Origin of the sequence: Apilactobacillus zhangqiuensis (genome assembly GCF_019656215.1) — a bacterium.
Taxonomy (GTDB): Bacteria; Bacillota; Bacilli; order Lactobacillales; family Lactobacillaceae; genus Apilactobacillus; species Apilactobacillus zhangqiuensis.
This window is the reverse complement of sequence record NZ_BPLK01000001.1, coordinates 1-230,686: the sequence shown is the minus strand read 5'-3', so window position 1 is coordinate 230,686 and position 230,686 is coordinate 1. Positions and strand designations below refer to the sequence as shown.

215 protein-coding genes, 4 tRNA genes, 2 pseudogenes, 1 riboswitch and 3 other annotated features (1 of these 225 cut by a window edge) are annotated in these 230,686 nt (G+C 37.0%); of the genes and pseudogenes, 106 read left to right on the top strand and 115 right to left on the bottom strand.

Annotation, left to right across the window (positions count from 1 at the left end):
* On the top strand, positions 1–248 hold the end of the coding sequence (locus K5Q07_RS01105; protein ID WP_220729203.1) for a gamma-glutamyl-gamma-aminobutyrate hydrolase family protein. The gene continues 481 nt to the left of window position 1, outside the view; only the last 248 of its 729 coding nucleotides appear in the window; its start codon lies off the left edge, out of view; it ends in the stop codon at positions 246–248.
* Between the two features lie 38 nt (positions 249–286).
* On the opposite strand, the gene K5Q07_RS01100 is transcribed toward K5Q07_RS01105, so the two are convergent.
* Positions 287–991, bottom strand: coding sequence for a class I SAM-dependent methyltransferase (locus tag K5Q07_RS01100; protein WP_220729202.1), 705 nt, complete (start codon positions 989–991; stop codon positions 287–289).
* A gap of 99 nt (positions 992–1,090) precedes the next feature.
* Positions 1,091–1,648, bottom strand: a complete 558-nt coding sequence (locus K5Q07_RS01095) for a TetR/AcrR family transcriptional regulator (protein ID WP_220729201.1) — start codon at positions 1,646–1,648, stop codon at positions 1,091–1,093.
* 113 nt (positions 1,649–1,761) lie between these two features.
* On the opposite strand from K5Q07_RS01095, the gene K5Q07_RS01090 reads away from it, so the two are divergent.
* Positions 1,762–2,514, top strand: a complete 753-nt coding sequence (locus K5Q07_RS01090) for a sulfite exporter TauE/SafE family protein (protein ID WP_220729200.1) — start codon at positions 1,762–1,764, stop codon at positions 2,512–2,514.
* A 38-nt stretch (positions 2,515–2,552) separates the two neighbouring features.
* Here K5Q07_RS01090 and K5Q07_RS01085 read toward each other — a convergent pair whose 3' ends face one another.
* Positions 2,553–3,260: a YdhK family protein gene (locus K5Q07_RS01085; RefSeq protein WP_251067604.1), complete on the bottom strand. Its 708-nt coding sequence runs from the start codon at positions 3,258–3,260 to the stop codon at positions 2,553–2,555.
* Between the two features lie 194 nt (positions 3,261–3,454).
* Here K5Q07_RS01085 and K5Q07_RS01080 point away from each other — a divergent pair, with 194 nt between their 5' ends.
* Entirely contained in the window at positions 3,455–4,597 is a 1,143-nt protein-coding gene (locus tag K5Q07_RS01080; RefSeq protein WP_220729199.1) for a hypothetical protein, read from the top strand.
* A gap of 39 nt (positions 4,598–4,636) precedes the next feature.
* On the opposite strand, the gene budA is transcribed toward K5Q07_RS01080, so the two are convergent.
* Positions 4,637–5,350, bottom strand: a complete 714-nt coding sequence (gene budA, locus K5Q07_RS01075; RefSeq protein ID WP_220729198.1) for an acetolactate decarboxylase — start codon at positions 5,348–5,350, stop codon at positions 4,637–4,639.
* A 955-nt stretch (positions 5,351–6,305) separates the two neighbouring features.
* Complete coding sequence (locus K5Q07_RS01070; RefSeq protein WP_220729197.1) at positions 6,306–7,028, bottom strand: MIP/aquaporin family protein; 723 nt, start codon at positions 7,026–7,028, stop codon at positions 6,306–6,308.
* Between the two features lie 660 nt (positions 7,029–7,688).
* Between K5Q07_RS01070 and K5Q07_RS01065 the strand changes: the two genes are divergently transcribed.
* Positions 7,689–8,258, top strand: coding sequence for a TetR/AcrR family transcriptional regulator (locus K5Q07_RS01065; protein WP_054606988.1), 570 nt, complete (start codon positions 7,689–7,691; stop codon positions 8,256–8,258).
* A gap of 32 nt (positions 8,259–8,290) precedes the next feature.
* Here the strand turns inward: K5Q07_RS01065 and K5Q07_RS01060 are convergent, their stop codons facing one another.
* Positions 8,291–8,803, bottom strand: a complete 513-nt coding sequence (locus K5Q07_RS01060; RefSeq protein WP_220729196.1) for a type 1 glutamine amidotransferase domain-containing protein — start codon at positions 8,801–8,803, stop codon at positions 8,291–8,293.
* Positions 8,804–8,977: 174 nt separating this feature from the next.
* Between K5Q07_RS01060 and K5Q07_RS01055 the strand changes: the two genes are divergently transcribed.
* Entirely contained in the window at positions 8,978–9,580 is a 603-nt protein-coding gene (locus tag K5Q07_RS01055; protein WP_220729195.1) for a DUF3862 domain-containing protein, read from the top strand.
* A gap of 32 nt (positions 9,581–9,612) precedes the next feature.
* Here the strand turns inward: K5Q07_RS01055 and K5Q07_RS01050 are convergent, their stop codons facing one another.
* The 4 genes from K5Q07_RS01050 to K5Q07_RS01035 form a co-directional block, all read right to left on the bottom strand.
* Positions 9,613–9,894, bottom strand: coding sequence for a hypothetical protein (locus K5Q07_RS01050; protein WP_054606991.1), 282 nt, complete (start codon positions 9,892–9,894; stop codon positions 9,613–9,615).
* 113 nt (positions 9,895–10,007) lie between these two features.
* A complete protein-coding gene (locus tag K5Q07_RS01045; RefSeq protein ID WP_220729194.1) occupies positions 10,008–11,042 on the bottom strand; it encodes an NADH:flavin oxidoreductase/NADH oxidase in 1,035 nt (344 codons plus the stop codon).
* An 86-nt stretch (positions 11,043–11,128) separates the two neighbouring features.
* The gene (locus K5Q07_RS01040) at positions 11,129–11,383 is read right to left on the bottom strand and encodes a hypothetical protein (protein WP_054605876.1); all 255 of its coding nucleotides are present in this window, start codon (positions 11,381–11,383) and stop codon (positions 11,129–11,131) included.
* Positions 11,384–11,445: 62 nt separating this feature from the next.
* Positions 11,446–12,654: an MFS transporter gene (locus tag K5Q07_RS01035; RefSeq protein WP_505603307.1), complete on the bottom strand. Its 1,209-nt coding sequence runs from the start codon at positions 12,652–12,654 to the stop codon at positions 11,446–11,448.
* Between the two features lie 173 nt (positions 12,655–12,827).
* Here K5Q07_RS01035 and K5Q07_RS01030 point away from each other — a divergent pair, with 173 nt between their 5' ends.
* From K5Q07_RS01030 to K5Q07_RS01015, 4 genes are all read left to right on the top strand, one after another.
* Positions 12,828–13,049 carry a hypothetical protein gene (locus K5Q07_RS01030; RefSeq protein WP_054606994.1) on the top strand — a complete coding sequence of 74 codons (222 nt, stop codon included), beginning with the start codon at positions 12,828–12,830 and terminating at the stop codon, positions 13,047–13,049.
* A gap of 11 nt (positions 13,050–13,060) precedes the next feature.
* A complete protein-coding gene (locus K5Q07_RS01025) occupies positions 13,061–14,083 on the top strand; it encodes an SEC10/PgrA surface exclusion domain-containing protein (RefSeq protein WP_220729192.1) in 1,023 nt (340 codons plus the stop codon).
* Between the two features lie 272 nt (positions 14,084–14,355).
* Positions 14,356–15,183 (top strand): YdcF family protein, encoded by an 828-nt coding sequence (locus K5Q07_RS01020; RefSeq protein WP_220729191.1) that lies wholly within the window; start codon positions 14,356–14,358, stop codon positions 15,181–15,183.
* Between the two features lie 200 nt (positions 15,184–15,383).
* Positions 15,384–16,130 carry a CAP domain-containing protein gene (locus tag K5Q07_RS01015; RefSeq protein WP_220729190.1) on the top strand — a complete coding sequence of 249 codons (747 nt, stop codon included), beginning with the start codon at positions 15,384–15,386 and terminating at the stop codon, positions 16,128–16,130.
* A gap of 29 nt (positions 16,131–16,159) precedes the next feature.
* On the opposite strand, the gene K5Q07_RS01010 is transcribed toward K5Q07_RS01015, so the two are convergent.
* The gene (locus tag K5Q07_RS01010; RefSeq protein WP_054606998.1) at positions 16,160–16,573 is read right to left on the bottom strand and encodes a MarR family winged helix-turn-helix transcriptional regulator; all 414 of its coding nucleotides are present in this window, start codon (positions 16,571–16,573) and stop codon (positions 16,160–16,162) included.
* A gap of 156 nt (positions 16,574–16,729) precedes the next feature.
* On the opposite strand from K5Q07_RS01010, the gene alsS reads away from it, so the two are divergent.
* Positions 16,730–18,403: an acetolactate synthase AlsS gene (gene alsS / locus K5Q07_RS01005; RefSeq protein WP_220729189.1), complete on the top strand. Its 1,674-nt coding sequence runs from the start codon at positions 16,730–16,732 to the stop codon at positions 18,401–18,403.
* Positions 18,404–18,435: 32 nt separating this feature from the next.
* Here alsS and K5Q07_RS06860 read toward each other — a convergent pair whose 3' ends face one another.
* Together K5Q07_RS06860 and K5Q07_RS00995 are read right to left on the bottom strand one after the other, a co-directional pair.
* Positions 18,436–18,795 carry a DUF805 domain-containing protein gene (locus K5Q07_RS06860; RefSeq protein WP_373310015.1) on the bottom strand — a complete coding sequence of 120 codons (360 nt, stop codon included), beginning with the start codon at positions 18,793–18,795 and terminating at the stop codon, positions 18,436–18,438.
* A 124-nt stretch (positions 18,796–18,919) separates the two neighbouring features.
* Positions 18,920–19,357 carry a DUF805 domain-containing protein gene (locus K5Q07_RS00995; RefSeq protein ID WP_220729187.1) on the bottom strand — a complete coding sequence of 146 codons (438 nt, stop codon included), beginning with the start codon at positions 19,355–19,357 and terminating at the stop codon, positions 18,920–18,922.
* Positions 19,358–19,499: 142 nt separating this feature from the next.
* On the opposite strand from K5Q07_RS00995, the gene K5Q07_RS00990 reads away from it, so the two are divergent.
* The 3 genes from K5Q07_RS00990 (at position 19,500) to K5Q07_RS00980 (ending at position 21,465) form a co-directional block, all read left to right on the top strand.
* The gene (locus K5Q07_RS00990; RefSeq protein ID WP_220729186.1) at positions 19,500–20,057 is read left to right on the top strand and encodes a TM2 domain-containing protein; all 558 of its coding nucleotides are present in this window, start codon (positions 19,500–19,502) and stop codon (positions 20,055–20,057) included.
* 116 nt (positions 20,058–20,173) lie between these two features.
* A complete protein-coding gene (locus K5Q07_RS00985) occupies positions 20,174–21,028 on the top strand; it encodes an NAD(P)H-binding protein (protein ID WP_220729185.1) in 855 nt (284 codons plus the stop codon).
* The gene (locus K5Q07_RS00980; RefSeq protein ID WP_220729184.1) at positions 21,028–21,465 is read left to right on the top strand and encodes an Rrf2 family transcriptional regulator; all 438 of its coding nucleotides are present in this window, start codon (positions 21,028–21,030) and stop codon (positions 21,463–21,465) included. The genes K5Q07_RS00985 and K5Q07_RS00980 overlap by 1 nt, the downstream gene beginning before the upstream one ends.
* 19 nt (positions 21,466–21,484) lie before the next feature.
* Here the strand turns inward: K5Q07_RS00980 and K5Q07_RS00975 are convergent, their stop codons facing one another.
* The 18 genes from K5Q07_RS00975 to K5Q07_RS00890 all read right to left on the bottom strand — a co-directional run bounded on the left by K5Q07_RS00975 (position 21,485) and on the right by K5Q07_RS00890 (position 40,821).
* Complete coding sequence (locus K5Q07_RS00975; RefSeq protein WP_220729183.1) at positions 21,485–22,711, bottom strand: MFS transporter; 1,227 nt, start codon at positions 22,709–22,711, stop codon at positions 21,485–21,487.
* 189 nt (positions 22,712–22,900) lie between these two features.
* Entirely contained in the window at positions 22,901–24,133 is a 1,233-nt protein-coding gene (locus K5Q07_RS00970) for an MFS transporter (protein WP_220729182.1), read from the bottom strand.
* Positions 24,134–24,261: 128 nt separating this feature from the next.
* Positions 24,262–24,417 carry a hypothetical protein gene (locus K5Q07_RS00965; protein WP_220729181.1) on the bottom strand — a complete coding sequence of 52 codons (156 nt, stop codon included), beginning with the start codon at positions 24,415–24,417 and terminating at the stop codon, positions 24,262–24,264.
* A gap of 72 nt (positions 24,418–24,489) precedes the next feature.
* Entirely contained in the window at positions 24,490–24,852 is a 363-nt protein-coding gene (locus K5Q07_RS00960) for a DUF1003 domain-containing protein (RefSeq protein ID WP_220729180.1), read from the bottom strand.
* Between the two features lie 112 nt (positions 24,853–24,964).
* Positions 24,965–26,215, bottom strand: a complete 1,251-nt coding sequence (purD, locus tag K5Q07_RS00955; protein ID WP_220729179.1) for a phosphoribosylamine--glycine ligase — start codon at positions 26,213–26,215, stop codon at positions 24,965–24,967.
* 18 nt (positions 26,216–26,233) lie between these two features.
* A complete protein-coding gene (gene purH / locus K5Q07_RS00950) occupies positions 26,234–27,766 on the bottom strand; it encodes a bifunctional phosphoribosylaminoimidazolecarboxamide formyltransferase/IMP cyclohydrolase (protein WP_220729178.1) in 1,533 nt (510 codons plus the stop codon).
* 1 nt (position 27,767) lies between these two features.
* Positions 27,768–28,358, bottom strand: coding sequence for a phosphoribosylglycinamide formyltransferase (gene purN / locus K5Q07_RS00945; RefSeq protein ID WP_251067603.1), 591 nt, complete (start codon positions 28,356–28,358; stop codon positions 27,768–27,770).
* Positions 28,330–29,364, bottom strand: coding sequence for a phosphoribosylformylglycinamidine cyclo-ligase (purM, locus tag K5Q07_RS00940; protein ID WP_220729177.1), 1,035 nt, complete (start codon positions 29,362–29,364; stop codon positions 28,330–28,332). The genes purN and purM overlap by 29 nt, the downstream gene beginning before the upstream one ends.
* Positions 29,357–30,820: an amidophosphoribosyltransferase gene (purF, locus tag K5Q07_RS00935; RefSeq protein ID WP_220729176.1), complete on the bottom strand. Its 1,464-nt coding sequence runs from the start codon at positions 30,818–30,820 to the stop codon at positions 29,357–29,359. Before purF ends, purM begins: the two co-directional genes overlap by 8 nt.
* Positions 30,796–33,018, bottom strand: a complete 2,223-nt coding sequence (gene purL / locus K5Q07_RS00930) for a phosphoribosylformylglycinamidine synthase subunit PurL (RefSeq protein ID WP_220729175.1) — start codon at positions 33,016–33,018, stop codon at positions 30,796–30,798. The genes purF and purL overlap by 25 nt, the downstream gene beginning before the upstream one ends.
* Positions 33,019–33,022: 4 nt before the next feature.
* Positions 33,023–33,688, bottom strand: a complete 666-nt coding sequence (purQ, locus tag K5Q07_RS00925; protein WP_198178080.1) for a phosphoribosylformylglycinamidine synthase subunit PurQ — start codon at positions 33,686–33,688, stop codon at positions 33,023–33,025.
* A complete protein-coding gene (gene purS / locus K5Q07_RS00920; protein ID WP_220729174.1) occupies positions 33,685–33,939 on the bottom strand; it encodes a phosphoribosylformylglycinamidine synthase subunit PurS in 255 nt (84 codons plus the stop codon). Before purS ends, purQ begins: the two co-directional genes overlap by 4 nt.
* A gap of 13 nt (positions 33,940–33,952) precedes the next feature.
* Positions 33,953–34,660 (bottom strand): phosphoribosylaminoimidazolesuccinocarboxamide synthase, encoded by a 708-nt coding sequence (gene purC, locus K5Q07_RS00915; RefSeq protein ID WP_220729173.1) that lies wholly within the window; start codon positions 34,658–34,660, stop codon positions 33,953–33,955.
* A gap of 11 nt (positions 34,661–34,671) precedes the next feature.
* The gene (purK, locus tag K5Q07_RS00910; RefSeq protein WP_220729172.1) at positions 34,672–35,793 is read right to left on the bottom strand and encodes a 5-(carboxyamino)imidazole ribonucleotide synthase; all 1,122 of its coding nucleotides are present in this window, start codon (positions 35,791–35,793) and stop codon (positions 34,672–34,674) included.
* The gene (purE, locus tag K5Q07_RS00905; protein WP_220729171.1) at positions 35,777–36,259 is read right to left on the bottom strand and encodes a 5-(carboxyamino)imidazole ribonucleotide mutase; all 483 of its coding nucleotides are present in this window, start codon (positions 36,257–36,259) and stop codon (positions 35,777–35,779) included. Before purE ends, purK begins: the two co-directional genes overlap by 17 nt.
* A gap of 160 nt (positions 36,260–36,419) precedes the next feature.
* The gene (locus K5Q07_RS00900; protein ID WP_220729170.1) at positions 36,420–37,355 is read right to left on the bottom strand and encodes a D-alanyl-D-alanine carboxypeptidase family protein; all 936 of its coding nucleotides are present in this window, start codon (positions 37,353–37,355) and stop codon (positions 36,420–36,422) included.
* A 132-nt stretch (positions 37,356–37,487) separates the two neighbouring features.
* A complete protein-coding gene (locus tag K5Q07_RS00895) occupies positions 37,488–40,010 on the bottom strand; it encodes a M1 family metallopeptidase (RefSeq protein WP_220729169.1) in 2,523 nt (840 codons plus the stop codon).
* Between the two features lie 163 nt (positions 40,011–40,173).
* A complete protein-coding gene (locus tag K5Q07_RS00890) occupies positions 40,174–40,821 on the bottom strand; it encodes a glycoside hydrolase family 70 protein (RefSeq protein ID WP_220729168.1) in 648 nt (215 codons plus the stop codon).
* A 121-nt stretch (positions 40,822–40,942) separates the two neighbouring features.
* Here K5Q07_RS00890 and K5Q07_RS00885 point away from each other — a divergent pair, with 121 nt between their 5' ends.
* Positions 40,943–41,578, top strand: coding sequence for a YczE/YyaS/YitT family protein (locus K5Q07_RS00885; protein ID WP_220729167.1), 636 nt, complete (start codon positions 40,943–40,945; stop codon positions 41,576–41,578).
* Between the two features lie 24 nt (positions 41,579–41,602).
* Here K5Q07_RS00885 and K5Q07_RS00880 read toward each other — a convergent pair whose 3' ends face one another.
* From K5Q07_RS00880 to K5Q07_RS00855, 6 genes are all read right to left on the bottom strand, one after another.
* Positions 41,603–42,082 (bottom strand): DUF3278 domain-containing protein, encoded by a 480-nt coding sequence (locus tag K5Q07_RS00880; RefSeq protein ID WP_220729166.1) that lies wholly within the window; start codon positions 42,080–42,082, stop codon positions 41,603–41,605.
* A 12-nt stretch (positions 42,083–42,094) separates the two neighbouring features.
* Positions 42,095–42,592 carry a DUF3043 domain-containing protein gene (locus tag K5Q07_RS00875; RefSeq protein WP_220729165.1) on the bottom strand — a complete coding sequence of 166 codons (498 nt, stop codon included), beginning with the start codon at positions 42,590–42,592 and terminating at the stop codon, positions 42,095–42,097.
* Positions 42,593–42,595: 3 nt separating this feature from the next.
* On the bottom strand, positions 42,596–42,799 hold the full coding sequence (locus K5Q07_RS00870) for a helix-turn-helix transcriptional regulator (RefSeq protein ID WP_080719854.1): 204 nt from the start codon (positions 42,797–42,799) through the stop codon (positions 42,596–42,598).
* 144 nt (positions 42,800–42,943) lie between these two features.
* Entirely contained in the window at positions 42,944–46,447 is a 3,504-nt protein-coding gene (locus K5Q07_RS00865) for an nSTAND3 domain-containing NTPase (protein ID WP_220729164.1), read from the bottom strand.
* Positions 46,448–46,467: 20 nt separating this feature from the next.
* Positions 46,468–46,947 carry a 23S rRNA (pseudouridine(1915)-N(3))-methyltransferase RlmH gene (gene rlmH, locus K5Q07_RS00860; protein ID WP_220729163.1) on the bottom strand — a complete coding sequence of 160 codons (480 nt, stop codon included), beginning with the start codon at positions 46,945–46,947 and terminating at the stop codon, positions 46,468–46,470.
* A gap of 464 nt (positions 46,948–47,411) precedes the next feature.
* Positions 47,412–48,362 carry a Dyp-type peroxidase gene (locus tag K5Q07_RS00855; RefSeq protein ID WP_220729162.1) on the bottom strand — a complete coding sequence of 317 codons (951 nt, stop codon included), beginning with the start codon at positions 48,360–48,362 and terminating at the stop codon, positions 47,412–47,414.
* 181 nt (positions 48,363–48,543) lie between these two features.
* Here K5Q07_RS00855 and K5Q07_RS00850 point away from each other — a divergent pair, with 181 nt between their 5' ends.
* The 6 genes from K5Q07_RS00850 to K5Q07_RS00825 all read left to right on the top strand — a co-directional run bounded on the left by K5Q07_RS00850 (position 48,544) and on the right by K5Q07_RS00825 (position 53,711).
* Positions 48,544–49,989 carry a catalase gene (locus K5Q07_RS00850; protein WP_054607014.1) on the top strand — a complete coding sequence of 482 codons (1,446 nt, stop codon included), beginning with the start codon at positions 48,544–48,546 and terminating at the stop codon, positions 49,987–49,989.
* Positions 49,990–50,180: 191 nt separating this feature from the next.
* Positions 50,181–50,552, top strand: a complete 372-nt coding sequence (locus K5Q07_RS00845; RefSeq protein ID WP_220729161.1) for an aggregation-promoting factor C-terminal-like domain-containing protein — start codon at positions 50,181–50,183, stop codon at positions 50,550–50,552.
* Positions 50,553–50,696: 144 nt separating this feature from the next.
* On the top strand, positions 50,697–52,202 hold the full coding sequence (gene thrC, locus K5Q07_RS00840; RefSeq protein WP_251067602.1) for a threonine synthase: 1,506 nt from the start codon (positions 50,697–50,699) through the stop codon (positions 52,200–52,202).
* Positions 52,174–53,028, top strand: a complete 855-nt coding sequence (gene thrB, locus K5Q07_RS00835; RefSeq protein WP_220729160.1) for a homoserine kinase — start codon at positions 52,174–52,176, stop codon at positions 53,026–53,028. The genes thrC and thrB overlap by 29 nt, the downstream gene beginning before the upstream one ends.
* 14 nt (positions 53,029–53,042) lie before the next feature.
* A complete protein-coding gene (locus K5Q07_RS00830) occupies positions 53,043–53,477 on the top strand; it encodes an ACT domain-containing protein (RefSeq protein WP_034530904.1) in 435 nt (144 codons plus the stop codon).
* A gap of 39 nt (positions 53,478–53,516) precedes the next feature.
* Positions 53,517–53,711, top strand: a complete 195-nt coding sequence (locus K5Q07_RS00825) for a hypothetical protein (RefSeq protein ID WP_220729159.1) — start codon at positions 53,517–53,519, stop codon at positions 53,709–53,711.
* 34 nt (positions 53,712–53,745) lie between these two features.
* Here the strand turns inward: K5Q07_RS00825 and K5Q07_RS00820 are convergent, their stop codons facing one another.
* The gene (locus K5Q07_RS00820; protein ID WP_054607017.1) at positions 53,746–54,441 is read right to left on the bottom strand and encodes a GPP34 family phosphoprotein; all 696 of its coding nucleotides are present in this window, start codon (positions 54,439–54,441) and stop codon (positions 53,746–53,748) included.
* Between the two features lie 39 nt (positions 54,442–54,480).
* On the bottom strand, positions 54,481–55,191 hold the full coding sequence (locus K5Q07_RS00815; RefSeq protein WP_220729158.1) for a glycerophosphodiester phosphodiesterase family protein: 711 nt from the start codon (positions 55,189–55,191) through the stop codon (positions 54,481–54,483).
* Positions 55,192–55,306: 115 nt separating this feature from the next.
* Between K5Q07_RS00815 and K5Q07_RS00810 the strand changes: the two genes are divergently transcribed.
* The 4 genes from K5Q07_RS00810 (at position 55,307) to K5Q07_RS00795 (ending at position 57,665) form a co-directional block, all read left to right on the top strand.
* Positions 55,307–55,795: a hypothetical protein gene (locus tag K5Q07_RS00810; protein WP_054607019.1), complete on the top strand. Its 489-nt coding sequence runs from the start codon at positions 55,307–55,309 to the stop codon at positions 55,793–55,795.
* 98 nt (positions 55,796–55,893) lie between these two features.
* Positions 55,894–56,148: an ArsR/SmtB family transcription factor gene (locus K5Q07_RS00805; protein ID WP_251067601.1), complete on the top strand. Its 255-nt coding sequence runs from the start codon at positions 55,894–55,896 to the stop codon at positions 56,146–56,148.
* 91 nt (positions 56,149–56,239) lie between these two features.
* Complete coding sequence (locus K5Q07_RS00800) at positions 56,240–57,133, top strand: metal ABC transporter solute-binding protein, Zn/Mn family (RefSeq protein WP_220729157.1); 894 nt, start codon at positions 56,240–56,242, stop codon at positions 57,131–57,133.
* A 76-nt stretch (positions 57,134–57,209) separates the two neighbouring features.
* Complete coding sequence (locus tag K5Q07_RS00795) at positions 57,210–57,665, top strand: hypothetical protein (protein WP_054607021.1); 456 nt, start codon at positions 57,210–57,212, stop codon at positions 57,663–57,665.
* A gap of 37 nt (positions 57,666–57,702) precedes the next feature.
* Here the strand turns inward: K5Q07_RS00795 and K5Q07_RS00790 are convergent, their stop codons facing one another.
* The 4 genes from K5Q07_RS00790 to K5Q07_RS00775 all read right to left on the bottom strand — a co-directional run bounded on the left by K5Q07_RS00790 (position 57,703) and on the right by K5Q07_RS00775 (position 61,547).
* Positions 57,703–58,398 (bottom strand): ABC transporter ATP-binding protein, encoded by a 696-nt coding sequence (locus K5Q07_RS00790; protein WP_220729156.1) that lies wholly within the window; start codon positions 58,396–58,398, stop codon positions 57,703–57,705.
* Complete coding sequence (locus K5Q07_RS00785) at positions 58,398–59,465, bottom strand: ABC transporter permease (RefSeq protein ID WP_220729155.1); 1,068 nt, start codon at positions 59,463–59,465, stop codon at positions 58,398–58,400. The genes K5Q07_RS00790 and K5Q07_RS00785 overlap by 1 nt, the downstream gene beginning before the upstream one ends.
* Positions 59,466–59,476: 11 nt before the next feature.
* The gene (locus tag K5Q07_RS00780) at positions 59,477–60,064 is read right to left on the bottom strand and encodes a TetR/AcrR family transcriptional regulator (RefSeq protein ID WP_220729154.1); all 588 of its coding nucleotides are present in this window, start codon (positions 60,062–60,064) and stop codon (positions 59,477–59,479) included.
* A gap of 121 nt (positions 60,065–60,185) precedes the next feature.
* Positions 60,186–61,547, bottom strand: a complete 1,362-nt coding sequence (locus K5Q07_RS00775) for an FAD-dependent oxidoreductase (RefSeq protein ID WP_220729153.1) — start codon at positions 61,545–61,547, stop codon at positions 60,186–60,188.
* A gap of 398 nt (positions 61,548–61,945) precedes the next feature.
* Here K5Q07_RS00775 and K5Q07_RS00770 point away from each other — a divergent pair, with 398 nt between their 5' ends.
* The 4 genes from K5Q07_RS00770 to K5Q07_RS00755 all read left to right on the top strand — a co-directional run bounded on the left by K5Q07_RS00770 (position 61,946) and on the right by K5Q07_RS00755 (position 63,340).
* On the top strand, positions 61,946–62,692 hold the full coding sequence (locus K5Q07_RS00770) for an SGNH/GDSL hydrolase family protein (protein ID WP_054607026.1): 747 nt from the start codon (positions 61,946–61,948) through the stop codon (positions 62,690–62,692).
* A gap of 327 nt (positions 62,693–63,019) precedes the next feature.
* Positions 63,020–63,091 (top strand) — tRNA-Asn (locus K5Q07_RS00765).
* Between the two features lie 58 nt (positions 63,092–63,149).
* Positions 63,150–63,221, top strand: a tRNA-Asn gene (locus K5Q07_RS00760).
* Between the two features lie 47 nt (positions 63,222–63,268).
* A tRNA-Asn gene (locus K5Q07_RS00755) sits at positions 63,269–63,340 on the top strand.
* A gap of 181 nt (positions 63,341–63,521) precedes the next feature.
* Here the strand turns inward: K5Q07_RS00755 and K5Q07_RS00750 are convergent.
* Complete coding sequence (locus tag K5Q07_RS00750) at positions 63,522–64,508, bottom strand: GH25 family lysozyme (protein ID WP_220729152.1); 987 nt, start codon at positions 64,506–64,508, stop codon at positions 63,522–63,524.
* Positions 64,509–64,725: 217 nt separating this feature from the next.
* Here K5Q07_RS00750 and K5Q07_RS00745 point away from each other — a divergent pair, with 217 nt between their 5' ends.
* Complete coding sequence (locus tag K5Q07_RS00745) at positions 64,726–66,639, top strand: ABC transporter ATP-binding protein/permease (RefSeq protein WP_220729151.1); 1,914 nt, start codon at positions 64,726–64,728, stop codon at positions 66,637–66,639.
* A gap of 56 nt (positions 66,640–66,695) precedes the next feature.
* Here K5Q07_RS00745 and K5Q07_RS00740 read toward each other — a convergent pair whose 3' ends face one another.
* Positions 66,696–67,250, bottom strand: a complete 555-nt coding sequence (locus K5Q07_RS00740) for a TetR/AcrR family transcriptional regulator (protein ID WP_220729150.1) — start codon at positions 67,248–67,250, stop codon at positions 66,696–66,698.
* 404 nt (positions 67,251–67,654) lie between these two features.
* Here K5Q07_RS00740 and K5Q07_RS00735 point away from each other — a divergent pair, with 404 nt between their 5' ends.
* The 5 genes from K5Q07_RS00735 (at position 67,655) to K5Q07_RS00715 (ending at position 71,905) form a co-directional block, all read left to right on the top strand.
* Entirely contained in the window at positions 67,655–68,521 is an 867-nt protein-coding gene (locus K5Q07_RS00735) for a mechanosensitive ion channel family protein (RefSeq protein WP_054607031.1), read from the top strand.
* Positions 68,522–68,586: 65 nt separating this feature from the next.
* Entirely contained in the window at positions 68,587–69,459 is an 873-nt protein-coding gene (locus K5Q07_RS00730) for a mechanosensitive ion channel family protein (RefSeq protein ID WP_138727198.1), read from the top strand.
* 159 nt (positions 69,460–69,618) lie between these two features.
* A complete protein-coding gene (locus K5Q07_RS00725) occupies positions 69,619–70,320 on the top strand; it encodes an amino acid ABC transporter permease (RefSeq protein WP_034531334.1) in 702 nt (233 codons plus the stop codon).
* A gap of 14 nt (positions 70,321–70,334) precedes the next feature.
* The gene (locus tag K5Q07_RS00720) at positions 70,335–71,078 is read left to right on the top strand and encodes an amino acid ABC transporter ATP-binding protein (protein WP_054483939.1); all 744 of its coding nucleotides are present in this window, start codon (positions 70,335–70,337) and stop codon (positions 71,076–71,078) included.
* Between the two features lie 14 nt (positions 71,079–71,092).
* Positions 71,093–71,905 carry a transporter substrate-binding domain-containing protein gene (locus K5Q07_RS00715; protein WP_220729149.1) on the top strand — a complete coding sequence of 271 codons (813 nt, stop codon included), beginning with the start codon at positions 71,093–71,095 and terminating at the stop codon, positions 71,903–71,905.
* 104 nt (positions 71,906–72,009) lie between these two features.
* Here the strand turns inward: K5Q07_RS00715 and K5Q07_RS00710 are convergent, their stop codons facing one another.
* The 4 genes from K5Q07_RS00710 to K5Q07_RS00695 all read right to left on the bottom strand — a co-directional run bounded on the left by K5Q07_RS00710 (position 72,010) and on the right by K5Q07_RS00695 (position 81,622).
* On the bottom strand, positions 72,010–75,084 hold the full coding sequence (locus K5Q07_RS00710; RefSeq protein ID WP_220729148.1) for a mucin-binding protein: 3,075 nt from the start codon (positions 75,082–75,084) through the stop codon (positions 72,010–72,012).
* 156 nt (positions 75,085–75,240) lie between these two features.
* The gene (locus K5Q07_RS00705) at positions 75,241–78,438 is read right to left on the bottom strand and encodes a mucin-binding protein (protein ID WP_220729147.1); all 3,198 of its coding nucleotides are present in this window, start codon (positions 78,436–78,438) and stop codon (positions 75,241–75,243) included.
* A gap of 1,021 nt (positions 78,439–79,459) precedes the next feature.
* Complete coding sequence (locus K5Q07_RS00700; protein WP_220729146.1) at positions 79,460–80,611, bottom strand: glycoside hydrolase domain-containing protein; 1,152 nt, start codon at positions 80,609–80,611, stop codon at positions 79,460–79,462.
* A gap of 129 nt (positions 80,612–80,740) precedes the next feature.
* Positions 80,741–81,622, bottom strand: coding sequence for a LysR substrate-binding domain-containing protein (locus K5Q07_RS00695; protein ID WP_220729145.1), 882 nt, complete (start codon positions 81,620–81,622; stop codon positions 80,741–80,743).
* Between the two features lie 137 nt (positions 81,623–81,759).
* On the opposite strand from K5Q07_RS00695, the gene K5Q07_RS00690 reads away from it, so the two are divergent.
* Positions 81,760–83,388 carry a malolactic enzyme gene (locus K5Q07_RS00690; RefSeq protein ID WP_220729144.1) on the top strand — a complete coding sequence of 543 codons (1,629 nt, stop codon included), beginning with the start codon at positions 81,760–81,762 and terminating at the stop codon, positions 83,386–83,388.
* Between the two features lie 60 nt (positions 83,389–83,448).
* Here K5Q07_RS00690 and K5Q07_RS00685 read toward each other — a convergent pair whose 3' ends face one another.
* Positions 83,449–84,216 (bottom strand): methylenetetrahydrofolate reductase, encoded by a 768-nt coding sequence (locus K5Q07_RS00685; protein ID WP_220729143.1) that lies wholly within the window; start codon positions 84,214–84,216, stop codon positions 83,449–83,451.
* Positions 84,217–84,313: 97 nt separating this feature from the next.
* Entirely contained in the window at positions 84,314–86,410 is a 2,097-nt protein-coding gene (locus K5Q07_RS00680) for an AAA family ATPase (RefSeq protein WP_220729142.1), read from the bottom strand.
* Between the two features lie 413 nt (positions 86,411–86,823).
* Here K5Q07_RS00680 and K5Q07_RS00675 point away from each other — a divergent pair, with 413 nt between their 5' ends.
* From K5Q07_RS00675 to K5Q07_RS00660, 4 genes are all read left to right on the top strand, one after another.
* Complete coding sequence (locus K5Q07_RS00675) at positions 86,824–88,269, top strand: amino acid ABC transporter substrate-binding protein/permease (RefSeq protein WP_054607040.1); 1,446 nt, start codon at positions 86,824–86,826, stop codon at positions 88,267–88,269.
* On the top strand, positions 88,266–89,003 hold the full coding sequence (locus K5Q07_RS00670) for an amino acid ABC transporter ATP-binding protein (protein WP_054607041.1): 738 nt from the start codon (positions 88,266–88,268) through the stop codon (positions 89,001–89,003). The genes K5Q07_RS00675 and K5Q07_RS00670 overlap by 4 nt, the downstream gene beginning before the upstream one ends.
* Before the next feature lie 113 nt (positions 89,004–89,116).
* Entirely contained in the window at positions 89,117–89,539 is a 423-nt protein-coding gene (locus K5Q07_RS00665) for a MarR family winged helix-turn-helix transcriptional regulator (protein WP_220729141.1), read from the top strand.
* Positions 89,539–90,918 (top strand): DHA2 family efflux MFS transporter permease subunit, encoded by a 1,380-nt coding sequence (locus K5Q07_RS00660; RefSeq protein ID WP_220729241.1) that lies wholly within the window; start codon positions 89,539–89,541, stop codon positions 90,916–90,918. The genes K5Q07_RS00665 and K5Q07_RS00660 overlap by 1 nt, the downstream gene beginning before the upstream one ends.
* A gap of 42 nt (positions 90,919–90,960) precedes the next feature.
* On the opposite strand, the gene K5Q07_RS00655 is transcribed toward K5Q07_RS00660, so the two are convergent.
* Positions 90,961–91,203 (bottom strand): hypothetical protein, encoded by a 243-nt coding sequence (locus K5Q07_RS00655; RefSeq protein ID WP_220729140.1) that lies wholly within the window; start codon positions 91,201–91,203, stop codon positions 90,961–90,963.
* 148 nt (positions 91,204–91,351) lie between these two features.
* On the opposite strand from K5Q07_RS00655, the gene K5Q07_RS00650 reads away from it, so the two are divergent.
* Positions 91,352–92,374 (top strand): YeiH family protein, encoded by a 1,023-nt coding sequence (locus K5Q07_RS00650; RefSeq protein WP_373310014.1) that lies wholly within the window; start codon positions 91,352–91,354, stop codon positions 92,372–92,374.
* A 39-nt stretch (positions 92,375–92,413) separates the two neighbouring features.
* Here K5Q07_RS00650 and K5Q07_RS00645 read toward each other — a convergent pair.
* The 3 genes and pseudogenes from K5Q07_RS00645 to K5Q07_RS00635 form a co-directional block, all read right to left on the bottom strand.
* Positions 92,414–93,784: pseudogene (locus K5Q07_RS00645) on the bottom strand (aldehyde dehydrogenase family protein); the annotation flags it as partial.
* Positions 93,785–94,117: 333 nt separating this feature from the next.
* The gene (addA, locus tag K5Q07_RS00640; protein ID WP_220729138.1) at positions 94,118–97,843 is read right to left on the bottom strand and encodes a helicase-exonuclease AddAB subunit AddA; all 3,726 of its coding nucleotides are present in this window, start codon (positions 97,841–97,843) and stop codon (positions 94,118–94,120) included.
* Positions 97,843–101,412, bottom strand: coding sequence for a PD-(D/E)XK nuclease family protein (locus K5Q07_RS00635; RefSeq protein WP_220729137.1), 3,570 nt, complete (start codon positions 101,410–101,412; stop codon positions 97,843–97,845). The genes addA and K5Q07_RS00635 overlap by 1 nt, the downstream gene beginning before the upstream one ends.
* A gap of 359 nt (positions 101,413–101,771) precedes the next feature.
* Between K5Q07_RS00635 and K5Q07_RS00630 the strand changes: the two genes are divergently transcribed.
* Positions 101,772–102,578 (top strand): manganese catalase, encoded by an 807-nt coding sequence (locus tag K5Q07_RS00630; protein WP_053795941.1) that lies wholly within the window; start codon positions 101,772–101,774, stop codon positions 102,576–102,578.
* A gap of 161 nt (positions 102,579–102,739) precedes the next feature.
* Complete coding sequence (locus K5Q07_RS00625) at positions 102,740–102,889, top strand: hypothetical protein (RefSeq protein WP_155453936.1); 150 nt, start codon at positions 102,740–102,742, stop codon at positions 102,887–102,889.
* 36 nt (positions 102,890–102,925) lie between these two features.
* Here K5Q07_RS00625 and K5Q07_RS00620 read toward each other — a convergent pair whose 3' ends face one another.
* Positions 102,926–103,276 carry a hypothetical protein gene (locus K5Q07_RS00620; protein ID WP_034534205.1) on the bottom strand — a complete coding sequence of 117 codons (351 nt, stop codon included), beginning with the start codon at positions 103,274–103,276 and terminating at the stop codon, positions 102,926–102,928.
* 160 nt (positions 103,277–103,436) lie between these two features.
* Here K5Q07_RS00620 and K5Q07_RS00615 point away from each other — a divergent pair, with 160 nt between their 5' ends.
* From K5Q07_RS00615 to K5Q07_RS00585, 7 genes are all read left to right on the top strand, one after another.
* On the top strand, positions 103,437–104,630 hold the full coding sequence (locus tag K5Q07_RS00615; protein ID WP_220729136.1) for a PucR family transcriptional regulator: 1,194 nt from the start codon (positions 103,437–103,439) through the stop codon (positions 104,628–104,630).
* 15 nt (positions 104,631–104,645) lie between these two features.
* A complete protein-coding gene (locus K5Q07_RS00610; protein ID WP_220729135.1) occupies positions 104,646–104,849 on the top strand; it encodes a hypothetical protein in 204 nt (67 codons plus the stop codon).
* Between the two features lie 85 nt (positions 104,850–104,934).
* Positions 104,935–105,231, top strand: coding sequence for a hypothetical protein (locus K5Q07_RS00605; RefSeq protein ID WP_220729134.1), 297 nt, complete (start codon positions 104,935–104,937; stop codon positions 105,229–105,231).
* A 790-nt stretch (positions 105,232–106,021) separates the two neighbouring features.
* A complete protein-coding gene (locus tag K5Q07_RS00600; protein ID WP_220729133.1) occupies positions 106,022–106,195 on the top strand; it encodes a hypothetical protein in 174 nt (57 codons plus the stop codon).
* Between the two features lie 45 nt (positions 106,196–106,240).
* Positions 106,241–106,753 carry a hypothetical protein gene (locus tag K5Q07_RS00595; RefSeq protein WP_220729132.1) on the top strand — a complete coding sequence of 171 codons (513 nt, stop codon included), beginning with the start codon at positions 106,241–106,243 and terminating at the stop codon, positions 106,751–106,753.
* Positions 106,737–106,943: a hypothetical protein gene (locus K5Q07_RS00590; protein WP_034534196.1), complete on the top strand. Its 207-nt coding sequence runs from the start codon at positions 106,737–106,739 to the stop codon at positions 106,941–106,943. The genes K5Q07_RS00595 and K5Q07_RS00590 overlap by 17 nt, the downstream gene beginning before the upstream one ends.
* 353 nt (positions 106,944–107,296) lie before the next feature.
* Positions 107,297–107,869 (top strand): hypothetical protein, encoded by a 573-nt coding sequence (locus tag K5Q07_RS00585; protein WP_034534194.1) that lies wholly within the window; start codon positions 107,297–107,299, stop codon positions 107,867–107,869.
* 756 nt (positions 107,870–108,625) lie between these two features.
* Here the strand turns inward: K5Q07_RS00585 and K5Q07_RS00580 are convergent.
* The 4 genes from K5Q07_RS00580 to K5Q07_RS00565 all read right to left on the bottom strand — a co-directional run bounded on the left by K5Q07_RS00580 (position 108,626) and on the right by K5Q07_RS00565 (position 112,671).
* Positions 108,626–110,011 (bottom strand): amino acid permease, encoded by a 1,386-nt coding sequence (locus K5Q07_RS00580; protein WP_220729131.1) that lies wholly within the window; start codon positions 110,009–110,011, stop codon positions 108,626–108,628.
* Between the two features lie 154 nt (positions 110,012–110,165).
* Positions 110,166–111,485, bottom strand: coding sequence for an amino acid permease (locus K5Q07_RS00575; RefSeq protein WP_220729239.1), 1,320 nt, complete (start codon positions 111,483–111,485; stop codon positions 110,166–110,168).
* Between the two features lie 260 nt (positions 111,486–111,745).
* Positions 111,746–112,102 carry a hypothetical protein gene (locus K5Q07_RS00570; protein ID WP_220729130.1) on the bottom strand — a complete coding sequence of 119 codons (357 nt, stop codon included), beginning with the start codon at positions 112,100–112,102 and terminating at the stop codon, positions 111,746–111,748.
* A 14-nt stretch (positions 112,103–112,116) separates the two neighbouring features.
* On the bottom strand, positions 112,117–112,671 hold the full coding sequence (locus tag K5Q07_RS00565) for an SDR family oxidoreductase (RefSeq protein ID WP_220729129.1): 555 nt from the start codon (positions 112,669–112,671) through the stop codon (positions 112,117–112,119).
* Positions 112,672–112,806: 135 nt separating this feature from the next.
* On the opposite strand from K5Q07_RS00565, the gene K5Q07_RS00560 reads away from it, so the two are divergent.
* Both K5Q07_RS00560 and K5Q07_RS00555 read left to right on the top strand, forming a co-directional pair.
* Positions 112,807–113,739, top strand: coding sequence for an aldo/keto reductase (locus K5Q07_RS00560; protein WP_220729128.1), 933 nt, complete (start codon positions 112,807–112,809; stop codon positions 113,737–113,739).
* 176 nt (positions 113,740–113,915) lie between these two features.
* Complete coding sequence (locus tag K5Q07_RS00555; protein WP_285289171.1) at positions 113,916–115,226, top strand: NCS2 family permease; 1,311 nt, start codon at positions 113,916–113,918, stop codon at positions 115,224–115,226.
* A 47-nt stretch (positions 115,227–115,273) separates the two neighbouring features.
* Here the strand turns inward: K5Q07_RS00555 and K5Q07_RS00550 are convergent, their stop codons facing one another.
* Positions 115,274–115,726: a hypothetical protein gene (locus tag K5Q07_RS00550; RefSeq protein WP_053797064.1), complete on the bottom strand. Its 453-nt coding sequence runs from the start codon at positions 115,724–115,726 to the stop codon at positions 115,274–115,276.
* Positions 115,727–116,191: 465 nt separating this feature from the next.
* Here K5Q07_RS00550 and K5Q07_RS00545 point away from each other — a divergent pair, with 465 nt between their 5' ends.
* Entirely contained in the window at positions 116,192–116,680 is a 489-nt protein-coding gene (locus K5Q07_RS00545) for a hypothetical protein (protein ID WP_220729127.1), read from the top strand.
* Between the two features lie 43 nt (positions 116,681–116,723).
* Here the strand turns inward: K5Q07_RS00545 and K5Q07_RS00540 are convergent, their stop codons facing one another.
* A complete protein-coding gene (locus tag K5Q07_RS00540; RefSeq protein WP_220729126.1) occupies positions 116,724–117,074 on the bottom strand; it encodes a fluoride efflux transporter FluC in 351 nt (116 codons plus the stop codon).
* A complete protein-coding gene (locus tag K5Q07_RS00535; RefSeq protein ID WP_220729125.1) occupies positions 117,071–117,454 on the bottom strand; it encodes a fluoride efflux transporter FluC in 384 nt (127 codons plus the stop codon). Before K5Q07_RS00535 ends, K5Q07_RS00540 begins: the two co-directional genes overlap by 4 nt.
* Before the next feature lie 249 nt (positions 117,455–117,703).
* Here K5Q07_RS00535 and scrK point away from each other — a divergent pair, with 249 nt between their 5' ends.
* The 3 genes from scrK (at position 117,704) to K5Q07_RS00520 (ending at position 120,263) form a co-directional block, all read left to right on the top strand.
* Positions 117,704–118,588: a fructokinase ScrK gene (gene scrK / locus K5Q07_RS00530; protein ID WP_220729124.1), complete on the top strand. Its 885-nt coding sequence runs from the start codon at positions 117,704–117,706 to the stop codon at positions 118,586–118,588.
* Between the two features lie 262 nt (positions 118,589–118,850).
* Positions 118,851–119,852 carry a zinc-dependent alcohol dehydrogenase family protein gene (locus K5Q07_RS00525; RefSeq protein ID WP_054607055.1) on the top strand — a complete coding sequence of 334 codons (1,002 nt, stop codon included), beginning with the start codon at positions 118,851–118,853 and terminating at the stop codon, positions 119,850–119,852.
* Positions 119,853–119,870: 18 nt separating this feature from the next.
* The gene (locus K5Q07_RS00520) at positions 119,871–120,263 is read left to right on the top strand and encodes a VOC family protein (RefSeq protein WP_220729123.1); all 393 of its coding nucleotides are present in this window, start codon (positions 119,871–119,873) and stop codon (positions 120,261–120,263) included.
* A 276-nt stretch (positions 120,264–120,539) separates the two neighbouring features.
* Here K5Q07_RS00520 and K5Q07_RS00515 read toward each other — a convergent pair whose 3' ends face one another.
* The 4 genes from K5Q07_RS00515 to K5Q07_RS00500 form a co-directional block, all read right to left on the bottom strand.
* Positions 120,540–121,901 (bottom strand): GH25 family lysozyme, encoded by a 1,362-nt coding sequence (locus K5Q07_RS00515; RefSeq protein WP_220729122.1) that lies wholly within the window; start codon positions 121,899–121,901, stop codon positions 120,540–120,542.
* Between the two features lie 59 nt (positions 121,902–121,960).
* Positions 121,961–122,659 (bottom strand): hypothetical protein, encoded by a 699-nt coding sequence (locus K5Q07_RS00510; RefSeq protein ID WP_054607059.1) that lies wholly within the window; start codon positions 122,657–122,659, stop codon positions 121,961–121,963.
* Between the two features lie 75 nt (positions 122,660–122,734).
* Positions 122,735–123,529: a metal ABC transporter permease gene (locus K5Q07_RS00505; RefSeq protein WP_160185006.1), complete on the bottom strand. Its 795-nt coding sequence runs from the start codon at positions 123,527–123,529 to the stop codon at positions 122,735–122,737.
* Between the two features lie 8 nt (positions 123,530–123,537).
* On the bottom strand, positions 123,538–124,206 hold the full coding sequence (locus K5Q07_RS00500) for a metal ABC transporter ATP-binding protein (RefSeq protein WP_220729121.1): 669 nt from the start codon (positions 124,204–124,206) through the stop codon (positions 123,538–123,540).
* A 128-nt stretch (positions 124,207–124,334) separates the two neighbouring features.
* On the opposite strand from K5Q07_RS00500, the gene K5Q07_RS00495 reads away from it, so the two are divergent.
* The 3 genes from K5Q07_RS00495 to K5Q07_RS00485 all read left to right on the top strand — a co-directional run bounded on the left by K5Q07_RS00495 (position 124,335) and on the right by K5Q07_RS00485 (position 126,481).
* Positions 124,335–125,198: an N-acetylmuramoyl-L-alanine amidase family protein gene (locus tag K5Q07_RS00495; protein ID WP_220729120.1), complete on the top strand. Its 864-nt coding sequence runs from the start codon at positions 124,335–124,337 to the stop codon at positions 125,196–125,198.
* 142 nt (positions 125,199–125,340) lie between these two features.
* On the top strand, positions 125,341–125,658 hold the full coding sequence (locus tag K5Q07_RS00490) for a hypothetical protein (RefSeq protein WP_220729119.1): 318 nt from the start codon (positions 125,341–125,343) through the stop codon (positions 125,656–125,658).
* Between the two features lie 520 nt (positions 125,659–126,178).
* Positions 126,179–126,481, top strand: coding sequence for a hypothetical protein (locus K5Q07_RS00485; RefSeq protein ID WP_220729118.1), 303 nt, complete (start codon positions 126,179–126,181; stop codon positions 126,479–126,481).
* Positions 126,482–126,510: 29 nt separating this feature from the next.
* Here the strand turns inward: K5Q07_RS00485 and K5Q07_RS00480 are convergent, their stop codons facing one another.
* Entirely contained in the window at positions 126,511–127,428 is a 918-nt protein-coding gene (locus tag K5Q07_RS00480) for a DMT family transporter (protein WP_220729117.1), read from the bottom strand.
* Positions 127,429–127,532: 104 nt separating this feature from the next.
* On the bottom strand, positions 127,533–128,753 hold the full coding sequence (locus tag K5Q07_RS00475) for an MFS transporter (protein WP_220729116.1): 1,221 nt from the start codon (positions 128,751–128,753) through the stop codon (positions 127,533–127,535).
* 269 nt (positions 128,754–129,022) lie between these two features.
* Here K5Q07_RS00475 and pyrF point away from each other — a divergent pair, with 269 nt between their 5' ends.
* Complete coding sequence (pyrF, locus tag K5Q07_RS00470; protein WP_220729115.1) at positions 129,023–129,742, top strand: orotidine-5'-phosphate decarboxylase; 720 nt, start codon at positions 129,023–129,025, stop codon at positions 129,740–129,742.
* Positions 129,739–130,368, top strand: a complete 630-nt coding sequence (pyrE, locus tag K5Q07_RS00465; protein WP_373310012.1) for an orotate phosphoribosyltransferase — start codon at positions 129,739–129,741, stop codon at positions 130,366–130,368. Before pyrF ends, pyrE begins: the two co-directional genes overlap by 4 nt.
* A 35-nt stretch (positions 130,369–130,403) precedes the next feature.
* Here the strand turns inward: pyrE and cls are convergent, their stop codons facing one another.
* Complete coding sequence (cls, locus tag K5Q07_RS00460; RefSeq protein WP_220729114.1) at positions 130,404–131,855, bottom strand: cardiolipin synthase; 1,452 nt, start codon at positions 131,853–131,855, stop codon at positions 130,404–130,406.
* 106 nt (positions 131,856–131,961) lie between these two features.
* Between cls and K5Q07_RS00455 the strand changes: the two genes are divergently transcribed.
* Together K5Q07_RS00455 and K5Q07_RS00450 are read left to right on the top strand one after the other, a co-directional pair.
* Complete coding sequence (locus K5Q07_RS00455) at positions 131,962–132,924, top strand: baeRF3 domain-containing protein (RefSeq protein WP_220729113.1); 963 nt, start codon at positions 131,962–131,964, stop codon at positions 132,922–132,924.
* A gap of 228 nt (positions 132,925–133,152) precedes the next feature.
* Complete coding sequence (locus K5Q07_RS00450; RefSeq protein WP_220729112.1) at positions 133,153–133,542, top strand: hypothetical protein; 390 nt, start codon at positions 133,153–133,155, stop codon at positions 133,540–133,542.
* 37 nt (positions 133,543–133,579) lie between these two features.
* Here the strand turns inward: K5Q07_RS00450 and K5Q07_RS00445 are convergent, their stop codons facing one another.
* The 10 genes from K5Q07_RS00445 to K5Q07_RS00400 all read right to left on the bottom strand — a co-directional run bounded on the left by K5Q07_RS00445 (position 133,580) and on the right by K5Q07_RS00400 (position 145,371).
* Positions 133,580–134,773: a homoserine dehydrogenase gene (locus K5Q07_RS00445; protein ID WP_220729111.1), complete on the bottom strand. Its 1,194-nt coding sequence runs from the start codon at positions 134,771–134,773 to the stop codon at positions 133,580–133,582.
* Positions 134,774–134,930: 157 nt separating this feature from the next.
* Positions 134,931–135,287 (bottom strand): YisL family protein, encoded by a 357-nt coding sequence (locus K5Q07_RS00440; RefSeq protein ID WP_220729110.1) that lies wholly within the window; start codon positions 135,285–135,287, stop codon positions 134,931–134,933.
* Between the two features lie 18 nt (positions 135,288–135,305).
* Positions 135,306–135,488, bottom strand: coding sequence for a DUF6440 family protein (locus K5Q07_RS00435; RefSeq protein WP_034530593.1), 183 nt, complete (start codon positions 135,486–135,488; stop codon positions 135,306–135,308).
* A 120-nt stretch (positions 135,489–135,608) separates the two neighbouring features.
* A complete protein-coding gene (locus K5Q07_RS00430; protein WP_285289170.1) occupies positions 135,609–136,343 on the bottom strand; it encodes an amino acid ABC transporter ATP-binding protein in 735 nt (244 codons plus the stop codon).
* The gene (locus K5Q07_RS00425; RefSeq protein WP_220729109.1) at positions 136,327–137,817 is read right to left on the bottom strand and encodes an ABC transporter substrate-binding protein/permease; all 1,491 of its coding nucleotides are present in this window, start codon (positions 137,815–137,817) and stop codon (positions 136,327–136,329) included. The genes K5Q07_RS00430 and K5Q07_RS00425 overlap by 17 nt, the downstream gene beginning before the upstream one ends.
* The gene (gene argH / locus K5Q07_RS00420; protein ID WP_220729235.1) at positions 137,807–139,207 is read right to left on the bottom strand and encodes an argininosuccinate lyase; all 1,401 of its coding nucleotides are present in this window, start codon (positions 139,205–139,207) and stop codon (positions 137,807–137,809) included. The genes K5Q07_RS00425 and argH overlap by 11 nt, the downstream gene beginning before the upstream one ends.
* On the bottom strand, positions 139,197–140,498 hold the full coding sequence (locus K5Q07_RS00415) for an argininosuccinate synthase (RefSeq protein WP_220729108.1): 1,302 nt from the start codon (positions 140,496–140,498) through the stop codon (positions 139,197–139,199). The genes argH and K5Q07_RS00415 overlap by 11 nt, the downstream gene beginning before the upstream one ends.
* A gap of 48 nt (positions 140,499–140,546) precedes the next feature.
* Positions 140,547–140,768 (bottom strand) — a binding site (T-box leader).
* 32 nt (positions 140,769–140,800) lie between these two features.
* Positions 140,801–141,029, bottom strand: a binding site (T-box leader).
* Positions 141,030–141,078: 49 nt separating this feature from the next.
* Positions 141,079–141,302, bottom strand: a binding site (T-box leader).
* A 51-nt stretch (positions 141,303–141,353) separates the two neighbouring features.
* Positions 141,354–142,679, bottom strand: a complete 1,326-nt coding sequence (locus K5Q07_RS00410; protein WP_220729107.1) for a C1 family peptidase — start codon at positions 142,677–142,679, stop codon at positions 141,354–141,356.
* A gap of 14 nt (positions 142,680–142,693) precedes the next feature.
* Positions 142,694–144,010 (bottom strand): C1 family peptidase, encoded by a 1,317-nt coding sequence (locus K5Q07_RS00405; protein WP_220729106.1) that lies wholly within the window; start codon positions 144,008–144,010, stop codon positions 142,694–142,696.
* A 23-nt stretch (positions 144,011–144,033) separates the two neighbouring features.
* The gene (locus tag K5Q07_RS00400) at positions 144,034–145,371 is read right to left on the bottom strand and encodes an aspartate aminotransferase family protein (protein ID WP_220729105.1); all 1,338 of its coding nucleotides are present in this window, start codon (positions 145,369–145,371) and stop codon (positions 144,034–144,036) included.
* A gap of 229 nt (positions 145,372–145,600) precedes the next feature.
* Between K5Q07_RS00400 and K5Q07_RS00395 the strand changes: the two genes are divergently transcribed.
* The gene (locus tag K5Q07_RS00395) at positions 145,601–146,173 is read left to right on the top strand and encodes a hypothetical protein (RefSeq protein ID WP_220729104.1); all 573 of its coding nucleotides are present in this window, start codon (positions 145,601–145,603) and stop codon (positions 146,171–146,173) included.
* Positions 146,174–146,198: 25 nt separating this feature from the next.
* Here K5Q07_RS00395 and lepB (K5Q07_RS00390) read toward each other — a convergent pair whose 3' ends face one another.
* Together lepB (K5Q07_RS00390) and lepB (K5Q07_RS00385) are read right to left on the bottom strand one after the other, a co-directional pair.
* Entirely contained in the window at positions 146,199–146,834 is a 636-nt protein-coding gene (gene lepB, locus K5Q07_RS00390) for a signal peptidase I (protein ID WP_220729103.1), read from the bottom strand.
* A 15-nt stretch (positions 146,835–146,849) separates the two neighbouring features.
* Complete coding sequence (gene lepB, locus K5Q07_RS00385; RefSeq protein WP_220729102.1) at positions 146,850–147,488, bottom strand: signal peptidase I; 639 nt, start codon at positions 147,486–147,488, stop codon at positions 146,850–146,852.
* A gap of 213 nt (positions 147,489–147,701) precedes the next feature.
* Between lepB (K5Q07_RS00385) and K5Q07_RS00380 the strand changes: the two genes are divergently transcribed.
* Positions 147,702–148,163 (top strand): hypothetical protein, encoded by a 462-nt coding sequence (locus K5Q07_RS00380; protein ID WP_220729101.1) that lies wholly within the window; start codon positions 147,702–147,704, stop codon positions 148,161–148,163.
* Between the two features lie 45 nt (positions 148,164–148,208).
* Here K5Q07_RS00380 and mnmG read toward each other — a convergent pair whose 3' ends face one another.
* The 6 genes from mnmG to rpmH all read right to left on the bottom strand — a co-directional run bounded on the left by mnmG (position 148,209) and on the right by rpmH (position 153,974).
* Positions 148,209–150,137: a tRNA uridine-5-carboxymethylaminomethyl(34) synthesis enzyme MnmG gene (gene mnmG, locus K5Q07_RS00375; protein ID WP_220729100.1), complete on the bottom strand. Its 1,929-nt coding sequence runs from the start codon at positions 150,135–150,137 to the stop codon at positions 148,209–148,211.
* Between the two features lie 41 nt (positions 150,138–150,178).
* Positions 150,179–151,570 carry a tRNA uridine-5-carboxymethylaminomethyl(34) synthesis GTPase MnmE gene (mnmE, locus tag K5Q07_RS00370; RefSeq protein WP_220729099.1) on the bottom strand — a complete coding sequence of 464 codons (1,392 nt, stop codon included), beginning with the start codon at positions 151,568–151,570 and terminating at the stop codon, positions 150,179–150,181.
* A 178-nt stretch (positions 151,571–151,748) separates the two neighbouring features.
* Entirely contained in the window at positions 151,749–152,477 is a 729-nt protein-coding gene (gene jag, locus K5Q07_RS00365; protein WP_220729098.1) for an RNA-binding cell elongation regulator Jag/EloR, read from the bottom strand.
* 106 nt (positions 152,478–152,583) lie between these two features.
* Entirely contained in the window at positions 152,584–153,417 is an 834-nt protein-coding gene (yidC, locus tag K5Q07_RS00360) for a membrane protein insertase YidC (RefSeq protein WP_054450956.1), read from the bottom strand.
* Positions 153,417–153,779 carry a ribonuclease P protein component gene (gene rnpA / locus K5Q07_RS00355; protein ID WP_054607084.1) on the bottom strand — a complete coding sequence of 121 codons (363 nt, stop codon included), beginning with the start codon at positions 153,777–153,779 and terminating at the stop codon, positions 153,417–153,419. The genes yidC and rnpA overlap by 1 nt, the downstream gene beginning before the upstream one ends.
* Positions 153,780–153,839: 60 nt before the next feature.
* A complete protein-coding gene (gene rpmH, locus K5Q07_RS00350) occupies positions 153,840–153,974 on the bottom strand; it encodes a 50S ribosomal protein L34 (protein WP_034530627.1) in 135 nt (44 codons plus the stop codon).
* Positions 153,975–154,461: 487 nt separating this feature from the next.
* On the opposite strand from rpmH, the gene dnaA reads away from it, so the two are divergent.
* From dnaA to K5Q07_RS00260, 18 genes are all read left to right on the top strand, one after another.
* The gene (dnaA, locus tag K5Q07_RS00345; RefSeq protein ID WP_220729097.1) at positions 154,462–155,805 is read left to right on the top strand and encodes a chromosomal replication initiator protein DnaA; all 1,344 of its coding nucleotides are present in this window, start codon (positions 154,462–154,464) and stop codon (positions 155,803–155,805) included.
* A 167-nt stretch (positions 155,806–155,972) separates the two neighbouring features.
* Positions 155,973–157,109 (top strand): DNA polymerase III subunit beta, encoded by a 1,137-nt coding sequence (gene dnaN, locus K5Q07_RS00340; protein WP_220729096.1) that lies wholly within the window; start codon positions 155,973–155,975, stop codon positions 157,107–157,109.
* Positions 157,110–157,240: 131 nt separating this feature from the next.
* Positions 157,241–158,335, top strand: a complete 1,095-nt coding sequence (locus K5Q07_RS00335; RefSeq protein WP_220729095.1) for a M24 family metallopeptidase — start codon at positions 157,241–157,243, stop codon at positions 158,333–158,335.
* A gap of 202 nt (positions 158,336–158,537) precedes the next feature.
* Positions 158,538–158,756 carry a S4 domain-containing protein YaaA gene (gene yaaA / locus K5Q07_RS00330; RefSeq protein WP_191978740.1) on the top strand — a complete coding sequence of 73 codons (219 nt, stop codon included), beginning with the start codon at positions 158,538–158,540 and terminating at the stop codon, positions 158,754–158,756.
* A gap of 9 nt (positions 158,757–158,765) precedes the next feature.
* Positions 158,766–159,881, top strand: coding sequence for a DNA replication/repair protein RecF (gene recF / locus K5Q07_RS00325; protein WP_220729094.1), 1,116 nt, complete (start codon positions 158,766–158,768; stop codon positions 159,879–159,881).
* A 23-nt stretch (positions 159,882–159,904) separates the two neighbouring features.
* Positions 159,905–161,851, top strand: coding sequence for a DNA topoisomerase (ATP-hydrolyzing) subunit B (gene gyrB, locus K5Q07_RS00320; RefSeq protein WP_054606007.1), 1,947 nt, complete (start codon positions 159,905–159,907; stop codon positions 161,849–161,851).
* Positions 161,852–161,894: 43 nt separating this feature from the next.
* Positions 161,895–164,447: a DNA gyrase subunit A gene (gene gyrA, locus K5Q07_RS00315; protein ID WP_220729093.1), complete on the top strand. Its 2,553-nt coding sequence runs from the start codon at positions 161,895–161,897 to the stop codon at positions 164,445–164,447.
* A gap of 122 nt (positions 164,448–164,569) precedes the next feature.
* Positions 164,570–165,859, top strand: a complete 1,290-nt coding sequence (locus K5Q07_RS00310; protein ID WP_220729092.1) for an MFS transporter — start codon at positions 164,570–164,572, stop codon at positions 165,857–165,859.
* A gap of 91 nt (positions 165,860–165,950) precedes the next feature.
* On the top strand, positions 165,951–167,039 hold the full coding sequence (locus K5Q07_RS00305) for a hypothetical protein (RefSeq protein WP_220729091.1): 1,089 nt from the start codon (positions 165,951–165,953) through the stop codon (positions 167,037–167,039).
* Positions 167,040–167,221: 182 nt separating this feature from the next.
* A complete protein-coding gene (gene rpsF, locus K5Q07_RS00300) occupies positions 167,222–167,512 on the top strand; it encodes a 30S ribosomal protein S6 (RefSeq protein WP_220729090.1) in 291 nt (96 codons plus the stop codon).
* A gap of 42 nt (positions 167,513–167,554) precedes the next feature.
* The gene (ssb, locus tag K5Q07_RS00295; protein ID WP_220729089.1) at positions 167,555–168,049 is read left to right on the top strand and encodes a single-stranded DNA-binding protein; all 495 of its coding nucleotides are present in this window, start codon (positions 167,555–167,557) and stop codon (positions 168,047–168,049) included.
* Positions 168,050–168,077: 28 nt separating this feature from the next.
* Complete coding sequence (gene rpsR / locus K5Q07_RS00290) at positions 168,078–168,314, top strand: 30S ribosomal protein S18 (protein WP_034530639.1); 237 nt, start codon at positions 168,078–168,080, stop codon at positions 168,312–168,314.
* Positions 168,315–168,476: 162 nt separating this feature from the next.
* Entirely contained in the window at positions 168,477–170,513 is a 2,037-nt protein-coding gene (locus K5Q07_RS00285) for a DHH family phosphoesterase (RefSeq protein WP_220729088.1), read from the top strand.
* Positions 170,514–170,580: 67 nt separating this feature from the next.
* A complete protein-coding gene (gene rplI / locus K5Q07_RS00280; protein ID WP_054606013.1) occupies positions 170,581–171,033 on the top strand; it encodes a 50S ribosomal protein L9 in 453 nt (150 codons plus the stop codon).
* Between the two features lie 24 nt (positions 171,034–171,057).
* Positions 171,058–172,446 carry a replicative DNA helicase gene (gene dnaB, locus K5Q07_RS00275; RefSeq protein ID WP_220729087.1) on the top strand — a complete coding sequence of 463 codons (1,389 nt, stop codon included), beginning with the start codon at positions 171,058–171,060 and terminating at the stop codon, positions 172,444–172,446.
* A 61-nt stretch (positions 172,447–172,507) separates the two neighbouring features.
* Positions 172,508–173,689 (top strand): MDR family MFS transporter, encoded by a 1,182-nt coding sequence (locus K5Q07_RS00270; RefSeq protein WP_220729086.1) that lies wholly within the window; start codon positions 172,508–172,510, stop codon positions 173,687–173,689.
* A 176-nt stretch (positions 173,690–173,865) separates the two neighbouring features.
* A complete protein-coding gene (locus K5Q07_RS00265) occupies positions 173,866–175,032 on the top strand; it encodes an aminotransferase class I/II-fold pyridoxal phosphate-dependent enzyme (RefSeq protein WP_220729085.1) in 1,167 nt (388 codons plus the stop codon).
* Positions 175,033–176,022 carry a D-2-hydroxyacid dehydrogenase gene (locus K5Q07_RS00260; RefSeq protein WP_220729084.1) on the top strand — a complete coding sequence of 330 codons (990 nt, stop codon included), beginning with the start codon at positions 175,033–175,035 and terminating at the stop codon, positions 176,020–176,022.
* 35 nt (positions 176,023–176,057) lie between these two features.
* Here K5Q07_RS00260 and K5Q07_RS00255 read toward each other — a convergent pair whose 3' ends face one another.
* Positions 176,058–176,378, bottom strand: a complete 321-nt coding sequence (locus K5Q07_RS00255; RefSeq protein ID WP_220729083.1) for a hypothetical protein — start codon at positions 176,376–176,378, stop codon at positions 176,058–176,060.
* Positions 176,379–176,590: 212 nt separating this feature from the next.
* On the opposite strand from K5Q07_RS00255, the gene K5Q07_RS00250 reads away from it, so the two are divergent.
* Both K5Q07_RS00250 and K5Q07_RS00245 read left to right on the top strand, forming a co-directional pair.
* Entirely contained in the window at positions 176,591–177,154 is a 564-nt protein-coding gene (locus tag K5Q07_RS00250) for a J domain-containing protein (protein WP_220729082.1), read from the top strand.
* A gap of 24 nt (positions 177,155–177,178) precedes the next feature.
* Positions 177,179–177,493, top strand: a complete 315-nt coding sequence (locus K5Q07_RS00245; protein ID WP_220729081.1) for a hypothetical protein — start codon at positions 177,179–177,181, stop codon at positions 177,491–177,493.
* Between the two features lie 162 nt (positions 177,494–177,655).
* Here the strand turns inward: K5Q07_RS00245 and K5Q07_RS00240 are convergent, their stop codons facing one another.
* The 9 genes from K5Q07_RS00240 to K5Q07_RS00200 all read right to left on the bottom strand — a co-directional run bounded on the left by K5Q07_RS00240 (position 177,656) and on the right by K5Q07_RS00200 (position 187,792).
* Complete coding sequence (locus K5Q07_RS00240) at positions 177,656–179,023, bottom strand: aspartate ammonia-lyase (RefSeq protein WP_220729080.1); 1,368 nt, start codon at positions 179,021–179,023, stop codon at positions 177,656–177,658.
* 139 nt (positions 179,024–179,162) lie between these two features.
* Entirely contained in the window at positions 179,163–180,572 is a 1,410-nt protein-coding gene (sufB, locus tag K5Q07_RS00235; protein WP_220729079.1) for a Fe-S cluster assembly protein SufB, read from the bottom strand.
* Positions 180,556–180,978: an iron-sulfur cluster assembly scaffold protein gene (locus K5Q07_RS00230; protein ID WP_220729078.1), complete on the bottom strand. Its 423-nt coding sequence runs from the start codon at positions 180,976–180,978 to the stop codon at positions 180,556–180,558. The genes sufB and K5Q07_RS00230 overlap by 17 nt, the downstream gene beginning before the upstream one ends.
* Complete coding sequence (locus tag K5Q07_RS00225) at positions 180,965–182,179, bottom strand: aminotransferase class V-fold PLP-dependent enzyme (protein WP_220729077.1); 1,215 nt, start codon at positions 182,177–182,179, stop codon at positions 180,965–180,967. The genes K5Q07_RS00230 and K5Q07_RS00225 overlap by 14 nt, the downstream gene beginning before the upstream one ends.
* Complete coding sequence (locus K5Q07_RS00220) at positions 182,172–183,329, bottom strand: SufD family Fe-S cluster assembly protein (protein WP_220729076.1); 1,158 nt, start codon at positions 183,327–183,329, stop codon at positions 182,172–182,174. Before K5Q07_RS00220 ends, K5Q07_RS00225 begins: the two co-directional genes overlap by 8 nt.
* Positions 183,329–184,102 (bottom strand): Fe-S cluster assembly ATPase SufC, encoded by a 774-nt coding sequence (sufC, locus tag K5Q07_RS00215; protein ID WP_220729234.1) that lies wholly within the window; start codon positions 184,100–184,102, stop codon positions 183,329–183,331. The genes K5Q07_RS00220 and sufC overlap by 1 nt, the downstream gene beginning before the upstream one ends.
* Before the next feature lie 4 nt (positions 184,103–184,106).
* Complete coding sequence (gene nrdG, locus K5Q07_RS00210; protein WP_041152657.1) at positions 184,107–184,679, bottom strand: anaerobic ribonucleoside-triphosphate reductase activating protein; 573 nt, start codon at positions 184,677–184,679, stop codon at positions 184,107–184,109.
* Positions 184,648–186,822 carry an anaerobic ribonucleoside-triphosphate reductase gene (gene nrdD, locus K5Q07_RS00205; protein ID WP_220729075.1) on the bottom strand — a complete coding sequence of 725 codons (2,175 nt, stop codon included), beginning with the start codon at positions 186,820–186,822 and terminating at the stop codon, positions 184,648–184,650. Before nrdD ends, nrdG begins: the two co-directional genes overlap by 32 nt.
* Before the next feature lie 313 nt (positions 186,823–187,135).
* On the bottom strand, positions 187,136–187,792 hold the full coding sequence (locus K5Q07_RS00200; RefSeq protein WP_272946451.1) for a YoaK family protein: 657 nt from the start codon (positions 187,790–187,792) through the stop codon (positions 187,136–187,138).
* A 150-nt stretch (positions 187,793–187,942) separates the two neighbouring features.
* Between K5Q07_RS00200 and K5Q07_RS00195 the strand changes: the two genes are divergently transcribed.
* Positions 187,943–189,097, top strand: a complete 1,155-nt coding sequence (locus K5Q07_RS00195; RefSeq protein WP_220729074.1) for a cation:proton antiporter — start codon at positions 187,943–187,945, stop codon at positions 189,095–189,097.
* 614 nt (positions 189,098–189,711) lie between these two features.
* Here K5Q07_RS00195 and K5Q07_RS00190 read toward each other — a convergent pair.
* Positions 189,712–189,927, bottom strand: a pseudogene (locus K5Q07_RS00190) (GNAT family N-acetyltransferase); the annotation flags it as partial.
* A gap of 57 nt (positions 189,928–189,984) precedes the next feature.
* Complete coding sequence (locus K5Q07_RS00185) at positions 189,985–191,124, bottom strand: cation:proton antiporter (protein ID WP_220729073.1); 1,140 nt, start codon at positions 191,122–191,124, stop codon at positions 189,985–189,987.
* 279 nt (positions 191,125–191,403) lie between these two features.
* Here K5Q07_RS00185 and K5Q07_RS00180 point away from each other — a divergent pair, with 279 nt between their 5' ends.
* The 5 genes from K5Q07_RS00180 (at position 191,404) to K5Q07_RS00160 (ending at position 196,221) form a co-directional block, all read left to right on the top strand.
* Positions 191,404–191,724 (top strand): hypothetical protein, encoded by a 321-nt coding sequence (locus tag K5Q07_RS00180; protein WP_220729072.1) that lies wholly within the window; start codon positions 191,404–191,406, stop codon positions 191,722–191,724.
* A gap of 5 nt (positions 191,725–191,729) precedes the next feature.
* A complete protein-coding gene (locus K5Q07_RS00175; protein WP_220729071.1) occupies positions 191,730–192,047 on the top strand; it encodes a CPBP family intramembrane glutamic endopeptidase in 318 nt (105 codons plus the stop codon).
* Between the two features lie 427 nt (positions 192,048–192,474).
* Entirely contained in the window at positions 192,475–193,647 is a 1,173-nt protein-coding gene (locus tag K5Q07_RS00170) for a DNA cytosine methyltransferase (protein ID WP_220729070.1), read from the top strand.
* Positions 193,640–194,974, top strand: coding sequence for an Eco57I restriction-modification methylase domain-containing protein (locus K5Q07_RS00165; RefSeq protein WP_220729069.1), 1,335 nt, complete (start codon positions 193,640–193,642; stop codon positions 194,972–194,974). Before K5Q07_RS00170 ends, K5Q07_RS00165 begins: the two co-directional genes overlap by 8 nt.
* Complete coding sequence (locus tag K5Q07_RS00160; RefSeq protein ID WP_220729068.1) at positions 194,971–196,221, top strand: restriction endonuclease; 1,251 nt, start codon at positions 194,971–194,973, stop codon at positions 196,219–196,221. The genes K5Q07_RS00165 and K5Q07_RS00160 overlap by 4 nt, the downstream gene beginning before the upstream one ends.
* 129 nt (positions 196,222–196,350) lie before the next feature.
* On the opposite strand, the gene K5Q07_RS00155 is transcribed toward K5Q07_RS00160, so the two are convergent.
* Positions 196,351–196,423 (bottom strand) — tRNA-Lys (locus K5Q07_RS00155).
* Positions 196,424–196,782: 359 nt separating this feature from the next.
* Here K5Q07_RS00155 and yycF point away from each other — a divergent pair.
* The 8 genes from yycF (at position 196,783) to K5Q07_RS00115 (ending at position 205,568) form a co-directional block, all read left to right on the top strand.
* Positions 196,783–197,493 (top strand): response regulator YycF, encoded by a 711-nt coding sequence (yycF, locus tag K5Q07_RS00150; RefSeq protein ID WP_171823637.1) that lies wholly within the window; start codon positions 196,783–196,785, stop codon positions 197,491–197,493.
* A 26-nt stretch (positions 197,494–197,519) separates the two neighbouring features.
* Positions 197,520–199,376 (top strand): cell wall metabolism sensor histidine kinase WalK, encoded by a 1,857-nt coding sequence (walK, locus tag K5Q07_RS00145; RefSeq protein ID WP_220729067.1) that lies wholly within the window; start codon positions 197,520–197,522, stop codon positions 199,374–199,376.
* Positions 199,366–200,664, top strand: a complete 1,299-nt coding sequence (locus K5Q07_RS00140) for a YycH family regulatory protein (protein WP_220729066.1) — start codon at positions 199,366–199,368, stop codon at positions 200,662–200,664. The genes walK and K5Q07_RS00140 overlap by 11 nt, the downstream gene beginning before the upstream one ends.
* 18 nt (positions 200,665–200,682) lie before the next feature.
* Positions 200,683–201,510, top strand: coding sequence for a two-component system regulatory protein YycI (locus tag K5Q07_RS00135; RefSeq protein ID WP_054606035.1), 828 nt, complete (start codon positions 200,683–200,685; stop codon positions 201,508–201,510).
* 20 nt (positions 201,511–201,530) lie between these two features.
* Positions 201,531–202,343 (top strand): MBL fold metallo-hydrolase, encoded by an 813-nt coding sequence (locus tag K5Q07_RS00130; protein WP_220729065.1) that lies wholly within the window; start codon positions 201,531–201,533, stop codon positions 202,341–202,343.
* Positions 202,344–202,401: 58 nt separating this feature from the next.
* A complete protein-coding gene (locus K5Q07_RS00125; RefSeq protein WP_220729064.1) occupies positions 202,402–203,616 on the top strand; it encodes a S1C family serine protease in 1,215 nt (404 codons plus the stop codon).
* A 187-nt stretch (positions 203,617–203,803) separates the two neighbouring features.
* Positions 203,804–204,616 (top strand): sulfite exporter TauE/SafE family protein, encoded by an 813-nt coding sequence (locus K5Q07_RS00120; RefSeq protein WP_220729063.1) that lies wholly within the window; start codon positions 203,804–203,806, stop codon positions 204,614–204,616.
* A gap of 160 nt (positions 204,617–204,776) precedes the next feature.
* Complete coding sequence (locus tag K5Q07_RS00115) at positions 204,777–205,568, top strand: sulfite exporter TauE/SafE family protein (protein ID WP_285289168.1); 792 nt, start codon at positions 204,777–204,779, stop codon at positions 205,566–205,568.
* Between the two features lie 1,191 nt (positions 205,569–206,759).
* Here the strand turns inward: K5Q07_RS00115 and K5Q07_RS00110 are convergent.
* From K5Q07_RS00110 to ade, 3 genes are all read right to left on the bottom strand, one after another.
* The gene (locus K5Q07_RS00110) at positions 206,760–207,902 is read right to left on the bottom strand and encodes a collagen binding domain-containing protein (protein WP_220729061.1); all 1,143 of its coding nucleotides are present in this window, start codon (positions 207,900–207,902) and stop codon (positions 206,760–206,762) included.
* Between the two features lie 17 nt (positions 207,903–207,919).
* On the bottom strand, positions 207,920–209,035 hold the full coding sequence (locus K5Q07_RS00105) for a glycosyltransferase family 2 protein (RefSeq protein WP_220729060.1): 1,116 nt from the start codon (positions 209,033–209,035) through the stop codon (positions 207,920–207,922).
* Positions 209,036–209,396: 361 nt separating this feature from the next.
* Positions 209,397–211,070 carry an adenine deaminase gene (gene ade / locus K5Q07_RS00100; protein ID WP_220729059.1) on the bottom strand — a complete coding sequence of 558 codons (1,674 nt, stop codon included), beginning with the start codon at positions 211,068–211,070 and terminating at the stop codon, positions 209,397–209,399.
* Between the two features lie 238 nt (positions 211,071–211,308).
* Between ade and K5Q07_RS00095 the strand changes: the two genes are divergently transcribed.
* The 4 genes from K5Q07_RS00095 (at position 211,309) to K5Q07_RS00080 (ending at position 215,305) form a co-directional block, all read left to right on the top strand.
* Entirely contained in the window at positions 211,309–212,868 is a 1,560-nt protein-coding gene (locus K5Q07_RS00095; RefSeq protein ID WP_220729058.1) for an Nramp family divalent metal transporter, read from the top strand.
* 32 nt (positions 212,869–212,900) lie between these two features.
* The gene (locus K5Q07_RS00090) at positions 212,901–213,347 is read left to right on the top strand and encodes a universal stress protein (protein WP_373310011.1); all 447 of its coding nucleotides are present in this window, start codon (positions 212,901–212,903) and stop codon (positions 213,345–213,347) included.
* A gap of 123 nt (positions 213,348–213,470) precedes the next feature.
* A complete protein-coding gene (locus tag K5Q07_RS00085) occupies positions 213,471–213,929 on the top strand; it encodes a MarR family winged helix-turn-helix transcriptional regulator (protein ID WP_220729057.1) in 459 nt (152 codons plus the stop codon).
* Entirely contained in the window at positions 213,929–215,305 is a 1,377-nt protein-coding gene (locus K5Q07_RS00080; RefSeq protein ID WP_220729056.1) for an MDR family MFS transporter, read from the top strand. The genes K5Q07_RS00085 and K5Q07_RS00080 overlap by 1 nt, the downstream gene beginning before the upstream one ends.
* A 53-nt stretch (positions 215,306–215,358) precedes the next feature.
* Here K5Q07_RS00080 and K5Q07_RS00075 read toward each other — a convergent pair whose 3' ends face one another.
* The 3 genes from K5Q07_RS00075 to K5Q07_RS00065 form a co-directional block, all read right to left on the bottom strand.
* On the bottom strand, positions 215,359–216,138 hold the full coding sequence (locus K5Q07_RS00075) for a DUF975 family protein (protein WP_220729055.1): 780 nt from the start codon (positions 216,136–216,138) through the stop codon (positions 215,359–215,361).
* A 92-nt stretch (positions 216,139–216,230) separates the two neighbouring features.
* The gene (locus K5Q07_RS00070) at positions 216,231–217,571 is read right to left on the bottom strand and encodes a dihydrolipoyl dehydrogenase family protein (RefSeq protein ID WP_220729054.1); all 1,341 of its coding nucleotides are present in this window, start codon (positions 217,569–217,571) and stop codon (positions 216,231–216,233) included.
* A gap of 151 nt (positions 217,572–217,722) precedes the next feature.
* Positions 217,723–219,060 carry a dihydrolipoyl dehydrogenase family protein gene (locus K5Q07_RS00065; protein WP_220729053.1) on the bottom strand — a complete coding sequence of 446 codons (1,338 nt, stop codon included), beginning with the start codon at positions 219,058–219,060 and terminating at the stop codon, positions 217,723–217,725.
* A 231-nt stretch (positions 219,061–219,291) separates the two neighbouring features.
* Between K5Q07_RS00065 and K5Q07_RS00060 the strand changes: the two genes are divergently transcribed.
* From K5Q07_RS00060 to K5Q07_RS00050, 3 genes are all read left to right on the top strand, one after another.
* Positions 219,292–220,065 (top strand): (S)-acetoin forming diacetyl reductase, encoded by a 774-nt coding sequence (locus tag K5Q07_RS00060; protein ID WP_220729052.1) that lies wholly within the window; start codon positions 219,292–219,294, stop codon positions 220,063–220,065.
* Positions 220,066–220,731: 666 nt separating this feature from the next.
* Entirely contained in the window at positions 220,732–221,706 is a 975-nt protein-coding gene (locus K5Q07_RS00055) for an AEC family transporter (RefSeq protein ID WP_220729051.1), read from the top strand.
* A gap of 395 nt (positions 221,707–222,101) precedes the next feature.
* The gene (locus tag K5Q07_RS00050; protein WP_220729050.1) at positions 222,102–222,980 is read left to right on the top strand and encodes a hypothetical protein; all 879 of its coding nucleotides are present in this window, start codon (positions 222,102–222,104) and stop codon (positions 222,978–222,980) included.
* A gap of 30 nt (positions 222,981–223,010) precedes the next feature.
* Here the strand turns inward: K5Q07_RS00050 and thiM are convergent, their stop codons facing one another.
* The 5 genes from thiM to K5Q07_RS00025 all read right to left on the bottom strand — a co-directional run bounded on the left by thiM (position 223,011) and on the right by K5Q07_RS00025 (position 227,359).
* Positions 223,011–223,787 carry a hydroxyethylthiazole kinase gene (gene thiM, locus K5Q07_RS00045; protein WP_220729049.1) on the bottom strand — a complete coding sequence of 259 codons (777 nt, stop codon included), beginning with the start codon at positions 223,785–223,787 and terminating at the stop codon, positions 223,011–223,013.
* Positions 223,787–224,428: a thiamine phosphate synthase gene (gene thiE, locus K5Q07_RS00040; RefSeq protein ID WP_220729048.1), complete on the bottom strand. Its 642-nt coding sequence runs from the start codon at positions 224,426–224,428 to the stop codon at positions 223,787–223,789. Before thiE ends, thiM begins: the two co-directional genes overlap by 1 nt.
* 2 nt (positions 224,429–224,430) lie before the next feature.
* Positions 224,431–225,228: a bifunctional hydroxymethylpyrimidine kinase/phosphomethylpyrimidine kinase gene (gene thiD, locus K5Q07_RS00035; protein WP_220729047.1), complete on the bottom strand. Its 798-nt coding sequence runs from the start codon at positions 225,226–225,228 to the stop codon at positions 224,431–224,433.
* Positions 225,221–225,928 carry a thiaminase II gene (gene tenA / locus K5Q07_RS00030; protein WP_220729046.1) on the bottom strand — a complete coding sequence of 236 codons (708 nt, stop codon included), beginning with the start codon at positions 225,926–225,928 and terminating at the stop codon, positions 225,221–225,223. The genes thiD and tenA overlap by 8 nt, the downstream gene beginning before the upstream one ends.
* Before the next feature lie 94 nt (positions 225,929–226,022).
* Positions 226,023–226,115: riboswitch (TPP riboswitch) on the bottom strand.
* Between the two features lie 101 nt (positions 226,116–226,216).
* The gene (locus tag K5Q07_RS00025; RefSeq protein WP_220729045.1) at positions 226,217–227,359 is read right to left on the bottom strand and encodes an SEC10/PgrA surface exclusion domain-containing protein; all 1,143 of its coding nucleotides are present in this window, start codon (positions 227,357–227,359) and stop codon (positions 226,217–226,219) included.
* A gap of 118 nt (positions 227,360–227,477) precedes the next feature.
* Between K5Q07_RS00025 and K5Q07_RS00020 the strand changes: the two genes are divergently transcribed.
* Positions 227,478–228,068 (top strand): L,D-transpeptidase, encoded by a 591-nt coding sequence (locus tag K5Q07_RS00020; RefSeq protein ID WP_220729044.1) that lies wholly within the window; start codon positions 227,478–227,480, stop codon positions 228,066–228,068.
* 37 nt (positions 228,069–228,105) lie between these two features.
* Here K5Q07_RS00020 and K5Q07_RS00015 read toward each other — a convergent pair whose 3' ends face one another.
* The 3 genes from K5Q07_RS00015 to K5Q07_RS00005 form a co-directional block, all read right to left on the bottom strand.
* A complete protein-coding gene (locus K5Q07_RS00015; RefSeq protein WP_053791295.1) occupies positions 228,106–228,297 on the bottom strand; it encodes a hypothetical protein in 192 nt (63 codons plus the stop codon).
* A gap of 14 nt (positions 228,298–228,311) precedes the next feature.
* Positions 228,312–228,845 (bottom strand): GNAT family N-acetyltransferase, encoded by a 534-nt coding sequence (locus K5Q07_RS00010; RefSeq protein WP_220729043.1) that lies wholly within the window; start codon positions 228,843–228,845, stop codon positions 228,312–228,314.
* A gap of 129 nt (positions 228,846–228,974) precedes the next feature.
* A complete protein-coding gene (locus K5Q07_RS00005; protein ID WP_220729042.1) occupies positions 228,975–230,153 on the bottom strand; it encodes a thiolase family protein in 1,179 nt (392 codons plus the stop codon).
* Positions 230,154–230,686 lie beyond the last annotated feature (533 nt).

Sequence of the window (230,686 nt, the reverse complement as noted above, 5' to 3'; positions counted from 1 at the left end):
AAGATTCATTATTAGCCAAAACATTCGGTACCAGAGCATTCGTTAACTCATTCCACCATGAAGCCGCTAAAGATGTAGCAGATGGACTACACGTTGTGGCTCGTGCCGATGATGGTATGATTGAAGGATTAGAAAACGACGACAAGTCAATCCAATGTGTGCAATGGCATCCAGAAAACATGTGGGATCAATACGACGAAGAAAACCAATTATTCGTTGATTTCTTCAACCGTGTTCACCACTTCTAGACAAAATAAAAAGTCGACCTTAATCAGGTCGGCTTTTTTTATTTATTAGTAACTTTAATTGCACGTAGGAAGAAGAAACGTTCAAATCTTCTGTGCATGTATTCAACTTTTAATCCTCTGTTTTCAAATTCCATGGCATATTTCTTTGTCATGCGAGGAGTGTTTACCATAAAGATTGTTCCCTTATCAGCAACTACACGGGCCATTTCAAATGCAATGTCTGTGTAAACTGATTTCTTAGGAGTACTCAATTGGTTACCATTTGCAGAAATGGCAGTAATAACGTCGAATTCTTTGTCATCAAACGGTAGATTTTCAATATCTGCAGTGGTGATTTCAATACGGTCTTTAACGTTTTCTAAGTATGCATTTTTTTCAAGGCGTTTGATGGTGTATTGGTACTTATCTTCAACACCGTAAACTTTGTTTAGCTTGGTATCACGGGCTAGCTTGATTAAAGCATATCCTGTTCCTGTACCTAAATCTAATCCCTTATCCTTGCCTTCGAACTTGTTTTCTTCAACGAATTGACGAACAAAGTTCTTCTTAAAGGTAACACTTCTAAATAGTGCCCAAATAGCAATTAAAATTAAGATTACAACATACATGTAAAATCTCTTTTTGTGGTCTAAAGCAATTGATCCTAATAGGCTAAGTGCACCAATGATTGCAGCAGCAATAATGTATGGTTCGTCAGTCTTGTATCTGTACCAATGTTTTACCCAACCGGTAAATTTTTTCATTATTATGTATCCTTTCTAAAAAACACTCTGAATATATAATAACAAATATAATCCAATTTACTTAAAAAATAAAATAATTTTTTAAATTAAATGGTGGATTTAAGAATTCTTTAAAGCATCTAAACTAAGATTTAACATCTCAATAAAACTAGCTTCTGCCTTTACCTCTGGGCTTTTAAACCAACCAGTTCCAACGTTTAAAATGTCACCAACCACTAAACTTCTAATTAATCGACTGGCATTCAATAGTTTTTTAGCATCAATGTAACTTTGAAGCATATGATCCAATAAAGCCTTTAGTTCACTAAATGCGTCAGTAACAATTTGATAATGATTAGTACGATGATGTGAAATGACAAATTGGGCTAGATTAATGTGTTTTACCCCCATCTTTCGAAATGTTAGCGATAAATAAATAACCCCATCATGGCCACTTTTGCCAAATGTTTTACGTTCAGCAATCTGACAAGCAGCGGAGATGACCGTGCCAACAATCACATACTCTAGTTCTTTTTGATTCTTAAAGTAGTTGTATAACGATTGTGACGTAATCTTCATCTTTCGCGAAATAGTCGAAAAAGTTAACTTGTCACCCTTTTCAATCATGATAATCGCCGTTTTAATGATATCTAGTTTTGAAATCGTCGCTGTTCTCACATTGAGGCCCCCAAGCATATAAATTGATAATTACATATTGAATGCTATAATTACACATTGTAATTAATAAAACGTAAAAAAGCAAACATTCTAAATCAGAGAGGAACATTATCATGTCTAGTATTATCTTTTTAGTCGCCTTCGGTATTGTTGTAGGAATGCTAACTATCCTATTGGGTGGCGGTGGCGGTGCCATCTACCTAGGAGTCCTAACCGGTGTCATCGGTTTAAATGCTGCGAACGCAGCATCCACTTCATTAGTAACTAGTTTGCCACCTCTAATCATCGGAGCAATCAGCTACTACCGCCAGGGTAAGATTGATGTCAAAATCGGAAACCAAATGTTAATCGCCGCTTTACCATCTGTAGTTGTCGGATCGATTCTATCTCACTTCATCCCCGATTCATTCTACAAATGGATTATTGGATTAATCATGATTATTTTAGGTGTCAACATGTTAAAAAAGACCAAGTCGATATCTGAAGCAACCATAGATAACAATAGTAACGACCGTTTAAAAGCCTCGCTATACGGTTGTTTAGCTGGTCTAATGGTTGGGGTTGCTGGAATGAGTGGTGGTGCTGTCATCACAGCCGGCCTATTCATCTTAGGTCTAGAAACATTTAACGCCACTGCCACTTCAACATACGTCTTGGCATTCATGTCCACCGTTGGTATGTTGTTTCATTTAGCTGGTGGATTCATCGATTGGCATGCCGGTATTCCTCTAACATCCGGAGCCATTGTCGGTGCTATCATCGCACCAATGTTGGCTAGCGGACTTGCCAAGAGTTCCATTAGCAAATACCTAAAGCCATTCATTGGTATCATGTTAGTCCTACTTGGAATTAAATCACTACTATAAATAAAAAGACCTGACGAATGTCAGGTCTTTTTTTGTTATTACTTAATTGCTTTTAGTTCTTGTTGAGTTAACCACTTGTGGTTCTTCATAACCATGTGAGTCTTAGTATCCTTGAAAGTTACAACGTAAGCAGGTCCCTTGTGAACCTTAACAATCTTACCTTTAGCACCCTTCATGTATTTCATATGATCAGCTAAAACAGTAACCTTCTTACCAGCTTTTAGGGCACCCTTTGCTTTTAATTCGCTAGATACTACCCATTTGTGGTCCTTAACCATCTTGCCACCATTAGTTGGCATGAAGTCAATTTCGTATAGGTTGGTCTTGTATACACCAGCTACGGTAGCTTTGGCATTGTACATACCTTCCATGTGCTTAGCCTTTAAAGTAACCTTTTGTCCTACGTGGAACTTAGCGTGAGTAGCTTTCTTCAAGCCCTTTGGTAGCTTAGAATTCATGTTCATTTCTAAACCATCCATCATCATTCCACTTGTCATTGAGTGTTTCATGCTCATCTTCTTTGAAGATTTTTTATTCATCTTCATAGTCGATTTCTTAGTGGCAGTCTTCTTTGCTGACTTCTTAGTCATCTTCATTGATGATTTCTTGGTAGTCTTTTTGTCCATCTTCATTGATGACATGTCGTGCATGTTGCTCATTGAATCAGCACTTGCAGCTACACCTGATAGTAGTGAAAGTGATAATGCAGCTACTGAAAGTGAAGTCATAATGTTTCTTTTCTTCATATTTGGCACCCCTTATAAAATATGTTTTACATTAATAAATCTTGCTTGATTAAAAATATATCAAAACAGATTTAGTTTGTCTACAAATGTAACCCGAAATAATTAAAAAAGATTACAAAACTCTAAAAATGTAGAAAATCATCTAATTATAAGTTAAGATGGTCATAATATTTATATGAAAGAAGGATTCATTAATGAAGTTTCAAAAAAGCATTATGACAGCTTTAGCCAGTGTCGTATTAATCGCTACACCAGCTGTTGCCGCCAATGCCAGCTCACTACCAAGCAAATCTTCCAGCTACTGGAAACAAGCACGTGTAGTTACCACTACTAAGAAAATCGTGGCAACTGAACATAAGGTAGTTAAGAAAAACATCTCTAAGAAGGTTTTAAAGAAGGTTAACATCAACAAGGGAACAAAGATTTCAGTAACTCACGTTAAGGGTAACGTATGGAAGATTTCTGGTGTTAAGACTCCTAAAAACACCGTTTTAACTACCAATCAAGCCAAAACAACTTGGATGAAACAAGTAGCTAAAAAGACTACCACTAAAAAAGCAACTAAGGTAACTGTAAACACTAACAAGAATGTGCCATTATACGCAGTTACTAAGAAGACTACTGTGTACGGATACAAAGTTAAAAACAACGCAGTCGAAAGCAAAAAAGTTATTAAGAAGAGTACCATTGCTAAAAATAAGATTGTGCTAGTTAGAAAATTAAATAAGGGCCAATGGATGCTAATTGGTGGTAGTGTTCCTGCACTTAAAAACGGTGTTTGGATTACCAAGACCACTAAGTCTAACTGGATCAAGCGCGTTCCTGTCTACGCTACCAGCAAGAAGACCGTTCCTACTAACGACTTAAGCACTAAGTCAGCTAATGATGCTTACTATGCGTTAAACTCACCTATCAGCACTGGCAAGACTGTTATTAATTTTGGTGACAAAGTTAAGGCCATGAAGGTTGACGATTCAAACAACATACTAGTAATTGATGGTAAAAACTATAAATTTTCAATCAGCAACAATCAACCCTACGCTATCTCATCAAACACACTAGTATTAAAACTAGCTAGCGGAAACATTGGATTACAATCACTATATAACCCCGGCGACAGTCGTGTAATTCTTCCAAAGACTTACACTCCTGCCAATGGCGATCAATGGTTCCAATACAATCCAAAACAAAATAACTACAAGGTTTACGTATACACCGCTTCTCTAGAAGGTTGGTTATTCCGTGAAACATTTACACCAAAGCAAACTACCACAACCAACACTACTGCAAGCTCTACTAACACAAACCAATCAACTGGTAACACTACTAACAAGTAAATAAAAAGGGACTGACAAAGATGTCAGTCCTTTTTATTTTTATTCAGCTTCTCCGATGGCACCAGCAATGTCATCCTTTGAGAAGTCATGTTTCATAAAGTCATCGTTTGATGATGGTAGTTTTTGAATTAATTCATCAAGTTTTTGAACCTTGATATCACCTGAAACCATTTCAAAGTCTAATAAATGGCCCCCTATTGATTTATCATCAGCCAAGAAGTGAAGATGGAATCCTCCAACAGATGCACCATTGAAGATTTGTGGTGAGAAGTAACCAATCACTGTTCCTTCAACATCTTCTGCTTCAAATTCATTTTGTTGGTGAGCACATTCAACTAGTGTTGGATATGGTTTCGATTGCTTATGAACTGATCTAGTCTTTACAGATTTGAATGTTCCATGAGCGCGAACTGAGAAGAAAGTATTGTTCCAGTCTAATTCAGAAGATACTTTTTCTTCTAAATCTTCCATTTTTACCAACGCATGAACGTTAGCTAGATGTTCGAAGTTAGCAAAATGAACATCACCAAACGGAACCATGAAATCATCATCTAGTTCGTTGACATTACCGTCACCATCGATTTGATATGCGACACCGTCTAAAACGACTAGTTCGCCATCTAGACCGTCACCGGTACCGATACCGGTATCACCGTGTTTTAGTAGTTCTTTTAATGGTAGAGTTCCTTCGAATAATCCAGGAACTAACATTGCTAATGTACCGTATTGGTACAAGGCATTAGCATTATTCATTACTTTTCATCTCCTAATTGATTTATTCAAGTTTATCACAAACCACTACATATGGATAAAAAAATAACCGATACCTACGACAGTATCGGTTATTGATGGAGAAACTAAAATTATCCAGTGCCTTGAATAATTTTAATTTGCAATCAGCTTATTTATGGAATATCGATTCACGTAAGAACAGGTTTGCTCTTTGTTTACTAATTATATTCAGGGAAGAATTCATAATCATTTTTCTGGAGTGAGCTTACCATGAAAGTGCATAATAATATTTATATGAACACATGCAAACGTAATAAATGTTTTTACTTTATTTATCTACTTATGGACGAGAGAATTAATTTATAAACTCGGGGAAATTCATAAATTAACGGATTTTTGATCTACTACTTACCAGCGCGACTTGATACGCAGCAGAACTAGAGATAGTTTTATAAGAAAGTGTATGAATAAAGTTCTCAAAGAAAGTTAGACTAAGGTTACACGATTTCATGATAGTAATTTGTTGTTGTTCTTAGTAAATCGATGCACGACCAAAATTTATTATTATTGGTGTTATGTTACAATTCCACGATTTTTAAGCAATTCTGAAGGTGCATAAATCACTTGTTAGACAAATTCAGGGGCATCTAAAATCAAGTAATCGTATTCTAATAAATAAACTTCTGGAGTTTAATCACGAAGATTAAACAAAGGGAAGGCTAGCAATCTTAACTGTTGAGGATAACGATTAAGTCGTTAACCATCTCTTCGAAGGTAATAATATAACTTTGCCAAAACACTGTCAAAATGGCAATTACTAAACTTTTATCAAATTGTTTTTTACCAAATCCGCAATAAATTAGGCTTTTATTTTTTTAATTAGACATTAAGTTCATTTGATATATTTAAAACTTAACCAAAAATAAAAAAGAGAAGAAAATCTTAATATTTTCTCCTCTTTCTTTGATTCTAATGATTAAAAGACTGTCTTGTACAAAATGGCTGCTAGGGTCGCACCAATGATTGGAGCAACGATTGGCACCCAACTGTACTTCCAGTGTGAACCACCCTTGTTCTTAAATGGACAAAAGGCGTGAACAATTCTTGGCATGATATCTCTAGCCGGATTCAATGCTGGTCCGGTTGGTCCACCAAATGAAACAACCAAACACATTACTAGAAAACCTAATGCGATAAAGTCAGCACGTGGATCTAGTTTATCGGCTGTCATTGCCAATGCGCCTAATACCAATAAGAATGTTCCAATTAATTCGTTAATAAAACCATTTAGGTAGCTGTGAGCTGAATCGATGGTTGCAAAAGTACCAAGGACACATTCACAGTTAGTTGTCTTGTCATAATATGGCTTGTAAGTAAGTACCACCGCAATTTGACCAACCGTAGCACCCAATAGTTGTGCCACAATGTATGGTAATACTTCATGCCATGGGAATTGGTTTGTAAAAGCCAAAGCAAGTGTCATTGCTGGATTAATTTGTGCGCCGGATATTGTCGCAAACATCATTGCGGGAATCATAACCCCAATTCCGTATCCAAAACCAATTAATACCCAGCCACCATGGAAACCTTTAGTCCCCTTTAATTCGACATTAGCAACTGAACCGTTACCCAATGCGACCATGATAGCTGTTCCAATAAATTCAGCGATGCATCTAGTTAATAGCGTGTAATGATCCAAAATTTTCTACTCCTTTATATAAACTACACAGTATTTACTCCATCATCTTTATCTTGCTCAAGTTCTTCCATCCGCTTAATACACGGCAACGCTTCTACAAAAACAACTCAGAGACATAAAAAAAGAGTTATAAGATCTGAATTAACTTTACAACTCCCGCCATAATTTTTCCAAATTTGTATGTAGTAATTTGTTGATAATATGTTAAACCATAACAGTATATCGATAATCTTGTGAAATCGAGCTATTGAACAACGTGTATAACTTTTTAATTATTGTTATTTCTTTAAGATTTTTAAACAATCAAGTTAATATCAAGTCAATAACTCAGCAAAAATAATTATATGACCAGCATCTACATTTTTCAATATCTAATAAGGATTATTTAACTACTTTTTATAGACATTTAACACACGCTTATAATTCAATGATTTAAAGTTAAGTTTAGCTTATAAAATACACCATTTTTATAAATTAATTTTATATCAAATCTAATTAAAAGTTATTTTAAGTTTTTTTGTATAAACTTAATTAAATTTGCAAAAACTTAAGTATTTATTTTTCTAGATAAGATTATAATTATATGTATGGCAAAGATTTAATGTAATTCACATTACTCAGCCCTGAATAGTAAAAATTTATAAGGGGGACTTAATCAGAATGTTTATTAAAAGCAAATCCAAGAAGAGAATCGTAATGTCTTTTCTGAATTTATCGGCTCATCAAGACATTAACACTATTAGTACAAACGACATCATTGAAAACGCAAACATTTCTCGTGGTACTTTTTACAACCACTTCAAGAATAAACTCGACATCGTTAACTTCATCGAAACCAGTATCAGCCATTCTTTAGATGAACAATTCGTTAACGTTGATAAAAATTATGATAACTTTTTCTATATCCTAAGTGAAAAGGTATTCCCAATCGTCTACGACGATCGTGAATACATCAAGGTTCTATACGAATTCTATGAACCTCAATTGTTCTCATTTTTAAGTAGCCACTACTCAAAATTCCTAGTTCCCTACTTTGAACACTACGATGAAAAGAAATATGGCATCCCTAAGTACTACGTGTTAACTTTCTTCTTCAGAGTCATTTTAGATGCAATCATGTCTTGGATTTCACAACCAATTCCATTGTCAGTTGAAGAATTCAAAAAGGTTTTCTACCGTCTAATCAATACTTCAATGACTGAAATTTGTGGCATTGTTATCAGAAGATAAAAAAAGAAGCCTAAACAGGCTTCTTTTTTGTTTTATTTTACAAACTTAACTATTTCAGCATTGAATGCGTCTAAGTCGTCAGGGGTTCTACTTGTAACTAACTTGTGTTTATCATCCACTACGACCGGTTCATCATGAACTTCAGCACCAGCATAAAATAGGTCATATCTGATTGTTGTGTAAGCAGTCAACTTCAATTCACTTGCTAATCCGGTTTGGATAAAGAATTGAGGACCGTGACAAATTGCAAATACCGGCTTGTTAGCCAATAGAAAACGTTTTACAAAATCATTGAAACGATCATCTGCTCTCAACGCATCTGGAGAGCCACCACCAGGTAATAACAGCGCGTCGTAATCGTCGAAGTTGGCATCGTCGATACCTAAATCAACCTTTTGCTTATCACCATGTTCACCGGTAATTGTGTTTCCGGCCATTTCTTCGATAATTTCAACTTGATGACTTGCATCTTCCAATGCCTTCTTAGGTGAAGTTAATTCAGAATCTTCGTATCCGCTGGTAACAATTGCAGCAATCTTACTCATAGATACAACCTCCTTTTTTCTTTCTTCACCACCATGGTATTAGGTAAAACGATTGATTACAAGTTTTTGGTTTGCTAAATTGCATCAGTAAATTATGAATAAATAATTTAAATTATTGATATTTATCACTCTCTTTGATTAAAATACTAATAGAACATATTGAGGAGATATAGTATGAATAAAACTTTTAAGATTTTGCTTGCGCTTTTTACCTGCTTATTAGTATTAAGCGCCTGTGGTAAAAAGAAGGTCGCAAATACCAACGAAACAATCTCAGCACCTAAGCCTTCCCTATCAGATGCTTTAAACACTTCAGGTATCTCATTAGAAAAGTACCAACAAATCAAATACACTGATCAACAATTACACGGTGGTTCAAGCTACAAGCAAGTTGTTAACTTGTTAGGCAAACCTTCAAGAACTACCAACACCAATTTAACCAACAATGCCCAAGCTAAACAATACACTTGGCAAATGGGTGGTAACGCTCAACTACAATACATATTTGTAATTGTTTATAAGAACAAAGTTTTGAGCAAGGGTTACCAACAAAATACAGCTGCTAAGATCCTAAAGAAGCAACAAATTGAAAAAATTAAAAAGAACACCTCATTTGGTGACGTTGAAGCCACTTTAGGTGCGCCACTTTCACAACAAGAAGCTGATGGAATGTCATTTATGACCTACCAATATGACAATTCACACGCCTACAACTTAACCTTTAAGGATAAAAAGCTTAGTGAAAAGCAATCCGTAAGTTTGAATAATAATAACTAATAAAAAAGAACCGATGTTAAATCGGTTCTTTTTTACATGATATCAATATATCCTTCATCCCTTAATGAATCTAATGTTTCCAATAAATCATCGGTACTCATGTTATCTAATTGTTCCAAGAAGTTCTTTTCGTAGGTGTCGATTAAATCATCAAAATAAGACTTAATTGTTTTGGGTTCCAATTGACGATACATTCTCATCTTATCTTCTGGTTTGCGAAGGTCGAATTGATAGTATTGTTGGAATTTTTGAACGTACCATGCCCCCTTTATTTTCGCACGGTATGTCATTATTCTTTCGTCTGTCCAATACATATAATCACCTCATTTTATTCGCTGTAATAGAATAATTATATAACAAATTAAAATTAGATGACAAAATTTTACCATTAAAAAAAGATATCCAAATGGATATCTTTTTTGTTTGATTATTTTTGACCACGTTCATATGAGGCATCGAAGACCTTGAAGTCATGATCGTGTAATTCTTTAGCGGCATCGGCTAGCCAATTGGTGTTACGTAGCAATGCTCTTCCTTCCATAATCAAGTCGGCTTGATTATTTTGTAGGATGTATTCTGCTAAACCAGGGTTATCTAACAAACCAACAGTTGAAACATCAATATCTACCGCTTTTTTTAGTTCAGTGGCAAATGGAGTTTGATATCCATCATGAACTGGGAAATTAGGTCCCTTTGGTAATAATCCACCGGTTGAAACATCAATTAGTTTAATTCCAGCATCTTCTAACCACTTACCAATTTGTTGCCAGTCAGACATGGTGTTTTGTAGCCCACTGTCATCGTAATCAGTTAATGACAAACGAATCCAGACAGGACCAGCAAAGTTAGCCTTTACGGCATCAATCACTTCAGAAACGATGCGGAAACGGTTTTCTAGGCTACCCCCGTATTCGTCAACACGTTTGTTGGAAACCGCTGATAAGAATTGGTTCAACAAGTAACCGTGGGCACCATGAATTTCAACCATGTCCACGCCTGCGTCGCTAGCGCGTTTGGCAGCTTGACCAAATTCTGCAACGATGTTTGCGATATCTTCCTTACTTAGTTCAACTGGTGTGTTGCTATCGTCGCTAAAAGAAATCGCACTTGGCGCAACCGGAACATCTTCGTCGGCAGCCTTTCTACCGGCATGGTTCAATTGAACTCCTACCTTTGAACCTAAGTAGTGAAGTGACTCAACTAATCGACTAAATTCACTAACTTGTTCGTCATTCCATAACCCTAGGTCGTTGTTACTGATACGACCTCTTGGGTCAACGGCTGTCGATTCGGTAATAATCAAGCAAACGCCACTAATTGCACGCATCCCATAGTGAGCAAAGTGAAATGGTGTAGCGATTCCATTTTCACGAATTACCTCATAGGTACACATTGGTGACATCACTACTCGATTCTTAAGATCTAGTCCACCAACATTTGCGGGTGCAAGTAATTTTGACATATTCATCTTCCTTTTGCTTACTTTATGTAAGTTATTATACACGTGTAAACTATTAAACAAAAGAAAAAGGCACCGCCTTTGGATGCCTACTTAGTCAATGCTTTCATTGCGTTATTGAAACAATCAAGTGAACAGTTAATTTCACCCTTGATGATTCTAAACTTACGATCTACATATTCTTGTGTTATTTCGCGCTCATCGGTTTCATTCAAGTATTCCACCAAATGGTCAATGTCACGAATAACATTGCTGTCACGATTGGTTCCATCTAGTGCATTAATGATGTGTGAACGCGTTCTTTTTAATGTTAGTAAATTGTTATCAATTTCTTCTCTAGTCATCGCAATCCACCTCCAAATATTATCCTATTAATTATAATGATGTTTCATCATTTAACAAATATTTAGTTCTTATCGGTTTCAATTGATTTAATGTTCTTACGAACTAGGAATAAGTTAATTCCAGCCAAGATAGTAGTTGCAATGAACACTCCACGATATCCACCAATCAAGACAACGGCCGAACCAATCATCGGTCCCGTTACGTTACCAGCAGCTTGGAAACTTTGGTTCCAACTAAAGACCTGACTGATTCGATCATGTGGACTGTACTTAGCTAGGATTGCTTGAACAGTTGGCAATAGTGCAGCATCGGATATCCCGATTAGAAAACGTAGCGCTCCTAGTTGCCAAACGTTTTGTGCGAATGTCGTTAGGAAGAATACTCCCATTGAAAAGACTAAGCCGAACTTCAAGATTTGATGAGACCCAATCCTATCACCTAGACGCCCGAAGAATGGTGCTACTGATATCATAGCCACCCCGTTAATTGCCTGGATAATTCCAGCGGTTAACGCAATGTTGGTCGATGTTGGATCCAATTGTTTAACGTACAAACTCAAGATTGGTGAGATTGAGTTATTAGTTGCTTGAATAAATAAGGTGGTTAAAAACATTCCAAACAAGATTTGTTTGGTTGGGATTCCAGATAGAAAATGAGGTTGTTTTTCCCCTTTTTCGTGTGGCACCGGTTTGAAGTTTTCATGAACGAAAAAGATACTTAGGATGAATGCTACCAGCATAGCTAAACCAGTAATCAAGAATGTATAACGATAACCAAAAGTATCGGCAATTAAACCACCTATCATCGGTCCGATTAATGTTCCTGATACGTTTCCTGTCGCTAGTTTTCCAGAAGCATGACCAACTTGGCTCTTTGGTGTCTCGGCAGCCACTAAAGCATTGGCATTACTGATGAATCCAGAAAAGACACCTTGCAATAGACGCAAGACAATTAGTTGCCATGCACTGGTGACCAGACTCATTGCACCAATTACAATTGCCATCCCCAAAGATGCTCTAAGTAACATTGGTTTTCTACCATATTTATCAGCTAAGATACCCCACAATGGCGAAACAATCATCTTAACTAGAAATGGAGCTGCAAATGCCATCCCACTGTAGATTGATGTTTGAGTAGCGTTGTAATTGCCTAGTTGACCTATAAACAATGCAATGAATGGACTGATACTACTAAATCCGATTCCGGCTACGAATGTCCCAAACCATAAAACATTTAGGTTTTGTTTCCAATTTATCGCTCGATCACCCAAGGGTGAACTCATCTCCTTATTTTGAAATCTTGACACATAATTTAGAATTATAACACTTAAGTAAATTTACTGAAAATATTAAGTAATTTTTAAGATTGCATCTATAATATTTGAGCTAAATGCAAACTATGATAATATATTCTAAATAAAACTTTCAATGAGGGGTGAAAGAAATGCAACACACACAAAGTTACTTTATGCTTTTTGCATACGGCGTATTTTTATTCGGTGCCATTTGTATGGGAATTGGCTGGTTCTTCTTTAAGCTTCGCGCGATGTCAAATCAACCTGCTTGGGACGGAATCGGTGGAAAATTAATTAAATTTGGTTTATTCATTGTCGTAATTGGGGTAATCCTGGTTGGATTAGCTGTATATTTATTAGGAAGTAAATAGGGGTAAATACTATGAAAAAGACAATTAAAATGATTGTATCTGCTGCATTAATTGGATCTGCAATCGCTTCATCAGCACCTGCTGTAAAAACGCAAGCAAGTTCAACTAAAAAAGAATCATCACTAATTATGAAGTTCAAACAACAAACTACTGATGACGCAATTATCGCAACTACCAAATCCATCAGTAAACTAACTAGCACTGACTTGAATAATTTCATTCCAACTCAAGCAATGCACGTGTCAGGCAACCAAGTTACAGATCCTGGTTCTGATGCTAATTTTGTAACTAAAATTAACTATAGAGCTAAAAAGAATCCTAAAAACGTTATTAAGTTGCCTAAGGGATACACTAATGCTTCCTTAAAAAAAGCAGCAAGTGAAAAATCAATTGGTAACTATAAGTTGCAAGTGGCAATGGGTAAGATTGGTCTAAAAGGACTAGCAATAAACTCATTTACCCCTAGCAAGAAAGATTTAAGTAGAAATGTAAATTTAAACAAGATGACCTACAGTCAAAGAAAAGAACTTACTAAATTTGCATTAAGTGTATTGAATCCAGCTATTAAGCAAGCTAAAGGAATTCAATACAAATCATCTAAAAATACAATTGCCGTTGCCCAAACATTTGCAGATGTTTACAGTAAGGATAATTGGAACAACACCGGCAAAAAGACCGGTCATGACTTAAGAACTAGAGCTGTTGCATCTAAGAAATACAACATTTCAGACGTTGCTGAAGAAAACTACAGTGATAACCCATCATTTGCTTTAACTAGTACTAAGCTAAAAAAGCGTGTAGTTACAATGGCAGCTTTAAAGCATGCTGTATACAATTCAATTGCACTTCAACTATTTGAAGATGGCCCATCATATTGGGGCCATGCTACCGCACTAATGAACTTGGACATTCACAAGAAATACCAACCAAACTATTTCGCAGTTTCCTTCGATAAATTTGGTGGCATTCATTTTGTTATGGTTCCTCACAATAAATTAGTAAATAAGAAATATGTTCCTGGTACACTGGTATAGTGTAAAATGGAGATAAACAAAAAGCTCACAATTATTTGTGGGCTTTTTTATCCTAATAGATAAGGATGATATATATGTACTTTATACCTTTAATATTAATAATATTCATCGGCCTTTTGTGCTGGTCGTTTTATAAGAAAAAGGCATCATTTTGGAATGGATTCTTATTCTTAATGACGGTGTTTGCATTAACTGGAAACGTAATGTTTTTCTCACTTATTAGTAGTAGCAAAATACTACATATAATATTCTTAACAATAGCAATGTTAATCATGATTGGCTTAACGTTAATTTACGCTCTTCATGCTATTTTATTAATTTGGAATGGGATTATCGTCTGGAGAAGAGAAAATCACTCACTAGCCAACCTATTAACGCTAATTATTGGTGTGTTCTTGTTGGTATATCCACTATTGAGTTTTATATTCTTCAGAAAAATCATACCAAAACCATACAATTTGATGCTTGAACACTTCACTGAGTTGGGATCATTCTACATGGTAAGTATCTTCTTGATATTCTCCCTTTCAGTCTGGATTTGTAATTTCTATCGTCCAAAACTAGATAAAGATTTTATCATTGTGCTAGGCGCTGGATTATTAAATGGAAATGAAGTCTCGCCACTACTTGCTTCTAGAATCAATCGTGCAATTGATTTCTATCAAAAACAAGTAGATGTTTCAAAAAAACATCCTCTAATCATTTGTTCCGGTGGTCAAGGTGGCGACGAAACAGTGCCTGAAGGTGTCGCAATGAGAGATTATGTCATCCAACAAGGCGTTAACCCAGATGACGTTATCGCAGAAGACAAATCTGTAAATACCATTCAAAATTTTGCGTTTTCTAAAAAAATTGTCGACCGCTACAACTTGGATCCAAATAACGGTATCTTTGTTTCCAACAACTATCACATTTACCGTGCCACTGATTACGCCAAAAATGCTGGCATGAATATTAGTGGAATTGGCTCAAAGACTAGTGGATTCTTCTTACCAAATGCCATCATTCGTGAATTCATTGCCATCTTAATGAAACACAAGTTAGCTAACCTATTGATAATGATATTGTTCGTAGTGATTGCAGTCGGTAGCAAACTATAATAAAAAAGCATCGAATATCGATGCTTTTTTATTTAGGCCACATAGGCAACAATGCAGCCCAATAGAATGATTCCGACAATCACCATTGCGGCTACCAATAATTTATCTTGTTTCATGATTTTACCTCTTTTTGTAACCATAGTTTAACATTTATCAGATATTATTACTGCTATACTATTATCAACAAAGAAGGTGTATCAATGAAAAAATTCCTAATATTATTAGCCTTATTTTCTACTCTTAACGCCTCAACAGTCGGTTATGAAGCATTCGCTAAGGCTAAGAATACTAAACCATATATCTACAGTGTATCTGACGAGAATAATCATGGTGTCGGGGTCATCAATTCAAAGCACTATGAATATTTATACACTGATTTGACATTTACCAAACATGCAAAAAGATTATACAAACTACAAGATCAACCCGTAACCGTTGGTACTAGTTACCACGTGCAAAAATACAAAAATGGCAAAAAATTCCAAGCAATCTATCAAGCACTGTACCAAAACCGCCAACTAATTGGTTACGCCTGGCACGGTGCGATTCAATTGAATAAGACTGCATCATTTAACCACCAAATGGCGGTTAATACAATTGGTGTTATCAATAATGCCAGAAGTTACAACGGCCTAGCTCCACTTCAATTAGATTCAGATTTGGAAAAAGACGCTAACAACAAGATTACTTCGATTGAAAACAATCCTGTTCCGGCCAACTCTGATAGTGTTGCATACTGGCAATTTAGTGATGAAGACAACTACCGTGGAACCTCACTAAGTTGGCTTCTATACTCAGACATCTCGGATAGTGCGGATCAAAACTACACCAAACTATTAACAGATGGAAACATCACTAAGATTGGGGTTTCCGCCAAAAATACCACCATTTTAAATGGTAAAACCAACCAATCAAATAACTACTATGTCGTTATTGAAACAAAATAAAAAAAACGTTGCTAATCAGCAACGTTTTTTTATTTTTGAATATCTTCTAGATAACTATTAGTTAGCTTCTTCATCGTATCTTCCCAATTGTAGTTGGTACTATCGCAAATCGCATTAATAAAGTTTAACTGTTCAGCTTCAATCTTTTCGATTAATTTTCGTCCATCATCTGTTAAGTAGACGACTTTTTTTCTCTTATCCGACTTCGCCGGTCCAGTAAATACGAGATTACGTTCTCTTAAATCACGACAGGCCACGTTTAGTGCCTGTTTTGAAATATCTAAAATTTGTAATAATTGTTTGATTGTAATCTCATCGATAGTATCAATTGAGAATAACATTTTTTGTTGATTTGAAGTTAGGTTATACTTTGATAAATCGACGATTCGATTTATTTCTTGGTATGCAAAGTAAAAGACCATTAATTTCTTTTTATCGATCATTTTATTCTCCTTTAGGTCAATTAAGTTGACCTTATATAGAATAGTGCTATTATTATATAAAGGTCAATTAGATTGACCTATAATATTATTTACTATTCTAGAGTATCAGAATTCATTCAATCTGTCAGAATTATTTATCATATTTGAGGTGATATTATGGACAAACCCACTACCGGATCAAAAGCTTTGATTCAAAGCATGATCAATCAAAATATTAAATACGTCTTCGGAATTCCAGGCGCTAAAGTCGACCAATTATTCGAAGATTTACAAGACTTCGATGACAAAAGAACGCCTAAATTAGTCGTTACTCGTCATGAACAAAATGCCGCATTCATCGCTGCCGCAATCGGTCGTTTAACTGGTGAACCCGGTGTCGTTGCAGTTACCTCTGGTCCAGGAGTTTCCAACCTAGCAACCGGATTAATCACCGCTACCTCAGAAGGTGATCCAATCATCGCTATCGGTGGCCAAGTAAAAAGAGACGATTTACTACGTCTTACCCACCAAAGCATTAACTCTGCCGACTTACTAAAGAGCGCTACCAAGTCTAGTGTCGAAGTCCAAGATGCTAATAACATTTCAGAAACCTTTTCCAATGCTTATATCACTTCTCAATCACCTAAAAAAGGAGCTGCATTCATCTCAGTTCCTCAAGATGTCTTAGGCGATCAAGTAACCCGTCCAGTAATCGATAAACTACCTAAGATTACTAACGGTAGTGTTGATAAGACTCGCATGAAGGAAATCGCTCACTTAATCGAAAACTCCAAGCAACCGGTTATTTTAGCGGGAATGCGTGCATCAACACCTGAAACCAGTGCCGCACTACACAAATTACTACATAAGTTCTCAATCCCAGTCGTTGAAACCTACCAAGGTGCTGGTGTTATTTCAAAGGAACTTGTTGATAACTACTACGGTCGTGTCAGCCTATTTGATAACCAAATCGGTGATACTATCTTAAAAAACAGTGACCTAGTAATTGCGATTGGATATGATCCAGTAGAATACGAAGCTAGAAACTGGAACCAATCGCACACCCAAGTCATTAACATTGATACTGTTTCGCCGGAAATCACCGCTGAATATCAACCAAGTATCATCGTCAATGCCGACATTGCCGAAAGTATCGATGCCTTAACTGAACACATTGATGACTCATTGGAACTTTCCAAAGAAGTCACTGATCACCTCCACAAGCTACGTGAACACTTCACCGAAACAATCGAAGAAGTTCATGAAACCACCGAAAATGGTTTGCACCCTATCTCAGTTATCCAATCACTACAAAAATTTGTCAGTGAAGATACCATCGTGACTGTCGACATCGGAAGTCACTATATCTGGATGGGTCGTTACTTCAAGACTTACAAGCCTCGTCATCTACTATTTAGTAACGGTATGCAAACCCTTGGGGTATCACTTCCATGGGCAATTGGTGCAGCATTAACCCATCCCGACGAACCGGTCATTTCAATTTCCGGAGATGGTGGATTCCTATTCTCAGGACAAGAACTAGAAACCGCTGTTCGTTTGAACTTAAACATCATCCAATTAATCTGGGTTGATGGATACTACGACATGGTTAAATTCCAAGAAGTGGCTAAATATGGTCATGATGCTGGTGTTAAGTTCGGCTACGTCGATTACGTTAAATACGCTGAAAGCTTTGGTGCTACCGGTATTCGTGCTAATAGCGTCAACGATTTAAGCAGTGCATTGAATCGTGCTAAGGATATCAATGGACCTGTGATCATCGAAATTACCGTAGATTACAAGGACAACATCGAACTAAAAACAAAACTAATTCCAAACGAATTAAACTAAATAAAAAAGAGCTAGATTTTTCTAGCTCTTTTTTATTCGTCTTTACTTGGTAGAATCGATAAGAAAATATCCGATAATATTAATAAAATATCAATCACCTGTATGTACCATGGTAAGTACTTAATTATATATACAAGGGATGACGGTATGATAAACGTAATAATAACCCAATACGGGCTTATCCCAATATCACGAAAACGCCTCACGTATTGAGAAATATTTGGAATAATAGTAAAAATTGAAAAAATCAGATAAATGAATAATCCAATTTTATTGTCTATTTTTTCAATCATAGCAATAATCCCCGTAACAAGTGTTAATCCAAAAAAACTCCACCAAAATTCAGATCTAGTGCTTCTACCTTTAAAATCGAAATATCGTGTCCAATACATTGAAAATCCACTAATAAAGTTTAGCATCGTACCACATCCAAATTTAATTTAACACAATGTTACATCTTAGAAATGATGTACCATTATTAAACAAAAAAGCGGCGAACCGCTCTCTTTTATAACACTATTTTCTATCTTTGCTTGGCATTACTAAAATAATGAAGTTAACGATTGAGATAATAGTAACAATTGCTGATAACCAAATGTTATGTTTGTAACCATCTAATCTAGTTAGAATAAATGGTACTCCATAAGTAATTAGTAAGAACCATGGAGTAACACCAGCATCACGGTAACGACGGAAATGTAATGAGATTGTTGGTATAATAACTGCGATTGAGTAAATAAAGGCGATAGCTAAACCAATAATGGCAGCAAGGCCAAATGACTTAACAGCATGACCTGATAACAATGCTGTAACAATAGCTACACCACCGAATGCTAAACCTAAAATAGCGTAAATGACAGAGTTGATTAAAAATACCCACCAAAATTCTGATCTGGTACTTACTCCACCGAAGTTAAAATACTTTTTCCAAAATTGTTTGTATGCTTTTAACATAATTAAATTCCCCTTTTCTATTTCTAAGTATATATTAATTAATCACTTACAAAAAATCAATTAAAGAAATTATTAAGATTACTTTAAAATGTCTAATGATGATATAATTAAAACTACACAAGATATTTAGGGGGATTTTCATATGAACAATGCCGATATTTTAGAACAACAAGTTTTAGCTGCACGTAAGAAATTATCTACCCAAGAACAACTAATGTTAAATGATTACGTCGAAAATAATTCCGTTAGCCCTGTTGCCGCATGGTTGCTATGGGTATTTTTAGGACAATTCGGTGCCCACCGTTTCCTATTCGAAAAGCCATACGCTGCTTTAATGTTAACCTTAGAAATTATTGGATGGGTTACATCCGTCATTCTAATTGGTTTTGGTTTTCTAAGTGCCGTTTGGATCTGGTGGATTGTAGATGCCTTCTCGATCCAATCATGGTTAAAGGAAAGCCGTCTTCAAGCTGCATACAAAGGAATCAATCAAATCACTGGTAAATCAGTTGACGAATTAAATGATATTAACTACCCTTCATTCAATGGTGCCTCATTTGTAAATTACAAAAACCAACCATTAAACAATCAAACATCATCAGCTAGTGTTGAACCACAACAAAGTAGTGATTCATCAAATGCTCAATCTGTAAATGATACAGATGGTGATTTTACTGACTTCAGCAAACCTCATGAATAATATTTTTAAAGCTTCCAAATTTTCGGAAGCTTTTTTTGTTGCATTATTTTTATCAACCTGTTATCTTATATGTAACATGTTAATTATAAAGTAACAACTAGAAAGGTTGATAGAATATGAAATACGCAATTAGTGCTGTTACCGGTAACTTCGGTAAAGAAGCAATCAAAGTTTTAATGAAAAACGTTCACAGAACAGATATCGTCGCTTTAGCAAGAAATGTCGAAAAAGCTGAAAAGCAACTTCCTGCTGGTCTAGACGTTCGTCCATTCGATTACGGTAACCCCGATCAAATGGCAGAATCATTACAAGGCATCGACAAATTATTATTTGTATCATCACAACCTAACCCTGTTCTACCTCGTATGACTCAACACCAAAACGTAATTGATGCAGCTAAGAAGGCTGGCGTAGAATTCATCGTCTACACTAGTTTCCCACACGCTGAAACTGCTGATAACTTCCTATCACATGATCACACTCAAACTGAAGCAGCTATCAAGGAAAGTGGCATCGCTCACGCATTCGTACGTAACAACTGGTATCTAGAAAACGAAGTAACTGTTTTAAAACCAGCTAGTGAGGGTCAACCATTTGTATACGGTGCCGGCGACGGTCACGTTGGTTGGGCATTAGAATCAGAATACGCTGAAGGTGCAGTTCGTGTTCTACTAAGCAAATCACCAAAAGAAGTATACGAATTTGCTGGCCAACGTCGTACTTACGCTGATTTAGCTGAAGCTTTGAAGAAAGCAACTGGCGAGGATTTCCCTGTCATTTCTGCTTCTGCAGAAGACTACAAAAAAGGCCTAAAGGAAGCTGGATTAGACGATGCAACTGTCGAAATCGTTTCAGACATCCAAGCATTAATTGCTGATGGTCAATTGGATGAAGAAACAAATGACTTAACTGCCGTAATTAGTCATTCACTTACCCCAATTGAAGATGCAATCAAGAAGGTTATCAAATAATGAAGTATTCACATCGTTTAAGTGATGCTGTTCATATTTTGACCTATATTGGTGCTTCTGAAATTGTCGAAGATGATTTATCAAGTCGTGCCATCGCTGGAAGTATCAATTCCAATCCCAGCCTGGTTCGTCGTTTAATGTCGTCACTCAAAAACGCTGGATTAATTACCAGCGAACCCGGCCGTGCAGCCGTATCATTAAGCAAACCAACTTCTGAAATTACCCTACTCGATGTCTACAAAGCAATCGAAGAACCAGATTTATTCCACGTTGATGAAGAAACCAATCAACAATGCCCGATTGGTGCCAACATTCAATCTGCTTTGCATAAGGCATACGATGAGGTGCAAAAACAAGCCGAAGATGAAATGAGCAAGATCACTTTAAAAGACATCGTAAATGATGTTATCGACGGCAATAAAAAAGCACTATCCTAATGGATAGTGCTTTTTTATTTTACATATAGCCATTGTTAAAGTTTCTAAGTTTCCTCAAGGTTAACATAGCAATTACGGCTACCAAGTACATTAATGACATAAATACCATGATTTCAATTAAAGAGAATTTAGCCATTAATAATCCCATCAATACTGGTGAGAAACCACCGACCGACTTACCAATGGCCATAATCATGTTGTTGGCAGTGGTTCTGATGTTAGTAGGATATAGTCGACTAATGATGGCACCAAAGCCACCGTAGAAACCAGCAGCAAAGAATCCTGCTAATGCACTAAATACCAATAACATCATTGCACTGTGGGCAATTGCAATTCCATAAATTGCAACGGCAGCTGATAGCATGAAGAATGCGAATGCGACTCTTGGACCAATCTTGTCCATGATGTACCCAAAACTAATCATTCCTAAACTGATACCAACGATTGTGGCGATCATCCAAAGTGATGACTTAGAAATTGATACATGTAGTTGGTTTTGCATGATGGTTGGTAGCCAAATCATTAGGCCATAGTAACCAGCATTTTCAACAATCACCATGATGGTAATAACAATTGTTTGCCATGCTAATTGCGGTGTCTTAAACAATTCAGAGAATGAAACGTGTGGAAGCTTGTTGTTCTTCTTTACTTCCGCTTCATAGACCGGACTTTCCTTTAGATGACGGCGAATAAAGTATGCCAATGCAACGGGAATTAGACCGAATAGAAATAGTGTGTTCCAGCCAAACATCGGAAGAACAATTGACGCAATAATTGCAGCCATTATTCCACCCATTTGACCACCGGCGGCTGAGAAGGAAATAATCTTCCCGACCTTAAATCCTTGGAAGTGTTCAGAAATCAATGACACCCCTGCGCCGAATTCACCACCGGATCCTACCCCAGCAAGAAATCTTAATAGATAAATTTCATAAATGTTATGAGCGAAGAATAGTAATCCTGTCGCAATCGCAAACAAGAAAATGGTATGTGAGAAAATCTTAACACGCCCGAATCGATCGGCCAAAATTCCGAATAACAATCCACCAAATAGTTTCCCCAAGTTGGTGATTGTTGAAGTAAGCCCTGCCGCAGCGGGACTAATATGTAAACTCAAAATCATTGATGATAGCGCAAATGATAAGAACATGCTATCCATATTTTCTAGTGCAAAACCAACCGTAGTGGAGGCAAGCGTCTTTTTTTGATCAAAACTAAAATGCTTTGACTCGTTAATGACATCCATCTATAAGTTCCTCTTTCCGTCTAATCACGAACATTAATTCGATTTATATTTTTAATATACGTATATTATGCTACTTTATCCAAAAAATGGCAACATTTTTATATCTTTAATCAGTATTTACGATAAAAATAATTAACTTAACCTAAAAATGTTCGGAAATAAAAAAACCGGCAGTTGCCTGTCAGTTAATTATTTTGCGTATTCTTTATTAAATTTACCAATGTTTCTGATCGATAACATCACTAGAACTGCCACAATGTACATTGAAGATAGCATCATCATGATTTGGAATAGTGAGTACTTAACCATCAAGAATCCCATCAAAAATGGTGACAATCCCCCAATCAATTGACCACATGCCATGATGGTATTGTTGGCAGTACTTCTGATTCTAGTTGGGTATAGGCGACTTATGACCGCTCCAAATCCACCATAGAATCCAGAACCAAAGAAACCAGCGAATGCACTAGATAGTAACAACGTGATTGGGCTATGGGCGATGGCGATTCCATAGATTGAAATTGCCGCAACAACCATGTATAGACCAAACGCTAGTCGAGGTCCTAACCAGTCTAGAATGTAACCAAACGTGGCCATTCCAATACAGATACCAATAATCGTAACGACCATCCACAATGATGACTTGGAAATAGATGTGTGTAATTGCTTTTGCATGATAGTTGGCAACCAACTCATGATACCGTAGTAGCCGGCCTTTTCGACGATAATCATCACCATCAAACCAAATGTTTGCCAGGCAATTGCCGGTGTTTTAAATAGTTCCAGGATTGAAACCTTTGGCGCTTTATCAACGTGTTTATCCTTTTCTTCTTCAAAAGCTGGACTTTCCTTTAAGCGACGACGAATGAAGAAAGCTAAGATAACTGGAATCAAGCCAAATAGGAACAATGTGTTCCAGCCATACAGTGGTAAAACAATGGATGCAATAATTGCTGCAACGATGGCTCCCAATTGACCACCAGTAGCGGACCATGAAACCAGTTTTCCAATCTTATGGCCCCTGAAGTTTTCAGCAATCAAAGCCACCCCAGCACCGAATTCACCACCGGCACCAATTCCGGCGATGAAACGAAGTGCGTAAATTTCATAAATGTTATGTACGAAGAATAATAGACCCGTGGCGATGGCGAATAAGAAGATGGTGTAGGAGAATACCTTAACGCGACCAAATTTATCCGCCAAAATTCCGAATAATAACCCACCGACAAACTTCCCAATGTTTGTAATCGATGAGGTCAATCCTGCTGCAGCAGGACTAATATGTAAGGTTAAAATCATTGAAGATAACGCAAATGACAGGAACATGCTATCCATGTTCTCTAAAGCAAAACCAGCGGATGTAGATGCTAACGTCCTTTTTTGGTTAGTACTAAATCCTTTTGATTCTTTGACGATGTCCATTTTATTCATCCTTTCAAAAAGCGAACTATATAATCTATATTTAATATATTATACGTATATTACCACTATCCACGATTAAAACAACCCCTTTTTACATAAAATCATGAATAAAAAAGGATGATTACTAATTAATCATCCTTTTTGTTTTGTAAATTATCTTCGATGTTTTTCTCACGTTGTGATGCTTCGATACGGATTAACATTTCCATTTGCAATTGATTCAATTGACTTTGATGCTTGTTGTACTTAGTTTGTAAATCAATCTTAGCATGCAATAGTTTCAATTCTTCTTCTGAACGTAGGTTAACGTGGTAGTCATTTCTACGATCTAGGTCATCCTTTTCACCCGCACGGTTTTAACTCATCATAATGATGGGTGCTTGAATGGCAGAAATACATGAAAGAGCTAGGTTTAAAAGAATGAATGGATATGGATCAAAATGCCAGCCGAATAATTGCATGACGTTAATTATCATCCAACCAATCAGGAAGACGATAAATGAAATTACGAATCCCCAAGAACCACCGACTTTAGCAACTTTATCGGCTAGTCGTTTGCCGAATGTGTAGTTTTCTTGAAGTGCCTTATCTGCATCGATGACCTTAAAATCTTCGTTGTTAATTTTTTGGGTTAAACGGCGGTCAACCTTATTAAAAGCAGACTCGTCTTTTCGCATCGCTTTTTTAATATCATTATATTGTTGTGCGTAATTTTCCATTGTTTCAACTCCCTAAAATATGTATAAACAAAAGTCTATACTTTATTAACTTGATATACAAAGATAAAATCTTACAACAAAAAAGCTATGGCATTCACCATAGCTTTTTGATTTATCTAAACGCCTTATCACCGATATCGGTTCTATAAGCGTAGTCATTTGAATCCACGTTATTTATGATTGCTTGATTAACTTTTGTTTGAGCAGCCTTTAAGTCCTTGTCTGATGAAATCACCATCATGATGCGTCCGCCAGCACTGACTAATTGTTCGTCTTGTTCTTTAACCCCCGCATAAGCTAATGAAAGTCTATCATCGCTAAAACGAGGAAGAGTCAATCCATCTTTATGGTTTCCAGGATAGCCCTTAGCAGCTAAGACGTTGCCAAGGAAGTATCGGTTGGTTTGCCATTCAACTAATTGTTCTTGATGGTTCATTAGTTTGACAATCACATCCCCAAAATCACCCTGCAATTGTGGCAAGATGACCTGAGTTTCCGGATCGCCCATTCGAACGTTGAACTCAATTACTTTGACGCCATCCTCGGTCAGAATTAATCCAGCGTATAGAAAACCTTGGAACAAAATGCTTCGTCTGTTCATTTCAGCCAACACGGGTCTAATCACCTTCACTAACCCTTCATTTAAGACGTCGTCGCCGAATTGAGGAAGTGGACTGTAAGCCCCCATTCCACCGGTATTAGGACCCTTATCACCATCGTAGATGCGCTTGTGATCTTGCGCTAATGGCATGGTTATGACGTTCAAATCGTTTACCATCACAATCATCGAGAATTCTTGACCATCCAAGTATTCTTCAATCAAAATTTCTTGATTGGAATCATTATCGTAGATGGAAGCCAAAGTTTTCTTGGCCTCTGCTAAGTCTTTGATAATGAAAACACCTTTTCCAGCAGCCAAACCATTTAGTTTCACAACAATTGGAAAATCGTGTGCTTCCATGTATGAAAGAGCATCATCATGATTGCTAAACGTTGCATATGCAGCAGTTGGTACGTTAGCTTCTTGCATCACTTCTTTGGCGAACTCCTTGGAGCTTTCCAATTGTGCCGCTTGTTGATTTGGACCAAACACCTTTAAACCGGCATCGTTAAAACGATCAACAATTCCATCACTAAGTGGTTTTTCAGGTCCAACCACCGTCCAATCAATTTGATTATCTTGGGCAAATTCAATCAAAGCATCGAAGTCTAATTCCTCAATATCGACTGTTTGCACCCTATCGATAACGTTCATCATCGGATTCCCTGGTGCGACAAAAATTTCTCGATTGACGTTTTTCGCTAAACTTTGTGCCATCGCATATTCGCGACCGCCTGAACCAATCAATAACCATTTTTCCATCTTCACAATAACCTCACTCTAGTGTTTGAAATGACGGTTGCCACTAAATACAAGGGCAATTCCTAATTCGTCAGCTTTATCAATTGAATCTTGATCACGAATACTTCCACCTGGTTCAACAATTGCGGTGATACCGTGCTTAGCAGCGAATTCCACACAGTCGTCCATTGGGAAGTAGGCGTCTGAACCTAATACGGCGTTGGCGTAATCAGACTTAGTTTCGGCCTTCTTGATTGCAATCTTGGTTGAGTCGATACGGTTGGGTTGACCAGAACCAACACCTAAGGTTTGATGGTCGGTAGTAACGACAATTGCATTACTCTTAACGTGTTTTACAGCGTTTTGGGCGAATGCTAAAGCCTTCATTTGTTTTTCGGTTGGTTGTTTCTTTGATACGACCTTGTATTCAGTTGGTTCTTCATGAAGTAAATCACGTTCTTGAACTAACATTCCACCTAGTACGGAAACTAGATCCTTTTTGTCTGGGTTAATCTTGTCGAAATCAACTGTTAGTAAACGAATGTTTTTCTTCTTAGCTAATACATCGTAAGCTTCGTCAGTAAATGATGGAGCGATTACGATTTCCAAGAAGATGGAGTGCATCTTTTCGGCAGTGGCTAAATCAACTTCACGGTTTAAGGCGATAATCCCACCGAAGATTGAAGTTGAATCTGATTCGTAAGCAAGGTTCCAAGCAGTTAGTAGGTCATCAGCAGTACCGATACCACATGGGTTCATGTGCTTTAATGCAACGACAGTAGCTTTGTCTGGGAATTCTGCAACGATACGAAGTGCAGCGTCGGCATCCCTAACGTTGTTGTATGATAGCTTCTTACCATGTAGTTGTTTGGCATTAGCTAATGAGTATGTTTCAGGAATTGGTTCCTTGTAGTATGCAGCCTTTTGGTGACTGTTTTCACCGTAACGCATTGCTTCTACCTTTTCATATGTGAAAGTTAGTTTTTCTGGGAATTCTTCTTTGGTTAGGTAGTTGGCGATTAATGCGTCGTAAGCTGCAGTATGTCTAAAGACCTTCGCTGCCAAACCACTTCTGTATTCAGCGTCGATTTCGTTGGCATCGTATCTTGCGATGTAGTCGTCGTAGTCTGCTACATCGGTGATTACGATCACGTCTTGGCTGTTTTTAGCAGCGGCTCTTAGCATTGAAGGCCCACCGATATCAATGTTTTCAATCGCATCGGTATATGTAACGTCAGGCTTTTCAATGGTTTCTTTAAATGGATATAAGTTGACACAAACTAGATCGATTAGACCAATGTTTTGTTCCTTTAGTTGTTGCATGTGTTCTTCATTGTCACGACGAGCAAGGATGCCAGCATGGATGCGTGGATGTAATGTCTTCACACGACCATCTAACATTTCAGAGAAATTAGTAATTTCTTCAACGGCAATCGCGTCTACACCGTTATCTAATAACGTCTTCAATGTTCCACCGGTTGAGACAATATCGTAATCACGTTGTTCTAGTTGCTTGGCAAATTCAACAATTCCATTCTTATCTGAGACACTTAACAATGCTAACTTTTTCAATTTAAATAACTCCCTTTTTAATTAATTGTAAAATCGTGCGTGGGTACAACTGATGTTCAACATCATGAATTCGATTTTCCAAATCCGCTAACGAATCACCTTCTCTTCTATACACTTCTTCTTGAGCAATAATCTGACCGGAATCAATCCCCGAATCCACAAAGTGAATTGTGACTCCCGTCTTATCAACACCAGCGTTATAGGCATCTAAGATACCCTGTTTACCGGGAAAACTCGGCAAGAGCGCTGGATGAATATTGATAATCTTGTTGGGATAGGCGTTCAATAACGTTTCCCCAACAATTCGCATGTAGCCAGCTAAGATAATGACTTTGACGCCCTTTTTCTTTAACTCTTCTAGGATGCGACCCTCACGAATCGCTCTTTTTTCACCCTTATGCAGTTCCGCAATCAAGACTTCGACGTTCTTTCTTTCGGCTCTTTGCACCACAAACGCATCATGGTGATCACATACCAATAATTTGATATCGATTGGTAGGTCAGCTTCCGCAATGGCGTCGAAGTTAGTCCCGTTTCCCGATGCAAAAATTGCAACGGGGAGTTTATCTGATTTCAACTGCTTTTTGCTCACGTTTTACCACCTCACCAATTTCAAAATATTCTAGACCATTATCAGAAAGGTAATTTGTCACTGCTTGAACATATTCTTCTGGAGCGACTAGTACCATTCCAATTCCCTGGTTAAACACAAGATCCATGTCACTTTGGTCTAAGTTACCCCAGTCTTGTAAGCACTTAAAAATGTTTGGCACGGTCCATGATGAACGATCAATCTTGGCGGTTAAATCGTTTGGAATGACTCTTGATAGGTTATCGGCAATCCCACCACCGGTGATGTTGGCAATCGCATGAATGGCACCCGATTCGACAATGCCCTTAACGTAGTGGTAGTACAAACGAGTTGGGGTTAATAACTCATCAATCAATGGTTGTGATAAGCCTTGGTATGTGGCGTTCAAATCAAGATCTGCATCATTGATAATCTTTCGAACCAATGAATAACCATTGGAATGAATACCGGATGATTTCAACCCAATTAGTTTGTCACCCTCCTTAACGTTTTGCGACCCTAGTATGCGTTTCTTGTCGGCAATCCCAACCGCAAAACCACTTAAATCGTAGTCATCTCGTTTGTAGATGCCTGGCATTTCAGCCATTTCACCACCAATTAATGAAAGACCGGCTTGCTTACATCCCATCACAACACCAGAAACGATTTCCTTTACTTCTTCTGGAAGTAACTTACCGATTCCGATGTAGTCCAGAAAGAATAGTGGCTTAGCACCTTGAGCTAGGATGTCGTTGGCACACATTGCAACCAAATCAATTCCGATTGTGGTATGACGTTTGGCTTGAATGGCCAACATTAATTTAGTACCGACGCCATCGGTTCCAGAAATTAGAACCGGATCGTCGTACTTGGCAAAATGAGATTGAAGTGAATACATTGCGCCGAATCCACCCAGACCGTCGACTACGCTTTGGTCATAAGTAGAGGCGACCATATCTTTGATTGAATTTACCGCTTTTTCGCCGCTTTCAACATCGACGCCAGCTTCTTTATATTGGTTAGCCATTCACTTCATCCTCCTCGTATAGGTGTAATCTCTTCGCTTCTGCATCATATGTTGCTTGGTAGTCATACAAAGGTGTTGGATACTTACCATCGAAGTAAGCTGTACATAGACCGTGGTATTGGTTATCACAATCTAAATCGATTGCTTCGATTAGGCCTTCAACACTTAGGTACTTCAATGAGTCTGCTTCGATGATATCCTTGATTTCTTCAACACTATGGTTGGCACCAATTAGCTCGCTTGGCTTTTGAATGTCGATTCCGTAGAAACATGGGTACTTCAAATCAGGTGAAGCAATTCTGACGTGGACCGATTTAGCACCCGCGTCCTTTAGCATTTTGACGATAAAACGACTGGTGGTTCCACGGACGATTGAGTCATCAACTAGGATGACGTCCTTGTCCTTGATGACCGATTTTACAACGGAAAGTTTCATCGAAACCCCACGTTCACGTCGTTCTTGAGTTGGTTCGATAAAGGTTCTAGCAACGTATTGGTTCTTGATCAAGCCCATTTCATAAGGAATCCCACTTTCAATCGCGTAACCCATCGCTGCAGATAGGGATGAGTTAGGTACACCAATCACAACATCAGCTTTAGTAGGGTTTTCACGAGCAACCAAAGCACCCATGCGTTTTCTAGCTTCATGGACTGAAACACCATGAATGACTGAGTCAGGACGAGCAAAGTAGACGTATTCCATTGAACAAATCGTTAATTCAGTATCTTCAGTGAAATGGTCAATCTTGATACCGGAATCATCGACAATTACGACTTCCCCTGGTTGAACATCTCTTACATATTCGGCTTGGACCTGATCCAAGGCACATGTTTCACTGCAGATAACCACGGCACCGTCTTTTCTTCTGCCGACAACCAATGGGCGTAATCCATTGGGGTCACATACCGCATACATGGCATCTGGACTAAGTAATACATAAGCAAATCCACCATGCATTTGATTGGCGGCTTCCTTGATACGACCTAGGAAGGTGTCTTGGTTACTGATTTCAATCAAATCACCGAAGATTTCACTATCAGAATCAGATTGGAAGATGGTTCCAGTTTTTCTAAGCATTTCTTTTAGAGTGTCGGCATTAGTTAAATTTCCGTTGTGTGATAGTGCAAAATGCGTTTCGGTGTTTTCGAACATAAATGGTTGAACATTATTGATAGTGTGACTTCCCGCGGTTGCGTAACGAATGTGGCCTAAAGCTGCATTCCCATGTAGTCGATCAAAGGCATGCGGGTCATCAAAAATTGATCCAAGTAAACCTTGTCCGCGATATCGATTTAGTCGTTTGTTGGCATCGATGGCAAGAATTCCAGCACCTTCTTGACCACGATGTTGTAAAGCGTGAAGACCACTGTAAGCTACCTTAGCGGCTGGACCTTCTACGCCCCAGACACCAAAGACACCACATTCATCGTTTAAGCTTTTGACTTCATTTGGCATGATAAACTTTCCTTCCAGATGGTTTTTAATTCAGTCACATCATCAACGTATTGACCATCTTGTAGTTGTAAGTTGATTTGTTGGCTGTCGTCAGTTACACCAATCAAGTGCGCTTTCTTACCGGCTAGTTTTTCAAAGGCAGCTTGGTCTTCTTGACTAACTGATACGACGTATCTTGATTGAGTTTCTGAGAATAGTTGTGCTTTAGTAATATTGATTTCACCCTTTAAACCAAGGTTGTGTTCGAATAGTGATTCAAGGATTGAAACAATAATTCCACCTTCACTAACATCGTGAGCAGATTCGATTAGGTGTTTGTGAATCAAATCTAGAACCAAGCGTTGGTTGCTAAATTCTTCTTCTAGGTCAAAGTGAACTTTTCCTGAGATTTGACCTTCTAGGTGTTTTTGAATTTCTGAACCGGCAAAGTCATCGTTAGTGTCTCCGATAACGTAAACCAATTCGCCAGCTTCCTTGATATCTGATCGAGTAATGTATTGGTTATCTTCGATTAGACCAACCATTCCAATCATTGGAGTTGGGTAAATCGCCTTGTTATCAGTTTCGTTGTATAGTGAAACGTTTCCGGCGATTACCGGTGTATCGAATTTTTCGCAGGCCTTGGAAATCCCTTCAACTGATTGATCCATTTCGAAGTAACTTTCTGAATCATCGGGGTTTCCGAAGTTCAAACAGTCGGTAATTCCGATTGGAACGGCACCGCTTGCGACAATGTTTCTAGCAGCTTCTGATACGGCGATTTGACCACCTAGTTTTGGATCTAGGTAGATGTATCTACCGTTGGCATCGGTAGTAATTGCTAGTGACTTGTTAGTACCACGAACACGAATCACTCCTGAGTCACTACCGGGTTGAACAACTGTGTTGGCTTGAACACGGCAGTCGTATTGGCGGTAAACGGACTCTTTAGAAGCGATTGTTGGTTGACCGATGATGGTCTTCACCATGTCGTTAACATCTTTTACAACCGGTGTTTTGGCTTCGTCAACATTCTTCAAACGGTCAGGTTCAACCACATCGTGTTGGTATTCAGGAACGTCGTTGACCAAACTTGAGGTTGGAATGTCACAAACAAGTTCACCGTGTTGGTATAAACGATATTGTTTGTCGTCATTAACGTGACCAATTACGACAGCGTCTAGATGATGTTTTTCAAACACTTCTAGAACTTCGTCTTCATGGCCAGCCTTAACACATAGCAACATTCTTTCTTGAGATTCTGAAAGCATGATTTCATATGGAGTCATGCCGATTTCTCTTTGTGGGACTAGGTCTAAGTCTAGGTCAACTCCACTATTAGCCTTATCGGCCATTTCGGCAGATGATGATACCAGACCAGCAGCACCCATGTCTTGAATTCCGACTAGGATGTCCTTGTGGTTATGAGTAACTTCTAAACAAGCATCGACAAGTAGTTTTTCCATAAATGAATCCCCAACTTGAACGGCTGAACGGTCTGATTCTTCTTCGGTGCTGAATTGACTTGATGCAAAAGTAGCACCATTAATTCCGTCACGTCCGGTCTTAGCACCCACATAGATGATGGAGTTACCGGCACCTGAGGCACGTCCAGATTCAATGTCTGCTTGATCCATCAAACCGACACACATAACGTTAACCAATGGGTTTCCGTCGTAGCACGGGTCAAAACTAATTTCACCACCAACCGTTGGCACCCCGATACAGTTACCGTAACCGGCGATTCCGGCAACGACCTTGTCTAATAGGAAACGATTCTTGTCGTTCGTTAGTTCACCGAAACGAAGACTATCAAGAGAAGCGACCGGTTTGGCACCCATCGAGAAGATATCTCTGATGATTCCACCGACACCGGTAGCAGCACCTTCGTAAGGTTCAACGTAACTTGGATGGTTATGACTTTCGGCTTTAAATACGACCGCTTGGCCGTCACCGATATCTAGAACCCCGGCACCTTCTCCAGGTCCTTGTAGGACACGAGAACCATCTGACCAGAACTTTCTAAGTACTGGTTTTGAGTTCTTGTATGAACAGTGTTCACTCCACATGCCTGAGTACAAACCAGTTTCGGTGTAGTTAGGTAAGCGGTGCAAAATGTCATTTGAGATTAAGTTATATTCAAAATCAGTTAAACCCCAATCTTGGTAAATCTTTTGATCTTTAATGTCTTGGGGTGTAATTGTCTTTGGCTTTTCCATCTTGTTAGCTCCTAACGTGATTTAATAATGACTTGAATAGTTTCAAGCCGTCGGTTCCACCTAAAATACTTTCAACGGCACGTTCTGGATGAGGCATCATTCCTAAAACGTTTCCTTGTTCGTTCACGACACCGGCGATGTTATCGCAACTACCGTTTGGATTATCTTCGTAAGTGAAGACAATTTGATCGTTAGCCTTTAATTTCGCTAAGGTTTCGTCATCACAGTAGTAGTTACCTTCACCGTGGGCGATTGGAATATCGATCACTTCTGATTCTTCGTATTGGTCTGTAAACATTGTGTCGTTATTTTGGACACGTAGCTTGGACCAATCCGAGATGAATTCCATGCTGGTGTTGTGTTGAAGTGAACCGGGTAACAGGTTGGCTTCTGTTAGGATTTGAAAACCATTGCAGACACCCAATACCGGTTTGCCTTCAGCAGCCATTTCCTTTACTGATTCCATCACCGGTGCAAAACGAGCAACCGCACCACTTCTTAGATAATCTCCGTATGAGAAACCACCTGGGATTAAGACACCATCGTATCCGTCTAGGTTAGTAGCATCTGAAGTAACTAGGTCAACGTCTTCATTTAGTGAGTCGCGAACTGCATAATACATATCCATGTCACAGTTGGAGCCGGGAAAACTAATTACTGCAAATTTCATTTCGCCACTTCCTTTAGTTCAAATTCATATGATTCCATGTTGTGGTTTACCAATAAATCTTTAGCAATGTCATTAACGATCTTTGATGCTTCATCTTCGCTATCCGCTTTGATGTTGACTTCAAAGTACTTACCTTGTTTGACTGAGTCAACCTTGTCGTAACCCAAACGTTGTAAGGCGTTCAATACCGCTTCACCTTGAGGATCTAAAATTGATGCTTTGTGATGGACATAAATTTGTGCTAAATACATGTTTTCTTCCTCCCTAAATGGCTGCTCGTAAACGTTTTAGAATTTCTAGGTACCCTGGCATCATATCGCCAGCTTCTTTTCGAAAGACATCTTTATCTAGTGATTCGTTAGTGTCTTTATCTAATAAACGGCATGAGTCAGGTGAGATTTCGTCAGCTAAGATAATTTCACCGTCTTGGTTAATGCCAAATTCAAGTTTGAAATCGACTAAGGTAACGTTCATCTTGTCGAATAGTTCTTTTAGGATTTGGTTAACCTTTAGGCCATCTGCTTCTAGTTGAGCTAACTTGTCGGCTTCGATTAAATCTAAACCAATTGCATCAGACTTAGTAACGATAGGATCGTGTAAATCATTGTCCTTATAAAAAAATTCGACAACTGGTTCTTTCAATGTTTGAAGATAATCAGTGCCGAATCTTTTTTGGAAATGTCCGGCCGCAAAGTTTCTAATTACAACTTCCAGCGGAATCATTTCAACTTTTTTATTTAATTGATCTGTTTCGTTAACACGTTCAATAAAGTGCGTAGCAACACCATTTTCGTTTAGGTATGTGAAAATCATACTTGAAATTTCGTTGTTAACCGCACCCTTATTTTCGATTAATTCATTACGCAAACCATCCCCCGCAGTGGTGTGGTCAGTATAATGCACACGCAATACACTTGAATCATCGGTGGTGTAAAGTTCTTTAGTCTTACCTGATGCAACTAATGTAGTCATTTTAATTCTCCTCATCTAAACAATTTAACGTCTTGCAATAATTGATTGATTGATGAACCAGTCACGGTGATGTGGCCCATTTTCCTTTGATGCTTAATTTCAGCCTTACCATAATCATGGAAATTCCAGTTTGGATGGTTAACCAAATCGTTTCGACCGAGTGTTAAATTGTCACCCAATAGGTTCACCATAACGGCGTTATCAATTAACTTGATATCTGGTAAGGATAGATTACAAATACTTAAAATATGTGCTTTAAATTGAGAAACGTTGCAGGCCTCAATGGTGTAGTGACCTGAATTATGTGGTCTTGGTGCTAGCTCGTTAACCAGTATTCTGTCATCTTCCATCAAGAAGAATTCGATTCCTAAAACACCGACTAGTTTCATTTCTGAGGCGATGTTTTCAGCAATCTGTTCAGCGTCCTTATGCACTCTATCGTTGGCTCTGGCTGGCACGATGCTAGTGTGTAAGATGTGGTCCTTATGAATATTTTCGCTAAGCGGAAAGACAATCACCTTGCCGAAAACATCTCGGTCTACCATTATGGAAACTTCCTGTACAAAAGGTTGCTTTCTTTCGTAGATCCACTCAATGCCGTCCAAGTGTTTAATGGCTTCCTTTAGGTCGGTTTCGTTATTAATATCGAATTGACCATGGCCGTCATAGCCACCCTCAGCGGTTTTTAAAATCGCAGGAGTAGATATCTGTTGGTACGCCTTCAATAAATCGTCAGCGTTATTTACTGGCATGTAGTCAGTAACAGGTGCTCCGATGCTTTGTAAAAAGCCTTTTTCCTTGTTTCGGTTGCTAGTTATTTCTAGTTCACTAATTGGCTGCGGGATATATGTAGTATCCGAAACCTTTTTAATTGCTTTTTGATCGACATTTTCAAACTCGTAAGTTAAAACATCTGACTTTTCAGCTAACTGCTTCATTGCAGCTAAGTCATCATAGTCGGCAACAATTTGAAAATCAGCAACTTGTGATGCTGGGGCGTCGGGGGTTGGGTCCAAGACACCAACCTTGTAGCCCATTTCTTTAGCGACTAGTGCCATCATCTGACCTAGTTGACCACCACCTAAGATTCCGATAGTTGCTGGGGGCAAAATTGGCTTAGTGTAATTGTTCATTACTATCAATTGCCTCCTTTGTTTGTCTTTGTCGGAAGTCATCTAGGCTTTGTGCGATTTTATCATCGCTAATTGCTAGAATCTGAGCTGCTAACAATGCAGCGTTCTTAGCACCAGCGTCGCCAATTGCGACGGTCGCAACTGGTAATCCTGAAGGCATTTGAACGATTGATAGTAGTGAATCAACTCCATTTAATGTGCTGGTCTTAACCGGAATTCCGATTACCGGTAAGGTTGTATTTGCCGCTAACATCCCTGGCAAATGAGCTGCACCACCGGCCGCAGCAATAATTACCTTATATTGTTCGTATTTTGCTGAACGGCCAAAAGCTTGTAATTCGTTTGGCATCCGATGAGCTGAGATGATTTTAGTGTCATAACTAATTCCCAAACTATCTAAGGTATCAATGGTTCCCTGTATTTTAGGGAAATCAGAGATAGAACCCATTACAACTGCTACATCCATTTTTTAAAGTCTCCCCTCTAAATGGTTAAATTCATCATAACAATCGATTTAACATTCGTCAACTAAAAAGCGAACGATATTCTAAAATAATATATTATAGTTCGTAAAAAATCGAATGTTAGCATAAAAAAAGACCAACCTAGTTAAGTTGGTCTTTTTTCTATTTAAATTCAGGAAATGTCTTATAAATCATTTTGTACATTCTTGATTGATCGTACGCGTTATATCTATCATGTAGCGAAACGATAATCACGCGGTTTTTGTTTGGTAATTGACTAGTACTTACCAGACAGTTGCCCGCCAATGGAGTGTATCCAGTCTTTAAACCATCGACGTGCAATGAGGCATCATATCTTAATCCACCAGCCAATAGTTCATTGGTATTCTTAAGTGTTTGGCCATTTTGGTGGTAACGATATTGTTTGGCATCATTTACAATCGCTGGGTATAGCTTCAATAAGTGTGCAGCAATCACTGCTAACGCTTTAGCAGATACTCGGTTGTAATCGTAACGTGAACCATATCGAACATAATATGGATGTAAATCAGAGTTTTCTAGACCAGATGAAGAAACAAAATGAGCTTGTGAGGCAATTCCCCATGCTTTTACTTGGTTATTCATCTTCTTAATAAACTTGTTGTTAGTTCCTGATACCCATTGGCCCAGTGCAATTGTGGCACTGTTAGATGATGCGATTAGTGAAGCTTTGTATAGGTTTCTTACGGTGTATTTTTTGTTAGCCTTTAATACATAGCTTCCTAAGGATTGATGCCTACTCATCTTAGCCAAACTAGGTGAAATTTTAATCTTTTGTTTCCAACCATTCTTGGTAGTTTGTGCCTTTTGAATCGCTAAGTATAATGTCATAATCTTAGCGGTCGAAGCAACGGCACGTTTGGATGTGGCATTTTTTTGGTAGTATACCTGGTTGGTATCCATGTTCATGGCGTAAGTCGCAGCACTTGTCTTGTTGTACTTAGCCATTGATTTAGTGTAATTACTGTTGGCATCGGCACTTGCACTCACAGTAACAAATGATGATCCAAGCATAAAGATAGCAAGAAAAGCTACCGTCATGTTTTTGATTTTTCTCATTTAACTTTATCCCCCTTAACGAAATCAATAGCTATATATTACAACGTTTTGGCGAGATTTTAGTTTACAAATTATTACATTTATATTATGAATATTAAAAAAGGCACCTAATGATTAGGTGCCTTTTCTTTATCATTTGATTGCTTCTCTAACAGCGTCTTTCTCTGATTCAACCAATTCAACGGTACTTGTGATTGCACTAGTATCCATCTTAATTTCACGAGTTAAACCTGGAGTGTCTAGTTTTGGTTCAAAGAATGCTTTGAATTCATCTAGACGAGTTCTAGTATGGAAGATATTTGCAATTACTGTAATAAATGTAGCGAATTCCATGTCACCACCGACAGTATCTTCTAGCCATTGCCATTCATTTCGAATCCAGTCCCATGCAAATTGTTGACCAGCTGGGTTCCTTAATACTCCAGCGAACCAAGCACGTAAGTCTTGAGGTTTTACAACGCTACTATCTTCAAAGTTAGCAACTAATTTACCTAGCAACTTAGCATCCTTGGTTAAGGTTACCGCAGCGCAGATATCTGACTTGTAACTTGGGTCAGTTGATTGCTTGTATTCTTCAACTAATGCATCGAATTCTTCAGCATTCGAGTAGTTCTTCATTTCATTAGCTAAGATGTAAACTCGAGTATCAGCAGGTAATGATAACAAGTTTTCGTGGTGATCTTGGAAGATTGCGTGAGCAGCTTCGGCAAAATCCTTGTTGTCATCGTATAATGCAGCACCCAAGATATATGGACGAGTCAACTTATCGTTGTTGCTTTCACCATCGACACTGACTAGACCTAGACGTTCTAGTTGTTTATCACTTAGTTGTCTGTATAGCTTCTTCAAGTTATCTTCGTCTTCAGTTCCTGGTTCAACGAACTTCTTCAAGTTGTTGGCTAGTGTGTAAACGGAGTCGTTAATCACATTAGATTCGCTATCAGCAAATTGTTTTAAGACCGGAACAACTTCAGCGTATAATACTTGTTTTGCTTCGGCTAGTAAACGAAGATCTTGTAGTAGTTGCATCTTATCGATTGGAGATAGGTTATCTGCATCGTTTAAGATGTCTTCTTGTAATGTGTCATCGTATTTAACGATAAAGTGTGAGTTGTTACCAACATTTGCTCTAAATGGTTTGCCATTTAGTTTACGTAATTCTTGGTAGTCACCTAAATCGACAGTTTCTTCACTGAAGATATCAGGAGCTTGATCGTAGTTAGCGTTTAAAGGAATTTGCCAACGACGGCCTTCATCCTTACCTTCACCGGTGAAGAATTGCTTTTGAGCTAACTTCAAACGGTTGTCTTCAACGTATGCGTGCACAACCGGGTAACCTGGTTGTTCTAGCCATGATTCCATAATCTTGCCTAGATTCATACCGGCAGCCTTGCCAAGTGCATCCCATAAGTCAGCACCAGCAGCGTTACCATACTTGTGAGCAGCAAAGTAGTTCTTTAGCCCTTCACGTAATGCATCGTCTCCGATTAAGGCACGAACCATTACTAACATTCTGGCACCCTTAGCGTATACAATCGCTGCATCAAATAATGCATCAATTTCGGCTGGGTGATGAACATCAACGTGAACTGATTGAACACCGTCAACGGCATCACGTTTTAAAGCTGCGGGAACATCAGTAGTTTGGAATACTTCCCAAATGTTCCATGAAGGTTCGATTGCATCAATCGCAACGTATTCCATCATGTTGGCAAAACTTTCGTTCAACCATAGGTCATCCCACCATCTCATAGTTACTAAGTCACCGAACCATTGGTGAGCTAGTTCATGGGCAATCACTGTAGCAACACGTTGTTTTACTTCAAATGAAGTGTTGTCAGGATCTAGTAATAGGTATGCTTCACGATAAGTTACTAGTCCCCAGTTTTCCATCGCACCTGCTGAGAAATCAGGTAATGCTAATTGCCATGAATGTGGAAGTGGGTATGGAGTTTGGTAAAAATCTTCGAAGAATTCGATTGAACGCTTAGCGATATCTAAGGCAAAATCTAATTCCTTGGCATCGTGGGCTTTGGTACCGAAGACACCGACTTTTACACCACTCTTAGTTTCAGTCATCTTACTTTGCATGTCACCAAAGGCAAACGCAACTAGATAAGTAGACATTTTGACAGTTTCATCGAAATAGTGAACACCATTTTCGACTTTAACTTCCGGCATATTTGCTAAAGCAGTTTCACCAGGTTGTTCATCAAACTTAAGGGCTAATTTGAACTTAGCCTTAGCTTCTGGTTCATCAATACATGGGAACGCTTGTCTAGCAAAATTGGTTTCAAATTGAGTTCCTACTAATTGTTTTTGTTCACCATTAACTTGGTAGTATGAAGGGTAAATTCCCATCATGGTATCAGTTAACTTGGCAGAGTATTCAATAGTTACGGCCACTTCACCGGTCTTGCCTAAAGATACATTAATTACTTCATTGCCATTATCAACGTTAAAGTCAACGGGAGTTCCGTCTACTGAAACGCTGGTAACATCAAAGTCTTTTTCGTGAATGCCGATTTCTGCTTCACTTGCATTACCGTAAATTGTGGTTTTACCACTAAATTTCTTTTCACTACGACTAACATCTAAATAGATGTCGTAGTGATCTGGTTGAAATCGATTAAATAATCTAACTAATTCAGCCATCAATAACACTCCTTCTTTATCATCGTTTTATCATTAGTTTTTAATTGTACGCTATCTAATTGTAAAATGCTACAAATATATTGTAGTGGTTAAAACCATTTTATGCACATGTTAATAATTTTCGACATTAAAAAAGGCCGCGGAATAATTTCGCGGCCCTTTTCTAAAATATTTTATTTAATCGTTTAACATCACTAATTTTAAAATGTTTATGTTGCCCATCGACTAGTTTGTTATTCTTTTCATCACGATTTACCAAACTGTATTGAGATTGATCTTGAATAAATTCTTGAATAATTGCTTTTAACCATTTAGTAGTCTTAGTTTGGGTAATACGCATTTCAATTTCTTTTTGAATAACCTGAGTCGCAGCATTTAAATCAGTTTGTGAACTAGTGATATCGTATGTATCATCACCATAATCAAAATATTCGTTCATAAAATTGATGTATTGGGTTTCTAAACGTTTACTTGGCCACCATGCCATCAAGATTGGTCGACGATCATGTTCAGTGGATTTTTCCCACTTCTGACCGTTTCTTAGAATCATCTTTGGACGATACCAAGTGTTAAACGTTAAATATCCATCGACAGTGGAGATGTTTCGTTTATCAATCTTGTAAAACGCATTTTTAGCAGCATATTCGTTGTTAGGATTATACGCTGGTTTTACAATTCCCGAAGTTTCCGCCTTGGAATTAGAGATAGATAGAATTAATCCAATTCCAAATAAAGTCGCTACTACAACTGCACATGTTGCAATCGACAGTAGTAATTTTTTACGTAAGAAACCCAGCTGTCCTTTTTTCATTATCAGCACTCCTAGTTTCATATTATGATGTTAATTTTACCACAAAAGAGCGTTTCTCTTGCCTATACATTCCATTCATGAAATATTAGTTAATATTGTTTTATTTTAGGAGATGCTTATATTGAAAGCAAAAATGTTATTTAGAATCATCTTGTACATAATTGGACTGAATGTTTTAGCCCTTGGTACAACACTATTTGCTTGCGGAAAACTCGGTGTAAGTTCATTAGTCTCTATTCCACAAACATTGTCATTTATGATTCATACCACATTGGGTCATGCCACTACCATGTTTTTCATCGTCTTGGTATTAATCCAACTAATCATCGTCAGAAGATTTGAATTAAAAATCGTCTTACAATTAGTACTAGCATTTGTATTCGGCTGGTTGGTCGATTTCTACGGTTTAACCGTCGGATTGAAACGCATCCCATTAAACGGATACGCTGAAAGAATTCCGGTCACATTATTAGCCATTTTGTGTACTGCACTAGGTATCTTTATGATGGTAAAGGCCGCATTCGTGTTAATTCCAGCAGATGGTTTCGTTAACGTCATCAGTGAAAAACTACATAAACCTTTTGGCCAAATGAAGTTTTGTTTCGATGCATCAATGATCGTCATCACAATCATTTTAGGATTAGTATTCCTACATCATATTACTTCAATTGGGATTGGAACTGTTTTAGCAGTCCTATTCGTTGGTCAATTGATTAACCTATTTAATTACATTGTGGATAAGGCTAAAAAAGCTTAGAGCATTAACTCTAAGCTTTTTTTATTATTTAAATTTACGACGGTAGCCTAAATATATTGAGAAAATATATAATACTGCATATACAGTAAAGAAAATAACGCCGAAGTCGCCACCCAAAACTAAGTTTAAACAAACAATAAACATCATTAAAAATACTAATGTAACAGTATTTTGGATCAAATAGCTTCTGATAGCTCTTTTTCGTTCACTGTCGTTACTATAATCATATTCATCTAATCCATAGCGTTTCACAACGACATTTATATACATTAACGCAATTAAAACAGCCATTAAGTCTGCAAAGATTAAACCAATCGCGACATTGGAATTATCGTAGAATTTTCCTATTACAGTCGATACGACAGACGAAACAAAAAGAAAGATAATAAGCCCGAATGCAACTTTGTTTGATGCCTCAGAAATTACCTTATTGGTAAATTCATCAAACGGCTTATTAATACCGTAAACAAATTTAATCATCTTAGTGAAAAACGATTCCTTCATATTTCATTCACCTCATTTTTTAAAACAATTACAATACTGCATATAAATTGCCACCAACGCACCAATAAAGCAACCAATAAAGGATGGCAAAATACTTTCGGACATTCCCATATGTCTAAGCCAAACCGAAATAGGATAAAAAAGAATTGCCACTTCAATTTTCCACGTGAAAAATCTGCTGATAATAAATCTCTTACCATAAAACTTTCGTTCTTCTTCACTATCAAATTCATAACGTTCCAATTTATTTTTGCTAATGACTCTACCCATATACGCGTTCGCAATCATAAATACAATGAGATCAGCAAAAATTACACCATTTATTACATTCATATGATTGTACCAATTTGTTAGTAGCATCAATGCATATGCAGAAACAACTATGTATATCATTAACCAAAAAGCGATTTTATTTCTAGCGTCGTTAATGACGTCCCTGGCAAACTCATCAAACGGTTTGCTAATTCCATAAAAATATTTAACTAGTTTTATAAACAAAGATTCTTTCACCGATTATTCCACTCCTTCATTCCAAAATAAAGTATTTAAATCTGTTTTTAGCGCTTTGGCAATGTTGAAACATAGTTTCAAGCTCGGATTATATTCGCCCTTTTCAATCAAACTTAAAGTTTGACGGGAGATACCAACAGACTTAGCCAAATCCTTTTGCTGCACATTCTCTTTTGTGCGTATTTCTCTAACACGATTTTCCAAAATATTACTCCTCTGATTATCATGTGTTTTTTATATCAATTTAGGTAATATATATATTCCATATGTAAACTATATATTACATAGAATCAAAAAAAGTAATTATTTCAAATAAAAAAGACGCCAATTTCTGGCGTCTTTTTGCGTATCTTATTTATCAACATAATCTTTAATTTCTTCTTGATGTATTCTATCTTCGAGATTCTTATGAATTTTGTTTAGATATACATAATTATCAGGATCTCCATAGAAAACATCTTGAAGTTTAACAATGAATTTCTTTTGTTTCTCCAATACTGGTATAAGTGATCCCGACCATCCAAATTCTCTATGAAGCGGATAAATTTCTTCCAACGAAATTTTCTTATCCTTAATTATTTCAAAAAAAGGAATAGACTCCTCATAACTAAAATGATAGTTAACTACATTCATTATATTTTTAATACAACAAATATCATTACTTCTATGCAAATTTTTGATTAGCCAATCTTTACTCTTGCCATTTATAGAACCAAAAAAAGAGTTCCAAAAAAACAGATGAGATTGAAAATAATTGGAATCCAAATCTAAAAATTTAGATAAATATCCTTTAAAGTATTCACTATCCCATAGATTGATTAGAAGATTACTATCATAATTAAAATAATTGATAAGTAAATCATCGTGATATGTTCTTTCTAATAATGCACTTATAAAATATTCACTATCCATAAGAGATTTAGCAATACCGTATTCAAGTCCACATAAAGTCTTTGTCAAACATTTTATGCAAATATCAATTAGTTCACTTTTGTTAGAAATATACTTAAAAATATTTTTAAACAAGTCAACATCTAAGTCATATATTATCTCGTATGCATCAACCTTTAGACTTTTACTAATAATTTCTTGAATAACTGAAATATTTTCTTGTACACGATTAATAAATATATTTAGCCTTACAAATTTCATTTGTTCATCATTCATACAATGGATTACATCTTTTATGTCGTCAGAAAAGCCATTTTCAATTATTCCGTTGGAACAAATAACATTATAATAATAGACAGGATGCTTAAGCAATTCATCCGAAAAGTCTTTCACGAAATTTTTACTACCATATTCACATGCCAAGATGTTTACAAAGTAAAAGTTATAATTATTAATATCATTTTTCATAATTTCAGATATAAACAGTTTCTTTTCTCTATCATCAAACAAATCAATTAATCTATTTATATTACATATAAAATTACTATTTTTTAGAATCTCACTGTATGAATCGTATTTCATTAAATATCCAGGAAGAGCATCTATTTTCAATTTATCATAAACAACGTTTTCAATGCTGTCTTGCAAATAGTCACTCAAAAGTGCATAACCTAATTGAAAATTATCAAATTCATTAATTTGGGTAGGAGAACAATGCCCGTCATTATGTGCAAAAAAGTAATCAACACTCATCAATTTTTTATAATCACTATTTAAATTACACATTTTCAAGGATTCCAAAATAATTCGTTCACTAATAGTGTCTTTAACATTTAAGTTGTTTCTAAACTTTTTTACTATGAATGAATCAATTTCTGGGCAATTAGGAACTTTTACCAATAAGCTAAATACTAAAGAAATAAAATTAGTAGATCTTTCATCACATGGCAAGGACCAATTTCTAAGGCAAATAGTATTTTTTCCGTTAAAAGTAATATCAGTTCTTTCTTTATCCAATAATTTATCACATAGCTTAATAACAAATTCAATAAAATTAGAACTATCCTTATCGAAACACTCTTTTATGTCTTCAATACATCTTTTTGAGTCCATAAATATGTCTTCTTTGTTTAGATTTGCCCCAAAATTTTGAAATGTAAAATTAACAGCCTTTACTACTAAATCCGTATTAGCCTTAATTAATTTAAATATTAATAACAATATTCCTCTTATGTATTTTTCTTTACTTGGAGAATTCAGAATCTCTCTTGATATTTCAAAAAAATAAGATGAATAAATATTACTATCATCCTTATCATTTATATCGTTAGAAATACTTATTAAAGTATCATATGCTTCATCTGGAATTAAAGAACCGTACTTAGATATAAAATTCAACTTTTGATAAGTATCAAATCTGCTTTTGATTTTTCTATATATGTTAGAAATATCGATTTCTAATTTTTTTAAATCGTTAATGTCCGAAATAAATGACAAGGCGTTATTTATTGCAATAACAATCGTTTCATTACCGATTAAATCAATAAAGTTCGTTTCTAAAAGATTATTTCTCTTGAATAAATAAACATAAAGAACATAATCCCTAAGAGATTGATCTGAAACACTAGCAATTCTTCCTTTATAAACATCACACAACTCATTTTGTTCTAAATAAGACAAATTATTGTTAAATTCTGATTCACTTTGCCCAATATAACCAATAACTTCAATAAAATCGTTTCTCTTCAAATCAAGTTTATTAAATATAGAAATCAATAATAACGTATCTAAAACGGAATTACTCTTGTTTATATCATTTATGATATTTCCATAGTAACTAGTAAATATATTCTTAAAATTATTAGGCAAAGTAATCCCTTTGTTTATTGCCTGTGCACAAATAATACTGTGACGTGGATTGTTTTGAATTTTTCTTAAATCATTATCTGATATTCGATTTTCGCAACTTAAAAAAGAGCCCTCAACCAATATTTTTTTTAGAGTTTTAGAATCGGGGACCTCTATCTCAATAACTTTATATTTATATTGACTAATATCATTTTTTAAATCTGAAATAATATAATCTCTTACGGTACATAGTATCTTAATATTGTAATTTTCATTATGAAGTAATGAGAGCAGATGCTTTAAATCTTCAATCTCATTTATATCGTCAATAAATATATAATTATTTAGTTCTGTTGATAAATAGAGTTTTAAATTATTTGTAACGTTAATAGAATTACTTTTTATTAAAATACAATTATTTTCATTGTTTTGTTGTAGATACTTAATTATCTCAACTGAGCTTCTAGTTTTTCCCACACCAGGTTTACCTGTGATTATTGTTATATCATTGTATTCTATTGATTCTTGTATTTTACCTAATTGATTATTATTCTCAATGTATGGGTTACTTATAGGTGCATTGAGTTCACTTTTATCATGAATTGAAATAAAATCTTGTAATCCAAATATTTGATCCGTTTCCTCTTCAAATCCACAAAAATCAACTGCAATATGATAATAATTTTCGAATATATCATATGCCATGCTCGTTGAAGATAATAATTCTAAATCACATGGCTTTGCAATATTTTTAAGTTCCTCCTGTTTATCAGGAAAAATATTATTCCCGCCATAGCAGCAAATTATCTTGCTTATAATATCAGTGCTTATTCCACTTTTTTCTTTAGCTTCTTTTATATCACTCTCAATTTTTTTAATTGTTTCAGAACGAGTCCCATACATTATTAAAATGTATTTTCCATTTTCATCAATTACATAGCTATCAGGCGTACCTGCGGTTGTCTTATTTGTTCCTTGCATGGATCCAGAATCACAAAAATTCTTGTTAATGCTCCAATTGTTTTTTTCATATAAATATCTATCACAAAATTTTTGAAACTGCCCTCCTTCCATTTCTTTAATTGATTGCTCGATTTGATTTATTCCGTTATTCAAACAGTTCTTCCTCTCGTATCTTATTTATGGTATGGACTACCTTCGTTGATCATGAAAGCACGATAAATTTGTTCGGTTAGTACTAAGCGCATTAATTGATGTGGCAAGGTAAAACGACCAAATGAAATTTTGGTATCGGCACGTTTTAATACCTTTGGAGATAGTCCAAGGGATCCACCAATCACAAAAGTGATATCTGAATGACCATATGTGGCCAACTTATCGATTTCTTTGGCGAATTCTTCGGATGCACGTTCTTTACCAAGTATTGCTAGCGCATATACATATTCCTTGTCAGCAATCTTGTCTAAAATTCTAGTTCCTTCTTTATCCATAACGTCTTGCATCTCTGATTCACTGAGGGATTCAGGCGCTTTCTCATCTGGAACTTCGATAATCCGAAACTTACAAAAACGTGATAAACGCTTGCTATACTCATCAATTCCGGCCTTAAAATATTTTTCTTTTAATTTTCCGACCACAACTAGTTTAATATTCATTTGTGAAATCTCCTTTTTGAAATTTTGAACCACTATATTTAGTATGTGGAAATGTTGTTAACTACTACTAATATTGTCCACAGATTGTCAAGGTTTTTCACGAGTTATCCACATCTGTTTATATGTCATTTTGGCCCGTGTAACACTCAAATAATACTGTCACACAGGCGTTTCACAGTAGTGCATTTTCCGTGTAACTTTCTTTTCCACAATGTTATCCACAGAGTTATCCACATGAGGTGGAAAACTAAAAAATAGCGATAATTGTTGATTTTTCGGGCATATATATAGATCTAAAAAATTTTATTTTTTCTAGTTATACACCGAATGTATGTTTTTTTCTTTGTGAAAAGTTTTGGATTAAAATTTCACAAAGATTATTATACAAAATTAAGTAATCGTTCGTAAAATTTTATATAAAAAAAGCGTTGAATTTAATCAACGCTCTCATAAATAAATGGTAGTTATTTAGTTGGTAGTTCGCCTTCCACGATTTGGTCTAACGTTGTCATAGAAGGAATAAAGAACATGTTACCAGTCACTGGATCGGAGAAATCTAGCAAGCGGTCGGATTGGCCAAACATGTTTTCTAACATGCGCTTAGTAACTGTCCAATGTCTAGCATATCCAATGAAGTATGTTCCAGTCTTGCCTGAACTAGGATCTGAGAATGGGACATTCATCCTAACAATCTTGTGTTCCACACCATCGTCGTTATCTTGAGATGCAACGTTATGTGAGTTTTCTAGTTTTTCGTCATCTTCTAGTTCCAAATCGGAGTATTTCTTTCTACCGATGGCCTTTTCTTGGTCTTCGGTCTTTAGAGCATTCCAAGCATCCATATTGTGGATGTATTTTTGCGCAAATGCGTATGAACCATTTTCAAAGTCAGGGTCTTCATCCCCGATAATAGCGTATACAGAAGCCTTTTGAATTTCTGGATTTTCGGTACCATCAACGAAACCGATAATGGCACGTCCTTCGAAGTATCTGAATCCCTTGGTTTCATCTTCGACGGTAGCAAAATCTCGGTAATAGTTTCTGATTTGGCTAGCCACTTCATATACGACAGCTTCTGAATCAGCACGAATGTGGATAAATAAATCAGCTGGAGTTGCTGGTGAAGTATATTTAGGTCCCTTCACTGGTTTAAAATCTTCTAATTCTTTTGGTTTCTTAGAATCAGCGAATAAGTAGTCCCAAATTGAGTTTGAAAAACCAAAAGCGACTTTTAAATGTTCTTCTGGATATCTGATATTCATTGAGCGTAAAATAGCTTGTTCTCTAGATACTAGTTCTGCGACTTTTTCACGGTCATCGTCAGCGTTACTTCTATTAATAGTTAGGGTTGTAAATAATACATTTTTTCCCGCATCTTTGTATACATCTTGTGCATCTGTTGGATCGAATGGCATGGTAGTACCTTCTTTCGTAATTTGTAATTGTTATAAACTAATAATCAATATTATTATAACTCTTTTAGCTCTCGTTGAACGATAATTTTTAAAAAAACATTAAAATTATGAGCATATATTATCATAAGCTTTTATTTAGCATTACAATATTCTTGTAAAAAACATAAAGGGGGATTTTTTCATGACCAAATTAACTACTGATGAAGGTCAACCATGGGCAGATAATAATCATTCATTAACTGCCGGAAATCGTGGCCCTGTTTTATTACAAGACTACCAATTAATTGAAAAATTAGCTCACTTTAACCGTGAACGTATCCCAGAAAGAGTTGTTCACGCTAAAGGTGCCGGTGCTAAGGGTGTCTTCACTCTTACCCGCGATATGAGTGACTACACTAAAGCCGACTTATTCAATGGTAAGGGTAAACAAACACCTCTTACCATTCGTTTCTCAGAAGTTGCTGGTGAATCAGGTTTCCCTGATACCATCAGAGATGTTCGTGGTTTCGCAATGAAGTTCTACACTAATGAGGGAAACTACGACATCGTTGGTAACAACACACCTATCTTCTTTGTCAACGATCCTTTGAAGTTCCCAGACTTCATTCATTCACAAAAACGTGACCCTGCCACTCATCTTCGTTCAGAAGATATGCAATGGGACTTCTGGTCACACTCACCTGAATCACTACACCAAGTTACCTATTTGATGGGTGACCGTGGTAATCCAGCTAGCTACGCTAACATGAACGGTTACGGTTCACACACATTCAAGTGGGTTAACGCCAAAGGTGAAGTATACTGGGTTAAGTACCACTTCATCTCAGAACAAGGTGTTAAGAACATGACAGAAGACCAAGCAACCAAGGTTGCTTCTGAAAACACCGACTACTTAATTCAAGACCTATACGATCGTATCAAGAATGGTGACTATCCAAAGTGGAAGGTATGCGTTCAATTAATTCCTTACGAAGAAGGATTAAATTACAAGTACGACATCTTTGATGTTACCAAGACCGTTTCTCACAAGGACTACCCACTACAAGAAATCGGTGAATTCGTATTAAACGAAAATCCTGAAAACTACTTCAATGATGTTGAAGAAGCATCATTCTCTCCTGCAAACCTAGTTCCAGGAATCGAACCTTCAATGGATAAACTATTACAAGGTCGTCTATTCGCATACAAGGACGCTGCTAGATACCGTTTAGGTGCCAATTACGAACACCTTCCTGTTAATAGTCCAAAGACTGAAGTTCACAACTACGCTCGTGATGGTTACATGTCACAAGGTCAAAATGGTGATGTTAACTACGAACCAAACCAATATGAAGATGCTCCACGTGAAGATCCTCATGCAAAAATTAAACCATTTGCGGTTGAAGGCGAAGCTAACAGCTACAAGACCTATGACGAAGACCCTTACTCACAAGCAGGTGCCTTATATCACGTCTACTCAGACGATGAAAAGGACCGCTTAATCCAAGCTATCAAGAAGCACTTAGGTAGCGTCAAGAGCCATGACACCAAAGTACGTCAAACTAAGTTGTTCTACCGTGCAGATCATGACTATGGTAAGCGTGTTGCAGACGCTTTAGGCCTAAATATGGATGAAATCACTGAATAATTGATAAAAATTACGCCGTTATGATTGTTGTCATGACGGCGTTTTTATTAGTTATATTTCAGTTTGTAACAATTAATAATATAACTGTAACGATGTAATAACGTTACTGATATATAACTCCGATATAGTATTAAACATCATAAGAAATCGAAAGAAAAAATTTTAAGGTTTATATAAAGGAGTTATGTTTCTTGAATAACGTTACAAAATCTTTTATCAAATTCACAGTAATCGCATTTACATCACTATTAATTTTATTTGCAATCAACTTCGCTAAAAATGACGTTCACGCTGATGCTTCAGTTAACTGGCAACACGTTGCTGAAAAGCACCTAAGCAAGAAGAACATTGCCGCAAGACGTTGGATTTCATTCCACGAATCAACTAACAGATACCACGTAAGAAACGGTGTTTGTTACGGTAAATTCCAATTAGATATCAGCTACCTACATGGTAACAAATCAAAGAAGAACCAAGAACTAACTGCCAACAGATACGTTGCTAGTCGTTACGGTTCATGGGTTAATGCCAAGAAATTCTGGCAAAGACACCACTGGTACTAAAATAAAAAGCAGTTTAGCTAATCGCTAAGCTGCTTTTTTTATTCCCTCAGGCTGTTGTATGTATATAATAAACACTTGTTTTTTATTAATAAACAGATTATCATGTAATCAAATCTTTTACAACCAAACGGGGGGATATAAATTATGGAAAAATATACTAGCACGAGAAATAAAGACGTCGAAATTAGTTCTTTTGATGCGATTATCAAAGGATTTTCTGACGACGGTGGCTTATTCGTTCTACCAGATTTAGCTGATCATAATATTAATATCGATAAAGTTATCGACCAAAGTTACCAAGAAATCGCTTTTGATGTTGTCAAAACATTGCTACCTGATTTTTCAGACTTCCAAATTGCTAATAGCATTCATGAAGCATACGACGATGGTTTTGATGATTTCGAAATCACACCAATTAAAGATGTCGATAATTTCTCAGTTCTAGAATTGTTCCATGGTCCTACCTGTGCATTCAAAGACGTTGGTCTTCAGTTATTATCAAAGCTAATGCAACAATGTCTCCCTGAAAACCAGCATGTTATGGTGCTAGCAGCTACTAGTGGTGACACCGGTACTGCTGCCCTTGCTGGTTTCAAAGATGTCGACAAGATGGGAGCAATGGTCTTCTATCCTCAAAACGGGGTCAGCATGGTTCAACAACAACAAATGCTAACTACTAGGGGTTACAACACCAAAGTTGCTGCTATCAATGGTAATTTCGATGACGCACAAACTAACGTCAAAAAAATCTTCAACAACCAACCACTAAAAGAAAAACTAGGTGAAGATAACTCACTATCAAGTGCCAACTCAATTAACATCGGTCGTTTGGTTCCCCAAATCGTTTACTACTTCGATACTTACAAGCAAATGGTCAAAAACGGCAAAATCAACGTCGGTGACGAAATTATCTTCACTGTCCCTACCGGAAACTTCGGTGATGTTTTAGCCGGATACTACGCTAAATTATTAGGATTACCCGTAAAGAAACTAGTAATTGCATGTAACTCCAACAAGGTCCTTGCCGACTTCTTTGCAAACGGTGTTTATGACAGAAACCGTCCATTCTTCAAGACAATCGCGCCAAGTATGGACATCCAAATTTCTAGTAACTTCGAACGCCTTTTGTACTACAAGAGCGGTGAAAACGTCGACTACGTCAAATCACTAATGGATGATTTAGAAAAAGACGGTAAATACGAAGTCCTTCCTAAAATTTTAGAATCCATCAAAGAAGACTTCATTTGTGGCTACAGCGATGACAATGAAATCAAAGCATCCATCAAAGAAGTCTTCGAAAAATATCATTACCTAATGGATCCACATACCGCTTCCGGATACCGTGTTACACGTGAAACACAAGCTAAGTATCCAGATACTCCTGTCGTAATGCTAAGTACCGCTAGTCCCTATAAATTTGTCGATACGGTTGCCGATGCAGTCATCGGTGAACACCGTAATAATCCGATTGAAACTAGTGATTTACTAGTAGAAAAGACTGGTATTCAAATGCCTGAACAACTAAGACAGATCTGGCATGATGAAGCTGTTATCCCCGCCAAAATCAACCCTAACGAAATGGAAGACTTGATAGTCGACACAATAAAGGATGTGTTTGAAAATGATAAAAGTAATAGTGCCCGCAACTAGCGCTAACATCGCGATGGGGTACGACTGTCTAGGAATGGCCGTAAACCTGTTTACTGAAGTAAAAATTGAAAGAGCTACAAAGTTTGCTATCACTGGTTGTGATGAAGCCTTTCAAAACGAAGATAATCTGGTCTATCAAGGCTTCATCCAAGGATGTAAACATTTAAAACGAGAAGTTCCTACCACCTCAATTGATATTCAAAGTGAAATTCCTAAATCCCGCGGTCTAGGTAGTTCGTCTGCTTGTATCGTTGCTGGAATCATTGGTGCATTTGAATACTTCAAAGAAGAAGTCGATAAGGATGTTATCCTCCAAATCGCTACTGCCATGGAAGGTCATCCCGATAACGTTGCTCCCGCCATCTACGGTGGCCTATGCATGGCCTTTGAAGATAGTAATGGTCACTATGACGTCATCAAATACCCAGTAGATGATTCATACTACTTCACTGCCGTTATTCCCGACTTCAAGGTTTCCACCAACGAAGCCAGAAAGATTGTCCCAAAGGAAGTCAAAACCGAAACGGTATCTCATCAACTATCGCATTGTTTAGCGCTGCTAAACGCCCTATCAACTGGTGACATCAACCAACTAAACGATGCCATCGATGACCGTTTGCATGAACCCTACCGTCAAAAACTAATCAATGGCTTTGATGAGGTCCAACAAATCGTTCACGAAAACGATTCTGTCGTATATATCAGTGGAAGTGGATCAACACTAATAATCATTAGTAATTCAGCTGATAGACGTGATAAAATAATAGAAGCGTTGCAAAAACGATTCGAAAAATTCAGCATCAAAAATGTTGAAATTATGAACTAACGGTGGTGAGAACAATCAGTAAGTATTATATTGTCGATGACTCGCTTCTACCAGAAGCATTCGGGAAGGTCATTGAAGCAAGAAAAATGATTGATAACGGGGAAGTTAAAAACGTCAGTGAAGCCGTGAAAAAAGTCGGCATCAGTCGTGCTAGCTATTACAAGTACAAGGACTACGTTTACGAAGCCCAACAATCATCATGGCAACGAAAGGCCGTTATTTCATTTTTACTAAGTCATAAAAGTGGTATCTTATCCAAGGTTTTGAATTCCATTTCAAACCGTGATGCCAATATTTTAACAATTAACCAAAACATCCCCATCAACGATTCAGCCAGCGTTGTAATTTCACTGGATTTGAGTCAAATGGATGGCACAATCGATGAATTAATCGCAGATATCAGTGCAATTGATGGCACAAATAAGGTTAACCTAGTCGCTGTTGAGTAATTAGATATAAAATGGTAACATTCTGTCTAATACATAGACATGCTACCCTTCTTCAATCAAAAAAGAGATGCCATCTTATTCGTAAAATATTTGACTGCAAACGATGGTGGCAAGGCTTACGACGATGCCCAATTAATTGTTGAATACGATAACGGTATCGTGTTTATTCCGCTTTGGAACATCAAAATCAAACAGACTAAAGATAAAGAATTCATTTTAGACTTCAAAAGATAATAAAAAAGACTCAGCAATAATTGCTGGGTCTTTTTTAAATTGCGCTTGTCTTTGTTTTAGTCATGTATGAGGCTGGTTGTTCTTTGGCTACCAAAGCAGCAACGTTTCTCATATGTTCACCAAAGGTATCTATTAATTCTTGAATATGATTGTATTCAGGATGTTCAGATAGTCGTTTTAATCTTGTGCAAATCACACGACGTTCACGACTCTTAAAGCATAGTTTTAATTGACGGCTAACTGTTAGCATCTTAGCCAAGCAGTATACGTTAACTGTCATTGGAGCTGAACCCATCATTTGATCATAAATGGCATCAATGATTTCTTGGTTGGTTTGGTTCTTTGGTACAAAGGTTCTCACCTTGTGCACTAAGCCCTTCTTCTTTTCCAAGACGTGGCCACCCTCATAAAACTGTTCGCCTAACGCCATGTAAGTGTGTTTCATTACATCAATGTTTTGCAAAAGTTTTGCCATAATGGTATCCACGTCTTCGCTCTTGTTACGGATGATTAAATCCATAAAAGAGTTCAAGAAGTATAACTTGTGTGGTAAATTGTCGATTATCTCGATTCGATTATCTTCACCTAATTTAATTACACCTGCAGCCGCTAAGTCTAATAAACAGCTGTCTACTAAATAAGCACGTAGACGAACATTTTTTAGCATTACGCGGCTATCTTTGGACTTACTAGTAATTAAAAAATACATTTCAGCAGTTGTAAGTGCCATAATATAGCCTCCATGAGTAGAATAAAAGTATTCTAACACTTATTTATCTTTTTTGTTAGCTTTTTTTCTTTCGACTTCTTTTCTGATTTTTATTGCGCGTTCGAAATTATTAGTGAACACACCAGCGACGTTACGTTTCATAATAAAACGTAATCGAAGATTGCCATTAACGGTCCAAATGCGTTCACTATCTTCAATATCAGGTTGGTAAAAACGAAGATGTAAGGCGTCTAAGCGATTAGTAGCCATGAATTCCTTCGGATTGTCAATACGATTGCCGGTTAAAAATGCGAATTGAGCATCGTGGGTAATAGTTTGAGCAATCTTGATCGAAGACAAATTGAAAGAAGAGTAAATGATTGGATGAAATAATTCATATTCATCCACCATTTTAATAACAATTTCTTCGATATTCTTGTAGTGAATCTTATTGGTCTTGAATTCTAAATTAACATAAACATCTTTACCTTCGACCAATTCTAAAACATCTTGTAGCTTTGGAATTGGTTCATAATTAGACAATGAAAAACGTGATAATTCTTCATATGTATAATCCTTTACAAATCCTCTACCATCAGTTGTACGATCAATTCGTTCATCATGAATCACGACGGGGACATTATCCTTGGTTAAGTGAACATCAAATTCTAACCCTTCAATATGATTATGCAGTGCATAACGAAATCCTTGAAGTGAATTTTCTGGATATAAATCTGGTACACCACGATGACCATAAATTACAGTTTTCATTTGAAAGCCCCCCTCTTTTTATTTTCCTTAATCCATAATAATGCTATTTTTTTATTTTGCAACCAAAGTTTATTTAAATGTTACAATAAACTTATCCAAATATAAGAGGTGCTCCATGTTTTACGCAATTATCAGTTTTTTAGCTAGCTACATAATGTTTGTCTTTTGCCTATTTCAAGGCGTTTTAGACATGTCTGGACAAATCAACGAACTACACAAGGCAGAACATTCATCGAAAAAATATCATCCAATTAGTGCCGGATTATGGATGATTCCTCCCCTAAAAATTTTGTTAGAAAGAAATCGTCTTAAAAAAATTATGTTAAACGCAAAGTCCAATACCGACATCAAAAAGCTTAAAACATTTTATAACGTTTCCAACCAATCTACTGCATGGGCTTACATATCATTTGCATGCATGCTAGACTCGATTGTTTCCATTAAGACACTATTCGATGCCTTTAAATGGCACCTATCCATTCCAGTATTCATCCTTTTATCACTATTAATTATTATCGTAGGTTACGCCCAGGTCATGTATCGTGTTTCAGACGATCGTAAAGAAAAAATCGGGGCCAAAATTAAACGTCTAAAAAAGCAATAATTGTGTGATGTCGTTTTGTTTTTAAGCAATTTAACGTTATAATTTATATATCACAACTCGCGGAGGAAATTATGATCATAAACGACAAAAAACTACATATGATTACCAAAGCTTTGGATAATTCACTTCGAATTAAGATTTTGTATTATTTAGAAGCCAATAATCAAAGTAATGTGTCCAACTTAATGAATTACTTTGAAACTTCCCAACCAAACATTTCTCGTCATTTGAAAATATTAGCTGACGCGAACCTTGTCTACAGTCAAAAGGATGGCCAGGAAAGAATCTATCAATTAAGTGATAACCACGTTTCTCAATTATTAGGAACTTTAAAAACCCATATTAATGATTAATAAACATCATTCTTGACATATACCGAGTTTAGATATATAACTATATTTGTTATATAACAGAATTCGGTATATTTTTATTTGGAGGCACACAATGAAAAAATTTAAAGTAGTCGGTCTAGTTGCTTTTATCAGCATGTTCCTAGTGGTTCTTGCTGGTTGTTCATCTACCAAAGCAAACGACCCCAAGAAAAGTATTCACGTTACTTCTTCTGTAAACTTCTACGGTGAAGTGGCTAAAAACGTCTTAGGAAAATACGGTAAGGTTACATCAATCATCAATAACCCAAATGTCGATCCACATGACTTCAACCCTTCTAGCTCAGACGCTAAAAACGTTTATAAAGCTAACCTTGTGATTTACAACGGTCTAGGCTACGATTCATGGGCTCAAAAGCTTACCAGCAGCAACAACGATGTTGATTCAATCAACGTCGGTAGTCTAATGGGTAAAAAAACTGGTGACAATCCACACATCTGGTACAACGTTGCCACAATGGAAAAACTATCTAACACCCTAGCTGACAAATTCGCAAAGCTACAACCAAAACATAAAAAACAATTTGAAGCTAACGCTAAGGCATACATCGCAAAACTTAAGGTTTTAAACACTCAACTTGCTGACATCAAGAAGAACAAGATGAGCAAACCGGTTGCCGTTTCAGAACCAGTTTTCGATTACTCACTAGAAAACATGGGTTACAAAGTATCAGACACTTCATTTGAAGAAGCCGCTGAAAAGGACAACGATCCAAGTCCAAAATCAATCCGTTCACTTCAAGAAGATATCAAGAACCATAAACTTTCATTCTTCGTTGTTAACAAGCAAGTTAACAGCAAGACCGTCAATAACCTAGTAAAATTAGCTAAGGAAAATGACCTTCCAATCGTCTACGTGACTGAAACTAAGCCAAGTAATGAACCTAACTACATCTCATGGATGCAAAATCAATACAAGGAAATTCAGGCAATCCAAAGAACTAAATAATTTGAAGTAAAAAAGAGAAAATATTAGTATATAATATAGTTAGAAAATATATTTGGATTAAGGAGTTTGAACCATTATGGCAATTGCACTAGTGAATGAAATGTTTAACGAATTTAACGATCCTGATTTAAGTTACAAGGATTCCAGAGATGGATACACTGAATGGTTTAAATTATCATTTCTAGTGGATGACGGTTATCACAAGTTTGAAGATGGTAAGCGCAAATTCGTTCCCAAATATGACGAAGAATTACAAGAAGTGATGAGTAACTTCTTAAACAAGTATCAAAAGGAATTCGAATCATCATTCATCAATGAAAAGGAATTCGAAGTTCTAGATCGTACCAAGGAAATTGTAAAAGACTTAAAGCAAACCCTTGAAAAAGAATTCTTAATCGAAGACAAAATCAGCTTGTTTAGTATCGATTTAGTCGGTAGTTGGCAAGCGTTCAAGAGTTCTGGTTCTTCCAAACTAGAACAACGTTTCTACAGTGACATCACTAATCACGTTGAAAAGAAACACCAAAAATAATCAAAAAAGCAGCTAAGAATAATTCTTAGCTGCTTTTTTATACTAATTCTGCATCGTTTACATCAATAAATTGACCCTTACCATCGACAATGCGATAGTTTTTATCAACATACTTCAATAATCTAGAATCATGGGTGATGATGATAACCGTCTTGTTTTCACGGTGTGCTAAGTCTTGTAGCATTTGCATCGACTTGACCGCCATGTTTCCATCCAAGGCAGCGGTTGGTTCGTCTGCCAAGATGATATCAGGATTAGTGTATAGTGCACGCAAAATTGCGACACGTTGTTGTTGACCACCAGATAATTCATCAGGATAATTGTTCATCAAGTCATCAATCTTTAAAGCTTTTGACCACTTTGCGAAAATTTTCCTATCGATGTTTTCACTCTTCTTTATCTTATCGGCCAACTTAAATTGATCCGATACCTTTAGGTAAGGCAATAAGTTGTAGGCTTGAAGAATGAATCCGATGTGTTCTAGTCTAAATTTACTTTGTTGTTTTTTACTCATGTTACCGTAATCACTACCATCGATATTGATATCTCCGGATGTAGCTGAAAGAATACCACCTAAAATCTTCATGAAGGTACTCTTCCCTGACCCAGAAGGTCCGGTAATGGCAATCACTTCACCTGAGTTGGCAGAGAAATTAATGTTTTCAAGAGCAGTGGTAGCTGCCATCTTGTCGCCAAAAACTTTACTGACGTTAGTTAATTCAATCTTTCCCATTATGAACCTCCCATTGCTTTGGCTGGATCAATCTTTGCAACGGTACGCATTGGAATTAATCCACCAATAATCGACATTACAATTACCATCACAGCAACTGCACCCATTAATGGCATATCGAAGGTCATTGGCACTGCTTTCGGCATTGAAATTGCCGTTAAGAAAGTTAACAATCCGCTAATTGCCACTCCGACAACGGATAGGATTAATGCGTTTGATACTACGTTCGTGGCTAGGTAGCCGTTTGATACCCCTTGCACCTTTAGTACTGCAAAGTATGGAATTTTTTGCATGGTCAAAACGTACAAGAAGATTGAAATTACCACTAAGGTAATTAATAGTAGAAACGCAATCATGAATTCAAAGGTACTATTTTGCGCACTGTAACCTGGAATATCTTGAATAAAGTCCTCAATATTCATGATTTGAGTTCCAGATACAGCCTTTTTAACGTCACTTCGATAAATCATGGCACTAATGGTATGGTTTACATCGGTCCCAAATTTTTCGGTTTGCACGGCATCATTAGTAGAGTAAATTACTGGTGCCACATTTAATTGGTTATTCTTAACGGTGCCGACAATCTTAAAGACATGACCGTTTCTGCTGAACTTCACCTTTTCGCCTAGGTGATAGCCATCTGTTTCCAATAAACTTTGGTCGACTACGACTTCATTATCCTTGGTCAACTTATGACCACTCACAATCTTCAAATCACGGTAGATGAATTGGTCTTTGTTCAAGCCAATCACTTGTGAACCGACCTTGTTGCCATCAGCAACGGTTTGCACGTTGGCACTCATTTGAGTGATGTCGGCGCGATTGTTAGCACTGGCCTTCTTGGCTTGTTGTGCTGTAATGGTAGATTGATCCAATGAACCATTAGCATCAGAATTTAAAACGATTTTTTCAGCATTCCATGAATCGATTGCTTGACGATTAGCTTCACTTAGACCATTAGCTAATGCGGTTAAAATAAAAATCAAATATGCAATCATCACAATTACTAAACAAATTAGACTATATCTAAATTTGCTTTTCTTAATTTCGCGCAGTGATAAAAACACGTTCGTCCCTCCTAGTTAACTAAACCCCGATTAATTAGTTTTAACAAGTCGGAAAAATCTGATAGTGCTTGTTTATCGTCACTACCGTTCAATACACTTTTAATGGTTTGATGAGCAGCTCGACTGACCCACTTGTAAGTCAAAACAATTGTTTGTCGATCAGTAACTTTTTGGCCGTTAACCACCAAAATTAGTTTGTCATCGGGCAATTGATTGTAATCATATTCAACATGTTTTAATTCATATTGATTAAATAGTGCGTATTGACGATAAAACTGTTCGTAATCAGAATCTTCCAATTCATTGATAAAAGACTCAGTGGCTACATAAAAAGCATGAAGTGAATCAGTTCGTTCTGCCTTCAATTGCTCAAATACATCAAAATGAATTTCTGCTAAAACTCGCTTTAAAGCATATACATAACTGTCATTAATATCATCGAAGTACTTGTAGAAAGAACCGCGCGCGATTGAACAATCTTTAATAATTCTCGCTACCTGAGCATCCATTAATCGATGGTTAGAAAACTCGTTAATTAACGCATTAAAAATTTGGTTTTGCTTGTCTTCATTTAAATTTAAAAAAGTTTGCGTAGGCATTTTTAACTACTCCTTTTTTATGGTGACACTTTATCATTTTTGAATATATTACTTTTATAGTGACACTGTGTCAACTGATTAGTATTAAAAAACACTGAAAAATTCAGTGTCTTTTTTATTCTTACTTGTTGATTTTTCTTACGGCAGCTTGTGCAGCTTCGTTCATGATGTTCCAAGGACGGTCGAAACCTGGTTGGAAGAAGAAGTCAGCGTATGCTAAATCATATACAGTTGCATGTTGTTGAATTGCAAATGAGATAGTGTTGATGTTTGCAGTCACGTCTCTAGTAGACATGATTTGGCCACCTAAGATACGACCATCAGTTGGATCAAAAGTAATCTTGAAGTAAACCTTAGCATTTCCGGCTTCTTCTGATACGAATGGAGGAACTGCCCAGTCTTCAATTAGTACTGATTCGGCACCCTTAACGCCACATTTTTCTTGAGTATCTTGTTTAACCCCAGTTGAAGCAAAGTGGTAGTTGAATACTGAAAGAGCTGATGAACCTGAAACGGCAGTCATCTTTAGTTCTCTTCCGGCAGCGTTAGCAGCAGCGGTACGTCCTTGACGACGTGCGTTGGATGCTAGAGCGATTGATGATAATTCACCAGTTGGTGCGTATGGAACCTTGGTTGCGTCACCTACTGCGTAGATATCTTTAACGCTAGTTTCTTGGTGTTCGTCAATCTTGATACGGCCACGTTCGTCTAGGTCTAATAAGCCATCTACTAATGAAGTATTTGGAATAACACCGGCAGTTTCAACAACTAATTCAGCATCGAAAGTACCTTGGTCAGTCTTAACGCCTGAAACCTTACCATCTTTACCAATGAATTCAGCAACGTTGACGCTACCTACAAAGTTAACGCCGTTTTCTTTGAATTCTTGAGTTAATTTGTCAGTGAATTCTGAATCTAGGTAATTACCTAATAGACGAGGGTTGTGGTCTACAATAGTAACTTCCTTTCCTGCCTTAGCAAATGCTTCAGCGGCTTCGATTCCAATGTAACCTGAACCGATAACAAAAACATGCTTTAGATCAGGATCTACCATCTTTTGTTTTAACTTGATTGCCCAGTTACGGCCACGCATTGCGTATAAGTTTTCTAGGTCCTTACCAGGAACATCTAGGCGACGTGGTGTAGCACCAATAGCTAAGATTAGCTTATCGTAACTTTCATCACGTTCTGAACCGTCTGCTAAGTTCTTAACATGAACTGACTTGTTCTTTTCATCAATACTTGCGATTTCTTGTTGTACAAATACATGTACTCCGTCTTTTTCAGCGTTATCTACAGTTTCATAAGCAACTGTGTTTACATCCTTTACAGTACCTTCTAGGTATAATTCCATACCACATGATAGGAAGGAAATGAAATCTCCTCTTTCATACCATTGAATTTCTGCGTCAGGGTTTTCCAAAAGCATTCCACGAACGGCTTCATATCCACCGTGTGAAGAACCAACAACTATCACTTTCATTAGTGCGTGGCCTCCTAATAATTTTTAATTAATATTTATATAACTTTACTTTGTGAGAAATATCACATTTAATTTACAAGAGTTATTTTACCTTTTGCGCGATTATATAGCAAGCAATATTTAATAAAAAGTGAAAAAAAGATGAAATGTTTTTGATAAACATTAAAAACTAGGTATTTTTATGGCTAGAATCGCTAAATTACGGCTTTTCTTTAATATTTTCTCTAATATTATCGGACGAAATGATGATCATTTCGTTAAATGAATGCTATTTTCATCACAAACTACCTGTACAAATGTTTAAATATTGATTAAGTTTCTTTCTATTAATTGTAGTGATCGCCAAATGCTAGTAAAATTAAAGACAATAATAAAAATACTATGAGGGGTTAATTACAATGAAATACGGGTTGATTAAAACTGCATTATTCACTGCAGCTGGCGCTGCACTTGTAAAGTTATCAAAGAAAAGCATTGATATTAGAAGAGCTAACAGCGAAATCTATCAACCTTCTAGAGATTTCTTTGTAGATGATCACCTAAATGGAAAGAAAATCGTTTTCCTTGGTTCATCTGTGACAGCTGGTCTCGCTGCTAAGGGTATTTCATTCGTCGACTTCTTGAGAGTTGAACATGGTGTCCACGCAATTAAAGAAGCAGTCAGCGGAACCACATTGGCAGATATTAATGAAAAGTCATACATTAGTAGAATGAAGAAGAATTTAAACTTCGATTCTCATTATGATTTATTCGCCTGCCAATTATCTACTAACGATCAAAGAAACGGTGTTGAAATGGGTAGAATCAGTAAGTCATACGATGCCGAAGATTTCGATACCCAAACCACTATCGGTGCGATTGAATACATAGCTGCTACCGTCCAAGACACTTGGGATTGCCCATTGGTCTTTTATACCTGTCTAAGAAAGCCTGAACCTGAATACGAATTCCTACGTGAAAAGTTATTCGAATTACAAAGAAAATGGCACTTCGCTATCATCGACATTTGGAACAACAAAGGACTAAAGAAGATAAATGAAGAAAACCCTTGTTTCATGCTTGATGATACCCATCCAACTTGTGCCGGATACCGTTATGGTTGGACCCCAATTTTCGTTAAAGAATTAGATCAAATGCTAGAATAATTAAAAAAGACACCAATGAAATGTTGTTAAATCAGCATTTCATTGGTGTCTTTCTCTTTTTATTAATTTTTAATGAAAAACAGTTGCATTCTTTTAATAATGGTGTATTATTATAAACAACGACAGAGATATGATAACTACATAAGCAAAACAATAGATTACCGTCTTTATTGAGTTTGTAAGATGTTTGGGTTAAAAATTATCATTGTCATTTGATATATTTAATAGAAAAACATTTCACATTTTTCTCTCATTTAAATATCACATGCAGACATATTTATGCTCCTTTGAGTAGTTGGATTGAATTCCAAGCACATATTTCATTCTTGCTCTATGGTTCAATGGTAGAACGGCGCACTGTTAATGCGAAGGTTACTGGTTCGAGTCCAGTTAGAGCAGTCGAGTAGCAACCCTACTCATCAAAAAGAGTTAGATCTTTTACATAACTAAACATTTTTGCTCTATGGTTCAATGGTAGAATGGCGCACTGTTAATGCGAAGGTTACTGGTTCGAGTCCAGTTAGAGCAGTTGAGTGGAACTCTACTCATTAAAAAGATAATTTTTCACCTCAGTTTTGCTCCGTGGTTCAATGGTAGAATAGCGCACTGTTAATGCGATGGTTGCTGGTTCGAGTCCAGCCGGAGCAGTTGGGAGAAATCCCAAGTTAGCTTTATCCCAATGTTAACTAATAAAGCAAATTGCTTTTCCATATTTTTATTCATAATTATCTATAATTCCACATAATAAGAAGACTTAGCCTTTTGACTAGGTTTTTTTATTTGTTTTCAGATCAAAAAAGGCGATAGTCTAATGACTATCGCCTTTTATTTATGCTCTGTGTTTCTTATGATGTTTCTTCTTGTGGTGAACCTTCTTAAGATGCTTTTTCTTGTGATGTTTCTTAACTGACTTTTTTACATGTTTCTTCTTATGATGAGTCACCTTTTTAGTATGATGCTTCTTTGCTTTTTTAACGTGTTTCTTAGCTTTTGCCTTCTTAGCAGCTAGTTTAACCACCTTGGCTGTCTTAGCTTTTACGGCAGCAGCTGGTTTCACTTCAGTGTTACCTTGCTTGTTTTCAACATTTTGACCCTTGTTGGCATTGGTGTTGGATACAGTCTTGGCAACAGTACCTAAGAACCAAGACTTTTGCTTGCGTAACTTACTTGCATCAACATTTTTGTGTAATGATGATGAGTAGTGACGATCAGTGTATTGCCACAATACGTGGGCAATTGTTGGTTCATTCTTGGTGTATGAAGCAACCCAGTAACCATCGTACTTACTTAATGCTTTGGAAGCATAAGTTTGCATGAAGCTTAGGTATGAATAGAATAGAATCTTTCTAGAACCAACTAGTGGACGTAAAGTATTAACCCACTTAGCTGTTGCAGCGTTTGAGTGACGACGACTGATTGAAGCTGATTCAAAGTCGTTTACATAAAACTTTGCGTTTGGCGCTCTGTTGTATAGGTCACGAGCTTCTCTGGCAGCAGCAGCTGATGAATTATATCTACTAAATGAGTACACCCCGTATGGTACTTTGTACTTTTCTAATAGTGCCTTGTTGTGTTTAAAAGTTCTATCACTGTAACTTGATCCATATTGAACTCTAAGAATTGCGAAAGGCACTTCTTTACTTAGGTTCTTTGCTTTCTTGTTTGTTAGACGTCCTTGCCATTCAGACAAGTCATATACTGTTTTACTACTTGCGTTTGCATGTGTATTAAAGCTTCCAATTGCTCCAACCCCCGTTGTTAAAGCAAGAGAAGCGACCATTGTCATCAATATTGATTTGAATTTAAACTTAATCAATATAACTCACTCCTATTTCTCTAATGAATCATTGACTTGCATTATAGACGCCAAATGTTGCAAGAATGATATAGTAATATTACAAAATATGACAATTTATCATTTTTCTGCAATTTTTCTCTCAAAATGCGACACTTTCTTTCATTTTGATGATTGTTTTTGATAAATTCCCGCCTATAATAGTCATTACAAATTAAAAACAATAAGGAGTGAGATAATGTCATTCTTAGAATTAAAAAACATTCAAAAATCATACTACCTTGGCAAAGACGAATTCAAAGTCTTAAAAGGAATTGATTTATCATTCGAAAAAGGTGAAATGGTATCAATCCTTGGTGAATCAGGTGGTGGTAAATCTACATTAATGAACATCATTGGTGGATTGGACAGTAAATACGAAGGTGACGTTTTATTAAACGGTAGCTCATTAAAACATGATACTGACAAACAATTAGATGAATACCGTCGTAAGACCATTGGTTTTATCTTCCAAAGTTTCAATCTAATTAGTCACTTAACTATTTTAGATAACGTATTAGTTCCACTTGAAATGACTACCCTTTCAAAGAAGGAACAAGTTGCTCGTGCTAAGGGATTACTTGCTAAAGTTGGTCTAAGCGATCACATCCACAAGTACCCTAACCAATTATCTGGTGGTCAAAAGCAACGTGTTTCTATCGCCCGCGCTTTAGCCGGTGATCCAGAAATGCTAATTGCCGATGAACCAACCGGTGCATTGGATCCAGAAAACACCACTGAAATCCTACAAATTTTGGATAACATTGCTAAGGAAGGAAAACTAGTCCTAACTGTTACCCACTCTCAAAAAGTTGCTGACTACGGTACTCGTATCGTTCACATGACTGACGGACGTATTGACGAAGACAGAACTCTTCGTGACAAGTACTCCGAAAGTGACGAACCAGCACTAGAATCAAAATCTCTATCATTAAAATCAATCGTTAAGATGACTTGGGATAACATTAAGTACAACTCAAAACGTAACCTATTGATCATCTTTGGTGGATTGATTGGTATCTTCTCAGTCGTATTCATGTTAGGACTTGGAAATGGAATTAGAGGATACATTAACCACGAAATTTACTCTCAAGTAAATCCAAACAGTGTTCAAGTTTCCCATAAAAACACTAATGATCACTCATCATTTAAAGATGCTGACGTTAGCCGTTTAGAAAACGTTAAGGGTGTTAAATCCGTCGAAAAAGCTTATGCTTCAACTGGTATTCAAATGAAGGATGGCAAAAAGACAGCTCAATCTTCATACATGACTACTAGTTTAGCTACTATTAATGAAGACAACATCAAACACGGTACAACACCTAAGGATGGCGAAATCCTTATTAACACTACCGCTGCTAAAGCATTAAACAAGAAGGACCCTAATTCAATGGTAGGAAAAGAAATTCAAGTTTCATTCACTGCCATGAAGAACGGAACTCCATACCCAGTAACCAAGAAACTTAAGATTTCTGGAATTATCGACTCACAAAGCCCACTTACTATCATTAACTATGCTACTGTTAAAGAAGCCCTAGCCGACAACGGCATCAAGATTGAACCAAACTTCTTAAACGTTAACATCAAGGGTGGCGTAAGCAACGTAGACCCTGTTCAAAACAGAATCAAAGCGATTGAAGTTAATGGTAAGAAAGCATACAGCATCCAAGGTGCAGGTGCGATTGTATCAACTCTAAACACTTACATTAACCTTGCTGTTTACGTATTAGCTGCCATTGCTGGTATTTCACTATTGGTATCAGCAATCATGATTATCGTTGTTCTATACATTAGTGTTGCAGAAAGAACCAAGGAAATTGGTATTTTACGTGCCTTAGGTGCTACTAAGGGTAACATCAGAATGTTATTCGTGAGCCAAGCACTATTTCTAGGTATCTTCTCGTCAGTGTCAGCTGTTGTTCTTTCATACTTAATTCAATTAGGTATTAACTCAGCTGTTCACGGTATGATTGATTACTCAATCATCCAAATCTCACTTGGTAACGCCATCTTCGGTATCGTAGTTGCCATTATCATCAACTTACTAGCTTCAATTCTTCCTTCAAACAAGGGTGCTAAACTAGATCCAATCGAAAGTTTAAGTGCAGAATAGTTAGTAGTATATTCCCCTCTAACAAAAAACACGCTATGAATTTTATAGCGTGTTTTTTAGTATTCTCGATGCACTAAAAAATCGTAAACATAGTCCTTGTCATATTCATCAAAATGATGAACCCAAAAGGTAACTACACCCATTGCAGTAGATGAATTATATGCGGAAAAAAGTTTGCGTTTCTTTTCATCCATCTTATCAGTAAAGACCTCGGTGGTTGAAGCCACCATTTGATTAAAAAAGGCAATTAGTTTCAAAGTAAAACGAATATCGCCTTTTTCGCTTAGTAACAATTCTAAAATTGGCTGATTTTCTTCAATTACCGTCAAAAATTTATAAACAAACTTGCCGGCAGCGGTATTGATATGTTCTAGTTCACTACCCTTTAGTTCAACGTTAGCCTCTTTAATATCTGTGATGACGCGATCTTCAATACTATCAATCAAATCTGGTTTATCAATATAGTGACGATAAAAGGTACTTCTGTTGATGTTGGCAGCCTTAATAATATCGCTGACCGTTACATCAGATACGCCCTTATCTTTGGCCACTTTAATTAGCGCGCCTTCGATTTTATCCCTGGTTAATTGGCGCTTGTGTTCATATTTCACTGTTAATTCCTCCATTAAGTTATAGTTCACTTATATATGTATGGTTAGTGTTATGATTAACCTATTAAATAGAAAAGAGATGCATAAAATATGTACAAATTCGGTCTAATAAGTGGTCTAATCGTCTTCTTAGTATCCATTATGGCTGTTATTACACTCGTATTTGTTATCGGTCATAATGTCTATTTGCACAGAACAATCAAATTAAATCTAGCGTTCTTAATACTAGCACTAATCGTTACTATTGCCATATATGACATGGATAAATCGTTCATTAATTTCATTCTAACACCGATGTAAGAAGTAATAGATTAACATTTTCTTAAGTTGAACTGTTTAGCTGTTATCTGATTAAATCTGATGTTACGATATTATATATGATAATTGTTTAAGGAGTGAACTATATGCTAAAGGTTGCAACCAACCCTAGTTTCATAGCCAGATATTTTCAAAGCTTTAATTGGGACGAAATCCTACATAATTTAACAAATATTGTAATCGATATTGTATTGATTTCAATCTTTTTCTTAATCTTAAAGGCGATTGGTAAACGCGTTATCAATCATCTATTTAAGAACTACGCGAAGAGAGAACGTGGTATTCCTGAAAACAGATTGAAGACTTTACACTCATTATCAGTTAACTCATACATGTATATCCTAGTATTCTTCTGGATTTACTCTGTGCTAACTTTTATCGGTGTACCAATTGGAACACTACTTGCTGGTGCTGGTCTATTCTCAGTTGCCATTGGTTTAGGTGCTCAAGGACTTGCCAGTGATATCATCAATGGTTTCTTCATCTTGTTCGAAAAACAAATTAGCATTGGTGACTACGTTACTATCGGAGACGTCACCGGTACCGTTTCTGAACTAGGTCTTAGAACTACTAAGATTAGAAGTAACAACGATGCTTTAAACTTCATCCCCAACAGATATATTACTAACATCTGTAACATGTCTAAGGAACGCATGAAGGCAGATATCGACATCAGAGTTAACCCAGATACCCCTATCACCGAAGTAATTAACATTATGAAAGACATTAATGCTAAGAACATTCCAAGTACTGAAGGAATCATCGGTGATCCAGATATCTTAGGTACTGTTGATATGGGTGATGGAACCATTGCCGTTAAGGAATTCATCCCTACTACGGATGAAGCAAGATTTGATGTTCAATTCAAATTCTTACAACTATACCTTGAAGCCATTACCGCTGCAGGTATTAAGTTACCAAACAACAAGGTAATCGCCGACATTTCAAAATAAAGTTTCAACGCCCGTTTCGGGGCGTTTTTTACTATCATATATAAATACGAAAGGAAGTCATTATTATGTTTAGTTTAGCTGCAAAAAATCCAAGTATTCTAAAGCAATATGTAGATAGTTTTAAGTGGAGCGATATGCTTCATAATCTAACTTTTGCCGTTATTGATATTCTTTTAATTTCTATTTTCTTCCTTATTATTAAGTTAATTGGTCAAATTATCATCAACCGCCTATTCGGTAGATATCTCCAAAAACAAAAGAAGATTAGTCCCAAACGTGAAGGTACTTTGAAATCAATTTCTGCCAACACATACAATTACATTCTTATCTTCTTCTGGTTATACTCAATTTTAAGCATCATTGGCATTCCTGTTGGTTCACTTCTAGCCGGTGCTGGTCTTGTGACCGTTGCATTAGGTTTAGGTGCGCAAGGACTTGCTAACGACATCATTACTGGTTTCTTCATTCTATTCGAACACCAAATCGATGTCGGTGACTTCGTCGTATTAGACACCATCACAGGTACAGTATCTGAAATTGGTCTTCGTTCAACTCAAATTCGTGGTGTCGATGACTCACTTAACTTTGTCCCTAACAGATACATCACCAATATCTGTAACATGTCCAAGGATCGTCTTAAGGCTGAAATTAACATTCGTGTTAACCCTGACAGTCCAATCCAACAAATCATTGATATCGTTAAAGACGTTAACGCTAAGAACATTCCAAACACCCAAGGAATTATCGACGAACCTCAATTATTAGGAACGGTCGATTTAGGTGACGGAACCATTGCCGTAAAGGAATGGATTCCATGTACCGACACCGAAAAGTTCAACGTGCAATTCAAGTTCCTACAATTATATCTTGAAGCAATCAAGAATGCTGGAATTATCCTACCAAACAACAAACTAATCACACCAATCCCACAAAAATAGTCATTATATAGGTATGTTTTTTTAATTTTTTATAAAACATACCTATTTTAGATTAATTTGTGTACTAATTATTTGTAACTAAATGTAAATAGTGTAAAATGGTGGTTGGATTAAATTACGTATTTCCATAATTATTGTAAAAAACAAAGGAGAAGAGATATGAGCGCATGGGATATCATTCGTGATGCGACTCCTCAATTGGTCTCGGCATGTATTGCTTACACGATTCCAATTGCAATCGTATCATTTATCATTGGTTTAACTATCGCCGTAATTACTGCTTTAGTTAAAATCTCACATCGTGGTGGCCTATTCAATATTGTAAAAGCATTCTTTTACTTCTACGTATGGCTATTCAGAAGTACACCACTATTGGTTCAATTATTCATCGTATTCTTTGGTCTTCCATACCTAAGAATCGCTGGAATTCTACCAGATGGGATCAGATTAACACCAGTTGTTGCTGGTATTATTACTTTCTCATTGAACACTGGTGCTTACGCTTCAGAAACCATTCGTGGTGCCATCCTATCAATTCCAGATGGTCAATGGGAAGCTGCCTACTCACTAGGCATGACCAAACGCAAGGTATTATGGAGAATTATCTTGCCACAAGCTAGTCGTGTGTCACTACCACCTTTATCCAATGAGTTTATTGGTTTGGTTAAGGATACTTCACTAGCTGCTTCAATTACTATCGTTGAAATGTTTGAAGTCAGTCAACAAATTGCGGCTGAAAACTATCAACCATTAATTATGTACATTCTGGTAGCTGCAATCTATGCAGTCATCTGTAGTGTTCTTACAATCTTACAAAGTTACCTAGAAAAACGAGTTTCTCGTTATTCTGTAAGCAACTAGAAAGGAGTACGTTAATGATTAATTTAAAAAACGTATCTAAAACATTTGGCAAACAACATGCATTAGATAATATCTCCCTTCAATTTCCTAAGAACAAGACCTCAGTGATTGTCGGACCTTCTGGTTCTGGTAAATCAACTCTACTTAGATCTTTAAACCTTTTGGAAACACCAGAAACTGGTGAATACGAATTCAATGATGAAAAGATTGATTTCTCAAAGAAATTAAGTTCAAAAACCATTCTAAACATTCGTAGAAAGACTAGTATGGTATTCCAAAGTTTTAACCTATTCCCTCACCTAACAGTTCTAAAAAACGTTATGGAAGGACAAGTACAAGTTCTAAACAAGAGTAAAGAAGAAGCCAAGGAAGTTGCCGAAAAACTTTTGGATAAGGTTGGAATGCTAGACAAAGCCGACTCATACCCAAGTCAACTATCAGGTGGACAAGCTCAACGTGTTGCGATTGCTAGATCGTTAGCAATGCATCCCGAATACATCCTATTGGATGAACCAACCAGCGCCTTGGATCCTGAAATTGAACTAGAAGTTCTAAAAGTGTTATTAGATTTAGCCAAAGAAAAACAATCATTAGTTATTGTTACCCATAATCTTACTTTTGCTCAACGCGTTGCCGACAAGATTGTCTTCATTGAAGATGGTAAAGTTGGTTTCGATGGTGACACAAAGGACTTCTTTGAATCAGATGATCAAAGAATCAAAGATTTTCTTGCAGCAATGACCCTACAAAACATTTAAGGAGATTCAATATCATGAAATTTAACAAATTATTCAAGTCTCTAGCAGTTACTTTAGCCGTATTCGGTACTGGTGCTATCTTAGCTTCATGTGGTAACAGCTCAAGCTCAAAGAACTACAAATCAGAAGTAACTAACAGTGGTAAGTTAACTATCGGTCTAGAAGGTACTTACGCACCTTACTCATACAGAAAAGATGGTAAGCTACAAGGTTTCGAAGTTGATTTAGCTAAAGATGTTGCTAAGAAATTAGGTCTAAAAGCTAACTTTGTTGAAACTAAGTGGGATAGTTTAATTGCTGGTCTAGGTAGTAACAGATACGATGCTGTTATGAACAACATGACTGTTACTCCACAAAGAGAAAAGTTATACTCATTCTCTGACCCATACGCTTACTCATACTACACATTGATCACTAAGAGTGACAGCAAGTTGATGAGCATCAAAGACATCAAGGGTATGAACATTGTTGACGGTGCTGGTACTGATAATGCTGTTGTTGCTAAGAAGTTTGGTGCAATGGTTTCATCAACTCCTGACAACTCAACAGGTTACCAATTAATCCAACAAGGTCGTGCTGATGGTACTGTTAACTCAGTTCCCGCATGGAAGTACTTTGCAAAGCACAACTCAACTAAGGGTCTAAAAGAAATTGATGTTCCAACTAAGCTACAAGCTCCAGCTGAAACTTCAATCATGTTAAACAAGAACTCAAAAGCTCTAACTAAGAAGATTAACCAAGCACTAGCTGAACTACGTAAAGATGGTACTATGAAGAAACTTTCAATGAAGTACTTCGGTTCAGACATCACTACTAAGAACAACTAGTCTTAATATAGATACGAAAAAAGCACTCATTATTGAGTGCTTTTTTATTGGTTTAAATGTTTTAAGGCAATAAAAAAGGCCCCGCCTAGCGGAGTCTTTTTTTATTACTTGCGTCTTCTTCTTGATCCGAAGAATACCAATCCTAGTGCCATTGCAATTAGTGCTGTACCAACGGCAACAAGGATATTTTCATGTGTTTGATCACCAGTTTGTGGCAAACGGCTTACTTCTTTGTTTCCTTCTGAAGCACTTCCACTGTTATTCTTGTGTTTTCCAGCAGTTGGTGTTGAAGTTTCATGCTTATCAGCAGATGGATTACCATTGTTGTTACCATGACTTGATGATGAACTTGGTACAACTACATGGCTTGAAGCTGAGCTCTCTGCACTGCTACTTTGGGCTGAACTTTCTGCACTGCTACTTTGAGCTGAGCTTTGAGCACTGCTACTTTGGGCTGAACTTTCTGCACTGCTACTTTGAGCTGAGCTTTGAGCACTGCTGCTTTGAGCTGAACTTTCTGCACTGCTGCTTTGAGCTGAACTTTCTGCACTGCTGCTTTGAGCTGAGCTTTCTGCACTACTGCTTTGGGCTGAACTTTGAGCACTGCTGCTTTGGGCTGAACTTTGAGCACTGCTGCTTTGTGATGCTTCACTTGAAGCTGCAGAGCTATCGGAAGCACTTGAGCTTGATGTAGCAATCTTCTTGTATGCAACATTATCCACGATACCATCATCACCACCATCAATTGTTCCAGAAACAGTTGATTGAGATGGGTTTACTAGTTCATATCCATCAATATTTGGACTGTCTACTGAATATGATTGAGAAGCTGGTGTATATCCATTGTCATCCCAAACAGTTTCACCAGTTTGGTCATTCTTCTTACCAGCTCGGGTGAATTCAAAGTCATTACTGTATGGATCATGAATTGCTTGCTTAGTATCTTCGTCGATGTAGTTAATTGTAACGTTACCCTTAGTGGTTCTCGTTACATCTGACATTGGCTTGTATAAGAATGATAAAGTAAGTAATCTTGGTCCATCATTTATTGGAGCAGTAACTTTAACGTCTTTTTGACCCTTACTTGTTAGGTAGTAACCTGGAATATTTGGAGCTGTAAATGAAACTGTTTGAGTATCTGGAGTGAATTTACCCCATGTGACATCACCGGTCTTTTGGTTCTTAGTACCAGTTCTAGTAAATGTCACACTCTTAGTTTCTTGGTATCCATCAATTGGAGCTGATTCAGTAACAGTTCCAACGTTTCCAGTTGTAGTAACCTTCTTAGTTTGATCTCTTGGAACAGCAGTAACTGGCACAGTGTTAGTGCTTGTCACTTGTTCAGTTGGATCCATTAAAACAATTCTAGTTACATCGTTACCTAATGGAGCTAGTGTTCCGGAAACGTTGCTGCTGTCTTCTGGGACATAACCGTCGATAGTTGGAACAGTGAAGTTATAAGTACCATCACCGCTTACGTTTGACCAGTTTCCCCATGTGATTAGGTTATCTCTAGTATCCTTAACACCGGTGGCCTTGAATACAGATGAACCAGTGTCGGTCTTTAGAACATTACCAGTTATTGAATCAACGTAGTTTACCTTTACGCTTCTAGTTACTTGTTGATCTGGAACTGAAACGTATGGGTTGATAACGTGTAACTTAGCTCGACTGTTAACAGCACCGTCAGCACTGTAAGTTAAGTTAACATCCTTGGTTGATTGTTGAGCAACATTGATAACTTGACCATCGTTTACATTGTCGTTGTTAGCCACCTTGATTTGAGGATTGTTAACAGCAACATATCTCGATGGGGTTCCATCAATCGCTTGAAATACGTTCACACCATTAGTTAATGATCCAGAATTATAAGTGTAGTTACCATCTTTGTCAGTGTAAACAGTGGTATCAGGAGAAATAATCCATGATTTTCCGATGTTATCACTAGCTGGAACGATTGAAACATTAGCATGCATTGGTGGTACGTTGTTAACAGTTGGGTCATCACCTACTGTGTACTTCAAGTATCCATCAACACCATAGTTGATTGTTAAATCGCTATAAGTAAGATATGCGACAAAATCAACTGTGTTATCAGTATATTTAGATGCAGAATAGTCAAACATTGGATTTCCATATTCAGATTTTAGATAAACGCCTGGTTCATTGGTAATATCTTTGTATTTACCATCTACAATTGCGTATAATCTAAAGTTATTTGTATCAAAACTTGATTTATCTGAATTTCTATTTAATAAAGTAATTGCTCTACCATGCACTGCATTATCTTTTGAATTTGGATTCAATTCAGCAACAACCACGAAATATGGTTTGCCATCTTTGTTGGTTACGATTGGAGCATATCCCGCATTTGCAGTATCTCCACTGTATTGAATAAGGTTCTTGTAAGTGTTACTTAGTGGATAATCAGGAACATCATCTGGATAAGTGTTCCAGTTAGCTGGTGTGTCGGACTTAGTTTTGTCCGGAATATTCAAAGGACGAGCACCCATTTGTCCAGCTTGACTATCAACTGGTTTAACATCACTCTTCTTCTTTTGAAGAACTGAAATATTACCATTTGAAACGGAAACATTTGAAGTTGTTCCTGCATAATCCATTGATGCACTTACTGTTGCATCATAAGTACTATCAGGAGCATCTTGTGGTCCCTCTTTAACTAGCAATGAAACGTTAATTTTACTATCACTTGGATATAAATCAGTGTTGGTAGTTAAAGTTACAACATTGTCATTGGTAGAAACGTCAAAAACATTTGCATTGCCATACTTTGTATAAGTGCTAATTGATGAGAATAAATCATCGAAATTTTTACCTGATTGTGGATTTACGGTAAAAGTAATCTTAGTTCCCTTAGGAATTACTCTTCCTAAGTTATCACTATTATTTAAAGAAACTTCGTAGTTAACTGATTTACCCGGAGTTACGTTTTGGGTAGATGCATCAACATTGGTAATTGTGGCTGATACATTTTTTGGATCAGCTTGATATGAGCTGCTTTGTTCGTCAGCATGCGCCACAACTGCTGTAGGTGCTACGTCAATTCCTTGAGAAACGACATAACCTGTACCTAACAAAGATATAGTTGCCATTCCAATAACGACCCAATTTTTCTTAACTTTATGTAAAATCTTTCTTTCCTTTACTTCTTTGTTCATATTTATTCCCCCCTAATTATATTTATACAAGTATTCTAAAATAAAAATAAATTTTATTCCGTATGTATTTGTTTAAGTTTTTTTAAAGTTATTTAAATATTATCTAAATAAAAACAAAAAAAGAACCTCGGTTAAACCGAGGTTCTTTTTAATTAATTATTTACGTTTTCTTCTTGTTGCCATGAAGAATAGTCCTAATGCCATTGCGACTAAGGCCATACCAATTGCTACAAGAATGTTTTCGTGAGTTTGATCACCTGTTTGTGGTAAACGTTTTTGATCATTTGAGGATGGATGTCCAGCGTTGTTTACATGAGTTGGAACTACTGGAGTATCATGATGATCATTTGATGGCTTACCGGCATTGTTAACATGTTCTGGGGTAGCAGAACTTGGTGCAAAGCTTTGACTTGAGCTAGCTGATGAACTTGGAGCTGAGCTTTCTACGCTGCTTTGTGGTGTTCCACCATTGTTACCATGACTTGCTGGCACTGAGCTTGATGCAGAACTTGCTGCACTACTTTCAGTTGAGCTTTGGGCACTGCTTTGCGCACTGCTACTTTGAGCTGAACTTTCAGTAGAACTTACCGCACTACTTTCTGCACTGCTACTTTGAGCTGAACTTTCAGTAGAACTTACCGCACTACTTTCTGCACTGCTACTTTGAGCTGAGCTTTCGGCGCTACTTTCGGCAGAACTTGCTGCACTGCTTTCAGTGGCACTTGAACTAGGAGTTGCAACCTTTTTGTATAGAACAGTTTCAACAATTCCATCATCATCAGCATCAATGTCATTCTTAACAGTTGCTTGTGATGGGTATACAAGTTCATATCCTTCAACCACTGGGATTTCTACGGAGTATGATTGAGAACTTGGAGTATATCCATCTGTCCAAGTTACTACACCTGTCTTGTCATTCTTCTTACCAGTTTGAATATATTCAAAATCTTGTGAGTATGGCGCATGCACTGCTTGTTTAGTATCTTCATCAATGTAATTGATTTTTACATTATTCTTAGTACTACGAGTAACATCAGACATTGAATCTGGAGTATAGGAGAAAGGAACTTCAAAATATCTAGTTTTACCAGAATTATCAGGAGCGGTAATATTTACACTTCTAGATGGCTTGCTAACTAATGTGTAATTTGGAATTTCGATTGCCTTGGCAACAATAGTTTGCTTAGCAGGTTCAAAATTATTCCATTGGATTTCGCCAGTCTTCAAGTTTTTAACACCATTTTGAGTAAATGGAACATTAATTAATTGGTCATATCCTTCAATCTTAGCTGTTCCAGAGTAAGTTCCCGTAGGTGTTTCAATTTTAACTTGTTTGGTTGAGTCCTTAGCCACAACAGTTACCACTACGTTTTCACTACGACTAACATTTTCTGCTGGATCCATGTAGACAGTCTTAACGAAGTCATCACCAAGGGGTTTTAGGGTCCCAGTGATATCACTTTTATCTTCTGCAACGTATCCATCAATAGTAGGAACTGTGAACTTATATGAAGCATCCCCACTTGTAACTTTCCATGGGTCCCAGATGATTGAGTTATCTCTGGTATCCTTCACACCAGTTGAAGTAAATTCAACGGAACTACTGTCAGTTTTTAATACTCTGTTATTGGTTGCATCTACATAGTTAACTGTTGCGGTTCTAGTAACCTTTTGGTCAGGTACTGAAACGTAAGGGTTAATCACAGTTAGTGTTGCTTGTGCACTGTGTGAGTCAGCAGATGTATAAGTTAGGCGTAGTTGCTTTGATGATTGTTGAGCAACATTGATAATTCCACCTTCGCTAACATTACCATCGTTTGTAATATTAACAGTAGCGTTGTCTACTTTTTCGTATCCAGCTGGTTGTCCATCAACAGTCTTGTAAACATTAACACCATCTTTTAAGTTGTTTGCTGAGTATACATAGTTTCCATCTGGTTGAGTGTAAACTGTTTGGTTTGGAGCAACTACCCATGAACTACCAATGTCACCAGTTACAGGAACGATTTGGTAGTTCAAGTCACCGATTGGTAAACTTAGTTCTTCGGAAGTACCTTCCTTATAGTAGCTACCGTAACCTCTAACGAAGTATTTTGATGATAAATCAGTGTATGGTCTGTATGCTACAAAATCAACAAAGTCTCTATTATATGCTGACTTAGAAAAGTCTGCGTAAACAGCACCATTCCCGTCGACACCAAATGATACTCCTGGTTTGTCAGATACATCTTCGAAAGTCTTACCATCCTTTGATGCGTATAGTTTTAGGTTCTTTAAATCAAAACTATTTCCATCGGTAAATGAAATTCTAGCACCGGAGTATCCAGGAATGTTACCCTTGTTGAATTCACCAGTTGCTACGAAGTATGGCTTGCCATCTGCATTAGTGTATACAGGTGCGTAGTGAGCCACGTTGTTATTATCAGTAGTAAAATAGTTACCCTTAGTGTTGCTCTTTGGATAATCAGCTACATCATCTGGATAATCTTTTGAAAGATATGGTTGAACGTATCCTGGAGTTTCAGCAGTATTATAGGTAACCTCTTCGTCTTCCTTCTTGGTATTTGGAAGGATGGATAATTGGCCTCCTTCAACAGAAACGCTTTGATCACTTTGACCTGGTAGTTGAAGTGTTGAGGTGATATTTACGTTAACTAAATCTGGGTTAGTTTCATGTTCTTCAGTATCACCATCCCAGTTGTACTTAGGACCATCTACCACAAATGAAAGGTTCATATTAACTGTTCCAGGATAGAAATCCTTCTTAGTAGTTAATGTGATGGTATTACCTGAGACACTGTCATCAAAGTTATTTTGACTTGAATACTTTGAATATACTGAGTATGAGAATACACCTTTCAAACTGGTTTGTTCTGGGGTATTCACATTAATCTTAATTTGAGTTCCCTTAGGAACAACTCGTCCTAAGTTGTCATTGTTGTTCAATGCAATACCATAGTTGATTGATGAGTTCTTCTTAATGTTGGTAGTTTGTGAACCCAAGTTACTAATAGTGGCACTTACGGCACTTTGTGGTGCTGTGTAGTCACCTGATTTATCTGAATTATTGTTTGTAGTTTGGCTTGCACTGCTTGATTGGCTTGAGTCATTGCTTTGTGAAGCTGATGAACTATTGTTTTTATCCGCAGCTGAACTGGTTGTGCTTGCTGATGATGGTGCAGCACTTGCTCCGTTAGATTCGTCCGCATGCGCAACAATTCCAGTTGGTAGTACGTTTGAAGTTTGAGATACCACAAATCCGGTACCTAATAAAGCAACTGAGGTCATTCCAATTACGACCCAGTCCTTTTTAACCTTGTGTAAGATCTTTTTTGCTTTTACTTCTTTGTTCATAATATTCACTCCTTTTTTTCTAAAATTCATAATGTATTTTAGGACAAAAGGATTGTGAAAACAGTATTTATAAGATTAAATTAGCTATGATAAATTTAAGTATTTATTGAAATGTTTAATTATTTTTTGATTATTTTAAACTATTTGTCACTAAAATATAAAAAATTGGCATCATTTATAGATTGGTATTTTTTTATTATGTATGATTTTCTTTAAAATAAGATATTATATAACAATTCCAATATGTTTATTAATGCACTTTATGCAATAAGTTTGTGAAAAATATGGTAGACTCTATGTTCAATCAGATGACGACGTTGACAATTTTTAAATTGAAAAATATTGGATAAGAATTCAATTGGGTAAAAAGTCTTACTTTCATCCTTTTTTACTTTCATCCTTTTATTGATGCATTGTGAGTAAATACCCAAGCACTCCAAAAGAGCATTCCACTTAATATCCTTCCTGTTTAACAACAATAAATTATGTTAAAATAACAATTAACACTTAATTACTTATTAGAATTGGGGCTGAAAACTATTTTAAATCTTGTACTCTATATTCTGGGTATTTTTATAGCAGTTAAATGTATAAAAAATATAAAGTATCTTAAGCAAATTAAAAACAAATATAATACCTATTCCGAAGAAGTAAAGAAAAAAAAGAAATTTAGTAATCGTTCTTTTATGATTTTAGGATTAATTTGCGGGCTAATGATAGCATCGATGTTTAACATGCTATTTGCATCTAACGAAACTCTTATAATAATTATATTAATAACAATGTCCGCTATTATCAGCGAATGTTTGTATATGATATTTATTAAAAAAAGCAATATTAATCCAAATATATATAAATATCATAAAAAAACGGCTTATTGGTTATTTTCCCTTGGTAACATAGGATTGTTGCTAGAAATCATTGATTGTATACATCATATTTTATAAATCGACATATTAAAAAAGTGCACCTTCAATTAAGTAAAATTGAGGTGCACTTTTTATAATACATAATTATAATACTAAGCTACAGCTGCAAAAGCAAAAAAAACAAATAATAAAATAAAAGCAAACCCATATGCACTATTTTCAGAATAATTATCTTGTGACATAGCATTCTTAATTCCATCTACAGCCCATGAAATAATTCCATCAAGAGTACTAGATACTCCACGCAATATAGTTACCGCAGACGTGCTTACACTCTCAAAAATGCTATCCAAAATTTCTTTGGCCAAATTCATCGGATCGATAAGAAAAGTTATATCTAGCCCCATATTAAAATCTTCTTGAGAATTTAAATTTACACTATTTGCTAAAGATAAAGTTAATCCTACTTTTTCTCCTTTAGTAGCAAGTAAAACTTTTATATAACCATTCTCTATTTTGCTAGCAAAATAGTTTAAAGCTGAACTAATTTTTTCATTCATACTTCCAATGATTATATCGTTAGCTTTATCAAAAATTTCTTCGGTACTATTAATTTTTCCGTCTTTAACGCCAAGTTTAAAGATATTGATTCCTTTTGTATTTCCCACGGATGCGCCATAAGCTAACTTTAAAATCATTTCTACGTTTTCGTTTAATTGTAAGTCTTTTGACACGTCACTTGATAAACTAACGTTTCCATACTTGAACGGTGCAAAAATATTACAAATATTCGCTGCCCAATCAGTAGCATACTCTTCTTCAGTAATTCCAAATTTAGATACAGCTTCGTCTTTACCTGAAGATGCTACTTGATCAATGTCTAAGTTACCAATTGAATATTCAACAAATTGATCAAAAGACCATTCTTTAGGCATAGGAAAAGCTAAATTTCCGCTATAACCACTAGACATATCTGAAACAAATGCATATTTTGCATAGTCATGATTAATAACATGCAAGGCAACATTTCTAGTTCCATAAACACAGGTATTATAGAATGACATTTGATTATTAATACCTTTAAAGTATCTAACAACTGTACTATTAATGTCACCGTCTTGAATATCTACATCAACTGCAAAATAAATATTAGTCCCTCTAGGAAAACCTAATTCCAAAGCAGCACTTTTAGCTTTTTTAGCATCCATTACGCCTTGTTCGTAGGTAAAATAGTCCTCATCCCATCCACCATCTTGATAAGTAGAAAAAAAGGGATTAATCCAAATATATATAAAGATTATCAAAAAATGATTTATTGGTCATTTGCTATGGTCGATATAGGATTATTAGCATCAATTATTGCATGTATATATTATACATTTAAATAAAAATAACATGCAAAAAAGCCTAAGCTTTCGCTTGGGCTTTTTTATTTATTTTTTAAGCGATTCCCTGATGACATCCAAGACTTCCTTTTGGAAATCATTGAAGTAATGGGACTTTAAGTAAACCAGATTGGTAACAAACATTGGCATGTCTTCATCTAAGAAGTCCAATTTAACTACCCCATCTGGCACTTGCACCAATGAGTTAAAGAATCCGACACCAACGTTGTTAGAAATCAAACTCATAATGTTGTTTGTTTCATTTGATCTGAAAATCACGTTTGGATGGAATGAATTTCGTTTAGCCAATTGGTTAAAGGATTCGTTTTGGGTAAAACCTTGTTTAAATAGTACAAAGTCTTCCTTGGCTAGGTCAGCAAAGTGAATTTTTCCTTCATTAGCTAGTGGATGATCCTTGGAAACATACGCGCAGAATGGAATTCTTTCGATTTCTTCTGTTTCGATGTCTGGATCTTCCAATGGGTTGTTAGAACCAAGTAATGCTAAATCTAATTCCCCGTTCTTCAAGGCAGATTTGGTTGTTTCTGAACCGTATTCATAGGTAATAATACTGTTTAATAATTTTCTTTCCTTCAAATGTTGAGCTATTGTAGGAAAGTATCTAGTTTCAATAATTGGTGGTAGTCCGATTGAAACTTTTTTGGCTTTTAAGTTGGCGATATTTCGCTTAGCAACGTCAAAATGACGAATGATTGCCTGAGCGTGGTTCAACAATTGTTTTCCACTATCGGTTATAATGAGGTCACCATGGGTACGATGTCTGATAATCAACTTAGCATCCATCTCTTTTTCCAATCGTTGAAGAGCAAAAGTAATGGTAGGTTGACTCACTTTAAATTCTTCAGCGACTTTCGAAAAAACTTTTAATTCTGTTAAGCTTATAAAATATTCTAGGTCTCTTGTGTTCATAAAAAACGCCTCCCAGCGTTGATATAAAAGGGTTTTATTTTTAGATATAAATTATATTTATTATAACACTAAGTTTTGACTATAAAAATACCCATGTATTATTATCTATGTATAAATTATGAAAAGAGGTAAGTACTATGTCTTTTGGATATGATATTTTAAACAATCCTTTCAAGAATAAGGGTACTGCATTTACTAAAGAAGAAAGAAAAGAACTTGGTTTAGAAGGAATGCTTCCACCATACGTTCAAACTTTACAAGAACAAGTGGATCAAGCTTACGCTCAATTCCAAAGCAAACCATCAGATTTAGAAAAACGTGTTTTCTTAATGACTCTATTTAACGAAAACCGTGTTCTATTCTACAAGTTATTCTCACAACACGTTGTTGAATTTATGCCAATCGTATACGATCCAACAATCGCTGAAACTATTGAAAACTACAGTGAACTATTCGTTCAACCACAAAACGCTACATTCTTATCAATCGATGATGATCTAGATTCAATCAAGACTTCATTAAAGAATGCCGCTGAAGGAAGAGACATCCGTCTAATCGTAGTTACTGATGCTGAAGGTATCTTAGGTATTGGTGACTGGGCTACTAACGGTGTTGATATCGCTGTTGGTAAACTAATGGTTTACACTGCTGCTGCTGGTATCGATCCTAGCCAAGTTCTACCTGTTGTGCTAGATGCTGGTACTAACAACGAAGAATTACTTAAGGACCCAATGTACTTAGGTAACAGACACGAACGTGTTTACGGTGAAAAATACCACAAGTTCGTTGATACTTTCGTAGAAGACGCTGAAGAAATGTTCCCAGAAATGTACCTACATTTCGAAGACTTCGGTCGTAGCAACGCTGCTGAAATTCTAGACAGATACAAAGACAAGTACACTGTATTCAACGATGATATCCAAGGTACTGGTATCATCGTTCTAGCAGGTATCTTAGGTGCCTTAAACATTTCTGGTGAAGAAATGAAGGACCAAATCTACGTATCATTTGGTGCAGGTTCAGCCGGTACTGGTATCGTTTCTCGTGTATACGATGAATTCGTACAACAAGGTATGGACCCAGAAGAAGCTAAGAAGCACTTCTACCTAGTTGATAAGCAAGGTCTATTGTTCGATGACGACGATACTTTGACTCCTCAACAAAAACCATTTGCTAGAAGCCGTAGCGAATTTGATAACGCAGATTCACTAACTACTCTAGAAGCAGTTGTTAAAGAAGTTCACCCAACTATCCTAGTTGGTACTTCAACTCAACCAAACACTTTCACTGAAGAAATCATTAAGGATATGGCTGCTCACACTGAACGTCCAATCATCTTCCCTATCTCAAACCCAACTAAGTTGGCTGAAGCTAAGGCTGAAGATCTACTAAAATGGACTGACGGTAAAGCTCTTATCGGTACTGGTATCCCAGTTAACGATATTGAATACAACGGTACTACTTACCAAATCGGTCAAGCTAACAACGCCCTTGTATACCCAGGTCTAGGTCTAGGTGCAATTGCTGCTACAGCAACTGTTCTAGATGACGAAATGATTTCCGCAGCTGCCCACTCACTTGGTGGTATTGTCGACACTGACAAACCAGGTGCTGCTGTCTTACCTCCAGTTTCTAAGTTGGATCAATTCTCAACTACTGTAGCTAAGGCCGTTGCCGATAGCGCGGTAAAACGTGGTCTTACACGTGAAGACATCAAGGATGTTGACCAAGCTATCGAAGATACTAAGTGGGAACCTAAGTATTAATCTCTCTTTTAGATGATGTGTGTATAAAAAAAGACGCCGAAGGGCGTCTTTTTTTGTGCGCTAAATTTTATTAATGATTTTTTCGGTATTTTCCGCATTATTTAATGAATACAAATGAATGTGATTAACACCAGCTTGTCTGATTTTATTAATCATTCCAGCAGTGTATTGCACACCATCATCGCCGAACTCATCGTCGTGCTGATTCAGCAAAACACTTAGTTTATCTGGAGCGGTCGAATGCGTTAAGTTCAGCATCTTTTGTGCCTGTGATTTTGAGATTACCGGCATAATACCAAACCAGATTGGTGTCTCGATTTCAATTTGGTTTAAATAATCAACGTAATCATTCGTGTCAAAGCTAAACTGCGAAATCAGATTCGTGCATCCCTTTTCAATCTTTTGTCTCAACCATTTCATTTCTTCGTCACTACTATTTAAGTAGCAAGTGCCTACAATATTCACATGTGGATATTGTTGTTTGATAAATTCAACTAGTCGATCAGCATGTGTAAATGTCACCGCCGTATCATTTTGCGATAACTTATCCCCACGTATCGCCAGTACACTGTGGATATCGTGTTGTTGCATTAAATCAATCATTTCTTGGACTCGTTTTTCATCCTTATCAATTCCGGTCAGATGAATGACGACATCAACAGATGAGTTGGCATGGATGTAGTCGGCAATTTGAATACTTTGAAGCAAGTTATCCATGTCATGGTTTCTATCGGTAATCGAGATAAATTCCGGATTTAGTTTTAATAAACCATCCAGATTAGCTTGATCAATGTTGGGTGTAATCTCAAAAGAATATTGTAGTGGCATGCGAATCTCCTTTTTGATTAATTATTGATTTCATTATATATCATCAATATAAAAAAAGAGACCATTCCTACCAAACGGTCTCTTTTTATTATTCAGATTACTTGTTTTCACTAATTACGACAGTACCATCTTCCATTTCGGCCTTTAAGTGCTTAATGTCTTCATGGTCTAGGTAGAAGTCAGTAATCTTGTCTCTGATTTCTTGTTCAACTACACGACGTAGTGGACGAGCTCCCATGGCTTCGTCGTATCCTTGTTCGATTAAGTGGTCCTTAACGTCATCTGATACGACAACATCCATGCCTTTCTTAGCTAATGTAGCATTTACATCTGCTAACATTAAGTCGACAATTTCTTTCAAGTCATCCTTTGTTAGGTGAGAGAATTCAACGATTGCGTTGAATCTGTTTAAGAATTCTGGACGGAAGTATGGAGCTAGACGATCCATTAACTTCTTATCCTTATCGTCATCACCAGTAAGTGCTTCGTTACCGAATCCGGCGTTTGAAGTAGCAATTACAACGGTGTTCTTGAAGTTAACCACATTTCCTTGACCGTCTGTTAAACGACCATCGTCTAATACTTGTAATAGAAGTGTTAGAACTTGAGGGTTAGCCTTTTCGATTTCATCTAGTAATACGATTGAGTATGGGTTTCTACGAACCTTTTCAGTCAAGGTATTGTTGTTATCGTTGTATCCAACGTATCCAGCTGAAGCACCAATCAACTTGGAAACAGCAGTTGGGTCGGAATATTCTGACATATCTAGACGGATAATGTTGTTCTTGTTACCAAACATGTCCTTAGCTAATTGCTTAGCAAGTTCTGTCTTACCTACACCAGTAGGACCTACGAATAAGAATGAACCAATTGGACGGTTACCTTCGTCAAAACCAGCACGGTTTCTACGGATAGCACGAGCGACTGCAGCAACAGCTTCGTCTTGGCCAATTACCTTGCCCTTTAGACGGTCACCCATAGTCTTTAATCTTTCGATGTCAGTGCTACTCATCTTAGCAACAGGAACACCAGTCAATCTTTCAACTGACTTAGCAACATCGTTGACAGTAGCAGTGACTTTCTTTTCGTCACTCTTGTTGTCAATTTGCTTTTGTAGTTCTTCAATCTTGTTCTTGTGATTTAATGCTGATTCATAATCTTCCTTTGCTGCAGCATCTTCTTGAGCTTTTTTCTCTTCTTCAATTTCGTCTTCAATTTGTTTTTGATCGAAGACTGGATGTTGAGCAGCCAAGTGTGCAGCTGTCATATCAACTAAGTCAATAGCCTTATCAGGTAGACTTCTTTGTGGAATGTATTGAACTGAGTAATCTACAGCAGCCTTCAATACTTCGTCAGGTAAAATCACATTGTGGTGTTCTTCATATAATGGACGAATACCCTTCAAGATTGCTAAAGTAGTTTCTTCGCTTGGTGCCTTAATTTGTACTTCGTTGAAACGACGTGACAAAGCAGCGTCCTTTAAAATTGTGTTTCTGTATTCATCTTGGGTAGTAGCACCGATAACGGTAATTTCGCCACGAGATAATGCAGGCTTGATAATGTCTGCTAATCCCTTGGATCCACTTTCGTCGCCGGCATTACCAGCACCTAAGATTTGGTGGATTTCATCGAAGAATAGGATAACATTACCCTTTTCTTGAACTTCCTTAATTAAGTTTTGAATATTTTCTTCAAAGCTACCACGGTATTGAGTTCCGGCTTCTAGACCAGAGATATCAATACTAATAACTTCCTTATTCTTAATTGATGCAGGTACGTCACCCTTAACAATTGCTTGAGCTAAACCTTCAACAACGGCAGTCTTACCGACACCGGCGTCACCAACTAATACAGGGTTATTCTTGATTCTTCTAGATAATACTTCAGCAGTTTCTTGGATTTCCTTGTCTCTTCCAATTACTGGGTCTAACTTATTATCTCTAGCTTCTTGTGTTAAGTTTCTACCTAACTTTTCAAGAATGCCTCCCTTATTAGATGCAGCTTTTTGTTGGGTATTAGGTTGACCACCTTGTAGTTGGCCACTTCTTCTTAGTTGTTCTAATTGCTCTGGGGTAACTTCTTGACCATTAATCATGTATCGACGTTGGGCATTTGAGTTACCTGTATCGCCTAAAAATTGGTTAAAAATTTTATCAAAATCATCGTTAAATGGATCAAATGGACTTCTTGCCATAGTACATCCCTCACATTTCATATAATATTTTATTTTAAAATACATTAGCCAAACATGGCATGTATTAGATAAGGCTTTTCGTTGTTCGCTTATTTCCTTATCCAAAGAATATAATACCACCTAATTTACATAATTCAATACTATTTTTTGACCTTTTTTGACCTTTTCCTAACATGAGAGCTGGAACCCCTTGATATATATGGGTTTGATCAAAGGTAAAATTTTTATAAAATTTTGTCTTTTAACTTATACATCCATCAATATGTTATGTTTTATGACATCAAAACTTAACTTTTTTAAAAAAATCACTTTTTCAGATATACAATGCACGCCGGTTCTGATATGATAAGAACATACAATGTTATGAAATATAACGTGGAAAAGAAATATTACTTTGAAAAGGGGTTTTACTAATGAAGCGACATTCATCAGTAATTCGATGGTTAATGGCATTAACTGTTGGATTCGTCGTTGCATTCGGTTTATTCTCAGCGCCTACTAAATCACACGCTGCAGAAAAGACTTACCAAATTGGTATGGATGTTACATTCCCACCATTTGAATTTGCAAACGACAACAATAAATATGTTGGTATCGATATTGATTTATTCAACGCAATTGCAAAAGACCAACATTTCAAAATTAATTGGAAAGCTTCCAGTTTTAGTGGATTAATCCAATCCGTTCAAGCAGGACAACTAAATGGTATGGTTGCGGGTATGTCCGTAACCCCTGAACGTAAAGGTTCATTTGATTTCTCAGATCCTTACTACAACTCAGGTGTTGTTATGGCAGTATCCCAAAATACCGACAACATTAAAGGTCTAAATGATCTACGTGGTAAGACAGTCGCAGTTAAGACTGGTACTACCGGTGCTCAATACGCACAATCAATTCAAAAGAAATATGGATTTAAGATTAGTACTTTTGATGATTCAAGTAACGTCTACGAAGATGTGTTAACTGGTAACTCAGTAGCATGTTTCGATGACGAACCCGTATTAAAGTACGGTATCAACCAAGGTACTAAACTAAAAATCGTTACTAAACCAGCCGCTGGTACTCCAGTTGCATTTGGTGTTAAAAAAGGTACTAACCAAGAACTATTAAAGAAGTTCAACACTGGTCTAGCTCACTTAAAGAAGAACGGTGAATACAAAAAGATTATTGATAGATACTTAAATGCTAAGAAAAATGCTGCTGATACTCACTCATTCTTTGGTATCTTAAAGCAAAACAAGACTTTCCTATGGCAAGGTTTCCTACAAACCCTATGGTTAACAATTGTTTCAATCTTCTTCGCTACAATCTTTGGTGTAATCTTTGGACTATTTGGTGTACTACCAATCAAGTTCTTCCGTTGGTTGTCATCAACTATTATCTACTTATTTAGAGGTATGCCTCTATTGGTTCTAGCATTATTCATCTACACTGGTATTCCTACATTAACTGGTACTAGAATTCCTGCTTTCGTAGCTGGGGTTATCACGTTGATGTTAGATGAAGGTGCATACATTGCTGCCTTTGTTAAGGGTGGTATTGAATCAGTTGATAAAGGTCAAATGGAAGCCGCTCGATCACTTGGTTTACCATTCGGTAAGTCAATGAGAAAGGTTATCCTACCTCAAGGTGTTAAGTTAATGGTTCCATCATTCATTAACCAATTCATCATTACCTTGAAGGATACTTCAATCCTATCAATTATCGGCATTCTAGAACTTACTCAAACTGGTAAGATTATCATCGCTAGAAACCTTGAAGGGTTCAAAGTTTGGGCAATGGTTGCAATTATCTACCTAATTGTGATTACCCTATTAACTTGGCTATCAAACTGGGTAAAAAGGAGAGCTAAGATATGAGCAAAATTAAAGTAACTGATTTACACAAGCAATACGCAGACAACCATGTCTTACGTGGTGTAGATCTAGAAGTTAAAGATAACGAAGTAGTTGTTATTATCGGCCCTTCTGGTTCTGGTAAGTCAACTCTATTAAGAACTTTAAACAAGTTAGAAGAACCAACTTCAGGTTCAGTTGTTGTTCATGGTACTGACATCGCCAAAAAAGGCGTTGATATCGATAAAGTCCGTGAACAAATCGGTATGGTGTTCCAACACTTTAACCTATTCAACAACCTATCAGTTGGTAAAAACATCATGTTAGCCCCTGTTGAATTAGGTAAGCTATCAAAAGATGATGCTGTAAAACAAGCTAAGAAGTTACTACAAGTTGTTGGTTTGGAAAACAAATTCGACGCTTCAGTAAATTCACTATCTGGTGGTCAAAAACAACGTGTTGCTATTGCCCGTGCTTTAGCAATGAACCCAGACATCATGCTATTCGATGAACCTACTTCTGCTCTTGACCCTGAAATGGTCGGTGACGTTTTAAACGTTATGAAGAAGCTAGCTAAAGAAAAAGGTATGACAATGGTTGTTGTTACCCACGAAATGGGCTTCGCCAAAGAAGTTGCTGACCGTGTGGTATTCGTTGATGACGGTATCATCCAAGAAGAAGGTACTCCAGATGAAATCTTCAACCACCCTAAGAACGATCGTCTAAAATCATTCCTATCAAAGATTTTGGAAGTCTAGTATTAAAGAACCTCGCTTATGCGGGGTTCTTTTTTTGTGCTTTTTTGCTTGCATTTTCATTTTGTCCCTTTTATAATTGTTAGCATACTAACAAAATCTAGGAAGTGATATTCATGACAGAAAATATTGGGAGACAATTAAAGATTGCATCAACCCAGCTTACCAAGCAATTTGATAAGTTTGCGATTCAATACGATTTAACAAGTATGCAGATGTCCGTAATCGACTTCTTGACCCTGTTTAAAGATCAAGAAATATTTCAAAAAGACATCGAACACGAGTTTAATATCCGTCGTTCCACTGCTTCAACGCTATTAAAACGTATGGAGGAAAAGGATTTATTACGCCGTGTTGAATCGAACAAGGATGCTCGTCAAAAGCAGGTTATCTTAACCGATTTAGCCGTTCAATACGAAGACGACATTCAAAAGTTCATGGTTGAATCGCAACAACAAATCCATAGTTTCTTGTCGGATGAAGAATACGCTGCCCTAGAGAGTAGCTTAGATAAAATCATTAAACACATGGGGGATTAATAATGGATAGCAAAATTTCATTAAAGACATTACTATCAGTCATCGCAGCTGGAATCATGTCCTTTAGTGGTGTTGTCATTGAAACTTCAATGAACATCACATTTCCGACTTTGATGCACGACTTTAACGTTGGAACCAGTACTGTTCAATGGATGACTACAATTTATTTACTAATCGTTTCAATCGTTGTACCACTTTCTGCAATATTGAACCGTAATTTTAAAACTAAGCAATTATTTGTCGTTGCCAATTTACTATTTATTCTAGGGGTTGTATGCGACTTATTAGCCCCATCATTCACTGTATTGCTACTAGGTCGTGTTATCCAAGGCTTTGGAACTGGGATTGCACTACCATTGATGTTTAACATCATCTTAGATCAAGTACCTGCTGAAAAGCTTGGTGTCATGATGGGTGTAGGTAATTTAATCACAGCCGTTGCACCAGCTGTTGGACCTACTTTTGGTGGATTTATCGTATCTACAATTGGTTGGCGCTACATTTTCGCCATTCTATTGCCAATTCTCGTGATTTCATTATTATTAGGTGTATTAAATATCGAACAAAAGCGTGAAATTAAAAAGACTCGTTTAGATTTCGTTGGACTAATTTTAATTGTAATTACTTTTATTGGTCTAGTCTTTGGATTCTCAAATATGAGTTCTGGAAACATTTTAAATGCACTTGTACTGTTACCAATTATTGTGGGTATAATTGCTTTAATTACCCTATACAAGCACTGCGTTAATAGTAAAAATGCTATCTTGGACTTATCTGTACTACAAAATCACAAGTTCTCTGGACATGTAGTTAGTTTTTTCATTATTCAATTTATTACATTAGGTTTATCATTCATTTTGCCTAATTACGTTCAATTGGTAAATCACTCTTCAGCTTTTATCGCTGGTTTGTTAGTACTACCAGGGGCTATCGTTGGTGCTTTATTTGCCCCTGTATCAGGTAGTTTATATGATAAATTTGGTGCTTATAAGCCAATCGCTTTCGGTATGTCATTTGGAATGATTGGAATGATTCTATTTACCATCTTTGGAACACATTTAAATAATGCTATGATTTTAGTATTTTATATCATATTCATGCTATGTATCGGTCTATCATTCGGAAATATTATGACAAGTGGATTAAGTAACCTAAATAACAATCAACGAACAGACGGTAATGCCGTATTTAACACAACTCAACAAATTGCTGGAGCAATCGGAACATCGGTAACTTCAGCTATCATCACTATCAGTCAATTGAGTAGCGGTAATGAAGAAACCGGAACAGCGGTTGGATCACTTCACGCGTTGATTTTATTACTAGTATTAATCGTGATTGCTAGTCTAATTTTAAACGCCGTTGTAAAACGCAAATAACAAATTAAAAAGCCTAACGTTGAACACGTTAGGCTTTTTGTTTTACTTCATTTTTTTGACGCTAATAAAAATTTTAGTTGCAGGATAAAAACTAACATTGAATTCATCCTTGATAGCTTTAACAATCTCGCTATCATCATTATGTTCTTCAATCATGGCACGTACTTTCACAACGTTGTCATAATTGTTCAAGGTGTCTCTAATGACACGGTTGTTTCTAATGTTTCTAACCACATCATAAATTTCAACGATAAGTAAAATAAGAATCGAAATTATGGTCCACATATATAAGTTATCACTCCTATTATTTATAATTATACGTGATATGTATACATTATCAAAATCATATTAACTAAAGCTTAACAATTCAACGGTTTAGAAGCTTTGCCTCACGTGATATAATTTAAATATTATAAATAAAGGAGAAATTCATATGATTGATACGATTAAAAAACGTACCATTGGATTTCTAGCTGCAGCTATTATTGCAATTATTAGTCAATTTCTTACAGCTATTATTCCAAACATCGGTGGAGCTACCATCGCAATCCTAATCGGAATCGTGTTGGGTAACACCTTCTTAAAACAACCAGTTCTAAGCGCAGGTACCAAGTTTGCTGAAAAACGATTACTGGAATACTCAGTAATGCTACTTGGTCTTACCATCACTTTCCAAACCATTATTCAATTACACTGGTCAGGATTACTATTCATCATCATCCAAATGGCCATCACCATTATCGCTGCCATCATGATTGGTAAGTGGCTTCACTTTGGTGAAGGAATTTATCTTTGCATGGCCGGTGGTAATGCGGTTTGTGGATCATCAGCAATTGCTTCCATCAAACCAGTCATCAACGCTTCCGACGAAGATGCCGGTATGAGTATCACATTGGTGAACCTAATGGGAACAGTAATGATGCTAGCTCTTCCAGTCATCGGAACCATGGTATTTGGCCATGTTGACATGCTACGTGGTGCATTGATTGGTGGTACCGTTCAATCAGTTGGTCAAGTTATCGCCAGTGCCACAATGGTTAACCAAACTACCGTCCAATTCGCGACTCTATTCAAGATTATGCGAATCATCATGTTAGTAGTTGTGGTTACCGTATTTGCGCGCATCCATGCTAAGAATGAAGCATTAGCCAATGCCGAAAAAGAAGTTGAAGAAGAAGTTAAAAAAGGTAAGATTGATTTCCTACCATGGTACGTCCTATGGTTCTTAATCTTCTGTATCTTAAATAGTTTCTTCCACCTTCCAACCTTTGTTGGTAACACCGCTCACCTATTGAGCTCATGGTGTGAAATCATCGCATTAGCAGCTATCGGTTTACGTCTAAACTTAAAGGCGTTCCTAAAGGCCGGAAAGCGTTTTGCAATCTACAGTGTTTCAGTTGGTCTAATTCAAACCATCGTGGCACTAATCTTAATCAAGCTATTAATTCATGCATAATAAAAAGACTAGGCAATGCCTAGTCTTTTTTTATTACATATACTTTTTAATAAGTTCTTCAAAGTTACTATTCTTACGTGGGTAAGCAATTTTCTTAAGGTTGAGTAAATCAAAGTCTGTAACGTTATGTGAAATGGAGTTAAAGCCCCATGAACCAGTTCCTAGCGTTAGTGAAGGTTCCAATCCGTTAACGATGCTACCAACCCCACCTAGACAGCAAGGAGTATTGATTAGGATACGGCAAGCCTTCATCTTGATGCCGAATTGAGTAATCACGTCAGAATCATTTGATCTAATTCCGGCAGTGTGACCTAGTCCACCATAGTTTAGGATTGATTCTAGAGTATCGTATGCATGGTCTGAATCAGCTACCTTGTAAACCGATACAACTGGTGAAAGTTTTTCTCCAGAGAGTAAGTGGTCAATGCCAACTTCAGTTAGTTCAGCGGCCAATACCTTAGTACCTTCTGGAACTTCAATTCCGGCCATGTCAGCGATTTGCTTAGCTGAACGACCAGCGATTGGTCCGTTAACACCACCAGTTTCAGGGTTAAACATAGTTTGTGCTAGCTTGTCTTGATCTGATTCAGCGATGAAGTATACACCAGCGTCACTTAGGCGTTTCTTCATGTCATCATAGATGGCTGAATCGATTACCAGACTGTTTTCAGTAGCACAAATCATACCATTATCAAATGTCTTTGATAATACGATATCTTTAACTGCTGCATCTAAATCTGCGGACTTTTCAACATATAATGGTGCATTACCAGGACCCACACCTAATGCGGGTTTACCACTTGAGTAAGCGGCTTTGACCATGGCTGGTCCACCAGTCGCTAAAATCGTTGCAACACCAGGGTGGTGAATCAAAGCATTAGTTGCGTCAATGCTTGGTTCACTAATCCATTGAATCGAATTCATTGGTGCCCCTGCTTTAACGGCTGCATCTAATACAATTTCAGCTGCTTTCATTGAGGACTTCAAAGCTTGAGGATGGAAACTAAATACGATTGGGTTTCTAGTCTTCATCGCAATGATTGCCTTAAATAAAGTAGTTGAAGTTGGGTTGGTAACTGGAGTAACACCAGCTAACACCCCTAATGGTTCTGCAATTGTAACTGTTTTGGCTTCATCATCTTCGTCGATAATTCCAACAGTCTTATGGTTCTTAATAAAGTTACCGATTTGACCACTAGCAAAAATATTCTTCATCGTCTTGTCATGAGTGTTACCACGACCGGTTTCATCATGAGCCAATTTTGCCAACTCTGCACTGTGATCTAGACCAGCTTGGACCATTGCATCTACAATTGAGTCTACCTTTGATTGATCTAACTTTTCTAATTCAGATAATGCAGTGTGAGCATTACCTACTAAATTGTTAATCATTTCATCAACTTGAACCATCAAAAACGCCCTCCTTTAATTTAGATACTAATAACGTTTCCAATTTGATTTTATCAGTGTAATTAAAGGGTTTCAACCCATTGACATTCATAAAATAATTAATTTTCACTATGTTTTTTTAAAGAAAATATCCATTTTTGATTAAAAATTAGGTCAACATTGTTCACCTAATCACAATGTTTAATGCTTATATATTCCTTTTTATTGTCTAACTTACTTAAAAATAAATATACTATTTGTATAATACATTTATCTGGAAAATTAAATTTCTATTATTAAATTAATAGTAAAATATTAAAATAACCCTGAACGCTTATGTTCAGGGTTATTTTTTTACTTAATTTTGACTGGTTTATTAATTGATAGTAGGTAGATAAATTTATCGGTAACCGGTTTATGCAAGATATTTTCCAACGCCTTGGCATATAGGTTAATTTGACCCTTGTACTTCTTAACAGCCTTATTGATACTTCTATCACTATCGTTTGGCACGTAGTCGGTCTTGTAATCAAACAAGATGACCTCGTCGTCTAATTCGATATAACCATCAATAATCCCGTGAATTAGGATTTTTTCTGGTGAATCGGCATTAAAACCAGGGAATACCAGGTTAGCATCCATTAGCATCGAGAATGGTGCTTCACGATGAATTCGTTCTGGATGAGCTAACATTTGTAGTCCCAATTCACTGTCAAACACATTGATAACCTCTTGGGTTTGAATTAAGCCGGCGATTTCTGGGGTAACGACCTTATCGGCAACTAAACGTTGGAGCATCCCTACCACATCACCTACTTCTGGCTTGTGGTCCAATGGCACCTCTTGTAGCAACAAGTGGGTAGCTGTTCCGACTTCAGCAGCACTTGGTTTGACAACTGATTGCATGAACTTAGGAACCGTGAAGTTAGAGCTGACGTACATATTCTTTTGCTTATTATTTTCTTGCCAATGTTCATCATAATTTCCCAATTGAATGCTATCAGGATCTTCAAATAGTCGTTTAATTTCGGAAACTGATTGATAAGCAGTCGTATGAGTTGCAACTTGATTTTGATAAGTGAAGTCCAAGACCTGATTAACATCATCAACATTGATGTCCTTTGGCACCATCTTCTTGGCACTTTCAACGATGTGATTTAACCACTTGGCACTGACAGCACTGTCGCCTGATGGACTGTGTTGAGCTAGGTCGTTGGCATTCACAAATTCGACATCAAAGTTAGTCTGATCATCGTCTAAACCTTTATAGGTAACGTCGTCGCCGAACTTGTTTCTAAAGTTAGGATGACGGACCAATGCGGGTCCAATCCAGTCTAAGTAACTCTTGGCACCACTTCTTAAGGCGGCATCGACTAATAAGGTGTCACCACTGGCGGCCTTGTTCCAGGCATCGATGACCTTGGTTCTATTATTTTCATTCTTGCTGGCACCAACGATGAATAGTTGTTGTTCCGCACGGGTTAGCGCAACGTATAGTTTACGCATTTCTTCGGCCAACAATCCTTGGTTTTCGATTGCACCAACCACTTGGCGTTGCAATGAATCTTGTTTGATTCGAGTTTCTGGGTCGGTGTAGGTAATTCCTAGTCCTAAGTGGTCATTTAGGATGTAGGCCTTATTGCTGTCTTGTCTGTTGAAACCATGTGAGGCATCCATTAGGAAAACAACAGGGAATTCTAGTCCCTTACTTCCATGAATAGTCATTACTGATACTGCATCTTGGTTATCATCAGCATTGGCTTCATCCAAGTCTTCGTTTCTTTCTTGCATGCGACGCACGAAACGAACGAATTGGAATAATCCTTTAAAACTAGTTTGTTCGTAGTCATATGCACGTTCGTATAGGGCATGTAGGTTAGCTTGGCGTTGTCTTCCGGCAGGCATCCCTCCGACGTAATCCAAGAATCCGGTGGTTTCGTAGATGTCCCAGATTAAATCAACAATCGCATGCTGTTGGGCAACGTCTCTGAAGTGTTTTAATTGTTCGACAAATGTCTTTACACGTGAGAATACTTGGTCACCAAATTCGGAATGATCCATGTTTTCATAATTATCGTAAAAGTTAATTACGGCATTGAAGTAATCACCAGTCTTTTGGTTAATTCTCAAGTATGCCAATTGGTTTTCGTTTAGACCTACCATTGGTGAACGCAATACCGCAACCAATGGAATGTCTTGGTATGGATTATCAATGATTGATAACATCGACATCATAATTTGAATTTCAGTGGTCTTAAAGTAACTTTGCGCTCCATTGATTAGGACTGGAATGTTGTATGAACCAAAGATATCGGAAATGATTAAGTTGTTATTTCTAGTCGAGGAAATAATTGAGATATCAGAGTATTGAATTGGACGCATCACTTGTTTGTCACGGTCAAACACTGGTAACTTCTTTTCGACCATTTCGTTAATCTTTTGGGCAACCATTTCGACTTGGCCATGTGCACTGTCTTGGACTTGGAATTGGTCGTCGATTGGTTCTTCTTCATCGTCCTTACTTTCGTAAATCATCACATCAACATTAGATTGTAATTCGTCTGGATAGTATTTCGCACCGGCCTTTAGTTTGGCATCCCCGGTGTAATCAATTTCACCAACTCGTTTGTCCATTGTTTGAGTGAAAACTAAGTTGATGAAGTCATCGATGTTTTCTGCGGAACGGAAGTTATCTGGTAGGACGATGGTGTGACAATCATCACTGTCCATGCGTTCGATAAACATAGATGGATCGGCAAGACGGAAACGGTAGATGGATTGCTTAACATCTCCCACCATGAACATGTTGCTATGTTCTGGGTTCGCCAAAGTCGATAAAATCGCATCTTGTAGACGGTTATTATCTTGGTATTCATCGACCATGATTTCATTATATTGATTTTGGAGATTAACTCTGACAGCCTTAGATTCGCCGTCTGAGCCAGATAGAATATCATAGGCATAATGTTCCACATCAATGAATTCTAGACAGTGACGCTTCAATTTAGCCTTTTGATAGCTATCGGTGAATGCTAGGACAACTTGAATTAACTTTTCGATTAATTGCTTGGAATCCTTCATTACTGAAAGGTTTTCTTCTTCGTTTAACGCGAAGTACTTATCGGGGAGTTTTTGAACCGCCTTCTTGGCGTTATCACGAATGTCTTTGATGCGGTCGTGAAGTCCCTTAGCAATGTCGTCATAGTCCTTGGTAACACGCGGGAAGGCCTTGAACTTAACGTCTTCAAAGGCTTGCTTGATGTCATTCCAATCAGAATCAGGCAACATATCGTATAAACCGTTGATATTATCAATATCGACTTGAACGGCTGCTGCTTCTTTTTCCATCAAGTTTTCATCTGCAATTCGTTTAGCTGATTCAAAAGATAGACGTTGTTGTGTTAAATCATTTTGAATGAATGGTAGTAGATTGTTTTGGTAAAAGTCGGAATGAACCAAATCATCCCCATCGATTTCATAAATCTTGGTGGTATTCTTCAACCATTCAATTGGGTCACGGTTTACGTTGGCGTAATCGTAAATTCTAAATACTAAATCGGTTAGACCATCATCGGAACGGTCATTGGAGAAGTTTTCGGTCAACTGCGCAAATAAACCATCACCATCGTTGGCGTATAGGTCTTCACGAACTGAATCCCAGACCTGTTCCTTTAGCATTTGACTTTCGGTTTGGTCCGCCAACAGTCTAAAGTTAGGGTCCAAATCAATAATGTAGTAGTAACTTTGGACGATTTTTTGACAGAATGAGTCCATTGTTGAAATATCGGCGACTGGCAAACGACGTAATTGACGAACTAAAAACGCCTTAACATCAGAGTCAGTGGCTTTTTTCAATTCTTGTTGTAACGCCTTTTGAATACGGTCACGCATTTCCTTAGCAGCGGCCTTAGTAAAGGTAACGATTAACATTTCATCAATGTTAACGCGGTCGTTTAATAACTTGTTGATAACACGATCAACTAAGACACGGGTCTTACCAGAACCAGCTGAGGCTGAAACGAGGACGTTTTCATCAAAATGTCCGGTAACGGCTTCTTTTTGTGGCTTTGTGTATTCCATTATTGATTGTCCCCCCTTAGCATTTTCAAGACGTCTTCTAACGAGTAGTTAGGCACGTCTCTATAGTTGTTTTCATTCAATAGCGGATCGAACTGCATGATTGAACGATAAGGTGTAAATTGCATTGCGTCTTGGTTTTGACCAAAGCGCGCTGGTTTCAAATCGATATTTCCAGTAAAGATTTCCAATCCGGCCTTCTTAATTAGGTCCTCGTTGTGAGATAGCAATAGGTCCAAGTCTTCAGGTTGCACGATTGGACTGGACTTGTAGAAACTACCGTCCTTTTTCTTTCTCAATGGGTAAACATTGGATGAACCGTACTTGTCATCTGCGATGGTCTTATCAATCTTATCCAATAACTCACCGTCGTTAACTAGAATCCCTTGGTATTTTTGTTTGCTTAATACCGCTTCTTCAAATGATTTCTTCAAATCATCCTTGGTGTACTTAGGATTGTAGATGTGCATGTATACGGCACCGGCCAAGGCGGCCTTTTCTTCTTCATCGATGATGCCTAGGTTGTGCGCTAACACATCGATGTAGGTCATCATTTGCATAGAAGTTCCGTCGTAGACACGTGAGAAGTCCAACTTACGTTCACTGGACTTGTAGTCGACAATTCCTAGGTAGTTCTTGCCATCGACATTCATTGAATCGATTCTATCGATTCGACCACGAACGTTAACCAACTTTGCAGTGGTTAGTTCGTTGCTCTTAGGCAATTCAAAACTAAGTGGTTTCAAATCATCCTTATGACCAACTTGACCGAATGAGATTTCGGTCTTTTTCGCACGCATTGGTGTGTACTTACTTTGTTTTTGAATGGTTTCGATTGTGTGTTTAACGGTCTTAATCAATTGGTTCTTGATGTAATTCATTCGACTAGAACTGCTCAAGATGGTGTATTGGAAGTCGTTTGGATCTTCTAACATCTTGGCAACAACAGTATCAACCAATTCATTGATTGCTTGTTTGTCCAAGTTTTCCAAGTCGATGTGTTCTGAATTTACGATGCGCATCAAGTGGTCCATTGATTCGTGATAGAACTGACCGGTACTTGCTGGAGATAAGTCAAAGACATCACGTTCTTTTAGCTTCAAACCATAGCGCAAGAAGTATTCGTATGGGTTGCTGTAAAATTGTTCCAACTTAGAGATGGAAGTATTGATTTTATCGCCGTATAAACCAGTAACGATTTCTGGCAACAATTGAGTAGGTGTGTTGTTGTAGTCCAAACCACCCAATAGTTTGTTGGTTAAATCACGGTAGTTTAGGTTTTGATCTAGTTTGTTGTATACATATTGCCATGCTGGTGCCAAATTAGAGTTATTTATTTTGGCATCTTGGCTGGCTTGAACTAAGTGACGAAGTGTTGAACGATAAGTTCCAACATATTCGTAGATATCCTTGGCATCAGCAGTAGGATGACTGGAAATGTGTTGGATATCAATATCAAAGTGTTCCGCAATTCTGGAAACATATGGTGAAATGGCCACTGATGATTCGTCACTATCGCCTAAACTATAGGAAAAGATTAGCTTTTCACTACCTGATAGGAATGCTAGATAGTTTAGGAATGGATCGTTGGCCATTTGGTTTTCAGAAGTTTCACGCAAGTATTGGTCATCATCAAAGAAGTCACGCAAATCATCACGGTCCGCGTCACTAAATAGTGCTTCATTGGTAATCTTATCAGGCATTACTTCGTCGGTCGCACCCATCATGAAGACCACTTTTCTATTATTCATTTGAACGATTCCACTTTCAGAAATGGCAACTTGGTCCAATGTTGATGGAATTTGTGAGTAGTTGGCACCTGAGAATCCACTTTGAAGAAGACTCAAAAAGTCGTCGGAAACAAATTCACGGTCACCTAAGATTGAAACGTAGTCGTCCAATAAATTACAGAATGTTTGCCATACCTGTTCTGGTTGTGCAGCATCCAATAGGTTGTCCTTTAAGATGGAGTCGTTACGCCATTCCTTTAGTCTTCTAACCACTCCCATGTCCACTAGAAATTGGAATAATGTGGCTGCGGCTTCTTGACCGGTCTTGGCATTTCGCAACTTCTTGAAGAATGGTGGGAAGTTATCACCAATAAAGTGTCTAATTACGTTAATTTTCCCGGAAATGTTACGCATTTTATCTGCTTGCACACCAAAATCACTATCTGATAACCATGCGTATTGCCAGTCTTCCTTTTGAGTCCAACGAGAACCTTCATAACCATTCTTTAGTACCAAGTTTTCGGTTAATGCCACATATTGTCGGTAATCATCAGTCTTCATAAAGTTACCATTACCATCACCTGGGACCATTAATTCTGTCTTCAATAGTCGCATTACATCTTGATATTGATACTTACGAGAACCATTTTCTAGACTGAAAAGCGCATCGATTAATTCCACCAATGGATGGTCTTCCATTGATTTGGTAACGTCGTTAAACGCAGGAATGTCGAGTAGTTTAAACACTGGTTTGATTACGTTTTGGTATTTGTCCAAGTGACGAGTCAATATTAAGAAATCGGAGTATTTGTAGCCACCATGAGCGACCATTTGGCGAATCTTGACGGCAATATTTTCCACTTCGGCAAACGGACTATCAGCACGATAGACCTGAATACTATCAGAGTTACTTAGTTCGCTCTTGTCGATATCGCCCAGTCCTGTTGATTGTGCCCAGTATGTATCTAGTTTGTGTAAATCATCGGACACGCGAAGATTCTTCGCCATTTTATCGACCAACACGGGAACGTTGTTGGCACGGGCAATGTTGTAGAAACGGTTATACCACTTAGCTGATTGGAAGAATAAGTTAGGTCCTTGTGGTAATTCGTCAGGATACTTACGATCCAAGTTAAAACCGATGGTGACCCCAGCGGAGCGCTTGATTAGTAATTCCACCAATTTGGCTTCTTGGGCGGTAAATTGGTTAAATCCATTGAAGTAGAAATGACTGTGGGATAGGTCTAATTCGTCATTTTCGATGAAACGACAGAAAAGATTTAAAACATCTGATTTGTATAGGTAGATTCCTTGTGTTTGTTCCTCAAAAGCGCGGTAAATGATGATGAAATCATGCATTTTATCGCGCAATCCAGCGTTTATTTTGTCGTTGTTGTCGACGATTTTTTCTAAATTGTCGGCAGAAATTTGGCCGGCTTGCATTTCACTGATTTGTTGAGCTAATTTTTGAATAAAACCAGGTTGGCCGGTTTCACCCCTAAAAACGGTCAATTCATCCTGGTGATCGATTAAGATTTGGTAGATCAGCATGCTGATACCGGAGTCGCTTAGTCTTGTCTTTTGGTATTCCTGATTATTCTTCATGTAATACCAGACAAGTCGGGTAATGGAGAAAGTCTGGAACTTACTTTCGGCGTAAATTGGTTCATTATCGGTGTTTAAATCCTTTAAAGCTTGCACTTCGGATTCAAACTTAATGTGGTTTGGAACTAAATAGAAGAATTCATCATCAGGGTGATTATTGATTGATTCTTTCAGTGAATCAACGATGACTTCTTCATGGTCGTAGCTAGCGGTTCCCAAAATAAATTGTAAAGACATTTCATTACCCCTTTTTCATGAATTAATATTCTAATTATATAATACGTGAAAAGATGTGTCAGACATTTCAAACATTTAGTTACTCTTCAAAAATGTTATTAAGACGGCGTTTATGTGAATTATAATTTTTTAATTGAAAAAATTTTATGTTTTTCGAGTCATAATCTTTGGTGCAATTATTCGGTTGTGGTATATTAAATCGTACACAAAATATTAATACAAAACGTATGGATATTTTGGACAATAAAAAACAATTAAGATGTAATATAGGATCGATTTTTATTTATTGGGATAAAGCTCTAACTTGGGTTTAATAAAATCGTCTACCGCCTTGAACATCTAAGGAAAGAGGTACTGTTATGTTCAGACATACTCGTAAACTACAATACAACGCTAAGCCAGATCGTCCAGATCCAATTATGGCTCGTCGTCTACAAGAAGCCCTAGGTGGTCAATGGGGTGAAACTACTGGTATGATGTCATACCTATCACAAGGTTGGTCATCAACTGGTGACGAAAAGTACAAAGACTTACTATTAGACACTGGTACTGAAGAAATTGGTCACGTTGAAATGATTTCAACTATGATTGGTTACCTATTAGAAGGTGCACCAACTACTATGACTACTGAAGAAATGAAGAATGACCCAGCTAAGGCTGCCCTACTTTCAGGTATGGACCCAGAACATGCATTAGTTCATGGTCTAAACGCTGGTCTAAACAACCCTAACGGTGCTGCATGGAACGCTGGTTACGTTACTTCATCAGGTAACCTAGTTGCTGACATGCGTTTCAACGTTGTTCGTGAATCACAAGCTCGTCTACAAGTTAGCCGTCTATACGACATGACTGATGACGAAGGTGTTCGTGACATGTTGAAGTTCCTATTAGCTCGTGAAACTCAACACCAACTACAATTCATGAAGGCTCAAGAAGAACTAGAAGAAAAATACGGTGTTATCGTTCCTGGTAACATGCACGATATCGAACACAGCGAATACGCTCACGTTCTAATGAACTTCTCTGATGGTGAAGGTTCACGTGAATTCGAAGGCCAAGTTGCTAAAGACGGTCAAAAGTTCACTTACCAAGAAAACCCAGAAGCTATGGGTGGTATTCCAGAAGTTAAACCAGCTGACCCTCGTTTACACAACGACCAAGGCTAATTTCTACCTTTACTCCTACAATTTTCGAAATACGACAATTAAACTTATTAATCCAAACAAAAACTCCAACTTCGGTTGGAGTTTTTTTATATTTTCTTAACTTGTTATTTTTTCATAATAGAATTAGAATTAGATTAATAAAATTTATAGGAGTGTTTGTCGTGCAATTTATTTTCGCTTTACTTCATGGAATCGCCGAAATGATTTCTAACTCAATTGCTTTTCACTTAACCCTATTACATATTGAACCTTCAGACATCTTTTTGAAGCTTCCCCACATTATTCAATCAATCGTTAACTTTATTAGATAGATCAAAAAGACACTCCTGTTTAGGAGTGTCTTTTGTTTATTTGCTTAAATCACTATCATTAAAAATTTTGGTGATTTTAGTTCCGCTACTATCAACTCTTCCGTCAACACCAATGGTTAAAGATTTGTTTCTATATGTAACAACATAGTATAAAAGGTTTCCCGACCCCTGGTTATCAGTAAATTTCGGATGTTCTTTACGATGTTTTTGAATGAACTTAATAACTGCTGGTTCCTTACAATATTTCTTCAAACTTTTATCGTTTTGAACGATACCGTAATATTCATTTTGCACACTGAAATCAGATTGCTTGTAAATATTAAAGGCAAGAACTGCCACTACCAAGACGCCAATCGCTGCCACAATTATGAGAACTGCTTTTTTCATCTTATATAACCTCTCTCTAATCCAAAATTAATGTTAGCCTTAACCGTATCACTTTCACACATCGATGTAAATAACTTTAATATGGAGTATCTTTTGTTTAATATCAAATTCATTGTGGTAATATTAGGCACAATAAAAACGTAAATCAGGAGGAATGCCCATGCCATCAAATAATGAAGCTGAACAGTTAAAGAAAATCATGAACGATACTTTAGACATATCAAAATACATATTAGCCAGCAAAGACGATGACGAAATTCTTACCCATATTGCCAAATTAATAAATTGTGATGCATATATTATGGATGTTTTCGGTCGCCTTCGTTCATACAGTGAAAACGCAAAGATGGATGCATCCCTCTTCGAATCCGTAACTCATGATCTAAAACTCATCGAACTAACCGAACCGGTCACCCTTTTGGACAAGTACAGCATCTATCCACTAAAGACTATGGACAAGTTGACCCGCAGATTTGTGGTATTTTCGATGAAGATGCCAGAAGATTTAAGCTCTCAATTATTGATTGAAAACATGGTCAACCTCCTAAGTCTAGAAAGCATGCAGGTCAGCATTAATTTGAACCAAGTTAGACAACGTCGCAACGAATTGTTCGACACCATCTTGGCGCAAAACCTACCGGAAAATGCCTTCGAAGATACTTTGAAACTAAACGGACTAGACTCTAATTCAATGTATAAGGCGTTTGAAATCGACGAAATTAATTCCGTCGACACCGGACACCACCAAGAAGATATGCACCGTGTTAACGACTATATCTACTGGTACTTTGAAAAGTTACAAATCCCAATCATCTTGATTTCATGGCATTTCAAGCCATTCATTTTGGTCGAAACTAAAAAGAGTTTGTTACCATTATTAAACGAACTAAGTAAGTTCATCCACGAAAACTTTGTTGGATCAAAGACGCAAATCGGATACACCGACGATGCCAAGCCACTGATTCAATTCAAGAAGTTACTTCGTGAAGCCGATGAAGCCTTGGATGTCGCTAAACGTGAAAACATATTGAAGCCAAATAAGTTCATCCCGCAACAGGTTGAAGATATCTTGAGCCTAGTACCAAAGAAAGAAGCCGACATGTTTGTCGACGCCATCCTCGGTCCTGTTTTAAACCTAAAGGATGACGAAAAAGATGAATTAATCGAATTGCTTTCCTACTACTACGCCGATAATCAATCGATTTCAATGGCGGCCAACGATCTATTCATTCATAGAAATACCGCCGTTTATAGATTAAAGAAGCTGGAAAAACTACTTAACATGAGCCTAAACGATGTTTCAGATAGTGAACAACTCAGAATGGCTACCAAATTATACTTAATTCACCACTAAGGAGGGCTAATTTATTTGATTGATAGCAATATAAATAAGTATATCGATAATAATGATGTTTTAGAGATATACTCAAAATCCAGGGATAACTTTGAGTTTGAAGATTTTATTTTGGGAATTATTGTGTCAGAAAAAGGTAATTATCTATTGGTTGAAACACTAGATGATTCTGGACTCTTAGATTCATATACATTATTACTAATAAAACGATATTTCTAAAATATCTTTAAATACCAACTATACAAATGTTTTTACTCATTACGTCAACAGCAATAAAAAGAATGATATATACGATCCTTTTGAGTTGAAAAAAGAAATGAGCAGTATACGTAATAAAAAACTGGATGATATTATCCAAACTTTCTTGAGTAACAGAAAAGTTATATCACTTTGTACAAGTGTTGATGAAAACTTCCATAAAGGAAACATAATCGCATATGACAAGAATCACATCGTTTTAGATGAAGAAAGGTATCAACAAACTTTTGAAAGTGAAATACAAGAAAAAAATAATTTAATAAAATTAGATACTATAACTGCTTTTGACTTGTTAAGTAAAGAAAATAAACTATATGAACAATATTTAAACAAAGACATATAGTTCTTAATTAATATTCCGAAATTCACAGAATTTATAGGAGAAAACACAAACGAATTTAATCTCTCTATTAGAAACATTTTTCTGTATAATTTCTATTTTCAAAAAAAAATTAAATAAAAAAGGTCAGGACATATTCCTGGTCTTTTTTAAAATTCACTATCATCTTGATTTTCAGTAATTTCACGAATGAAATTCTCTGCTTCATTGGAAATAATTAATTTTTTCTTATCCTCAATCCCTGCATTTCTGACAACTGTAAAGATATAAAATTCGATATATGCAATAAAAAAAGAGCCAATCGGCTCTTTTTTAATAGTTAATCACATTGTTTTCTCCAATTGATAACTTAGGAACTTTTACTCTAACACTTTTTTATGAAATTCCTTTTGATCAATTGTGATTGAATTGGATTTTCTTAATTTCTTTTGGTTAATAAAAACTATATTTGCACTAGAATCTGCCACGAATTCTTTAATTACCTTTCCTCTGTTAAAAACTCTGATGGTAGATGGAGCTACATTGCTAAGATAAATTTTTACGCCCTTTTCGTTTCGTGTATTTTTATAAACGACAGGCTTTTCAGTAATCTAATTGTGGAGAACACAAAAAGCGTAGATAACTTAATAATTAGGATGCGTCTTTATTTGTATAAAAATTCAAAAATAAAATATTTTAATTTAATCAACAAATAATTCTATAATTAGGTTATTTAAAAAACTTATTTGACAATAAGTTAAAAATGATGATATTTTGTATTAGTTACATAATTAATTTTTAGGAGGATTTCATTTTGAATTTAAACAAATCTTTAAAAAGAACTGGAATTATTCTTTTCTCAACCATCACTTTAGCAGGAGTTACTGTCCCAGGAATGTCAAACGCTAAAGTTTTGGCTGATTCAGTAAAATCTACTCATGTTGAACAAAATAATTCTATTTCTAAAGATTCAACATCAAAACAATGAAATAATATTTCAAAATTATTTAAAAAGGCTGATAAATACATATCAATGGATGGTAATCAATACGTCTTAAGTGATGAAGCATCTAAAGATTTTTCAAAACAAGAACTGGATACAATCCAATCCCAAATCAACAATGCTAATGAATCTATAAAATTATCATTGAATAATAAAAAAGTTTTTACTACAGTTAATCATGCAAGTAAGTCTATAACTAATTATATTCCAAACACAAATACGAATAACAATAATAGAAAATTTGGTCATATGTTATATCGTTATGGTTCTAATAAAGTAACAATGGGTTGGAATTATGTAAGACTTTACATGAATAAGACTACAACACAAGGTGTAATAACAGGTGGAATTGCAATTACAGCAAGAATAACTGACATGCTTGCAACAGTTTTAACAGATGGATTAGCATCTGTTCTAGCAGACCTAGTTATTACAGGATTAGCTGCATATTTAGGTTATGTATCAGTTACAGCTATTAAAGGTGGTACATATGTAGATCTTAACACTATAGAAATGGAGATTAATAATGCTGGATGGCAATAGAAAAAAAATATTTATCGTAGCAGACCTTGTGCTTACATTCTTAATTGCTGCTTCTGCTGGATATTTATCAGGTAAATTTAATTTTTCTTCAAGTCAGAACATTATAGCTACTATTGCGGTAGTAATTATAATATCAACTATAACTCATATAATACGTTTAAAAATGAATGATAAGCAGAAAAAAAAGTAATTTAATTAGTAAAAATTAAATATATTCTTTTAAGCATGATATTTATTAACTATACAAAATATAATAGACATCATGCTTTTTATATATCTTATGATTAGGTATCTATTTGTTTTATAGAAGTGGGATATATCCATAGAAAGATGTGATCTATTCAAAGTTTGGATAGATCATTTATTAAACTGCAAAATACTTAATAGTTATTTGCATATTATGTAATCTCTTTTATATGAGTATTTCTTTAATGCAATTAAATTATGCAATAAATAGGTTAAAATTAAACTTTTTTTAAACCAATATCAGTATTTTTTATAATAAAATAATTATGAAAAATATAATTATAGGAGTGATTAGAGTTGCAAAAAAATAATGTATTTAAGCTAGCAATTATTTTTTTATTAACATTAGTTGTAAGTACCGCCACTGTTATTCCAGCTGCTAATGTTCGTGCTAATGCTAACGCTAACGAACAACAAGAAAACATTTCTAAGGTTGTTTATAATGATTCAATAAATCAAGCTACTGTAAACTATTTTACAGATAATAATGGTCAAAATTTTTATAATGATCTTACTAATAGTTTAGCTGCTGAAGGCAAGTATCCAGAAAGCTTAGAGCTTCGTTGGTTCGACTCTGCTGCAGTAAAAGTCGGTGTAAAAGCTATGATACTTGCTATGAAACGTATTGGAAAAAAAGTGTGGGATGCAGCAATTGAAAGAGTTGTTAAGCACATTCCAACGAAGGAAACAACTAAAAAAGCTTTATTTAAATTTCTTCAATTTAAATCTTTGATGACGGCTCTTGATATAGCTACTGGCATTAATGGTAAAATTGAGGACATTTTGACAAGTATCCTATATAAAGGAGTTCATATTCCTAAATTTATCGCAGGAATTATTGCAAGAGCGGTGGTGGACATTGCCCTTTGATTAAATCATTAAATATAGCCATTGTTTTTAACATTATCTATGCATTAATCATATCATCCTTATTTGTGTATGTACTAAAACCATACTTCTCGATTATTGATATGAATAATCTAATTATTGCAGGAACTAACATTGTTTTTATAATACTTTTAGTAATTACCATTCTAAAGGTATATAGTTGGTTTATAAATGCGGATATCCAAGTAATTAGTTACTGTATATTTTTTATATTATGCTGTTTATTCATAATCCTATTTAAATGGTTATAAATATTATTGAAAAAGGTTGAAGGTAGATTATATTACCTTCAACCTTTTTCAATAATAAATAATAATTATAAAATCAATTTTAAGAGGAAGGGACGTTCAAATGAGATATGGATATGCAAGAGTTAGTACTTTAGGACAATCGCTAGATAACCAAATTCAATCACAATTGATCAAAAGGAATTTAATAAAAAAACAAGTGTTAGAGTAAAAGTTCCTAAATTATCAATTGGAGAAGCTAATATGATTAACTATTAAAAAAAGAGCCATTTGGCTCTTTTTTATTTTATCCATTGACGGCATTTAATCCGACTGCAATACCTGCTAAAAAGCCAATAATTACAATAGCGGTAAATAAAAACCAATATCTGTATTTATAAATTTCTCTCATAATAAGCACTCCCCCATTGATTATGTTGATTATTTGATATCAATGATTATAAATTAAACATCAAAAAAGAGCTAGCTATATTTAGCTAGCTCCCTTTTTTTAGGCATATGCTTTTGAGTTTCTTTCCTTTAGATATAGAGCTCCGCAGAAAACGATTGACCAAATAATTGCACCAATTGCTCCAACCACGTCACCTGGGATAAAGAATAGACTCGCGAAAATGACGAAGAAGAATAGGATTGTTAAAGGACTGGTAATTGTGTATCCAGGCATCTTGAAACCATCGCTTAGGAAGTCGTTTGATGCGCGGTACTTTCTGTGAGCAACCATTGTTAGTAGGTAAACAATGATGTACATGTCACTTGATGATCCAGCCACGATTGTAAATACAGAACTAATGCTGTTACTTACACTCATGATTGGAGTAATGAAGATTAGAGCAGCCGAGATTAGAATTGCGGCACTAGGGATTCCGTTTTTAGAAACCTTACCGAAGTGTCTGTTCATGAATCCTTCCTTACGTCCTTCAGTAGCTAGTTGGTAGAAGTGACGTCCGGCAGAGAAGATAATACTGTTTAGAGAAGATGCAGCTGATGTTAATACAACGAAGTTAATAATAGCAGCGGCTGCAGGTAGTCCAGCAAGTGTAAATACTTGAACGAATGGACTCTTATCTGGAGTAATTGATGTCCATGGAATAACTGCCATGATAACGGCTAGTGCCCCAATGTAGAAAATCATGATTCTCCATAGAGTTTCGTTAACAGCCTTCTTAACAACTTTGTGTGGGTTCTTTGATTCACCTAGGGTAATACTTACGAATTCAATACCTTGGAATGCGAAGAATACCATTGGGAAAGCAGAGATGAAGTTAAATGAACCATGTGGGAATAAAGTAAAATGATTAGTAATATTGCTAATTGATGCGTGTCCCAAAGGTGTTGATGCGTGTGAAAATACCATGATAATTCCAGTTACAATCAATGCGACGATTGCCACAATCTTGATCATTGCAAACCAGAATTCAGCTTCACCAAATAGTTTGGCGGCAATTAAGTTAATTGCTGCTAGTACAACCAAGAAGGCAACTTCGACAATCCACGATGGAATGTTTGGGAACCAGAAGGCAAAGTATGTAGCAATGGCGGTTAGTTCAGCCATGCTGGCAAACAAAAGTCCTAACCAGTAACTCCAACCGGTGAAGTATCCAGCAGTTGGTCCGAGGTATTTAGAGATAAATGATACGAAAGTGTGTTGAGATGGATCGGCGTAAAACATTTCACCGATGGCTCTCATCATTAGAAAGAAGAAACATCCTAATACTAGGTACACTAGCATTACTGACGGTCCAGTCTTTGAAATGGTACTTCCGGAACCTAAGAATAATCCGGTTCCGATGGTTCCACCAATCGCAATCATCTGAACGTGACGGTTGCTTAGTGAGCGAAGTGTACCATCCGCATTTTTCGTTATCTTTTCTTGCATAAAGATTCCCCCTTTTAAGCTTATTGATTTATTCGCTAATCAACTTAACTTTGATTGTTGAAAATATTATCATCATTTTTCTAGATGACAATAGCTTTAAAGGAGTTTTGGTAAATGTCACAATGCGGTTGTAATATCTTACAAAAGCGCTCAATTATGCTTTAGAACGGGAAATAAGACGCTTTATACCGATACCTGCATAGAATGCAACTGTCCAAATTACTGCACTAATTGCGCCGACTTCATCCCCTGGAATGAAGAACAAACTAACGAAAATGAAGAGGAAAAATGCAATGGTTAGTGGACTGGTAAATTGGTAAGCTGGCATCTTGAATCCATGATTCAAGAAGTCGGCTGACTTTCTGTATTTACGATGCGCAAACATGGTAAATAGGTAAACAATAATACACATGTCACTGGTTGCACCGGCAACTAAAGTGAACATGAATGAAACGCTATGAGTAACCGTTAGGATTGGGTTAATCAAGATTAAAGCTGCGGTCAAACCAATACTTGCGATTGGAATTCCGTTTTTTGAAACGTGAGTTAGGTTTTTATGAATAAATCCATCGGTATGAGTATCCTTAGCTAGTTGGTACAAATGACGACCAGCTGAGAAGATAATACTGTTCAATGAAGAAGCAGCTGATGTTAATACCACAAAGTTAATAACAGCAGCGGCTGCAGGTAACCCTGCAATTGAAAATACCTGCACGAATGGACTGTTAGTTGGAGATAGTTTTGTCCATGGAATTACCACCATAATTACTGATAGTGCTCCAATGTAAAAAATCAAAATTCTCCATAGAGTTTCATTAACGGCCTTCTTTACAACGGTCTTTGGATCCTTGGATTCACCAAGCGTGATGCTGACGAATTCAATTCCTTGGAAAGCAAAGAATACCATTGGGAATGCGGCGAAGAAGTTAAAGAATCCGTGCGGGAACATAGTAAAGTGGTCAAAAATGTTACCAAATGATGCGTGACCAACTGGAGTTGTGGCGTGGAAGAACGCCATGAAAATCCCGGTCACAATCAACGCAACAATGGCAATCACCTTAATCATGGCAAACCAGAATTCGGCTTCACCGAAGACCTTAACGGCAATGATATTCAATGTCGCTAAGACGGCTAAGAAGACGACTTCGATTAACCATGCCGGAATGTGTGGGAACCAAAAGTTCACATATGTAGCGATTGCTGATAATTCGGCCATGCTGGCAAATAGCAAACCAATCCAGTAACTCCATCCGGTGAAGTATCCGGCGGTGTGACCTAGATATTTAGTAATAAATGCAACGAATGTATGTTGGTTTGGATCAGAGTAAAACATTTCTCCGATTCCTCTCATCATCAAGAAGAATAGACAACCAATCACTAGATATACCAATAGTACGGAAGGACCGGTCTTTGAAATGGTACTACCTGAACCTAAAAATAGCCCTGTTCCGATGGTTCCACCAATCGCAATCATTTGAACATGACGATTACTTAGTGAACGCACCGTTCCATCGGCGTTTTCTTATTTTTATCATGCATAGAAATGCCTCCAATATGGCTTTTCCATTATTCATAATTTAAATTTATCCCATGTAATTGTTGATAATACTAGCATTTATCGATATTTTAATAAGCAAATCTGGATGAATTTGTAACATTATACATACGACTTGTAGAATCATACAAAAAAGCCACACCATTTATTGGTGTGGCTTCGTTTCATGTGAAACATCTTTATTTATTTTGTGGCAACTTGTTATCTGCTAAAACATCGTTAGTGTATTGTTCCACTTGTAATGCCACTTCAGCAGCCTTTGGATCATTTGGTTGTAAATGGCTGGCAGTGTCTTGTGCGACCGCCCAGTATGCCAAACTATCGGTAACTGGAACGATGTCTCTAACAATTTCCATCTTTAATTCTGGACGTTGCTTTTGTAGAGTTTCAAAAGTTCCATAGTTGGTAATCATGTTAATTTCACCGCCTGATTTTGGTGAAACACTCTTGAAGATTACCAAGTGTGATTCCTTTTGAGTGTCAGTTAGTTGTTGTTTAATTTGTTTCAATTGTTCTTTGTTTAATTGTAATGCCATTTTAAGCACCTCACTTATCTTTCGATTAATCCAATGGATTGATTGATAAATTGTTGATATTCTACTACTTTCACGGCAGTGTTTGCAACATTATCTGCAGAAACACGACCGTATTGCATTGAGATTCCTTCATCAATTACGTCCAATTCACCAGTTTGTTCATCAACAATTTCGACCGGTCTTAGGATGGTGTATGGAATTTCGTATTCGTCCACCAACTTAACGGCGTATCTTTGTTGATTCAAGTATTCCTTATTATTATCCACATCTGGATAAGTCACTTCTTCGGTTAATTCATTATCGATACCGGCTGTTGATAACATAATAAACTGTTCAAGTGGTGGGTTAACGCGGTCCAATGCTTGGATGACCGCACCGATTTGTAAATCGACATCAAGTGGTCCCAAGAATGTATAGATAACGTTTACACCTGCCAAATTGTCGGCATAAGCATTAACATCCTCGAAATCGATGCCGTCTAGTAAGTTTACTTCATATTGATTTGATAATTTATCGTAGACCTTTTGGCCTAATTGATGAAAATTACCAATAATCAAAACCTTCTTCATGGTTAACCCTCCTTCATTCATTAAATTTATTTTATCAAAAATTAATGCCTAAGTTAACGCCAAATGGTTTAAAAATCAGCGATTAGGGTTCATAATTAGTATGAACGTATAAAAAATTTGAGGAGGCCTTTTTACATGGTAAAAATTGGTAAATCAAACGTAGAATCAACCCCACTTGGTTTAGGAACCAATGCGGTTGGTGGTAACAACTTATTCCCAAACTTAAAAGATGAAACTGGTATTCAAATCGTAAAGACCGGTCTAGATTCTGGAATCACCCTATTAGATACTGCATTTGCATACGGTATGGGCCATTCAGAAGAACTAATTGGTCAAGCCATTAAGGGATACGACAGAAGCAAGTTCGTTATTGCTACAAAGGCCGCTCAAGACACATCAGACGGCGATGTAAAAATTAACAATAACCCACAATTCTTAAAGAAATCAGTAGATGATGCATTGAAACGTCTACAAACTGACTACATCGATATCTTCTACATTCACTTCCCAGACGACCAAACTCCAAAGGATGAAGCGGTTGCTGCATTAAACGAAATGAAGCAAGAAGGTAAGATTAAGGCTATCGGTGTTTCAAACTTCTCACTAGATCAAATCAAGGAAGCTAACAAAGACGGCTTAGTTGATGTTGTTGAAGATCAATACAGTCTATTACACCGTGATGCCGAAACTGAAATGTTCGATTACTTACGCGAAAACAACATTTCATTCGTACCATTCTTCCCATTAGCATCTGGTCTATTAACTGGTAAATACTCAGAAGTTGTCGACTTCCCTGAAAATGATATCAGACACGGAAACCCCGACTTCACCGGTGAACGTTTCAAAAAGATCGTTGAAAAAGTTAACAACCTAAAGCCACTTGCTGACAAGCATGGCATTACCACTGCTCAATTAGTATTAGCATGGTACATCAAGAACCCAGACGTTACTGTTGTTATCCCTGGTGCAAAGCGTCCAGAACAAGTTGAAAGCAATGCGAAGGCATTGAACGTTGAACTAAGTGACGAAGAATATGCACAAATTGATAATGACTTTAGAAACATCTAATCGATTTTAACTCCAATGTTCGGATTTTACTCCAACATTGGAGTTTTTTTATCATAAAACGTCAATTTTCGTTTAAATTTGTCTAAAATAGTTCGCTTTTTAGTGGACTTAAGTTCTAATTATGGTAATATATACGTATAATATTAATAAATACGAACATTAAAGGAGAATGTTTCATGTTAAAGGGAATTGCTAATTTCTTTCATTTTGATGAACTAGGTACTAACTACCGTACTGAATTCATCGCTGGTTTAACTACCTTCGTTTCAATGGTTTACATTCTATTCGTAAACCCAAACGTTATGAGTGCTTCAGGTATCGATAAGGGTGCCATGTTCACTGCAACTGCTCTTGCAACTGCTCTTGGATGTTTCTTAATGGGAATCATCGCTAACTACCCAATCGCTTTATCTACCAGTTTGGGTACTAATGCTTTCTTCGCCTACTCAGTCTGTGTGGGTATGAAAGTTCCTTGGCAAACAGCGCTAGCTGGTACATTTATCGCAGCTATTATTTTCATGATTTTAACAGCGTTTAAGCTAAGAGAAACAATCATCGACGCAATTCCTGCTGATCTAAAGAGCGCCATTGCCGGTGGTATTGGTCTATTCATTGCCTTTCTTGGTTTAAATCAAGGTGGTCTAGTTGTTGCTGACAAATCAACTCTAGTAACTCTTGGATCACTTCACGTTGGTAGTACTTGGTTAACTATTTTTGGTTTAATCCTAACCGTTGTATTAATGAGCGCTCGTGTTCCTGCAGCTATTTTCATTAGTATGGTTGCTACTACCATCTTAGGTATGTGTACTGGATTAATCGCTTTACCAACTCATATAGTTTCAAGCGTGCCAAGTATCAAACCAATTTTCTTAACTGCAATTTCACACGTTACTGATATCAACACATTACAACTATGGATTGTTGTATTTACCTTTTTATTAGTTACTTTCTTCGATACCACTGGTACTCTAGTCGGTTTAGCTAAACAAGCTGGTTTCATCAAAGACAACAAGATTCCACGTATTGGTCGTGCACTAAGTGCTGACTCACTTTCAATGGTTGGTGGTTCTCTACTAGGTTCATCTCCAATGGGTGCCTTCGTTGAATCATCAGCAGGTATCGCCGTTGGTGGTCGTTCTGGTTTCACAGTAATCGTTACTGGTTTCTTTTTCTTACTAGGAACATTCTTCTCACCACTACTTGGTGTCATTACCGATCAAGTTACTGCTCCTGCATTAATCGTTATCGGTATTCTAATGGCTAACGCCCTACGTGATATTCACTGGGACAAGTTCGAATTAGCTGCTCCATCATTCTTGATTGTATTAGGTATGCCACTTACTTACAGTATCTCAGATGGTATTGCTTTAGGTTTCATTGTATACCCAATCTCAATGTTAGCTGCTAAACGAGGAAAAGAAGTTCACCCACTAATGTACGTGCTAGGAGTAATCTTCATCATCTTCTTCTGGCTATTAAACGAATAATAAGGCAAATAAAAAAGACCTTTGATAAGGTCTTTTTTTGTGTTTATTTATAATTCGTTTCGATAATTTATATATTCTATTATTGGACGAATAAAATATCCAATTTCTTTAAAATTTTGAGAATTGATTGAATTAACTTCTTTTGTTAAGAGTTTATGACCCCTTCGATGTTTTTTTAGTGGAATCGAGTATGATCTAAAACTGATTTCATTTGTTTTATTCAGAGAAAAATCAAATTGTACCTCTTTGTAATTAAATGAAATCAAAACATTGATATTATTTCGACAATATATTTTTATATAATCAGCATTAGGCAGGCTCATTTGGATAGTTTTAAAAATATTTTGAATAACATTAGCTAAACAAATCAAATTATTTTGATTATTAATATCCGGAACATATTTTTGTGTAACAACATAATCTCTATATTTTTCATAATTATCCTCAATTTTTTGCTCATCAGCTTCCATCGAGGAAAGAACATCAATAATATTTTGCATTAAATCATCTCTTTCAAAAAAATAATGTAGATAAATAATCATCTACATTGAAAATTGTAATCCACTTACCTTAAGGTCATTTAACAAACTCATTAAAAGTTGAAAAACATTAATATTTTGAAAAACACCCAAACATTGTCATAGTAAAAATTTCATATATTTTTTCATTTTTTATTTATTTTTTTGATTATATTTTTTTATAAAATAAATAAGAATAATGCTAACAATAAGGAGATTTGTCTATTAATCATATAATAAAAGTATAACTTTAGTTGAATTTGTTTATATAACATTTAAAACTAATCCTTGATAACGGTGTTAGAATTCAATTGTTGATAAAACAACAAACCCTAAGTCTATGAATATAACACCATTTATGAACACTCCTCTCTATTTTATCAACAATAAGAACAATAACACCGATGTAATATCGGTGTTATTTATTATCTATCGAGGTGATACTTTATGTCAGAATTCAACGAAGCTGATTACAATATTAGGCTGTATGCTAATGGCGTTTACTATGATAACGATTGTTTCAAAGATCCTCCACTAACTAGTACTGCCGTATGGGTATTTCTTATCCTTAAAGACGATACTTTCTATCACGTTTCTACCAAACAGGATGTTCTAACAGATAATCGACTAGAACTGCTAGGAATAATAGACGGTTTAGAAGATCTATTATTCAAAGGATGGCAACACGAGAATATACATGTTCACATCATGGAAGAAAATATTGCTAAAATCATTCGTTTAGGATGCTTATCATCCTGGGAAAAAAATGGGTGGAAAACCGATGACGATAATAAAATTGAAAAAATAGAGCTTATGATGCGATTGCAATGTTTATTAAAACAATTTGATCATTTGCAATGCACCTGGGATCCTCTACATGATGATTTTGCGTATAACAAATTATCATTTATTCTTAGAAGACTAACTAATAGATAAAACATAAAAAGCCATAAAGCTTTTGCTTTATGGCTTATATGTTTTAAATAACATATCCCAAAAATGCCATAGATATTCCAATCAAAGCACTTAATACATAATAAGAATATGCCATCATCTTTTTCTTTGTACCTAATTGTACCGTTTCATTCATATAGGTAGAAAAGGTGGTGTATCCACCTAGAATTGCTATGGAAAAAGCAAGAATAAACGTATTCTTAGGTAGTTGACCATTAACCAATCCTAACAGAAATGATCCGGTGATATTGATGAAGAAAGTTGCCACTGGAAAAGATGTTGATGAAAACACCTTCTTTAATCCATTGGTGACCCCATAGCGGATTAGAGAACCAACTGCGGCACCAAAACCCACGATTAAAACGCTCTCAATCATAGTTGATCCTCCTTATTTTCAAAGTTTTGGCCTAATTTAGTTCCAATCTGAGCTAATATTAAACCTCCGATTAGACTCACTAATACATATAAAAGACCTATACCAATTTTGTGGTTTAAAAATAAATTGATACTGTCGAATGAAAATGTTGAAAAAGTGGTAAACCCACCAACTAAGCCAATGCTTAGTCCAGTCATCAAATCATTAGATACCTCAATTAAATAAGGAAGTGCACCAGTAATAAACGCTAAGACAAACGCACCAATTAAGTTAATTATGATGGTTGCTATAAAATGATCATCACCAGCTAAAATCGTGAAGTACCCACGCAAAAGACCGCCAATAAAGGCTAAAAGGAATATGTATATTACTCTTCTCATCTAAAATTACCCTTTCTATTTATAAACATTCATAATAGTAAATATTATCATACGTCAGATATTTACTATACCAATTAGCATTTTTACTTTGACATTTAGTCTGTGAAAACTTATCATAATTAGAGAGTGATAACTAAAATTAAAAAACATTAGAAACAAAACTTAAAATCTTAGATAAAAAACTTTTAAAACATTTTAAAACCGATTTATAGATAAGATAAGAAGATATAAATAAGGAGCAATAACTTTATGTTACTGGGAAGCATAGAGGCTGGAGGCACAAAGTTTGTTTGTGCTGTGGGTAACACTGACTACCAAGTGTTAGATAGTTTAGTAATTCCTACCACTACCCCTGCTGAAACATTTAGTAAGGCTATCGACTTCTTCAAACAATTTGAAGATTTAGCCGCACTAAGTATTTCATCATTCGGCCCAATTGAAATTAGAAAAGATTCCACCAAGTACGGTTACATTACCGAAACTCCCAAACTTGGCTGGTCAAATGAAAACTTTTTGGGAGTATTTAAAGAGGAATTCGACATTCCAATGTATTGGACAACTGACGTTAATGGATCAGTGTTCGGTGAATACGTTAATCTAAAAAATAGTGGCCAAACATTAGATTCTTTGGTCTATTACACTATCGGTACTGGTGTCGGTGCCGGAATTATCATTAACGGTCAGTTCGTAGGAGACATGGGTCATCCTGAAATGGGTCACGTGAAATTAAAACGTCACGAAGACGATCTCGATTTCGATGGAATCTGCCCATACCACAAGGACTGTCTTGAAGGACTAGTCAGTGGACCTACCTTTGAAGCTCGTTTAGGTGTAAAGGGTCAAGAAGTTGCTCAAACTAATCACGTTTGGGATATCATGGCCTACTACGTGGCTCAAGCAGCCTTACAAACTACACTAACATTCAGACCCGCTAAAATTATTTTTGGTGGTGGGGTAGTTAGTGAAAAATTTCTCAAAAAGGTTAGATTTGAATTTTCTAAGCTATTAAATGGCTATATAGACATTAAAAACCTAGAAGAATATATTTCAACTCCAACCCTTGATGGAAATGGTTCTGCGACTTACGGAAACTTTGCTTTGGCGGATGCCTTAATTAAGCAACAAGTTAAATAAGTTCAGGTTTACACAATCTAAAATTGAATTGATCAAATATTTTTATAAAAAAAGTTACACAGCGTATAACGTTATTATATCAACGTTATACGCTGTTTTTTCGTGCATTTTATATAAACTTAAGAATTAAATTTCATCAAAACACTTTCATTTTTTTAAAAATGAGTTATTATAATACTTGTAAGTTTGTGAAAGTCTTAATTAATTCACGACTTCGTAAAAAAATAATACTTAAAATTCAATTTGGAAAGGATCTTGAATTATGAAAGCATTAGTTTTAACAGGCAAGAAACAATTAGAAATCCAAAACACTGAAATGCCAGAACCAAAGGCAAATGAAGTTGTTATCAACGCTAAATACGCTGGTATCTGTGGTACTGACTACGCACTATACAATGGTCTACCAGGTTCAGCTGACGCTGTTCCTCCAATCGTATTAGGTCACGAAAACTCAGGTGTTATCTCAGCTGTTGGTTCAGACGTTACTGACTACAAAGTTGGTGACCGTGTAACTGTTGACCCTAACATCTACTGTGGTAAATGTAACTACTGTCGTACAGCTCGTCCAGAACTATGTGACAACCTATCAGCCGTTGGTGTTACTAGAAATGGTGGCCTAGAAGAATACTTCACTGCCCCAACTCAAGTTGTTTACAAGTTACCAGACAACGTTGACTTGAAGTCAGCTGCTACTTGTGAACCAATCTCATGTGCCGTTCACGGTATGGACTTATTAAACATCAAACCTTACCAAAAAGCTCTAGTTATTGGTGATGGTTACATGGGTCTAATCTTTGCACAATTACTACGTTCATACGGTGTTAAAGAAGTTGACTTAACTGGTCGTCATGATGACAAATTAGCTGCTGAAAAAGAAAAGCTAAACATCGACCGTGTTATCAACACTACTAAGGAAGAAATTCCAGCCGAATACGACGTTGTTATTGAAGCCGTTGGTCAACCAGCTACTCAAGAACAAGCAATCGAAGCAACTGTTAAGGGTGCTCAAGTATTGATGTTCGGTGTTGGTGCTCCAGATCAAAAATTCAGCATGAACACTTACGAAGTATTCAAGAAACAATTAACTATCCAAGGTGCATTCATCAACCCTAACTCATTCGAAGATGCTATTGCCCTACTACAAAGTGGTAAAGTTAATGTTGAAAAGATTATTGACAACATCATCTCACTAGAAGACGTTGAAAGTGTCCTAAACGGTACTTCAAACCTAACTGGTAAATGTGTTGTTAAAGTTTCTGACTAATTTTTGGAGGCTTAAATTATGGCTTTAAATGATTACTTTGATGGTCTACAACACGTAGGTATCCCATCAAAAGACTTAGACAAAACAATCGAATTCTACAAATCACTTGGTTTTGACCAAGCTGGTTTATTCCACAATGGTGAAAACCGTTGTGCCTTCATGAGATACGGTAACCTAACCGTTGAAACATGGGAAGGCGATCCAGTTGCAATGGAAAATGGTGCTATCAACCATATTTCAATGAACTGTACTGATGTTGATAAAGCATTCGCAGCCGCTAAAGAACAAGGCTTCGATGTTTTAGATGACGAAATCCAATCAATCCCTACTTTCTGGAACAACGGAATCCGTTTCTTCAACATTCAAGGTCCTAATCACGAAAAGATCGAATTTTGCCAAATTGTAAAATAATATCTTTCGATCATAAAAAGCCCTCAAGCGTTAAGCTTGAGGGCTTTTTTTATTCTAAAATGGCGTCAAATACCGATTGTGGTAGTTGAATAGCTTCACTGGCACTCTCCCTTCAATATATCCCTGTACTGGCATCGGATATAGTTTGCGGGGAATCACACATACTTTAGTTTATGAACGATTTCTGGAGCCAATTTTTCGGCATTTAAACGGTGGTATCTACCTAAACCTAGCCAAAACAAAAACGCCTAATCATTTCGATCAGACGTTTTTATCTTAGACTGCACGGTAAACCATTTTCTTAGCGTGCTTATGATGAATCTTCTTCACACCATACTTGTAGTGTCTTTTAGCTTTGTTATGCTTTTTAGTCTTATAAGAACGATGTAACTTTTTGTGCTTTAGATTCTTTTTAACCTTATAAGTGAGTTTCTTAGCACGTTTATACTTGGCATGCTTGTGAGCTAACTTAAGTGTTGTCTTTTTAGATAATCTGTAAGTTAGTTTTTTCTTACTGTGTTTCTTGTACTTTTTAGCATGGTGCTTAGCTAAACGCTTCTTGGTAGTAGTGTTTAGCTTATAGGTGAACTTGCTACGCTTTTTGGCGTGTTTCTTGTAAGCCTTCTTATGCTTTACGTGCTTGGTAGTAGCACTAGCATATTGATAAGTATTGTTAGCAGTAGCAATTCGTCTTGTAGAGTGTTTTTTTAAGCTATATGCACGTTTTACATGCTTCTTAGTATAATGACTAACTTTATTAACAAGTGGTGTATATTGGACCTTTTTAGCCTTTGCAGAGGTAGTCTTTGTAATCACTTGTGTCTCAGTAGCCTTATGTAGCACATTTGCTTTAGCATGTTTTTTAATGTGTCTAGCTGTTCCTGTCTTAGCAACAGTACGCTTGTGGCCGTTAGCAGTCTTTTCGGTAGTCCAGAATGCTAACTTACGACCGCCAAGTGGAATAGTGTCGGCATCTAATGCTTCGCCCAATGCCTTACTTTGATACTTGTCAGTGTATTGCCACAAATCATAGTTGTACTTAGGATTTGGTGTGTAGTTGGTGTAATTAGCCAACCACACTGCACTGTATGCATTCAAAGTGCTTTGTTGGAATTGATCCAAGATAGATTGTGAACTGTATAAGATAACTGGTTGTTTGGTTAATTGCTTCATCGCATTAGCCCAGCTGACCGCATTTTGGTCGGATGTGCTTGTAAAACCAGTTTCAAAGTCATTCACATAAAATCTTGCATTTGGTGCTAGTGCATGTAGACGTTGTGCTTCTTCTTGTGCTTGAGCAGCGTTTTCGTAACGGCTAAAGCTGTAAACACCGTATGGAATCCCATACTTATTCATTAAATTGATATTATTATTAACCTGTTGATCATGATATTGACCATCTTGAATTCTCAAGACAACGAATTTAACCTCATTCTTTAAATTCATTACTTGTTGATCAGTTAATTTCCCCTGAAATTCTGAAATATCATAAGCCACCGGTGTGTATGGCTTAAATGACTGAGTTGTATCAGCATGTGACTTGATACCATTCAAAGATAAAGCCATGGTTGATCCTAACGCCGCGGAAAATAATAAATGTTTTATTTTTTTAGAATCATACATTTCCAATACCTTCATTTCGAATAATTTTTACAACAAAACCAGGTCATTATCATAACCTGGTTTTTTTAATGCATTTACTTAAGTGAAGTTACCATTTCTAATGCTGTATTTAGAGAGTTAGCTTTAATTGAGTAAACGTCATTACCCATTTGCCAAGTAATAGTTGCTGAACCATCGATTTCAGCAGTAATGCTACCCTTGCTTTCTGGCACTGGTAGGTTGTGGTTTTGGATGTAGTTTACTACGGTCTTACCCTTAGTAGTTGCGGCACCCTTGTACTTACCAAAGTTACTACCGTGTGTTAGTAGTGACCAGTTACCAAAGTTTGCTTGGATGTATTCTTGACCGGCACCCTTATCTGAGTGACCAACAACGTTGTAACCTAAGTTTACTGATGGTAGACCAGCAACGTTAGCAGCAGCTTGGTAGCCAACTTGTTGCATTGCTGCTGAGGCACTTTCATAAGTGTGCTTAGTGTAAGTAGCGTATGTTGAACCATTGTTTAAGTAGCTAATTGTAAAGTTGGTCTTGTTTCCATCCAACTTAGCATTTACGCTTTGGTTTGAATCCAAACCATTGCTTTGTGGTAGCTTTTCATTTCCTAATTTATTAGCAATCTTGTCATTGCTTGATGATGATGAGCTCATCTTGCTAGTTTGAGTAGTTGAAGTTGAACTTGATGCATCACTATTGTCGCTTTTCTTTTGTCCACAAGCAGTTAAAACTAAACCTAAAACTGCAACTGCAGGTAAAATCTTCTTCCATGCTTTCATAATGTAGGACATCTCCTTAAAAACTATTTGAAACCAGTATAACAAAACATCAGTGTTACGTTAATAAAGTTTGTATTAAATTCTTGTTACTTTATCATAGATTACCGCAATAATGTAAATGATTGTCTCAATGGTTGCGATAAAGAAACTCACTGGTAGGTTCGTTACAAAACTTAAGTATAGACCAAACCAGGTCCCAATTAAAGAAAAGATAAATGTCAAAATGGTCATGGACCAAATACTATGCACGAAATAGCGTGCTGAAGACGCTGGAATAGTCAATAAAGCAAAGATTAAAAGTGATCCTACGATTTGGGCTGTCACACTGACAGTACATGCCAATAGGATTAAGAAAATCACCGATACTAGAGTGTTGGCACGAGAATTAAAACTTGCACCAACGTTATCAAATGAATTGTATTTTAACTTTCTGTAAATCAAAGTGGTAATCACGATGATGGCGATACTTAAGCCCACCAAGGTTTGCACATTGCTGTAACTAATCCCAACGATACTACCGAATAAAATGTTGGTAGCGTAGCTAGATTGAGTGTCAGCTAATGATAGGAATAAAATTCCTAGTCCAATGAAGAATACGGAGAACACACTGATTGATGATTCACGACGGCTCACTCTCGAACCAACGGTCCCAATCATTAATGAACTTAAAACGGTAAATAATAGCATCCCTAAAATTGGGTTAGTTCCCAAGAATACCCCAAATGAAGCTCCTGAGAAACTGATTTCTGAAAGTGTATGGGTGAAGAAAGCGGTCTTTCTGGCAACCACGAATACCCCCATTAATCCACATAGAATTGAAATGAAGAAACTAGCGACGAAGGCGTATTGCATGAATGGATAACTTAACATTTCTAACATTATTTGGCCTCCTTCACTGGTTTAATTGTACCGGCTTGATTTGCAATATTTAGATCATAATCACCATATTGTTCTACTAAAACCGGATCGTGGGTGATGAATAAAACAGCGGCACCTGTTTCTTCAATGACGCTTTTCACTACGTCTAAAAGCATGAATTTAGCTTCTTTGTCCAAACTAGCAGTACTTTCATCTAGGATTAACAACTTAGGTTGAGATACTAATGCCTGAGCTAGATAGACACGTTGTTGTTCCCCACCGGAGCAACTGCCCAAAGGGGTGTTGGCTAAATCTTGTAACTTAGTCATTTCAATAACTTTTTGGACACTTTGTTTTTCTTTTTTGCTCAACCATGGCAATATTGAATGTTGTAGACCAAGTCCAATAAAATCAAAGACGGTCAATGGATAGTCATCGTCAATATTTCTCAATTGAGGAATGTATTGCATGTCTGATCGTTTGATTTTGGATTGAACATGTTTATTTTTATTAAATTGTTTTAAAATAGTCTTTATTAAAGTTGTCTTCCCAACACCATTTTCACCGGTAACACAGGTTAAGGTTTTGGCGAAGATATCAAAAGACAAATCATTAATTAATTTACGGTTCTTAACAGCAACGTCTAAATCGCGTACTGATAAGATCAAATTGGATTCTTTATTCATCATTAATCCTCACTGTCTCAATTATTTATATACCATTGTAGTCGGATTATGAAAACAATCAAACATCTGATATATATTAATTTTTGTTATATAATTGATTTTAACATACATAACACAATCGGGGTGATAATTTGGTTAATCGTTTTATAAATAGATTCAGAGAAACACCAAATAATAAGCTAATTTATCGTGGCGTTGTATCTTTCATTCTCTTAGTAATTTTAATCATCGAATTAGCCAGATTTTTATCATTACCTAAGGTTGATGCCACTACTTTATACTTACGTGAAAAACCCAACGACGAATCAAAAATCGTCGAAACAATTCCGCATGGTCGTCATTTGAGTATCATCAAGTCGAAAAACAACTGGTGGTACACCAAATACAACGGACAAAAAGGATGGGTGCCTTCATGGCTAGTCGGAGTCGACAATTACGACGTCACAACTGGTGATAAGTTAGCCCAAAAGACAATTATTATAGATCCTGGTCACGGGGGCAGTGATTCAGGTACCCTTTCGGCCAATCAAAAATACATGGAAAAGACATACACCATCCAAACCACGAAGAAAGTAGCAGCCGAATTAAGAAAAAGACACGCTAACGTCATTATGACTAGAACCGACGATACTTACGTTACATTGAAGAAACGAACTGATATGGCTAGTGATTACCATGCCGATCTATTCGTTAGTTTCCACTTCAATTCTGACAACGGATATGGTCATGCCAGCGGTTACGGCATCTACAACTACCACAAGAATGCGGTCAAGGTGGCTAACACGGTCGCAGATGGATTAGACAATCTCCCAGTATCCAACCGTGGTGTCTCATTTGGTGACTACTACGTCTTACGTGAAAACAAACGTCCGGCAATTCTATGCGAAATGGGATTCATGGATAGCTCACACGATCTTCCATATATTCAAAGTTCAAGTTATCAAGAACACGTCGCAAAAGATGTCGCAAACTCACTTGATAAGTACTTTAATTAGACAAAGTATACAAATTAGGACGCTTTTTTTGTGTTCAAAACGTTTATAAGTCAACATTTACAACATTTTCCCTATTTTTAGTTATAATACATTTAGTTTATTCGGCACATATTAAATAACGAAGATGGAGGAAAATACACGGATGAAAAAATCAACTAAGATTCGACTTACCCTACTTGTTTTAGTCGGAATCATATTGGGATTTTTAGCAGAAGTATTTTTAACCATTTTTGATGACTGGACATCAACCGTAATTAGCTCTTCTTCGATAGATGTATTCTTTTCAATTTGTGGAATTGCTATTTGTGGTGTTGTTTTTATTTTTTCTTACCTTGGCGTTGTAAAGCATGACGAAAAGTGGCCAATCAGTGGTTATTTCACATCATTTATTTTTTACGATGTCATGATTATTTTGGGTGGAATGCTTGGCAAATTCATCCTTCAAATGTTTATCAAATAATGATTAAAAAACATCGCATACTAATTTCTAAAAAAATGTCTTGTTTTATTAATTTATCTTTACGATTTTAAAGTTTTATATAATTTTAAAATATTTCGATAAAAATATATTTCTCTTAAATTATAATTAACACCGTTACACAACGGTTCTAAAAAAGGGGGAAATATAGTGGATAACAAGACAAGAAATCGACTAATCAAGCTAGCTATCACTGGTATTGTACTTGGCTTTTTGTCTGAATTAGCCTTAACAGTTCTATATTCATGGCAGATTGATTTTATCAAATCTTCATATATATATTTTGGCCTATCCATTATATTAATGGTTTCAATTGGTCTTTTAATCATATACCTGTTCCTTAGAATAATTATGGTCTACCCTTTAGGATCTAACTTCCACTACCTACTACATTTCGCAGTATACGACTTGTCGATATTAATTGGCGGATCTTTGGGTAAGGTTATACTGACGCAAATCATTAATAACCTAAAATAATAATTTATAGGAGTTTTGTTTTTCAATGAAAAAGAAACGTTTGTCTCAATTAGGTAATATGGCTTTAATCGGCCTTGAGACTGGTGTCATCTTCTTAGTGCTGGGTGATTTAACTCAATATGTGCTAATTGATTCGAATGGTGCAAGCCTTTTTGAAATCATATTTGGCGTTATTGCAGTCATATTGTCGCTAATCATCTTTTACGAATCCAATAAAAAATTCTATCCAATCACGGATTGGCAATACCAGGGAAACCTACTCGTATTCGAACTGGCATTTTTCTTTGGTGTATTTATAGCAAAATTAATCATTGATCTATTTATATAAAAAAAGAGACCTCCACCGAGGTCTTTTTTTTAATACAATTTGATAATCGCCACAGCGATTAACATCACGACTAAACCAATATATTTCATAATGCCAACCGGTTTTTTCGGTGAATTCAAAAGGCCATATTTGTCGACCATTACACTACCGAATAAGTTACCCAATAGGACTAAAACGACGGTTGTTCCGGCACCGATTTGTGGACTTAAAAACGCGTTTGATAAAACGAAAATAGCACCCAAAACACCACCGAGCCAAATCCACCAAGGATTGCCCTTTCCAATCGCATCTTTGGCGTGAACATAAGAACGATCAACTAGTCCGGTAATCACAAACAAGATGATGGTACCGACTAAAAATGAGATAAAGGCTGCATGGATTGGTGAGTGAAGCACTACGCCCAAATGGCCATTAACTGGTGCTTGAGATGCTTGAAACATCCCCGCAACGATTCCTAAAATCTGCCAAGGAAGTTGTTTGGCCTTCTCGGAATCATCACTGCTCTTTTTATCTAAGACAACCATCAAGATACCAACGACTAGTAGAATGACTCCAACCAATCTGATGATGGTAAAGGCATGGTGATCTGCGTCAAATAATGAGAAGTTATCGATAATCATCCCCATGATGATTTGACCGGTAATTGGCATAATCACCGTTTGCACCGCCCCTAGGTAAGGAAAAATTAAAATGTTAGTGGTTAAACCAATGACACCAAACAATCCGCCCAACCAAATCCATGCTGGTTGGCTTGTAAATAAGTGACTAGAAAAGAATAGTGATTGACCACTAAACAAAGTGGCGAAAAGTAACGCGATGGTTCCAATTGTAAACGATAGCATTGAAGCTAGGAATGGTGATCCACCAGCTCGATTCTTCAAGTTTGTATTGACCGAGGTCTGAATGGGTAAGACCAATCCGGCTAAAATACCGAGTCCGTATAACATTAAAATGCCCCCTTAATTATGTACAATAAAACCTCCCGGCACGGGAGGTTTTTTAGTTTATATATTATTATTACATGTAAAACCTAATTCGTCAGAATAAATGCTTATTCTTCAGTTACTAGACCCTTCAATGCAGGAATAGTCATCATAGTGATGAAACTGATTAGGTATAGTACTGATAGCATTGCCATGATTACTAATAATGAATGACTTTCCATCAATAAACCGATAATGGCTGGTGAGAATCCACCGATTGCACGTCCGAATCCCATGATAAAGTTGTTGGCAGTAGAACGAACTTCGGTTGGGTATAGACGACTGATGATGGCACCATATCCACCGTACATACCGTTTGAGAAGAAACCTAATACTGTTGATGCTAGTAGCAATGTGAAACCATTGAATGAGAATGTAATTCCATATACTGCTACAGAAGCAACCAGTAGGAATAATCCAAAGGCCTTTCTAGGTCCAATCTTATCTAGGATGGTACCGAATGTTAACATCCCAGCACTCATACCAATGATGGTAACGATTGTCCATAGTGATGAACCGGCAACACTTAAACCAAGTTTCTTTTGCATGATTGAAGGTAACCAGTTGATTAGACCGTAGTATCCGGCGATTTGCACAATTACCATCACGATTAGCGCCATAGTTTGGTATGCCAATCTTGGTGTTGCGAATAATTTCTTTACAGAAACCTTAGGACGCTTGCCTGTTTCCATTGTATCAATGAAATCTTGGCTTTCGTTTAGGTTCTTTCTAATGATGAAGGCAAAGAAGATTGGAATGATTCCGATTAGGAAAAGTGAACGCCAACCAAATGCTGGAATCATGATTGCGGCTAATACGGCTGCCATCATTGATCCAACTTGACCACCGATTGTGGTGATTGACACCGACTTTCCTAATTGCTTTTTCTTGAATGATTCAGCTACCATGGCAACACCTGAACCATATTCACCCCCGGCACCTAGGCCGACACAAAAACGTAAAATAGCAAAAGTAATAAAATTCTGGGCAAACATAATTCCGGCAGTTGAGATGGCGAAAATGAAGATGGTGTAGGTCAAAATACGTACTCGACCAAAACGATCAGCTAAAAGACCAAATAAAATACCACCCAACAACGATCCAAAAGTAGTAACTGTTGAAAGCATTCCAGCAGCTGCAGTACTAATGTGTAAACCGATAATGATTGAAGACATTGCAAATGAGATGAATGAGATATCCATGCTTTCTAGCATTTGTCCAATCGATGTCGATGCTAAAACCCATTTTTGAGCCTTAGTCGTTGAAGTGTGGTCTTGCGTGTTTTCCATTATTCAATTCCTCCAAAATGAACGCTCACTGTCGTTCCTTATTTTTTTGAAATATCTGTTTTAGATATTTTATAAAACTATACGCTTTAATTTTTTCTAATGCAAGTTTCATTTTTTTATTGCTTTATTCTGATAAAAGCGTATATTGTAATCAACATATGATTTTAAATTAGTCCAGTGAGGCTAGTAAATCGACGAACGGAATAAGTGGACCCTAATTTGTCGTGTAGTCTCTGAGGCTATACGACTTTTTTGTTGGAGGGAAAAGTATGAACCCAGTATTCATTGCACTAGATTTTGTCGACGCACCCACTGTTTTAAAATTTTTGGAGCCATTTAAGGACGTCAAAACATTGGCGGTCAAAGTCGGCATGGAGCTCTTCTATCGCGAAGGTGCCAGCATTATCAAAGCATTACGTAATCAAAATATCGATGTCTTTTTGGATTTAAAACTACACGATATTCCTCACACCGTACAACAAGCTGCCAAGCAACTTGGCCAATTGGATGTTCAATTCACCACCGTTCATTCACTTGGTGGCAGCGAAATGATTAAGGCTGCCAGACGCGGATTAGACGAAGGTGCCAAACAAGCCGGAGTCAATGGACCACAACTACTTGCGGTGACACAGTTAACCTCGACATCAGAAAACCAACTCCACGATGAAGAATTAGTGAACGTTTCAATGGCCGAATCAGTATCCCATTTAGCCAAAATGGCCAGTCAAAGTGGTGCCGATGGCGTCATCTCCTCAGCACTAGAAAACGACTTGATTCATCAAGCAGTCTCTTATGATTTTAAGTGCATCAATCCCGGCATTCGCCTCCCTAGCAACAGTGTCGACGACCAAAAAAGAGTCGTAACACCAACGAAAGCTTTTAAATTACACACCGGCGGAATCGTCGTGGGTAGAAATATCACCCAATCAGATAATCCGGTTCAAACATACAAAGACATCTACAACGCAGTTAATGGAGGAATCAAATGATGAATACTAACCAATTAATCGCTTCAGACCTTTTAAAAATTAACGCAGTTACCCTTTCACCAAACAAACCTTTCACTTGGGCTTCAGGTATCAAGGCACCAATTTACACCGACAACCGCATTACGATTAGCTTTCCAGAAGTCCGCTCCCACATCGCTGACGGTTTAGCCGAATTAATTCGCACCAAGTTTCCTGAAGTCAAAGTAATCGGTGGTGTCGCAACCGCTGGAATCCCCCATGCTGCAATCGTCGCTGACAAGATAGACCTACCAATGATTTACGTGCGTTCAAAACCAAAGGATCACGGTCGTGGTAAACAAATGGAAGGAAGCATCGACGAAAATGCCCCAATCGTTTTAATTGATGACCTACTTTCTACCGGAAAGAGCGTTTTAAACGCAGCACAAGCACTTAAGAATGAAGGTTACAACGTGATTGGTGTCGTAGCAATCTTCTCCTACGAACTCTCTGACAGCACTAAGAACTTCAAGAAAGCCGGTATCGAATTTGATACATTAACCAACTACTCCACAATCATTGAACAAGCCAAAGCAGAAAACAGTATTTCAGACAATGAATTAGTCGTGCTACGTAAGTGGCGTGACGATCCATGGAACTGGATGTAAATAAAAAACCCCACATTACGTGGGATTTTTTTATTTTATAGAATTGGTGAGAATAGACGACTAAATACTTGTTTGAATTTCAACCAACGTGATTGTTTTTCAAAGTCCGCATAAGTCATTAACTTACTGCTTCTAATGTCGTTAACGTAGATAGAATGTAATTGTTCAGCCAATCCTTCATCGTAAATAAACGCGTTAATTTCGAAGTTTAGTTTGAAACTTCTAAAGTCCATGTTGGCGGAACCAACGGACGCGATTTTACCATCGACTAGAACGGTCTTGGCGTGAATAAAACCATCTTCGTAGAAGTAAATTTTGACACCATATTTTGATAGTTGTTTAGCATAATATTGAGTTGCACGATATACAAACGGATGATCGGGCATGCATGGTACCATGATTCGAATATCAACACCTGACATTGCAGCTGTTCTGATGGCATCCAAAGCACTATCGTCTGGAATCAGGTATGGTGATTGAATCCAGCAGTAGTTTTTGGCGTTTTGAATCATCTTGATGTAGCCCAACTTGATTTGTTGTAAATCGGAGTTAGGTCCACTTGACACCACTTGGATATTGGTAGAACCTTCTTGGAATACCTTAGGGAAATAAAATCCCTTGGTTTCTTCGACATCAATCTTGTGTTCCATATCGGTAACGTTCCAATCCAAGATGAATTGGGCTTGAAGATGATGTACGGCTGAACCGGCGATTCTCAAATGAGTATCACGCCAGTTACCAAATTTCTTCTTACGACCTAAGTATTGGTCACCGATGTTAAATCCACCAATGTATCCGTACTTACCGTCGATAACGACAATCTTTCTGTGATCTCTAAAGTTCAAACGGAAGTCCATTACGGCTGAATGAGTGTGTAGGAATGGTTCTACAAAACCACCGGCTTCACGCAACGGATCGAAGAAATGATGCTTGTTTCCCATTGAACCCCAACTATCGTAGATAACATGAATTTTAACGCCTTCTTTGGCCTTTTTAATTAACTCTTTTAAGACGCGGTGACCAATTCTGTCATCGTAGAAGGTATAAAATTCGATGTTAATTGAACTTTTAGCGTTTTTGATATCGGAAATAATGCAATCAAATAGATGATTACCTTCAGTGAAGATCTTAACGTGGTTTCTTCTGGATAAATCAGTAACATCTGAAGTCTTGAATAACTTAACAAGCGTTCTGTATGAATATGAAACCTCATCTGCTCTGATTTTTTCAGGATTATTATGTATTCTACCTTGTTCTTTTAAGATGTCATACATCAACTTATTGTCTTTATATTGGAAACGGAATAAACGTTTCTTAGGTAGTTTTCTTCCGACGAATGCATAAATCAAAAACCCTAGCACAGGTAGGAATGAAAGGACTAATAACCATGCCCATGTTGCGGCAATATCACGTTCTTCTCTAAAGACTGTAATCAAAGCCAAAATTTCATTAACTATAACAATGAAATATAGGATGTTAAAAAGCATAATTATCCCTCCTTTAAGCTTAATATAGCATAATTATAGCACAATATATTTCGCTTTTAGCTCATCATGATATACTATAAACATATAAATCTAAGGAGGTTAGACTATGACGTCGACAATCGAGCTTAGAAATACCCTAACTTTGGATTATGAAGTAGGGCCATTCATCTCACTAATTGTTTCATTTAACGAAATTAGTAACAAAAATGACTATTTAAATTTAATCGAAAATGTTAAAGAAGAATTTATTCAAAAACACGACGAAAATATCTGGCCAAGATACGAAAGAAAATTAAGGAGATTCAACTTTGATCGAGCAAAACATATCGGAAATGGTTCGGGAGTAGCACTATACGTTAGTTTTAAAGCTATCCACTCATTTGACTTAACCCAACCTGTTAAGACTCAAATCTCAATCGATGACACCATGAATGTTGCTCAACTAATCAAGGAAATTGAAAGTCAACTTCACTACCGAGTTTTAATCCTACGCGATAACGACTTCAAACTCCTAAGAGTTGATAACGGTCACTTTAGCATTTTAAATCTTGTGAACAAGCCAATTCCGGTCCTTGTAAACAATGATAAAAACAAATACTTCATGTTGGTAAAAGAATACCTAAGTGATTTATTCGACGACGATGATTACCTACAAACAGTGATTGTCGCCAGCGAAGAAAATCGCAAGTTATTCAACGAACTAGCTGATCAAAAGACATTTGCTAAAGACATAACAAGCAATGTCGATATGGATGATTTAGGTCCCGACAAGGTTTCTGAAATGATTGATGAATTGAATCAACAATTCTTCGATAAGTTAGCCAACGACAACAAAATTAAATACGAAAAAGCTAGCGATCACCGTTTAGTAGCTATTGATTTAAGAGATATTATTTCAAACGCCCTATCCGGTAAGATCGATACTTTATACATTAGCGAAGAAAGCTATAACAAGACTTTAAATGATTTAGCAATTACTACCATTGGTTTCGCCGGAAACGTTCTACTACTTCCAAAGAGCCAAATGCCAATGAACTTGGACTACGCTGCAATCACATTGAAGTTTTAAATAAAAAAGACCTAAGAAATTTCCTAGGTCTTTTTATTTTTTCTTAAATGTTTCTATATTTTTGCAATTAGTTACCCTTATGTGAGATACTATCATAGGTGTTATATGAATTTTTTCAGTAACCCCCATTTAAATGACATTATAAATGAAAAAACTACACACGTTTTTAGATGTTTGTACTAGAATAATCTAAACGCATTATCTGAATTAGGAGAGGATTTTTTAACAATGTCAGACATACAACTAAGACCTATTATTAACGAATGGGCAAAAGACTTTAGCGATGAAATCGTTGATTTACATTACGTTAAAGAACAATTATCAGATGAACAATTTGATAACTTTATGAAACAAGTTAAGGAATTAGATTTATTAACTAATACCGAAGCTTACAAAATTATTTACGATGCAGCTAAGAATGATTTGGAACTAAACCACATCGATGATTTAGCAAACCGTACCAATCAACTACAACGTTTGATTGAAATTACTGGTGAATACAGCGATCAACCAAAATATATTTTATTCGCAAACATGTTCGAAAACGCTGGTGTATCAACTGATGATACTTTCGCCCGTTTAACATATGCAGAACTTGCATTACAAGATTTTGAATAAGAAAACAAATAAGAGCGCCTAATATTAGGCGCTCTTTTTATTTTTCAATCCATGGATTGTATGCTCCACCACTGATACAGGCAAAGAAGATTCCCTTATCATCACTAGCTAATTCGTGAACAACATCATGAATTTTTTGTGTGTCAATTGCGGCAATATGGTAGTAATTACCGTCTTTTTGAATGTCATATTCCGGTAATTTTGATTGTAAATCAGCACTAGTTCTGACAACGTAATTCTTTTTCTTGGTAGTGTTATTCAAAGAAAATTCTTCGGTAAAATCACGTTTCAAATGCACATTGTTAGCCTTTAAATCTAAGATATCTTGCACTAACGCATGGGCGGTTGGAAATTCACCCGCACCTTGGCCATTAAAAGTTAATTTACCGATTGTAGTTCCTCGTAACCCGACGAAATTGTAGTTGTCATGGATTCCGGCTTCGATTTGTCCAGGAGTATATAAAGTTGGTTCAACCACAAAGTTAAAACTGTTGTTTTTCTTGAAACTACGTCCAAGTAATTTCACGATTAAATTGTGTTTTTTGAAGTACTTAATATCATCATCGGTAATATTTCTAATCCCGAATTTTAATAGGTGAGCTCCTGGTTTAACAAAGGTATTATAAGCGATATCCACGCTAATACATAATTTATTTTCAATGTCGTATCCATCAACATCTGCACTCGGATCGGCTTCTGCATATCCCAAGTCTTGGGCATCTTTTAGTACTTTATCGAAGCTTTGACCAGTCTTTGTCATGGTATCTAGGATATAATTACTAGTTCCATTCAAAATTCCGTGAATCGAATCAATTTGGTCAATGCGAAGCGCTCTTTCTAAATTAATAATCCAAGGAATTCCACCTCCGACGGCTGATTCAAAATAGAACTTTACACCATTTTCTTCAGCGATTTCATCAAATTCCTTCAAGTTTCTCGCCACGACCGCTTTATTAGCTGTCACAACGTTCTTGCCATGTTTTAACGCATCGATAATCATTGTCTTAGCGGGTTCTAGTCCACCTAGTACTTCCACGACTACATCGACTTCTTCATCATTTAAAATTGTTGAGTAATCATCCACAAATAATTCGTTTTGATCAACTTTTTCTGGACGAACAAATACATATTTGACCGATAAATCTTTTTCAAATGGATGCAAAGCGCTGTCTTGAATAATCTTTAAGACTCCATTTCCGACGGTACCGTGACCTAAGATTGCAATTTTCATAGTGCAAGCCTCCTTTTTTGCTTTGGCTTTATTATATCTTATTTCGCGTATTCTACCGCGGTTAATTTTCTCGCCTTAGCAAAAGCTTGATCTAAAAAGAGAGTGAACATATTTGTTCACTCTCTTTTTAGATACGCAGAATCTGCGATAATAATATTTAAATAAAATGAATGAATGGACGACCGCCAGCAACGATTAATCCAATCACAATCACTAGTGCGAAAACTAGGACAAGGCTCATTACCAATCCAACAGTTAACGACTTTTTATTCTTTTGGGCATAGGCCATTTCAATCAAGCCAATTAAGAAGATGGCTGATAAAACCTTCAAAATCGTGAACATGGCATCGCGTTCAAAGGCTTTGCTAAATAGTACAATTCCCGTCACGATGAAGACTAGATAAGACACTCTAGTAGCCATCATGTAAGGCTTAAAGTTATTCTTTTTGCATAGTGCGATAATCACTAAAGCGATTAGTAATACCGCAAAAATTAAGTGAATCCATAAAAACATGGTTTCATATTCCCCCGTTTATTTTTCTTTGTGTTCGTAATCTTGATCAATTTCAGATTCATCAACAAACAAAGTTCCGTCAGGGTTGCGTAGTGGAGTTAGTGTACTTCCGTATCCACCGTATTCAACACCGGTTCTTTGATCGATGTAAATGGATACTCCTGTAAATGATTCTTCTACTAGTTTAAAACGTTTAGACAATTGATTTCCTCCTCGGATTAATTCAAAATGTGTCATGTTTAGCTTTATTGTACAAAATAAAATGAGAATAATCAAAAAGACCAACATTTATGTTGGTCTTTTTACGTATTTATAAACAGATTAAATCATTTTGCTTAAAAAACGTTGGGCGTTAGGGGTTTGGGGATTTGCGAAGAAGTCTTGTGGAGCTTGTTTTTCTTGAATCTTTCCGTCATCCATAAACCAAATTTCATCTGAAACATTTTTAGCGAATTCCATTTCATGAGTAACGATAATCATGGTCATGTCCTTCTTAGCTAAGTCTTGCATAACGCTTAGTACTTCACCGACTTTTTCAGGGTCCAATGCTGAAGTTGGTTCATCGAATAGGATTACTTCAGGATCCATGGCTAGCGCACGTACGATTGCGATACGTTGTGCTTGTCCACCTGATAGGCTGTCTGGGTAAACGTTTGCCTTGTCATCTAGGCCAACGGTCTTAAGTAATTCGTGTGCCTTTACTTCAGCGTCTTCCTTACTCATACTCTTAACCTTGATGGGTGCTAGTGTGATGTTATCGATAACTGTCTTGTTTTCAAACAAGTTAAAGCTTTGGAACACCATTCCGATGTGGGTTCTTAATTGAATTAGTTCCTTTTCAGAACTACTTACTAGGTCTTTACCATCCAATAGAATCTTTCCAGAAGTTGGTTCACCTAGCATGTTAATGCAACGAAGGAAAGTACTCTTACCGGCACCAGAAGGACCTAAAAGTGAGATTACTTCGCCCTTGTGGACTTCAGCATTGATGTCAGAAAAGATGGTATTATTTTTGAATTTTTTAGTTAAATTTTCAATTTTAATCATTGGTTCCATGGCTAATCTTCCCTTCTAAGTGTTTCATAATTCTAGAAATTGTAAATGTGATTACGAAGTAAATGACCATAATGACAGCGATTGGTGCGACACCCAAGTAAGTGTCAGCTTGGACTGCTCTCATTTGATACATTAGTTCTCCAACCCCAATTACGGATGCTAGTGAACTATCCTTGATCAAGGTTACTAATTCGTTACCAAGTGCAGGCCAGATGTTCTTGAAGGCTTGTGGTAACACGATGTATTGCATTGATTGTTTCTTGGATAGACCAAGTGATAATGCAGCTTCGCTTTGACCATCAGAGATAGAATTAATTCCCCCTCTAATGATTTCGGCGACGTAGGCTCCAGAGTTAATAGAAATAGCGATAATTCCTGAAGTTAAGGCTGGAACGTTAACGACAGTTCCTAGACCAAAGTAGATGAACATAATTTGAACTAATTGAGGTGTTCCACGAATGAATTCGATGTAGCAAACGGCGATTGAGTGCAATAGCCAGTTGTGACTTAATCTCATTAGCGCAAAGATAATACCTAAGATGATACCGAAGAATACCGATACCACTGAGATGATCATTGTGTATTCGATACCTGAGATAAAGAAGTTCTTGTATTGCCACATTGTTTCAAATTGTGATTGTGACTTATTGTTAGTGATGTGTTTTGCGGCCGCTGGAACGAATTTCTTAGTGTATAGGTTATCCTTGTTAACCTTATCAATTGTCTTGTTAGCAGCGTTTTCTAAGCTAGTAGCCCCCTTGAAGAATGCAATCTTGTTTTGACTTTCTTGACCAGGCATCTTAGCGTCAATAATCTTTAGACCTGGGTTGTGGGCTGCGTAGGCTTGAGCTACAGCAGTGTCTAGTGGAATAGCTGTGATTTTTCCCGACTTCAAAGCAAGAATTAAATCGTTGATGTTTTCCATTCCCTTTAGGTTAATGTTCTTGATACCCTTCTTCACAGCGTCGTATTGCACTGATCCGATTTGAGCACCGATGGTCTTACCTTGAAGATCCTTGTATGACTTGATTTTCTTATCGTCGGCACTGTTTAATACCAAACTCAATCCAGATGAGTAGTAAGTCTTACTGAAGTCGACACTCTTGGCTCTTTCAGGAGTTTCGTTCATCCCTGCAATAACCATGTCAACCTTCTTGGTTTGAAGAGCAACTAATAGTGAATCAAATCCCATTGATTTAACCTTTAATTTTACTCCTAAGTTCTTGGCGATGGCCTTACCTAATTCGATATCGGCACCGTAAACCTTTGATCCACCATCATCTTTTCCAATAAATTCGTATGGAGGATAATCTGGGGCGGTTCCCATTACGATATAACCTTTTTGCTTAATTTGTTGTAGTGAGTTATCGGAAGCTGATGCTTGAACACTTGGAACAGTGAATGCTGTCACGAATAGTGTTGCAATCATTAGCAACATGGTAATTAACACGGAATGTTTCATTTTATTCTTCATGATTCATTTCTCCCTTTAGTTTTTCTTTCGCTTTTTCAATCTGTTTATGGACTTCATCAAAACCGGTTGAACCATAACTCTTTCTTCTTTGAATTGCGACGTGTGGTTTCAAATCTTCATATATGTCTTCTTCAAACAAGTCTGAATAGTTATGTAGTTGTTCTAATGGTAGATCCTGTAAGTAGCAATTTTCGTTTATGCATTTTGCGACCAATTCACCGGCGATACGGTGAGCTTGTCTAAATGGTAATCCCTTGGCTGATAAGTAATCAGCTAATTCAGTTGCATTTGAGTAGTCTTTTTCGACCGCTTGTAGCATTTTATCCTTGTTGACCTGCATTGTAGCAATCATTTCGGTCATTAGTTGTAGGATTGGTTCGATGTTTTCGACTGTATCAAACACGCCAGCCTTGTCTTCTTGTAAATCCTTGTTATATGCCAGTGGCAATGATTTCATCGTTGCTAGTAAAGCATTTAGGTGACCGTATACCACTCCGGTTTTACCCCTGATTAGTTCACACATGTCAGGATTCTTCTTTTGTGGCATGATTGAACTTCCAGTGCTGAATGCATCTGATAGTTCAACGTACTTGAATTCGTAGCTAGACCATAAGCAAATTTCTTCGCATAGTCTTGATAAGTGCATCATTAGAATTGAAGCATTGCTTAGAAATTCAATTGCAAAATCCCTATCCGATACAGCATCGATGGAATTGTTGTAAGGTGCATCTAAACCCAATTCATTGGCGGTGAAATGTGGATCAATTGGGAATGTGGTTCCTGCTAATGCCGCCGCCCCAATTGGTGACATGTTGGTGTGCTTTTGGTTAAATTCGAACCTATCGGCATCACGGTCCAACATTTCGTAGTAGGCCATTAGGTAATGGGCAAGTGAGATTGGTTGAGCGTGTTGTAAATGGGTATATCCTGGCATGATGGTTTCTAAATTTTCATCGGCTAGGTTGACCAATTCGCTTTGAAAGCTCCTAATCAGTGCAATGATTTGTGGTAGACGTTTCTTTAGGTATAAGTGAAAGTCTAATGCCACTTGATCATTTCTAGAACGAGCGGTGTGTAGCTTTCCAGCGACAGCACCGATTTTTTCGGTTAGCACCGTTTCAACATTCATATGAATATCTTCGTTTTGGTAACTAAAATGAAGTTTTCCTTCATTGAATTCTTCTTTAATCTCTTTTAGACCGTTTACGATTTGGTCTTTTTCGGCCTCTGTAATGATACCAACGTTGCTTAACATGGTGGCATGGGCAATTGAGCCCTCAATGTCTTCGTTTGCCATTTTGATATCAACATTGATTGAGGCTCCGAGCCTCAAGAATAAGTCGTTGGCGTCGCCGTTAAAACGACCTCCCCATAGTTTCTCACTCATCAGATTCACCTTCTAACTTGTTTTCAACTAGTACCTTTTCCTTTGTTTTAGTCTTCATAACATCTTTCATGAAGTTCTTTTGTAAGTTTTTTTGTTTTACTTGTGATGCGACTTGAGTAGGTAGTCCCCATAGTTTGATGAAACCAACTGAAGCATTTTGATCGAATGAATCGGCTGCGGTGTAAGTAGCTAGGTCTTCATCGTATAGTGATTCATCTGACTTAGAAGCGACTACGTAAACGTTACCCTTGAATAACTTCACCTTAACTGTTCCACTGACTGTGTCTTGTGATGATTGGATAAATGCCTTTAGTGACTTCATCAATGGTGAGAACCATAAACCGTTGTAAGTAAGGTTAGCGATTTGTTGTTCAACCATTGGCTTGAAGTGAGCTAAATCTCTTTCCATAGTTAGGTTTTCCATTGCCTTGTGGGCCTTTAGCAATACGGTAGCACCTGGTGATTCGTATACTTCTCTGGATTTAATTCCGACTAAACGGTTTTCGATGTGATCGATACGACCGACACCGTGTTCACCGGCACTGATATTAACTTTTTTGATAACTTCTGCGAAGCTCATTTCAACGCCGTTAACTGCGACTGGTTTACCTTGTTTAAAGGTGATGTCCATAAATTCTGGTTGGTCAGGTGTTTCTTCGATTGGTTTAGTAATATCGAAGGCATCTTCTGGAGCTTGGTTCCATGGATTTTCTAGGACACCACATTCATTAGCACGTCCCCAGATGTTGGCGTCGATTGAGTATGGAGAATCTAAATCAATTGGAATATCGATGTTGTGTTTCTTAGCAAATTCGATTTCTTCTTCTCTGTTCCAGTGCCATTGACGAACTGGAGTAACCACTGTCAATTTTGGATCTAGAGAATGGATAGCGACATCGAAACGAACTTGGTCGTTTCCTTTACCAGTACATCCGTGACAAATGTATTCGGCACCTTCTTGGTGAGCAATTTCAACTAGCTTTTGACTCATTAAAGGACGAGATAGAGCTGAACTCAATGGGTATTGCCCTTCATACATTGCGTTAGCATCTAATGCCGTTAGTAGGAAGTCTTCTGCGAATTCGTCTAGTGCATCAACCACGTATGACTTGATAGCACCAACCTTTAATGCTTTTTCTTTAATTTGGTTTAAATCTTTGTGTTCTCCGTAATCCTCACCTACATTAATGCAGCAGGCAATTACGTCAAAACCTTGTTCGATCAACCATGCGATTGAAACTGATGTATCTAATCCTCCGGAATATGCTAAAACGATTTTCTTTGATTGTTTCATGTGAAACATCCTCCTTTTTTGTATATAAACAACGAAATTTTAATTTCTATAGAGGACGATGTAACCGCGGTACCACCTCAATTTCTAACCCCCTCGCGAATGCTAGCTCATAAAGTCAATGACTTCCGCGTTAACGCCGCCAACGTTTGCTTCTACTCATTTCGAAGCTCACTCACAAGTACGATTAATCAAATGTCATTATTAACTCTCATCAACGTTAATTTCTCTGTAAATGATTGGTTTGATTAAATTCTTGATCATCATGCAAATATTTATATAAAAAAGTCCCCTAGGAATAAATCCTAGAGGACGACTAATCGTGGTTCCACCTCAGTTTCTGACATTCTCACGAACATCAGCTCATAAAGTTCATACAAACTTTAACGATAACGCGTTAACGGTGAATTCTACTCATTTCGAATTCAAACTCATAGGTACGATTTAATTAATGTCATCCTTAGCTCTCACCCGGCTTTGCTAAGTTCTCTGTAAATGACTGAATTAACTAAAATTCCTAATCACTGTTTTTAAAATTGATATTTATTTTTGGGTATAAAAAAATCCTCTTGGATAAGATATCCAAGAGGACGAATAAAATCGCGGTTCCACCTCAATTCCTAGCACTCTCACGAATACTAGCTCGAGAAGTTATAATAACTTCAGCGTTAACGCCGCCTACGATTTTTTCTACTCATTTCGAAAAATGACTCTCAGGTACGATTTAACTACCGTGTTACTCACTCTCATAACCGTGAGTTTCCTGTGAAACACTCAATAATTAAAATTCCTGTTCAACGTCTTATTTGATTGTCACTTATATTAATACCTTCTCAGAAAAATTGCAATGCTTTAATTTTATTCTAACGAATCCCAAGGGGCTAATTCGACCGGAGATTGGCTTAATAGCGCGGTTTTATCATTAGATAAATATTTTTTATTTATTACAATTTCGTATACATATTCGTTCATCCAACCATCATCCATGATGAAATATCCGTTGACACCATTCTTTGATCCCCATGAATTTTCCACTTTCCATTTAGTTGGTTTGTCATCGACTAAATCGACACCGGTTAATGCAGTGGCATGTGAAACGTTAGCTTCATGGTATTGTAGACGTTCTTTTTTGCTCATTGATAAATCGACATCAAAAAGTTCATCGTAATGGTATAGATTTTCTGCTAAGAAGCCTTTTTTGCGGTCAGATTGACGTGCAATGTCGTTAGCAAACCAAACGGCTTGACCGTCTTTTAATTGCGCAATTGCGGCATTTTTTAGGTCTTCCATTGGTAGGTTCAAGAATTCAATCTTTCTACCATCAACCACGTTTTCTTGAGCTGATAAACGATACATCTTGTCGTATTCCTTGTCAGGAGCGTTACTTAGAACCACGTAATCGTCTAAGTCCGCATCTGATAGGTACTTTTCATAGAATGCCTTAGGGGTTAAGTCACGATCGATGTGGTAATTGTCGTTATCATCCCTGTATTCGAAGTCAAAAGTCTTCGGAGGCACGCCAAGTGAGTACGCAGCAATCTTGTAAACTTCGGCTAGCATTTGTTCTCTAGCGTCATGGATATCTTCTTCAGACACACCATCATTTACCATGTTACGTAGTTTAAGTGCATCGTTTCTTAGTTTGTAATTCAAAATCGATTTCAAATCACTGGTACTTTCGGAAACGTTAGTTTCACTAAACGCAGTGGTTGGGACAACACCGTATTTTTGAACTAATGCTACAGCCATTGCCCATTGACCACCATCTGCACCTGGCCCTACTTCTAGGAAGTATTGAACGGTACGGTCGTCTAGTGGCTTGTCCGCAGTATTTATGATGCGGTCGTAAAAGATATTGGCACGTTCAATCTTATCCCAGAAGAATAGATAATTTTGTGATAGTTCGAAATCTTTGACATTATACTTAGCGCCAAATTGGTGCTTTAAGGTATTTAATAGTGCAAACATCCAGCAACGACCAGATTGTTTTTGGTTTGACACCTTACCAGTCTTCACTTCAACAGAAAAGATGGGATTTAGTTTTTCAGTGGCTGTTTCATCGTATGAAACATTGCCAATTCCATTTTGTGTTACGGTTCTTTCCAAAATCGCATTGGTAGGATTTTCTTCGTAGGCCGCACGTAATTCTTTTAGATCTTGTTCGGTAATTTTTGTTTCAGTCATTATCTACGTCCTCCTTATACCGCTGCCCAAGGGTCTAAATCGACTGGGGTTTGTTCTAATAGTTGTCTTTGTGAATCGGTTAGGTACTTCTTGTTAACGATAACTTCGAAGACGTTATTGTCCATCCAGTTATCAGCCATTACGAAGTAACCTTTTTCGCCGACCTTTTCACCCCAGGAGTTTTCGACCTTCCACTTAGTTGGCTTGTCGTCGACAATGTCGACCCCAGTAAGTGTCATCGCGTGGTTAGGAATATTGTCGTAGTAATCCAAACGTTGGGCCTTGTCCATGTTCATATCGATATCAAACAATTCACCACGTCGGTATAAATTGTCGTCCAAAAGACCATTTTGACGATCTGATTGTTCGGTCACGGTGTTGGCAAACCAGACAGTTTCGCCATCTTTTAATTGCGCAATTGCAGCATCCTTTAATACATCCATTGGCATGTTTAAGAATTCAACTTGGCGACCACCAACGACGTTTTGACCGGCCTTGTTACGGAATAATTGTTCCATTTTACGGTTGGGATAGTTACCCAAAACGACGTAATCATCTAAATTGATTTCGAAGTATTGATCGAAAAATTGTTTAGGTGTGATGTTTTCTTCGACATGGTAGTTTTGCTTGTCATCGCGGTATTCAAAAGTAAATGTTTCACGTGGAACACCACAGGCGAAACCAGCAATTTTGTAAACTTCCTTTAGCATTTCCTTACGTTTTTCAGCAATTTCGGCATCACTTTTACCGGCATGAATCATGTCGCGCAATACCATTGCGTCACGACGCAACTTACGGTTCAATACCTCCTTTAAATCGGATGTATCTTCCGTTACATTACTTTCAGGAAAGGCAGAAGTTGGCATCACACCGTACTTTTGTACTAGTGCAACAGCCATGCCCCATTCACCACCATCGGCACCTGGTGCGGCTAAGTAGCAGCGAAGTTCACGATCATCGAAAGGCTTATCAGCAGTATCGACAATGTGATCGTAAAAAATGTTAGCACGTTCGACCTTATCCCAGAAGAATAGGTAACTTTGAGATAATTCAAAGTCTTTTACGTCGTAGCGTTTCGCAAAATCGTGTTTTAAAACGTTTAATAATGAGAATAGCCAGCAACGACCAGAACGTTTTTGATTTGATACCTTACCAGTATCGATTTCAACAGAGTATGTGTGGTTTAATTTGGCCACAACTCGATTATCTTTGGCAGTATTATTGATCCCGTTTTTCATTATGGAACGTTGTAATACCTTGTTTTTTGGATCTTTATCATATTGTTCGCGCATTGCATCAAAGTCAGCTTGCGTTAACTTAGTATGAGCCATTAATTACACCCCTAATTAGCTTATTAATCAGTACTCCAACCAATTGCCTTATCGAATTGGATGCGACCATTTGCTTCATCGTCCATCGCTTGGTCGATAACATCAAAGGCCTTTTCTAGTTGTTCTTCGGTAATTACCAAAGGTGGTTGAAATCTTAGTACATTTCCCCTAACGGTAATCATAATTACCCCTAGCTCAAACATACGATAGATTAGTTTTGTCGCTACTTTAACGTCAGCTTTACCAGTCTTAGGATCGACGATATCAATACCACCGTCCAAGCCGTACATTCTAACGTCGCCGACAAAATTGTACTTCTCTTTCATTCTATCAAAGAATACTTTGGATTTGGCGCCCAAACGCTCACTGCGTTCTAGTAGGTGTTCATCTTCGATGATATCAATTGTTGCCATGGCAGCCGCTGTGGTGACAGGGTTTCCGGCGGTGGTGTATACATTAGCTGGCGCTTCAAGTGATTCGATAATTTCCTTTTTACCGATAACGGCACTTAGTGGCAAACCAGAAGCTAATGATTTTCCAACGGTCATAAGATCTGGGTAAATGCCGTCAAATTGTTGAATTGACCACCATTTGCCGGTACGGCCCATGCCTTGATTAACTTCATCAATCGCAAATAAGATGCCGTGTTCGTGAGCAAATTCGTATACTTTCTTTAGGTACTTTTCTGGTGCTTTGACGATTCCGCCGTCACCTTGAATTGGTTCAATCAAGATGACCGCTACCTCGTCGGCAGGTAAATATGTATCAAAAGGTAACTTAAACTCTTCGAACATACGATCTACAAACTCATCTTCAGTTTCGTATGATTCGCGATACCAAGGGCTTGGGAATGGTACTTTGTAAAAGCCACTCATTAGAGGTCCCATCTTTCTGTTCATGTTCAAACTAACGCCGGATGCACTCATTGAACCGTATGTAGAACCATGGTATGCTCCAGTAAAACTAACAACGTCTTGGCGACCAGTATATCCACGAGCAAACTTGATTAGTGCGTCATTGGCATCTGATCCTGAATTTCCCCATGATAATTCAGCCGGTCCATCGATTGGTGCAATTGCGGTCAATCTCTTTGCTAATTTAGCAGCTGGTAGGTTGGCAAAATATGCGGGAGTGTATTGGATTAGCTTTTGAGCTTGTTTGGTGATTGCATCAACTACGTGTGGATGACTATGTCCTGTGTTGGTTGAGGATGCGCTCGCTAATAAATCAATGTATTCGTTTCCCTCGACGTCCTTTAAAATCGCACCTTCACCCGATTCAATTACCATATCAAAGTACTTGATACGTGAAGCTGATGCGAAACATTCGTCTTCGTCATGCAAAATTTCTTGATTTTTCATATTGAACACCTCATTCCATATATTTATTAGAAAACGATTAATTTCTAATCGTTTTCTAATTTAATTGTAATTGATTATATCTGACTGATTAGAGTTGTCAACATGTGGATAATTATTTTAAACGTTACATTTAAGTTAAATCAGTTTATTTGGCTTGATATTTCTGTATTTACTGGTAGATTATTATATATATATGAGAATATTTTTACATTCCCAGGAGGAAACAATAATGAAAAAGAAAGTAGCCGCTGCTTTTGCAGCTGTAGGTGCCGTATTCTTGATTGGTACTACTGTCCATGCATCCGCTAACCAAACTTACACTAACCGAAGCGAATTTGTTAACGTTTATAAATATGGAAAACTAAATCACGGTCGTCACACAATGATGAGATACCGTTACTTCAAACGAATTGGGCACATGCACGTGGGTAACCGCGTTCGTTTCAATGGATCAAACTTCCTATTCCTACCCAAATTAGGTGGTTACGTTCCTGAATACCAATTAAAGCCCGTTAAAAAGGTTAAAAAAGCTAAAAAGGTAGTCGAAAAGACTAAGAAGAGCAGAAAAAAGAAAGCCAAAAAAGAAGTTAAGACTATGATTATTAATGATACTAGTGCTTCTGGTATGACTTTAAACAACCGTATGTATGACGATTCAAATGTCACTTCGGATAATGTCCAAACTCAAGTTACCAAACCATCAAACATTAACAATGATGGATCAAATTCTGTCGTAAATAGTACAGCCGCTTCTGCTAGCGATGCATCAACTTCAATTTCAACCACATCTGAAAACAAATAAATAACCAACAAAAAAAGCGTTGAAGTTAATTCAACGCTTTTTTATTTTGTAAACTATTAATGTTGTAACGCTGTGTGGCATTTCCTGACCATGGGAATGCGTACACAACACCCAATACTTTTCTTTTTTCAACAAATCCCCAATAACGGCTGTCATTTGAGATTAATCGATTATCACCTAATACGAAGTACATCCCTTTAGGGACAATCTTTTCATCTTGATCATCTACCCATTTTTCTCTAGATAGTTTAGTGATATCCCAGTTCTTAATGACATCAGTTTGAAATTTATAGCGTGTCCCAACGCTCGCCTGTTCTTTACTAATATAGTCTTGCTTATATAGCTTGTTATTGATGTATAGTTTACCGTCTTTATACACGATTTTATCACCGGGAATCCCAACCACACGTTTTACATAATATGTAGTGGCGAGCTTGGTAGGATCTTCACCAAACGCATCAAATACAATCACACTATTGCGTTTAATCGCGGCTCTTTTCATCACTAAAACTCTTTGTCCAGTGTATAAGTTGGGATCCATTGAATGACCATCAACCTTAACTACTGTCGCAAAACTTTTAATTGCAAACCAGGCTAATACCAGGAATAACAGGTAGATAACCCATGATAATAAACTCTTTTGTTTACCAGTTAATTTCATGGATTGAACTCTCCTCTACTCAGCTAAGTCATTAACGTTATGACGGTGCTTAGCAGTACCTGACCATGGGAATAACTTAGCAACACCCAATACCTTAGAATTCTTTACAAATCCCCAGTATCGGCTATCGTTTGAAATGCTACGGTTATCACCTAATACGAAGTATTCACCCTTTGGCACGACCTTCACATTCTTATTGTATACCCATTTAGATCTGGACAATTTAGAGATATCCCAGTCTTTAATATTGTCACCATTAAGGTTATAACGCGTTCCTACATTTAGCTCTTTTTTACTGATAAAGCTTTGGTCAACGACCTTGTTATTTACGTATAGCTTGCCATCTTTGTATGAAACGGTATCACCTGGTAGACCGATAACACGTTTTACGTAGTAGTCATTAGCGGTCGCTTCTGGATCTTCGCCATGGGCATCGAAAATGATGACATTATTACGTTTAATGTCGGCTTGTTTTAATACCAACATCTTTTCTCCGTTGTATAGGTTAGGATCCATTGAATGACCATCAACGGTTGCCATTGTAATGAAGTGGGTAATTGTTAGGTAAATCCCTCCCAATACAACTAGGTAGATTAGCCAGCTTAGGCATTCTTTTAAAAATTTATTTTTATTATCTTTGGTAGATTTTTCCATTTTTGTTGCTCCTAATTTTGATATTCCCATTGTATCATTATTTCACAAATAGTTTGAAATAATTTCCTTGTGATAATTCGCACTTATAAGTATAATTTAATTGTTAATATTTTAATTACATGATAAAAGGAATGACTAAGCATCAAAAAAATCGGAAATCTCAACATACATAAGAACATCCTCGGGGCCTTTTTAGTATGGTTTTTACTGTCTGTGCTATGGGGAACATTCAATATTGATAAGGAAGCCATGTCACTGCATGTGATTTTAAAAGCAAACTTCCTAACCGCCATCCCACAAATGCTAATTTTTATTGAAGTTGCCATCTTATACGCAATCATTTCGATGTTACGAACTAGAATCTTCTTAGCATTTTTGTCCATTTATACCGTCTATATTGACGCTTTAAACATGTCGGCAGTAATTATCTACATAATCGATGGAAACTACGCATACGCCGCTTTTTGGGCGATTATGTGGGTTTTACTGACAATTTCAATCATTTGCTTCACAGTATCAGCAAATCATTCCATTTTAAAACATAGATCAGTAAAAATTAAGGGCGAAAAATCATCCGAATATTTTAAATACCAATTCAGGCTACTTAAAAACGTCTTGATTCCAGGAATCATATCATCATTCCTATACACCCTCTTAAATAGCTGCATTAGATAACAAAAAAATCCGTCTAAACATAGTTTAGACGGATTTTTATTTTACCTATTTTTTGATTTTAGCGATTTTACCTTGTTGGATGTAAACACCTAAAATGGCAACATCTGAAGGGTTAACTCCTGAAATTCTAGAAGCTTGAGCCACAGTACGTGGTCTAATCTTTTCTAGTTTTTGACGAGCTTCGGTAGCTAAACTGTCGATTGCGTCATAATCGATGTCATCTGGAATCTTCTTAGCTTCCATCTTCTTCATACGAGCAACGTTTTCTTCGGCCTTCTTGATGTATCCGGCGTACTTAGTCCTGATTTCAACTTGTTCTACCACACGACGACCTAATGGCTTTTCAGCTGGTTCAATGAACTTCAACAATGTGTTGTAAGTTACGTATGGACGACGTAGGAATACAGATGCCAAGATACCATCCTTAAGTGGCTTATCACCATGAGCTTCAACGAATTCGTTTACTTCATCACTTGGTTTGATACGAGTGTGATCTAGACGGTCTAGTTCCTTGATAACTGCTTCTTTCTTTTCTAAGAACTTGTTGTATCTTTCGTCTGAGATTAGGCCTAATTCGTGCCCCTTTTCAGTTAAACGGAAGTCGGCGTTATCGTTTCTTAGAAGTAGACGGTATTCGGCACGACTAGTTAGTAAACGGTAAGGTTCGTTAGTTCCCTTAGTTACCAAGTCATCAACTAACACACCAATGTATGCTTCGTTACGTTTTAGAACCATTGGGTCCTTGCCTTGCGCACGTAATGCAGCATTAATTCCGGCATATAGACCTTGTCCAGCGGCTTCTTCGTAACCTGAAGTACCGTTAGTTTGACCGGCAGTGTATAGGTTCTTAACAACCTTAGTTTCAAATGTTGGCTTTAATTGGTAAGGTGCTACGACATCGTATTCAATGGCGTAACCTGGTCTCATCATTTCGGCGTGTTCTAGTCCAGCAACACTGTGTAACATCTTTTGTTGTACTTCTTCCGGAAGAGAAGTTGAAAGACTATCACAGTAGTATTCGTTGGTTTCGCGACCTTCAGGTTCCAAGAAGACTTGGTGTCTGTTCTTGTCAGCAAAACGAACAATTTTATCTTCGATTGATGGACAGTAACGAGGTCCAACCCCTTCAATCACACCGGTAAACATAGGTGCACGGTCTAGGTTGTCACGAATGATTTGGTGAGTGTGCTCGTTGGTGTAAGTTAACCAACAAGATAGTTGGTCCTTCACTGGAATGTACTTGTCATCAGGAGTTTCAAAACTGAAGTGGTTAACTTCTTCATCCCCTGGTTGTTCTTCTGTCTTAGAGAAGTCAATTGTACGACCGTTAACACGTGGAGGTGTACCAGTCTTGAAACGTTTCAATTCGAAACCTAATTCTTCTAGGTTTTCTGATAGTTTCAATGCAGGTTGTGAGTTATTTGGACCTGAAGAATATCTTAGTTCACCAATGATGATTCTTCCACGAGCGGCTGTTCCGGCACAAATAACAGTTGTTTTTGAGTAGTACTTAGCACCGGTGAAAGTCACGATACCCTTGCAGACACCGTCTTCAACTATTAGTGAATCAACAATTCCTTGTTTTAGATCCAAGTTAGGTTGTTTTTCGATAGTTTCCTTCATTGCACGGTGGTAAGCATGCTTGTCGGCTTGCGCACGTAATGCACGAACGGCAGGTCCCTTACCAGTGTTTAGCATTCTCATTTGCACGTAGGTCTTATCGATATTTCTACCCATTTCCCCACCTAGTGCATCGATTTCTCTAACCACAGTACCCTTGGCAGGTCCACCTAATGATGGATTACATGGCATGAATGCAACCATGTCCAAGTTGATTGTGATTAACATTGTTTTGTTTCCCATTCTGGCAGAAGCAAGTGCAGCTTCGCTACCAGCATGGCCGGCACCAACGACGATAACGTCGTATTGACCGGCATCGTATTGGATATTTTCTTCACTTACGATTTGGCTCATTTGTTTTCCTCCATTAAAAATGTTTCACATGAAACAATTGACTATTTTCCTAGACAGAATTGGCTGAATAGTTGATCTAATAGCTCACCGTTGTAGCTATCACCGGTAATTTCACCTAGTGATTCCCAACATGCGTGCATGTCCATTTGAACTAAATCAACTGGTAGGCCTTCATCCAATCCGTTAATTACGCTATTTAGTGATTCCTTAGCATTGTGTAACAAACTAACGTGTCTGGCGTTTGTAACCATAACATCGTTTTGTGAACTTTGAATCCCTTGAGTAAAGAATAGCTTAGCAATCATTTCTTCAAGTGGTTCAGTTCCGTTATCTTGAATGGCAGAGGTAGTAATTACATTTTCTGCACCAACTAAGTTCTTAACTTCATCAACATCAATTTGTTGAGGTAAGTCGGTCTTGTTCAAGATAACAATTCGTTTAGAATCGTTGGTTAATTCGATTAATTGACGATCTTCATCAGAAAGTTTTTCAGAGTAGTTCAATACCAATAGCACTAGGTCTGAGCTAGCGATGGCCTTTCTTGAACGTTCCACACCGATTTTTTCAACCTTATCTTCGGTTTCACGGATTCCGGCAGTATCGACTAATTTCAAAGGAACCCCCTTAACGTTAACGTATTCTTCCAACACGTCACGAGTGGTTCCTGGAACATCTGTAACGATGGCCTTATCTTGGTGTAATAAGTGGTTTAAGATACTTGATTTACCAACATTTGGACGACCAACGATAGAAGTAGCAAGTCCATCCCTTAGAACTTGACCTTGCTTGGCAGTTTCTAGTAGTTTTTCAACCTTAGCTTTTAAATCAACCGCATTTTCCTTCAATAACTTAGAAGTCATTACTTCGGCATCGTCATATTCAGGATAGTCGATGTTAACTTCGACATTTGCTAAAACGTCCAAAATTTGTTGTCTAAGCGTTCTAATTAGTCTTGAAAGGTTTCCTTCAAGTTGGCTTTCAGCAGCCTTCATAGAGCGGGTAGTTTTGGCGTCAATAACATCCATGACTGCTTCTGATTGTGAAAGGTCAATTCGACCATTCAAGAATGCACGTTTAGTAAATTCACCAGGTTCAGCAAGACGGGCACCATAACTTAGAATCAATTGAAGAATGGTGTTAGTGGCTAAGATACCACCGTGACAGTTAACCTCAATCACGTCTTCACATGTGTAAGTCTTTGGCGCTCTCATTACTGATACCATTACTTCGTCGACGTCTTCTTTAGTGTCTGGATTGAAGATGTGTCCGTAGTTAATGGTGTGTGAGGCAACCTTGTTTAAGTCCTTGCCTCGATAAATTTTACTAATTACCTTTAAAGCGTCATCCCCACTGATTCTAACGATGGAGATTCCCCCTTCACCAGGTGGTGTTGAAATCGCTGCGATTGTATCAAAATCTGTAGTCGTTGCCATGTTCCTCTTCCTTTCTTAATTATCAAAATCCGTTTTGTGGCTTAACGCACAAAAAAAGTGCCCACTCCACGCCAAAAAAACTCAGCATGGATAAAGCACTTTGACTACTTCATCTATCTCTGATAAGAATGATACTTTATATAATAAAAACTTTATCCGGTTTTGTCAATTTATATGACTATCCTTGTGGTTCTACAACGACAGCACGGTAAGGTTCGCGACCTGATGAGAATGTGTTGACGTATAAATTGTCTTCTAGTTGGTTATGAATAACCTTTCTTTCGAAAGAAGGCATAGGATCTAGGTATACCGGTTGTCCAGTTGCTACCGCTTCTCTAGCTGTTTTTTCAGCTAATTTCTTCAAAATTTCAGTACGGCGGTGACGGTAATCGGCTGTATCTAGTTGAATTGACAAACGGCTGTATCCGATGTGGTTCAAGTAGATTTGTGCCAAGTTTTGTAAAGCATTGATGGTTAGACCATGCTTACCGATTAGTAGACCTTCTTGTTCAGTCTTAAAGTTAATACGAGCGAACTTACGGTTAATAATATTAGGTTGTAATTCGGCTGAAACGCCCAATTCTTCGATAATTGGCTTCAAATAAGCCACTAGATCTTCCATGGCTTGTTCATTTGAATGATGACGTTTCTTAGTTTCTGTTGTTTCTTCAGGTTGATTGTTAATCTTTACGTTTTTTGCTGGTGTTGCTGCGATTTCTTGAGAGTTTGATGCATTTTGATGGTTTTTAACGTCGATTTCGACGATTGCATCACGTTTTCCGATTCCAAAAAAGCCTTTACGGTTTGTTTGAACAATGTTGATATCAGCATTGCTCTTATCAACGTTTAGTGACTTTAGTCCTTCCTCGATCGCTTCACTGACTGTTTTAGCAGTAAATGTTGACATGTTGGGACTCCTTTTAAAAATAAACTATGTTATTAATAATATCACAAACTGGCGGTGCAATGATACACAAAAAAAGCGTCTGATTGTAAAATCAGACGCTTTTTTCTTATTTACGACGAGATTTTTTAGCTTTGCGAATTGCTTTTTCAACATTACGCTTGTGTTGCTTTTCAGCACGAAGCTTTTCTTCTCGTTCTCTTTGAATCTTCCAAGGGTTTTGAATAAACAATGTTTGTACAGCTTGGAAGGCATTTGTTACTACCCAATAAATTGAGATCGCAGCAGGAATATTTAGTGCCATGAAGAAAATGATAACGGGCATCCCGAACATCATTCCCTTAGTCATCCCATTTTGCTCAGGTTGTGACTTCATTGCTAGCCATGAACTAATGAAAGTAAATACGGCGGCTAGAACCGGCATAATAAAGTATGGGTCTTTGTGTCCTAATTGTAACCATAGGAAATGACCTGACTTCAAAACATCTGTACGCCAGATAGCTTGGTATAAGGCCCACAAGATTGGTAATTGAACTAATAGTGGCAAACAACCAGCAACTGGGTTAACACCAGCTTCAGCGTATAGCTTTTGTTGTTCTTCACGAAGTAACTTGACAGTTTCAGTATCCTTTGATGAATACTTCTTTTGCAGTTCCTTTAACTTAGGTTGTAGTTCTTGGGTCTTCTTCATACTCTTGGTTTGATAGATCATCAAAGGCAAGATAATGATACGAACGATGATGGTGAAAGCAACGATACCCATTCCATAGTTAGAACCGAAGAATTTGGCTAACCAAATGATGGCTCTTGAGAAATTAAGTACGATAACTCCATCCCATAGACCAGTACTGTGTGAAGTAATTGGTTTATTACTACATGCAGTCAAGAAAAATACCAATCCTAAAATTGAAGTAAGTGAAAGATACTTTTTAAATTTTTTCATTAGTCTTCTCCCTCAACATAATCAGAATCAAGCAAGTTTGCTAATTTTAAAACATGAACCATGTTCTTTTTAACTTCTTCCATTGATAGTTGATCTGCTCTTGGACGAGCGATAACCAAAAAATCAACATCTTGTCTTAAGTATGGCTTTAATTCAGTCAAACTTTGTCTAACTCGTCTTTTAACCCAATTTCTATGAACGGCATTTCCAATCTTTTTACCAACTGAGATACCAACTCTGAAATGAGGTTGATCAGGCTTTTCCATTTGATAAATAACAAAAGTCCGATTGGCAACTGAATTATGTTTTTCAAAAACACTTTGGAATTCTGCTTCTTTTTTGACGCGATATGACTTACGCATAATCCATCTCCATTAAATTTTGTTCAATATAATGAAAAAGACCACTGAATGGTCAGTGGTCTATACAGTCAATGACTTTCTACCCTTTTTACGACGGCGAGCTAAAACTTTACGACCGTTGCTAGTGCTCATACGACTACGGAAACCGTGAGTACGTGCGTGCTTACGTTTCTTTGGTTGGTAAGTTCTCTTCATTACTAACCCTCCCTTATATATTTTGTATGTTTCTTTTCTATGTCAAATACATTTCTTAAACATAATACCATAAAAAAATTAATGATGGAACATAAAAATCAAAATCTTTCCCTAAATGGATCTATTCTTTATCCACATTTTAATTTGTTTCATACACATTTTTATATTTTTCTTGTTAATTAAAATTTTCCAATCAACAGGCTTTTCCACAAGTTTTCCACAAGTAAACAGCCTGTTATTATTTTTATTCACAGATTGTGCATAACTTTTTGTTTTTATTGATATATCGGGTATACTCACCTGTGGATTATTAACAATTTTCTGTGGAAAACTAAAAAATGAGATAATTTTAATCAAGTTATCAACAGGGTGTGGAAAATGAAATCAACAAGGTGTGAAACAATTATGCACAAGTAATCGTGCTTGTGGAAAACTTTTTTTTTTAATGGTAAAATTACTAAAGATTTTTAACGGGAGGAAATGATTCATGGATAAAGACTCATTATGGGAAGCAATCAGTGAAGCTTTTGAAAAAAATTACTCCACTACAACCTATTCAACATGGATTGATACAGTTAAGCCCATTAGCTTAGTCGGAAATGAGCTAACGCTAGAACTTCCATCTCCTCTCCATCGTGATTATTGGAAAGATAAGTTAGAGGACTCTTTAGTAGAGTATTCATACCAAATTACTAAAAGAGATATCGTTCCAAAATTCGTTTTAGAAGAAGAGCTTAAAGGTTCAGCTAAGCCAGATGACGCAGCAAAAGAGAATTCAAGCAGCGCAAATGACAATGAATTCTTACAAAACAGTCATCTAAATCCTAACTATACATTCGAATCCTTCGTTATCGGTAAAGGTAATCAAATGGCGCATGCAGCGGCGCTAGTTGTTTCAGAAGATCCAGGAAAAATGTATAACCCACTTCTTTTGTACGGAGGTGTTGGATTAGGTAAAACCCACTTGATGCACGCAATTGGTAACAAAATTTTGCAAGACAATCCAAGTGCAAACATTATGTATGTAACTAGTGAATCATTTACGAACGATTTCATTAATGCAATTCAAAATAATGAAACCGAAGCATTCAGACGTGAATACAGAAACGTTGATGCATTGCTAGTTGATGATGTTCAATTCTTCGCTGATAAGGATGGAACTCAAGAAGAATTCTTCCATACATTCAATGATTTGTATGAAAATAAAAAACAAATTGTTTTAACTTCTGATCGTCTACCAAACGAAATTGCCAAGTTACAAGATCGTTTGGTTTCACGATTTGCCTGGGGACTTCCGGTAGATATTACCCCTCCAGACCTAGAAACAAGAATTGCTATCTTGCGTGCGAAAGCAGAAGCAGACGGGATTCAAGTTCCCCCAGATACGCTTAACTACATAGCTGGTCAATTTGATTCAAACGTTCGTGAGCTAGAAGGTGCATTGTCACGTGTACATGCATTTGCTAACTTCAAAAAAGTTCCGATTACAACTGATTTAGTCTCAGAAGCCCTACGTGGCCTTAATCGAGGCGATTCAAAACCTGAAATTACGGTTGAAAGTATCATTAAATCAGTTTCAAATTACTACAACGTTTCTATAGACGATTTAAAAGGGAAAAAACGTGTTAAAACCATCGTTATCCCTCGTCAAATAGCAATGTATTTAAGCCGTACCTTAACTAATAGTTCTCTTCCAAAGATTGGTAACGCCTTTGGTGGTAAGGATCATACAACTGTTATCCATGCTTACGATAAAATTGCCGATGCAGTTCAAACTGATTCAACAATCAAGGACCAAATTAAAGAACTAAAAGAAACTTTAGAGAGATAATGGGTGTGGAAAAACATGGTGACTTATCCACAAGTTATCCACATGTGCAAAACTTTGCGTCCGTAAGTGTATATCGAGTTTTCCACAGTATACACAGGCCCTACTACTACTGTTTTAACTATATATATTAATTAATATTAAATAATACATGCGAGGAGACATTCAAAATGAAATTTTCAATCAAACGATCAGCATTCATTCAAGGAATAAACATGGTTTCAAGAGCAATTTCATCAAAAACCACTATTCCTATTTTGACTGGTCTTAAGCTAACAGCATCAAACGAAGGTTTGATCTTAACTGGTAGCAACGCTGATGTTTCTATCGAAACTGTTATTGATAAAAACGATGCTGACAACGAACTAATCATCGAAGAAGAAGGTTCAATTGTTTTACCTGCTAGATTCTTCAGTGGAATCGTTAAGAAATTACCTAGTGATAAAATGACACTTTCTGTGGCAAATGGTTTCCAAACTGAAATCACTTCAGGAACTTCATCATTCACTATTAACGGTTTAGATGCAGCGGATTACCCTCACTTACCTGAAATCGAAAACGATAACGAAATTTCATTATCAGGTGATGTGTTCAAGGAAATCATTAACCAAACTGTTATTGCGGTATCAAACCAAGAAAGTCGCCCTATTCTAACTGGTGTTCACTTTGTGCTAAAGGACGGTACTTTATTTGCTGTAGCAACCGATTCACACCGTCTAAGTCAACGTAAAGTGGCCCTACCTGATAACCAAGGCGAATACGACGTTATTATCCCTGGTAGCAGCCTTTCTGAACTATCAAAGATGATTTCAGACGATACTGAAAACGTTAAGATGAAGATCACCGAAAACCAAGTACTATTCACTATTGGTAACACTTACTTCTACTCAAGATTACTTGAAGGAACATACCCTGATACTTCAAGATTGATTCCTAAAGAATCAGAAACTGACGTTCAATTCGATGCCTACGAACTACTTGGCGCTATCGAAAGAGCTTCTCTTCTATCTCACGAATCAAGAAATAATGTTGTTAAGCTAACTATCAAGGCAAATGTTAAACAAGTAACCATCTCTGGTAACTCTCCAGACGTTGGTAACGTTGAAGAAGAAGTTGAAAGCAAGGAAGTTGCTGGAAATGACTTAGAAATTTCTTTCAACCCTGATTACATGAAGGACGCTCTACGTGCCTTTGGACACTCAATGATCAATGTTTCATTCACATCATCACTACGTCCATTCACCCTTGTTCCTTCTGAAGATGCTGAAAACTTCATCGAATTAATCACCCCAGTGCGTACTTTCTAGGGATTTTAATAATTCATCTAATAAAACGCGACTCTTGTCTAATAAAGAGCCGCGTTTTTTTAATTTACGAATTAATAATTGTTTTAATTTTTGTCATTTTAGTCTAAGATATACGAAAAGGAGGGGTTTGCATGTCTAAGATAAAGTCAATCCAGGACTGGACCTACAACAACGGATTAGATTTCACATATCTAAGCGATCCGAAAACAATTCAATACTTAACTGGTTTCTACAGTGATCCAGTGGAGAGGGTATTAGCATTAATCGTATTTCCTGAAAAGGATCCGTTTATGTTTGCACCCGCATTGGAAGTAGAAGCAATTAAAGATACTGGTTTTCCATACGATGTTTATGGATACTTAGATCATGAAAATCCATGGAAAAAGATTGCTGCTCATATCAAACAAAGAGTGGCAACGCCAAAATCAGCAGGAATTGAAAAAGAAAGCCTAACAGTTGCACGTCTAGAAAATTTACACAGAGAGTTGCAAGATGTAACTTTTGAAACTAATGTTACTGATTTCTTGAACACAATGCGTTTGATTAAGACTCCAGACGAAATCGAAAAGTTAAAGGAAGCGGGTAAAGAAGCCGACTTTGCTTTTGAAAAAGGTTTCGCAGCATTAAAAGCAGGGAAGTCTGAAAAATCAGTCGTCGCTGAATTGGAATATGCACTAAAACAAAAGGGTGTCATGGAAATGAGTTTTGATACCTTGGTTCAAGCAGGAGCACACGCTGCCGAACCTCATGGCGCAACCTCCGATAATTTAGTAAAAGAAAATGAAATGGTGCTATTTGATCTAGGAACAGTTCATGATGGATACATCTCAGATGCAACTAGAACTGTTGCAGTTGGTGAAATTAGCGACAAACAAAAAGAAATCTACGATGTCTGTCTAGAAGCTCAATTAGCTGCGATGGATTTCGTTAAACCAGGTGTAACCGCTGAAGAAGTCGACAAGGTCGCAAGAGACATTATCGAAAAAGCGGGCTATGGTAAATACTTCATTCACCGTTTAGGCCATGGAATGGGGATGTCTGAACACGAATTCCCATCAATCATGGAAGGAAACAAGATGGTTCTAAAACCAGGAATGTGTTTCTCGATTGAACCCGGAATTTATGTTCCAGGATTCGCTGGTGTTCGAATCGAAGATTGCGTTTACGTAACCGAAGATGGATGCGAACCATTTACCCATACACCAAAAGAAATTAAATATTTATAAAATAAGACCCCTTAGAAAGTTATCTAAGGGGTTCTTTTTGCGTTTAAAGTGATTTTTTTAGGATATGAGCGATTTTGGCATGGATTTAACAAACTAGTAGGCGTTTTTATATAATTGCTTAGAAAGGCGAAAATCAGCTTATAAACTATACTTTTGACGGTCAAAAGGGTATAATAATACATAGGAAAAGGTGGGTGAAGTTTTGAAAAAGAATGTTTTCATCGATACCGAATATATAACATTAGGTCAGTTGTTGAAGGAAGAAGATGTCGTATCTTCCGGTGGTCAAGCTAAGTGGTATTTGAAAGACCATGCAGTGAAACTAAACGATGAACCTGAAAATCGTCGTGGTAAGAAATTATACGACGGTGATAACGTTGAAGTTATTGATGTTGGTTTGTTTTTTATTCGCAAAAAGTAGGCTTTATTTATGAAATTAAGAGAACTCAAATTACGTAATTTTCGTAATTATAGCGATGTAGAGGTGCAGTTCTCACCTTCAATTAACGTCTTGTTAGGAAACAACGCCCAGGGAAAGACCAATATGCTAGAAGCCATCTATGTTTTGGCATTAACGCGTAGTCATCGTACCAATAACAATCGCGACTTGATCAATTGGGAAAATGAAAATGCGCAGGTTTATGGCGAGATTGAAAAAGAACTCGGCACCACCAAATTGGAAATCGATTTGGGAAAGAAAGGCAAACGTGCAAAGGTAAATCAACTCGAACAGGCCAAGTTATCCTCCTACGTGGGTGAACTAAACGTGATTTTGTTTGCTCCGGAGGATTTATCCATTGTTAAGGGGGCGCCAACGGTTCGCCGTCGCTTCATGGACATGGAATTTGGTCAGATGAGTAGCCAATATTTATACAATAATTCTCAATACCGTAAGATTTTAAAACAACGAAATAACTACTTGAAGCAGCTACAGCTAAAGGAGGCTTCGGATAAGCTTTACCTAGACGTTTTATCCGATCAACTAGCAGCTTATGGTGCCAAGTTAATCTTTCAACGTTTGGAATTATTGAAGAAGTTACAGGGATGGGCAGCAAATATCCATGCCGAAATTTCACAAGGTAAGGAAGAATTGAAGTTTAAATATGTTTGCGCATTGAAGAAAAAACAGCAGACCAATGAAAACGACATTTACACCGGTCTAAAGGAATTGTTTGACGAAAACAAGGACAAAGAAATTAGACAGGGTAACACGTTATATGGTCCGCATCGTGATGATTTACAGTTTATTATCAACGGAAAAGATGTTTCGACGTTTGGCTCACAGGGCCAACAAAGAACATCAGCACTTTCGGTTAAGTTAGCCGAAATTGATTTGATGAAGGAAGAAACGAACGAATATCCAATCCTATTGTTGGATGATGTTTTATCCGAGTTAGACGATAATCGTCAGACTCATTTACTAAAGTCAATTCAAGATAAAGTGCAAACGTTTTTGACGACTACGAGTCTAAGCGGAATTGCTCGCGACTTAATATCTGATCCAAAGGTGTTCAATATTTCAAGTGGGCAAGTCGTAGAAGAATAGTCTGAATTAGGGGAGGAATAAAGTTGACTGAAAATGAAAAAGAAGAACAAAGAAGAAAAGCTGACGAATATAATGCCAGCCAAATTCAAGTTCTAGAAGGTCTAGAAGCGGTACGTAAACGTCCAGGTATGTACATTGGATCAACCAGTGTTCAAGGTCTCCACCATTTGGTATGGGAAATTATTGATAATGGTATTGATGAAGCCCTAGCTGGTTTCGCCGACACCATTCACGTAACTGTTGAAAAAGATAACAGTATTACAATCGTCGATAATGGACGTGGGATTCCTACTGATATCCAAGAAAAAACTGGAAAGCCAGCCCTAGAAACAGTATTTACTATCTTGCATGCCGGAGGTAAGTTCGGTGGTGGCGGATACAAGGTTTCTGGTGGTCTTCACGGGGTTGGGGCATCAGTTGTTAACGCGTTATCAACTGAATTAGATGTAACCGTAACTCGTGATGGTAAGAAGTACTACATGGACTTCAAACGTGGTCACGTTAACACCAAGATGAAATTCGTTGGTGATGATGATCCAGATAACCACGGTACTAAGGTTCACTTCCTTCCAGATCCAGATATCTTTACTGAAACAACCACTTACAACATCAAAACTTTAACCGAAAGAATTAGAGAACTTGCTTTCTTAAACAAGGGACTAAAGATTTCACTTCGTGACAATCGTCCAGAAGAACCAACATACGAAGAATTCCACTACGAAGGTGGTATCAAGCATTACGTTGAATACATCGATAGTGACAAGACACCATTATTCGAAGAACCAATCTATGTTGAAGGAATGGAAAATGACATTTCAGTTGAAGTTGCACTTCAATACACTGATGATTACCACAGTGAAATGAGAACATTTACCAACAACATTCACACCATCGAAGGTGGTACTCACGAAGAAGGTTTCAAACGTGCATTAACTCGTGTTATCAACGATTACGCTCGTAAGAATAACCTACTAAAAGAAAAAGACGATAACTTAACTGGTCCTGACGTTCGTGAAGGTTTAACAGCTGTTATTTCTGTTAAGCATCCGGACCCACAATTCGAAGGACAAACTAAGACTAAGTTAGGTAACTCAGACGCAAGAACTGCTACTGATCACATCTTCTCAGAACACTTTGCTAAGTTTTTATTCGAAAACCCAACATTGGGTAAGCAAATTGTTGAAAAGGGTGCATTAGCTTCTCGTGTTCGTGCCGCTGCTAAGCGTGCGCGTGAAGTTACTAGAAAGAAATCAGGACTAGAAATTTCTAACTTACCTGGTAAGTTAGCCAACAATACTAGTCGTGACCCTGAAATCTCTGAATTATTCATTGTCGAAGGGGACTCCGCGGGTGGATCTGCTAAGCAAGGTCGTTCCCGTTTGACCCAAGCTATCTTGCCAATTAGAGGTAAGATTTTGAACGTTCAAAAGGCGACAATGGATAAGATTTTAGCCAATGAAGAAATCAGATCAATGTTTACAGCAATGGGTACTGGTTTCGGTAATGATTTTGATATTGAAAAGGTTCATTACCACAAACTAATTATCATGACCGATGCCGATGTCGATGGTGCCCACATTCAAACACTTCTATTGACATTGATTTACAACTACATGCGTCCATTGATTGACGCTGGATATGTCTACATCGCTCAACCACCTTTGTATCGTTTACAACAAGGTAAGATGATTAGATACATTGCAAATGATGATGAATTGGAACAATGGAAGGCTCAATTGCCTGCATCTCCAAAACCTAGCATCTCTCGTTACAAGGGTCTTGGTGAAATGGATGCCGAACAACTTTGGGATACTACTATGAACCCAGACAACCGTCGTTTACAACGAGTTGAAGCAAAGGATGCTGCACAAGCTGCTGAAATCTTCGACATGTTGATGGGTAACAAGGTAGAACCACGTCGTAAATTCATTGAAGAAAACGCCACATTCGTTGAAAACTTAGACATTTAATATGAATGTTTCATGTGAAACATTTTAATGTAACGACCATGAATTGGAGGTAAAAACATTGGCCAATAATGAAGATTTATCAAGCCATCGTATTGAAAACGTTGACTTATCTGAAAAAATGAAAACATCATTCTTGGACTACGCAATGAGTGTTATCGTTGCGCGTGCCCTTCCTGATGTTCGAGACGGAATGAAACCAGTTCACAGAAGAATCCTATACGATATGCGTGAACTTGGTTTAACTCCTGATAAACCATTCCGTAAGTCTGCCAGAATCGTAGGTGATACTCTTGGTAAGTATCACCCCCATGGTGACGCTGCAGTTTACGGATCAATGGTTAGAATGGCCCAAACATTTAGTTACAGATATCCATTGGTTAATGGACATGGTAACTTCGGTTCTGTCGATGGTGACGGTGCCGCTGCCATGCGTTATACCGAAGCAAAACTAAGTAAAATTGGGATGGAAATGCTAAGAGACATTAACAAGGATACTGTCGATTTCCAAGATAACTTCGATGGTAGTGAAAGAGAACCAGAAGTATTACCTTCTCGTTTCCCTAACCTACTTGTTAATGGTGCTTCCGGAATTGCCGTTGGGATGGCTACAAACATTCCACCTCACAATTTAAGTGAAGTAATCTCAGCAATTCATATCTTGATGAACAATCCAGAAGCTAATACTGCTGACTTGATGGAAGCATTACCTGGACCTGACTTTCCAACTGGTGGTGTCGTTTTAGGTAAGTCTGGAATCAGAAGAGCTTATGAATCTGGTAAGGGTAGCATCGTGCTACGTGCCAAGACTGAAATTGAAGAACAAAAGAGTGGTAAGCAACGCATTATCGCCACTGAAATTCCATACATGGTTAACAAGGCGAAGTTAATCGAACACATCGCTAACCTTGTTCGTGACAAACGACTAGATGGAATTACAGACATCAACGATGAATCTGACCGTGATGGTATGAGAATCGTAATCGATGTTAGACGTGATGCATCTGCTCAAGTTGTTCTAAACAACCTATACAAGCTAACATTAATGCAAACTAGCTTTAGCTTTAATATGCTAGCCATCGTTGACGGTACTCCAAGAATTTTAAGCTTGAAAGAAATCTTAAATGAATACTTGGAACACCAAGTTAACGTTATCAAACGTCGTACTGAATACGAATTAGCCAAAGCCGAAAACCGCGCTCACATCTTAGCCGGTTTAATCGTGGCATTGGATAACATCGATCGCGTTATTACAATTATTCGTGAATCACAAACTTCAGCCATCGCCAAGGATCAATTGATGAGTGAATTCTCACTAACTGATAAGCAAGCCCAAGCTATCTTGGACATGCGTCTTGTTAGATTGACTGGTTTGGAACGCGACAAGATTGTTAGCGAACATGCTGAACTATTAAAAGACATCGAACACTTCAAGGAAATCCTAGGTAGTCGTGAAAAGATTAATGAATTAATCTATCAAGAATTACTAGAAATCCAAGAAAAATACGGAGACGAAAGAAAGACTGAACTACGTGTTGGTGAAGTTCTAAGTATCGAAGATGAAGATTTAATCGCTGAAGAAGATATCATGATTACATTGACTCACAACGGTTACATTAAGCGTACTGCTACTTCAGAATTCAAGAGCCAAAACCGTGGTGGTCGTGGTGTTCAAGGAATGGGTGTCCACGATGATGACTTTATCGAACACTTATTATCAACCACTACCCACCATTCATTACTATTCTTTACTAACCTAGGTAAGGTTTACAGAATGAAGGGTTACGAAATCCCTGAATACGGTCGTTCCGCTAAGGGAATTCCAATCATCAACCTATTAGGAATTGATACAGATGAAAAGATTCAAGCTGTTATCACAGTTGATGATAAGGAAAGTAACGACGGTAAGTTCTTATTCTTCACAACTCTAAAGGGAACTGTAAAACGTACACCAATCGATGAATTCCAAAACATCAGAAGTAATGGTCTAAAGGCTATTCACTTGAAGGATGAAGATGAATTGATGCGTGTATCAACAGTATCTGAAGACCAAAACATTATCATTGGTACTCATCTAGGATACTGTGTCAGCTTCAAGGTTTCAGACGTTCGTTCAATGGGACGTTCTGCTACCGGGGTTCGTGGTATTCGTCTAAGAGAAAATGATTACGTAGTTGGTGGGGATGTATTAGATCCAAACGACAATGTCTTCGTTATCTCTGAAAATGGTTACGGTAAGCAAACTCCTGCTTCCGAATACCAAATCAAAGGCCGTGGTGGTAAGGGTATCAAGACAGTTAACGTGACCGAAAAGAACGGTCCATTAGCTGGATTGACTACTGTTGCCGGTGATGAAGATATCATGCTGGTTACTGACAAGGGTGTTATGATCAGATTTAGTATCTCTGATGTTTCACAAACCGGTCGTGCTACCCTAGGGGTTCACTTAATCAAGATTGATGAAGATTCTAGAGTATCAACTGTTGCACGTGTTCAAAAAGAAGACGAAGCAGAAGATGATGCTGAAGAACAAACTGCTGAAGTAAGTTCTGATAGTGCAGAATCAACTGAAGAAACAAATAACAACGACGAAGAATAATCGTCAAACAAAAAAAGCTTTCACGTAGGACAAAATCCTATGATGAAAGCTTTTTTATTGTGGTCAAATCACGATAAATCTATAATTAGACCTTAATACGCTTTAAAAACGGGGGTGAGCGAATGGAAAAACAAAATCAATTAACGCAAAGTCAATCAAACCAACAAATTATTAGGTCACTGACCAGTAATGGATTGGGTGCTTTTAGTTATGGAATCTTCCAATACGGGATTAGTTTCATGCTATTGCATGCCACTCATTCTCCATTGAGTTTCGGGATGAACATTGCCGTGGGACCACTAATCAGCCTGTTGACGTTTATTCCAATTGGCAACTTTGTCGATACCCACAATCATAAGAGCATTATCTTTTGGGGCTATGTTCTTAGAATGATTGGCTTTTTAGCTTTGGCATTAGTACTACCATTTTTCCATGGCGGATCGTTATTGATTCCAGTCGCAATTTTTATCGCGGTTGATTCAATCTTGGTGAATTTGAGAAACACTGCGTACTCAGCATCAATTCGGCAATTAGTTAGGATGTCGGACGTGGCCAAACTGACCTCGCTCACCACCGCTGTGGCATCGGCTTCTAGAATCCTATCGCCAGTCTTAGGAATTACGCTCTATGCTTTGATTAGTGTCGAGGGATTGATTGCTTTGGAAATCCTAGCCACTTTGGTGGCAATGATTATTATGATGTCGCTTCATTTCTACGAAGTTAGTGATGAAAAACGAGAAAAGTTATCGCAGAAAGATCAATTTAAGCAAACAATTCAATACGTTAAAAAACGTCCATTCATCCGTGACAGTATTGTGGCTGAAATCGTGGTTAATTTCTTCTACACCGCAGTCGTTACCGGGAGCCCATTCATTATCGTTAATCAATTGGGCTTACCTAATTCGGTCGTAATTTGGACGGAAACGGGGTATTCGATTGGCTATCTAACCGGTAGTTTAATTACCAGTCGTTTAAGACAACAAAATCATTTTGGTATCAAGATCATGTCGACAATGATTTTAGTCGGTATTAGTTTGGTTGGATTAGGATTCCTATTTACCGTTACCAAGAGTCAAATGATTGTGTCGGTAATCGGGATGCTACTATCATTATTGATGGAATTATCGTTTGCTATCTTTGATTTGGCGATTGAAATTCGTCTTCAAAGTACCGTCGAACATAATATCTTGGGTCGAGTTAGTTCGACACTATATACCGTTGGATATGCAATCATGCCATTTGGAACACTGGTATACACATGGCTATACGACATGTTCCCACGTGGTAGCTATATCATGATGATTAGCGGAGTCATTTTAATCGTTTATACGGTATTGAGCATTTCTCAATTCGTTAGAAATATCAAAAAGGACGACTTGTATGTTGAGAAACATGCTGACCAGATTAACTGAACCAAAAATCTAATAATGTAATAAAATTTTAATTAAATCTCCATTAAAATAGTGATAGAATTAGTCTATACAAAATTGAAGGGATATTCTTATGAGCTTTAAAAGAGATTTGAAGACATTGTTATTTGTCTTTTCATTATTCCTATTGATGGCGATGGGGGTTAGCGCTAACGCCAACGTTAAGACATACCATCAAAAGGGATATGCTATGAAGGGTGGCTATGCAACACACTTCGTAAAAAATGGAAATTATGCATATATTCCTAAGTACAGATACGGATCAAGTCCTGGTTACTACGAAAATGGCACCTACCAAAATAGTCCATACACAATGTATGCTAAGGGCGGAAACTACCGTCGTAACGCCAAAACTAGCTTCTATCTACCAGTAAGTTACAACTGGAGTGGAGATTTAGGAAATCCACAAAGTGTCGCTATTTCTAGATCAGGTCAATATGCTTACGTAATGTACCCAGAAGCAAAGACTACCATTGTTAGATACGACCTATGGAAACTACACAGTTTAGGTGTCGATACTAACAACATGGCTTCACTAAGACTAGGTCTTAGAAACCGCGATCCACAAATTATGTCAGCAATTAAGTTTGGTCCTAAGTTTGATGCCGGTCACGGACAATCATTGGCATTGAACCCAAAGACAAACATGCTATGGTATGTAAAGATGGATGTTGTTTCAAGAGCACCATCATTGGTCGAAGTTAGTCCAAACACTTTGAAGCCAGTAAAACAAATTAAGTTTAATTTCAGTAGATCATATTCAGTTAATAACGAACTAGCGATTGATAACAACGGGAACTTCTACACATACGTTAAATACCGTATGCAAGGAAAATCTGCTGGTAGAATCGTTATCTTTAAGGGACAAGTTAAGAAAAACCACGTTACTTTCCGCGCTATCAAGCAAGGTTTAGCAAACGGTCAAGGTTTCCAAACTCAAGGGATGGGTTACAACCCAGCAAGTAATCGTTTATACCTAGTTTCTGATGGTGTTATTTCATCAGTCCCAGTAAATAGATTAAACAAATTACGTCCTAAAGATGTTCATACAACTAAATTCAATACTAATCTAGAATTTGAAGGAGTTGCCTTTAACCAAGCCGGTTTAGGATACATCCTAACAATTCGTGGCTCACAATTATTTACTATTAATAACTTTTAAAAAAAGGGAAAATTTCTTTGCGTATATATAAATGTATCGCAGAAAAATAATCCCGTTTTTTTATATTGAATATTTTATTTTTTAATGTTAAACTTATTGAACGTGAGTATTGGTTATAAATAACTCGTACTCCTTACTCAGCTAAAAAGGTTGGGTCTAAAGTCCACAAGGAGGTGTAATTCATGGAAGAACACAAATATGAAATTACTTACATCATTCGTCCAGATATGGAAGAAGGAGCTAAGAACGACTTAGTTGCTAAGTTCGACAAGGTTCTAACTGACAATGGTGCTAAGATTATTGATTCAAAAGACTGGTCAAAGCGTCGTTTCGCTTACGAAATCGCCGGTTACAACGAAGGTGTATACCACATCGTTAACCTAACTACTGCAGAAAAGACTGCTCTAGACGAATTCGACCGTCAATCAAAATTCAGTGATGACGTTCTACGTCAAATGACTGTAAGAAGATAATTTAGAATTTAAACGTTTAAAAAGAGAGGAGTAATTTTCAGCATGATTAATCGTACAACTTTAACTGGTAGATTAACACGGGATGTTGATTTGCGATACACTCCAAGCGGTTCAGCCGTAGGTAACTTCACTTTAGCTGTTGATCGTAGTTTTACTAACCAACAAGGTGAAAGAGAAGCAGATTTTATCAACTGTGTTATCTGGCGTAAATCCGCTGAAAACTTTGCTAACTTCACCCATAAGGGTGCTTTGGTTGGTATTGATGGACGTATTCAAACAAGAAATTACGAAAATCAACAAGGCCAAAGAGTATATGTTACTGAAGTAGTTGTAGAAAACTTTGCATTACTAGAACCTCGTTCAAGTAACCAAGGTAACAACAACGCCGGCAACAATGCTCCTCAAGCAAATGCAGGAAATAACAATCCATTTGATTCATCAAACAATGCCTCATCTAATGGTGGTAACAACTCAGCGGATCCATTCGCTAACTCTGGTGATCAAATTGATATTTCCGATGATGATTTACCATTTTAATGTGTAAATAAAAGAGGAGGGAAATTTAATGGCTCAACAAAGAAGAGGTGGCCGTCGTCGCCGTAAGGTTGACTTCATCGCCGCAAACCACATCGAATACATCGATTACAAAGATACTAACCTATTAAGTCGTTTCGTATCTGAAAGAGGTAAGATTTTACCACGTCGTGTTACTGGTACTAGCGCAAAGAACCAACGTAAGTTAACTCTTGCTATCAAGCGTGCTCGTATCATGGGCTTAATGCCATTCGTTTCAGAAGACTAAAAATAACTTTTTAACTGAGATTGATTTTATCAATCTCAGTTTTTTTATATGCTAAAACATTGATATGAAGGGGATACAAATAATCTATGTAGCTCCTTTTTTTGAATAATCACCTAATGTGATAAAATAAAGGTATAAAAAATTAAAAAAAGAGGAGTTACAATGAAAAAATTGTTCTCGCTAACTAACCTACCTCCATTTTTAAAGAACCAGGTTCTTAGATGGATTGCGTTAGCTTTAACCGTATTATCAATCTTTGGTTTGGTTGTATCTTTCCTATATGATTGGAAATCCGGTGTTATTTTCTTAGTATTCGTATGTTCATTGTTATCTTACATCTTTAAGAAAATGAACGATCTAAGTGTCAGCACCGATAATTACATCTCAGACCTTTCATACCGTATGCACCGTGGTGAACAAGAAACACTCTTGGAAATGCCAGTCGGTGTATTAATGATCAGTGAAACAGGAGCAATTGAATGGGTAAACCCATATTTGACCCCTTATTTTGGTGATCAAGATTTACTTGGTAAGACTGTCGATGAAGTAAACGAAGAATTATCCGATATCCTAGAAAACAATTGGGATAATCCTGACTATGCAACCGTAAAATGGGAAGACCATTACTTTACAATGTTAATTCAAAAGGAATATCGCACCATTTACATGATGGATATCACTAAGTACTACCAAATTGAAAAAGACTACAATGACGAAAAAATCGCTGTTGGTCAAGTTTTCTTGGATAACTATGATGAAATTACTCAATCAATGACCGACCAAGAAATTTCAAACCTAAATAACTACGTTACCAACGAATTAACTATTTGGGCACAAAAATTTGGCTTCTTCATCAAACAAGTTGACGAAGATCACTACATCATGATGGCCTACTCAAAGGTTCTAAAGGATATTGAAGATGACAAGTTCAGCATCCTAGATGAAATCCGTGAATCTACATCTAAGCAAAACTACCCAGTTACTTTGAGTATCGGGATTGCTTATGGTGAAGATAACCTAAACGACCTATCCGAACAAGCCCAAAGTGATTTGGACCTAGCCTTAGGTCGTGGGGGAGACCAAGTTGTTGTTAAGGCTAAGGACCACGAAGCTCGTTTCTATGGTGGAAAGACCAACCCAATGGAAAAACGTACCAGAGTTCGTGCTCGTATGATTTCCCAAGCCCTACAAGAACTATTCAAAGAAGCAGATACTATCTTTGTGCAAGGTCACAGTCAACCAGATATGGATTCAATTGGTGCATGCCTCGGTATTCATCGTTTAGCTAAGATGAACAACAAGCATTGCTACGTTGTTATTCCAAATGGAACTTTCCACTCTGACGTTCAACGTTTAATCGATAAGACTAAGGAAGACGAAACTCTAGCTAATGATATCATCACACCAGATGAAGCATTACAATTAGCTACTGACAACAGCCTTTTGATCATGGTTGACCATTCTAAACCATCAATGAGTGTGTCTGAAGACCTATACAACAGATTGGAAAGCAAGGTTATGATTATTGACCACCATAGACGTGGTGAAGAATTCCCTGAAAACCCAGTCTTGGTCTACATCGAACCATATGCTTCATCAACCTGTGAATTGATTACTGAAATGTTCGAATATCAATCACAAGATGCCGAACCAGTAAGTAAACTAGAAGCAACCGCAATGTTGACTGGTATCTTTGTTGATACTAAGCAATTCACTTTACGTACAGGAACTAGAACGTTTGATGCTGCATCATACTTGCGTTCAGCTGGTGCTGATTCAGAAGAAATGCAACAATTCATGCGTGAAAATCCTGATGCCTACATGGCAAGAATGCACTTAATTTCAATGGCCAAGGTCGTTGAAGGACACGAAAACATGATGTATGTAGCTGGTGAAGAAGACAAGGTCTACGATCCTGTCACTGCCGCTCAAGCTGCTGATTCAATGTTAAACATGTCAGGTGTAGAAGCTTCTTACGTTATCTCTCACCGTCCAGACGATTTAATCGGTATTTCTGCAAGAAGTAACGGTGAGGTCAACGTGCAAAGAGTCATGGAAGAACTAGGTGGTGGTGGTCACTTATCAAGTGGTGCCACCCAAATTGCCGACAAGACAATTGAAGAAGTGGAACAAATGCTTTTGGATTCCATCAATGAAGTAAAGAGCGAAGAAGCTCCTGAAGAATCCGAAGACAATTAATTCATTCATTTAAAAAAACACCCAGAGAGTTTATAATAATATAAAGACATTAAGAGGAGTGATTTGAATGAAAGTTATATTTTTAGAAGATGTTCGCGGTAAAGGTAAACGTGGAGAAATCAAGAACGTTTCCGACGGATATGCACAAAACTTCTTAATTAAACAAGGTAAAGCTAAAGAAGCAACCAACTCAGCATTAAGCCAACTTCAAGGTGAAAAACACGCCGAAGAAAAAGAAGCCGCAGCTGAATTACAAGAAGCCAAAGACTTAAAGGCAAAACTAGAAGATGATAAGACAGTCGTTGAATTATCTGCTAAAGTTGGTGCTGACGGCCGTTTATTCGGATCAGTATCCTCAAAACAAATTGTTGCAGAAATGCAAAAACAACATGGCTTAAAGATTGATAAGCGTAAGATTGAATTGGGTGAACCAATTAGAACTTTAGGTTACACTAACGTTCCAGTTAAACTACACAAGCAAGTTACTGCTACAATCAGAGTTCATGTAAGCGAAAAATAATCTTAAAGGAAATCGAGGGGTAGTATGAGTAACGAGTATATGAATGGTCAAACACCACCACAAGATTTAGATGGTGAAAAAGCCGTCTTGGGTGCTGTCCTATTAGACAATGAAAAATTAGCAGAAACTCAAGAATTTATTACCTCTGATGATTTTTATCGACATGCTCATCAGTTGATTTTTGCCGCTATGGAGACCTTGGGTGACAAGGATGAACCAATTGATGCGTCGACTTTAAGAACTGAACTTGAAGGTGGCCATAATCTAGAAGATGCTGGTGGAGTGGCTTATTTAGCTGAATTAGCAACCACAACACCAACCGCTGCCAATGCGGTTTACTACGCCAAAAACGTTCATCAAAAGGCAGTTGCTAGACGTCTGATCAAGACCGCGACTGACATCGTGACCGAAAGTTATAATAACAACGGAAACATTGATGAACTATTGGATAACGCTGAACGTTCAATCTTAAACGTTTCAGAAGATAGAAACAGTAATGGTTTCAAGTTCATTGGGGATGTTTTAGGACAATCCCTAGACAGTATTCAAGAATTAGCTCAACAAAAATCAACTGTTACCGGTTTGTCGACTGGTTTTCCAGCCTTAGATAAGATGACAACTGGTTTGCATGATGATGAATTAGTAATTCTAGCCGCTCGTCCAGCCGTTGGTAAGACTGCGTTTGCTCTAAACTTAGCGCAAAACGTGGGTACCAAATCTGGAAAAGCCGTTGCTATTTTCAGTTTGGAAATGAGTGCCGAATCACTAGTTAGTCGTATGATTTGTGCCGAAGGTAGTATCGATGCCAACCATTTGAGAACTGGTCAATTGACTGGTGAAGAATGGCAAAGTGTCTACATGGCAATGGGTAGTCTATCCAATGCCAGCATCTACATCGATGACACTGCCGGAACTAAGATTTCCGAAATTCGTGCCAAATCAAGACGTTTGGCCAAGGATACTAACAACCTTGGTCTGATCGTGGTCGATTACTTGCAACTAGTTGATGGTGGTAGCCAAGAAAACCGTCAACAAGAAGTTTCATACATTTCACGTCAATTGAAGAAGATTGCCAAGGAACTGGGTGTTCCAGTAATTGCGCTATCCCAATTGTCTCGTGGTGTGGAACAACGACAAGACAAGCGTCCGGTTTTATCTGATATTCGTGAATCTGGATCAATCGAACAAGATGCCGATATCGTTGCCTTCCTATACCGTGATGATTATTACGAAAGAGAAGATGGCGATGATGATGAAGAAGAATCAGAAGTAGAAGAAAACAACGACGTAGGTGAAGTTGAAGTAATTATCGAAAAGAACCGTTCAGGTCCTCGTGGAACTGTTAAGTTACTATTTATCAAATCACATAATAAATTCTCATCAATCGCATACAATCCGGAAGATGAGGGTTGATTAAAACTAAATCCTTAGCGGTTTGCTAAGGATTTTTTTGTCAAAATTCGGAGGTGAGACAATGAATGAAATTAAACTGCATTGGTTATTCTTAGGATCTTTAATCAATAACATTGCGGTAAGTACGGTCTGGCCGCTTACGACCGTCTATATGCATGATGCATTGGGCAAGTCATTGACTGAAGTCGGCATAATTTTGTTCCTATACTCAAGTTCTAACGTTTTGGGTAATTATATATCGGGGAAACTATTTGATCGCCATAATCGCTATATTTTGACGATAATGGGGATTATTACTTCCGTCTTGATATCGTTTGGATTAATTTTCTTTAATGGCTGGCCATACTATCCAATTGGATTGGTATTATTTGGCTTTACGACCGGTTGGAACCTAACGATGATTAATTCCTTAGGAACCACCGTTAAAATGAAGTCAGGGCGTTTTATTTTTAATATGTTGTACCTAGCACAAAACGTCGGAGTGGTATTTGGAACGATTGCCGTTGGTTTTATCTATCCAATCGGAATTGGCTACGTCTTCATGTTAACTACTGCCATATTGATTATTTACGGCATTAGCGCCATCCTGACTTATCACAAAGAGGGTTCGATTTACCCAATCAAACATGATGCAATGAAGAAGATAAAGGTGAAGTTACCACGTCCAAACTGGATTATCGTCACCACATTCTTTGTAACGCTAGCCATCATTTGGATTGTCTATGAACAATGGGTATCCAACATGTCGGTATACATTACCGGATCAGGAATTCCATTATCGATGTACAGTCTATTGTGGACGCTAAACGCATTCTTGTTGGTAGTATTCCAACTATTAATTAACTGGATTGCCCAAAAACACGACAGTCTATACTTCCAAATTTACTTTGGCATTCTGTTTATCGGTTTGTCATTTTTCACACTAATCTTTACCCATACCTACACTGGATTCGTTATCTCAATGATTGTTCTAACATTGGGAGAAGCATCCGTAATTCCTTCCATTCCAGCGTTGGTCAATGAATTAACGCCGGTTGAAGTAAAGGGTAAGTACCAAGGATTAACCAATGCCTGGGCCGCAATTGGTAAGGCAATTGGACCATTGGTCGGAGGAATCATCATTGATGCCACATCGTATGGATTATTGTTCATCATTTGTACAATCACGTGTGTGGTAATTATTCTAGGATCAGAATTAATCGCCAGATATTCACGTAAAAAAGTAACTAAATATTCAGAATAAAAAAAGAACCCTCTATTCGGGGTTCTTTTTTTATTTTCTCCCTTCGGTGAGATGAAATAAATTCACTTTTCTAATACAAAATTAATAATTAGATTGACATTGGCTATGTAACAGTAATAGTATGTCGATAACGCTTCTAATTATTTTCTAATATTTGTAAAGGGAGGTTGATTAATATGTCAAAATTAATTAACAAAATTAGTGACAGAATGAGTAACGTTAAGCCCGATGTCTTATTAGGATTCAGCGATTCTATTTCAGATGTTGAAGGGTTAATTCCGTTAACAATTGGTGAACCAGACTTCAATACACCTGATCACATTAAGAAGGCAGCAATTGCGGCAATCAACAACAACCACAGTCATTACACAGACTCACGTGGGGTTAAGGAATTGCGCGATGCTGCCGTTAAATTTTTAGCAGATAAATACGACTTACATTACGATTCAGAAATTCAATTCATCGCCACTGTAGGTGTTACCGAAGCGCTATTTATTACTTTTGGAGCATTGTTAAACCCTGGGGATGGCGTTGTGGTACCTTCACCCGCGTTTTCTCCATATTTTAACAATGTTGAATTCTTTGGCGCTCATTCGGTAGAGGTTGATACATCTGACGATGGATTTGTCTTAACTCCCGAAAAATTAGAAGCAGCGATTAAGGAACACCCAAACATTAAAATTGCCGTCATCAATACACCAAACAACCCAACTGGAGTTTCATACACTTCAGAGCAACTAGAGGGCTTGGCTGAAGTGATTAAAAAACATGATTTAATCTGTTTTAGCGACGAAATTTACAGTGAATTAACTTACGATCAAGAACATGCATCGATTGCGAAATTCATTCCAGAACGCACAATTGTATTCAATGGACTATCTAAGTCACACGCAATGACCGGATGGAGAGTTGGTCTGGTTTACGGACCAGAAGAAATCATCCATACTGCTCGTTCAATTCACGAATACACTGCCACATCATTACCTGGTGCCGTTCAATACGCAGCGGTAGAAGCATTAACTAATGGTAAAGATGACGGAATTGAAATGAGAAAAGTTTACGAAAAGCGTCGAGACCTACTACGTAATGGATTATCTAATGCAGGAATTGAAAGTCCAAACCCAAGTGGAGCGTTCTACATCTTTGGTAAGATTCCGGAAAAATTCGGTGACGATGACTTTGAATTCTGCCGTCGAGTTGCCAGAGAAGCTAAGGTAGGGACAATGCCTGGTAGTGCTTTCGGTAAATCAGGAAAAGGATATTTTCGTTTAAGTTACGCAACCAGTGAAGATAACTTAAAAGAAGCAGTTAAACGCATTGCTAAGTTTGTGGAGGAAAATTAAATGAAATTATTAATGTTTAATACTCAACCATACGAAATAGAAACTTTTGAAAAAATTGCTGATGATTTGAATGTTCAAATCGATTGTACTGAAGATGGATTATCACTTGATAACGTCGATAAGACCAAGGACTACGATGCAATTACTATCCAACAACACGGTAACCTTGAAGGTGAAGAATTATACAAACGTTTAGCCGAAAACGGGATTAAACAAATTTCCTTACGTAGTACCGGATACGAAATCATAGATTTAGATTTAGCCAACAAATACAACTTAAAAGTTACCAATGTTTCTGGATACTCACCTCGTTCAGTTAGTGAATTAGTCTTAGCTGATACCATGGCGTTATTACGCCGATTAAAAGACTACAGTAAACGTGAGGAACGAAATGACTTTAGTTGGACCGGTGCGCAAGCCCGTGAAATTCACAACTTAACAGTTGGAGTAATCGGTGCTGGAACTATCGGAAGTGCATCCGCACGTATTTTTAGAGCATTAGGTGCTCGAGTGTTAGCCTACGATCCAGTTCAACTAACTGATTTAGCTGATACGGTCGAATACGTCGATGTAAACTACCTATTATCAGAATCCGACGTCGTAACCCTGCACACACCTTTAACACCTGAAATGGACCGTTTTATGAATTTTGATCGATTCAAGAAGATGAAAAACGATGCCATTTTTATCAACGCCTCCCGTGGAGGAGTCGTTGATACTGACGCGTTAGTTGCTGCTTTAGAAACCGGTGAAATCGGTGCTGCAGGAATTGACGTGTTTGATGGTGAAACTGGAATTACCAGCGTCGACCTTGGTGATAAGGGATACGATAACGACAATTTAAAAGCTTTAATTGCGATGGATAACGTTATTGTTACTCCACACATCGCCTTCTTTACCGACATTGCGGTCTACAATATGGCGTTATTCTCAACGAGAGATGCTATCAAGATTGTTAACGGAGAAGAGGCTGTGTACCCTGTTAATTAAAGAAACAAAAAAAGAGCTCAATATGAGCTCTTTTTTTAGTTGTATAAACTATATACGCAAAGTAGAACAGAAATGATTAAGTTAGCCAATAAGATGGCAAAACCTAGCGTCCCGTTTACGACTAAAATAATTCCTAAAATTAACACGATAATGCCAATTCCTGCTGAAATCATCCAGTTGTTTTTCCATAGAAATAAACCGACTTGAATGAATGTCAAAATGGTGATTAACCATAGTAGTGTTAGTGAAAGATCAGTTACGTATAAGTCTGAAATATCATTAATGGTAATAATTAGCATGTAGATAGTCATTAAAAGGCTAATGACGGCTAGAACGCTTTTTGTAGTTTTTTGCATTGTATTCAACTCCTGCTTTTATTTTAAAGGTAGGAGGGATGCTTGTAAAACTAAAAATAAAAAATCAACATTGCACTTTTTATCCAAAAACGTCCAAAAAACATAATAAATTCTTATATTTTTATTTTAAAAGGATTAACATGTGATAATATATCAATATAAATATAATTAGAAGATTATTATAAAACTGATTGTTGAAGGAGGTATGATTAATGCTTATTATAGAAGGGATTTTTTCTGTATTGATTAGAATTCAAATGGTTTTCATAATTGCCTTTTTAATCGGATTCTATAGAAAAAAAGGGACACTCCATGATGGGAAAGTATTTGGTACCATGGCGGCCGGATTTTTATTGATAGTTTCTGCTATAGGTGAGGGCTTTGATCCTATTTATATGGTAATTTTGATTGGAATTGCTGCCACTTTATTCTTAACCAGTAAATTACTTAGTATGGTGTTAGGTAATAGCAAAAAGAATAAAGAGGATGATTCTACCGACGGCTATGATAATAACTCAAGTAATGATAACAATAGCCAATATAATAACTCATACAGTAACAATAACAATAACAGCTCTAGTTCCACCAGAACTCTTGATCCATATGAAATCTTAGGGGTTTCAAGAAATGACAGTAACAGTACTATAAAGCATAAATATTGGAAGTTAGCTAAAAAATATCAACCTGATATAAGTGACAATCCTGAGGCAGATAAGAAGGCCGTAGAAATTAATAATGCCTATGAAAAAATTTCCAAAGAAAGAGGCTTTAAATAGTTAATTTGAGGGGAGGTGACTATTATGTACTATCACAAGAACGGTGACTATTATTACGAAACAATTAGCGACAAGGTGCACAATGATTTCGAAAAGGAATTAGCCGAAAATGAAGTGAAGAACAAGCTTATGACTGATAAGATGCTTCGTATCCTTCTAAACTGCTTTATCTGGTTCTTTAAGGGTATTTGGTTCCTTGTTAAGTGTATCTGCAAGGCGGCTTACGCTTTAGTTTCTTTCGCTTTTGTTAAGTTCAATGAATACAGCGAAAAGAAAAAGGCTGAAAAGGCACAACAACCTGAACAACCTAGGGAAGAAACAAAGCAACAACAAAAGTAATCTTTTATTTTGCGTAATAAGTCTCCGCTAAGGTAATAAATGGCAGGGACTTTTATACATACGAATTGAGTTATTCAATTAACTAGCAATTATTTTTCATTATATTAGATACAAAAAAGCACCTTCGATTAAATGATCGAAGGTGCTTTTTGTTTATTCGGTTTAGTTTTCACCATTAACTAGGTATTCTGGAGAGAATAGTTGTTTAACTTTTTCAGGAGATAGAATATGGTTTTGAATTAATAGGTTTGGAACGGTTTTGTTTTCCTTGGTAGCTGTCTTGATTAATTCGGTAGTCTTGTTGTAACCCAAGATAGGAGATAGAACTGTGGCGGTTACGGCTGACTTTCGAACATCTGTTAGACATTGTTTAACATTGACGTCGATACCGTCTAGACAGTGATCGACCAATGTTTCGATGGCACGTGCCAAGTGAACTTCGGCAGTTAGAATGCTCTTGAACATGATTGGTTCAAAGGCGTTTAGTTCCAATTGACCTGCTTCTGAAGCGGCGGTGACGGTGGCATCAAAACCAATTACTTCAAAAGCAACTTGGTTCACAACTTCTGGGATAACAGGGTTAACCTTGTTAGGCATGATTGATGAACCGGCTTGGCGTTTTGGTAAGATTAATTCATTTAAACCAGATTGAGGGCCGCTACCAAGTAGACGTAAGTCGTTACTGAACTTGGATAAATCAACGGCCAATGTTTTTAAACTAGAAGAGAATGCGACGAAGTGGTCAGTGTTTTGAACGGCATCGACTAAGTCTTCATCCTGCTTTAGGTCGAGACCGGTAATCTTGTTGATTTCGTCAACAATGTGATCACGGTAGTACTTAGTGGTGTTGGTTCCAGTACCAATGGCAGTTCCACCCATGCTGACGGTTTTTAGTTCATTTTCGGCACTGTTGATTCTTTTCAAATCACGACGGAACAATGAAGCATAAGCATGGAAGGTCTTACCGTAGGTTGTAGGAACGGCATCCTGTAGCTGAGTTCGACCTAATTTGATGGTGAAGTGGAACTTCTTTGATAGTTCATCTAGGATTTCGATTAATCGATTAATTTCGCCGGTTAATTTTGGTAAACGTTTAATCATTGCTAGTTTACCGGCGGTTGGGTAGGTATCGTTAGTAGATTGTGCCTGGTTAACATCATCGTTTGGATGGATGAAGACATCAGGGTGTAATTTCATTGCGACATTGGCAATTACTTCATTTACGTTCATATTTGTGGAAGTTCCGGCACCACCTTGGATGGCTGGAGTAATAAAACTCTTTGGTGATGGGTGCTCAAGCAAGTAATCACAAGCATCTGCGACAGTGTTATATTTTGTAACATCAATCGCTTTTGCACCGTAATTTGCGGTGATTGATGCCTTTTTGATTTGAATGTAACTTTCAATCAAAAGTGGATCCACTTTCTCTTCTGTAATCGGGAAATTGCCTGCTGCTCTAAGGGAGTGGATACCATATAAAGCATCATCAGGAACTTCTAGTTTACCAACACAATCTTTTTCGATACGCATAAAAACATCTCCTAAATAGTTATATGTTATAAAATGTTACATTAAGTATAAACTAAATCTTTAATTAGTCAATTAAAATATATAAATTTGTTTCACATGAAACAAAACGCCCTTAGAAATCTATCTAGGGGCGTTATTTTTAACCAACGGAATCTTCCATTTGGTAATCAATTAATTTATTTAATTCCATCGCGTATTCCATTGGAAGTTGGTTTGAGAAGGGTTCAATGAATCCCATAATAATCATCTTAGTAGCTTGAGCTTCTGATAATCCACGACTCATTAGGTAGTATAAGTCGGTTTCTGAAATCTTTGAAACCTTTGCTTCGTGTTCGATTTCCGAATCACCATTGTAAATATCGTTGTGTGGGATTGTATCACTCATGGAATCATCATCCATGATGATCGTGTCACATTCGATATGTGATTTAGAATAGTGAGCTTTATCAATCATGCGAATTGTTCCACGGTAGTTACAAGTACCACCGTCTTTACAGATTGATTTTGATACCACGTTAGATGATGTGTGAGGAGCATGGTGTCTCATGATACATCCAGTATCTTGGTAAATGTCCCCGCTGGCGAATGCGATTGATAGCATGGTTCCATTGGCATAAGGACCATTTAAATCAATACTTGGGTACTTCATAGTGACCTTTGATCCAAGATTTCCGTCGACCCATTCCATTGTGGCATTTTCATCGGCAGAAGCACGTTTAGTTTCTAGACTGTAGACATTGTCGGACCAATTTTGAATGGTAGTGTAACGACAAAAGGCGTTCTTCTTCACGAAGACTTCGACGTCAGCCGCATGCAAACTATCTTCTGAATAGTTAGGTGCAGTACAGCCTTCAACGTAGTTAACGCTGGCATCTTCATCAACGATGATTAGGGTTCTTTCGAATTGGCCAGTTCTACCGGCATTGATTCTAAAGAATGCTTGAATTGGAATCTTGGCATGAACGCCCTTTGGAACGTACAAGAAGACCCCACCAGACCAAACGGCTGTGTTTAGTGCAGCGAATTTGTTCATTTGAGGAGTAACTAGTTTACCAAAGTATTCCTTAACTAAGTCAGGGTGTTCTTTTAATGCCGTATCTGTATCAGAAAAGATAATTCCCATGTCGGCGAATTCCTTTTTGATGTTGGCATAGACAGCTTCTGATTCGTATTGGGCTTCGGCACCGGCTAGGTATTTACGTTCTGCTTCTGGAACACCGATTTTTTCAAAGGTATTCTTGATATCTTCTGGAACATCGTCCCAACTACGTGATACTGAATCGGTAGCTCTTTGGAAATATCTGATTTTATTTAAATCAAGATCAGAAAGGTCGGGACCAAAATCTGGCATGGGTAGTTTTTTGAAGATTTTAAAAGCATTCAAACGAATATCTAACATCCATTTGGGTTCATGTTTTTGGGCTGAGATTTCGCGGACGATATCTTCAGTTAAGCCATCACCGGTAGAAAAGACGGGTTTGACGTCATCTTTAAAACCGTATTGATAATCATCATTTAAGTGTTGGATTGATTTATCGATTGATATCATCTCCGTTAATTAATTGATAAATTGCTTTGAAGGGAAGCATGGCACATTTAATCCTGATTGGTAGGTGGACGACGGATTGAAAGGCAACTAGATCACCCAACAAGGTTTCATCGAAATCTTCGTGTGTCATCATTTTGGACATGTTTAGGACTAATTCATTGATTTGATCAGTGGATTTATCTTGAATTGCTTCTAGCATCATCTTAGTGGCACCCTTACAAATAATGCAGCCGTCGCAAACAACTTTTAAATTGGTTAAGTTTGGTTTCTTTTCATCTGAAGCCATCATAATGTCATCACCACAGGTGGGGTTAGTTAGGTGAACGTCTGAATCGAATTGTTTGTTGTTGGGACACTCACTGGCTTTTTGTATGATAATGCGTTGATAAATGTTACTTAGATCCATTGAAAAATTCCTTCATTTCTTTAATACAGTCGACTAGACGATTGCATTCTTCAGTCGTGTTGTAAATGTATAGACTAGCGCGTAATGTCGCGTTAACACCCAGTTTGTGGGTGAGTGGTTCGGCACAATGTTGACCAGCTCTGACGTCGATATTCTTTGAGTCAAGGAAGGTTGCGGCGTCGTGTGGGTGAATGTTATCGACGTTAAAGGAGACGATTCCAGTTTGGCGCTTGGTAGGGCCATATACAGAAACGCCATCTAGGGCATTAAGTTGGTCGTATAGGTATTGACCTAATTTTTCACATTGTGACTGCACGTTAGTCATTTTAAGTTCTTTAAGATATGAAATGGCAGCGTTTAGAACGATGACACCCTCTATGTTTGGAGTACCAGCTTCTAGGCGATATGGAATATCTTTAACCTTGTAGTCAGTAGTCGAGACGGATTCAATCATCTCGCCACCAACGCGAGGGCTATCCATATTTTCTAGTAAATCTTGTTTACCGTATAAAACACCGATGCCGGTTGGTGCCATCATCTTGTGTCCAGAGAATGCTAACCAATCAATCGGTGTTTTTTGCACATCGATTGGTAATTCGGGGGCAGCTTGCGCACCGTCGACTAGGATGTCAGCACCGTGTTTATGAGCCAATGTTGTTAGTTGATCAATGGGATTGATGTTACCTAACACGTTGGAAACGGCGGTGACTGCCACTAATTTGGTTTTGTCGGAAATGATTTCTTTGGCGGCATTTAAGTCGAGGTTGGCATCTTCATTTAGAGGTATGAATTTAAGACTTGCACCGTTATTTTTCGCAATCTTTTGCCAAGGAAGAAGATTACTGTGGTGTTCTGCGATTGAAACCACAATCTCGTCTCCTTTTTGGATGTGCTTTGCATAATATCCGTTAGCGATTAAGTTGATGCTATCGGTGGTACCAGCTGAAAAGACGATTTCTTTTGCGCTAGACGCATTGATGAATGAGGCGATGTTTTTTCTGGATTGTTCAAACATTTCTGTCGTTTCCCCGGCATCAGAGTAGACGCTTCGATGCACATTGAAATTGTGATGAGTGTAAAAATGACTGATTGCGTCAATGACGTACTTTGGCTTTTGAGTAGTTGCAGCGTTGTCAAAGTAAATCATATCTGAATGCTCTTTGAAGATGGGAAACTGATGACGAATGTTTAGACTATCCATGAATACGCTCCTCTAGGTTGTTTAATAAGTGTTTTTGAACTGATTTATCTGGGAATTTTTCAATTAAAGGTGTCAAGAAACCACGGGTTAATAGGAAACGGGCGGTCTTGGCATCAATTCCTCTTGTCTTTAAATAGTATAGTTGTTCGGGGTTAACTTTACCAACACTTGCAGCGTGACCGGCGACCACATCGTGATTGTCGATTAAAAGAATTGGATCAATTTTACCCTTACTTTCTGGACTTAAAGTTAATAGTCGACTGATTTGATCTGAATCGGAATCGCTAGCTTCCAGCTTAATTTGACCAGTAGTATCGTAGACAGTCTTGGATTTATCGGCGACGATACCACGTTGTGATATCAAGCCACTCGTATTGGGACTTTTATTGATAATTTTGGTTTGAACTACTTGATTTTGGTTTTGATCGGATAGACTCACTAAGTTAATTCTAGCGGAACTGCCGATACCATCGAGGTCAATGTTGCTGTAGTAACGACTGTCACCATGATTGAATAGGCCGACGTATGTTTTTAAGTTGGCATTTTGTGCTAGGTAAGCATTTAAAACGCGGTGAGATTTTTCACTGTTGGTCATTGCAGCATCATAAAAGGAAACGTTGGCATGATCGCCTAATAATACTTCGATCATTAGACGGTCGTTGTCGGGATGCTTCTTTGAATCCTTGTAGGTAAATGAAACATCGCTCCCGGCTGCGGCAATGATTAGGAGGTGTTTTTCCTGCATGTTGTGATCGACTAAGTCGGAGATGTCGATTGATTCGTCTACGCAGGCATCTTTGGGGATGAAAACAAACCCACCACTTTGTAGATACGCAAGATGGTTCGCATTTAATGCGTTATCACGCCAATAAATTGCTTTTTCCATCAAGTTTTCTTGGATTAGTTCTGGAAACTCGTTTGCAGCGGCGAACAAATCCATCATGATAATACCTAAATCTTGTAAGTTTTTAGGTGCTAAGTTTTGCGTATCTATTGAACGGGCATCAAGTTCAGGCGAATCGAAGTGAAACTTTCTAAGTGGGGCGGGAACTTTCATCGTATTCTTCATGTCGTTTGCGACAATGCGCTTAACGGTTAACCATTGTGGTTCGTTATGCGATTGGGCAAATTCTTGAACGGACATACTCATTATTCATCCACCAGCTTTACATCGATGCCTAATTGATCACGCAATTGAGCGTAACCGTTTTGTTCTAGTTGTTCAGCTAGGTGATAGTCACCGCTGGTAACGACACGACCACCCATCATAACGTGAACCACGTCCGGTTTTACGTAACGTAAGATACGGTTGTAGTGGGTGATGATTAGTGAAGAGAAGTGATCGTCTCGCATATGATTGATTCCCTTTGAAACGACCTTTAAGGCGTCGATATCTAGCCCAGAATCGATTTCATCTAATATGGCTAGGTTAGGTTGAATCATCATCATTTGAAGGATTTCGTTTCGCTTCTTTTCACCACCGGAGAAACCTTCGTTAAGGTATCTATCGGTATATGATTCGTCGATATCCAAGAAGTTCATGACGTATTCTAGGCGCTTCATGAATTCTAAAACGGATACTGGTTTGTCAGCCACCGCATTCATTGCGGCATGAATGAAGTCGACATTTTTAATCCCACTGATTTCAGTAGGGTATTGCATACCAATGAATAGACCTAAACGGGCACGTTCATCGGTTGCCATGTCGTTTAGTTTTTTACCATCAAATGAAATGGTTCCTTCAGTAATTGAATACTTGGGAGAACCCATGATGGTTTGAGAAAGAGTGGACTTACCAGTTCCATTTGGTCCCATGATGACGTGGACTTCGCCATCTGGGATGGTTAAGTTTAGACCCTTGATGACTTCTTCATCGGTTTCGTTGATTTTAACGTGTAGGTTTTCAATTTTTAACACAATAATCCTCCTAGTGAACTAACTTGTCCCAAAGTACGACCTTGTTTTCTTCAAGTGACTTTGGCACATTGATAATTCTTTGGTTAGCACTACCGCGGAATTGAAGAGTTAAATCTTTTTGGTCTTCCATGAAACGACCATCGACTAGGATGTCAATCATTGAAAGTAGTTTTAGTTTGTCATATGAATCTTTTAGTAATTCATCGAATGTGTAACCAGACCATGACCAGATATCCTTGGTGTGGCCGAATTCTTCTCTAACTCGTTTGCATAAACGAAGGCATACTTGCGTATTCAAGAAGGGTTCTCCACCTAAAAGGGTAAGACCTTGAACATAATCTTTTTTCATATCTTCGATGATTTGATCTTCTAAATCTTGTGAGTAAGGTTGTCCGTAATGGAAGTTTTGTGAGGCGACATTGTAACAGCCGGGGCATAAGAACTTGCAACCAGAAACATAGATACTGCAACGGATTCCCTCACCATCAACGAAGTTAAATGGCTTATAGTCAGCAATGTATTGTTGGCTTAAGTCTTTTGCAAGCCATTCCTTAGGCTTTGGATTGTTTGGCTGTCTCTTCATGTGCGACACTTTCTACCATTCCTTTCGACATATTCTTTTGACGTGATGAAATTTCAACGTGACGACCGTGAACCATTGGACGTGCTTGAGGGTTACCTAAGTAACCACAAGTTCTCTTAACAACGTCACAGTACTTAGGATCGTGGTTACCACATTGAGGACACTTGAAACCACGGGCAGTAGCTTCAAATTCACCCTTGAAACCACACTTGAAGCACTTATCGATTGAAGTGTTAGTACCTAGGTATCCAACATGGTCATATGCCCAGTCCCAAACGGCTTCTAGAGCCTTAGGGTTTTGTTTTAAGTTAGGGTATTCACAGTAGTGAATGAATCCTGCTGATGCGTAGTGTGGGTAAGCTTCTTCAAACGTTAGTTTTTCAAATGGGTTAGGACGTTTTCTAACGTCGTAGTGGAAACTGTTAGTGTAGTATTCCTTGTCAGTGATGTCCTTGACTTTACCGAATTTTTCGATGTCGTCTTGGGCAAATGTATCGGTTAATGATTCGGCTGGAGTTGAGTATAGACTGTAGTGGTATCCACTTTCCTTACTCCATACACGGCATAGGCGGTTTAATTCAGCAACGATGCTTACAGTGAAGTCGTGGGCTTCTTGGTTTGATTCCCAGTCAGGACCGAAGAAGGCAGTACCGACTTCGTATAGACCAATGTAACCAAGTGATACAGTAGCACGTTCGTTTCTGAATAGTTCATCAACGCTATCAGTTGATTTTAGACGTTTGCCAAATGCACCGTATTTGTATAGTAGTGGGGCATTGTCTGGTTTGGCTTCCTTAGTTCTTTCGATACGGTATGCCATGGCTTGGTGAACGATACCTAGCTTTTCTTCAAAGATGTGCCAGAATAAGTCCATGTCACCCTTGGCCAGTAGTGCGATACGAGGAAGGTTAACGGTCACAACACCTAGGTTCATACGACCAGCGTTAACGGCCTTACCGTTTTCGTCAGTCCACTTAGGTAGAAATGATCGACAACCCATTGGAGCCTTGAAGTCACCAGTGATTTCACAAAGCTTGTCGTACATCAAAATATCAGGGTACATACGCTTTGTAGCACATTCAATGGCTAATTCTTTAACGTCGTAATTTTCGTCGTTAGGGTTTAAATTTAAGCCTTTCTTCAATACATAGATTAACTTAGGGAAGATGGCAGTACGACGTTCCTTACCAAGCCCTTTAATTCTGATTCTTAGGATATCCTTTTGGATTTCTTTTTCAATCCAGCTGGTACCTAGACCGAAACTAACAGTAGTGAAAGGTGTTTGACCTTGTGATGAGTATAGAGTGTTAATTTCGTATTCTAGTGATTGCATAGCATCAAAGATATCCTTCTTAGTACGATCTTTGGCGTAGTCTTCACGCTTGTCTTCTTCGACCCATTCTGAAGCGGTCTTTAGATGCTTTTCGTAGTTAATTTCAGCAAATGGTGCCAATACTTCATCGGCACGGTCAAATGATAGACCACCATATTGTAGTGATGCTACGTTGGCGATGATTTGAGAAACTTGAGCGGTCGCAGTTTGGATTGAGCGAGGTGATTTAACTTCGGCATTACCAATCTTAAAACCGTTGTTCAACATTTCTGCAAAATCAACTAAGCAACAGTTGGTTTCAGGAGTTGCTGGTGAGTAGTCTAAATCGTGCCAGTGAATGTCACCTCTAAGGTGTGCTTTGGCAACTAGTGGAGGTAGCATTTGAAGACCGATGGCCTTGCTGGCAGCCCCTGCTTCTAGGTCTCTTTGGGTGTTAAAGACGTTACTATCTTTGTTGGCATTTTCGTGAACAACACGATCGTAACGGTTGAATAGTTGGTCGATTCGAGCCTTTACATCGGTTGCTTTCTTGAATTTTTCAATGTCTTTTTGTTCATATTTTAAGTATTGCTCTTTAGCATCTAAGAAATCATTTTCTTCTAGAAATTGAATGATGAAGTCATGAATATGACTTGAGGTAATTTCTTTTTGATCCTTAGTAAATAGGTTCAAACGTTCAAAGAAACGTTTGTTATCTTCCTTACTAATACCCAATTGATTTAGTACAAAATCAATCTTGTATTTATAGAATTTGGTCTTGTCACCAGAATTCTTTATAACGTTTAAATGGGCAAAAGTTTTATCAAACATTATATCAGTCCTATCCTTAAAATATACACTATAACTTGTGTCTAAATTAATGTTAACACGCATATATAGTGTAAAAACATTCTTGAATGTAAATTTGAATAGTGCGTACTGAATGATTATAATAATTTAATTTTCTCATAATACGTAGTGATGAGTGATTTCGCAATTTTTCGTCGAACATTTTTGTAATTTTTCCCAAAAATGTTCAAATTGAATACTTACATATCGTGCCCAAAGTATTGTTATACTAACGTTTAATAAGTAAAATCCGAATATAAAGCACAAAAAAAGAACTTTATTTAAAAAGTTCTTTTTATAGTTGGTTTTCATGTCGATAGATAATGATGCATCTAATTTGAAATACTAGGATGACGATTAATTCCAAACCAACAACCCAGATGGTCTTAGTATGGAAGAAAAGTGATAGGATACTGGCTTCAAAAGCTCCGCATAGGAAACTTAGAACCAGGCCACCGTAGTAAAGTAGCTTTGTTTTGAATTCATTTTTTCTGGTCTCTAAATACAAGAATAGATTATTCATTGTTTTTTGGAGATTTCCGGTACTAAACATGTTTGAGTATCCCAATCCAGACATTGTATTAAATGTTGAAAGTTGAAGGGCGGTCGTTAATGACATTGAAGTAGTAATCATTAATTGTGGAACGTTGTACTTCAGAAATCCAACAATTGTACAGACTGCAATTTCAATGGCCAAAATGTAGACCTTCCAGTAGTTTAGTTTATATTTATCAAGGTTATGGTGGATCCAATTAGCCAGTAAAATACCGATTGAAAAAGCAATCACCGGTAAAATTCTTTCTAAAAAGTGACCATAATCGAACTGTGTTAACGCTAAAGCGGACAAAATTAAATTCCCCGTTTGGGTACTTGCAAATATTCCACCATGTTCAATGTAAGTATAGGCATCCAGGCAACCACCAATGGAGGTTAAAAAGAATGCCGTTGATATTTTTTCACCGAATCGGGCGGGGTGAGGTGCGTCGATAATGTTGACTCCCTTTCTCTAAAGTAATAAGTTATAAATAAGTTATTCATAAATAGTACTACCATATTGTTTCAAAATAAACATAATTGTTTTTATTCAGGGAGAATGATTGATTTGGATTATTTAATCGCATTGTTTTTAATGATTGCGTTTGCGAAATTTTTTGGAATGTTTGCTGCTAAGATACATATTCCTGAGGTAGTTGGACAAATTATCGGAGGTGTCATTCTAGGACCATCTGCATTGGGGTTGATTCACCGCCAAAATATCGTTATTGCTCTTGCAGGACTGGGAGTTGTTTTATTAATGTTTGGTGCCGGACTAACCTGTGATGTTGATCGATTGAAGAAGTATTTTGGTCCTGGAATCATTGTCGCACTGTTTGGTGTAATTCTACCCGTTGGATCTATTTATTTAGTATGCAGATATTTTCAACTTTCCATCATCGAAAGTGCATTTATCGGAATTGTTTTCGCGGCAACCTCCGTTTCCATTTCGGTGGCCGTCCTAGAAGAGATGAAGGAATTGTCTTCGTCAGCCGGAATCACAATTTTAGCTGCTGCTGTAGCTGACGATATTATATCAATCGTCTTATTAAGTGTTTCAATTCCGATTTTAGGAGTAGGTCGTGGCCATGGAAATTCTGACGCATTGTTCCTAATTATTTTGCAAGTCGTCTTTTTCTTATTCTTATGGATTTGCTATAAGATAGTATTGTTACTATACAAGATTTTTGAAATTAGTCCTGAAAATGCTGTAATATCATCTTTCCTACTATGTCTGTTCTTAGCTGGAACGGCAGAAATGGTCAAATTAAGTGCGGTTACAGGTGCTTTCTTTGCTGGACTCATCTTAAGTCAGACTAAGTTCAAGAAAGTATTGATGACTAGGCTGAAGGACTTTGGTAGTTTGCTTCCGATTCCGGTATTCTTCGTAAGTATCGGTATTAATATGCACCTCAATGGTATTTATAAGCACTTTTTGCTTTTTTTAATTCTAACGTTATTAGCTGTAGGAACAAAGTTCTTTGGAGCTTTCATAGGTGCTAAAATAAGTCGAATTGATTTTGCCAACTCCGTTGAAATCGGGGCAGGGATGATTAGTCGAGGAGAAGTTGGTATCGTCATCGCACAAGCTGGCCTAGGTAGTCACTTTATCTCCACTAGCTATTATTCAACGTTGATTGCTGTTATTGTGGTTACAACAATCTTAGCGCCATTAATTTTAAAACCAATTGTGTTATGGAAACGCAGAAGAGAGTCAGTATAAGCTGACTCTCTTTTTATGTGATGTAAGAGACTAAGACCAAAATCAAATCTATAATCACGACGGTTACAACTGCACAGGCTAGAGCTAATAATGGTAGGAGTTTTTCATCACCAAATCGACTCATGTGGTGAATGCTTCTATCAAATGAGTTGGTCATTGTTTTATATGATTTTTTTAGATCTATTTTCAGCTGGGCAGTGATAAGACGACAGTACTTACATTTAATTTGATTGAAAAATAAATTACCACAAATCGGACACCTTAAATGAATGATGATTAACTCCCCCTTATTGATTTTTCACCATTGTACCAATGGTTCTAACGAAAATAAATTTAGTGAAAAATGTAAAAATAAACAACATGTTCATAAATATTCGTTTTAGTGTCCAAAACAATAAATTATTGAACACTAAGTAAAAATAAAAAAATTATAAGAGAGTAATAAGTTATTAAAATCACAAGACGTTTTGGATTGTGTGTATCAAAATAGTTATTAAAATTTACCACTAAGTAGCTTTAGCACACTTAACTTTGTGTATGATGTATCAGCTATCAATTTTGGTACAACCATTAATTATTAACATCTAAAAAACCTACCGTTTCGGTAGGCTTTTTTATTTTGCTTCATATTCCATTTTAATATGATCAATTCCGGATTCAATAAATGGTTCACTGGTAACCTTGAAACCACCTTTTTCGTAGTAACCAACGGCATGGGCTTGAGCGTCGATTTCTATCTTTATGTTAGGGAAGTGTTCTTTGATGACCTTTAGAATGTATTTCAAAAGGTCCTTTCCCTTACCGGTTCCACGGACTTGTTGGGTAGTTAAGACGCGTCCAAAGGTAACGTGGTCGCCATCTTTAAAAAGACACCCGTTGGGTGTTTTTTATGTTCGTTTAATTTTCATCACAATTGGTTTCAATAATATCGGCGCTAAAATTGTGGTTAAGATGATTGAGGCGACAATGGTTGAGTAGTAATTATCTGAGATTAAATGATTTTTCAAACCAATTTCAGCAATAATTAAACCAACTTCACCTCGGCTAATCATGCCGACACCAATTTCGGTTGCGGATAAACGATTGAATTTAAAGAAACGAGATCCTAAATATGCTCCTAAAAACTTCGTTATGACAGCAACAATCGATAAAATTAGGAATAATGATAAGTTTTCGACGATTCCGCTTATATTCATGTTAAGACCAACGTTGACGAAGAAAATTGGAATAAATAATAAGTTACCGAATTGATTCATTTGGTTATTAACGGATTCTTTGTAGTTAGTCTGTCCGACCAACATTCCAGCGAAGAATGCGCCAGTAATTGCACTGATTTGAACATGTTCTGCCAAAGCGGATAATGATAGACAAACTATTAAACCGATCATTGGTGCCAATGTAGGATTGAGTTTAATTTTGAATTTTTTGACTAAGATGAATAAAATCCAAACGAAAATAAAGAATCCAATTTGCATTAATATTAAAATGAAAATATTTGGGCTGCCTTGCGCTGAGCTACTACCAGTGAACGTAATAACGACACTTAATAGCAGAATTGAAAGAATATCGTCTGCGACCGCAGCACCTAGGATGGTGACACCTGCTTTGTTATTTAATGCTTTCATTGACTTTAGCACAGCGACTGAAATTGATACAGATGTTGCAGCGAAAATGACGCCGATAAATATACTTTCAATGTTTGATAAAGCAAATAATTTACCGGTGTAAAAAATGCCAATAACAGGGAAAATAATACCTATGATGGCCACGACAATACTTGGCTTAAAATATTTTTTTAATAGTTTTAAATCACTTTCTAAACCAGCGATAAACATTAATAAAATCACGCCTAATTCTGCAAATGACGAAATTAGGTTTGTAGGTTTAATGATACTTAAGATTGCTGGTCCGATAATGACACCGGATACTAATTGTCCAACTACTGATGGTAGGCCCAACCTGGAAAATATTTTTCCAGTAATCAAAGCGGCGAATAAAATAATTGAGATTGATAAGATGTAATCCACTAAATCTTCCTTTCGTTTTGTTTACGGAGATTATAAATATAGATCGAAATCCTGTAAATATTGGCTAATTTAGTTCTATAAATATGAAGAAAGATGAATTTATTTAGATTAAAAAATTGGTGGTTTGTCTTAATTTATCAGTATGTTGAGCTATGTTTAGAAAATATTTTTAAATTTTTGTAAATAATTCCCCGTTAATATTGAAAACCTTCCCTTATAAACTATGATGAAATTAAAAACAATCGAGGGGAAAGTTCCACTTTGCGTGGATAAACGGTTATGACAATTCTAAAACGAGTACTAATTTTAATCGGATTACTAATCCTATCTCCATTTGTGGGATTGATTTCATACCCACTGAACTCTTTTCGAGGTGGGGACTTTTTAGCGCTAATCTTTCAAGTAATCTTCGCCATTGTAATAGTGATTGGTTTAACGATTATCTTGTATCGATTCCTGGTTAAGGATAAATTTATTAGTTTATTTAAGGATAATCACTTTTCCAAGAAGATTATCGTATACACCATCGAAATGATCGTCGTCGTAATTTTATTGATGTTAATGAGTGGAACTCCTAACGGGTCGATTTATCAAAACTAGTGCACATGACTAGTTTTACAGACGTTAGACTACAATACTTCTTCATTATCATCAGCGTGATTTTGGCGCCAATTGTTGAAGAATTCTACTTTAGAGGTCTAATCTTCACATACGTTAAAAAGACAACTAACCTAACCACAGCATTAATCATCTCATCGCTATTCTTTGGATTGGCTCATTCCCTATTTAATCCATTCATTTTTATCACGCACGCGATTGTGGCAATCTTCATTGGATTGGCTAGAAATAAATCAAACGGAATCATTACACCAATCATCATGCACATGATTTGGAACCTATTAATATTCTTGATGATTCTATAGAAAAAACATCCTGCTTTCTTGTTATTTTTTCAATCTTTTTAAGTGTGTTGAAAAATAAATGTATCTGTACTACATATTTTTTTGAAAAAATAGTCTAAATAAGCAATATATCCAATATTACTTAGATTGTTTTTGTTGTTAGTGCTGTTTGATATAGGTAAAGAGAGAGCAAAAAATATTCTTCTTGAAGTTATATACAAACCTTTCTTAAAATAAGGAAACACATTAGTGGCAATCAATATACTGTGTAGATTTAGGAAATAATAGGATACTATTAGTTTATACATGGTATCGAAATAAAGTTGAATGTAATTGAATGATGCTAGTAAATAACATGAGTAAGTAGGTTATTGAAAGCTATTTTTTATGTTAATATTGCTATTATGATATTAAATAGATCGTGGATTAACTAAAGGAGAAGTATTTAATGAGAACGTATGTATCGCTGTTTAGTTCAGCAGGTGTTGGTGATTATGGCTTTTTTGAAGCAGGATTTAATCTGATTGCTAGTAATGAACTGATTGAGAGAAGAATGAAAGTACAGATTGAAAACAATGTTGCAAATGATTTAGATGCTTATATTACTGGAGATATTAACGACGAAACTGTAAAAGAAAAAATTTATAAAAATATAGATAAAAAAATAAATAAAAACGGGAAGAAGTCTGTTGATTTATTAGTTGCTACGCCTCCATGCCAAGGAATATCAGTTGCAAATCACCATAAAAATGATGATGATTTAAAAAGAAATTCGCTTGTACTACAGTCTATTATCATAGCTAACAAAATAAAGCCTAAAGTCATTGTTTTTGAAAATGTTAAAAGATTTATGAAGACAGCCTGCACTGATACTGACGGTAGCGTTAAAAGTATAAAAGACGTTATATTCAATCATCTAGAAAGTGATTACAATATAAGCTTTGCAGAAATTAATTTTAAAGATTATGGGGCGAATTCATCTAGGCCTAGAACTTTAGTCATATGTTCTTTAAAGAAATTTTTCGGTGATGATTTTGATGCATCTACTTTCATGCCAAGTAAACAGGAAGAAAAAAAACTGAAAGATGTTATAGGTCATTTACCTAATCTAAATGAAATGGGTGAAATTGATCCCAACGACATTTTACATGGATTTAAGAAGTATAGAAGTGATATGAGAAAGTGGATTCATAATCTAAAACCTGGTGAATCTGCTTTTGATAATAAATCTCCAGAACTAATTCCTCACCATATGGTAAATGGAGTTATGGTGAAAAACAAACAAAAAAATGGAGATAAGTATAAAAGGCAGGAGTGGAATAAAGTGGCTCCAGCTGTTCATACTAGAAATGATATATTAGCAAGTCAAAACACAGTTCACCCTGTTGATGATAGAGTATTTTCCATTAGAGAACTAATGTTGATGATGAATGTCCCATCTGAATTTAAATGGTCTGAAGAATCATATGAAGATCTTAATAAAATGAGTGTTAATGATAAGGAAATATGGCTTAAAAATAATGAGATAACTATTCGTCAATCATTGGGTGAAGCAGTACCTCCTATTATTTTTAGACAAATTGGTATTAAAGTAATGAAAGAATTGAATAAACATGAATAAATCTACAATTAAAAAAATTATTAAGGATAATGATTTGACAGACGTTGATTCATTATTGTTTTTTTTAGAAGAACAAATAAATAATTATAGTTTAGATGATTTAAGAGAAATTGCAGAATTATCAAATGAAAATAGGAATAATAATTCCGCTTTTTACACGAATAGATTTATAGTTGATGAAATGATTAATGATATTCCGATAGTTGATAGCGATGAAATATCAGTATTAGAACCGTCTTCTGGAATAGGCAACTTTGTAATTCCATTTATTGAAAAAATATCCAGACATTATAAAAAGGTAAGAGTTGATATAAATGATATAGATAGTGATAGTTTGAGGGTCTTGAAGTTTTTTGTAGATAAATCTGCAATCCCTAGCAACGTCTATATAAATTATTATAATTATGATTTTTTATCCGGAATGGCATTTATTAACAAAAAATACGATTACCTTATTGGAAACCCTCCCTTTCAAAGGGTTTCCAATAAGGTAGCCACTGAAAATGGATATCCTGGGGTAACAAATCTTTCAGGCCAATTTTTGATTAAATCACTTCAAATATCTAAATATGTTTCATTGATAATGCCAAAAAATCTGCTTTCTACAATGGATTTTGAATTAGTTAGAAAATTACTATCAACAAAAAAGATAAATTCTATTGTAGATTTTGGTGAAAAAGGTTTTAAGGGAGTCTTGATAGAAACCATTGGCATTTTAGTTAATTCTTTGGATTCTCCTCATTTTACAAAAGTAAAGAGTATAGTGAATGGCGAGGAAAAATGTCATAATCAAAAATATATCATGGACGAGAAATTCCCAAATTGGTTAATTTATAGAAATTCTGATTTTGATAATATTGCCCAAAAAATGGAATTCGATTATTTTAAAGTTTTTAGAGATAGACAGATAACAAATAAAATATTATCTGATCAAGGGACGATTAGGGTTATCAGAAGTAGGAATATTTCAAGAGATGGAAGCCGTATTTTAGACATTGATGGATATGATAAATTTCTAAAAGATGTTAACGTTGAAAAATTATCTGTTTATAAATATTTGAAAGATGATAAGGTCTATTTGTCACCTAATATGACATATTACCCAAGGATTATAAGAAAAGATAGAGAATTTTTGGTTAACGGATCAGTAGCTATATTAATTCCCAAAAATGGAATTTTGCTACAAAAAAAACAAGTAGATTTTATAAACTCTAATGAATTTAGAGAGTTTTACAACGTTGCCAGGAATAGAGGGACGAGAAGCTTGAACATAGATAATACGTCTGTTTTCTGGTTCGGAAAATATATAGGAGATGATAGCAAATGATTCATGATGGTGAGAATCAGATTAAGTTAATTCTTAACAGTCAGGAGTTAGATGTTAGGAAGACACACGATGGAAGATGGATTGATCAGAAATGTACACCTGATGTTATATGCGCAATAGCTGATATTGTTGATACTCTTGTATCTCAGGGATTGATAGATTCGCAAAAATTTAATTCTGAAGACGTTTGGTATTCTGATTATTCAATTGAATTCATACCATCTATTTTTGATAAAGCAAAGCCGTCATCTCCAAAGGCCAAGAGTGAATATAATAAATTCTTTCAGCAACCTTTGAATTTGTTAAGTTATTCGGGAATATTAAGTAAATATAAGGTTGGAAGAACTAATTATTACAAAGTGAATAGTTTAATTGCACTACAATACATTGGAATGTCCGATAGAAATTCATTGAAATTTTTAAGGTATTATATTACCAAAGTTTTAAAGGCTAGCGGAATTTATCATATTTTTGAAAATTTTTTGAAAGATCAAACTGATGATGCTTTTAAAAGTATGAAAGATAATTTTGTGTCTTTTTGTCAGATAAATACGAATATAAAAAGAGAACTTGAGCCGAAAAGAATATTTACTAAAGTTATAAACCCATTGTCTCAAAAAGAACATAAACTTGGTTCAGTGAGGGGACATATTAGCAAGGAAGTTATATCATTTGCTGATTTAATGTATAATCAGAAGAACTTTTTTGATATTTATGCCAAAAAACCCAAGGATGTATCCAGAAAAACATGGTTAAAACAACATCCAATAGAAAAATCACAAGAAGCTAAGTTTGCATTGGATTCTAAAAAAGCCAAAAAGTATGTTAAAAGAATTAACGATGAATTATTTGGTGGTGTTTCAGAATTACGTGATCACTACTCTGCTGGTAAAGCCACGCAAATGCATCACATGTTCCCATCACATCAATATCCAGAAATATCTGGTTATAACGAAAACATCATTGCGTTAACTCCGACACAGCACTTTACTAAAGCACATCCCGATAATAATACCCAGATTATTGATGATTGTTATTTGGAATTATTATTAAAAGCTAAACTAGGAACTATAGATAAGAGCTTAAAAATAAAAAATATCGAACAAATATATAGTTTTGCAAGATTTGATCATGTATTGAATGTTGGATTCATTGAATTTAATTCTCCAGATGACGATTTAGAAGATGCTAACTTTCATACTTCTATGAACAAAATAAATCATCATTTTAGAAAAAATAATAATTAAAAATGTTCAATACAACATCTATTGCTTAAAGCTAAAAAGACGCTACTTGTTTAAGCAGCGTCTTTTTAGGTAACCATGATTATTTACACAAAAAAAGACATCGCCTAAGCGATGTCTTTTTATCAGTTATGGGCAGTCAGGGGATCGAACCCTGGACCCACGGATTAAGAGTCCGTTGCTCTGCCAGCTGAGCTAACTGCCCAAATTATTATCTGTTGACTATCAACCAACAAAAACTATAATACCATGTTGGAGTAATGATTGCAACACTTTTTTTAAAATTAATTAACAAGTTGTTTATCAATTCCTTGCCTCAAATCAACGTTATTTATAATAGCATGATAATTATTATTTTGACAACCCCTAATTTTAGAAAAAAGTCATACTTTAAATCTTCATTGCAAGAACATTACGTTTAGAAAACAAAAGTCCAAGCGTGTTATAATGTAGTAAGTTAACGGTTTAAAAGTAGACAAAAGTGTAACCATCCTTGAAATGATGGTGTTTCGTTAACGTTTATATGAATAAAATACAAATCAATTCCTGTTAAGGAGATAGAATATTATGGCAAAAATTTTAGTTGTAGATGATGAAAAACCAATCACAGATATTGAAAAATTTAATTTAGAAAAAGAAGGATATGACGTCGTAGTCGCATACGATGGGGAAGAAGCTCTTCAAAAAGTTGAAGAAGAATCACCTGATTTGATTATCCTAGATTTAATGTTGCCTAAAGTTGATGGTCTAGAAGTGGCCAGAGAAGTTAGAAAGACACATGACATGCCAATTATCATGGTAACTGCAAAGGATTCAGAACTAGACAAGGTCTTAGGACTTGAACTAGGTGCTGATGACTACGTTACTAAGCCATTCTCAAATCGTGAATTAGTGGCTCGTGTTAAGGCTAACCTACGTCGTCAATCTAACAACGATAATGGCCAAGTTTCAGATAATGAAAACAAGGACATCAAGATTGGTGATCTTGTCATTCATCCAGAAGCATACACCGTCACAAAACGTGGTGAAAACATCGAATTAACTCATCGTGAATTCGAATTGCTACATTACTTAGCCCAACATATTGGTCAAGTAATGACTAGAGAACATTTGCTACAAACAGTTTGGGGTTATGACTACTTCGGTGATGTTCGTACAGTTGATGTTACTGTTCGTCGTCTAAGAGAAAAGGTCGAAGACAATCCAAGTCACCCAATCTGGCTAATCACAAGACGTGGGGTAGGGTACTACCTACGCAACTCAGAACAAGAATAATCGACAGAACTAAGGAGTAGTTTGCGGTGAATAGTAAGATTAAGTATTTTCAATCAATTCATTTTAAAATCGCGCTTGTGCTTGCGCTAATCTTATTGGTGACCCTAGAAATTGTTGGGGCCGTTTTTGTTAACCAATTGGAAAACAAGAATATGGCTTCATTTAAGAAACAAGTTCAGGTGCCTACTTACGTAAACACAACCTTAACTAATGAGCTTTCAAGCTCTAGTACTACCAAGGCCAACGTAAAAATTAAGTCATTACTATCCAATATTGATAGTAATAACTACACCGAAATCAAGGTTGTTGATGCGAAGAACACCATTCGTGGAACAAACGAAGTCGGTGATCAAAGCTCAGTTGGTCAAAAAAACTTCAGGCCCGATATTAAAAACGCGATTATCAACCGTCGTTCATTTAGTTCAATCACTAGTAACTCGGGTGATAGTTCGCGTTATTATACTGTCATCACACCGCTAATTAAGAGTAGTAATAATGAATTAGTCGGTGTTGTTTACGTGCACGCTAATTTAAATACCGTTTATAACGAAATCAACCAGATTACGGTTATTTATGTTGTTGCCGCCATGGTTGCCATTTTGTCTGGTTTATTAATCTCCATTGTTATTTCAAAGGCGATTACTAAACCAATTGATGAAATGAAGAAACAAACACTGCAAATTGCCCGTGGGGACTATTCTGGTCAAGTTCACGTATATGGACGTGATGAATTGGGGCAACTTGCTAGTGCGGTTAATAACCTTTCAGTTAAGGTTGAAGAGTCTCAAGAGTCGACTGAATCAGAGCGTCAAAGATTGGATTCCGTTCTAACCAACATGACAGATGGGGTTATTGCGACTGGTCGTCGTGGATACGTCATCATCATGAATGATGAAGCAGCTAGTTTCCTAGAAACTACCGAACAAGATGCACTAGGCAATTCAATTCTAGATATTTTAGATATCAGAAAAGAATACAGCCTTCGTGACTTAATCGAAAATCCTGATGAAACCATCATTGACCGTTCAGATAAGGACCATGACCTAATCTTGCATGCCCACTTCTCACTAATTCAAAGAGATTCTGGCTTCGTATCAGGGCTAGTCTGTGTGCTACATGATGTTACTGAACAACAAAAGATTGATAACGACCGTAAGGAATTCGTTTCAAACGTTTCTCACGAATTAAGAACACCACTAACCAGTGTTCACTCATACATCGAAGCCTTACAAGATGGTGCCTGGAAGGATCCAGAAATAGCGCCAAACTTCCTAAAAGTTACTCAAGAAGAAACAGACCGTATGATTCGAATGATTAACGACCTATTGACATTGTCTAGAATGGATTCTGGAACCCAAAAGATTGATAAGGAACTTGTTAATATTACCGAATTATTCAACTATATCTTGAACCGTTTTGATATGATTATTAAGTCAGACGACAACAATAATGAAAAGCCTAATAAGCATTACAGAATTGAACGTCGTTTTACCAAGCAAGATTTATGGGTAGAAGTTGATACCGACAGATTTACCCAAGTAATCGATAATTTAATGAACAATGCTATCAAGTATTCTCCTGATGGGGGAGTGATTACTTGTTCACTATACAAGACCAAACATAATGTTATCTTGAGTGTACGAGACCAAGGATTGGGAATTCCTAGAAGCTCAATTCCACACATCTTTGATCGTTTCTACCGTGTTGATAAGGCTCGTTCTAGAGCACAAGGTGGAACTGGGCTTGGACTAGCAATTTCCAAAGAAGTGGTTGAAGCACTTGGCGGTAAGATTTGGGTAGAAAGTACCGAAAATAGAGGTTCTACTTTCTATATCTCACTACCATACGAACCAATCGAGGAGGACTTATGGGATGAAGATTAAATATTTTATACTACCATCATTGCTAACGATTGCAGTTGTAATTAGTTTTGCCCTTTCTGCCTCCATTTTGATTAATCCGGCTCACTACGACCGCTCTAGTCAAAAGGTTTCTACGCAAAGTAGTCAGATTGATGCCAAACCAATGTCGACAATCTACTCACCTACTCAGGTGATTAGAACCAAGGATTCTGGTAAGCAATACGTTTTAACTAACCAATCGGTTAACCTAACCACTGAAATTGGTCAACAAATGAATGACTACAAGGATCCGAAGCTTACGGAAGTAAAGAGTAACGAAAAGAACTATCTTAAGTACTTAAATACTCATGATTCAGTAATGCTAAACTATCCGGACGCCTTGAATCTAAAGATTGTTAGTCAATACATTAGTAAGAGTTTTAAATCATTACCTAACGTTTCCATCAACCGAATTGTGATTCCATTTGATGACAGTAATGACATTTACCTATTCTCAGATCACAACTACAAGGTTTATAAGATTCACGTTTCAGATACTAACGTGAAGGGAATTCAAAAGGTAATCGAGGATAACGTTAGAGCAATCCCCGTTAAGGTGAAAATGATTAACCATAATCCATTTATTGATTTTTATAAGTCATTCACAATGCCTCAATATGGTTACTTGATTAATCGAACTTCGCAAAATTACTACGTGACAAGACTACTTTCTGATTCACAAGATATCAGTGTTAAACGTCACCGCAGTTCTACTGTTTACAACGATGAAAATTCTCGTCAATTGTCTTTTTCAAACGATGGTGAGGTCAATTACTACGACAGTCATCCTGGTAACATCTCTACCAATATGACTCAGTTCTTGACTGATTCATACCAAAACATTTCTCAATTGTTGGTCAGTGATACGTTGGCCAATATTCGTTTCTTCGATTACGACGCTAAGAATTCGAGGGTTGTTTACAGAAACTACGTTGAAGGTTTCCCAATCTTCGACCAAACTCCTTACGGTGCCATTGAAATGAGATTGGTTGATAATACTTCATTGAAGTACAACTTCTCGTTGAACACCCTACAAATCCCGGTACCAACCGGTCGTAAGGACACTAAACTAATTACTACCGACGAACTATTGGACAGTTTGCGCAACCACGGATACGACTCCAACAAGATTACAGATATCGAATTGGCTTACCAGTGGAGTAATACCAAGTCATCTAACATCTTGATTACGCTACAACCAACATGGTTCGTTAAATACAACGGTAAGTACATGAATTACACCCAAATGTTATCCAAGGGACCACAATAAAGATAGGAGGAAAGCTACATGGACTTTAGAAAGATACAAATCATTTTCTTGATTATCTTCGTGATGATTGATGTCTTCTTATTCTCACTTTTTAGAGAAAATTCACATCTTCAAACCGAAAACAGTAACCAAGGTAGTGATACTGAAATCATTAAGCAAATGCAAAATGATCAAATCACTGTAGCACCTAAATTATCTACAAGTGGTCAAACCGGATACTACCTATCCGCTGTCAACGATGACACTTTAAACAACGACATTAATAAGTTATCAAACCAAAAGGTAACTTACTCAAATCACATTTTAAGAAGTACTTTCAAACGACCAATTGGTCTATATTCCGGAGACTATCGTGATATTTTAGATAAGTTGATGAAGAAATCTACTTTCGTTTCACATGGTACGGAATATGAATACAATTCTGATTTATCTACCAAGACCAGTATTGTGTACTCACAAAAGACATCTGACGGATTATTGTATGGTACAAAACACGGTCAGATCACCTTCGACATTAGTAGTGATCATCTGCTAGAAGGATATACGCAAAGTTACATGGATGATGTCAGCATTTTGCGTGAAAAAACCGACATCATTTCACCTGCAAAGGCTTTAGTATGGTTATACCAATACAACGAAATCCCTGATAACTCAAAGATTAAGTGGGTTCGTTTGTACTACACCCAACTATTATCAATTAAGAACAATATCGTCTTAATTCCAACTTGGGTAATTGGATACACCACTTCAGATTCCTCTTCAGTAGTTGCTAAGAGAATCAACGCCTTTAATGGTGCTATCTTGGATAGTAGCAGCTCGACTCAGTCAGCTAGCAAAGCGAATTAGAATTTAGAAAGAGGATTAAAATGAACAACGAAGCAGACGATATGAAAATTAGTGTTTTATCTAGTGGAAGTGGGGGTAATGTAACCTACATTGAAACTAATCAGCATAAAATACTGCTAGACGCTGGTTTGAGCGGTGTCAGAATCGAAAGATTGATGAAATCAATCAACCGCTCAATGAAGGATGTCGACATGTTGTTGGTTTCCCATGAACACACCGACCATAGTAAGGCGGTCGGCGTATTGGCCAGACGTTACCCACAAATTAACGTTTACGCCAATCAACCAACGTGGGATGCAATGCATGAAACCATCGGAGAGATTCCAAACGAACAAAAAAATATCTTCCCACCAAACATGGTGATGAACTTTGGTGATATCGATATTGAAAGCTTTGCCGTTTCTCACGATGCTGCACAGGCACAATTCTACGATTTTCATCATCACAACAAGAGCTTCGTTGTCCTAACCGATACCGGATACATTTCAGATCATATCTTTGGGGTTATCAATAATGCCAATGCGTATGTTTTAGAATGTAATCATGACGTTGAAATGCTAAGAAGTGGGGAATACCCATGGTCATTGAAGCAACGTATCATGAGTGACGAGGGCCATTTATCTAACGAAGATGGTGCCAACTCACTAATGGAATGTATCGGATATGACACTAAACGCATATTTATCGGGCACAGAAGCCATCACAACAATGTGAAGGAATTAGCCCATCTAACCGTTGCATCCATGTTAGAAGAAAACGATTTTGGTGTAGGCGCCGATTTTGATTTATTGGATACCGACGTCGAAAAGGCATCTAAATTATTTACACTTTAGTTTGATTTAAGATTATTTAATATAATAAGATTAATAAAATTGATAGGGGGAAAACCTTATGAAAAAAAGTGACCGATTTGTCTTAAAAACAGGATTAATTGCCTTAGTGGCTGGATTATTAGGTGGTGGAATCGCTTATGGTGGTGCCAGCTTATTGCAAAGTACAGGTGTCGACATTGCCGTTCCTGCTGGTTCTAATGCTGGTGGAACAGCATCCACATCAAATCTAAAAGTGAATGTTGAATCACAATCAGAAAAGGCTTATCAAGCCGTTAAGAGTTCTGTTGTGTCTGTCATTAACTTAAAATCAACCAGTTCAGATTCATTCGATTCAATGCTAGGCAAGAGTTCTAGTAAGCTAGAAGCAAATAGTGAAGGTTCTGGTGTAATTTACAAGAAGAGTGGAAATGCTGCTTACATCGTAACTAACAACCACGTTGTTTCTGGAGCTTCTGCAATTCAAGTGCTATTAAGCAATGGAAAACAACTAGAAGCTAAGGTTGTTGGTACTGATAGCGTCACCGATTTAGCCGTATTGAAAATTAACGGTAGCATGATTAAATCAGTCGCTTCATTTGGTAACTCCGATAACATTAAAGTTGGTGAAACCTCTCTAGCAATTGGTTCACCACTAGGTTCTGCTTATGCTTCTTCACTAACTCAAGGAATTATTTCCGCTAAGAAACGTGAAGTTCCATTGACTGGATCAAACGGTCAAGCAACAGGTAATACTGCTACTGTTATCCAAACAGATACTGCTATCAACCCTGGTAATTCAGGTGGTCCATTGATTAACCTAGCCGGACAAGTAATCGGAATTAACTCAATGAAGTTGGCTTCTGATAGCGAAGGTACCAGTGTTGAAGGAATTGGTTTTGCAATTCCAAGTAACGAAGTGGTTAAGATTATCAACCAACTAGTTAAGAACGGAAAGATTGAACGTCCAGCTCTTGGAATTCAATACGTTGATTTGACTAACATTGCGGTTAGCCAACAAAAATCAATCCTAAAATTACCATCATCAGTCGAAAACGGTGTGGTTGTTTACACTGTTACCAAGAACGGTCCTGCTGAAAACGCTGGATTGAAGAAGTATGACGTGATTGTTGAACTTGCTGGTAAGAAGATTACTAGCCAAGACGAGGTTAAAAACATCCTATACAGTCAAAAGTTAGGATCCACCGTAAGTATCAAGTACTATCGTGATGGAAAGCTAAAGACTGGAACCATTAAGTTGACAGAAAGTACTTCACAATTGAAAATCAATCAATAACATGCAATAAATTGAAAAAAATTTAAAGTTATGAAAACGCTGACATGCTGGCCATTATCAGCGTTTTGGCGTTTTTAAGGGGTTGTATTTCATACAAATAAGTTGTATAAATTTATATATCGGATTTTAAATTGATAAATAAAAGGAGTTTTTCATTATCACTATTTTTGGTTTTAGTGTATGGACATTGCTATTATTCATTCCAGTTGGTATCGTTGCCGGTATCTTAAGTACTGTAACTGGATTAGCGTCACTTGCCTCATACCCAGCGCTATTATATTGGGGTGCTTTAAACCCAATTTCAGCAAATATTACTAACACTTCCGCATTACTATTTAACGTAGTAAGTTCAGCTGTTTCATCAAAGCGCGAATTAGATGGACACTGGAAGGAACTATTCAAAGTTATGACTATCATCTTCTTCGGTGGTATCGTTGGTGTTATTCTATTAACATACTTACCATCAAAAGACTTTGAATACGCAGTACCTGTATTTATTGCAGCTGCTGGTATTGGTATCTTATTACCAAGCAAGGACACTACTAAGGCACCTACTGCTAAGGTAGTTGAAGAAGACAACATTGGCTCAAAGAAAATGCTTGTTGATTTCGGTATGATTGTTCTATTCTTCATTATTGGTATCTACGGTAGTTACTTTGGTGCTGCCGCAGGGGTTATCCTATTAGCCGTTCTATCAAGAACAAGTAAAGATCCATTCCCTGTTTACAACGCTATTAGAAACGTTGCCATGGGTTCAGCTAACGTTATCGGTACTATCCTATACTCATTCAAGTATGGTCAACACGGTAGCACCCACATCTATTGGGCATTAGCTATTCCTCTAGGTATTGGTTTCCTAATTGGTGGTTATGTTGGACCTAAGATGGTTCGTGTATTACCAGTTAAGTTAATCAAGATTGTTACTGGTATTTTAGCTCTATACCTAGCATACACTCAATTCGTGTCAGCTTATGGTATTCACCTATTCTACTTCTTCTAAAGATGAAAATTTCGCACCTATTGTTATTTATAACGGTAGGTGCTTTTTTTATCCTTTTCTTTTATTCGAAAAATGTTAATATGAAATTATGATTTTATTTTAGTAGAAAAAGAGATGAGAAGTCATTACTATTTTAGGTGTAAGTATTTGGATTATTTTATTGTTTATTCCTGTCGGAATCGTGGCTGGAATATTGGGAACAGTTACCGGTTTATCGTCACTAGTATCCTATCCCGCATTGTTATACTTTGCTGGATTACCTGCTGTTTCTGCCAACGTTGTTAACAAAGCATCACTAATGTTTAACGCTGTTGGATCATGTATTTCTTCCACCCGTGAGCTTAGGGGCCACTGGAAGGAATTGTTCAAGGTTATGGTTATCATCTTCTTTGGTGGAATTACAGGAGCAATTTTGTTAACTGCTTTACCATCATCTAGTTTTACCCATATCGTTCCATTCTTTATTGCCTTTGGTGGTTTAATGATTTTACTTCCAGACAAGAAAGAAGTTAACGAAAATACTCAGGGTGCATTGAACTTTAACCCTGCAGCCAAAAAAGATACGCCATGGACTTGGTTGAAAAACATTACTATCATTGTCCTTACATATTTAATTGGTGCTTACAGCGGTTATTTTGGCGCTGCATCAGGAATTTTATTATTAGTCCTACTAACTAGAACTACATATAATGAATACACCGTAAGTAACGCAATTAGAAATGTAGCCATGGGAGCTGCGAACATTGTCGCAACCGTCTACTATTCATTCTTCTCACACGTTGTGTGGATCTTAGTTTTACCACTAGGAGTTGGTTTTTTCATCGGTGGATATATCGGACCAAAGATTGTTCGTGTCCTACCAGTTAAATTTATCAAGATAGCAACAGGAATCTTAGCGTTGATTTTAGCTTATACTCAATTCGTATCTGCTTATCATGTCCACTTTCTATAAAAAGAGCGAAAAAATTCGCTCTTTTTTTGTGTTTAAAATGTGAGTAATTTGAGAAAATGAAAAACTGATGATTAAAAACTATTGATATTTATAACTGAAAAAGGGTAATTGCGTCATGCACGATGCAATCAGCTGACTATTAGATAACACTAAGTTTATCCATTATGTTTTCTGTGATTATGCCGTACAAGACTGAAAAATAAAACTTAGAGTTAAATGATAAAACGCGTTATTGCAATGTTTTAACCATATAATCATTAATTAAAACTTAACTGAATTATAACTACAAATTATGTAAAAGCAGTGCTACAATACAAAATTGTTCCTCAGGTGATACATTCAAATGATCACTTTTGTGGGGTTTACATCTTTATAAGCTCTATATTTAATGTTTTGATTCAATTACCATTCTTATTTTTTCTATAACAACGCGCGTTGAAAAAATTCGGTGGACGAATGGTAGTTAGATGATGAATTAATATGTTATCTATATTGTTTATATCAAAAATGCATATTGTTATGGTTTGTATGTCAAATACGCAAACCTAAGGCAATTTAAGCAATCTAAATAATGCACTTTTCGTTGATTACTTCTTAATCGGAATAAATAGTCTAACTTGAGAGACTATTTCTCATCAATAACTTTGTGGTGGATGTATAGCAGCAATGATTTGGTAGGATCATTGTGATGCTTTTATCCATTAGCATTGCTCCTTTTATTGGTTGAGGTTGATCCATTAAGACACATAGTGTTTAGCTATTATTTATTATTTCTTATTCATACGAGTATGTATTGGTCTGTGTGATGGTAGACACACAGATTAATCAATTCCCCCAATCATTTATTAAGTTATGTTTCATAACGTACACGTAAGCTTTGATAATGACAGTTTCGTATGAATCGTTTTAAAAGTTGTTGAACCTTCTCTAGTATTTAGATGCTGTATTTAAAGATGTATTTAAGTGGCAATTCTTTTATTAAGACGTAATGGTCGAAAAAGCAATTGGTAGTTATATCGAGAATTTAAGCAATCGGTGATGCATCTCCGTCACGCAGATTTATCCCAAAATCGTAATACTTTTCATTCCTTATAATAAAAGCATTCTCGATTGTAATTATTATTTAGACTATTATTATATTGCACTAAAAAAAGCTTATCCTTAGCGGGATAAGCTTTTTTGTTTTATCTTCTACCATTGTAAGAAGAATTCGTTGCCACAAAAGGAGTAGCATGTGCTGGGCACGAAACAATTATAGATGCCAGTAACCCATTTATCTATGCAGTTAGAGAAGCCATATCCCCAGTTGTAATGATGAACTGGATGGCACCATCCCCATTGATATACCACTCTATGAGGTCTGCATGGGTTGATAGGTTGAGGTTGGCAGTTGTTGTTTGGTTGTTGATTACCATTGTCATTGTTGTTGTCGTTTGGATTAGTAGGTTTTGCTTGGTCGTATTTAACGTTAGCGTTACCACCAAATGAAACGGATGCTGATACTGAAGTGTTAGCAACATTATCAGTACCTTGACCAGAAATAGCAACTGTGTTCTTGTAAACATCACCATTAGGATTACCGTTGGCATCGGTATCGTAACTTAGGTTGATACCATTGTTGAATGTGCCAGCAAAGCTAAATTCTAAGTTGTTGTTTACTTGATTTACGGTGACAGCAGGAACAGTCTTGTTATCAGCTATGAAGTTGTTGTTTGCGTCCCAGTAACCAGAAGCAGCTTTGACACTTCCAGCAACGTATTTTTGGTTGTTGCTTAGTGAGTCAGTCAATTTAACATCTTTAAGATCCTTGTGGTTAGGGTTAAATGCAACGTTCCATGTTACTTGTTTATGATCATCTTTTTTAAACCAGCCAGTTTTGTTAACGAACCAGTTCTTGCTTGTATGATCGATGCTTTTACCAGATACGTTTAGGTTGATGTCACCTTGACGGTTAATCTTCTTATCTAGCAAGCTACTGTTGAAAGTAAGGGTAGCAGTGGAGTTGTTAACGTTAACAGTTCCGACTGCAACGTTATCGGTGTTGTAAGCTGGAAAACTGTTAGCTCCGTCAATTCTGACGTTTTGAGGGATGCTTAATTGAATGCTGTCGTTTTCCTTAACATCGACGTTATCTCCCAAGTTCCAATGATATTTCAACTTATATTGTGTGTAGTAATCCAAATTACTTTGATTAGTTACATCTTTACCTTGGCTGTCTGAAACTTGATATGAGGAATTGATTTGATTTGTAAGGTCATCAGCATGCGCTGAAACGTTAAAAAAGAACAATCCCAAACAAGCAAAGACAAGCAGGCTAATTACTTTCTTTACCATAATCCTCATCACTCCGTTCAATGTTCTGTCTTGTCCCATTTGAGTTCACCGACCGTGATTTTATAAAGACTCACGATTGGAATGAAGAAGGTGATAACGTTAACCACAAAATAGTATAAAGTGTTGATGAAAGCCTTCCATATTGATAGATGCATTTTTGGATTGTCACGATGTTTAAAATACCAATTGATGTATCGTTGATATGAAATAGTAGCTAGAAAAGTTAGTATTATCCAGATGAATAGAAGAGACACAAGCGTATAGTCGACTGAATGGCAAGTAAAAAGGATATATATTTGTCGATACAGCACATAAATATTAACGATATTAACGAATATATATAGGAATGGAATCACCATATCGATGGTTAAGTCGATTTTTAATCCAGTGTTAATATACTTGCTCTTATAGACATCTCCCAAGTATTTAAAACATTGTAACCCCCCAGTACACCAGCGAATACGTTGTCTTACATATTTGTACATACTACTGACTGCTTGTTGTCTGACGATAACATGGTCATTGAAGATACTCGTATATCCCTTGATCCACCCTCTAAGGGTAAACTCCATATCTTCTAGTAGGGCGTTACCCCAACCAACTTTTTTGGCCATGTCGAGACTCACAAATTGTCCGTTACCAGATGCAATCCCATCACCTAGATTGTCACGAGTGATTTGTGCTTTGCGGTTCATTCCACAAAACTCAACATCTTGAGCAATTTCTAGAGCATTATTAATGTTAATCATTTTCACGGCAGATTGAACCATTCCGAGACCAGGATTTTCTTGGAAATCAAAAATAGCGGTTTCGATGTCTACGGAACTAATTCGACCATCCGCGTCGACAATTAAGATAATATTCTCAGCCGTTTCGCTTTTGTTTTGGTCAATGTATTCTGTGGCGAAATTTAGAACTGATCCTTTACCCGTATGGGCAATGTCAGAAGTGGTTTGCACCACTAGTTCTTTTTTCGATTTAACAATCGCAAAAGTATCGTCACTTGATTGATCATCGACGACTAAAATATGACCGGTGATGTTTGAATCGAGTTTATTAATCTCGTTTCTTAGTGAAACAACGGTATCACCGATGACGTTTTCTTCGTTCAATGCCGGAATTACAATCCACAAACAGTATTTTGAGACAATATTAATTTTTCTTTTCTTGCGTCTATAATGTTTTGAATGATTAACCAATAGAAATAGTACTTGTAATATATATAAAATATAAAAAATCATTGATATTACAAATAGAATTTTCACTTTATCTACCCCCATTTACAGGACAAGATAGCTTCATTATATCCAGAAGTTTATAAATGTCTTGTCTGGTCTAAACGAACAGGTAGTATACGGTGACAATCTATCTATACCGTGATTAAGCTTTCTTTGATTTGTATACTATATTTCATGTCCATGAGAGTGATGATTGTTTTATATAAACTTATGTAAAAAAAGAAAAGTTTATCCATTTATTGGATAAACCCTCCAATTATTCAGCTTCTACGCTGATGATTTTTTGTTGATCGAAGTCGTATAGACCTTGGTCGGTTAATTTTAATGTTGGAATTACTGGTAGTGTTAGAAATGATAGGGTGATGAATGGATCAAAATCGACACCATCACTAATTTCTTTAAACGCTGCTTCGATTTCCTCTAGTTCATGACTGGCAGCTTGCCATGATTTGTTGGACATTAGACCGGCAACCGGTAGTGGCATGGTAGCCAAAGTCTTTTCTTCATCGACAACGGCAATGCCACCCTTAGTAGCGGTAACTTCTTGGATGGCACGATAGATTGCTTCCTTGGTAGTACCGACTGCCACGATGTTGTGGGAATCATGAGCAACAGTGGTTGCGATGGCGCCGTTTTTGATTTTGAAACCATGAACCAATGCTAGTCCATAGGTGCCAAGTTGATGGTGACGTTCTGCATCGACCATTAATAAGACGTCGTTTTCTAAATCGGTTTTGAAATAGCCATCCTCTACAGGGACTTCTTGAATTGAGTGGGTAGTTTCGATGTGATTGGCAATTACTCCCATTACATGGCATTTATTTGATGTTAAAGGTAGTTTTAAATCATCAACCGATAGGTTTTGATGGACACAGTTTTCGTCGAATTCGACTGGAGTAGTGTTAAATTTATCCTCGGTCATGACTTTACCATCTTTGATGACGGTCTTAACGTCGACTTGGTCGAGGTGATCGACGATAACTAGGTCGGCATTGTAATCCTCTTTGATTGCCCCCAATTTATCTAATTTATGGGCAACAGCGGCATTGTAGCTGGCCATCTTATATGCGGTTTCTGGTTTGAGACCGTGTTGAATGGCTAACTTAATATTGAAGTTAATGCTGCCTTCTCTAATGATAGTAGTGATGAATTTGTCGTCAGTACAGAATGAAAAACGGTCTGAATTGTCTTCGTTGACAGCTTGAATGGTGTTTTGTAAGTCTCTTTCAACGGTTCCTTCTCGTAAGAAGACATTCATGTCAGCGGCAAGTCTGTCGTTCATTTGTTCCAGGCTGACCGATTCATGGTCGGTAGTAATTCCGTTTTCACGATATTCCTTTAATTGATCTAAGGATAATCCAGCACCATGGCCATCAATCTGGTATCCATGGTCTAGTGCGTCCTGAATTTTTGCCATCATATCCTTGTCTTTATTATGTACGGCTGGATAGTCCATTACTTCGGCTAAACCGATAACGGATTCTTCATTATATAAGGGATGTAAATCCTTAGCGGTTAAGGTAGCACCATTATGTTCGAAATTGGTTGCGGGAACAGATGAAGGTAACATGACTAATACATCCAATGGAGTTTGCTTGGCATCTTCAATCATGTATTTAATTCCGTCTGCACCTGAAACGTTAGCGATTTCGTGCGGGTCGACAATGATAGAAGTAACACCCATGGGAACTAATACCTTACCCAACTCTGACGGGGTGACTAGTGAACTTTCGATGTGGACGTGAGAATCAATAAAACCAGGAACAACAAATTGATTCTTAGCGTCAATAATTTGCTTAGGTTTGAAGTCATGATGAGATCCAACGGCAATAATCTTGCCATCATTGATGAAAATATCATTAATTTCGAAACTGTTTGTGAATACGTTTAAAACTTTTCCATTTTGCACAAGTAAATCGATTGTTTGCATTTTTCCACCCCAACGTTTATTTAATTTAGATTAAAATTATCAAGTATTATGAAACATTAATGAATGAAAGTCAAATCTATTTTAATGTTCGGGAAAACTGCGAGCTGTTCAGACTTTGATAGATATATTTTTTAATTTAGATAGAGTAATTTTTCAGTAGTACCTAAAAAAATGTTTAAAAAGGGGGAAATGTAGTGTACAATTGTATTGTTCTTAAAAATAGAAAGGGTGAAGAACTTTGAGTGAAAACGTTTCACATGAAAAAAAGGGCTTCGTTGAATATGCCAACGGTCCTTCACTAGAAGAAATTAACGGTGGAATTAAAGTTCCGAAGGACTGGGGATTCTGGAAGACTTTATTCGCTTACTCCGGACCAGGTGCATTAGTTGCGGTTGGTTACATGGATCCAGGTAACTGGGCTACATCAATTACAGGGGGTCAAAACTTTGGTTACCTATTGATGTCTGTCATCTTAATTTCAAGTTTGATTGCGATGTTACTTCAATACATGGCGGCTAAACTTGGAATCGTGAGTCAGATGGATTTAGCACAAGCCATTCGTTCAAGAACTTCAAAGACACTTGGTGTTGTTCTATGGTTAATGACTGAATTAGCAATTATGGCTACTGATATCGCCGAAGTTATCGGTGGGGCCATCGCGCTTTATCTTTTATTCCACATTCCACTTGTATTAGCGGTATTCCTTACCGTATTTGATGTTTTACTATTGCTATTATTAACTAAAGTGGGATTCAGAAAGATTGAAGCAATCGTTGTTTGTTTAATCCTTGTTATCTTAGTAGTCTTCATTTATGAAGTTGTACTATCTAACCCAGATTGGTTCGGTGCGGTTAAGGGATTAGTACCAACTCAACGTACATTCTCAAGCAGTAACCCAGTTGCTGGAATGACTCCACTACAAGGTGCTTTAGGTATTATTGGTGCCACTGTTATGCCACATAACCTATACCTACATTCAGCTATTTCTCAAACTAGAGCAATCGATCACCACGATGAAGAAGACGTTGCAAGAACTGTTCGTTTTGCTACTTGGGACTCAAACATCCAGTTAACATTCGCATTCTTCGTTAACGCTTTATTATTAATCATGGGTGTGGCCGTATTCAAGACTGGTACCGTTCAAGATACATCATTCTTTGGTCTATTCGATGCTTTAAACAATACTAAGATGTTATCAAACCCAATCCTAATTGGTGTTGCTAAGTCTGGTATTCTATCAACATTATTCGCTGTTGCATTACTTGCTTCAGGTCAAAACTCAACTATTACTGGTACTTTATCAGGACAAGTTATCATGGAAGGTTTCGTTAACTTAAAAGTTCCTCTATGGGCTCGTCGTTTAATTACTCGTCTAATCTCAGTTATTCCAGTACTTATCTGTGTTGGTTTAACTGCAGGTGAATCAACCGTTAAGCAACACGTTGCAATTAACGATTTGATTGAAAACTCACAAATTTTCCTAGCTTTCGCGCTTCCATTCTCAATGCTTCCATTGTTAATGATGACTAATAGTGCTCAAGAAATGGGTGATCGTTTTAAGAATACGCTATGGGTAAAACTTCTTGGTTGGATCTCAGTAATTGTTCTTATTTACCTAAACGCTATTAACATGCCAGGCGCTGTTGCTGGATTCATTAGTGATAACCCAACTGCTGCTCAAAACGCAGAAGCTGGTTTAATTGCCAACATTATCAACGTTGTAATCCTAGCATTATTAGTTTGGACATTAGTTGAACTATACCTAGGTAACAAACGTTTAAAGAACAGAGAAGACTAAAATAAAAAATTCAAGAATAGAAGGCGAAAATTATGCAAAACATGGACGTCGAAATTAATTTCAAGAATATTTTAGTTGCTGTCGATGATTCAGATGACGCTTTATTAGCTTTCAAGTACGCAATTTCACGTGCTAAATCAGAAGGCGCTAAGCTAACCATCGTTTCAGTACTAGAAGACGAAGAAATCAATGTTTTTCAATCATTATCAGGACAATTTGTTCATGGTAAGTACGAAGACTTAGAAAAACACCTAGAAAAATACAAAGAAACTGCTGAAGCTGCCGGTGTAGCTGATGTTGATATTATTGCATCGACCGGTGAAGCTGGGGAAACCATCATCAAGGATGTGCTTCCTAAGGTTAACCCTGATTTATTGATCGTTGGATCAGAATCAAAGAAGGGCTTAGCTCGTCACTTTGGTAGTCAAGCTGCCTACATGGCAAAATATTCACCAGTATCAGTTATGGTGATTAGATAAAAAACTATTGATTAATTACTCACTCCGAAAAAAGGCTCAAGAGAATATCTTGAGTCTTTTTTGTTTGCATAAAATAAAAAAGTGTAGTAAGCTACACTTATTCAAAATTGAGGGGGGATGTTAGTGCTTTTTAGTAAAGATAACTTTGGCATTAAAATCAATGTCATTAGTAATTTGGCAGGAGCACACTTCGACAAAGAAGTTAAATCAGTAATAAGTAATTTAACTAATACACAATTCGCTGTCATGACTTATCTATTTGATCATAAAGATGAAGTCGTTACCCAAAACCAATTGGCAGCGGTGATGCATTCAAGTCATCCAACAATGAGAAACGTTATTAAGCGTATGCTGGATAAGGACTTGATTAAAACAGAACAATCCAAGGACGACAAACGTAAAATCGAGGTTAGATTATCAGATAATGGATTATCAATTATGGACGATAAAAGTCCGGCCATCGCAAAAATGCTGGAAGATAATCAAAACTATTTGACTGATGGACTATCTGACAAAGAAGTTCAGGATTTAAACAGAATGTTAGACAAGGTCATTAGTAATTTAAAGGGGAGTGACTACTAATGGAAAACATCAAAAAACGTAATTTAATGATGGCCGTGATTTTATTCGGGGCATTCATGGCACTATTAGCGGAAACATTATTTAATAACGCGTTAACTAGTATCATGCACTCATTTAGTATCAATCAAGCCACTGTTCAATGGTTATCAACCGGATACCTATTGGTAGTTGGTTTGATGATTCCAATCTCGTCATGGGTGTTCAATAACTTTAAGACCAAGTACAACTACTTGTTCATGATTACGCTATTCTTGATTGGATCGGTAATTGGTTGGGTGGCACCAAGCTTTAGTGTCTTATTAGTTGGTCGTTTTGTTCAAGCGATTGCAGCTGGACTATTGATGCCATTCATTCAAAACGTCATTTTATTGCTATTCCCGCCTGAAAAACGTGGACTAGCACTTGGTGTCACCGGATTGGTGATTGCATTAGGACCAACCGTTGGACCTACATTGTCAGGAATTATTCTTGAATACTTTGGGTGGCGTGACCTATTTGCACTACTAAGTATCATTTCAGTGATTATTCTAGTAGTCGGTATTTTCTTCACTGAAAACGTCAACGAAATCAAGAAGACTAAGCTAGACTTTGTATCACTATTACTATCAGTAGTTGGTTTCGGTGGTTTGCTATACGCATTCTCTGAAATTGGTAACACTGGTAATTTAAGCCTTATTATTTCAATCATCGGATTGATTGGGATTGCTGCAATTGTCGGTTTTGTATACAGACAAAATCACTTGGACGAACCAATGATTAACATGTCGATTTTTAAAAACCACAACTTCAACCTAACTACTTTATTAAGTACTTTAAGTAACATCGCAATGGTTGGAATTGAATTGGTAATGCCTTTATACCTTCAAAACTCACGTATGGTATCAGCATTGGTTGCTGGATTAGTAATGATGCCTGGTGCCATCTTAATGGGTGTTTTCAATCCAATCTCAGGTGGTTTGTACGATAAACTAGGAGTAAGAAAAGTTTCTATTATTGGTTTTGCATTCATTTTAATCGGATCGATTCCAATGGTTGCCTTTAATGCCACATCTAGTCTAGCCATCATCATCGTAAGTTATGCACTTAGAATGGTCGGGGTGGCATTAGTAATGATGAATACATTTACAGATGGAATTAACTCATTACCTTCCCAATACGAAACAGACGGAAATGCCGCTTCATCTACAATCAGACAGGTTGGAGGATCGCTTGGAACTGCAATTTCAATGACCGTTGTCACATTAGGTGTGAATCTAGCAAGCACCCACGCTACAACCGCAGGTGCTCAAATTACCGGTTACCAATTTGGTTTCTGGTTAATGTTAGGCGTTGCCATTATTGGTTTCTTACTATCATTTAGATTGCCTAAGAAATAAGATCAAACAAAAAAGCCATAGGATAACCTATGGCTTTTTTTATTATTCAGCGTTTACATTACTTTCTTTTGCTTGTATTGGTATTTGATAAATTCGTAGAACTTAACTTGTGTGGTGTAGTAGTAAGGATATACGTAAATTCCAAGGATTCCTGAAGTTAGGACAACCAATAGGAACCAACCAATGAATGATAGTTGTAACACAAAGTAATCAGCTTTGTAGCCCTTCATGTAGTCTTGACTGGTCATGATTGCTTCCAAAGCACCAACGCGTTCGTTGTTCACAAATCCGTCTCGATATACCCAAAGTGCTTGTGAGTACGCGAAACTCTTAATGGTTATAAATACTGACAAGAAGATTATTATTAGTGATGCAATGTAAAAACCTAGTGAATTTGGTAGTACAAAAATTATCACAAACATAGGAATGGATATTACAAATGACCATAGTGATAATAGGATTGATCTTAAAATCCATGTCCAGATAGTTCCCCAAAAAAGACGTTGATTGTCAATGAATGATATTGATTTTCTAAGTGGATTTTGGAAATCATCTTCTCCTCTTAACACATTAAAGACGGTGTAGATAGCACTTAGTAAAAAGATTGATGATAATAATATAAAAATAAATGATCCAACGTAGTTAGTGATGACATTGGGGTCGTTAAGCTTAATGCTTCCAGTGTATGCAGTTGAACTAAATCCGGCTCTATTCATTAATATTGAATAAACAATGCTAGTTAGTAAGAATGGAATGAATAAGATAAAGAAGAAACGTTGGTGTCCACGAATAAGGCTCTTAGCTTCTTGTTTTTGTTCTTTACGATTGTACATTTTATGCCTCCTGATTAATATCTTGAAAATATTATAACAAAAACCCCGGTCACATAGAGATGGCCGGGGCTTAAATTTTTATTAAGAATGATTTAGATGTTCTTCCAAGTGTCATGACCGATTGAAGGGAATAGGTGAACATTTCTTTCAATTTCTAGTGGTGTCATCTTCATGTTAACGGCTGGAACAATCATGTCCACTGCGTTATCAGCTTGGTCTGAAATTTCAGTGAAACCAACTAAGCGGTGTTCCTTGTCGAAAATGTATGCATTCTTAACAACAGGTTCCTTAGTGATTTGTCTAAACCATGTGTTGGTTGCATCATGTTCTTCTACAGTGTATTCATCACTAGCCTTTGCTTCATCAACAGTAACACCCATTTGACTGATACGAGGTGAAGTAAATACTACTGATGGAATTGCTGGGAAGTCGATTGGTTGATCAGTTTCGCCGGCAAATAAGTGCTTTAGGTATTGTGATTCGAATGTTGCGGTTGGGGTTAGGTTTGGTTGTCCGGTAGCAGCAACGTCACCTGAAGCGTAGATGTTTTCTACTGATGTTTGTAGGTATTCGTTAACAAGGACACCTTTCTTATCATCGTATTTCACACCAACTTCTTCTAAGCCCATGTCGTGAACCATTGGTACACGGCCAGAAGCATCTAAGATGTAATCAACAGTTAGTTGTTGATTGTCAGCGTAAGTTACGGTGTATTCGTCACCGTCTTGGCTGAATGAACGTAGACCAGAGTTTTCAACAAACTTGATACCAGATGCTTTCATTTCGTCCATTAAGATTTTTACGTATGGTTGGTAGAAAGGACGTAATGCCTTGTCACCGTGCATGAACATAGTAACATCAGCACCGGCTTCGTTTGCCATAGTAGCAAATTCCATCGCGATGTAACCAGTACCAACAACTGCCATACGTTTTGGCATGTCTTCTAATTCCATGAAGTCTCTTGAATCATGTGATAATTCAGTACCTTCAATTTCAACTTTGTGTGGTGTTAAACCAGTGGCGATAACGATTTTATCAGAAGTAACGTGTTCACCATTGATTTCTAGTGTGTGAGCATCAGTGAACTTAGCGAAACCATGGATAACATCCATGCCTAGGCTCTTCATAGTAGCTTCACGGTCTACCTTGATTGGTAGGATTCCTTCACGTTTGTGTTTGATGTTTTCCTTCCAGTTTAGCTTAGTGTCACCTTCAACGATGTCTTTCATACGTCTTTGGGTCTTAGCTAGAGTAACTGGTCCATCAAGTGAGATTTTGGCGTTACAACCCCAGTTAGGGCAAGTACCACCAACGGCGATTGCTTCAACAAACGCAATCTTAAAACCTTGTTTGCAAAGTGTCTTAGCACCGTCGAATGCGGCGTGTCCTGATCCGATGTAGATAACATCGTAATCGAAGTTAGGATTTTTCATGTTATAGCCTCCGTATTTATTACGTTTTTTATATTTTCTTATATTAATTAATGTACAATATTGTAGTTCTTCAAACAAATATATTGACTCGTTTTTAACGGAATTTTAAACAATAAAAAAGCCACCCAAATAGGTGGCTTTACTTAATATTTTATAGATGTTGCCAAGCGTCACTACCGATGGTAGGGAACAAATGAACAATCTTATTAATTTGAGCTTTGTCTAATTTTAGAGCAACGGCAGGTAGGATTGAGTCAATTACGCTATCCGCTTCGTTTGATACTTCTGTGGCACCAACCAAGTGGTGTTCCTTATCGAAGATGTATGCACGTTTAGCAATTTCTTCGTTAGTGATTGAACGGTACCAATCGGCAGTCATATCGTGTTCTTCAACAGTGTAGTCGTCACTGTTCTTAGCTTCTTCAACTGATACACCGACTTGAGCGATACGAGGTGAAGTGAATACAACTGAAGGAATGGCAGGGAAATCAATTGCATCATTAGTTTCACCAGAAAATAGGCTAGTTAGATATTGTGATTCAAACATTGCAGTTGGAGTTAATCTTGGTTGACCAGTTGCCGCAACGTCACCTGAAGCATAAATACTATCAACTGATGTTTGTAGATGGTCGTTTACTTCAATACCATTCTTTTTATCATACTTAACGCCAACTTCGTCTAAACCAATGTTTTCAACATTTGGAATACGACCAGTAGCATCTAAGATGTAGTCAGTGAAGACTTGACGGTTGTTTGATAATTCAATAGTTGTCTTACACTTTTCTTCGTGAAATTCTTGCACTTCGGCGTTTTCGACGAAAGTAACACCTTTTTCCTTCAAATCGTTAACCACAGCATCAACATATTCGCCGTTAAATCCACGAAGAGCACGGTCACCATGCATAATAACAGTTACTTCTGATCCAGCAGCATTTGCGATTGATGCAAATTCCATGGCAATGTAACCAGCACCGATAATTGCAATATGAACTGGTAGTTCATCGATGTTTAGGAAGTCCTTTGAATCGTGAGCCATTTCTTTACCAGGAACATCTAGTCTATGTGGACGTAAACCAGTAGCGATAACAATTTTATCTGCGGTGTATGATTTACCATCAACATCAACAGTATGTCCATCTGTTAGCTTTCCGTATCCTTTGATAACATCGATACCGAAGGCGTTCAAGCCACCTTCAATGGCATTTGGAATACTATCAATTACTTTATGTTTATTTAACATGTTTTGGGTCCAATCAATACTTAAGTCACCCTTAACAATGTTTCTTAAGCGCTTTTGGGTTTCTAGTAATTGTGCAGGTAAATCCAAAGCAATTTTAGCGTTACAACCCCAATTTGGGCAAGTTCCACCGATTTTATCAGCTTCTACTACGGCTACTTTATATCCTTTTGCAGCTAATGGCATTGCACCATCAAAAGTACCGTGACCGGCACCGATGTATAAAACATCGTAATCAAAATTTTCAGCCATGATTATCAATTCCCTCTTTACATATATATTGTTATTGTTGTTTTCATATACTATAAGATAAACTCCTTATATCCTTAATTCAAATAATTAGTTTCAAATTATATAGTGTAAGACATAACAAATTTTATGGATTTAATAAAAATTTAATAATATAAGTACTTTAAAATTAATGAAAATAGTATATAATCTTTTTGTGAATGAATAAACAAAAGAAGAAAAGAGGACGTTACTATGACTCAAAAAGTTGCATTTGTTACAGGTGCCGGCCAAGGTATCGGTAAAGCAATCGCTGAAAGATTAGCCCAAGACGGTTTTGCAGTTGCTGTTGTTAACCGTACTGCTGAAAAGGGTGAAGCAGTAGCCAAGGAAATTAACGCAAACGGTGGTAAGGCAATTGCTGTTCAAGCAGACGTTGCTGACAGAGACCAAGTATTTGCCGCAGTTGAAGAAACTGTAAAACAATTGGGTGACTTAAACGTTATTGTTAACAACGCCGGTGTAGGTCCTACTACTCCAGTTGAAACAATCACTCCAGAACAGTTCAACACTGTATACAACATCAATGTTGCATCAGTTATCTGGGGAACTCAAGCAGCCAAGGCTAAGTTCAACGAACTAGGTCATGGTGGTAAGATCATCAATGCTACTTCTCAAGCAGGTGTTGTTGGTAACCCTAACTTAACTCTTTACGGTAGTACTAAGTTTGCTATCCGTGGTATCACTCAAACCACTGCTCGTGATTTAGCAGCTGATAACATCACTGTTAATGCATTCGCACCTGGTATCGTTAAGACTCCAATGATGATGGACATTGCCCACAAAGTTGGTCAAAACGCAGGCAAGGATGACGAATGGGGTATGCAACAATTCTCTAAGGATATCGCATTAGGTCGTTTAGCTGAATCAGAAGACATCGCTGCTGGTGTTTCATTCCTAGCAGGTAAGGACTCAGACTACATGACTGGTCAAACATTAATTCTAGATGGTGGTATGCAATTCCACTAAAATCATATCCTGGATATGAAAAAAAGCCATAGGTTATCCTATGGCTTTTTATTATATGTTATGTAGAAAAAGATCAAAAAAAGAGCCGCTTCTATTAAGAAGCGGCTCTTGTTCTGTGAGATATACAAAAACAAACTTTTATTCTTTAACAAAAAAGTACCCCAAAGATAAAATCTTCAAAGTACTTTAGTTAGTGAGCTGTGATGCTTTGAACACCATCTTCTCAGCAAAGGACTGAGTGCTTTTACCTTAAGCTAACAGCTCAAAATATTAAGTTTGCCCGTGAGATGTAACCTCAAGCGACATATAATATTAAACCACATCTATAGATTTTATGCAACAATATTTTGAGAAAAAATTGAAAATTCGCTATAATTTTATTATCGAAGTAATCATTTGGGAGGGATTAGATGCAAGTGATCGGTATGTTAATCATGGTAATTGTGCTATTTATTATTTCCACATTATCAACAGTGTTAGTAATTTCTTTGAAAAATAAGCATAAAAACGATGATAAAGACTAATATAACGGGGGGTTATCTATAGATATAAAAAATATTTATAACAAGCTTATCCTTTGACTATATCTTTAAGTGTGTTTTATAGTACTTAACGTGTTTTAAATTAAGCAATAATTATTTTTAATATCAAATAGGAGGATTCATAATGGGAGTATTTATTAACTCAATCCAAAGTGTCCTTGTTGTTGTTCTAATTATGCTATTAGGATATGTATTAAGAAAAACCGGTTGGTTTGCAGATACATTCAGCAAGAACATTTCTAAATTAATCAAAAACATCGCTCTACCAGCTTCAATTTTTGTTGCGGTGTTAAGTCGTCTAACTAGAGGTAAGCTTGTAAGTTTCGGTAGCTACTTAATCTGGGGTATTATCTCAGTTATCATTGGTTACCTAATTGCGTTTGCACTAGTTAAAATCATGAAGGTTAGACCAGGTCGTCGTGGTGTATTCATTAACGCTATCGTTAACGCCAATACTATCTTCATTGGTCTACCATTGAACATCGCCTTATTCGGTGACAAGTCAATGACTTACTTCTTGGTATACTACATCATCAACACTGTTTCTACTTGGGCATTTGGTGTCTTCTTGATCAGTAACGATGACCCTACTAAGTCAGGTCAACCAAAGGAACACCACAAGATTAACTGGAAACAAGTTATTCCAATGCCACTTGTTGGTTTCTTAGTTGCTTTAGTATTCTTACTACTAAACATTCCAGTACTAAAGGTACCTTTCTTATCACAAACACTATCATACGTTGGTAGTCTTGTTACTCCACTATCACTAATCTACATTGGTATTGTATTAGCTGATGCTGGTCTAAAGAGTATCTCATTCGACCGCGACACTGTTGTTGCACTATTAGGTCGTTTTGTATTGTCTCCAGTTGTTATGATTGTTATCTTAACTGCTGCTGCTCATGGCGGTGTATCACTACCAACAATATTCAACCAAACTATGATTGTTCAATCAGCTACCCCAATGCTAGCCGTATTACCAATCCTAGCTGCTGAATCACACGGTGATGTTAAGTACGCTACAAACATTGTAACTACTTCAACTGTATTGTTCATCGTTGTTATCCCTATCTTAATGACAATCGTTCAATACATCTAATAACTAAGAAAACGTTGGATTTATTCCAGCGTTTTTTTATTACATATAACAAAATTGACAAGTGCGGATAGTTAGCCTAAACTTTAAATAAATTAAATGCGGAAGCAAAGAAGGAATTCATATGTTTGAAAAGATTTGTTACACATTAATGGTAATCGCCGTTATTATTTTAGCTGTAGTATATTTTGTATGTTATTAAAAAATAAAAAGGATTGACGTTGGTCAGTCCTTTTTTGTATGAATGTCTAGATATATGAAATAAAGTTATCCATCTTTTAAACAAATCCAGACCGATAATACTTTATGGTATATTTGTAATACATAGTATTTGGAGGTTGTTTATTATTAAATGGATTATTAAATCGATTAAATGGATTGATTATCAAGTAGCTTTATTGAATAAAGATGGAGATATAGAGGCAGAGCATAAAATAATATTTGTTTTTGGCGGATTGTATGCTGCTTTCATGATAGTCGCTTTTTTTATAGCATCTCTTAGACAGAATAAAAATTTATGGATGTTAGTTGCTTCGAGTTTTTTTATTGCTATAAGCTTTGCAGTTGGATGTTGCATTTGGAAAATTAAAAATAAAAAACTATGGATGCTTGATCTGACGATATTACTACATTTTTTATGTCTTATTACTGCATTTTACTTTGTTTTTGATAATGAAATAGCTGCTTATCTTTCTTACAGTTTTGAAATTATGACTACGACCTTTTGTTTCTGGTGGTTATCTTATATGTTTAATCCAGCTATTTTGCCAACTGATTATAAGAATGTCTACAATAAAAAGATTGGTAGATTTTTTTTAAAATTATTAATGGTTGCTGTTTTTTCTCTCATAGTATTTGTTATTCAGGTTGATGCTAACGGATCAATGATAACAGCTATTCTTACAATCATAATTTCTTTGGTTGGAACGAAAGAATTTTTTTATATGGTTCAGATTTTTTCAAGTAATTTATTTAGTGATGTTGAAATAGCTAAATTAATAGAAAAAATGGATGGTAGATTGACCAGAATAAAAATTTTAATACTATTACTGGAATTATCTTATATATTATCTATTTGTTTATTTAATTTTTTTGATATTAAAAATCATTTAATTTATTTATCCAAACGTTCCGTTATTAAACAAAATGACATAGTTATTGACTCCACGGCTATTCATTTTGTTATTGAAATAGTAATACTTATTTTTTTAATGATTTCTTTGAGATTTTTACTACGTAACGTGTATTCAAAAATCTTTAAAAAACTGTCAAAATAAAAAGGACTGACATCTGTCAGTCCTTTTTGATTAGCCTAGTTTTTGAAATTCATTGATTTCTTCATCGGTTAGTTGGTACAAGGTATTAAATACTGTTGATAGGAATGAATATGGTAGGTTGTCGGTAATTCCACCGGCGATTTCTCCGGCAATGCTTAGGATGCTAGAAGCAAGGACAGCGGAATCACAACTGTTGTCGACAGCTAGACAGGCACCTAGGATACCGTCTAGCATGTCACCACAACCAACATTTACAGCAAAGTAATGGTGGCCATTTTTGACTTCGACAGTCTTACTACCGTCTGAGATGACGTCAGTTACACCTGATAATAATGAGATACAGTCAAACTTCACAGCGACAGTTTCTGCGATTTGATGAAGGTCACCGTCACCTTCTCCGGCGTCGATTCCTTGGGCGTTCCAATCAATATCAGCTAGGAATGCTAATTCACCAGCGTTTCCACGAATGCCGTCGAATTTGACTTCCTTGGTAACCTTAGCGAAGTTGTCTTGGCGTAACTTGGATGCGCCAATCGCCACGGGATCGATTACGACGGGGATGCCTTTTTGGTTGGCGTACTTTCCGGCTACGATTGATTTTTCAACGTCGCCATCGTTTGATGAACCCATATTAATGACTAGGGCGTTTGAGATGTTGACTAGGTCGCTTGCTTCCTTGATGTCGTCGAACATGATTGGTGATGCGCCGATGAAGTTGATGGCGTCGGCCACGTGTTGTGGTGTTACCATGTTTGAAATGTTTAAAATGATTGGTGAATTTTCTCTGATTTGTTTGATGTTAGTCATTATGCATTCCCCTTTAAACGGTTGATAGTTTCTTTGATGTCTGTACTGTCGATAATATCTGAGATGACAGAGACACCGTCGACGTTGGTAGTTAAGATTGCTTTGGCGTTATCTTCCTTGATACCACCGATGGCAACGGCTGGATGAATTGATTCTCGGTATAAACGGTTTAGTTCATCAATTCCGATTGCTGGTTTGACCTTTAGCTTGGATTGAGTGGCGAAGATGGGACCGATGCCGATATAATCGAGTGAATCGACATCGTTGGCAACTCTGACTTCATCCAAGGTGTGAGTGGATAATCCGATAATCTTGTTCGGACATTCTGCAATCACGCGTTCAATCTTGGTGTCGTCTTGGCCGACGTGGATTCCATCGGCATTAATTTCCTTCATTAAATCGATATCGTCGTCGATGATGTAAGGCACGTTGTACTTGGCAGTGATTTCCTTTAGTTGAATTGCCACCTGTAGTTTTTCCACATCGGTTAGGGTAGATTGGTCCTTTTCACGGTATTGAAACATGGTAATGCCGTTCTTACATGCATCCTCTACGATTTGGATTAGTTTGTCGACGTCGTCGCCAACGTTTTGACTACCCGCAATGAAGTAGACGGCCAGTTGTTCTTTAGCGAATTTCATCTTCAGCCCCCCCAGTGATTTAGTGGTCCATGACCATGTCCGACAATGATTTCTGATTGAAGGATGGTATCAATGTAGTGTTTTCCTTCGATGATGGCTTCCTTAGTGGATTTTCCCTTAGCAAGGTTAGCAACAATTGCAGACGATAGGGTGTCGCCAGTACCGTGCTTTCTGACGGTGTTGTACTTTTTACTTTCGATGGTAAAACTGATTCCGCTTTTTAGTAGGACGTAATCGGATAGGGTATCACCTTGTTGGTGGCCACCCTTGATGATGACGTTCTTGGCACCCAGTTGTTGAATGTGCGCAGCAGCTTCTATTACATCATCGTTGGTTTCAATTTTTTTACCATATATAACCTCAGCTTCTGGGAGGTTGGGGGTCACGATGTCGGCAATTGGCATTAGTTTATTAATGATGGCGTTGATACCGGAATCATCTAACAATCTAGCACCGCCTTTGGCGACCATCACTGGGTCGACGACAATGGGGTGAATGTTGTACTTTTTAATGTTTGATACAACTGCTTCGACACGTTCTTGGTCAAACAAAGCACCGGTCTTGGTTGCCTTGATGTCAAAATCATCGTATAGTGAATCAAATTGTGCGTTGATCATTTCTACGGGAGTAGGTAGTACCGATTGAACACCTAATGTGTTTTGTGCGGTTAGACCAACCACAACATTAGTAGCAAAGACGTGGTGTTCTTGCATCGTCTTGATGTCGGCTTGCATACCGGCACCACCACCGGAATCAGAACCGGCGATGGTTAGTGTTTCAGGAACTTTTTTACTATTCATGGTGACTACCTCCATGAATAATGTCTGAAAAACGCCAGTCTTGTTGGTAGAAGGCTTGTTCCCAGAATTCCCATTCGAGTTCGGTACTCTTTAGGAAGAAACCTTTGGCTTCGTTAAGTTGTTCTTCTGACATATCTTTTGAAAGTACGTCTAACATCTTGAAGAGTTTTTGGGTTAGACCACCATCTGCATCTTCATCGTCAGATAGGTAGAAATCAATCCAGCTCTTAAATGGGTTGTCTTCTGCGTTTTTACCTGTGGCAGTTAGCTGTTTAGAAATTTCATTGTATGTCCATGGGCAGGGTAGTAACGCACAGATGATGTTTGCCAGACCACCGGTTCTCACAGCACGATACATATGTGATTGGTATAGGTAGGCCTTAGGACTTGGTGTTGCATGTTGCAAGCTTTCGTATGTAACGTTAGCAATATCGCAAAAGACGTGGTGAGGATGGATTTCACTGTTTAGAATAAAATTGATGTTTTCAGCGAAGAATCGCATATCGTCTCTGTCCTTTAGGATGGGGATGATACTAGCGTAAATTTTGATGAACTCAGATAAGTATTGAAAATCTTGTTGAACATAAAATTTTAGTGCAGCATCGTCGACGTGACCGTCACCGATACCTTTAACAAACGGGTGGTCAAAGATAGCTTCTAGAATTGGATTAGCTTCCTTGACTAGTTGATGCGAAAACATGAAACAATACCTCCAGTTTGCTGCCGCAAATAAAAAATACCCTCCCACACGACGGTGGAAGGGTACACTTGGATAGACTAGGTCTAATTCTTTACTTGGAGTGCGCCTGACTTCCTTCGCTAGTGCTAACTAGATCAGGTTCAATGGGTGTAATCTCAGCCGAAAAACGGCACCCCAGTGGACAGCATTTTTATATTTAATTCATGTTTAAGTATATCTGTTTTGAAATATTTGTAAACATGATGATTTTGCCAAACAAAAAAGACGCCGTCATAGCGCCTTTTTATTTTATCCATAGTAAATTTCAAAATGAATTTGCCCCATTTTATCGATTGAAACACCAAATTGTTCTGGTAATGTCTTGCTTAGATTTACAGAAAGGAAGATATCACTATGGCCCCAAGATGAAGATGCGTCATCGAACATCATCGCACAGATGCCTCCATAGATACTTTCTTTAACGTTGGCAAGGTTGATTGGATTTTGAACGTAAGAATCAGTTAGCAGTGATTCCGTCATGTTTTCTGCATAATAATTTAAGCTGTATTTGTTTGCGACATTACTTAAGACTCTATTGTCATGTCCTTTTTTGGTCATACTCCAATTATCGTTATTGTATCCATCCGCAACTTCACGGGATGCTTTTAGTGCGGTATCAGTCACAGTAAGTGGTTGAGTGAATAGATAATTGTTGCTAAGTTTTAGTCTGAATTGATTTATTAAATCAGCGGCATATTGAGATAGTTCTCGTTGAAGATTGGTATCGATACGATTGATATCAACCAATCTCTTGGTGTCGGCAATCTTTGGATGGAAGACGTTAATCTTTCTACTTTCAGAAATCGAATTTGGATCAGCATCGTTGATATCTCGAGTACGTTCGACTATTTTTTTGTCATTGTTAAAACCATACATGTAGTTTGAAGGGATGTTTAGTGTATCGATAGGATTTTTTGTGGCGTAATCGTCACTATCAAAATTAAAACCATCTATAGAATCGTATTCGTTTTCCTTAGTAGTGGGGTTATCATCGACTAGTTCTGGCCTACTAGAATATGGCTTAGTTTTCTTTTTGATTACCTTTTTCTTCTTGGTAGTCTTCTTTACTATCTTTTTAGTGGCCTTTTTCTTTGTCTTCTTATGAGTAGCTACCTTTTTTTTAGCCTTGGTAGCTTTTTTGCTCTTTTTTTGATGTTTGCTTTTGGCCTTGGTAGTTTTTTTGGGGTGTTTCTTTACGGCCTTTTTCTTCTTAGTAGTCTTTTTATGCTTAACCTTAGTCTGTTTCTTAGCTTTTTTCACATGTTTTTTCTTGTGATGAGTTTGCTTGGTAGTTTGAGCATTTACGGATAGGTGGTTTTCGCTAATGCTTCCGGCAAACAACATTACAGTCGCGACAAATAATAGAAGTGAAAATGCTTTTATTTTACGCATGTCGATTCTCCTTAGTATGTACGATTTTTTATTAATATAAATATACCAAATGTTTTTAATAATGGAATTGATTTTAACTTTGTGTTTTAATTAAATCAAAGACAAGGGGAGATAATTAATGACTAAATTTAAACGTGCATTTGCAATGATTATTACTGCCGTCATTGTGGCATTAGGATTAACAGCTTGCGGTCAATCTACCTCAAATGCGACTGCGAATAAAAGTAATAATACCAACGTTTCGGCACAGGCTTCAGTGAGACCTTCAAAGAATGCTTGGAAGCACTCATCAGAAAAGAAGGCTTACCCAAATATGAAGCTATCAAAGAAGAACTGGCTTGATGTTTCAATCAAGAAACAACGTGTTTACGTTAAAAACAAGGCAGGTAAGGTGTTATACACCATGCTATGCTCAACTGGAAACGACAATGGAACCCCACGTGGAACATTCCATATTCAAAAAGAACGCGGTAGTCACTTCTACAATGCTTCATCAAAGGAAGGTGCCAACTACTGGACTTCATTTAAGGATCACGGAATCTACTTATTCCATTCAGTTCCTGTAAATAAGGATGGTAAGTATTTAATGAAGGATGCTCATGAATTAGGTAAGGTCGCCAACTCACATGGTTGCGTTCGTTTATCAATTCCAGATGCTAATTGGATTAACAGCTCAGTGCCAACCGGAACCAAGGTTGTCATTCACTAATACAAATAAAAAAGACGTTCATAATGAACGTCTTTTTTTAATGCAATGTGCTTACATCGATAAGAATTAACACCATAACAATGGTAATTCCCAGGATGGTTGCTACATATTTATTTTTGAATGATTGGTGCTTGCGGTATAAGAAAAATAACAATGTCAATAGAGCAAGAACACCAATTGCATACATAATAATCAGTTTGATTTGAACTGATAGGTCATCTGCTAGCATGTGAGCACCTTCTATTACTTAGTTAATAGTTGGTATGCAAATCTAGCAGTCCATGGATGACCATTTTCGCGCATATGGATAATTCCACGTTTTTCAAAACCGTTAGAAGTGATAACGTGTTGCATACCTTTGTTTTCAGGATGAGTGTCGATTCTGATATCCTTGTAACCTAAAACACGTGAAACGGTGATTAAGCTACTAACCAGTTTTTCAGATAGGTGTTGTCCACGGAACTCGTTTGAGATGGCAACTCTATGGATTGCTGCGTAGTGAGCTTCGGAACCATTAACCCAATCGCCTTCTTCAATCTTTAGGTAATTTGGATCAATTCCTTGATGAATGGTTGCAGTTCCGGCGACTTTGCCGTCAGTGATTAACACGTAGTTGATTCCATCTTTAACGTCTTTAACTAAATCTTCGTCAGCTGGGTAACCATGTTGCCATTGGTCAATTCCTTGTTCATGTAGGTATTTAATTGCTGAGTGAATGATGTCCAGGATTGCTGGTAAATCTTCTTCAGTTGATTTCTTTAAATATGTTGCGGGCATTTTTACACTTCCTTTATGAAAATTATAAGATAAAAGTATATAGAAAAACGTTGCAATTTGCAACGTTTGTAAATTAAGCCTATTCATAGCATACTACAATGACACTTTTAGTAAACTAATTAGAATTATCTATAGTAGTGTAATCTTCATGGCCATTCCCATACCGCCACCGATGCAGATGGTAGCTAGACCACTTTTTTGGTTGGTGCGTTGTAGGTTGTAGATTAATGAACCAACAATACGAGCACCGGAATCACCTAGGGGATGTCCCATTGAGATGGCACCACCTGAAATGTTTAGTTTGTTCATATCAATATTGTAGTCGTGTGCGACAGCAAGGACTTGAGCAGCGAATGCTTCGTTTAGTTCGACTAGGTCAATATCTTCCATAGTGATTTTTAGTTTATCAAACAATGACTTGGTAGCGTCATATGGTGCGTAACCCATGTAGTCAGGATCGCATCCGGCTTCTGCATATCCATCGATAACTGCTAGTGGTTTAACATTCAAACGTTTAGCAGCTGATTCGCTCATTAGGACTAATGCAGATGCACCGTCATTTAGACTAGCGGCATTGCCGGCAGTCACAGTTCCATCTTCCTTAAAGGCAGGACGAAGTTTGTTTAGCACTTCAATAGAAGTATCACGACGGATGTTTTCATCTTCCTTCATAATATAAGAAGATTTTCTGTTTTTGATTTCGATTGGCACTAGTTCGGAATCAAAGTATCCATTATCAAATGCTTTAGCTGCCTTCATATGAGATTGGTAGGCGAACTTGTCTTGTTCTTCTCTTGTAACGTTGAATTTTTCAGCAACGTTTTCAGCGGTCACTCCCATTGGTCGTTTGTTGAAAGCATCCATTAAAGCATCGATGTTTAATGAATCAACTAGAGTAACGTTTCCAAACTTGTGACCTGAACGAACGTCCATGTTTAGAAATGGTGCATTCGACATGCTTTCCACTCCACCGGCAACGATAACGTCTGCGTCACCCATGACAATGGCAGCTTGTGCATTACGGACAGCCTTTAGGCCGGAACCACACACTTGGTTAACTGTGTTGGCAGTACTACAGTAGGGGATGTTTGAGTTAATTTCGATTTGTCTTGAAATGTTTTGGCCTGCGCCGGCTTGAATAACGTTTCCAAACACCACTTGATCTACATCAGATGGTTTAATGTTTGCTTGTTTTATAACAGCCTTGGTAACGATGGTTCCAAGATCCACAGAAGTGAAGTTCTTTAAAGCCCCGTTTATCTTACCGATAGGTGTTCTCTTGGCAGCAGCAATCACGACTTTTTCCATATAATAGTAAAACTCCTTTTAAATTATCTATAAGAAATAGTATAACGATTATTCTATTTAATTCTATTATATAGAATAAAACTAAAAAGTTTAATAAAGTTTAAAAAAGATATTGACCACAGTGTTTATAATTGGTATTATTATATCCGTTGTCATTTTTCGGATAACAATAAAATTTAATTGAAACAAATAATAAAAAGTTGTTGACCTGACGGTTTTAATTTGATATTATTGTTTCTGCTGTTGAAAAAGTTGATCGTTAAAATCGATTGAAAATAAGCAAAAAAAGTTGTTGACTTTCAATTGCTAAGATGGCATAATAGTTATTGTTGTCATCGCGATTGAGCGACTTTTGATAACAAGGTTGATAAAAATTAATTATAAAAAGTTGTTGACATTGAGTTAACAATCTGATATAATTAAGAAGCTGATTAATTTAATCGGCATCAACAAATTGGTAGATCTTTGAAAACTGAACAAGATTGATAATCGATGATGTGTAAGGAACTTACAACTTGGTTGTAAGAATTAAA

Excerpts from the sequence above, each read along its gene's own strand:
- K5Q07_RS01100 (WP_220729202.1), bottom strand. The coding sequence starts at position 991 with ATGAAAAAATTTACCGGTTGGGTAAAACATTGGTACAGATACAAGACT.
- K5Q07_RS01090 (WP_220729200.1), top strand. The coding sequence starts at position 1,762 with ATGTCTAGTATTATCTTTTTAGTCGCCTTCGGTATTGTTGTAGGAATG.
- K5Q07_RS01085 (WP_251067604.1), bottom strand. The coding sequence starts at position 3,260 with ATGAAGAAAAGAAACATTATGACTTCACTTTCAGTAGCTGCATTATCA.
- K5Q07_RS01080 (WP_220729199.1), top strand. The coding sequence starts at position 3,455 with ATGAAGTTTCAAAAAAGCATTATGACAGCTTTAGCCAGTGTCGTATTA.
- budA (WP_220729198.1), bottom strand. The coding sequence starts at position 5,350 with ATGAATAATGCTAATGCCTTGTACCAATACGGTACATTAGCAATGTTA.
- K5Q07_RS01065 (WP_054606988.1), top strand. The coding sequence starts at position 7,689 with ATGTTTATTAAAAGCAAATCCAAGAAGAGAATCGTAATGTCTTTTCTG.
- K5Q07_RS01060 (WP_220729196.1), bottom strand. The coding sequence starts at position 8,803 with ATGAGTAAGATTGCTGCAATTGTTACCAGCGGATACGAAGATTCTGAA.
- K5Q07_RS01055 (WP_220729195.1), top strand. The coding sequence starts at position 8,978 with ATGAATAAAACTTTTAAGATTTTGCTTGCGCTTTTTACCTGCTTATTA.
- K5Q07_RS01050 (WP_054606991.1), bottom strand. The coding sequence starts at position 9,894 with ATGTATTGGACAGACGAAAGAATAATGACATACCGTGCGAAAATAAAG.
- K5Q07_RS01045 (WP_220729194.1), bottom strand. The coding sequence starts at position 11,042 with ATGTCAAAATTACTTGCACCCGCAAATGTTGGTGGACTAGATCTTAAG.
- K5Q07_RS01040 (WP_054605876.1), bottom strand. The coding sequence starts at position 11,383 with ATGACTAGAGAAGAAATTGATAACAATTTACTAACATTAAAAAGAACG.
- K5Q07_RS01030 (WP_054606994.1), top strand. The coding sequence starts at position 12,828 with ATGCAACACACACAAAGTTACTTTATGCTTTTTGCATACGGCGTATTT.
- K5Q07_RS01025 (WP_220729192.1), top strand. The coding sequence starts at position 13,061 with ATGAAAAAGACAATTAAAATGATTGTATCTGCTGCATTAATTGGATCT.
- K5Q07_RS01020 (WP_220729191.1), top strand. The coding sequence starts at position 14,356 with ATGATTGGCTTAACGTTAATTTACGCTCTTCATGCTATTTTATTAATT.
- K5Q07_RS01015 (WP_220729190.1), top strand. The coding sequence starts at position 15,384 with ATGAAAAAATTCCTAATATTATTAGCCTTATTTTCTACTCTTAACGCC.
- K5Q07_RS01010 (WP_054606998.1), bottom strand. The coding sequence starts at position 16,573 with ATGATCGATAAAAAGAAATTAATGGTCTTTTACTTTGCATACCAAGAA.
- alsS (WP_220729189.1), top strand. The coding sequence starts at position 16,730 with ATGGACAAACCCACTACCGGATCAAAAGCTTTGATTCAAAGCATGATC.
- K5Q07_RS06860 (WP_373310015.1), bottom strand. The coding sequence starts at position 18,795 with ATGTATTGGACACGATATTTCGATTTTAAAGGTAGAAGCACTAGATCT.
- K5Q07_RS00995 (WP_220729187.1), bottom strand. The coding sequence starts at position 19,357 with ATGTTAAAAGCATACAAACAATTTTGGAAAAAGTATTTTAACTTCGGT.
- K5Q07_RS00990 (WP_220729186.1), top strand. The coding sequence starts at position 19,500 with ATGAACAATGCCGATATTTTAGAACAACAAGTTTTAGCTGCACGTAAG.
- K5Q07_RS00985 (WP_220729185.1), top strand. The coding sequence starts at position 20,174 with ATGAAATACGCAATTAGTGCTGTTACCGGTAACTTCGGTAAAGAAGCA.
- K5Q07_RS00980 (WP_220729184.1), top strand. The coding sequence starts at position 21,028 with ATGAAGTATTCACATCGTTTAAGTGATGCTGTTCATATTTTGACCTAT.
- K5Q07_RS00975 (WP_220729183.1), bottom strand. The coding sequence starts at position 22,711 with ATGGATGTCATTAACGAGTCAAAGCATTTTAGTTTTGATCAAAAAAAG.
- K5Q07_RS00970 (WP_220729182.1), bottom strand. The coding sequence starts at position 24,133 with ATGGACATCGTCAAAGAATCAAAAGGATTTAGTACTAACCAAAAAAGG.
- K5Q07_RS00960 (WP_220729180.1), bottom strand. The coding sequence starts at position 24,852 with ATGGAAAATTACGCACAACAATATAATGATATTAAAAAAGCGATGCGA.
- purD (WP_220729179.1), bottom strand. The coding sequence starts at position 26,215 with ATGGAAAAATGGTTATTGATTGGTTCAGGCGGTCGCGAATATGCGATG.
- purM (WP_220729177.1), bottom strand. The coding sequence starts at position 29,364 with ATGGCTAACCAATATAAAGAAGCTGGCGTCGATGTTGAAAGCGGCGAA.
- purF (WP_220729176.1), bottom strand. The coding sequence starts at position 30,820 with ATGCCAAATGAAGTCAAAAGCTTAAACGATGAATGTGGTGTCTTTGGT.
- purL (WP_220729175.1), bottom strand. The coding sequence starts at position 33,018 with ATGGAAAAGCCAAAGACAATTACACCCCAAGACATTAAAGATCAAAAG.
- purQ (WP_198178080.1), bottom strand. The coding sequence starts at position 33,688 with ATGAAATTTGCAGTAATTAGTTTTCCCGGCTCCAACTGTGACATGGAT.
- purS (WP_220729174.1), bottom strand. The coding sequence starts at position 33,939 with ATGTATTTAGCACAAATTTATGTCCATCACAAAGCATCAATTTTAGAT.
- purC (WP_220729173.1), bottom strand. The coding sequence starts at position 34,660 with ATGACTACATTAGTTGCATCAGGTAAGACTAAAGAACTTTACACCACC.
- purK (WP_220729172.1), bottom strand. The coding sequence starts at position 35,793 with ATGAACAATTACACTAAGCCAATTTTGCCCCCAGCAACTATCGGAATC.
- purE (WP_220729171.1), bottom strand. The coding sequence starts at position 36,259 with ATGGATGTAGCAGTTGTAATGGGTTCTATCTCTGATTTCCCTAAAATA.
- K5Q07_RS00900 (WP_220729170.1), bottom strand. The coding sequence starts at position 37,355 with ATGAGAAAAATCAAAAACATGACGGTAGCTTTTCTTGCTATCTTTATG.
- K5Q07_RS00895 (WP_220729169.1), bottom strand. The coding sequence starts at position 40,010 with ATGGCTGAATTAGTTAGATTATTTAATCGATTTCAACCAGATCACTAC.
- K5Q07_RS00890 (WP_220729168.1), bottom strand. The coding sequence starts at position 40,821 with ATGAAAAAAGGACAGCTGGGTTTCTTACGTAAAAAATTACTACTGTCG.
- K5Q07_RS00880 (WP_220729166.1), bottom strand. The coding sequence starts at position 42,082 with ATGAAGGAATCGTTTTTCACTAAGATGATTAAATTTGTTTACGGTATT.
- rlmH (WP_220729163.1), bottom strand. The coding sequence starts at position 46,947 with ATGAATATTAAACTAGTTGTGGTCGGAAAATTAAAAGAAAAATATTTT.
- K5Q07_RS00855 (WP_220729162.1), bottom strand. The coding sequence starts at position 48,362 with ATGCCATTCGATCCAACAGATGCACAAGATGTATACAAAGATGCGGGA.
- K5Q07_RS00850 (WP_054607014.1), top strand. The coding sequence starts at position 48,544 with ATGACCAAATTAACTACTGATGAAGGTCAACCATGGGCAGATAATAAT.
- thrC (WP_251067602.1), top strand. The coding sequence starts at position 50,697 with ATGGAAAAATATACTAGCACGAGAAATAAAGACGTCGAAATTAGTTCT.
- thrB (WP_220729160.1), top strand. The coding sequence starts at position 52,174 with ATGATAAAAGTAATAGTGCCCGCAACTAGCGCTAACATCGCGATGGGG.
- K5Q07_RS00825 (WP_220729159.1), top strand. The coding sequence starts at position 53,517 with ATGCTACCCTTCTTCAATCAAAAAAGAGATGCCATCTTATTCGTAAAA.
- K5Q07_RS00820 (WP_054607017.1), bottom strand. The coding sequence starts at position 54,441 with ATGGCACTTACAACTGCTGAAATGTATTTTTTAATTACTAGTAAGTCC.
- K5Q07_RS00815 (WP_220729158.1), bottom strand. The coding sequence starts at position 55,191 with ATGAAAACTGTAATTTATGGTCATCGTGGTGTACCAGATTTATATCCA.
- K5Q07_RS00810 (WP_054607019.1), top strand. The coding sequence starts at position 55,307 with ATGTTTTACGCAATTATCAGTTTTTTAGCTAGCTACATAATGTTTGTC.
- K5Q07_RS00805 (WP_251067601.1), top strand. The coding sequence starts at position 55,894 with ATGATTACCAAAGCTTTGGATAATTCACTTCGAATTAAGATTTTGTAT.
- K5Q07_RS00800 (WP_220729157.1), top strand. The coding sequence starts at position 56,240 with ATGAAAAAATTTAAAGTAGTCGGTCTAGTTGCTTTTATCAGCATGTTC.
- K5Q07_RS00795 (WP_054607021.1), top strand. The coding sequence starts at position 57,210 with ATGGCAATTGCACTAGTGAATGAAATGTTTAACGAATTTAACGATCCT.
- K5Q07_RS00790 (WP_220729156.1), bottom strand. The coding sequence starts at position 58,398 with ATGGGAAAGATTGAATTAACTAACGTCAGTAAAGTTTTTGGCGACAAG.
- K5Q07_RS00780 (WP_220729154.1), bottom strand. The coding sequence starts at position 60,064 with ATGCCTACGCAAACTTTTTTAAATTTAAATGAAGACAAGCAAAACCAA.
- K5Q07_RS00775 (WP_220729153.1), bottom strand. The coding sequence starts at position 61,547 with ATGAAAGTGATAGTTGTTGGTTCTTCACACGGTGGATATGAAGCCGTT.
- K5Q07_RS00770 (WP_054607026.1), top strand. The coding sequence starts at position 61,946 with ATGAAATACGGGTTGATTAAAACTGCATTATTCACTGCAGCTGGCGCT.
- K5Q07_RS00745 (WP_220729151.1), top strand. The coding sequence starts at position 64,726 with ATGTCATTCTTAGAATTAAAAAACATTCAAAAATCATACTACCTTGGC.
- K5Q07_RS00735 (WP_054607031.1), top strand. The coding sequence starts at position 67,655 with ATGCTAAAGGTTGCAACCAACCCTAGTTTCATAGCCAGATATTTTCAA.
- K5Q07_RS00730 (WP_138727198.1), top strand. The coding sequence starts at position 68,587 with ATGTTTAGTTTAGCTGCAAAAAATCCAAGTATTCTAAAGCAATATGTA.
- K5Q07_RS00725 (WP_034531334.1), top strand. The coding sequence starts at position 69,619 with ATGAGCGCATGGGATATCATTCGTGATGCGACTCCTCAATTGGTCTCG.
- K5Q07_RS00720 (WP_054483939.1), top strand. The coding sequence starts at position 70,335 with ATGATTAATTTAAAAAACGTATCTAAAACATTTGGCAAACAACATGCA.
- K5Q07_RS00715 (WP_220729149.1), top strand. The coding sequence starts at position 71,093 with ATGAAATTTAACAAATTATTCAAGTCTCTAGCAGTTACTTTAGCCGTA.
- K5Q07_RS00710 (WP_220729148.1), bottom strand. The coding sequence starts at position 75,084 with ATGAACAAAGAAGTAAAGGAAAGAAAGATTTTACATAAAGTTAAGAAA.
- K5Q07_RS00705 (WP_220729147.1), bottom strand. The coding sequence starts at position 78,438 with ATGAACAAAGAAGTAAAAGCAAAAAAGATCTTACACAAGGTTAAAAAG.
- K5Q07_RS00695 (WP_220729145.1), bottom strand. The coding sequence starts at position 81,622 with ATGAACACAAGAGACCTAGAATATTTTATAAGCTTAACAGAATTAAAA.
- K5Q07_RS00690 (WP_220729144.1), top strand. The coding sequence starts at position 81,760 with ATGTCTTTTGGATATGATATTTTAAACAATCCTTTCAAGAATAAGGGT.
- K5Q07_RS00685 (WP_220729143.1), bottom strand. The coding sequence starts at position 84,216 with ATGCCACTACAATATTCTTTTGAGATTACACCCAACATTGATCAAGCT.
- K5Q07_RS00680 (WP_220729142.1), bottom strand. The coding sequence starts at position 86,410 with ATGGCAAGAAGTCCATTTGATCCATTTAACGATGATTTTGATAAAATT.
- K5Q07_RS00675 (WP_054607040.1), top strand. The coding sequence starts at position 86,824 with ATGAAGCGACATTCATCAGTAATTCGATGGTTAATGGCATTAACTGTT.
- K5Q07_RS00670 (WP_054607041.1), top strand. The coding sequence starts at position 88,266 with ATGAGCAAAATTAAAGTAACTGATTTACACAAGCAATACGCAGACAAC.
- K5Q07_RS00665 (WP_220729141.1), top strand. The coding sequence starts at position 89,117 with ATGACAGAAAATATTGGGAGACAATTAAAGATTGCATCAACCCAGCTT.
- K5Q07_RS00655 (WP_220729140.1), bottom strand. The coding sequence starts at position 91,203 with ATGTGGACCATAATTTCGATTCTTATTTTACTTATCGTTGAAATTTAT.
- K5Q07_RS00650 (WP_373310014.1), top strand. The coding sequence starts at position 91,352 with ATGATTGATACGATTAAAAAACGTACCATTGGATTTCTAGCTGCAGCT.
- addA (WP_220729138.1), bottom strand. The coding sequence starts at position 97,843 with ATGGAATACACAAAGCCACAAAAAGAAGCCGTTACCGGACATTTTGAT.
- K5Q07_RS00635 (WP_220729137.1), bottom strand. The coding sequence starts at position 101,412 with ATGTCTTTACAATTTATTTTGGGAACCGCTAGCTACGACCATGAAGAA.
- K5Q07_RS00630 (WP_053795941.1), top strand. The coding sequence starts at position 101,772 with ATGTTCAGACATACTCGTAAACTACAATACAACGCTAAGCCAGATCGT.
- K5Q07_RS00620 (WP_034534205.1), bottom strand. The coding sequence starts at position 103,276 with ATGAAAAAAGCAGTTCTCATAATTGTGGCAGCGATTGGCGTCTTGGTA.
- K5Q07_RS00615 (WP_220729136.1), top strand. The coding sequence starts at position 103,437 with ATGCCATCAAATAATGAAGCTGAACAGTTAAAGAAAATCATGAACGAT.
- K5Q07_RS00595 (WP_220729132.1), top strand. The coding sequence starts at position 106,241 with ATGGATGGTAATCAATACGTCTTAAGTGATGAAGCATCTAAAGATTTT.
- K5Q07_RS00590 (WP_034534196.1), top strand. The coding sequence starts at position 106,737 with ATGCTGGATGGCAATAGAAAAAAAATATTTATCGTAGCAGACCTTGTG.
- K5Q07_RS00580 (WP_220729131.1), bottom strand. The coding sequence starts at position 110,011 with ATGCAAGAAAAGATAACGAAAAATGCGGATGGTACACTTCGCTCACTA.
- K5Q07_RS00575 (WP_220729239.1), bottom strand. The coding sequence starts at position 111,485 with ATGATTGCGATTGGTGGAACCATCGGAACAGGGCTATTTTTAGGTTCA.
- K5Q07_RS00570 (WP_220729130.1), bottom strand. The coding sequence starts at position 112,102 with ATGGCATTACAATTAAACAAAGAACAATTGAAACAAATTAAACAACAA.
- K5Q07_RS00565 (WP_220729129.1), bottom strand. The coding sequence starts at position 112,671 with ATGAAGAAGGTTTTGATTATTGGTAATTTTCATCAATTAGGCCAAAAG.
- K5Q07_RS00560 (WP_220729128.1), top strand. The coding sequence starts at position 112,807 with ATGGTAAAAATTGGTAAATCAAACGTAGAATCAACCCCACTTGGTTTA.
- K5Q07_RS00555 (WP_285289171.1), top strand. The coding sequence starts at position 113,916 with ATGTTAAAGGGAATTGCTAATTTCTTTCATTTTGATGAACTAGGTACT.
- K5Q07_RS00550 (WP_053797064.1), bottom strand. The coding sequence starts at position 115,726 with ATGCAAAATATTATTGATGTTCTTTCCTCGATGGAAGCTGATGAGCAA.
- K5Q07_RS00545 (WP_220729127.1), top strand. The coding sequence starts at position 116,192 with ATGTCAGAATTCAACGAAGCTGATTACAATATTAGGCTGTATGCTAAT.
- K5Q07_RS00540 (WP_220729126.1), bottom strand. The coding sequence starts at position 117,074 with ATGATTGAGAGCGTTTTAATCGTGGGTTTTGGTGCCGCAGTTGGTTCT.
- K5Q07_RS00535 (WP_220729125.1), bottom strand. The coding sequence starts at position 117,454 with ATGAGAAGAGTAATATACATATTCCTTTTAGCCTTTATTGGCGGTCTT.
- scrK (WP_220729124.1), top strand. The coding sequence starts at position 117,704 with ATGTTACTGGGAAGCATAGAGGCTGGAGGCACAAAGTTTGTTTGTGCT.
- K5Q07_RS00525 (WP_054607055.1), top strand. The coding sequence starts at position 118,851 with ATGAAAGCATTAGTTTTAACAGGCAAGAAACAATTAGAAATCCAAAAC.
- K5Q07_RS00520 (WP_220729123.1), top strand. The coding sequence starts at position 119,871 with ATGGCTTTAAATGATTACTTTGATGGTCTACAACACGTAGGTATCCCA.
- K5Q07_RS00515 (WP_220729122.1), bottom strand. The coding sequence starts at position 121,901 with ATGAAGGTATTGGAAATGTATGATTCTAAAAAAATAAAACATTTATTA.
- K5Q07_RS00510 (WP_054607059.1), bottom strand. The coding sequence starts at position 122,659 with ATGAAAGCATGGAAGAAGATTTTACCTGCAGTTGCAGTTTTAGGTTTA.
- K5Q07_RS00505 (WP_160185006.1), bottom strand. The coding sequence starts at position 123,529 with ATGTTAAGTTATCCATTCATGCAATACGCCTTCGTCGCTAGTTTCTTC.
- K5Q07_RS00500 (WP_220729121.1), bottom strand. The coding sequence starts at position 124,206 with ATGATGAATAAAGAATCCAATTTGATCTTATCAGTACGCGATTTAGAC.
- K5Q07_RS00490 (WP_220729119.1), top strand. The coding sequence starts at position 125,341 with ATGAAAAAATCAACTAAGATTCGACTTACCCTACTTGTTTTAGTCGGA.
- K5Q07_RS00485 (WP_220729118.1), top strand. The coding sequence starts at position 126,179 with ATGAAAAAGAAACGTTTGTCTCAATTAGGTAATATGGCTTTAATCGGC.
- K5Q07_RS00480 (WP_220729117.1), bottom strand. The coding sequence starts at position 127,428 with ATGTTATACGGACTCGGTATTTTAGCCGGATTGGTCTTACCCATTCAG.
- K5Q07_RS00475 (WP_220729116.1), bottom strand. The coding sequence starts at position 128,753 with ATGGAAAACACGCAAGACCACACTTCAACGACTAAGGCTCAAAAATGG.
- pyrF (WP_220729115.1), top strand. The coding sequence starts at position 129,023 with ATGAACCCAGTATTCATTGCACTAGATTTTGTCGACGCACCCACTGTT.
- pyrE (WP_373310012.1), top strand. The coding sequence starts at position 129,739 with ATGATGAATACTAACCAATTAATCGCTTCAGACCTTTTAAAAATTAAC.
- cls (WP_220729114.1), bottom strand. The coding sequence starts at position 131,855 with ATGCTTTTTAACATCCTATATTTCATTGTTATAGTTAATGAAATTTTG.
- K5Q07_RS00455 (WP_220729113.1), top strand. The coding sequence starts at position 131,962 with ATGACGTCGACAATCGAGCTTAGAAATACCCTAACTTTGGATTATGAA.
- K5Q07_RS00450 (WP_220729112.1), top strand. The coding sequence starts at position 133,153 with ATGTCAGACATACAACTAAGACCTATTATTAACGAATGGGCAAAAGAC.
- K5Q07_RS00445 (WP_220729111.1), bottom strand. The coding sequence starts at position 134,773 with ATGAAAATTGCAATCTTAGGTCACGGTACCGTCGGAAATGGAGTCTTA.
- K5Q07_RS00440 (WP_220729110.1), bottom strand. The coding sequence starts at position 135,287 with ATGTTTTTATGGATTCACTTAATTTTTGCGGTATTACTAATCGCTTTA.
- K5Q07_RS00430 (WP_285289170.1), bottom strand. The coding sequence starts at position 136,343 with ATGGAACCAATGATTAAAATTGAAAATTTAACTAAAAAATTCAAAAAT.
- K5Q07_RS00425 (WP_220729109.1), bottom strand. The coding sequence starts at position 137,817 with ATGAAGAATAAAATGAAACATTCCGTGTTAATTACCATGTTGCTAATG.
- K5Q07_RS00415 (WP_220729108.1), bottom strand. The coding sequence starts at position 140,498 with ATGAAACAATCAAAGAAAATCGTTTTAGCATATTCCGGAGGATTAGAT.
- K5Q07_RS00410 (WP_220729107.1), bottom strand. The coding sequence starts at position 142,679 with ATGACTGAAACAAAAATTACCGAACAAGATCTAAAAGAATTACGTGCG.
- K5Q07_RS00405 (WP_220729106.1), bottom strand. The coding sequence starts at position 144,010 with ATGGCTCATACTAAGTTAACGCAAGCTGACTTTGATGCAATGCGCGAA.
- K5Q07_RS00400 (WP_220729105.1), bottom strand. The coding sequence starts at position 145,371 with ATGAAAAATCAAGAAATTTTGCATGACGAAGACGAATGTTTCGCATCA.
- K5Q07_RS00395 (WP_220729104.1), top strand. The coding sequence starts at position 145,601 with ATGAAAAAGAAAGTAGCCGCTGCTTTTGCAGCTGTAGGTGCCGTATTC.
- lepB (WP_220729103.1), bottom strand. The coding sequence starts at position 146,834 with ATGAAATTAACTGGTAAACAAAAGAGTTTATTATCATGGGTTATCTAC.
- lepB (WP_220729102.1), bottom strand. The coding sequence starts at position 147,488 with ATGGAAAAATCTACCAAAGATAATAAAAATAAATTTTTAAAAGAATGC.
- mnmG (WP_220729100.1), bottom strand. The coding sequence starts at position 150,137 with ATGAGCCAAATCGTAAGTGAAGAAAATATCCAATACGATGCCGGTCAA.
- mnmE (WP_220729099.1), bottom strand. The coding sequence starts at position 151,570 with ATGGCAACGACTACAGATTTTGATACAATCGCAGCGATTTCAACACCA.
- jag (WP_220729098.1), bottom strand. The coding sequence starts at position 152,477 with ATGTCAACATTTACTGCTAAAACAGTCAGTGAAGCGATCGAGGAAGGA.
- yidC (WP_054450956.1), bottom strand. The coding sequence starts at position 153,417 with ATGAAAAAATTTAAAAAGTATCTTTCACTTACTTCAATTTTAGGATTG.
- rnpA (WP_054607084.1), bottom strand. The coding sequence starts at position 153,779 with ATGCGTAAGTCATATCGCGTCAAAAAAGAAGCAGAATTCCAAAGTGTT.
- rpmH (WP_034530627.1), bottom strand. The coding sequence starts at position 153,974 with ATGAAGAGAACTTACCAACCAAAGAAACGTAAGCACGCACGTACTCAC.
- dnaA (WP_220729097.1), top strand. The coding sequence starts at position 154,462 with ATGGATAAAGACTCATTATGGGAAGCAATCAGTGAAGCTTTTGAAAAA.
- dnaN (WP_220729096.1), top strand. The coding sequence starts at position 155,973 with ATGAAATTTTCAATCAAACGATCAGCATTCATTCAAGGAATAAACATG.
- K5Q07_RS00335 (WP_220729095.1), top strand. The coding sequence starts at position 157,241 with ATGTCTAAGATAAAGTCAATCCAGGACTGGACCTACAACAACGGATTA.
- recF (WP_220729094.1), top strand. The coding sequence starts at position 158,766 with ATGAAATTAAGAGAACTCAAATTACGTAATTTTCGTAATTATAGCGAT.
- K5Q07_RS00310 (WP_220729092.1), top strand. The coding sequence starts at position 164,570 with ATGGAAAAACAAAATCAATTAACGCAAAGTCAATCAAACCAACAAATT.
- K5Q07_RS00305 (WP_220729091.1), top strand. The coding sequence starts at position 165,951 with ATGAGCTTTAAAAGAGATTTGAAGACATTGTTATTTGTCTTTTCATTA.
- rpsF (WP_220729090.1), top strand. The coding sequence starts at position 167,222 with ATGGAAGAACACAAATATGAAATTACTTACATCATTCGTCCAGATATG.
- ssb (WP_220729089.1), top strand. The coding sequence starts at position 167,555 with ATGATTAATCGTACAACTTTAACTGGTAGATTAACACGGGATGTTGAT.
- rpsR (WP_034530639.1), top strand. The coding sequence starts at position 168,078 with ATGGCTCAACAAAGAAGAGGTGGCCGTCGTCGCCGTAAGGTTGACTTC.
- K5Q07_RS00285 (WP_220729088.1), top strand. The coding sequence starts at position 168,477 with ATGAAAAAATTGTTCTCGCTAACTAACCTACCTCCATTTTTAAAGAAC.
- rplI (WP_054606013.1), top strand. The coding sequence starts at position 170,581 with ATGAAAGTTATATTTTTAGAAGATGTTCGCGGTAAAGGTAAACGTGGA.
- dnaB (WP_220729087.1), top strand. The coding sequence starts at position 171,058 with ATGAGTAACGAGTATATGAATGGTCAAACACCACCACAAGATTTAGAT.
- K5Q07_RS00270 (WP_220729086.1), top strand. The coding sequence starts at position 172,508 with ATGAATGAAATTAAACTGCATTGGTTATTCTTAGGATCTTTAATCAAT.
- K5Q07_RS00265 (WP_220729085.1), top strand. The coding sequence starts at position 173,866 with ATGTCAAAATTAATTAACAAAATTAGTGACAGAATGAGTAACGTTAAG.
- K5Q07_RS00260 (WP_220729084.1), top strand. The coding sequence starts at position 175,033 with ATGAAATTATTAATGTTTAATACTCAACCATACGAAATAGAAACTTTT.
- K5Q07_RS00255 (WP_220729083.1), bottom strand. The coding sequence starts at position 176,378 with ATGCAAAAAACTACAAAAAGCGTTCTAGCCGTCATTAGCCTTTTAATG.
- K5Q07_RS00250 (WP_220729082.1), top strand. The coding sequence starts at position 176,591 with ATGCTTATTATAGAAGGGATTTTTTCTGTATTGATTAGAATTCAAATG.
- K5Q07_RS00245 (WP_220729081.1), top strand. The coding sequence starts at position 177,179 with ATGTACTATCACAAGAACGGTGACTATTATTACGAAACAATTAGCGAC.
- K5Q07_RS00240 (WP_220729080.1), bottom strand. The coding sequence starts at position 179,023 with ATGCGTATCGAAAAAGATTGTGTTGGTAAACTAGAAGTTCCTGATGAT.
- sufB (WP_220729079.1), bottom strand. The coding sequence starts at position 180,572 with ATGATATCAATCGATAAATCAATCCAACACTTAAATGATGATTATCAA.
- K5Q07_RS00230 (WP_220729078.1), bottom strand. The coding sequence starts at position 180,978 with ATGGATCTAAGTAACATTTATCAACGCATTATCATACAAAAAGCCAGT.
- K5Q07_RS00225 (WP_220729077.1), bottom strand. The coding sequence starts at position 182,179 with ATGGATAGTCTAAACATTCGTCATCAGTTTCCCATCTTCAAAGAGCAT.
- K5Q07_RS00220 (WP_220729076.1), bottom strand. The coding sequence starts at position 183,329 with ATGAGTATGTCCGTTCAAGAATTTGCCCAATCGCATAACGAACCACAA.
- nrdG (WP_041152657.1), bottom strand. The coding sequence starts at position 184,679 with ATGAAGAGACAGCCAAACAATCCAAAGCCTAAGGAATGGCTTGCAAAA.
- nrdD (WP_220729075.1), bottom strand. The coding sequence starts at position 186,822 with ATGTTTGATAAAACTTTTGCCCATTTAAACGTTATAAAGAATTCTGGT.
- K5Q07_RS00180 (WP_220729072.1), top strand. The coding sequence starts at position 191,404 with ATGACAATTCTAAAACGAGTACTAATTTTAATCGGATTACTAATCCTA.
- K5Q07_RS00175 (WP_220729071.1), top strand. The coding sequence starts at position 191,730 with ATGACTAGTTTTACAGACGTTAGACTACAATACTTCTTCATTATCATC.
- K5Q07_RS00170 (WP_220729070.1), top strand. The coding sequence starts at position 192,475 with ATGAGAACGTATGTATCGCTGTTTAGTTCAGCAGGTGTTGGTGATTAT.
- K5Q07_RS00165 (WP_220729069.1), top strand. The coding sequence starts at position 193,640 with ATGAATAAATCTACAATTAAAAAAATTATTAAGGATAATGATTTGACA.
- K5Q07_RS00160 (WP_220729068.1), top strand. The coding sequence starts at position 194,971 with ATGATTCATGATGGTGAGAATCAGATTAAGTTAATTCTTAACAGTCAG.
- K5Q07_RS00140 (WP_220729066.1), top strand. The coding sequence starts at position 199,366 with ATGAAGATTAAATATTTTATACTACCATCATTGCTAACGATTGCAGTT.
- K5Q07_RS00135 (WP_054606035.1), top strand. The coding sequence starts at position 200,683 with ATGGACTTTAGAAAGATACAAATCATTTTCTTGATTATCTTCGTGATG.
- K5Q07_RS00130 (WP_220729065.1), top strand. The coding sequence starts at position 201,531 with ATGAACAACGAAGCAGACGATATGAAAATTAGTGTTTTATCTAGTGGA.
- K5Q07_RS00125 (WP_220729064.1), top strand. The coding sequence starts at position 202,402 with ATGAAAAAAAGTGACCGATTTGTCTTAAAAACAGGATTAATTGCCTTA.
- K5Q07_RS00110 (WP_220729061.1), bottom strand. The coding sequence starts at position 207,902 with ATGGTAAAGAAAGTAATTAGCCTGCTTGTCTTTGCTTGTTTGGGATTG.
- ade (WP_220729059.1), bottom strand. The coding sequence starts at position 211,070 with ATGCAAACAATCGATTTACTTGTGCAAAATGGAAAAGTTTTAAACGTA.
- K5Q07_RS00090 (WP_373310011.1), top strand. The coding sequence starts at position 212,901 with ATGCAAAACATGGACGTCGAAATTAATTTCAAGAATATTTTAGTTGCT.
- K5Q07_RS00080 (WP_220729056.1), top strand. The coding sequence starts at position 213,929 with ATGGAAAACATCAAAAAACGTAATTTAATGATGGCCGTGATTTTATTC.
- K5Q07_RS00075 (WP_220729055.1), bottom strand. The coding sequence starts at position 216,138 with ATGTACAATCGTAAAGAACAAAAACAAGAAGCTAAGAGCCTTATTCGT.
- K5Q07_RS00070 (WP_220729054.1), bottom strand. The coding sequence starts at position 217,571 with ATGAAAAATCCTAACTTCGATTACGATGTTATCTACATCGGATCAGGA.
- K5Q07_RS00065 (WP_220729053.1), bottom strand. The coding sequence starts at position 219,060 with ATGGCTGAAAATTTTGATTACGATGTTTTATACATCGGTGCCGGTCAC.
- K5Q07_RS00060 (WP_220729052.1), top strand. The coding sequence starts at position 219,292 with ATGACTCAAAAAGTTGCATTTGTTACAGGTGCCGGCCAAGGTATCGGT.
- K5Q07_RS00055 (WP_220729051.1), top strand. The coding sequence starts at position 220,732 with ATGGGAGTATTTATTAACTCAATCCAAAGTGTCCTTGTTGTTGTTCTA.
- thiM (WP_220729049.1), bottom strand. The coding sequence starts at position 223,787 with ATGACTAACATCAAACAAATCAGAGAAAATTCACCAATCATTTTAAAC.
- thiE (WP_220729048.1), bottom strand. The coding sequence starts at position 224,428 with ATGAAATTCGCTAAAGAACAACTGGCCGTCTACTTCATTGCGGGTAGT.
- thiD (WP_220729047.1), bottom strand. The coding sequence starts at position 225,228 with ATGAATAGTAAAAAAGTTCCTGAAACACTAACCATCGCCGGTTCTGAT.
- tenA (WP_220729046.1), bottom strand. The coding sequence starts at position 225,928 with ATGTTTTCGCATCAACTAGTCAAGGAAGCTAATCCAATTCTAGAAGCT.
- K5Q07_RS00025 (WP_220729045.1), bottom strand. The coding sequence starts at position 227,359 with ATGCGTAAAATAAAAGCATTTTCACTTCTATTATTTGTCGCGACTGTA.
- K5Q07_RS00020 (WP_220729044.1), top strand. The coding sequence starts at position 227,478 with ATGACTAAATTTAAACGTGCATTTGCAATGATTATTACTGCCGTCATT.
- K5Q07_RS00015 (WP_053791295.1), bottom strand. The coding sequence starts at position 228,297 with ATGCTAGCAGATGACCTATCAGTTCAAATCAAACTGATTATTATGTAT.
- K5Q07_RS00010 (WP_220729043.1), bottom strand. The coding sequence starts at position 228,845 with ATGCCCGCAACATATTTAAAGAAATCAACTGAAGAAGATTTACCAGCA.
- K5Q07_RS00005 (WP_220729042.1), bottom strand. The coding sequence starts at position 230,153 with ATGGAAAAAGTCGTGATTGCTGCTGCCAAGAGAACACCTATCGGTAAG.